The organism is Flavobacterium flabelliforme, assembly GCF_017948675.1.
GTDB lineage: Bacteria > Bacteroidota > Bacteroidia > Flavobacteriales > Flavobacteriaceae > Flavobacterium > Flavobacterium pygoscelis.
Window position 1 is genome coordinate 922,743 of sequence record NZ_JAGFBU010000001.1, and the last position, 230,686, is coordinate 1,153,428.

Sequence of the window (230,686 nt, forward strand, 5' to 3'; positions counted from 1 at the left end):
TTCTATCTTTGGCAGTAAATTCTTTTTTTGAAAATAAACCAATTAAGGAATTTGCCACTGCAATTACTAATAATAAGAGCGCTAAATAAGCCCAACCGGAATGAAATTTTTGAATAAAATTGTACATAAATTAAGTTTTTGTTTAAAACAAATATAGGAAAAAAAGACATAAAAAAAACGGCATTTCACTGATAAAGTGAATGCCGTTTTTTAAATAATTAACTTTTAATTAAAAATTATAACGCAAACTAAAGTTCCATGTTCTTCCGAAACCGAAGTAAACATTATTAGCAGTAGCTACACCATTATAAGTTCTTCCTGAAGACGCATAAGTTGGTCCAGAAGAACCAGAAATAAAGTCATCAGCAAATATGTTACTTTTTGATTCAGCAATGTAAATTTTATCTAAAACGTTATTCACGTTCAATCTAAAACTTACTGAATCATCTTTATCTTTTCCTACTAACATTTTATATGAAAAACCAGCATCCATTAAACCATAAGCAGGTATTTTTAATGATCCTTTATTCGTAGCAGATTCAAAATTCCCAGGAGAAATTGAAGCATAAACATTCTCATTATAGTTGTAATTAGCATCAACAGTAACTCTAGTAACCACTTCGTATGAAGCACCAACTGAAGCTGTTAATTGTGCTGCATCACCCACTTTTACTTTGTCTAAATATAAAGTTTTAGCAGTTCCACCAGCAACAGGATTGTTAGCAATATCATATCTATTACTTACACTATTCCCTTTATATCTCCAATCTCCAATAGATAACATACCGTTAACTTTGAATTTATCATTAAGTTTTGAATTAGCTTCTAGCTCAATACCAGAGTGAATTTCAGTAATTCCAGTAAAATCAAAATACCCTCCAACATTATCAGCTGCTCCATCAGTACTTCTTTGGTATCTATCAGCCCACTTTGTATTGTAAACATTTACATTAATATTCACAATACTTGAACGGAAACCATATCCAGCTTCAAATCCGGTAATTTTTTCATTCACTAAATTTCCATTTAGTTTTGATTTATTATTTGGATAAACAGCATTAAAAAATGGTTGTTTAGAATAATATCCAGCGTTAACAAAAACATTATGACTTTCGTTGATATTGTAATTTGCTCCCCCTTTTACGTTTCCACCTAAAATATTTTCGAAATCCGTTTCTCTTAAGTTATAATCAGGATTAGGAGTTGTTGTATTTTGTTTGAATTCAGGATATAAAAAACGATCTACTCTCTTAAATCCTTGTTGAGAAACTGCAGCTTGAACAAAAGCAGTTAATTTATCTGATGAATATTCTAATTGTGTAAAAGCTCCCAACCAGTTTACTTTTCCATCTTGGTCAAATCCAATTTTTTCATTAACACTAGAAGCAGCGAATGGATTTAAAGAAGGGCTTAAAGAATAAGTTTCTGTAAGTTTTCTTCCTGGACTTGCAATATTCAAATTGGTATTATCAACAAAAACATCACCACCTAACAAATTATTCAAATCTTGATAATGTATTCCTTTATAAGTTCTAGCATCAATACCAAAATCTAAAGTTAAAGCATCAGTTAATTTTTTATTCAAACTTACAATACCACCATACCAGTTGTGTGAATTGAAAGAAGAGATCATTGAAATTCCATTAGTTGTATTGGTTGCATTACCTGTAGAGGCAACATTTTGAAATTGCCCCGCTACCTTAGCTCTAGTAACAGTTGCTCCATTAATTACTACTGGCTGACCTGAATTATAAGCTTTGATTTTTTCAAAATCTACAGTTCCATTAGCGGTTCTAAATGCGTCATTTAAATAATTCAAACCTCTAATTCCACCAGTACCAGCTGAACCAGCTCCACGTCCCCAAGAACCATAAATAACTGTAGACAATTTAGTTGTCTCATTAATTTTCCAATCCCAATTGATAGAACCTACTGGCTTGTGATAATAGTTTCTTTTCATAGAAAACTCTTGACCACCTAAAGTACCCCAATCCGAGTTGTATCTTGTATTAGGTTCTCCATTAGTTCCATATTTCAAGTAAGTTGCTAGAGAAACAAAAGTACTTCTTTGGTTATGCCATTGTGGAGCACCTGTAAAAGTAAATTGAATATCATGTTTGTCATTTGGTTTATAACCAAAAGCTATAAAATAATTTTGTCCTTCAAATTTTGTTCCATCAACATAACCGTCTCCTTGAGTAGCACTCAATAAAACAGAAGCTGACAATCCATTTTCCATTACTCCCGTATTGTAAGAACCTTGGATTTTTAAATAATTTGCATTACCAAATGAAGAAGCAAAAGAACCACCTTCTTTTAAATCAGATGTTTTTGTAACTACATTTATAGTACCTCCTACAGAAGCAATAGCTAATTTAGAAGCTCCTAAACCTCTTTGAACCTGCATTGCAGAGGTAACATCAGACAATCCTGCCCAGTTACTCCAGTATACAGAACTATTCTCCATATCATTAACTGGCATACCATTTACCATTACCGCAATGTTTTTTTGATCAAAACCACGAATGTTGATTCTAGAATCTCCAAAACCACCACCTGATTTAGTTACATATACTGAAGGAGTATTTTTTAATATTTCAGGAAATTCTTGTGTTCCTAATTTTTCTTGTATTTCAGCAGCTTTAATTGTTGAAACAGCAACTGGCGTTTTTCTTGCCTTAGCAACATCAATTACACCGCTTTTTACTACTATTTCACTTAATTCATTAGAATTAGATTTTAAAACTATTGTCCCTAAATTAACAGTAGCTCCAGATCCTACTGAAAATCGAACTGATTTAGTTTCATAACCTAAAAAGGAAATAACTAATTCTCCAGAACTTGCTGTAGTATTAATAGAAAATTTCCCGTCAAAACCTGTTGAAGTTCCTGTTGCCAAACCTTTTACAGCAACATTAGCCCCAGGCAAAGTACCTTCACCATCAGTAATTACTCCTGTAACTTTCCCCTGAGAAAAGGCTGTAGTAACTACTAAAAGTAACAATCCTGACATTAACCAATTTTTAATTGTCTTCATTTTTTTTAGTTTAATAATATTTGGCAAAAATATAACATTTTTTGTTTAAAAAGTTAACATAAGGTTAAGAATGAGGCTTTTTTTTGGGTTAAAAATTCAAAAAAAAATATTTAATATCAATTATATATTAAAAAGATTACAATTTTAAATTAGTCATTCTTTTTTAGTTAATCATGTGCGAAATAACGAGAGAAAAAAATTAATCAAAAAACGTTACAAATCACTTAGTTCTTAAAAAAAAGGAATTTAAAGAACTTATAATACTAATTTAAGTGTAAAAGTCATAAAAAAAAGAGAAATCAAAATGAAAGCATTATTCATTGATAGCTGAATTATATACCCAACTTTAAAAAAAATTACTACTTCTTTAAATTCAGCCTCATTTACTAACACAGCTAATAATTGAATAGTATAGTTATGGATTCTTTTTATTGAAAATTAAATAAAATGTTATTCCAATTTAAATGGAATTTACACTCTCTGCTTGCAGTCAAACGAAATGATTGTTATTGTGAAGATTGTTCAATAATAAAAAAAGAGCTTTCACTTTAATAGAAGTAATTCGATTAACGAGCTTTTCATCTCTAAATACATTTCAGTGTTATTTTGAAAAAAAATAAATACAGAAATTATATTTGATGACAAACACCAATAGAGTTATATCAAGGTAGAATAAAAATTATTTGAACGAAAGCTAATCAAAAAGACTCTGAAATTAATTTAAAAAAGCATTCTGTATAGCATTATAAATTAGCTATACTATCTAATTCAAATTTAAGAGGTTTTATTTTTTCGAGAAAACGCGCTTTATTATTACCCGTCATCGGTTCACCGGTAGGAAGTTTTAACCGTAATGCATCAACTTGAACCCCATTTTTCCAAAAACGATAGCATACATGTGGCCCTGTGGCAAGACCTGTACTACCCACTAAACCGATAACTTGTCCTTGAGAAACACGCTGTCCGCGTTTTACTAAAATTTTTGACATGTGCAGGTATTGTGTAGAATAAGTACCATTGTGTTTCACTTTTACAAAGTTACCATTCCCGGCAGTAAAACCACTTTGCTCCACAACTCCAGCTGCAGTGGTAGTTATAGGTGTACCTCTTGGAGCAGCGTAATCCGTTCCTTTATGCGCTTTCCATGTATGCTGAACGGGATGAAAACGATTTGATGAAAATCTAGAAGATATTCTACTAAATTTTATAGGCGATTTAAGAAAAAAATTCTTGAGTGTTTTACCTTGTTCATCATAATAATCAATCTTATCAGAATTGGGATTTTGAGCAAAAGGAAATGCATAAATTATTTTTCCTCTATATTCAAAAAAGGAAGCTTCCATTTCTTCTACTCCATCATAAATGGTGTCATTTATAAATCGTTCTGTAAACGTAATTGCAAAACGATCTCCTTTTTTAAGCTTCATAAAATCGATTGAATAGGCGTATATTTTAGCAATTTTTCCTGCTAAAGCACCCTCAATTTTAGCATTCCCAAGAGTTTCAGATAAAGATTCCTTTAAAACACCACCAATTGTTCTTCTCTTAATTGTAACTGGTTTTATTTTCTTGTAAGCAACTACAGCAGTATCGCGAAAATCGATTACATAATAAGTCAATGCATCAGGTTGGTAAATAAAAACCTGAAGATTGTGTTTTTTATTTTTAGAACGAAGCAAAGTATAAGGCTTATTAAACCGTATTGACTGTACATTAAGAGTGTCTTTTATGGCAGCAATAATATCATAAACTCTTCGATCTCCGATATTTTGATTTTCAATAATATTTCCAAAAGTATCTCCTTTTTTTATTGTGTCATGAACAACATTAAAATCGGCATAAACAAAACCAAAATCCACTTTTTTAGGAACTGGTCTCACTATTTTTTCTGTTGCCACTTCCTTTGTTTTATCACATGAAACCAAAGAAAACAACACTATTATAATTATCAATATTTTTTTCAAACCTATTTTTTTTTCAGTCTACATTTCCACTCCCCAATTTTCTAATTCATGACTACTCCATAATTCAGGAAAAAAAATTCTTCTCTGATACTTTGGATGCATGTATTTTTTCCAATCACTTCCTCCTGTTGCCTCACCATCACCTTTTCCGCTATTATCAATATATTTTTTTGCCGTATTCAAATGTTGCATCACCCAAGTAATATTTACAGTATGATCATAATGACGCATTGCTGCAATTAGAGCCGGATCATTTTGATCTACTTCTGGCAATTGTTTAAATTTTTGCCAAATATTAATGGTATTGTATTCTTCCATATGATTTAGGAAGCTTTTTTTATATTTTTTTTCAAACTCATCTAACAAGTATGACTTTTTACCCGTGTGATAATCTTTTCCTGCTGCTTGCCAATACAAATGTTCGAAAGCAAACTCATAACTAGTAGTTCTATCAATAGAAGCTCTAAAGCGATGATCAATAAGATTTATAAGATCCGTAGAAGAAAATTCAATCAATCTATATTGTGCACTTTGAAAACCACTTGCAGGCGTCAAGGTATTTCTAAACTTCATGTATTGCTTTACTTCCATACCGTCAGCCATTATACTAAAAGAGGTTGTTAGCATATCAAAATATCGTGTGATACGCAACAACCGCTCTGTAAAGAAGTCCGTTTTAATATTTTCACAATAAGAGATTTGTTGCATCTCCCAAAGTATCATTTTAAAAATCAATTCATTAACCTGATGGTACATAATAAAAACCATCTCATCAGGAAGCGTTGTTCTTTGAGTTTGAAGATTTAATAAAGCATCCGTTTGTATGTAATCCCAATAAGTAATAGGTTTAGACCAAAGCAGTCCCTCAAGTTGGGTCTCTGTTTTTTGATTTATAGCTTGGTACTTTAGGTCTATTTGTTTTAATAAATCTTCTGAATTCTCGTTAACGCTCATTCTTATTTTGTTTTAAAAGGATACTTCAAACCTTTATACTCTTCAATATCTGCCTTGATTGATCCTACTGCTAAACTAGCTTTTATCCTAAGTGGAATTTTATTGTTATCATCTGAAATCCAAACCGTAAGACTCTCTTGTTCCTTAAAAACTCGTCCCGATTGCACTAAAGGTCTAAAAACCATGCATGACATAACGCCAAATTTAGTGGTTATATTTTCTCGTCCAATAAATTTTAGCTTAAATTTTGTAGTTTCATCATCGAAAAACATATCAATGGCAATTGCTTCGTTTATTTTTAACTTATCAATATTAGGATGATTCCTTAAATAATAAAAAGTAGATAAGATATCTTGAGTGTTTTTTGGAATCATTAAGGTTTTTTCAGACTTGTGCTTGTAATCCTTTACAAGAACTTTATTCGTTGATTGATTAAAAAAGCCTTCTTGATTTTTGGTATATCCACCTTCATTAATATTCCTTACATATTGATATGGATTCCCTGTTTCTTTATCAATGTAACTTTCGTAAACATCATCTACTTTAAAGAAAAAACGAGACATTCCAGTTGTGTAGCCTTTACCTACAACATGAAACGATTTTTTGTTATTTACTGTAGCATCTTTAACCTCTAAAGTTGCATAACCAGCATTTACTATACCGTAATGGATTCTAAATTTAAAATATTCACCTACGCCGTAAGCATCCTCTTGAGGAGAATCAAAACTTACTGTAGTTATAAGAATTAAGAGTAAAATTAATTTTTTCATTTTTTTTGTATGTCGGATTAATAACCCTATAACTGCAAATTTTGTTCCAAATATATCAAAACAAAAAAACTCAGTCAAATAATGACTGAGTTTTTATGCTATTAACTAACCAAAAAACTATAAATTATGAAATTTATATCAAATTAGGAAGGAAACCACCCCTTCCAGTTTTGCGAGTGCAAAGGTAGTTAACAAACCTAAATATTATCAGTTAAAAATATACTTTAACACTATATATGCAAAAAAACATACCGTTCATCGATTAAAATTTCACATAATATAAAAATAACGTGTTTCTATAGCGTTCCACGCAATTCCTGTTCTCTCTCAATTGACTCAAAAAGTGCTTTAAAGTTACCCGCACCAAAACCTTTAGCTCCCATTCTTTGAATGATCTCAAAAAACAAAGTTGGTCGATCTTGGACTGGTTTGGTGAAAATTTGTAATAAATAGCCTTCTTCATCAGCATCAACCATGATCGCTAATTTTTCGATTTCATTTAAATCCTCTTTCATCATTTTCATGTGATCACCCAAGCGCTCTGGAATAGCTTGATAATAAGTATGAGGAGGAGCAGATAGGAATTCTATACCTCTCGCTTTTAGTTGAGACACCGTTTTAATAATATCATCTGTTGCTATGGCGATGTGCTGAATTCCAGGTCCACCGTAAAAATCAAGATATTCTTCGATTTGTGATTTCTTCTTTCCTTCTGCAGGTTCGTTAATTGGAAACTTTATTCTTCCGTTACCATTAGACATTACTTTACTCATCAACGCAGAATATTCCGTATTAATTTGTTTGTCATCAAAAGAAAGGAAATTAACAAATCCCATGACATCTTCATAAAACTTTACCCAAGTATTCATTTCATTCCACCCAACATTACCCACCATGTGGTCAATATATTTTAATCCTGTTGGCTCTGGGTTGTAATCTGACTTCCATTCTTTGTAACCTGGCAAGAAGATACCTTTATAATTCTTACGTTCTACAAAAATATGAACCGTTTCTCCGTAAGTATAAATCCCTGAACGAACTACTTCTCCAAATTCATCTTTCTCTACAGTTGGCTCCATAAAAGAACGAGCTCCACGCTTCATTGTCTCTTCATAAGCACTTGTAGCATCTTCAACCCACAAAGCAGCAACTTTTACTCCGTCACCATGTTTTCTTAAATGATCATTTATTGGAGAGTTTTCATTTAAAGGCGTTGTCAAAACGATACGAATTTTATCTTGTTTTAACACATAAGAAGTTCTGTCTTTTACCCCCGTTTCTAATCCAGCATAAGCTAATGATTGGTAACCAAAAGCAGTTTTGTAATAATGTGCTGATTGTTTCGCATTTCCTACATAAAACTCTACGTAATCTGTTCCTAATAATGGAAGAAAATCTTGAGCTCCTTCAAATATTTTCTCTAGTCCGTATTCTACTGATTTTAATTCTTTTGACATATTTTCTTTTAATTAGATAATTGGTCAATTAGAAAATTAGATGATACTCACATATACCAATTTTCTAATTATTCAATTTTGTTGTTGCTATTATTTTATTTAATATTCGTATAATTTCTGATAAATCCTTCAAAAGCATTTCACAATCAGGATAAGCTTTATGAGCATGGCATAAAAACAACCAATATTCTGTTTCGTACGCCTCTTTAATCGCTATTTTTAACTTATGTATAAAATCAGCTTTGCTTTCGGCATTTTGCGATTCTTTTGAATTCGCCCCTATTGAAGTTCCACTTTTAAGTAATTGATTAGCAATTACAAACTTCTTTGTTTCTTGTAATGCTTCTGTGTAATCAATTATTCTCAAAGCGAAATCAAATGTTTTAACCAGAAGGGCATTACCTTTATATTTTTCGTTGAAAGTCATGTTTTTTAAGATAGATAATTAGTCAATACCGATAGTTAGTCAATTATTATAAACAGAATATTTAGTACACTCGATTATTAATTATCTAATTTTCACGTTACCTAATTATCTAATTTTTCTTATTCTACCCAAGATTTGTAATACTGTCCATCATCTATTCCCATGGCTTCTTCAGTAACCATCAAGGGTCTAAAAGTATCTACCATTACCGCTAATTCTTGTGTTTCTTTATGCCCAATACTACGTTCCATTGCTCCAGGCGCTGGTCCGTGAGGTATTCCTTTTGGATGCAATGTTATATGACCTTGTTCGATATTATTACGAGACATAAAATCGCCATCTACATAATAAAGAACCTCGTCACTATCAATATTACTATGATTGTAAGGTGCCGGAATTGATTTAGGATGATAATCGTACAACCTTGGCACGAAGGAACAAACGACGAAAGTCGAAGTTTCGAAAGTTTGATGAACTGGTGGTGGTTGGTGAACTCTTCCTGTTATAGGTTCAAAATTATGAATACTAAAACCGTAAGGAAAATTATAACCATCCCATCCTATCACGTCAAAAGGGTGTGTTGCATAAACCACCTCATGCATCATACCCTCTTTCTTTATTTTGATCAGAAAATCTCCTTTTTCATCATGTGTTTCTAATTCTGTTGGCAAAATAAAATCACGTTCACAAAAAGGGGAATGTTCTAAATGCTGACCTGATTCATTTTTATAGCGTTTTGGTGTATAAAAAGGAGCGAAAGATTCGACATAAAAAAGTCTATTTTCTTCGGTTTCAAAATCAATTTGATAAATCATACCTCGAGGAATAATTAGATAATCACCATATTCAAAAGGAATATTTCCCATCATGGTACGTAATTTTCCTTTTCCCTTATGAATGAAAATCATTTCATCAGCATCGGCATTTTTATAGAAATAATCACGCAGTGATTTTCTTGGAGCTGCTAATCCTATGGTACAATCTTTATTAAGCAACATAGCCTTTCGACTGTCTAAAAAATCGTCTTCAGGTTTTAGTTCAAAACCTTTTAATAATAAAGATTTTATGTTTTTTCCGATAGCAATTTTAGGTTCTACAGAATACGATTTTACAATCTCTTTAATTTGAGTAGGTCTGTGCACATGATACAACAAAGAAGCATGTCCGTTAAAACCCTCCGTTCCAAAAAGCTGCTCGTAATATAGACCACCATTTGGTTTTTCAAATTGCGTGTGTCTTTTTTGGGGAAAGCTCCCCAATTTGTGGTATATAGGCATGATTATTTGAGATTAGAAAATTTATCAATTCTTAAATTCGATCAATTAATAAGGAGACATGAGCAAGAATAGTGTTCGTAGAAAATTTTAGAATTCTCTAATGTGCCTTCTTATTTAAATAAAATATTATTCAGGATTTCTTTTGATAAGAAATTGCAGATATCCCAATAAACCGTTCCAAGTTGTTTTCATAATAACAAATATCGGAATTTTTTTTATTATAAATTAAATTTAAAATATAAACCCAATACTAAACCACGTAAAACCTTTGGGAAGTTCAGGAGACCAAGAGTACTTGATCTCTATAGGGCCAATTACGGTTTCTAAACCATAACCCACAGCATATCCTGAATATTTAGGAAAAGAAACCCATTCTACCGATTCAAAAATTCTATTTCCAGCATTTGCATAATTGGCAGAAAAATTGACATGATTTTTTTTATAAAATTCATAATCTAATGTAACCGTAGATTTGATATAACTATTAGCCACTATACTTAAATAATCATAACCATAAAGGTATTTAAACCCATTTAAAGGATTGTAACCATAGCCTCCTAATATAAAATTAAAGTAAGGAACACTTTCTTGTCCAAAGGAAAAACCTGCATCAGTTTGAAATTTTACAGTTGCATGATCAAATACCGTTGCAACCACACCAAAATCACCTTTGGCTATTGAAAAAGGTTGAAAGTTACCTGCATAATCGGACGAAATTAAATACGATTGTAGGTCTCCCGAAAAATACCATCCTTTTTTTGGAAAATATTTATTGTCAAATGAATCAAACTTCATGTAAGCAAAAAGACTTAGATAACTACTTTTATCAATTGTAGGATTTACATCGGCTAAGGTTTCTGATTTTATTTTTAAAAACTTAAGTTCTGCTCCACCTCCCACTAAAAACTTTTGCACAAACAAAGATTGAAAATACAATTGATTGGTTAAATCTGAAAAATCAACATTAATGGAATTTAAAAGAGGAGATGCTGCTGCAATAGTACTAATTTCTTTGCCTATGTTTCTATTAAATTGATTGTAATGAGACTTAAAACCAATGCTTAAATTAAAACCATTTTCGATATAATAATCCAGATTATAGCGAAAATTATCTCCCAGAATAATATCTAATGACGCTATATCGTTTTTTAGAAGTGCTTTTTTACGAGTCAAATTTACTAATACACCACTTTTGAATAAATTATCATAATGAAGTCCAAATTTCAGATACGTTTTCGTGGGGTTTTCTTTTAAACTAAGGTTTAAATCGACTCCTTCCTTATTGGGTTCAAATGAATACGAGATCGAACTAAAGTTTTGTGTTGCATTGATGTTATTGATTCCTTTTAGCAAATCATCATAACTGATATTTGTTCTAGGCTTGAATCGCAATTTCCCGCTGATGTACTCTTTTGTATAATCTTCTAAACGATTGGTGTTAATCGCTCTAATTTGTAAACTATCCGAACGGAGAATTAATCTTGGTTTTTTGTACGGATTGGATTCATCTGTCAATTGCCTCAACTGTTCAAAAACTCCAAAAGCAGCCTCTTCTCCTTTGGTAATAATTTCTTTTCCTTTATCAAAAGAAATAACGCCATATTGTGTAATGTCTGGTTTTATATAAACATCTGTATCTGCTACATTTTTCTTCATTCGTTCTATTGATTGAAGATTAGTAATTTGAACCAAAATTTTGGTAGCATCTTTTAGCTGATGTCTGTCTAATAAATCGTTTTGCACATCTACACCTATAATAATATCTGCGCCCAATTTACGAATCTCCTCAATAGGATAATTGTTAACAACTCCGCCATCTACTAAAATTTGTCCATCAATTTCTACGGGAGAAAATAACGAAGGAAATGCAGAACTTGCAATCATTGCTTGCGCCAAGTTTCCTTTATTCAAAAGCACCTCTTTACCCGTTTCTATGTTAGTACCAATACATAAAAAGGGTGTGGGAAGCTGATTGAAATCCTTAATATCTCTAACATTTCTGGTAATTCTACTCAATAAATTATAATTGTACATCCCTTTTGACAAAGCTTCGGGAATTCCTATCTTAAATTTGTTAAAAGGCAAAACGAGCGCATACAACTCTTCATTTCTTCTTTCGTAGAAATTTTTTGAAGATCTTGGAATAAAATCATTGATCAACTTATTGAAATCGGTTTCTTGAAATATCGAATCGATTTGAGCTGCATTGTATCCGGTGGCATAAAGTCCGCCAATAACCGCACCCATGCTAGTTCCTCCAATATAATCTACTTTTACTCCGGCCTCTTCTAGTACTTTAAGCACTCCAATGTGTGCAAATCCTTTTGCCCCTCCTCCGCTCAAAACCAAACCTATTTTAGGTTTTTTTTGTTCTTGTGCGAATGTAATTTGGGAGAAAATAAAAATAGTAATTAGAGAATATACGAGTTGTTTAAAAATTCTATTTAAGCCCCAGATAGAAGTAAAAAGCCTTGATGCTGAAAAAGCTATTTTTTCTTGAAAAAAAAGAGCGCCCCTAGAAGCTCCTTTTTTTGTATTAGAAAAAAAGATTTTTTGCAGAGAGCTTGAAACGAATAGCTGGAAAAGGCTCATAAAGAAAAGAATTAATTATTCTGGTAAAATTCGACAATTTTTTTGGCTTTTGACACACCTATAACGTCAGAAATTTCTTTTTCAGTGGCTAATTTCAATCTTTTAACACTTTTAAAGTGCTGGATTAAAGTCAGCATTGTTTTCTCACCAATTCCGGGAATGCTCTCTATAGAAGAGTTCAGGGCCGCTTTACTTCTTTTATCTCGATGATGTGTGATTCCAAAACGGTGCGCTTCGTTTCGCAATTGTTGAATAATCTTTAAGGTTTCAGATCTTTTGTCTAGATATAACGGAATAGAATCCCCCGGATAAAATAGCTCTTCGAGACGTTTTGCAATCCCAATCACAGTTATTTTTCCTCTTAAACCCAATTCATCAATACTTTTGAGGGCTGAAGACAATTGCCCTTTTCCTCCATCAATAATGATTAAATTAGGTAGGGGTTCGTTTTCGTCGAGCAATCTTTTGTAACGTCTGTAGACTACCTCGGTCATGGAGGCAAAATCATCTGGACCTTCGACTGTTTTTATATTAAAATGACGGTAATCTTTCTTGCTTGGTTTTCCATCTTTGAAAACGACACAAGCGGCCACAGGATTTGTTCCTTGAATATTGGAGTTATCAAAACATTCTATATGACGCGGTTCTACAGGCAAACGCAAGTCTTTTTGCATTTGCGCCATAATGCGTTTGGTATGACGATCTGGATCTACAATTTGCAATTGTTTGAGTTGTTCGATTCGGTAAAACTTAGCATTCCGAATGGATAAATCGAGCACTTGCTTTTTATCTCCTAATTGCGGAACGGTAACTTTTACATTCTCTCCTACTTCAACTGCAAAGGGAACTACAATTTCGCGAGACAATAAATGAAAGCGCTCACGCAGTTCTATAATGGCGAGTTCTAATAATTCTTCATCGGTTTCATCCAATTTCTTTTTGATTTCCATGGTGTGCGAACGAATAATCGAACCATGAGAGATTTGAAGGAAGTTAACATATGCGGCACTTTCATCAGAAACGATTGAAAAAACATCGATATTGGTGATTTTTGGATTTACAATAGTTGATCGGGATTGGTAATTTTCGAGAATTTCGATTTTCTCTTTGATTTTCTGCGCTTCTTCAAAGTGCATATCAGCGGCAAGATTTGTCATAACGCGCTTAAAATCTTTCATGCTTTCCTTGAAATTCCCTTTCAAAATCTCCCTAATAGCATCTACTTGTTTTTGGTAATTCTCTAAGGTCTCGTGGCCTTCACATGGTCCCATGCAATTACCAATATGATATTCCAGACAAACTTTAAATTTGCCGCTTTCGATATTGCTTTTACTTAAATCATAATTGCAAGTTCGCAACGGATACAACTCCTTAATCAATTCTAAAATAGTGCTTACGGTTTTGAAACTCGTATAAGGTCCAAAATATTCAGAGCCGTCTTTGACCATTCTTCTTGTAGCAAAAATACGGGAGAAAGGTTCTTTTTTGATACACAACCAAGGATAACTTTTGTCATCGCGCAACAACACATTATAACGCGGTTGTAAGGTTTTAATTAAATTATTTTCTAGTAAAAGCGCATCGGTTTCTGTAGGAACAACAATGTGTTTTATGGTAACAATTTTCTTTACCAGTACATTCGTTTTGGCCGTATCATGGATTTTATTGAAATAGGAAGAAACTCTTTTTTTTAAATTTTTGGCTTTGCCAACATACAAAATTTTACCATCCTTATCATAATATTGATATACGCCGGGATTGTCTGGCAAAGTCTGGATTTGAAGGGCTAAAGTTGCTGGATTCATCTAACAAAGTTAATCTCTAAAATTACAAAATACAAACTAAAATCTTGATAAATAATGAGGACAAAAATTTTACACGAATTTTAGTTCCTAATTGGTTATTATAGTTATTTTTAGCTTTTCAAGAACTTATGATGAAAATTAACACGAATCCTATCACTCTTTTTGGTGAAACGATTAATCCCGGAGAAAGCAAGACGATCAATGTAGAAATTGCCCGTTTGCACAATACTACCAAACTGAACATGCCTATTATTGTTCGTCGCTCCAAGTTTGACGGACCTATTGTCCTTTTCTCGGCGGGCATTCATGGCGATGAAATAAACGGTGTTGAGATTGTAAGACAACTCATTAGCAAAAAAATTAACAAACCTAAAAGAGGAACCGTCATTTGCATCCCTATAATTAATGTTTATGGTTTTATTAATAAATCAAGAGAATTTCCTGATGGGCGAGATTTAAACCGAGTGTTCCCTGGAAGCAAAGCGGGATCATTAGCGAGTCGATTTGCCTTTCATATTCTGGCTCAAATCATGCCATTGGTAAACTACGCCGTCGATTTTCATGCCGGAGGAGCCAGCCGATTTAATGCACCACAAATTAGAATCGCTCATAATAATGAAGATTTAAAAATTCTAGCGGACGTTTTTAATGCTCCTTTTACCTTATATTCTAGAAACATTATTGGTTCTTTTAGAAACGCAAGCGAAAGAATGGATGTAAAAATGCTACTGTTTGAAGGTGGGAAATCTCTAGATATTAATACCTCTATTGCAGAGGAAGGTGTAAATGGAGCCAAAAGATTATTATCACATTTAGACATGTTAGATCCTAAACATACTGTTCCAAAACAATTATCCGATACTATTTACATCGAAAAGTCGGGTTGGTTACGAGCCAAATGTTCTGGTTTATTACACGATAATAATACGGTAGGATCATTTGTGAAAAAAGGAACTATTCTCGCTATTATAACTGATCCTTATGGTAAATTTGAACGAAAAGTAAAAGCACCCAACGACGGATATGTTATCAATGCTAATCATTCGCCAATTGTTTATGAAGGAGATGCGATTTATCATTTATCGAATGTTTTTGATGCTGAAGAAGGAGAATAAAAATTATTAAAATGAAAAAAACAGAATTAAGAATAAAATACAAAGCCTTACGAAAACAGCTTTCCGAAAATGAAACAGAGGAAATGAGTTTGGCTGTTGCCAATAAATTACTGACACTTCCTATTTGGGAGAAAACCTATTTTCATATTTTTTTACCAATAACAGAACATCATGAACTGAATACCGAATTTATTCTGCATTTACTTTCGGGAAAAGACAAGGAAATTATAATATCTAAAAGTGATTTTGAGACTAGAAATTTGTCCCACTTTTTGTTGACTGATAATACAAAAATTAAAAAAAACGAATACAACATTCCAGAACCTGTTGACGGCATTGAAGTTCCATCACATAAAATAGAAGTAGTTTTTGTACCACTTTTAGCCTTTGACAAGAAAGGACATCGAGTAGGCTACGGAAAAGGATTTTATGACAAATTTCTATCAGAATGTAAACCCGAAACAATTAAAATAGGACTATCCTACTTTGAGGCTGAAGATTTAATTGAAGATGTTTTTGAGGATGATGTACCTTTGGATTATTGTGTGACGCCAGATAAGATTTATGAGTTTTAATAAATTTTTTAGCAATTTGAATACGGAAAAAAATTAAATAAAAAAAGAGCCCGATGTAACATCGAGCTCCTTTTATTTTAGATTAAATTAATGTTATTTAGGATCTAATATCTTATCAATTCTCTTGATACAGTCTAGGTAATGGAGTTTTGTTTCTGCATTAGCAGCTCCACTTTTCGCCACTACTAAAGTTGCTTTTAAAGCATTTAATTGCCCTCTCACTAAACCTCTTATATCCGATTGAGAAACATTGTAGTATTCTCTTGATGTTCCTACTTTTATTTCTTCATTCATTAAAAAAGCCATTCTTTCAATGTAAGCACGTTGCAAGTTTCTACGATAGATAGTAACATTGGAGGCAGCAGTAGCTTCTTTCCAAATTCCTTTTCGCATATCCTGAAGCATATCAGAAGCTGTATAATTATTAGCTCCTAATATTTCAGCATCCATAAGTCTTCCTATGCGATCAAAACTCAAAATAGTATTCAAATGTCTTACTTGTAAACTTCTGAAACGTTCTGTATATCCCGAATAATTAATGTTTTTTAATGTTGAAATATTCACTAACCAAGTTGGAGAAGCAAAAGCATTCGTTTGCAACCATTGCATGGCTTCTTGCTGTTTTGCTTTTGGTACAACATCATAAATACTTCCTTGTTGGTTGGGTTTTTTAGTGTTTTCATACACACCACCCACATTCGTCACAACATGACCTACATATCTACCCCAAACATCAAGCATTTCTTTGTAAAGTTCTTCTAGATCCTCATAATTATTAGTAACATCACTTGTCCATTTTGACAAATTCGAAGCCACATATTCCAAATTTTTGAGTCCATAAGTACTCGCTTTCATCGAATTATTCCCAATATCTTCCGTTTGTGAGGTTGGGTCAAAAGAACTACTTTGTTTACCAAACTTATAGTTTAAATCTCCCGCTTTTTCTAAAATCCATTTGTCTAATGTAGGTACTTCTGATTCTGGACTAGTCGCATTTGGAATCACTCGATATCCCCAATTTAAAGCATAGTGATCATAAGGCCCCATTTGGCGAATGAAACGAACTCCTTTATCGCCAGGCTGAGCAATATAATTAAAACGAGCATAATCCATTAAACTTGCTGCAATTCCGAATTTCTGTGTAAAATCGGCATTTCTATAACTTTCTACATCATAAGCGCTACTCGCTCCCATATTATGCGGAAAACCGAGAGCATGACCTACTTCGTGCGCAATTACAAAACGCATCATTTCGCCCATTTCTTCATCAGAAGTATTTAAAGTTCTGGCAGAAGGATTCGCCGCTCCAGTCTCTAACAAATATCTGTTCCTGTACGAACGCAAATGATTGTGATACCAAATAACGTCGCTCTCAATAATTTCACCTGTTCTAGGATCAGAAACACTTGGTCCAACGGCGTTTCGAGTAGTACTAGCTACATAACGAATTACAGAATAACGAATATCTTCTGGACTAAAATCAGGATCTTCTTCTTTAGTTGGCGGATCTTTGGCAATGATTGCGTTTTTAAAACCTGCCGTTTCAAATGGTTTTTGCCATTCTTCAATTCCTTGCTTAATGTATTTGCGTAGCTTTTCTGGTGTTGCTGGATCTAAATAGTAAACGATTGGTTTTATGGGCTCTACCAATTCTCCTCTAGCATACGCTTCTGGATCTTTGGGTTCTAATCGCCAACGACGAATAAAGGTTTTACTATCTGATTTTAACTCATTACTTCCGTAGTCTATTTGATCCATTGTAAACCAACCTACTCTAGGATCTGCTAATCTAGGAGTCATAGGGACTTCAGGCAACAAAATCATCGATTGGTTCATTTGTATACTAATCGTTTCGGCATCCTTCATTACTGGCGGATTTGAAGCATTATAAGTAAAATCTTGAACCACTTCAATATTCATGGGAAAACTTTTCATTGCCGTAATAAAACTTCTGGAATCATCCAATCCTTTCACTTTATAAGTTTCTCTCATTGCAGCAGACAAACCGCTTATTGCTTTTACATCTGTGCTATAAAACTTAGTAACATCAATAACCGTATTTTCAGAATCAGTACTAAAAGCTACAATATCAAAGGCAAACAAAACAGGTTCATAATTGTTATTCTTAACCGAGAGACTGATTGGCAAACTAGGATCAGCCACGGCGGTGTACGATTTCACTTTTAGGATAACCTTATCTTGAAAACGTTGCCAAACCACTAATTGCTCATTCGTTTCAGAACCAGCATTAACATAACCGCCGCCTAAATCAGAAGGCAGTTTTGAAAGACGACTTACTAAAAGCATGTCTTTGTCTAGGAGTTTATTGGGAATTTCAAAATAGTATTTCTTATCTACTTTGTGAACAGTAAAAAGACCATCATCTGACTTAGCGTCTTTAGTGATCACTTTTCCATATTCCTTAATGGTTGTTTCTGGTTTTTTTTCGGGTACTGGTACATTAGTTTGTGCTAACTTCTCCTTTTCCTTTCTTGATTGAGCAAATTGAGTAGTGGGTATTAATAAAACTGAAGTAACAGCGGTCAAAATAAAAAACTTTTTCATTTATTATTTTTTAATGGTTATAGTTTTCCAAAAATAAATTTTAGCGTTAGAACATTTACAAATCCATAAAAAATTAACTTATGATTAACAAACGTAGCATCTTATTTAATGAACCACAATTTTCATTCAGAGTATAGTAGCTATTACAATAACCAATATCATATTTATCTGGATTGCAAAAAGAAAAGTGCCGTTCAATTTACTGAAAAGAGTAAATAAAAAAACCATCAAGAATATACTTGATGGTTTTTAATATTAGGAAGAAAATAAATTTAAGGCAATAAATCCAATACCAAAGAAGGAAACAATCCTAAAGCAATATTTAAAACAATGGCAACAACTGCAACTGCATAAATAACGAATGGTGTTGCTTTCTTTTCTTCGTTTGGTTCTTTAGTGTACATCGCTAAAATTAGTTTGAAATAATACCCCACACTTATAATTGAATTAACAACGGCAACGATAACTAAAACTAAATACCCAGACTCGATTGTTTGACTAAATAACACCAGTTTAGCAAAGAATCCTGCAAATATTGGAATACCAGCCATAGAAAGTAAAGATGCCGTTAAAACAGCTGCTAACAAAGGATTGTTTTTTCCTAATCCATGAAAATTAACAATGTCTTCATTGTCTCTGTTTTTACAAACATATATAATTACACTAAAAGCAGCTATACCAGCAAGTGCATAAGCCGATGCATAATATAATAAACTTCCCGCAGAAGTAGACAAACTTAGTAAGGTCATCAACATAAAACCAGCATGTGAAATACCCGAAAAGGCAAGCATTCTTTTTACATTATTTTGGCGCAATGCCATAATATTTCCTATTGTCATCGAAGCCATAGAAATAACAACTACAACAATTTTGAAAGACTCAGAAATATCAGCATTCATAACAGAAAGCAATTTGTACAATGTTGCCATAGCGACTACTTTTGCCAAAGTACTCATTAAAGCAGTAGTCATCGTTGGAGAACCTTCATAAACATCCGGAGCCCAGAAATGAAAAGGTACAGCTGCAATCTTAAATAGCATCCCAATAGTAACTAAAACAATTCCGATAGGAAACCAAATTGGTAATTCTGCAGATTGCGACATCGCACTGATATCACTTACGTCAAAACTTCCCATAGCACCATAAATCATACAGATCCCAAAAAGAATAATACCAGAGGCAAAAGATCCCATTAAGAAATATTTCATTCCAGCTTCGTTACTTTTTAAATTTAAACGGTCACTTGCTGCAAGAACATAAAGTGCAATTGATAAAACTTCTATTCCTAAAAAGAACATTGCTAAGTTTCCAAAAGAAACCATAGCTACTGAACCAGCAAGTAAAAATATTTTTATTGCAATATAATCCGAAATCTTTGATTGGTGTTTTTCATAAAAGTTATGACTTAAACCCACTAAGAAAATAGTAAGCACGATAAACAAAGACGAAAATGTTGTAGAAAACTTACTTACAACAATCATATTGTTATAATAACTTTCAGTTGAATTATATTCGGAAATTGTTAAGCCTAAAACTGCTAACAATCCAACGATTGTTATGGGCACTATGGCTTTTGTAAAATTAAAAATTTCAAATAAAAGGCATAAAACACCTAATCCTATTATAGCTATTAATGTATTCATTTTTTATCTGACTAGTTGATTCTATTAATTTGATTTAAAATTTCTTCAAGACTTGGTGTGATCAAATCTAATATTGGTTTTGGAAACATACCAAAAAACAACAAAACGGCAATTATTACTACCAATGTTATCCCTTCATTAATCGTTACATCTGCAAAAACTTTGGAATTCGTTTCCCCCAACATCGCATGTTGAAACATTCGCAGCATATAATAAGCTCCCAAAATAATTGTAGTTCCTCCTAAAACAGCAAACCAAATATTGATTTGAGATAAACTATATAAAACAGTGAACTCACCAACAAAGTTAAAAGTAGCTGGCAATGAAATAGAGGCCATTACTAAAATTAAAAACATTGAGGTAAATCTTGGTGTCTGTGTACGAATACCACCCATTTCAGCAATTACTCTAGTTTCATATCTACGGAAAATAATTTCAGCAACATAAAACAAACCAACAACTACAAAACCGTGCGCAATCATTTGCAGAACAGCCCCACGCAATCCATCAAGAGTAAGTGTATATGTCCCGGCAGCAATCAACCCAACGTGAGCTAGAGAGGAATAGGCTAGTAATTTTTTTAAATCTCTTTGTCTTAAAGCTACTATAGAACCGTAAATAACTCCTGCTAATCCGATGGCAATAAAAATATACTTGTATTCATGCGCAGCTGCTGGAGCTAAAGGCAATTGCCAACGAATTATACTGTACAATCCCATTTTAAGCATAATCCCAGACAAAAGCATAGTTCCAACTGTTGGTGCTTTTTGATACACATTAGCTTGCCAAGTATGAAATGGAATCAAAGGAATTTTAATTGCATACGCTAAAAAGAAAGCTAAAAAGATCCATAATTGTTCCGTAGCAGATAAGTTTATTTTATATAAATCTTCAATTAAGAAGCTTCCTGCTTTTTGATATAAATAAACAAAAGCAACCAACATAAATAAAGAACCTGCAAGAGTGTAAATAAAGAATTTTACAACTGCTTTCCTACGTTCTTCTACATCTCCATTACCCCAAACTAAAGTAATGAAATAAATAGGAATAAGAGACAACTCCCAGAATATATAATACAACAAACCATCACTTGCTAAAAAAGTTCCCACCATGGCAAAAGACATGAAAAGGATTAACGCATAGAATGATTTTGCATTTTTATATACATTCCCAAAAGAAGAAAAAGTAATAATTGCAGTTAAAATAGTGGTTAGCAAAACCATTGCTAAGGAAAGTCCATCAGCTTTTAAAGCAAAAGAAACATTCGGTTTAGTGATCCATTGAGAGATGAAACTAATATTTTCACCTAAATTAAAATGGTTTAATAATACAATTGAGCAACCTGCAGCAGCCAATCCAAAGAACAACGCTACTTTAGAAGCTAGTTTATCGCCTGAGAGAAATGTCACTAAGGCACCGACAAAAAGTATAATTAATATTAGAGATACATTCATAGTATATATTATTGAGCTAAAAATAAATAGGAAACAATGGCACAAAGCCCAATTACAAAGGCAAAAAGATACAGACCAATACTTCCGGTTTGTAGTTTCTTCCCTTGATAACTTATTTCGTTAGTAACTTTTCCAAATCCAAAAACTAAAGCAGATAAACTTGTTTCTACCTTGTCTCTAAAGAAAACCGATAAAACATTTATTGGCTTAACAATAATGGCATCGTAAATTTCGTCAATATAATACTTATTGTAAAGCACTTTAGAAAAACCAGTTATTGCAGCATCAGTTGATGGCACACTATTTTGTTTAATATATTTTGCATAAGCTAAACCTATACCTACTATACCACCAATAACTGCGATAGCCATTAACATATATTCCGTATTTCCTAAATGGTGTTCAGCATTAGCTAATTTTGGCAAAATAGGAGTTAAATATTCATTTAGCCAACTATTACCAGGTAAACTAATCAAACCACCTACAGTTGCAAAAATTGCTAAAACAATTAAAGGAATAGTGATTAAAGACGGACTTTCATGCAAATGATGTTTTTGCTCTACTGTACCTCTAAATTCTTTGAAGAAAGTTAAAAACATTAATCTGAACATATAGAAAGCAGTCATGATAGAGGCTACCGAACCAATAACCCAAAGAGGAATATTATGATGGAAAGCCACTAATAAAATTTCATCTTTAGAGAAAAAACCTGAAAATAATGGAACTCCAGAAATAGCTAAAGAAGCAATTAACATCGTCACGAAAGTAATAGGCATCGCTTTTTTCAAACCACCCATATTACGCATATCTTGTTCTCCTCCTAAAGCGTGAATTACAGAACCAGAACCCAAGAACAAACAAGCTTTAAAGAAAGCGTGTGTGATTACGTGAAAAACAGCCACTTCATAAGCACCTAAACCTAAAGCCAAGAACATCAATCCTAATTGAGAAACCGTAGAATAGGCTAAAACTTTTTTGATATCATTTTGAACAAGTCCTATAGTTGCAGCAAATAATGCGGTAACTGCACCAACTACAGCAATTATGGCTTGAACATCTGGAGTAATATCAAATAAGAAATTCATTCTAGTAATCATAAAGATACCAGCGGTTACCATTGTCGCAGCATGTATTAATGCTGAAACTGGTGTTGGACCAGCCATTGCATCCGGCAACCAAGTATATAATGGTATTTGAGCTGATTTACCACAAGCTCCAATAAATAAAGCAAAAGCCGCAACAGAAATCATGGTCACTTTATCTTCTATACCTCCCGTAAGAAAGATTGTTTTTAATGCGGTAAAATCTAACGTATTAAACAACATACCCACAATAAAAATACCAACCAACAATCCTAAATCTCCAATTCTGTTCATGATAAAAGCTTTCTTCGCCGCATCATTAAAGTCTTGGTTTTTATACCAAAACCCAATCAATAAGTAAGAACAAAGACCTACACCTTCCCAACCGATGAACATTACTAATAAGTTGCTTCCAATTACAAGGGTAATCATGAAGAAAACAAACAGATTTAAATAGGCAAAAAAACTATGCACCTTTTCATCATCGTGCATGTATCTGATCGAATATAAATGTATCAAAGATCCTATTCCTGTAACAAATAGCAACCATAAAACAGATAACTGGTCTAATAAAAAACCAAAATCAACTTTAAAATTACTGATTTGAATCCAATCAAATAATTGAATTTGGATTGCTTGCTTAGAAGCTGATATTTGACTGAAAAAATAAAGTGTTACCGCAAAAGAAACCGAAACAGCAAGTGTACCAATTATTCCAGATACCGTTTTTCCTAAACTTTTACCGAAGAAAACATTAATTAAAAACCCTAAAAAAGGAGCTAATAATAAGAGTAAAGCTAAATTCGTATTCATTATAGTTTATCCTTTTAAGTTTTTTAAATTATCAATTGTAATAGAACCTAAGTTCCTAAAAATAGAAACTAGAATAGCCAATCCCACCGCAACTTCTGCTGCTGCAACCGCCATAGAGAAGAAAACAAAAACTTGTCCCTCAGCATCTTGATGGTAGGTAGAAAAAGCGACGAACAAAAGATTCACTGCGTTCAACATAATTTCAATTGACATAAATACGATAATGGCATTTCGTCTATATAAAACTCCAAACACACCAATACTAAAAAGTATGACACTTAGGAAAATATAGTTTTCAATACCTATTTGATTTAAAATATTGTTCATATTACTTTTCTATTTTTTCTTTTTTAGACAATAACACAGCACCAATCATCGCAACTAAAAGTAAAATAGAAGCAAATTCAAAAGGAACCATATATTCATTCAACAGTATTTTTCCTAATACTTTAATAGATTGATAATCTTCACCAGTAGCAGTATATTCACCAACAATAGGTTTAGAATTAATAAAAATAGCTATCAAAACCAAGCATATCAAACAAAATGAAACAATCGCACCTAATCTTGTAATTCTAGGTTTGTGCACTTCTTTTTGCTCATTTAAATTCATTAACATTATCGTGAATAAAAACAAAATCATTATCGCACCGGAGTAAACAATAATGTGAACAATTGCTAAAAATTGAGCATTCAGCAATAAATAATGACCTGCAATAGAGAAAAAACAAATTACTAAATAGATAGCACTATGTATTGGATTTCTACTATAAATGGTCAGGAAAGCTGTTAATAATGTTATAAATGCTAAAATGCAGAATATAATTTGAACGGCAGTTGCATTCGCAAAATCGGGTATATGAATCATTACTTAACGTTTTTTAATTGAGCATTTTTCATTGCAATATCTAATGGCATGACCAATTTATCTTTTCCATAAATAAAATCTTCTCTTTCATAACTAGAAGGAACTAGTACTTTAGAAGTAGTCAAATAAATAGCATCTTTTGGACACGCTTCTTCACACAAACCACAAAAGATACAACGCAACATGTTTATTTCATAAATCTCTGCATATTTTTCTTCTCTGTACAAATGTTTTTCATCAGCGCGACGTTCAGCTGCCTTCATGGTGATCGCTTCTGCAGGACATGATAAAGCACATAATCCACAAGCTGTACAATTCTCACGACCTTGCTCATCTCTCTTTAATTGATGTTGTCCGCGATAAACAGGGCTCATAGTTCGCACTTGCTCTGGGTACTGAATCGTTACTTTTCTTCTGAATAAATGCTGAATTGTAATTATCAAACCTTTGACAATTGCAATAAGATACATTCTCTCCCAAAAATTCATCTCCTTGTTAGAGACTAGTTTTTTTCTTCCCGATAAGGATATACTTTCTATTGACATTTTTTATTTTTATTTGAAGCTTATTCCTGCTATTCGTTGCAATCTTTTTATTCGCTCCGCGAAAAAAAAGGATTTTCACTACTATCAGGGCTAGGGCTTTTCGGTACTACTTAAAATCCTAAATATGCAAAAATTTCTGCTCTCAAAATTACAACTCCAACAATCATAATATTAATGATAGACAACGGAATTAATATTCTCCAACCCAAATGCATTAGCTGATCGTATCTGAATCTTGGAATAGTCCAACGAACCCACATAAAGAAAAATATAAATCCGCATAATTTGATAAACAAAGCACCAAATCCTAAAACATTGGCAATATTTACACCCCAATTTTCAACTGCCCAACTCATTCCGGGATAATTATATCCTCCAAAAAATAAAACAGCTAAAATAGTGGATGAGATAAACATATTAGCATATTCAGCAAATAAATAAAATCCCATTTTCATAGAAGAATATTCTGTATGATACCCACCAATTAATTCACTTTCGCATTCCGCTAAGTCAAAAGGAGTTCTATTTGCCTCAGCAAAAGCACATATTAAAAAGATCACAAAAGATAATGGTTGATAAAAGACATTCCAATTCATCCCAGCTTGTTGTGCCGAAATTTCTCTTAAACTTAAGGTTCCTGTCATCATCAATAAAGCAATCATCGAAAGTCCCATAGCAACTTCATAAGAAACCATTTGCGATGCAGCACGAACTGCACCCATCAATGAGAACTTATTATTAGAAGCCCAACCTCCAATCATTATACCATATACTCCTACAGATACTACTCCGAAAAAATACAACAAACCAATATTCAAATCCGTAGCTTGTAATAAAATATCTCTTCCAAACAAATGCAATTTATCTCCCCATGGAATAACAGCACTGGTCATCAAAGCGGTACTCATAGCAATTGCTGGACCTACAAAAAACAAAAATCTGTTAGGTGTATTAGGTTCAAATTCTTCTTTTGAGAATAACTTTAAACCATCAGCAAGTGGCTGAAACAATCCAAAAGGGCCGGCTCTATTAGGACCAACACGATCCTGAAGCCAAGCAGCAACCTTACGTTCTGCCCATGTAGAATACATCGCCATTAACATTGTTAAAGCAAAAACCGCAACAATTATGACACTTTTTTCTATAATAATAGTACTATCCATTATTGCCTAAACTTTTCTGATTAATAATATCCTCTTCAGTCAATGGAATTTCGGCCATACTTATTTTCTTACGGTCTTCTTCTCTACCTAGTAATATATTTTCTTCAGTAGCAATCTCAACTTTCTCTAACTTTCTAGTATAGTTATTTTGATTGATAACCGAATCTTTTTCAAATTCTCTTGGTCCTTCTATAGTCCAATCTGCAACATCTTTATGATCAAAACGGCAACCGTTACAAATAAACTCTTCTACTTCATGAAACTCATCTTTTCTACCCGTTACACGTTGTATTTCGTCACCAAACATCCAAACAGTAGTTTTTCCACAACATTTATCACAATCTCTGTATGCGTTATAAGGTTTGTTGAACCAAACTCTAGATTTAAATCTAAAGGTTTTATCGGTCAACGCTCCTACCGGACACACATCAATCATGTTTCCAGAAAATTCATTGTCAATTGCTTTTGAAATACAAGTTGAAATATTAGAATGATCTCCTCTATCCATAACTCCGTGTACACGATCATCAGTCAGTTGATCTGCAACCATTACACAACGGTAACAAAGAATACAACGGTTCATGTGCAGTTGAATATTTTCACCAATATTTTCTGGTTCAAATGTTCTTTTTTCTTCAATGAAACGGCTTTCTGATTTCCCGTGTTCGAAGCTTAAATTTTGCAAATCACATTCACCAGCTTGGTCGCATACAGGACAATCTAATGGGTGATTTATTAATAAAAACTCTGTTACTGATTTTCTAGCTTCTTGAACTCTTTCAGAAGATTTGCTATTTACTTCCATACCGTCCATACAACCGGTAACACAAGAGGCCATTAATTTTGGCATTGGTCTTGGATCAGCTTCGCTTCCTTTAGCAACTTCTACCAAACAACAACGGCATTTACCACCGCTCCCTTTTAGTTTAGAATAATAGCACATTGCGGGCGGAACTACTTCTCCACCTATCATACGTGCCGCTTGCAGGATTGTTGTTCCTGGTTCTACTTCTATCGACTGTCCGTCTATTGTTACTTTCATTTCTTTTAAGTCTTAACGTCTTAATGTCAAAAGTCTTAAAGTTTTGTTGCTTTAATTTTTCCGACTATTCTCTAAATATTTAATAAATCCGCTCAATAATTTTGATACTTCTGTAACACTAAAATATAATTCATCAAATTCTAATTTTGAAATATATTCTAAATCTAATGCTAAATACAAATGAGATCTAACTTCTCCCGCTGAAGCTTTTGCAACATATAAAAAATAAACAAATTCTTTGTCTGTATTTCTTTCAAATCCTTCTGCTATATTTGAAGAAATTGAGATTGAAGCCCTCCTAATCTGTCTAACTAAATCAAAATCTTTTTTAAAAGAACAATTATCCGTTATTTCATAAATTCTTTTATTAAATAATCTAGATTTTTGCCAAGAATTAATTTCTTCGAAAGAGTTAAACTTCCCCATTCTCTTTTACTTTATGACTTTTGACTTTATGACATTATAACTTTAGAAAAAGGTTCCGCAACAAAGTGATCTCTATTTTTTATCTTTTCTGGGAAACGAATGTGATATTCGAACTCCTCTCTAAAATGACGAATCGCTGCCGCTACTGGCCAAGCCGCTGCATCACCTAAAGGACAAATTGTATTTCCTTCAATTTTACTTTGAATACTCAAAAGCAATTCGATATCTTCTTCACGTCCGTGACCGTTCTCAATTCTATGCAATACTTTTTCCATCCATCCTGTACCTTCACGGCAAGGAGAACATTGACCACAACTTTCATGGTGGTAAAAACGAGAAAAATTCCATGTATTACGCACAATGCAAGCAGTATCATTATAAACAATAAATCCACCTGAGCCTAACATAGAACCGGTTGCAAACCCTCCGTCACTCAACGACTCATAAGTCATCAAACGATCTTCACCGTTTGCTGTTTTATAAATAAGATTTGCAGGTAAAACAGGAACTGAACTTCCTCCTGGAACAAAAGCTTTTAGAGGTCTATCAGAACTCATTCCACCTAAATATTCATCAGAATTCATGAACTCATAAACACTTAAACCCAATTCAATTTCGTAAACACCAGGATTTTTAACATGTCCTGAAGCTGAAATTAATTTGGTTCCCGTAGAACGACCGATACCAATTTTAGCATAATCTGCACCTGAATTATTAATAATCCAAGGCACTGTAGCTATCGTTTCTACATTATTTACAACAGTAGGATTAGCCCAAAGACCTGAAATAGCAGGAAATGGTGGCTTGATACGAGGATTCCCTCTTTTTCCTTCTAATGATTCTATTAAGGCAGTTTCTTCACCACAAATATAGGCTCCAGCTCCACAATGAACATACAGTTCTAAATCGTATCCTGAGCCTAATATGTTTTTACCCAAGAATCCAGCAGCTTTAGCTTCGTTAATGGCTTTTTCTAGTATTTTATAAACCCACATGTACTCTCCACGAATGTAGATATACGATAGGTTTGCTCCTAATGCATAGCTCGAAGTAATCATACCTTCAATCAATAAATGAGGAATAAATTCCATCAAATAGCGATCCTTGAAAGTTCCTGGCTCAGATTCATCAGCATTACAAACTAAATGTCTTGGTTTTCCTGATTTTTTATCAATAAAACTCCATTTCATTCCAGCAGGAAATCCAGCACCACCACGGCCACGTAATCCAGAAGTTTTCACTTCTTCAACCACTTCGTCAGGTGTTAAGGTTTTTAACGCCTTTTCTACCGAAGCATACCCTCCGTTTGCACGGTAAACATCATAGGTTTTTATACCCGGAACGTTTATTTTATCTAATAATATTTTTTGTGACATATTATTTATCGTGTACTATTATTTTATCGTTTTTGCAATCAGCAATTAATTGGTCAATTTTTTCCTCGTTCAAATTCTCTTTATAAAAATCGCCTAACTGCATCATTGGAGCATAACCACATGCTCCTAAACATTGAACACCTACTACTGTAAAATTTCCATCAGCTGTTGTCTCACCAGGATTTACTCCAAGTTTTTCACAAGTGTAATCCATTAAATCCTCTGCTCCATTCAAACAACAAGGTGATGTTGTACAGAATTCGAACATATATTTCCCAACTGGTTTTTGATTGTACATCGTATAAAACGAAACTACCTCATAAACCTCAATTGGTTTAATTTGAATAATTTCGGCTACTTTGTTCATTAATTCAATACTCAACCAATTATCGTGTGCATCTTGAACTTCATGCAAAACCGGTAATAAAGCTGATTTTCTTTTATCTTCAGGATAATGACTGATTAATTCATTGATTCGATTCATCAATGTTTCGGTCATATTTATTTCCTGTTTGTAATGTGTTCTTTCCATTTTCTTTTTAAATCTGAATCAAAAATCGTTATTCAACACCCGAGCCTGAAAGGCGAACTGGCGAAGCAATCAAAAATCTTTTAAGCGTCTAATTCTCCTGCTATTACATTCAAACTTGACAAAATAACTATTGCATCAGAAAGCAAAGCACCTTTGATCATTTCAGGATAAGCTTGATAGTATATAAAGCAAGGTCTACGGAAATGTAACCTGTAAGCGGTACGACTTCCATCAGTTACTAAATAAAAACCTAATTCACCATTACCCCCTTCAACAGGATGGTATATTTCAGCAACCGGAACAGGAACTTCGCCCATTACAATTTTGAAGTGATAAATTAAAGATTCCATGCTTGTGTACACATCTTCTTTTGGAGGAAGATAATAATCTGGAACGTCAGCATGAAAATCATTTCCTTCTGGCATTTTATCTAATGCTTGACGGATAATACTTAAACTCTCCCAAACTTCTGCGTTACGAACACAAAAACGGTCATAAGTATCACCAGATTTCCCCACAGGAACTATGAAATCAAAATCTTCATAAGAAGAATAAGGTTGAGCTACACGAACATCATAATCAACACCAGAACCACGTAAATTAGGACCCGTAAATCCATAAGCCATTGCTTTTTCAGCACTAATGGCACCCACGTTTACAGTTCTGTCAATAAAAATTCTATTTCTAACAAATAAGTTTTCAAATTCTTGCCAAGCAGCAGGAAATTCTGCTAAAAAAATATCAAGTTTCTTAAATGCTTCTGGCGACCAATCTCTTTCGAAACCACCAATTCTTCCCATATTTGTGGTCAAACGCGCTCCACAAATTTCTTCGTAGATTTCGTAAATCTTTTCTCTAAATTGGAAAACATATAAAAATCCAGTGTACGCACCAGTATCGACACCCAGGATTGAATTACAAATAATATGATCTGCAATTCTTGCTAATTCCATTACAATTACCCTTAAATATTGTGCTCTTTTAGGAACTTCAATATCTAATAATTTTTCTAATGTCATCCACCATCCCATATTATTAATAGGAGAAGAACAATAGTTCATCCTATCGGTAAGAGGTGTTACTTGATAAAAAGGACGATTTTCAGCAATTTTCTCAAACGCTCTGTGAATGTAACCAATAGTTGGTTCAGCCTCAAGAATACGCTCACCATCCATCAACAAAATATTTTGGAAAATTCCGTGTGTTGCTGGGTGAGTTGGCCCCAAATTCAGAATCGAAAGCTCGCTTCCATCTTCATTTTGTTGCTCTTTTATTCTTTTAGCATAACGATGCTCTGGGGGTAATAATAGTTCTGACATTTATTTAATGTGAAAAATTATAATAGTTTGTTTAGTAATTGTCTGTTGTTCTTCCAAAGAAACGGTCATCTTTATCAGTTCTTCCGCTATCTTCCATTGGAAACTCTTTTCGCATCGGAAAAGAAATCATTTCATCCATATTCAAAATACGTTTCAATTGTGGATGTCCAATAAAATCAATACCGTAAAAATCAAATGTTTCTCTTTCCATCCAATTGGAGCTTAAGAAAATATTTGATATCGTGTTAATTTGAGGATTTTCTCCACTAATAAAAGCTTTGATTTTTATACGTTTGTTTTCATACCAGTTGTGCAAATGATATACAACAACAAATTGTCTGTTTACCTCGTTATCGGGATAATGAACACCACACAAATCGGTTAAGAAATGAAAACGAAGTTCTGGATCATTTTTCAAAAAAAGAATTACCGAAGTAATTGTATCTGCTGTTACTTCAAATGAAAAAATATCTTTTTCTTGATTGTAATTAGAAACATTTTCTCCAAATATTTGGTTTAGTTTCTCTTGAATTTGTATCGTTTCTAAAGCCATTATTTATTTAATATTATAAGAAGCCAACAATTGTTGATACTCAGGAGAGCTTCTTCTTCTTACAGATTCGCTTTTTACTAATTCTTGTAATTTCATCACACCATCTACAATTTGTTCTGGTCTTGGAGGACATCCTGAAACATACACATCTACAGGAATTACTTTGTCGATTCCTTGCAAAACAGAATAGGTATCAAAGATTCCGCCTGAACTAGCACAAGCTCCAACAGCAATAACCCATCTTGGCTCTGCCATTTGTTCATATACTTGTCGTAAAATTGGAGCCATTTTTTTTGAAATTGTCCCCATTACCATAAGCATATCGGCTTGACGTGGAGAAAAACTCACACGCTCAGAACCAAAACGTGCTAAATCGTAATGCGAAGCCATAGTTGCCATAAATTCGATTCCACAACATGAAGTTGCAAAAGGCAACGGCCATAATGAATTAGCGCGAGCCATACCAACCACATCATTTAGTTTTGTAGCGAAGAAACCTTCACCAACAACACCTTCTGGTGGCTCAACCATATTTACTTTAGAATTGCTCATTATATATTGGATTTCAGATATTAGACATCCGAATTTCATATTCGGAATTAATAATCAAATATTTCTCATTTTAAACACTTACTCAAGAAGTGCTAAATTATTCCCACTCGAGTGCTTTCTTTTTGATTATGTAGAAAAAACCAACCAAAAGCAACATCATAAAAATTATCATTTTTACCATACCTTCCATGCCTAACTCCTTGAAGTTGATTGCCCAAGGATAAAGAAAAATCACTTCGATATCAAACAAAACGAACAAAATAGCAACAAGAAAATATTTTACTGAGAATGGAATTCTAGCATTTCCAACGGATTCAATACCGCATTCGAAATTTTTGTCTTTAATTTCAGAAGAGCGCTTAGGCCCTAACTTCCCTGAAACCAATATAGTACCAACAACAAACCCTACAGCCAAAATAAACTGCATTAAAATTGGGATATAATTTATTTGATCCGATTGCATATTGTATGTTTTTTTGAATAAAAATAAGCAACAAAGATAGGTTTCAACTATTTAAAACACAAGCCAAAAACAAGTATTAGTTAAGGCCAAAATACAATAACCGACTAATTTTTATTGATTATAAATAAGAGGCAATGTTTTCTAATTTAAAAAAAAAGAAAATTTAAATTAAATGCAAAAAAAAACGCTTCGAAATAAATCGAAACGTTTTTATGTTTTATCAAAAAATAAATTTTTTGATTAGATAACTGCAACTTTCGCTGCAACTTTCCCTTTTCTTCCTTCTTCTTCTTCGTAGCTTACTCTATCACCTTCGCGCAATTCTTCCGCGTTGATTCCTGATGCATGAACAAAAATGTCTTTTCCTGTTTCTTCGTCTGTAATGAATCCGTAACCTTTAGATTCATTGAAAAATTTAACTGTACCTGTACGCATTGTAATTGTAATAATAATTTATAATGAGGCAAATGTAATATTTAATATAATACGAAATACCATATAGCCTTTTTATTTTGTAAAAATATTGATTTTCAATGCATTCTAACAAATTTTATCGACAAACAACAACTAAACTAATTTGATATGCAATTCTTTTAACTGTGACTCATCAATTTTTGAAGGAGCGTCAATCATTACATCTCTTCCTGAATTGTTTTTTGGAAAAGCTATAAAATCACGAATGGTTTCTTGACCACCTAAAATAGCAACCAAACGATCCAATCCGAATGCTAATCCCCCGTGTGGTGGCGCTCCAAACTGGAAAGCATCCATCAAAAATCCGAATTGTGCTTTGGCTTCCTCTTCGGTAAAACCTAAATATTTAAACATTAATTGTTGGGTAGCTTTATCATGGATACGAATAGAACCTCCTCCAATTTCGTTTCCATTTAAAACCATATCATAGGCATTAGCACGAACTTTTCCTGGGTCCGTTTCTAATAAATGCATATCCTCTGGTTTAGGAGAAGTAAATGGATGATGCATGGCATGATAACGACCACTTTCTTCATCAAATTCTAATAAAGGGAAATCAACAACCCATAATGGTGCAAATTCAGCTGGATTTCTTAAACCCAAACGAGTGGCAACTTCCATACGCAAAGCACTAAGTTGTGTTCTTGTTTTATCAGCTGGACCAGAAAGCACAAAAATCATATCGCCAGGTTTAGCTCCTGTTGTTTTTGCCCAATTTGTTAAATCATTTTGATCGTAAAATTTATCTACAGAAGATTTATACGTTCCATCTTCATTACATTTTACATAAACCATTCCCGATGCACCAACTTGCGGACGTTTTACCCAGTCGATTAAAGCGTCAATTTCTTTACGGGTATAACTTCCTGCTCCAGGAACTGCTATACCAACAACCAATTCTGCTGCGTTGAATACTGGAAATTCTTTGTGTTGTGCAAATTCATTCAATTCACCAAATTCCATTCCGAAACGAATGTCTGGCTTATCATTTCCATAGGTTTTCATGGCATAATCGTATGTCATTCTAGGAAACTTATCTACTTCTATTCCTTTTATTTCTTTCAATAAATGACGGGTTAAGCCTTCAAAAATATTTAAAATATCTTCTTGCTCAACGAATGCCATTTCACAATCAATTTGTGTAAACTCAGGCTGTCTGTCTGCTCTTAAATCTTCATCACGAAAACACTTTACGATTTGAAAATATTTATCCATTCCACCTACCATCAATAATTGCTTGAAGGTTTGTGGTGATTGTGGTAAAGCGTAAAACTGCCCTTCATTCATCCTTGATGGAACCACAAAATCCCTTGCCCCTTCTGGAGTAGATTTGATTAAATAAGGAGTTTCAACTTCGCAAAAATCTAAATCTGAAAGATACTTACGCACTTCCATTGCTACTTTATGACGAAAAAGAAGGCTGTTTTTTACAGGATTTCTTCTAATATCCAAGTAACGGTATTTCATTCTGATGTCTTCTCCTCCATCTGTTTCATCTTCAATAGTAAAAGGCGGTGTAAGAGAGGCATTAAGAATATTCAATTCAGTTACTAAAATTTCAATATCACCCGTAGTCATATTTTTGTTTTTGGCTTCCCGCTCAATAACAGTTCCTTTTACTTGGATAACGAACTCACGACCCAATGTTTTTGCCAATTCAAAAACCTCTTTATTAGAACGACCTTCGTCAAAAATTAATTGGGTAATTCCATAACGGTCACGCAAATCGACCCAATTCATAAATCCTTTATCACGCGATTTTTGAACCCAACCGGCAAGTGTAACCTCTTGAGATATGTTTTTGGCGGTAAGTTCTCCGCAGGAATGACTTCTATACATGGCTAAAAATTTTTGCAAAAATAGTGTTTTCTTTTAAATTAGTGTCTTTTAAACTATCAATTAAAACCTTGTTGATAAACCAATGAATAATCACAAATATAATTAAGATTACCAATTACAAATACTTTACTATTTATTGCAATATCATTTTAATAATTAAAGGTTTATAGTCTAAGTCAGAACGATTATTCAGCCAATTTAAAAAGAGGGATATCTGTAAATTTTCCTTTAATATTTACCGGAACAAGTTTCAAACTTTCTGGATCATCCATTTTAAGTCCTCTGCCAGAAAAATGACCTGATATAAAATCTTTATCACTTTTAGTAATCGTCATTGTTCCCACATTACTCGAAACTACCATCGCTTTTTTATTCCCCTCTGAAGATCTTGTATTTATATCGACGCTATACATGTCACCATCAATTCGAGAGAATTTGTAAACTCCAACTTTATTAGTGGTTAATGTCATACCTACAACTGCACCATCATCAGCAAAACCTCCAATTTGATAATTAACTCCATTATTATCTGGTACTGCAGTATGATCGTAATAAATCACGCCCATTTCACTATTCGTATTATTACAAACTATTTTTTCATTTTCCACAAAAACCTCAATAGCACCTTTACGAATTCCTTTTGCACTCGCTTCCTCAATTTCGGTCATAGTACTAATTTGCTTTTCAGCAGTATCCTGATTTTTACAAGAAAATGCAGCAAACAGTAAAATTCCAAAAAAAATATATTTGATATTCATAATTCATTAATTATTAGTGAGTTTCAAAACTAAATAAAAAAAATCTGACCCTTAAATTATAAGATTATTAATTTGTTAAAGTTAGTGCCAGAATTAATATTATCATCTATTTCCGATAATAAAACGCCAGAATTCATTGTTAAAAGAAATCCCATAATAAGACTCAAAAATTAATCTATTATTTAAGTTTTTAGCTTTACATTACAGTGATTACAGGTATTACAACATCAATTTATAGTGAAACTCTAGTAAGTATTAAATCCTTTTTACAAGTAAAAAAGAGCTCAACTAGACCTATACTTATGAATTTAAAATAAGCGATTTAAAATATTCCCCCACATGCTAAAATAAATTCCAATGTTAAGTTTTCACTCAATGTTACCAAATTGTTAAGTTAAAGTTTTTTTATTGTAAAATCTTTTATAGATTTGTTAAGCAATCATCAATTTAAAAACTATTTAATATGAAAAAATATATATTATTGACCGCATTACTCATTTCAGGAATTTCTTTTGCTCAAGACAACAATCCTAAATTAGAAGCAGTAGGTGATTTAGTAAAAACAACTTATTACTTTGAAAATGGCCAAGTAAAACAAGAAGGCTTTTTTAAGGATGGAAAATTAGACGGAACGTGGACTTCTTATTCTAAAAATGGTACAAAAACGGCTGTTGCCACTTACAAAAACGGAGAGAAAACAGGAAAATGGTTTTTCTGGAATAATGACATATTGCACGAAGTAGATTATTCAAACAGTAGAATTGCCGCTGTAAAAACATGGAAAAAAGACGCACTCGCAAACAACTAACACCATTTTATAAAACCAACCAAAAGTCTTCGTTAATTCGGAGACTTTTTTTTTGCTAAATCTATTTAAAAAAAACCATTTAACTACTAGATGCACTCACAACACATAAACTATCGATAGTAAAAACTCGTTTCTATTTTGATCAAACGCACACTATTTACAAATCCCTTTTGACTATTACTAATTGATAGCAAAATATCAAAAAAGACATGACTACTAATTAGAAATCTCGCTTATAAATAGAAATACAAAACACAAAGTATATTGGAGAAATTGCCTAATTCTACAGCGCTAATACTCTTGTTTTGTTTCAGTAATTTAGCTGCATTATCAAACTCAAAAAACACTTCGTATTGCTGATTAGGGACTTTTTTAGCAAAAAAAGCTGTCACATTATCAATTAATCGATCGATAATGACTTGGTTCTTTACTGGATCTGCAGTTGCATTTGCTTTGAGCGTTACTGCCGTGTTTAGATCTATTATATCTCTTGCTATTTGTTGGTTTTCGGGTTTTGTATGTGCAATAGTAGCCGTTATTGCAGTAGATAAGGCATCATCAAACACCGTAAACTCTTCTTTTTTATGAAGACTTAATAGGTGCAAACGTAATTTCTCCATATAAGAAGCAGCCTGATTTTTAAAATCATAAGTAGCATCAAATGCTTTTCTTTCTTTTGCTAGCTGCAAACAAAACGCATTATAACTCTTTAAGACTTCTTTTACCTCTTTTACCTGATCATAATTAACACCAGTTCGCTCATATTCTGCAATTTGCAGGAACAAAGACAAAATTGCATTAAAACTTGTAGAATTAACTTGTGATTTTCTAAATACTTCCGAAGCGGCTTTATATGTATTCATATCTCCCAATTTTCCTTCATACTTATCCGGCTGTAATCTGACAATTGCATTTATCTTCCCCGATTTTTTGTCTAAAAAACGTTTTACATCAGACCTGTCAAATCGCGCAGGAACAGGAGCAAATACAATTTCTTTTTGAGGCGGCTGCGGTAAAGCGGCATTTTTTTTATTTGAAATCAACGCATTGGCAATCTCATTATTAGAATCAATGGATTTGAGTTTGCTTGCCAATTCATCTGTATTTTGAAAATCTCTAATGACATTATAACCTTGTAAAATATTTTCTTGTAGTGCGATGTAATACTTTTTAGTTTTTTTATCGTCAAGATTAGTGATAGCATCCGCTTCAGTTTGCCAAATGCTAATTGCTTCCCGAACTTTAGATTCATTTACGGGATCAACCCCTGATTTAATTAATTGTAATGCTTTATCAAAATTGTCACTTTTAAAGTCTTTATCTTCCTTTAAATAATTAAAAGATCGCTGTTGATACCTGGCAGTAGGCAAAAATTTACCTCTAAGAATACTACCAACTTTCATTTTCAATTTGAATAACTGAATTTCATTGACACTCTTTTCTTCTCCACTTCTAGGTAACGAAGGATTGGTCTTGTTTTTATATTGATTCGCTTCAAATTCAGTCAAATCATCAATTACCAGAGTGGTATTCAAGTTATTTGGATAGTCTAAAAATCCTAAATTAGAATTAAACCCTTTTATATTAGCTGTCGGATGAACAAGATCAATGTCTCCTAAACGAACTTCTTGTTCATCAAAAAAACCTTTTGAACGGTCAATCAATATTAAATTGGCATACAAGTGGGAGACAACTGCTACCTTATACTTTAAGTCTTGTTTTACCAGGTGCAAAGTTGCAGGTGCAAATTTATATTCTAGAACAGCTACTATCTCTGGTAAGCCAAAATTATTATAGATAAAGTCGTTATATAATATTGCGTTTTCAAAAACCTGATAACGCATCGTAGGATCCGATGATAATCCCGAATCGAAAGTAGTGCAAATAAGTGCCACATTAAGAGGACTTTCTTTTAGAAATAAAGAGGGAGCCACTTCTCTTCTTACGTTTACATTGTCCCATCTTATTTTTTGAGCTTGTATAAATGCAGAACACAACAGTAACAACAATAAAAACTTGGCTTTCATCTGATTTTTTTGGTAAAACTAATTAAATAATATAGCTTGACAATACAATTAAAAAAAACGTTTTAGTCATAATTCACAAAAGTAGAAACCAAAAAATTATTTATTAATTAAAGGCGTTTTGTATGCTTTACAATTAGCATCCAAAACTTTAGGACGAAAATTTCAAGAAATCGTCACCTAATTATAAGTTGTTAAATAGAAACAAAATTCCCTGAAAAAACCTAATAATTACAATAGGAACATTATTGAAAAAAGTGTTTTATACTAGTAGGAGCTTTTCCCGTTTTATAGCTATTTAGTATAAACTAAATCATCTCAAAGGATTCTAACTCCTATATAATACATAAAACCTGTTTTATAAAAAGTTGAAAATAAAAATTGCTTTTTCCAAGCGTATGGTTAGTCAAAATTTGAAAACAGCTATATAGAGTTTCTATTTAAAAAAACTTGTCAATAATTTCCTTGTTCTCACAAATGGGGAGCACTTAGAACAAAGTAAAAGATCGATGGTTAATAAAATATTAAAATTAAAAAGGGATTGAAAAACCAGACCAAACTAAAAACACGCCTTCTCTTTTGATTACCACTAAAAAGCAAAAAACCTCTTAATCATACGATTAAGAGGTTTTTAAGTACCCGGAGCCGGAGTCGAACCGGCACGGTTTCCCACAGGTGTTTGAGACCAGCGCGTCTACCAATTCCGCCATCCGGGCTTAGCAGACATGAAATAACAACAGTTATCTCAACGCAATAAAATTATTATCCTGATCGAAATCAACAATAATTCCTTTAACACGGTGCAAATGTAAAAAATAATATCAAATCTTCAACTAAAAATACTTAAAATTTTCCTTTCACAGTCAAATAAATTTTCTAAATTTGCACCTCGTTAAAAACGCAACTCACAACTAACTACAAAACAACAAATTAAATGTCACACCTAGAACCAGAAGCTAAAATTTTTGCTTGTTCACAAAGTGTTTATCTAGCTGAAAAAATAGCGAAAGAGTACGGAATTCCTTTAGGAAAAATCACAATGTCAAAATACAGCGACGGTGAATTTCAACCTTCTTATGAGGAATCTATCAGAGGATTAAGGGTTTTTATCGTTTGTTCGACCTTCCCATCTGCAGATAATTTAATGGAATTGTTATTAATGATTGATGCTGCCAAACGCGCATCAGCTCGACATATAACAGCCGTTATCCCTTATTTTGGTTGGGCTAGACAAGACAGAAAAGACAAGCCTAGAGTTCCGATAGGAGCAAAATTAGTAGCTAATTTATTAGATGCTGCAGGCGCAACAAGAGTAATGACTATGGATCTGCATGCAGACCAAATTCAAGGTTTCTTTGAAAAACCAGTTGACCATCTTTTTGCCTCTACTATCTTTTTACCATATGTAAAAAGTTTAGGATTAGACAATCTTACGATTGCTTCTCCAGATATGGGTGGTTCTAAGAGAGCTTATGCCTACTCTAAATTTTTAGATTCAGACGTAGTTATTTGTTACAAACAAAGAAAAGAAGCCAACATCATCGACACCATGGAATTAATTGGTGAAGTAAAAGGTAAAAATGTGATTTTAGTAGATGACATGATTGATACCGGAGGAACTTTGGCGAAAGCCGCAGATTTAATGATCGAAAAAGGAGCCTTGAGCGTAAGAGCAATTTGTACTCATGCAATTTTATCAGGAGATGCTTACGAGAAAATTGAAAATTCTAAATTATTAGAATTAATTGTTACCGATTCTATCCCGTTAAAGAAAGAATCAAAAAAAATAAGAGTATTGAGCTGCGCACCTCTTTTTGCTGAAGTAATGCATATGGTACACCATAACAACTCTATCAGCGGAAAGTTTATAATGTAAAGCTACCTAATCCCTACTAGGGATTTAATCAAGAGTTTAATTAATAACTATAATAAATTTACAATGAAATCGATTACAATTAAAGGATCAGAAAGAGAAAGCGTAGGTAAAGTAGCAACTAAAGCCTTACGTAATGCTGGATTGGTTCCTTGCGTTTTATACGGAGGAAATCAGGCAGTTCACTTCTCAGCAGAAGTTATGGCTTTCAGAAGCTTGGTTTACACCCCAAACGCTCACACAGTTGAGATCGATCTTGGAAACGGAAAATCATTCAATGCAGTATTACAAGACATTCAGGTTCACCCAGTGTCTGACAAAATTTTACACATTGACTTTTTCCAATTATTTGACGACAAAGAAATCACTATGGAAGTTCCTGTGAAAATTGTTGGAAAATCAAAAGGAGTTATGGCAGGTGGAGATTTACGTTTAAACACACGTAAACTTAAAGTAAAAGCATTACCGAAAAATCTTCCTGATTTTATCGAAGCTGATATTACTCCATTAGACATGGGTAACAAATTATATGTTACTAAAGTAGCTTCTCCAGACTACAAAATCATGCACCCAGACAACACTGTTATCTGTCAAGTGAAGATTTCTCGTGCTGCTATGAAAGCGGCTCAAGAAGCAGCAAAAGCAGCAAAAGCTCCTGCAAAAGGAAAGAAAAAATAATACTTTTTCAATCATATTTAAAAGCATCAGTTGCAAAACTGGTGCTTTTTTTTTGTTTTAAAAACAAGGAGCAATCGTGCTTAGTTACTTTACAAAACCCTTCCCGCTTTTCGGTACAATCTTTTTGTTCGCTAAAAAGCTCATAAAAAGGATTTCCTCTACAATCGGGGCTATAATTGAACATTTTCTACTTTTTACTCGCCTACTAAATAAGTCCAAAAACTTATAAAATTTGAAAACCTTCAAAAAGAACAACAAACACAAAATTACAATCCCACAGTTTACCATAAATTATGTAATTAAGTTTACTTTTGCACTATGATAAAATGGATACAAGAACTGTTTTCATCAAAAAAAACAGAAGACAATACCCCAGATATGAAGAAATATTTAATAGTTGGACTCGGTAATATCGGTGCTGAGTATGTAAACACCCGCCACAATATCGGTTTTAAAGTTTTAGACTTTTTAGCCAAAAAAGAGAGTGTTTCTTTTGAAACCGTAAAATTAGGAAGCCTAGCAGAATATAAGTTCAAAGGACGAACCTTCTTACTTCTTAAACCAAACACGTATATGAACTTGAGTGGTAAAGCGGTGCAGTATTGGATGGAGAAAGAAAAGATTGCAATAGAAAACATATTAGTCATTACCGATGATTTAAATCTTTCTTTCGGAAGCATCCGCATTCGTCCAAAAGGAAGTGACGGTGGTCATAATGGATTAAAAAATATTAATCTAGTTCTAAACACTCAAAATTATGCGCGATTCCGTTTTGGCATAAGCGACGAATTCAAAAAAGGAAAGCAAGTCGATTACGTCCTTGGAGATTGGGATGATACAGAAAAGACAGCCTTACCCGAACGTTTAGAAATCGCTTCTGAAATCATAAAGTCTTTTGGAACTGCTGGTTTAGAAAACACGATGACTTCCTTTAATGGAAAATAAAAAAAGAAGTGTTTTGCAATAATAAATTCTTTTTTTTAAAGCATAATAACACAATAAACTCATTAAAAAGAGTATAAGAAAACTGATTTCAGAATACATTAGAAAATCAAAACGATGAAAAAAATTACTCTTATTTTTTTATTATCTCTTTTTTTTACCATTCATTGTGGTTTAGCACAAGGAAACATGAAGCACGAAATCGAGCTTTTTGGCAAAAAGCAACTTCTTACTGAAGGTGCAGTAATTCGATGTGTGAGTACCGAATACGAAGCATATTTAAAATCAAAAAACAACAAGAGACCTTCAACAAATGAGTTTGAAAAATGGATTTCACCTAGAATAATATCAGACAAAAAGAAAAAACAAACTTTTTCAAATGGTCTTAAATTAAATGCAACAATTCAAATTCCTGTGGTGGTTCATGTCATTCACAATGGCGACCTATTAGGTGCAGACGAAAATATTTATGATGAGCAAGTTATTTCTCAAATCAAGGTCTTAAACGAAGATTATCGAAAAAAAATCAATACTCCAGGCTACAATACCCATCCCGCTGGAGCTGATGTCGAAATTGAATTTGTACTTGCAAAAAGAGATCCTTCGGGAGTCTTGTCAAATGGTATAAATCACGTTAATTTAGAACGCGAAAGCTGGTCTTTAGAAGATATTGATGAAGTAGTAAAACCGCTGACTCAATGGAATCCAGAAAAATATCTTAATATTTGGGTCGTTAAACTCAAAAGCACAGATGTTTTGGGTTACGCACAATTTCCAAGCACTTCAGGTCTTGTGGGTTTAGATAATGATGCTGGAGACGCGGTAACCGATGGTGTCGTTATTGGCTACTCCTACTTTGGATCTTCGTCCTACTTTCCTGGAGGAACTTACACAGCTAACTATGACAAGGGAAGAACAACATCACACGAAATAGGACATTGGCTAGGATTAAGACACATTTGGGGAGACGGAGATTGTAGTGTGGATGATTATTGTGAAGACACTCCTAATGCAGGCCAATCTAACGAAGGTTGCCCAACAAATATTGATTCCTGCCCTAATTCTCCGGGATTAGATATGGTAGAAAACTATATGGATTATACTTATGATGCCTGCATGAATATTTTTACCAATGATCAAAAGACTAGAATAACCACTGTTATGAACAATTCGATCAGAAGAGCCTCGCTAAAAAATTCTGATGCGCTTTTACCAGGAACAATATTCACTAATGACGCTGCTGTAACTATTGTAGATTTAAACCTTGATCCTTGCGGTAATTCCTTTACACCTACAATCAAAATAGTTAATAAAGGAAGCGCTCCACTTACCGCTGCATCTATTACTTTCGGAATTGACAATACTAATTTACAAACCTTGGATTGGATTGGCAATTTATCAACTGACGAAGCAAAAGAAATTACGTTAAACAGTTTAAAGACCACTGGAGGCAATCACATCTTTTCTGTTTTGATCACAAAAGCAAATACAACCGTAGATCAAAACACCAATAATAATAGTGCAGCTGTAAATTTTGAAAGCACCAAAAGCTATTCATCTACAACTGTAAAATTAGCGCTTCAATTGGATGAATATGGTTCAGAAACAACTTGGAAACTAACTAACAGTGACGGTAAAACAGTATACCAAGGCGGACCTTATGTGGACACTGAAAACATTCCGCCAGTCATAAATACTACTTTTAACTTAACAAATAACGGCTGCTACACTTTTACAATATTCGACAGTGAGTCAGACGGTTTTTGTTGCAAATACGGAAATGGTTTTTACACATTAACAACCTCAACCGGTGAAATTATTGGGTCTGGCGCAGCCTTTAGAAATCAAAAAACAAATCACTTTATAATAGGCGCAATACCAACAGAGGAAACGAAGGAATCAAAAAGTGTTTTTGTATATCCAAATCCCGCCTCAAGTTTATTAAATATATTCATTGAGAATAGCACAATAAACCCAGATAATTACACCATTGTAAATAGTTTGGGTCAAATTATAAAATCGAAAAAAATTGTAACAAAGCAAGATTTACAAGTAAATGTATCTGATATTGCTCAAGGCATTTATTTTTTGAAATTAACAAAAAATGAATCCGAAATAAAGACCATTCGATTCATAAAGAAATAAACAAATTAGAATAGTTAAAAAAAGGATTGAAGTTTTCAATCCTTTTTTAGATTTATCAATTGTATGTCTTAAATTTGCCATTATAAAACACTTGCTTTGAAGATTTTTCATTCTATAAACGATTTCAGTTCTACAAAAAAAACAGTTATAACTTTAGGCACCTTTGACGGCGTTCATATTGGTCACAAAAAAATCCTTGAAAGAGTTATACAAAACACCGATAATGAAAAATACGAAAGTTTAGTACTTACTTTTTTTCCACATCCGAGAATGGTTTTACAAGAAGACTGTGACATTAAGTTACTCAATAGCATTGATGAAAAAATAGAATTATTAGAAAAAATTGGACTTGAAAACTTAGTCATTCACCCTTTTGATGAAACTTTTTCAAGACTTACAGCCGAAGATTTTGTAAAAACTATTTTAATAGATCGATTTCATATTCACAAAATAATTATTGGTTACGACCATCGTTTTGGCAGAAATCGTACTGCCAATATTGACGACCTTATTTCATTTGGGGAACAATATGGTTTTGAAGTAGAGCAAATTTCGGTTCAAGAAATCAATGAAATTTCAGTTAGTTCTACAAAAATTAGAACGGCACTTCTAGACGGCAACATGACTTTAGCTAATGATTATTTAGGTTATGATTATTTTTTAACTGGCACTGTAATCTTAGGAAAACAATTGGGAAGAACCATAAATTTTCCAACAGCGAACTTAAAAATTCTAGAAAACTATAAACTGATTCCTCAGAATGGCGTATATATTGTAAAAAGTTATATAGAGAACAAAATAGTTTACGGAATGATGAACATTGGTTTTAACCCAACAGTGGATGGTCAAAATCACTCTATAGAAATTCATTATTTTGACTTCGATGCTGATTTATACGATAAGAAACTCCAGGTTTCTGTCTTACAAAGAATTCGCTCCGAACAAAAATTCGCTTCTGTTACCTTGTTAAAAGAGCAACTGGAAAAAGACAAACAAATAGCAATCAGCTATTTGAATGATTTATAAATAAGCTATGTATTCTTTATTTTTTAAGAATAATTTTCTTTTTGTTGTAAATTTGAGTTTAAATCATTATTTATCAAGTAATTATAACCTTAAATCAGCAACATGAAAATACCTAAAGAATTAGTAAATGGATGGATTATAGTACTGGGAATTGGACTTTATTTCTTAGTAATGGAACTTTTGGGCTTAGCCGATATTTATCTTCTTCGTGTTTTTAATGTTTTGTTCATTTTTTACGGAACGAATAGAACACTAAAAGCTAATTTTATTGAAGGAAAAAAATCATTAGGCTCCAACGGAATGTCTGCATTATTGACAGCAATAATTGGTGTTTTTCTTAGTGTAGTTGCGCTTATTTCTTACAGTTATTTTAAAGGTGGAGACGAATATATTGCCACTTTATCTAAAACTTTTCTTTTTGGAGGAGAACCTTCCATAATGACCTATTCTATTTCACTTTTATTTGAAGGATTTAGTTCTGCAGTAATTGTCACCTTTATTTTAATGTTACTTTGGGACACTCGTTATAGATCTGACAAACATAGTGTTAAAGTATAAACGCATTGTAGTTGTAATTTATTCTTTATCTGAAATTAAAATAGTAATTAAGGTTTTATAAGTTTTATAAAATTTAATTTATAAGCGTATTTTATTTAAAAAATAGATTTTAAAAACGCAAATAAAGCTTTGTTAGTAGCGATTATTTCTACTGTTAAAAAAAGATCATGACTAATATTTTAGAAACGAATGCATTGATTCTTTAGAACAATTTAACTACTTTTGGAACATCAAAAAATCGTATCGATGAGTATTACAAAACACAATTGGACTAAAGACGAGATAATCGCAATATATAATAAACCTATGATGGATTTGCTTTTTGAAGCAGCTACTATTCATAGAGAGCATCATGATCCTAATGTGGTTCAGGTATCCACTTTACTATCTATAAAAACTGGGGGATGTCCGGAAGATTGTGGATATTGTCCACAAGCAGCTCGTTACCACACTGAAATTGAAGGAAACGATCTTATGTCTGTTAGTCAAGTAAAAGCACAAGCTTTGCGTGCAAAATCTACAGGATCTTCTCGTGTATGCATGGGAGCAGCCTGGAGAAATGTAAAAGATGGACCAGAGTTTGATCAAGTTTTAGAAATGGTTCGTACCATTAATAAACTAGACATGGAAGTATGTTGTACCTTGGGTATGATTACTGAAAATCAAGCACACCGTTTAGCCGAAGCAGGATTATATGCTTACAATCACAATTTAGATACTTCTGAGGAATATTATAAAGAAGTTATTTCAACTCGTGGTTTTGAAGACCGTTTGCAAACTATCGAAAACGTACGCAAAACGAATGTTACCGTATGTAGTGGTGGAATTATTGGAATGGGAGAAAGTATCGAAGATAGAGCCGGAATGTTAGTGGCGCTTTCTACATTAAATCCTCAACCGGAATCAGTGCCAATTAATGCATTAGTTGCCGTTGAAGGAACTCCTATGGAAGAAGAAAAACCTGTAGAAATTTGGGAAATGATACGAATGGTTGCTACAACTAGAATCATTATGCCAGAAACACAAGTTAGATTATCAGCAGGAAGAATGAACATGAGTCGCGAAGGTCAAGCCATGTGCTTTTTTGCTGGAGCCAATTCTATATTTGCAGGAGACAAATTGCTTACTACTCCTAATCCAGATGTAAACGAAGACATGAAAATGTTTGAAATGCTAGGTTTGAACCCACAAAAACCTTTTACAAAAGTTTCACAGCCACAAACCGTTGAAGCATTAGACTCGCAATTTGCTCCGTTAGGCGAAAAACCTAAATGGTCTAGACCAGGACATGAAATTGAAAGAAACCTAGAAGCATCTGCAAAAGGTAAAACAGTTTAACAACGGCTTTAAAATCAATCTATATTTTATAAATCATGCTCCTAGTATTTCTAGGAGCATTTTTTTTGCAATAGGAACCAAATCCTATTCACAATTTATATAAACAACTGTTTTTTTAATTTTTAAGGAACGATAACTTTCCTTGTACTACTTTTTCCATTGTCTAAAAGCACTTTAACTATTAGAATCTGTTGTTTTATAAAAGAATTGGCTATTTGAAAGTAGGCATCATTTATAGAATCTTTATGCCAGATTCTTTTTCCTGAAATATCATAAACAGTGATCTCATCGATTAAATTATCTAAAGAATTTATTTTTAAAAAATCATTTTGAAAACTAATAATCAATCTATTATCAGGTTTTACAACCTCATAAAGATCTAGTGTTTTATCTGTATATCGAATGACAAATCGATCATTAAAAGTTCCTATTGCCGTTTCGAAATTATAATTAGCTTTTTTTAAATCAAAAATAACATTAGTTAACTTATCTTCTAAGAAAACAGATTTGTGTAACAAAATACCATCTATCTGATCAATACTAATTGTAAACAAACCCGCAATAGTAGTTCGATATCCTATAAAAACCAAATCATCTTCATCAAAGGGCACAGCTCTTCCTTGAATTACTAAATTCTTATCTTGACTAATACTATAAAAATCTAGATATTGATTCCCATTGAAACTTTCTCCATCAAAGGAAGAGTCATATTCATTTGTAGCTCCAGAACTATATCCTATTAAAGCTTGCTTAAAGAGACCTTCTTTATTTGATAAATTCAACCAAATACGATGTTTTTCAAGTTGATTTATTTTAGATTTCTTATCCCCTTTGGATTTGAAAAAAGAGGCATTCTGATCAATCACACGCATACTATTATTAAAAATGACGTTTTTACCGCTACTAATACTTGTTGTAAAAAACGCTTGTCCAGAAGCAGTTTTGCCGTCAGGCTTAGTGTTATTTAACCCTAAATTGTTAGCGGCTCTGGTTGCTACACCACCCAATCTATTATAAACCGCATAATCACTAGAAGTATATTCATTATTAGTAATTGGTGTGTTATGAGTCCATAAATAAATAGTTCCATCCAGAACTTCAGAGTTGACCGCTAGGAATACATCAGCATCAATTGCAGAAGGGTAAGGATTTCCCAAGAGATTTGAAGTATTATTCGATCCAACTGATATTAAAAATTCTCCATTATTTGGAATACCTAAAAACTCAGCCTTGTAAATAGCCGGATCTATTGCAGAAAAATCTTCAGGACCTCGAATTATATATCCTTTACCCTGTTTCATTACTTGAGATGGCAACTCAGTCAACCAATCATTTGTCGCAGCATCAAAAGAGTAGAATTTATCCGAAAGCGTATTGGGAGATAGATCAATTAATTTTTGACTAAAAACGGGCGATGACCAATAACTATAATCCGTACTTACAACAGCAGTAGTTTCTCTTTCTAGATTCATAACTCCCGTATTTACAATCTCATCATCCGATTGATAAAGGGACGCATTATTTTCTAAATGCAAAATTCCAATACCCGAAAAATCAAAAGTAAGAGCTAAAGTATTACCCTTTTTAACGGTAACTTTATGTCCTGAAGCTATTGCGCATAAACAAGAATTAACCGTTGCTGTAATATTGTAATCAGAATTAAAATGCAATTCCTTTCCTACCGAAGGTGGTCCGTTACTCCATGACACTCCATCCCAAATAGAACTATTATTACACAATTTAAGTCTAGCGATGCGATGTTTGGTTACTCCAGAAACCGAATTAAAATTTCCTCCAATAATTACTTTTGCATCTGGCGTAAAACAAATACTGAATAATGTACTATTTAAGTCCGCTATAAAACTAGGATCATGACCTCCGTCTGACAGTAATCTTAATAGGCGTTTGACTGGTTTCCCATTGAAGGTGCCGGAAAATGTACCACCTATTAATAAGCGATTGTCTGGCTGAACTAAAATAGATCTAATTTCACCGTTACTAAAACCGGAACCGATTTGAAAACTACTATCTAACCCACCATTGTTATTTAATCTTACAATCCTTTTAACTGCATTCCCATTATAATTTAAAAAAGAGCCTCCAATAATAATTTTATTATCGGGAAGCATCGCCAATGAGAAAACATTTTTGTCAAAACCTAAACCAACAGAAAAACCCAAATCAACACTTCCATCAGTATTTAAACGAACCAACTTACTTTTAGAAAACCCATTGTAATTTGAAAATCGACCCCCTAAAAGTATTTTTCCATCAGGCTGTATTAAAACGGTTTCTACTATAGCATCAGCACCTAAACCAGTATTAAAAGTTGCATCAATAGCGCCATTAGCCAATAATCGAATAATCCTGTTGGCAGCACTACCGTTATAACTTGTAAAATTACCTCCGACAATAATTTTTCCATCACTTTGCAAGGACAATGCATACACTTGATTATTAAATCCAGTACCAATTGTAAAACTCTGATCAATAGAACCATCAGCTAAAACACGAGCAATTCGATTATTTAAAAAACCGTTATAGCTAAGAAAGCTTCCTGCAAAAAGAATTTTATTATCAGGTTGTATTACTGCAGCTCTAATACTATTACCAGCACCAATGCCGTTTGAATTAAAGGTTAAATCTATTGTGCCATCCTCTAATAATCGAGCAATCCTATTGGCGACAGCGCCATTAAACTTAGTAAAATTTCCAAAAATCATGGTTTTATTATCCGATAACGAAATAATTTTTAAAACAGAATTATCAAAACCAACTCCAGCTGTTAAATAGCCAATATCTAATGTGCCGTTATTATCAATCTTAGCCAATCTTCCTTGATTTTGAGAATCAAACACTAAAAAAGAACCACCAATATACCAATTACCGCTTGCATCTGATGCCAAAGTTAATATAGTAGCCGTAGCAGGACCAGAACTAATATCAAATGTTGGAACAATGCTACCATTAGAATCTAAGTACACTAACCTATTAACATCAGTTCCATTATAAAAAGAATGAAATGAACCGCCAACCATAATAGAGCCATTATTACCTAATTTTATAACGTAAACACCTCCGTCACTAAATCCTGTTCCTATATTGAAAGAAGCATCTACACTACCATCATTATTTAATCGAAGTATCTTATGGGCAGAAACAGCATTATAGTTTAGAAAATCACCTCCAACTAGAATTTTACCATCTGTTTGAAGGGCAAGAGTTCTGACAGTATCATCAAAACCCAAATCAGTACTAAAAGTAGAATCAAAAGAACCATTGCTATTTAATCTAATAATTCTGCCACAAGCAGTTCCATTAAAAACAGTAAAAGAACCCGCAATTAGTATTTTACCATCGGACTGAATTTGAATAGCATCCACTAAACCATTGGCACCAGTTCCCGTTGCAAATGAAGTGTCAAGAGTACCATTTAGCAAAATCCTAGCAATTTTATTTACAGCAACACCATTATATTTTGCAAAACTACCTACAACAACTATACTACCATCGGTTTGCATAGCAATTACATGAATTATTCCAGAGTTTGCTGCTACTGCTGTATCAAAAGTAAGATCTTGAGAACCATCAGAATTCAGCCGAACTAACTTTCCGATAACGGAACCATTATACAAAGTAAAAGAACCTCCAATTATTATTTTTCCATCAGACTGTATCAACGAAGAATATACATTTGCATTAAAACTACTTCCTAATAAGAACGAAGTATCTTTACTCCCGTCCGGAAATAAGCGGCATAAATAAGGCGTTGGAGCACCATTAAAGTTTAGAAATTCCCCTCCTACAATTAGTTTTCCATCAGATTGCAGCGAAACCGTTCGAACCACTCCATCAAATCCATCACCTAACAAGCCACTATCATAAGTATTAAAAGCTGCATCAGATTTTCCTTGTTGCGAATAACCAACTGTTGACATCAAAAAACCAAATGCAATGCCGAATAAAAGTAGTTTTGTTTTCAAATCTAGATGGTTTTAAGGTTTCTATTAAAAATAGCCAAACAGAAAATATTTCCTATTTTAAATAAAAATAATCAGAAAAGAAAAAATACACAATACCCACATTTAGTGATATTTACAAAAAATTAAATGCTACTTAGACTATTAAAAAAAACAAATAGCAACTCTATTCCTATAAAAAAAATCAGGATTTAAGTCAATCATTTAATATTAACCAAATTTGATTAACGGTTAAAAAAAAATCCCATTCTGTTTAGATCAGAATGGGATATATTTAATAATTTGGAGACTTGTATTAGTTTTAAAAGGCTATTTTTTTAGTGATTACTTTATCACTACTTAAAGTAACTTTGACAATTCCAACTTGTTTGCTTAAACCAATAGTTGAAGAACGGAATTCAGTCTCATTAAGCAGTTCTTTATCCAAGACTTTTTTACCTAATAAATCAAAAACAGTTACTCGTTTGATTGTTTCGATTTCCGATTTTATTTTTAATTCCTTTTTATCTTTAGAAATAATAACTTGCTCATTCAACAAATCAAAATCAACATTTCCTAAAATTTTATTGGTGTAACGTAACACAAACCGGTCATTAAAAACTCCAGCTTCTGTAGTAAATGTGTAAGCACCTTTTTTCAAATCATGAACTACGTTTAACATTTTATCTTCAATAAAGATATTTTGAGATTCGATAGCACCATCAACTTGATCGATATCAATACTCATAGTTACTTTATCTTTACTTCTATACCCTAGAGGAACAATATCACTTGCCTCAAATGGCAAAGCCCTACCCTGAATTGCAAAGTTTGTTTCTTGGTTTATACTATAGAAATCTGCAAGTTCATTTCCATCAAAAGTCTCTCCATCATAACCATTATCATATTCATTTGTAGCTCCAGTAATATAACCCACTAATAACTGCTTAAAAGCACCTTCATCACTATAAAGATTCAACCAAAGTCGATTCTTTTCGATAGAAGTAGTTTTTTTTGATTTTGTAGTGGCTGTCTTAAAAAACTGATTATTAGTACCTGTATTTCCTTTTACGCCCACTCGCATACTATTGGTAAATTTAATAATATTAGACTCAGGTGAAAGTTTAGTATTCGCAAAAAACCCTTGCCCTGCAGCAATTTTTCCGTTAGGTATAAAAGGATTATTAAGCGATTTATCTGGATCGCTAGGAGCAGCTTTCGCAGTTGCTGTACCACCAGTTAAGTTGTATGTAGCATAATCGTCCCCAGAGTAGGCATATAAACCAGAACCTGGCTTACTAACTCCTATACCAACTTGCGTTTTGTGTGTCCAGAAATAAAGAGTTCCATCTAACACATCTCTATTATCAATTAAAAATTGGTCTGCATCTAATGCCGAAGGATATGGATTTCCAACAAGATAGGACTTCCCTTCAAAAATATTAGGAATAGAGTACGCACCATTATTTGGAGTGCCTTCAAAAGTAACTTGTAAAAAACTAAGAGGATTTGCATTGATTGGTCCAGGACCCCTAATGCTATAACCACGTGCAGGAATCATTTCATTAGACATTGATTCACTTTGCCAATATTGGTTTACAGCATCTACATAAAATGAATCAAAATAAGTTCCTTCAAGATTAGCTGGTTGGTATTCCATTCCTCCAGTACCTCCTAATTTTGATTGCGCTACTGGCGAAGACCAATAGGTAAAATCAGTATTTCTAACCCCAGTGTTGGTTACTCTTACATATTTTATTTTACCATAATTGAGGGCTGCATCATTAATCTGCACTAGACTTCCTGTATTTTCTATCGTCAATGAAGCTCCTACCGTATTTAAACCGTTTGTAAGTGTTAAGGTATGACCTGAATTGATGGTGACATTTTTCCCTGTATTTACTTTACAGTCACACCCTACTATATTTCCTGAAGAAGAATAATTGGACGCAAAAACAATACTTTGCTCAATCGTTGGCGGACCATTAGTCCATCCATTGTTGTATGTTGCCACTAGAGGCAATGCTTTTATGAAAACACTAACTGATGGTGATGAACTACAACTTCCATTTGAAACGGTAAAAGTGTAATTTGTATTAGGATTTAAACCACTTACTGTAGTAGTTGCATTAGTCCCCGAAGTTCCTAGTAAATTTGCTGTGGCAGGAATTGTAGTTATGGTCCAAGAACCTGTTGGCAAACCAGTCAGCTCAACACTTCCTGTTTTAATTAGACAATCAGGATGTTTTATCGTTGTAGAAAAAGGAGCTGTAGGCTTTGGATTTATAGTAACTGAAAAAACATTCTTAAAACTGAAACATCCAACAGAATTTTTTACTACAAGCACGCCTGAATAAGTTCCGGCTGGAACACTTGATGGAATAGCGATTGTATTGATTGTTCCTCCTCCAGCTACAAAAGCGAATCCAGTATCAATTTGATTTACTAATCCTGCAGTAGTAGCTGCTGTATCCCAATTTATACTATACTTCGTAGGCGAACCCATTGTTGCTGTATAAATAAGAGAAGCGTTTTGAGCAGCCGTGCTGTAACAAATAGGATTAGTAGTTGCCGTAGCATTAATTGCAATAGTATTTGTAACCACTTTAGACAAGGAACTTGTGTCGCTACAACTATTTCTATATCTTACATAATAAGTTGTTCTACCTGTAGTTGGACTTACAGTAACACTAGCTGGTAAAACATTAGATGTTGCTACAACTGCCCCTCCATCTGTATAAAACTCAGCATATCCTCCTAAACCACCTAGAGAACCCCCATTAGCAGTTAATGTAATAGTGCCATTACATGCAACAGTAGTATTAGTAAATGATGTAGGTACAGTTGGCGGTCCTGCTACTACCTGTATAATTACAATGGTAGCATCAGAGTAAATACCCGAAGTAACTGTTCTTCTATACCAAGTAGTTCTATTAACAGTATTATTTGGAACAGTATAATTTATTTCATCATTTATACCACTAGCAACTGTATAACCAGTAGTAGCATTTGTTGTGCTTTTTTCCCACAAATAAGTATAAGCACCATTACCACCCGTTGGGGTCGAACCATTAATAACAAATGAGGGAACTGAAGTTGATGTACAAAAAGGTTGTGCATAAGTAGCAACAACATTATAAGATTTCACCACACCGTAACAAGGATCACCAAAAGTATTATTATAAGATCCAGCAGCAGGAATAGTTGCTATATTACTACCTAAAAGCTGTGTAGTTACGGTACGACTATTAAAAGCATGGCAGGAGCCAATGGTGAAATTAGGAATTACACCACCCGGTTTTCCATAACTCGCAAATTTTACGTTAATAAAAGCAGTTCCTGCTGGAGCAGATAACGTTACTGGTCCGTCATTTTCTCCGTTAGAACCCGCAATTTGACCTGTATTCCCATTAGAATAAGATGCAAAGTTATTATCAATAGCAGTACCAGGTGCACTACCATTTACATTAATCTTCCCAGTAACTTGAGCAAAAAAGGTATCGTTAGTATTAACTGCAATTGGATTTGAGGTTGTGCTACCCCAAGTGTCAGCAAGTGGCCCAGCACCACCAAGTGTAAGGATTTTAGCAGGATGCGTAAAAGCGCCTAAATTAGCGGAAACTCCTGTTTGAATAGCTAACAAGTTAGTTGTCGCAGTTATTCCTGTAAAAGTTTTAGTTCCTGATCCCGATAAAGTAAGATTATAGTAAGTTGTAGCTTTTACTGTTTGATTTGATCCATAATAATTAACTGTATTTTCTGTGATGCTTGTAGCGAGTGTAGTTGCTGCAGCAATACTTCCTCCAATATTTAAAACTCCATTAATATTATTGGTTAATTTTCCTGAACCAGATAATGCTGTAATAACAGTAAGATTATCATTATTTATTAGATTAATGTTATTAACCTGTAAATTTGGAATTACTATATCTCCAACTAATGACTGATTATTAGTGTCAAATAATTGAATTCCATTTCCGGCAGAAAAAGTACCATAATTAGTAATACCTCCTCTAAAAGTTATTCCCTCATTTATAACATTATTCCAAACTCCATTACTATCTATAGTTACAAGACCAATAAAAATTTCATTCCCATTAGTACTAGTAAAATTTAAAGTTCCTAAAACTGAAGTTAAGCCATTCACCAAAATACTTTTTTTATCAACAGTTAAAGTTGCACCATAATTAATGGTTAAAGAATTACATACAGCATCATTTGATGAAATTGTTGGTTGTCTACTAGTGTTAGGTATTACAACATCATTAACACCAATAGGAACTCCTACTGGTGTCCAGTTAGCAGGAGTACTCCAGTTATTATTAGAAGAACCATTCCATGTTTTTATTTGCCCAATAGCAAAAGAGGAAATTAATAATAGCAAAAAAATCCAGCAATATTTAATTAGAAAGTAATTTTTAATCATGAGCAAAATTTTATATATTGGGCTAAATAATCAATATTTGAGCCGTATTTTTTTGTTTAAAAACTGTAAAGACAGTCAATCGCGCAATATAGTCTGCCGTTTTAAATAAAAAGAAATCTAATCGACTAAGAGCTGATTTACCCGTTGAAATACATCTTTTGGATTTATTACTTTTAGTTAAAATCAGCAAACTATTCCAGTAAAAATAAGTGTTGAGAAAAAAATTAGTACCCGTTTACTCTTTGAAGTGATAAGGATTGAAGTGAATTGAAAAGAATTCTTATTATTACATTCTTTTTCCAGCTTTTTTATACTAAAAAATAATTTTATTAATCCCTATAGTGCATCGATAGGTTTATTTTTGAAATAGTATTTTTGTCCTCAATGCAGATTTCAAAAAATGGGGTCGACCTATAAAAACTTAGACATGAAAGATGTTTTTACCATAAAAGAAGCTTTATCCAAAATAGAACATTTTTGTGCCTATCAAGAACGGTGTCATGAGGAAGTGATTCAAAAACTTTACAGCATGAAAATGGATTCTGAAGAAATCGACACGATTTTAGTTCAACTCATCTCAGACAATTTCCTCAATGAAGAACGCTTTGCTTGCAGTTTTGCCAGAGGAAAACACCGTATCAAGCAATGGGGGAAAATTAGAATTACGAACGAATTAAAGTTTAAAAAGATAAATCAAACATTAATAAATACAGCACTTAAAGAAATAAGTGCAGAAGAATACCTAGCTACTTTTCACACATTAGCCGAAAAAAATTGGCAATCTATTCGAGAAACAAACACTCTTAAAAAGAAGAAAAAGTTCTGTGACTACTTACTTAGAAAAGGTTTTGAAAGCCATTTAATTTACGATAAAGTAAAAGAATTAGAAATAGATTCAAAAAAATAACATCCTAAATACTACAAGGACAACAAAATACTCACCGCATTTCCTCCAAAACCAACAGCATTGATCAATACTTTTTTTATGGGTTTAGTTTTTATTTGTTCGCTTAAGAAAGGAATTCCAATAAAAACGTCCTTCTGCATCATCATGATAGCAAGTTCTATACTCAATATTCCTGACGCCCCAAAAGTGTGACCAATTTTCCATTTGTTACTGGTTAAAAGCGGCAATTGTTCACCAAAAACTATTTCTATAGCTCGGTATTCTGTCAAATCGCCTTTTACGGTTCCTGGCGCATGCATCACTATTACATCTACATCTGATAAAGAGGTGTTTTGCAAAGCCATTTTCATCGATTTCTGAAAACAAGTTGCTTCTGCAGAAATTGAAATGTTATGCTCTAAGATTTCAGTAGCATACCCTATTCCTTCTATGTAAGCCAAAGCATTTTCCTTTTTGCCAATTTCAAGACAACACACTCCAGCTCCTTCACCAAGAATCATAGTACTCTGTTTCTTTTCTAAATCTAAGGCTCGATTTGGCCATTGAATAGTTTCATTAGCTGCATTTTCGTGATTTGAGTAAATCTTCAAAGCACGCATTTGAGCAATCGTAAAATCAGTTAATGGCGCTTCACTTCCACCTACCATAAACTTATCTGCCATACCAGCTCGAAGCCAGGCTATACCATTTAGAACGGAGTGCAAAGCAGTAGAACAAGTTATAGAATGAGATATTTCAGGTCCTACACTTTGCAAGTCGTGTGCTACCCATGAAGAAATGTTCCCCAAAGTGGTCGTAGGAGAAGCTAGCGTTTGAGCTTTTCCAGTTGCTACATATTCGCGATAATGTTTTTCAAATAAATCAGTGGCACCACGAGAAGAACCTATGTTAATACCAAAAGTATCTTCCTGCGTCCAACCTGCAGTAGCCATTGCTTTTCTAGAAACTAACATCGCATACAAAACAGATTTATCTAAAGATTTATATTTATTATCCGATTGTCTTAATGAATCTATCAACAAATTAGAATCATTATCTAAACCGGCAACTATCGTTTTTTTATGGTCTAAATTCTGAGCCGTAAAAAAATGCTGTTCTCGAAGGTAATTCTCCCATATCTTTATAGGTTCAGTACCTAATGCAGAAATAGAATTGATAGCAGTTATAGAAATAGTTTGTAACAAAATATTAAATTTATTTGCAGAAATTGCAATATTATTTTAAAAATAGCTTAATCATAAAACAGAATAATTCGTTCAAATTTCTAATGTTGTTTCCACTAAATTTTAAACGGAATAAATTGAATTAAACGGATTCTAAAGCATTTTGAATTACTTGATATATTCTATCCAATTGTTTTTCAGAAATAATGTAAGGTGGTAAAATGTAAACAATATTACCAACCGGTCTTAGAATTACGCCATTTTCGATAAAAAAATTATATAGTTTATTACGCAATGTTCCGTAATAACTTTCGCTGCTCTCTGTTTTTATTTCTAATGCAAAAATAACTCCCAAAACCCTTGTTGTCAAAACTCTAGGATGATTTGCTATCTTTTTTTGAAATGCCAAATGACTCTTGTTTACTCGCAATAGATTATCTTGCATTTCTGAAGTTTGCAACAGCTCCAAACTAGCCAAAGCAGCAGCGCAGCCGGTAGGATTTGCCGTGAAAGTATGGCCATGAAACAAAGCTTTATTGATATCCTCATCATAAAAAGCATCAAAAATATCCTGAGTAAAAGTGGTAATTGCCATAGGAATAGTACCTCCAGTAAGCGCTTTAGACAAGCACATCATATCTGGCATTTCAACTTGATAATCCATTGCAAATGTTTTACCTGTTTTACCAAAACCAGTCATTACTTCATCAGCAATTGTAAGTACATTGTTGACACGACATATTCGAATAAGCTCATCTAGAGCTTCTGGCTCATACATAACCATTCCAGCAGCTCCTTGCACAAGCGGTTCAAAGATAAAACCAGCACAATTATGGCTCTGAATCACATTTTTCAAGGTCTCAAAACTTTCTTGTTCTTGACCTTTTACAGGAACTGGAATTCGTATCACATCTATAAACATACCTTGAAAAGCCTGCGTGTAAAATGAAATTCCACTAGCAGCCATTGCTGCAAATGTATCTCCATGAAAAGCATTTTCAAAAGCAATAATGGTAGTTTTCTTTTCTCCTTTATTAAAAAAATATTGTAATGCAACTTTTATCGCTACTTCAACTGCTGTAGAACCGTTGTCTGAAAAAAATATTTTCTGTTGATTTTTAGGCAAAATTTTAATAAGCTTTTCAGCCAAAACTATAGCGGGTTCATGCGTAAATCCTCCAAAGAGAACATGTTCTAAAGTTGTAAGTTGTTTGTAAATCGCATCTGCAATGAACTTATTAGAGTGCCCAAAGGGATTCACCCACCACGATGCTATAGCATCTATATATTCTTTGTCATTTTCATCCCACAGCAAAGCTCCTTCTCCCTTTTTGATGGCGATTGGTAAAGCAGCTGTTTTGTGTTGGGTATATGGATGCCAAAGATGTTGACTATCTCTTTCTATTAAACTCATTCTATTAAAATTATAAGATTTTTAATTTCATTTGCGTTCAAATAAAATTAGTTGAGAATTCTATAACTACTATTCGAGTCTTAGTAAATTCTCTTTAAAAATAGCAGCATAATATTGAATGACATTTTGATCAAAATAAGGCTCTTCTTCAATTCTACCAATAAATGTTAGCCCTGTTTTAAACAAAATAACCGATTCTGATGCTTTATTTTCTTGACCATTAAAAATAATACCCGCTACTTTAATATTTCTATTTTGTAGAGCTTCAATAGTTAGTAAAGTGTGATTAATACTTCCCAGATAATGACGTGAAACAACTATGACTTTATAATCTGGCTGAATTAAATCAACTATAGTATCACGATTATTTATAGGAACAAAAATTCCTCCTGCACCTTCTATCACTAAATGATTTTGAGTCTCCGGTACAATTATATTATTTAAATCAATTGTAATTCCATCTAATTCTGCGGCTAAATGAGGACTAGCTGGTGTATTTAAAGCGTAACTATTTTCAAAAAAATGAGTTTTTTTGTTGGATACATAGCGCTTTATTTTGTGAGTGTCTGAATTTTCTAAATCTCCCGCTTGAATCGGTTTCCAATAATCAGCTTCTAATGCTTCCGTTATAATCGCCGAGGCAATCGTTTTGCCTACATCAGTTCCTATTCCAGTTATAAATAGTTTCATTTTTTATTTATTTGAGTACAAAAATAAAAAACCCATCGTTAAGATGGGCGATTTATTATTCTTCTTTTAGTTCGTCTAAAACTTGACGTATTTGTTTGGCGTATTTTCCATAAAATCTATTGACCCAAACCTCCAGTGCAATACCCATAGAAAGAAAACTAAAAACCACAATCGAAAAAACACCTATCATCTGAAAATTAGTGATTTCGGAAGTTAAAAAGCCTGGCGCTTTTGAAAACTTATAATATAAAAAACCTATTAGCGACAAAATTATAAAAGGTATTAAAGCAAATCCAAAGGTTTTATACAATTCCATATTCAACCTAATATCGAAATACGTTTCATACAAATTATCTTTAGTTTTCATTGTAATAGCATTAATTCTTACATAAAACAAGTATAATTTTACCAGATAATAAACGCATATTGCTAGAAACAGACTAAAAAAGAGATAAAACAAAGGAATTAATTCTTTAGGAAAATCATATATTAGGGGCACAAATCCTGTAAAAACAATTGATAGTATTTGATAAAAAAACTCCTTTTTTAAATTTTTTCTAATTTTATCCAAAGGGGTATTAGCGGCTTCTATTTTTTTTAAATTAGTTGGAAGAACGACATTATCTATCTTTTCGTTATTCCATTGTTTTTGTATATCATTAAAATCCATATCCTTGATTTTTTATAATTTCTTTTAATTTTTCTTTTGCTCTGTTTAATTTTACTCTGGCATTCCCTTCTGAAATTCCCATGTTCTCACCAATTTCTTTGTGTGAGAATCCTTCTAACTGATAGAAAATAATAGCTTTATCAATTTTTTCTAACTTTTGAACTGCTTTATAAAAATGATCTAATTGACTTTCCTTAATATCAGAATCCGTCTCTTCCTCTTTTATATTATCAGATGGAATTTCATATTTATCTACTTTTCTTTTTTCTTTCTTTAAAAAAACAATAGCGGTATTAATTGCCACACGATACATCCATGTTGAAAATTGGCTTTCATTACGGAACGAATCGTATGACTTCCAGAGCTGACAAACAATCTCCTGAAATAAATCTTGCTGATCATCAGGTTTATCCATGTACATCTTAGAAACTTTATACAAAATTCCTTTATGCTTTTCAATGCGGGTCAAAAACTCCTTCTCTTTTTCTTTCAAAACAAAACTATTTCATTATTGGATTCACAACATATCCAGCTTTTCTAAGCAAATTAATTACACCAAATTCACCTGCTAAATGTGCGGCACCAACCGCCACAAAAACTGCCTTTTTATCCATTAGTTTAGGCAAAATCTTCACCCAATTTTGATTTCTAATGTCAAGCATTTGTTCTTTGGTATGTTGATTCATTTGTTGTTTATCTACCATTTTATCATACATCAAACTTATGTTTTCGCTTTTATAGTCATCCACTAGTTTTGACATGTTATTTTGTGTTATTTCTCCAAGCATTGTAATCATCTCGTCATTTGTATAAGCACCATCAATGATGGCTAACTGAGACTTTACCGTTTCAAAACCTTTGATTTCTATATTATTCTTTTTAGCTAATTTCATAAATTCCATTTCATACAACTTGAAATCACTACAACCAAAGGCTTTCATGCTAACCAAACTCATTACTGCGGTTAAACTAAAACCATTCACTTGGTCAATGTTCATAGCTGCCGTATTTTTCAGTATTTGATCTAATTTAAATAATTGATCAGGATTTAATATTTTGTTTAACGACTCTTTGCCCATTGCCATTTTTTGCATGTCTTGAATCTCTTTAGCATCTGATAAGTTAATTTCTAAAATTAATTCCTCTGAATTTGCAAAAGCTTTTTTTACTTTTTCAGATAGAAAATAATCTTCTGCACATATCATATGAATCGTTCCATAGAGATAGGAAGGTTTCGTTAAGCCTTTTCCAGTAATTTCCCAAAGTAAAGAATTTTCAGAAGTAGAAGAAGAAGTTGTTTGCTGTGCATTACTTATTGCACTAATTAAAATTGTAAGAACTACAATAGTTGCTTTAAAAAAATTTTTCATGATTGTGATTGATTAAGTTGTTGATTGATTTTTTTGATGATTAAAACTCCTTAAAATTATTTACTCCATTTTTTACGTTGCCAAGAAGCTAATGAAATTACAAATAAACAACTCATTATAATGAGCAACGAGAAGTTCGCTTTTTGTAATATAAAATGGTTGACTAACGAAAAACAAAGTCCCATAGAGGTTAAGAAAATAAAAAAGGAACTAACTAAATTTTCTTTTGAAGTAATTGATTGTGGTTTCATAAAACTATTTATTTTTGATTACTACTCGTAAGTAATCAAACAATTGAAACGTTACAAAAAAAGAATAAATTATTTTAATAAAGGCGTAAACAAAGGGCTTAGCGAATATATTTTATAGAAAAAATCGCTAATAGATAAGTTCCAACATAGCTAAGAATCGTTTTAAAAAACAATCTTTGCTAGTAATTCTAAAAGTTGTTTGATCTCTTCTTTAGAATTAAAACTATGCAAACAAAAACGCAAACGCTCTTGTCCAGCAGGAACAGTTGGTGACAATATGGCTTTGACATCAAAACCATTTTTTTGCAATTCACCAGCAATCCTTTTTACGTTTTCATTCCCGGGAATAATGGCACTTTGAATCGCTGATTTACTGCGAACAAAGAGCTGTTTTAAACCCATCAAAACCAGCTGTTGATTAAAATAGATGATGTTTTGCTTTAAATCTAGAATGCTTTTTTTATCGCTTTCTAAAGACCTATATGCAACTAAAATTGCAGCAACAGCGTGCGGAGAAAGTCCGGTCGTGTAGATGAAACTTCGAGCGAAATTAACGAGATAACTTTTTAATTCTTCTGATCCTAAAATTGCTGCTCCATGACAACCCAAACCTTTACCAAAAGTCATAATCCTGGCAAAAATGTGGTTTTCCAATCCAAGCATCTGAACCAATCCTTCGCCATTTTCTCCAAAAACTCCTAATGCATGCGCTTCATCAATTACTAAAAAACAATTGTATTTATCCGACAGCGCTACTAATTCTTCCATGTTAGGACAATCGCCATCCATAGAGAATACGGATTCAGTAACAATATAAAGAGTAGCATTGGGATTTCGTACTATGATTTTCTCCAAATCTTCAAAATCATTATGATTGAATTTATAGGCTTTTGCGTTTGACATTAAAATACCATCCCGAATCGAAGCATGACAAAGCTCATCATATAAAATAATATCGTTGCGTTGCGGCACAGCGCTAAAAAAACCAACATTGGCATCGTAACCCGAATTAAAAATTAACGCTGCTTCTGACTGATTAAATTGAGCTATAAAATCCTCTGTCTCTAGATATAATTTATGATTTCCAGAAAGTAATCTAGAACCAGTAGCACCATTTTTTTTAAGATTACTTTGAATCAAATACTCATGGGTTTGATTAAAAACAATTTCTGAATTTGCTAAACCAAGGTAATCATTGGATGAAAAATCGATTAGATTATTAGGAATACCTAGTTTACGAAGAGAATTTGATTCAATTCGCTGCGTTAATCGATCAGATATTGATTTTGGAAATCTTTTCATAGTTTGTAAAAATAATAAATTTCTAACAAGTGAATTGCATTTATCACAAAGTAGTTTTAACACATTTTAATTTATTAAAGTTACTTTCAAATAAATAATTTCAGTTTGAAATGGAATGCAAAGTCAACTAAATATTCAATTATAATTATTTTAAAAAACCATTTTAAGCTGCTATCATTTCTTAAAACTAATAAATTATAAATGTAGAAATTATATAAAAAAAAAGCCAAACATTGCTGTTTGGCTTTTTTTTAAACTGAAATTGTCTTAGTCAACTAAAACGATAACTTTATTATCTTTCATTTCAATTGTACCTGAATTGATAGCTAATGTATAATTTTGATCATCCAGCTTCGTGAATTTACTTGCTACTTCTTTTGCAAAAGTAAAATTAGAAGCTGTAATTTTCACCACTCCTTGTTCTAAAATTGAAACTATAGGGGCGTGATTATTCAAAATTTGAAAGCTTCCGTCAATTCCAGGTAAGGTAACCGAAGTTACTTCTGCTGAAAATAATTTTGCTTCTGGTGATACTATTTCTAAAATCATTTTTATTGCTTTAGGCTTTAAGCTTTAGGCTTTAAGCATTTTTAATATTATGCTTCTGCTAACATTTTTTCTCCAGCTTCGATCGCTTCTTCAATAGTTCCTTTAAGGTTGAAAGCAGATTCTGGCAAGTGATCTAATTCACCATCAATAATCATGTTAAATCCTTTGATAGTATCTTTAATATCTACTAAAACACCTTTTAAACCTGTAAATTGCTCAGCAACGTGGAACGGTTGAGATAAGAAACGTTGAACACGACGTGCTCTAGAAACAGATAATTTATCTTCTTCAGATAATTCTTCCATACCAAGAATTGCGATAATATCTTGCAATTGTTTGTATTTTTGAAGGATTTCTTTTACTCTTTGTGCACAGTCATAATGCTCATCACCTAAAATTTGTGGAGTCAAAATTCTTGAAGTTGAATCTAATGGATCAACTGCAGGATAGATTCCTAATTCAGCAATTTTACGAGACAATACAGTTGTAGCATCAAGGTGAGCAAATGTAGTTGCTGGCGCCGGGTCAGTTAAATCATCCGCAGGAACGTAAACCGCTTGTACTGATGTAATAGATCCTTTGTTTGTAGAAGTAATACGCTCTTGCATCGCACCCATTTCTGTTGCTAATGTTGGTTGGTATCCTACTGCAGATGGCATACGACCTAAAAGTGCCGAAACCTCTGATCCTGCTTGTGTAAAACGGAAGATATTATCAACGAAGAACAAAACGTCTTTTCCTTGATCAGTTCCTGCTCCATCACGGAAATACTCAGCGATAGATAATCCAGAAAGTGCTACACGAGCACGAGCTCCAGGAGGCTCATTCATTTGACCGAAAACGAAAGTAGCTTTTGACTCTCTCATTCCTGGCATATCCACTTTAGATAAATCCCATCCTCCATTTTCCATAGAGTGCATGAATTCATCACCGTATTTTATAATTCCTGACTCTAACATCTCACGAAGCAAGTCATTTCCTTCACGTGTTCTTTCTCCTACTCCTGCGAATACAGAAAGTCCACCGTGACCTTTTGCAATATTGTTAATCAATTCCTGAATCAATACTGTTTTACCAACACCTGCACCACCAAACAATCCAATTTTCCCTCCTTTTGAGTAAGGCTCAATTAAATCGATTACTTTAATACCTGTGAATAAAACTTCAGATGAAGTTGATAAATCTTCGAAACGTGGCGCTTGACGGTGAATAGACATTCCGTTTTCACCTGTTTTTGGCAAGTTTCCTAAACCATCAATTGCATCACCAATCACATTGAATAGACGTCCGTAAACATCAGCACCAACTGGCATTTGGATAGGATTTCCTGTTCCAACTACTTCATAACCTCTACTCAAACCATCTGTTGAGTCCATCGAAATGGTACGTACGGTATTTTCACCGATGTGAGATTGTACTTCAAGTACCAATAAAGTACCATCTTTTTTTGTGATTTCTAACGAATCATAAATTTTTGGAAGTTCAACATCCTTACCGTTGAAAACTACGTCAACTACTGGTCCAATGATTTGGGCAACTTTTCCTATTACTTTTGACATTACTTATGTATTTATTAAATAGCTATTTAGGTTTATGAATTAGTATCAACCGAAACGTATCGATTACATGCTTTTTTCAGTTTGCAAAGATAATTTTTTAAAATAAAAAATCAACATCTTTTTGTTATAAAAAAAAGAAAATTTAAATCATTTCATAAAAACAGATTTTAAATAACAAAACAGTTCATTTCTATTTCTAAAATAAAAAAAACCACCACGTTACAAAAACGGGTGGTATAGGCAAAAATACTACAGATAACCTACTATAATGAAGCTGGATATAAAATTGGATACAATCCTAAATTAACCTTTGGCAATGTCGAACCGTATTTGGTGTTGATTGCTGCGCTAAAATAATTTGCGATCAAAGCATAACCTCTTGGACTTGGATGCACACCATCAAGAGAAAACGAACCTCCCGTTACGTAGGTTGAAGTCATTGTAAATCCATTACCAACTATTCCTACAGATGACAATTGATTCATAATTGTCTTCGTGTCCACAAAAGCCAACCCTTTTGCATCGGCAATTGTTTTTATCGTTACATTATAAGCATCTGTCGCTACTACGATTTCAGCAACTTCAGCTGGTATTAAAACATGTTTGTCTTGAAGAGGAAATGTAATTCCAAACTTATTCAATGGAGACGGAGGAGCTATACCTAATCCTGAATCTAAAGCTGTTGGAGCAGTTCCAATAACAGATTGTACAGGCAAAACTACTAAGTCTGCAGCTGTAGCTTGTCTTGCCTGACCAAAAATAGCTCCGTAAAATGCTGCTGTTTGAGGTCCTAGATCAACAGTTAAAACAGCAGTTAATTGAGCTGATAAATTAGGCAAAGACTCATCCTTAATCAATAAAGGATTAGAAACTGTTTTTGAAAGTAAATTAATCCTACTACCTGCATTCAAATATGTCAATGCATTTTTCAAAGGGCCGTATAGTTGTGCATTAAGCGCATCAATCGTTGCGTTACCAACCGGAACACTGCCTCCACCTAAAACACTTGCAGTTAAAGGATTAAAAGGAACAGTAGTAAAATAAGGAAGCGTACTAACATAAGGAAGATTAGCAACTACGCCTTTAGCGCCATTAGCTGTCAAACTATTAACCATACCCGAATAGACACTTGCAAACACAGAAGGATCTGTAATGTCATTCCCTCCATAAGTCCCTGGATTTAAATTACCTGTTTGGTTTACACCAACACCACCTGAGGTAGCATACCCCAAAACATCATTTCCTCCTATCCATAAAGAAAAGAAAGTAGGAGCTTGCACCATAGCATCACCAACTACCGTTGCACCAGAAGTAGTTGCAAATCTTGCAAAATAAGGATTTGCAGCCCCAGAGGCCACTCCAGCTACATTACCGTAACCTGGCGCAATTAAATGATAACTTTTAGCTCCTGGAACTCCTAAATTATTAAACGGACCAACAATACGAGTTGACACTTCTGTAGTAGGATTACCACTTACAGCAACCGGTCCTACACCATTAAAATACAAACGGGTTCCTGCTATAATATTTCCACCAAGAAGCAATCCTCCTTTATTGTCTGAAGTAAGCGGTGTCTTAAAATCTCCTCCACCCGCTAATTTAAACTGTTGAGCTAAAACGTTTACGTAAGAACCCTGCTGTCCCTTAATAAAAAGGGCACCATCACTATAACCTGCGGCAAAGGAATCTCCTAAGGCAACGTATTTTGCAAAATTAGCTGACCCTGGAACTACAGTTGCTTCAGCCGAAACCACATCATCATCATCATTATTATTACATGCTACAAAGCTTAAAGAAACTAATAGTAGCCATTTTAAATTTTTTATCATTTTTTTCTGTGTTTTTTATTAACGACTGATTTTTAAGGATTGATTGTCCAAGACGCAAAAAATTGCTGTCCTATTAATCCAGCTCCTAATACCTGAGTGTATTCTTTACCTCCAATATTCGAAGCACCCAACTTAATTGTTGATTTTAACTTGAGGATGTTATAATTAATTTGAGCATCAATTACAGTAGCAGCATCGATCATGCCGTCAACCATCGTAGATTGCCATAAATATTCACTATTCCATCTTCCACTTACATTAAAACCAAAATTATCGAATAATTTTTCGTTTCCAAATGATGCTTTTACTCTGTGTTTTGGTGTATTAAAACCCGCTTCAAAACTCGGATCTTTAGCTTGATCAAATTTGAATTCTGCATAATTATAGTTCACACCTACTTCAAAATCTTTATATACTTTTTTAGAAAGACCCACACCAAATCCCATTGATTTAATTTCAACGTCGGTATTAGTATAGAGTTGATAAGCTCTGAAATTGCCATTTTGAAGCGCATGTATAGATTGAGTTCCAGCATTTGTAGGTCCTGCTAAAGGATTTGGAGCGTCTTGTGCTGTTCCATAAAGTGGCGCTACTACATTTAAATTACCAATAAAATCATTGTAAATATTGTAATATCCGTTCAAATCAACAGAAACACCATTCAAGAAAGAACGATAACCCAATTCATAAGCCTTTACTTGTTCTGGTTTCACATAATTCACGTTTGTTTTTTTCAATACCGCAGGATTACCAGAAGCGCTCAAAGCAGCAACAGAAGAAGCAGTATAAGAATTGTTATAAGCATTTAGACCAGTAACAACTACATTAGCCGATCCAGCAAACGCCTGTCCTACAGCTGTTGAAACGGGTAATGTTTCACTGTACCTGGTTAAGTTATCAGGTGCAGATCCTAATAAAACTGCATTTCCTACATTAAAACCAATGTACTGATCTTGAGTTGATGGATTTCTAAAACCTGTTTGATAAGAAGCTCTAAAGTTATGCTTCTTGTTTTCACCACCCGAATAAACTAGTGATAATCTAGGAGAAATATTACCATCGAAATTTTTAGATTTATCGTAACGCACAGAACCCGTAAATTTTAATCTATCATCTAATAACTTTTTTGTCAATTGTGTGTATGCACCATAATCATTATAATGTATCGGGCCATTAGCATCGGTATAAATTCTTCCATGAGAGTTCAACTCATACTCTCTGTATGAACCACCAACTTGAATTTCTGCAAAATCAATTAGATCTTTAAAATTATAATTTACATCAGTGTGGTAAATTTTAGAATTGTCAACCAACTTAGAACCTGAAAGCACACTCGCTTCACTAATTACACTATTAAATGCACTTTTAAATGCAGCCGTTCCAGGAATCAACCTTCCGGTATCTGCTACACTTCTTGCTGCGATATGGGCTTGTTCTGGAGTTGCACCCCCTAATGTAGATGTAACATACTGACCCGCATACTGACCAAACCATGTCTTATCATCTTTCCAAACTCTGTTTACATTAATACCTGTAAAAAGCATATCGTATGATTTTCCTCCATCTTCATTAGTAGTATACCCTCTTACAAAAAAGTTTTTCCCTTTTAATTCTAATTTATGTTGTTGCATAAAAAAATCATTTAGGTAATATCTATTAGCCCCTTGATAAACCGCGTTACCGTAACCAAATTTACTTTGCCAAATAATTTCGAAATCATTTTCAAAAGGTTTGTAATGAAGAGAAAAGTCAATTTTGGTATTACTCGCTTTATTATCTGTCAAGCTGGTTTCATCGTATCCTGTTCTGCTCACATTATAATCTGGCAAAAGATTTATAGCTCCAACAGGAATTAAACCTAACGCTGCCAATGATTGCCCCACTCCTTTTAAATTGGTACTCACTTCATCACCATACACATTTATCCCGTCATAATTAGGATTACTCCTATCTCTTCCTACAATTGTTTTATCTTTATAATTAGTAGCATACCAATCCGTACCTCTCATATAAGTAAAGTTCGCTTTAGCAGCGAATTTTGGACTAAAAGCATGTGCAATTCTAATTCCGTAATCAACATAGTCATTACTTCCTGCCGCATTTTGAACAGTCTGTCCATATTTCGCATAAGCGGTAATTCCTTGACTTGTAAAAGGACTTTTACTATTCATAAACAAAATACCATTAAAGGCATTTGCACCATACAAAGCAGAAGAAGCACCAGGCAACAACTCAACGCTCTGAACATCAATTTCAGAAACTCCTATCATATTACCTAAAACAAAATTTAATAAAGGAGAAGAGTTATCCATTCCGTCTACTAATTGCATAAAACGGGTATTAGCTACCGTTGCAAAACCTCTAGTGTTAATGGATTTAAAAGTCAAACTACTCGTATTCATTTGAACTTCTTTCAAGTTTTCCAGTCCTTCATAAAAAGTAGCAGAAGCTGATTTTTTTATATCTGCAATTCCCATTCTTTCGATAGTAACAGGCGACTCAATTACTCTTTCTGGAGTTCTCGAAGCAGACACTACAATTTCATCTAATTTGTTTTCCTCATCTAAAAGTTGTACAGAAACCTTTTGATTTGCCGAAGAAATAGTAACTTTTTTAGATCCAAAACCAACACTAGTTACCTCAATGACAAACGGAAGTTTTTTTGAGGATTGTAACTTAAAAGAACCATCAAAATCGGCGACAGTACCTGACGAATCACCAACGACTTTAATATTGGCTCCAGGAATAGGTTGGTTGTTACTATCGGTAACAAAACCTGTAATTGTATTTTGCGCAAAAGTTAGACTGCAAAAAAACAAAGACAAAAAAAGTAAATACACTCTCATTTGGTTATAATTTGTTGGTTTATCACGCCAAAGTACAAATATTTTTGATATTAATAAAAAAAGTGTTTAAATATCTCATTTTTCATACTTAATTCACACCATTTATACATATTATACAATTAAATTTAACCATCTATTTTAGAGAATACTATCAAAACGGCAAAATACCACTATGCGTGCATATAAAAAATACACATATATCAAAAAAATTATTAATTTCTAAAAATATGATAAAAGTGATATAACCAACATAATTAACGTTCCATTTACAAAGAAATCAAAGTTTTAATCAAAAAAAAGCCTTGAGAAAATCCTCAAGGCTTGATTATAAGTAGTATATAAAACGTGTTACTCTACAGTAACTGATTTAGCTAAATTTCTAGGCTGATCTACATTACAGCCTCTCATTACCGCTATGTGATAAGATAAAAGTTGCAAAGGTATAGTTGTAATCAAAGGAGACAAGGCATCCGAGGTTTCTGGAATTTCAATAATATAATCTGCCAATTCACGAACTTGAGTATCCCCTTTCGTTACCACAGCGATGATTTTTCCACTTCTAGATTTAATTTCCTGAATATTACTTACGATTTTATCATAGTGTCCTTGTTTAGGCGCTATTACAATAACAGGCATAAGCTCATCAATCAATGCAATTGGACCGTGTTTCATTTCTGCAGCAGGATAACCTTCCGCATGAATATAAGAGATCTCTTTTAATTTAAGTGCTCCTTCAAGAGCAACAGGGAAATTATAACCTCTTCCTAAATACAAACAATTAGGCGCATCTTTAAATACAGCAGCAATTTCTTTTGCTTTCTCATTAGTTTCTAAAGCTTCTTTAACTTTTTCGGGAATAATTTCAAGCTCATTTAAATAAGCATGAAAAACCGAAGTAGACAAAGTCCCTTTTGCTTTTGCTAAACGCAAAGCAATCATTGTTAAAACTGTAATTTGTGTGGTAAATGCTTTTGTTGATGCAACACCTATTTCTGGACCTGCATGCGTGTAAGCACCTGCATGAGTTTCTCTAGAAATAGAAGACCCTACTACATTACAAACTCCAAAAACAAAAGCTCCATTTTCTTTTGCTAGTTTAATTGCAGCCATAGTATCTGCCGTTTCTCCTGATTGAGAAATAGCAATCACAACGTCATTTCTATTTATGATTGGATTTCTATATCTAAACTCAGAAGCATACTCTACCTCTACAGGAATTCTAGTAAATTCTTCAAAAATATATTCGGCTACTAAGCCAGCATGCCATGAAGTACCACAAGCAACAATAATAATCCTTTCTGCGTTTAAGAATTTCTCTAAATTATCCTCAACACCTGCCATTTGAATTAAACCTTCGTTGGCATGAAGACGACCTCTATAAGTATCTTTAATAACACTAGGTTGCTCATAAATTTCTTTCAACATAAAATGGTCGTAACCTCCTTTTTCAATTTGCTCCAAATTCATTTGTAGCTCTTGTATTGTAGGATTAACCAAAGAATCATCTTGAATTTTACGCACTTTCATAGGTTTGTGTAACCTAATATTTGCCATTTCTCCGTCCTCAAGATATACCGCATTTGAAGTATATTCTATAAATGGCGAAGCATCAGAGGCGATAAAATACTCTCCTTCTCCAATACCAATTGCTAAAGGACTACCCAAACGTGCGGCAACAATCTCATTAGGTGTTTTTTTATCAAAAACAGCAATCGCATACGCTCCAACTACTTGGTTTAAAGCTACCTGAACTGCTTTTCCTAATTTCAAATTATCTTTTTTCTGAACTTCTTCAATAAGATTAACTAAAACTTCAGTGTCAGTATCAGAATGAAATACATAACCTCTTTTTATTAATTCTGCTTTAAGAGGTGCATAATTTTCAATAATTCCATTATGTATAATAGCTAAATCACCTGAATTTGAAATGTGAGGATGTGAATTAACATCATTGGGAACACCATGTGTAGCCCAACGTGTATGACCAATTCCAATAGTACCAGTAAGCGTGATTTCTTTTTCAGCTCTTTCTTCAAGATCTGAAACCTTTCCTTTCGCTTTAGCAACTTTCATTTCAAGACCATCATACAACATGACACCAGCACTATCATATCCTCTATACTCAAGTCTTTTCAATCCTTTTATTACAATAGGATAAGCTTCTCTATATCCAATATATCCAACGATTCCGCACATAAATTTCTTTTAATTTGGTTTTGTAAAATAAATCTCCAATTTTAATCTTTTATCATCTGGAACGGTAGATTTTCCGCTGTATAAAACGGTCCCTAAAGGGTTCATTACAGAAGCTTTTGGTGCTTGTGAAATAAAAGAATTAGCCGTTTTAAGTTTAGATGAAACAGTATTTGCAATATTTTCAGTAACTACTAAGCCTAATTTAACATTAGTAGAATCCTTATTGTTTATCAAATTTCTAATTTGATTTGTAATTCTAATTTTATAAGTAGAACCTCTTTTAGTAGTCGCATCCAATTTTAAAAGTCCTCCAAAAACTACTTTGGATTTTTTAGGAAAACTAACATTAGAAGTTGGATCAGAGTAATCAATTATTGGACGATTATTTTTAAAATCATACAAATAAACCCTCTGTGGTTCATCAGCACCAGTCATAGCACTAGCATCGATGTGAAAAACTAAATTAGCTTCATTAACTAAAACTTTTTTACCCTTACCAGGATTTCTCAAATCATCTAACTCATCTGGAACTCCGTTTGGACCAGAAGTTAGATTACCATTACTATCATATCCCTTTATATCTTTTTTGTCAAACAATTCTAAAACAGAAACGGAACCTTGTCCCCCTTTTAAGTACAAACGCTCATCTCCCGCAACGTTGTCACCAACACTAGGCAAACTATTATACGCAGATCCACTAACAGTATAATCATTTTTCAGTAAGCTTACTGTATTTCCAGACATATTAAGAACAATAGTTTTCTTTTCACGAGTTGGAGCACCTCCAGTAGTGGAAGCCAAATCTTGATTATAGGTAATTGTTATTTTACCTGCTTTAAAATTAAGCATGGCTAAATTTCCTGCGCTAGATCCTGATTTCTCAACTTTAAAATAAAGTCCTTTAAAATGATTTCTAAAAGCTTCATTAGAGGCCAATTTACCTGAACTGATAGCGTCTAAAATTTTAGTTTTAAAATAGGCTTTGTTTAAATTCAAATTCATTGCAGGTGCAATATATTTTGTAGTTTTTACACCTGTCAAAGAATCTTTGACGTCTACAACATCTTCGGAGGAATCAAAGAAAAATTCATTATTCTGAGAATCATCATCACTATCATTTAATACAGTTGGTTCTTTTTTAGTATCAAATAAATCATTTTGATCTGTAAAAAAAGTTTGTTCCTGATATCCTGTAATAGGTCCCGGATTAACCATAGAATATCCAGATTCATAGACACTTAATTTCATTTTAGCCATCTGTGGACCATAAATAGAATCTAGAACATAAACATGACTACCAGTAGCATTAGTTTTTGTTTTACTTTCATCAATATAATAAGGAACTGTCAAAACTACACTTTCTACATAAGGTCTAGCACCAATTGAGGTTACAAAAGAAGACAAAGCCAATTGCGTATTAAAATTTGCAGTTGTTTCTCCAAAAACAGGATTATTATAAATACCTAACGGATTTACATCAAGATTATTAGATTGAATCGGACCTGTTTTTAGATTATAACCTAAAACACTATATGTGGTACTTGCTAAATCAAAATTATTTCCACCAATTATATCGCCACCAACTTCATTGTAATCTTTATCACAGGAATACAAAACAAAAACAGTCGCTACTAAAAGAATTTTCTTAAAAAAAGAATTATTATACATATTTATCAAAAAAGTTTAATTTAAAGAACTTGGTCTCTATAGAAATTAGTGTACGCTTCGGCGAAAGCATCTTTCGAGCCGAAAGGTAAAAAAGGTTTTCCCGAAGATTCTATAAATTTTGTTAAACTTGAAGGCACGTTATCTGAGGCAATAATAACTGCGTCAGAATGACTAATAGAGGCTTTTAAGATGTTTTCGTAGTTTGGCACTTCTAGATCAGCTATTGCTTCTGCGGGAACTCCATCAAACTTTACTTTATTAATCATTCCCATATTCAAAGTCCCTTCAAAAGAGGGAGAATAAACAGAAGTAACAATTTTAGTTTCAGAAAACAGAGCTTCGTTTTTATAAAAATGCTTCATATAGATAGGCAACATAGCCGCCATCCATCCATGAACATGAATAATATCCGGAACCCAATTCAGTTTCTTAACTGTTTCAACCACACCTTTTGCAAAGAAAATAGCACGTTCGTCATTATCTGGGAACATTACACCTTCTTCATCTGTAAAAGTTGCTTTTCTTTTAAAATATTCATCATTATCAATAAAATAAACTTGAATTCTTTCCTTAGGAATAGAAGCTACTTTAATAATCAATGGCATATCCAAGTCATTTACAACCAAATTCATTCCCGAAAGTCTAATTACTTCGTGTAATTGGTGTCTTCTCTCGTTAATATTTCCATACCTAGGCATAAAAATTCGTATCTGTCCACCTTGGTCATTAATCATTTTAGGAACGTCATAAGACATTAAAGAGACCTCGTTTTCAGCGAGATAAGGTACCACTTCAGATGATACATATAATATCCTCTTATCTTTCATATTATAATTTGCTTAATTTATTGGCAATAAAAACCAAGCAAAATTACAAAAATTTATGCAGTTATTAACTAAAATAGTAAGTTTGCATTTAATTTTAATAATACTGCCATGCCTATTTTCTACGGAAAAGCAACTTTAATGGATCATTTGAAATCGATTAAAACACCTGATTCTACTATTGGATTTGTTCCAACCATGGGTGCTTTGCATCAAGGACATTTGGCTTTAATGCGGCAATCATTATTGGAAAACGACAATACAGTGGTAAGTATTTTTGTTAATCCAACGCAATTTAATAACCCTGAAGACTTAGCTAAATATCCTAGAACTTTAGAAGACGATATAAAAAAATTAGATAATTTAGATCCTTCAATTATATTATACGCTCCTTCTGTAGACGACATTTACGAAGGAAAAGTCGTTTCACAGAACTTTGATTTCGACGGTTTAGAAAACCAAATGGAAGGTAAATTTAGACCAGGACATTTTGACGGTGTTGGCACAATAGTAAAACGCCTTTTTGAAATTGTAGCACCCACAAAAGCGTATTTTGGAGAAAAAGATTTTCAGCAATTACAAATTGTAAAAAAAATGGTCGCTAAAAATGGTTTAAAAGTAGCAATCATTGGATGCCCAATTTTTAGAGAAGAGAATCACCTTGCTATGAGCTCAAGAAATGAGCGTTTATCCAATAAAGAAAGAGAAGATGCTGCTATTATCTATAAAATATTGAGTACTGTAAAAGAAAAGTTTAAAACAGAAACCACAAAGGAAATTTCTGAATGGGTAAGCGATTATTTAAAAAAAGATGCTCATTTTGAATTAGAATATTTTACAATAGCAGATGAAGAAACCCTTTTGTCTTGCACAGAAAAAATAGAAAATAAAAAATACAGAGCTTTTATTGCCGTATTAGTCAATAACATCCGCCTAATAGATACTATTTCATTAAATTAATTTACTTTTGTACCATGCAAATTCAAGTTTTAAAATCAAAAATTCATCGTGTTAAAGTAACCGGTGCCGATCTTAATTATATCGGTAGTATTACTATTGACGAAGCATTATTAGAGGCTTCTAATATGATAGAGGGAGAGAAAGTTTCTATTGTAAATATCAATAACGGCGAACGCTTTGAAACATACGCTATAAAAGGAGAGAAAAATTCAGGAACAATAACTCTGAATGGTCCAGCGGCTAGAAAAGTTCAAAAAGATGATGTAATCATTATCATCTCTTACGCAACTATGGAGTTTGAAGAAGCTAAAACATTCAAGCCATGGGTTATTTTTCCAAATGAAAAGGATAACTCGCTAACCTAATAGTCTTATAAAACTCTTTAGTCTTTTATAAGAGCAGTTTAAAATTCAAGCCACTGATTCTCTATTTTATACTTTAAAATAGAAATTCAGTGGCCTTTTATTTGCAAAACTAAAACCTAGAAATGACATTTTGTGAATACCCAATAAGTTTTATATTAAAATAAAATAATAGATTATATTGCTACCACTAATCTAGCAATCAAAAAAGATCAAAATCTTACAAACTATGAAAAAAACAATACTATTATTACTCTTTTCTGTTTCTCTATTTTCACAAAAATCCATAATTGAATTTGAGTCTAAAGTTTTAGAAACCAAACGAGAAATAACGATTGGTCTTCCCGCTTCTTTTGAGAAAAACCCAAATAAAAAATATCCATTAGTCATCTTACTCGATGGAGATTACTTGTTTGATCCTTTTTATGGCGATCTGAATTACGGAGCGTATTGGGATGATTTACCAGAAACTATAGTAATCGGTATTAGCCAAAATAAAAATGGCGAACGAACTAATGACTCCTTTTACGATCCAGTAGATGGCGTTCCTACTAGAGAAGGCGCACGTTTTTTTGAATTTCTAGGAGCAGAATTACTCCCTTTTATTGAAAAAAAATATCCAGTTGCACCTTTCCGTATCATTGCAGGTCATGATATAACAGCAGGTTTCTTAAACTTTTTCCTCTATAAAGACAATCCTATTTTTGATGCTTATATCTCTTTAAGCCCTGAATTAGCAACAGAAATGGAAATCAGAATTCCAGAGCAACTTAAAAAACTTAAGAGACCTATTTATTATTACCAATCGTATGGCGAAGGAGATTTAAAGAAAATACAAAAATCCGTACAAGAGTTAGACGCAAGTATAAAACTAGTTACTAATCCGCAATTAAATTATAAATTAGATGTAATAAAAGGAGCTTCTCATTATTCGATGGTTTTACCTTCAATTCCAAATGCGTTGTATCATATTTTTCAAAATTACAGACCCATCACATCTACCGATTATGCAGAAAAAATAGTAGTATTAGAAAGTGGATATGTAGATTATTTAGTTAATAAATATGACGTTTTGTATAAAAACACCGGTATAAAACTTCCTATTCGTTTAAATGATTTTAAAGCAATAGAAGCAGCGATTATAAAAAATAAAGCTTATTCTGAATTGGATAAATTAGCAGAAGTAGCCAACAAGTATTATCCTAAATCAATGCTAGGAGATTATGAATTAGCATTGATGTTCGAGAAAATGGAAGATCCAAAAAAAGCAGCAAAATATTATTTGAGTGCTTCACAATCTGAAGAAATCAGCGACTTAACTAAACAAATGATGCTTGACAATTATGACCTAATGAAAAGTCAAATACCCAAAAAATAATGTCTAAAGTAAAAACAACTTTTTTCTGCCAAAATTGTGGCGCTCAATATGCCAAATGGCAAGGACAATGCAATTCGTGTAAGGAGTGGAATACTATTGCCGAAGAAATTATTCAGAAGCAAGAAAAAACTGCTTGGAAAAGTGAGAGTTCTGCGAATAGTAAAGCTCCAAAACCATTACGAATTGATGAAATTGATTCTGCTCAAGAAATAAGAATGGACACTACCGACGCAGAACTAAATCGAGTTCTTGGTGGCGGGATTGTTCCGGGCTCGCTTATCCTTTTGGGCGGAGAACCTGGCATTGGAAAAAGTACCCTTTTACTTCAGATCTCCTTAAAACTACCTTATAAAACACTATATGTTTCTGGAGAAGAAAGTCAGAAACAAATAAAAATGCGTGCCGAAAGAATTACTCCAAGCAGCGCCAATTGCTATATTCTAACCGAAACTAAAACTCAAAATATCTTTAAGCAAATTGAAGCTATTCAGCCTGAAATAGTAATTATCGATTCCATTCAAACCTTACATACAGATTATATAGAATCTACTGCTGGAAGTATCTCTCAAATTAGAGAAACTACGGCAGAGTTAATAAAATTTGCAAAAGAGACTAACATTCCTGTGATACTTATTGGACATATCACTAAAGATGGAACGATCGCGGGCCCAAAAATATTGGAACATATGGTTGATACGGTTCTTCAGTTTGAAGGCGATAGAAACCATGTGTACCGAATACTCCGTTCCTTAAAAAACCGATTTGGATCGACGGCCGAAATAGGAATTTATGAGATGCTAGGAAGTGGTTTGCGTGAAGTTTCTAATCCATCAGAAATATTAATTTCTCACAAAGACGAGCAACTTTCTGGAACAGCAATTGCGTCAACACTTGAAGGAATGCGTCCTTTGATGATAGAAATTCAAGCTTTAGTAAGCACGGCAGTTTACGGAACACCGCAACGCAGCACCACTGGTTATAACGCCAAAAGACTAAACATGATTTTGGCCGTTTTGGAAAAAAGAGCCGGTTTTAGATTGGGTGCCAAAGATGTATTTTTGAATGTAACCGGCGGAATTTCTGTAGATGATCCTGCTATCGATTTGGCCGTTGTTGCTGCTATTTTATCCTCAAATGAAGATATTGCTGTTAATAAAGATTTCTGTTTTGCTGGAGAAGTGGGGCTTTCTGGTGAGATACGTCCGGTGAACCGAGTAGATCAACGCATTCAGGAAGCAGAGAAGTTAGGATTTTCGACCATTTTTGTTTCTAAATACAATAAAATAGCACTTAAAAATAGTGGGATTACAGTTCGATTAGTAGCAAAAATCGAGGATGTAGCCGCAGAATTATTTGGATAAAACTAATTCTAAAAAAATACCAAACAAACCCTAAATGCTGATTATAAGTTATTTACATGTTAAATAGCAAATAATACTTATTTTAATAGTTTACCTTTATGTAACGAATCTTTACTTGCAGCGCAACTTAAAAAAGTACATTCTCATAAACAAACGCTTGTTAGAAAGTTATAGATTCATAATTTCTTTAAAGAAAAAATTATCTAATTTCATAAAGCAATAAGTAATGAAAAAGCAAGCGGGTATTTGGATTGACTCCACAAAAGCAATCATTGTAATTCTAGAGGAAGGAATAGAAAAAACAACAACACTTCAGTCTGATTTAGAAAACCGTGTTTATCACGATAAAGAAGGAGATAAAGGTAGTTTTTTTGGTAACCAACATATGGATTCTCAAAACACATTTGACGAAAGAATAAAACATCAAACCAATGCGTATCTTAAGGAAGTTATCGCAACTATAAAAGATTGCGACGAAATTTATATTTTTGGTCCTGCAGAAACAAAAACTAAATTAGAAAAGAAAATCCAAGAAGAAAAGTCAATTTTTAGTGGTAAATTAAAAGCTGTTGAAGCAGCAGAGAACATGACTTTGAAACAAATTATTGCAAAAGTCAAGCACTTTTATACTCCATAAACCAATTGATTTCATCAAAAAGGCAAGCCACAATCAAACGTTGCGGCTTTTTTGTGTTAATAATTAAAATTTAAAAAAGTTTAAAACTTATTTATCTAAATTTGTTTTCTTGTCTTTAAATTGATAAAACACCAACTCTTTAAAAAGACAGTTTTTAAATTCCACCTAATTAATGAAAAACAGAAAAAAGAAAATATTTTTATTCATTACAATACCACTTTTAATTCTGATAGTTATAGGTAGTGCCTTTTTTGTTTTTAGAGATTCTATTTTAAAAAAAGTAATTACTAAAGCAACATCAAAAATAGAAAAAGACTATGATAGCAATTTTACAGTTAAAGCCGCTAATTTTGAAGGTTTTTCAGGAATAAGCTTAACGGATGTAACTTTGACCCCAAAAAATGCAGACACTTTATTCAACATTCATAAAATAAGAACTAGTGTTAATATTTGGCAATTATTGTTGGGTGAAGTTCAATTAGGCACTTTAGAAATTAAAACAGGCTTTGTACAACTAACACAAAAAGGAGACCGTAAAAACTTTGAGGCTTTTCTGAAAAAAGACAATAAAGAATCTAAAAACAACGATAAAAAAGATTACGCAGCTTTTGCCTATAGAATTATTTCAAAAGTACTCAATCTGGTGCCAACAGATATGGATGTTGAAAATCTGACTTTTAAACTTGACGATAATGGCAAAAGAGCAACTATAAAAATCAACAAACTAATATTGTTAAATAAAGAATTAGAAACAGCAATCCACGTACAAACAAATACTTTTGAACAGCAATGGAAAATTAAAGGATATGCTGATCCTAGAAATAAAAAAGCAGATATTCGATTTTTTAATATTGATACAGGTGCCATAAAAGTTCCTTACTTTGACGAACGTTACGGACTTATTTCAAGTTTTGATTCTATTCGTTTAAACATCGAAAATATCAATCATAGTCGCGGAGAATTGCATATAGACGGTTACGCTTCTATCGCTAATTTAAAAATAAACCATCCAAAAATTGCCCGAAAAGATGTACTAATCAAAAACGCACGATTTGACTATCGTTTTTTATTAGGATCCAATTTTATCTCTGTAGATAGTAGCTCTACTGTGCAATTGAATAGTATTAAATTCAATCCATATTTATCTTATGAAACTGCCAAAGACACCGTTTATAAACTAAAGATAGCACTACCAAAAATGAAAGCGCAGGATTTCATATCTTCTCTCCCGGAGGGACTTTTTACTCATTTTCAAGGTATGGAAGCCGAGGGAAGTATTGATTACAAACTCGATTTTAAATACAATAAAAACAAACCCAATGAACTGGTTTTTGATAGTAATTTGAAAAAAGAAAACTTGAAGATTACAAAATATGGAGAAGCAAATTTAAACAAACTCAATAGCGAATTTATTTATCGTGCAATTATACAGGATGTGCTACAAAGACCAATTTTAGTAGGAAATGCGAATCCGAATTATACACCGCTCGAACAAATTTCTCCCTATTTAAGAAAAAGTGTCCTAACGACCGAAGATCCTTCCTTCTTTTCACATCGAGGTTTTATAAATGAGGCGTTCAAGCAATCTATAATCAAGAATATAAAAACCAAGAAATTTTCTCGTGGTGCTAGTACCATCAGCATGCAGTTAGTGAAAAATGTTTTTTTGACTCGAGAAAAAACATTGTCACGAAAACTAGAAGAAATCTTACTCGTTTATATTTTAGAAAATAACCGAATTGTAAGTAAAGAACGAATGTTAGAGGTTTATTTCAACATCATCGAATGGGGACCAAACGTTTACGGAATAGGCGAAGCAAGTCGTTTTTATTTCCAAAAAAATCCTGCCGATTTAGATTTAAATGAATGCTTGTATTTAGCTCGAATTATTCCGAGTCCAAAAAAATTCATGTACCAATTTAATGATGAGGGGAATTTAAGGGAATTTGCAGTAAAACAAGAATCTTTTTTAACAAATATTATGATTCGAAGAGGTCTTTTGACTCTTGACGACACGATTTATAAACAGCAAAAACTACATATTTCTGGTGCTGCAAAATCATATTTGAGATTAAAAGTAAAAGATTCTACCGCATTAGACTCATTGCCGAGCATAGAAGAATTTGAACTTTAAAAAAACATAAAAGCCCAATAAGAACCTAGTTTTCATTGGGCTTTTATGTTTTTTTATTATATAGAATAAACTAAGGTGCTGGATCTGGAATGATAGCCTGAACTTTATTGATTTGTTCTATTATTTCTTCTGAAAGAGAAACCTGAATCGTGTCTATATTCTCTTTTAATTGCTCTATTGATGTAGCCCCGATAATAGAACTCGTTACAAAAGATTGATGCGCTACAAATGCCAATGATAATTGGGTTAGTGATAATCCGTTTTGTTTTGCAATTTCATTATACAAATGAGCGGCCTGTGTACATTGTTCGCTGTTGTATCTCGTATATTGTGGGAAAAGTTTAATTCTTGCGTTAGGATGACTTTCTCCAGTAAGGAACTTTCCTGTCAAAACTCCAAAAGCCAATGGCGAATAAGCCAATAAACCTACATTTTCTCTAGTACAAACTTCTGAAGTACCCACTTCAAAAAGTCTATTTAATAAAGAATAAGGGTTTTGAACTGTTTTAATTCTTGGTAAATTATGGTATTTACTTTCTTCAAGAAAACGCATTATTCCCCAAGGATTTTCATTAGAAACGCCAATATGCTTTATCTTTCCTTCTTTTACAAATCCGTCTAAAGTTTCTAAAACCTGATGAATATTATCTTGCCAAGAATCATCTTGAACTTTAAAACCTCGTTGTCCAAAGCAATTGTTTTTTCGCTCTGGCCAATGCAATTGATAAATGTCTAAATATTCGGTTTGTAAGCGCTGCAAACTATTATCTAAAGCATATTTTAAACTTGCTGGAGAGAAATCAATTGTATCGCGCATGTAAGTGAAGTTGGGATTGGGCCCTGCAATTTTAGAGGCCAAAACCACTTCTTCTCTTTTTCCAGATTTTTTAAACCAAGTTCCAATAATTTTCTCTGTACTTCCGTAAGTTTCTTTACTGGCTGGAACAGAATACATCTCTGCAGTATCAAAAAAATTAACTCCATTTTCAAATGCATAATCCATTTGTGCGTGACCTTCGGCTTCTGAGTTTTGTTGTCCAAAAGTCATTGTACCAAGACATATCTTACTCACTTTTATATCCGTATTGGGTAAAGTAGTGTATTTCATTTTTTGATAATTCTAAATTAAGTTACAAAAGTATAGGTTATAAAACTTTTCGGTTTCTCCTTTAACTATTTTTAAGAAACGTTTATGGTTATCCGTATAAAAAAAGGCTCAAAATTAAAACTTTGAGCCTTTTTTGTATTTATTTTAGAATTGAATTTTAGTTTAAGTCATTCAACATATCTGCGATTTCATCTAATCTAGGTGTTAGAATAATTTCTATTCTACGGTTTTTCGCTTTCCCTTCTGCGGTGGCATTACTCACTAATGGAGAATACTCACTTCTACCAGCAGCAGTAAGATTCTTTCTGTTTATTTTTTTGTTTTCACTTAAAATAGAAACAATTGCCGTTGCTCTTTTTGTTGATAAATCCCAGTTATCAGCAATAGGACCTGAAGCTGTAAAAGCGTCATTATCTGTGTGTCCTTCTATAAGAACTGAAATTTCTGGATTATCGCCCAACACTTTACCCACTTCCGTAACTGCTTTTTTCCCTTCAGTACCTACAGCATAACTTCCAGAATTAAAAAGAAGTTTATTCTCCATAGACACATACACTTTTCCGTTTTTTTGCTCGACTGTTAAGCCTTTGCCTTCAAAACTATTTAATGCTTTAGAAAGTGTTTCTTTTAGTTTTTTCATGCTTGCTTCCTTAGCAGCAATCAAATTTTCTAACTCTTGTAAGCGTTGTGCATTTTTATTTAATCGTTCTTGCTCTAGAGCCAATGCTTTTCCTTTTTCGTCTAATTGCCCTAACAAGTCACGATTTTTCTTCATGTTACTTTGCAAAGCATCGTCGCTATTTTTTTCTAAAGCAGTGTAAGAATCTTGCAATACTTTAAATTTATCTTGAGCGGCAGCATAATCTGCTTTTAGCTTATTGAGTTCGGCTTTAGATTTATTAAAATCTGATGTCATAGCCTCACGATCTAATTCTAATTGGCTTTTTGACTTAAGCAAATCGGCATTCTCATCAGCAATACTTCTATTTTCCTTCTTTAAATCAGCGAACTTATTTTCTAAGTCATTGTATATTTTTTTCGAGACACAAGACGTAGAAAGCGCTAATGCCAATACTCCAATGGAAATTTTTTTTATCATTTTGTTTAAATATTTAGTGGTATTATTAAAAATCAAAAATAGGAATTGTATTCTAATTCCCTAGCCCTGATAGTAGTGAAAATCCTTTTTGCTTTTAATTAAAAGCAAAAAGATTGCAACGTATAGCAGGAATAGCTCCTAATTGTTCTTTTTATTATAAATTACTCAATTTCTACTAAAATTGGACAATGATCAGAATGAATGGCATCTGATAAAATTACCGCTCTTTTAAGCCTGTGTTTTAGCGAATCACTAACTAAATTGTAATCTATTCGCCATCCTTTATTATTTCCTCTGGCACCTGCACGATAACTCCACCAAGAATATTGATGTGGTTCTTTATTAAAATGACGGAAACTGTCTACAAATCCGGATTTCATAAAAGTATCCAACCATTTTCTTTCTTCAGGTAGAAATCCAGAAACATTTTTATTGCGAACAGGATCGTGAATATCGATAGCCTCATGACAAATATTGTAGTCACCACCAATAATCAAATTCGGTATTTCTTTTTTTAAATCATTGATATACTGCTGAAAATCATCCATAAACATAAACTTATGATCCAAGCGTTCGATATTAGTTCCTGATGGCAAATACAAACTCATTACAGAGACGTCATCAAAATCTGCTCTAATATTCCTACCTTCAAAATCCATGTGGTGAATTCCTGTACCATAGACCACATTGTTAGGCTTAGTTTTAGATAAAATAGCCACTCCACTGTATCCTTTTTTGGTTGCAGAATAATAATATTGATAAGGATATCCTGCCTGAGATATCGCCTCTACAGGGATTTGATCTTCTGTAGCCTTAATTTCCTGAAGACAAATAACATCTGGATTTGCGTGTTGCAACCAGTCTATAAAACCTTTGGAAATGGCAGCCCTAATTCCGTTGACGTTGTATGAAATAATTTTCATGAAATAATTTTTAGAGTTTCAAAAGTAATAAAAAAGAAGAAGTTTGATTCAGAAAAATAGAGAAAATGGAGTTTTTTGCTATCTTTGTTTCTTGCTCTAAAAACAAGAAATAAATGGGTTTAGTAACCGCCAAAGAAGTTGCAAAGGCAATAAATGTAGATAAGTATGGTGTTCTTGGGACTTTTTCAGGATGGATGCTGATGAAGTTGCTGAAGATCTCTACGTTAAATAAAGTATACAATAGAAATAGACATCTTAAAGATGTTGCTTTTTTGAATGGAATATTAGATGATTTACAAATAAAATTCGAAATTCCTGAAGAAGATTTGAAGCGTTTGCCTAAAGAAGGCGCTTATATTACCATTTCAAACCATCCTTTAGGAGGAATTGACGGTGTTTTACTTTTGAAATTAATGCTCGAAAGAGAACCTAATTTCAAGATTATTGCTAATTTTTTATTGCATAGAATTCGACCTTTAAAAAAATACATCATGCCAGTAAATCCTTTTGAAAATCATAAGGATTCTAAATCTAGTGTGGTAGGAATTAAAGAAACACTACGCCATTTAAGTGACGGAAAACCATTAGGTATTTTCCCAGCTGGAGAAGTTTCGACTTATAAAGATGGCAAACTAGTTGTAGATAAACCTTGGGAAGAAGGTGCGATTAAAGTTATCCGAAAAGCTCAGGTTCCTGTTGTTCCTATCTATTTTCATGCTAAAAACAGCCGTTTGTTTTATTTACTTTCTAAAATTAGTGGCACTTTTAGAACTGCAAAATTACCTTCAGAAGTTTTTAGTCAAAAGAACCGTGTAATTAAAGTTCGTATTGGGAAAGCTATTTCTGTGAATGAACAAAATGAGTACAAGACTATAGAGGAATATTCTGAATTTTTAAGAAAGAAAACCTACATGTTGGCTAATCCTTTTGAGAAAGAAAGCCATTTTTTACCAACACCAACCTTAAAAATCGCAAAAAGTCCAAAGAAAATTGTTACAGCTGCTAATAGTTCGCAAATAATTTCTGAGGTAGAAATTGCCAGAGAAAATGGTTGCCGACTGTTGCAAAGTAAAAACTACGAAGTCTTTTTTACAGAAGCCAATAAAATACCAAACATACTACACGAAATTGGACGTTTGAGAGAGATTACCTTTAGAGAAGTGGGCGAAGGCACCAATGAATCTATTGATATTGACAAATTTGATAACTACTATCACCACATGTTTCTATGGGACGATGACGCAAAAAAAGTTGCTGGCGCCTATAGAATGGGATTGGGTTCTGAAATTTATCCAAAGTATGGTATGGAAGGTTTTTATCTAAATGATCTTTTTCGTTTTGAGCCAGAATTACATGATATGATGAACAAATCGATTGAAATGGGTCGTGCATTCATCATCAAAGAATACCAACAAAAACCAATGCCTCTTTTCTTACTTTGGAAAGGAATCATTCATACTACGTTGCGTTATCCAGAACATAAATTTTTATTAGGTGGTGTAAGTATTAGCAATCAATTTTCTGATTTCTCTAAATCTCTGATGATAGAATTTATGAAGTCTAACTATTATGACCCTTATATTGCACAATATATACATCCTAAAAAAGAGTATAAGGTAAAACTTAAAGATGCTGATAAGGATTTCATTTTTGATGAAGCTGAATCAGACTTAAATAAGTTCGATAAGATTATTGATGAACTTGAACCTGGTAGTTTACGATTGCCTGTTTTGATAAAAAAATACATTAAACAAAACGCAAAAGTGGTCGCTTTTAATGTAGATCCGCTCTTTAATAATGCCATTGATGGATTAATGTACATTCGTATTGCAGATATTCCAGAAAGCACAATGAAACCCGTGATGGAAGAGTTCCAAAAAGAACTTGAAAGAAAACTACACGAAAAAGAGGATTAATAAAATTCAATTTATAAAAAAATCCCATTGCAATTCTAAGCAATGGGATTTTTTTTGTTTTATCTCCAGATAGACTCTTTTAAAATAGCATCTAAAGAATTATTTCTTATAAATAAAATCAGTCGTATAATGTGATATGTAATAAGAAAAAAGCCCAAACTATAGGCTAGCTTTTTATTGTACATAATTCCGTTCAAATACTCCCTTTTAGTAATTATTTCTAGCGATAAAACTGCAACACTCAACAAGCAAAAAGCAATTACAAAAGGTCCTAAAACATGATAAGATATGCTCTTGTAAAAATCACCTTGATATAAATAAACCAGTGATTTTGTTATACCACAACCCGGACACGGGAAACCAGTTGCCATTTTAAAAGGACATAAAGATTGATCCGTTTCTAAATGATTATCAGCATTAAAAAGCATTAGCAAAAAAGGAATGACTAGTACCAGAATAGCACCTACAATACCGTAAATTTTACGTTTGTTCTTTGTACTATTTATATAATTTATTGATTTCATTTTGAACGATCATTGCAGCAACCATTGGAAATAAAAAACCTAAAACTAGCAATAAAACAGTATCGTCTTTTTGAGCTGAGCCCGATCTACGGTAAACATCTGGCAATCCATCTCTACCCGCTAGATAGAAAAAATAAATATTAACAGGATAACAACAACCAGCAAAGATGGCTATTGGCTGCGAGATAACTTCTCTTTCAGAAACAGCTTCAAAAACCTCGGCGATTTTAACATTCCAATAAATAAGATAGAGGCCACAAGTTAAAAAACCTAAAATTAATACTAAAATAGGATCTACATTAAATACCGGAATAGGTTTGTTGGGTGTGTTCCATGTTTCTTTTACGATTTCTGTCATTTTGGTTTGGTTTAGTTATTATTAAATTTAAAATGTTTAATGAGTTCCTTTATCAAAATAGTTCTGGTTGTATAAACCACAACAATATTTACTCATAAGTCTATTATAGAAGCAAAGTTGTTACACTTGCAAGTGTTTATTTCTTTAAAATGACTATCAATAAAGATTTAGATAAAATATTTCGCTTTAATTTTATCAGCAATAACCTGTGCTAATCGCTCGTGGCTTTCAAATGTCCAACCAGCAATATGTGGTGTTAAGATAGCATTTTTGGCTTTCAATAGATACTGAAAAGCTTCTGGAGTTTGTTTGTCTTGAAAAAGGGTTTCAAAAGATCCTTTTTCATATTCTAAAACATCCAAACCAGCACCTAGAATCTTACCCGATTGCATTGTTGCAACTAAATCGGCCGTTACAATATTATTGCCTCTAGAGGTATTTATAATCCAAAATGGTTTCTCGAAATCGTTAATAAATTCGGAATTAACCATTTTATCCGTTTCCTCCGTCCAAGGGATATGCAAACTCAATACATCTATATTTTTCTGTAATTCTTCTAATGTGACTTGTCTAGCATTAGTATCACCCACATTTTCCTTTATATCATAACACAGCACTTTTACATCAAAACCTTGGAGTTTTTTAGCAAAAGCTTTCCCCATATTTCCGTAACCAATAATCCCTACTGTTTTACCATCAAGCTCATAGCCTCGATTGCTTTCTCTATTCCAATGACCGGATTGAATCTCACTGTGCGCTTGATTCAATTTGTTAAAAAGAGAAAGGATCATTCCTAAAGCATGCTCTGCAACAGCATTTCGATTCCCTTCTGGCGCAGCTATAAGAGTTATATTTTTGCTTTTAGCATAATCACAATCGATACTTTCTAATCCTGCTCCTACTCGAGCGATAAATTGCAAATTAGTAGCTTTATCCAAAAAAGTTTGATCAATTTTGAAACGGCTGCGAATCACGATTCCTTGATAATCGTGAATTTTATTTTCAATTTCTTCTTTTGAAGAAGTGAAGTCGCTATGATTTATAAATCCAGCATCTTGAAGTTTATCCCATAAAACGGAATTATTACTATCTATGTGAAGCACTTTAATATCCATAAAAAATTATATTTTTTTGATACCTCAAATAAACAAAAAAATTACGGTTTATCATTTTTAGAAAGGTATTTTGAGTCTAAATTTGTAAATTAGCGCTCTCAATTTTTATTACCTTATAAACAAACGTAATAAATGAAAACTGAAAAATGAAATTAACAAAAACGTTCAAAGCTTTTTTTGAAAGCGAAAAATCGGGTGGTCTTTTATTGCTTTCTGTAACCATTCTTTCTCTTTTATTGGCTAATTCACCTATTCAAACAGATTACATTGCATTTTGGGAAACCAATCTTGGCAGTCATTCAATCACTCATTGGATAAATGACGGCTTAATGACTATTTTCTTTCTATTGATCGGGTTAGAATTAGAACGTGAGATGTATCAAGGAGAATTATCTAATATAAAAAATGCATCCTTACCAATTTTTGGCGCTTTAGGTGGAATGATTGTACCAGCGGGATTGTTTCTTCTTTTGAATTTTGGAACAATAACACAAAATGGCGCAGGTATTCCTATGGCGACTGATATTGCATTTGCCATTGGTATTTTATCCCTTTTGGGAAATCGTGTTCCTACTTCTCTAAAAGTTTTTTTAACGGCTCTTGCTGTTATAGATGACATCGGTGCCATTTTAGTAATTGCAGTATTCTATACCGACAATATTGCTTTTACCAACTTACTTATTGCGTTTGCCATAATGGGTTTCTTGTTTATTCTTAACAGAAGAAAAGTTCATAATTTGCTTCCTTATCTAATAGGTGGTGCTGCCATGTGGTATTTTATGCTAAATTCTGGTGTTCATGCAACAATAACAGGAGTTTTATTGGCGTTTGTAATCCCTTTTGGTGATGGTAGCAAGAAAACTTCTTCGTATAAATTACAGCACTTTTTACACAATCCTGTAGCTTTTATCATTCTTCCGTTATTCGCTATGGCCAATACAGGAATCGCAATAGGTTCTGATTGGCATGAAGGTTTAAATCATCCTAATACAATTGGTATTATCGTTGGTCTTGTTGTTGGGAAACCATTAGGAATATGGCTTTTCTCGTTTGCAGCAGTTAGTTTTGGCATTTGCACCTTACCTAAAGATTTAAAATGGACCAATATTTTAGGAGCCGGAATGCTTGGAGGAATAGGATTTACAATGTCTATATTTATAACATTGCTCGCTTTTAAGAATGACGGACAAGAAGTGATTACGTATTCTAAAATAGCCATTTTAATAGCTTCTTTTATTGCTGGAACAATTGGTTTTTTATGGTTGAAATACAACTTGAAACCAGACAGAAGAAGAAAGTAAATTACTTTATATAACACATAAAAAAAGCCCTAGTTTAATATTAAACTAGGGCTTTTTTGTATTCAATACAATAAAAATTGCTGAAAGAACAACTTACTTTTAGTACAATAGTTATCCTTTAATTTGCTTTAAAGAAGTTTTAATACCTCTAATCAATGACGAACTAAAACCATGCATCTCCATTTCATTTAATCCTGCAATAGTACAACCTTGAGGTGTAGTTACACGGTCTATTAATTGTTCTGGATGTACTTTTTCCTCTAAGAGCATTTCTGCAGCTCCTTTGACTGTTTGGGCAGAAATAGCTAATGCAGTTTGCCAATCAAAACCAATCTCTATTCCTGCTTGCATAGAAGCTCTTATGTAGCGCAAAGCAAAAGCAGTTCCACTAGCAGCAAGAACAGTAGCAGCATCCATCAATTTTTCGTCAATAATAGGAGCAGTTCCTAAACTTTGAAAAAGCGAAATCACACTCTGTGCTTTTACTGAGTTTTTTTCTTGAAAAGCAATACACGTAGCCGATGCACCAAACTGCGCTGCAATGTTTGGCATAATTCTGATGGCAGTATTAGAATCTCCTATTTTACTTTGCAAGTTTTCAATAGAAAGACCACTGACAGCAGAAGCAATAGTTTTATTTGAAATTACAGGTAGAATTTCATTCAAAACAACATCAACCTGATAGGGTTTTATGGTCAAAATAATAATATCAGCTTCTTGAATTTGATGTATGTTATTACTAGAAACAGTTGCCCCTAACTTCTCCAGATACAAAATACTTGAAGTATTTCTCCTGGTTATGGTTACTTGGTTATCCGATGAGAATTTAGACAATCCTAAGGCTATAGAAACACCTAGGTTGCCGCCGCCAATAATATGTACTTTCATGCTGGTTTTGGTTTGTCTATCATTTAGCACAAATCCCTTGAAGAAATTGTATTTAAAAGAAAGAATGGATTGGTTAGTTGTATTTTTTTGAAACTCTATTTAAAAACCTAATATCAGTTTTGCAATAGAGAAATAAATCAAAATTCCACATATATCATTACTTGTGGTTATAAAAGGCCCTGTTGCCAGCGCGGGATCTATTCCAAATTTATCTAATAATAGTGGGATAAAAGTTCCAATTAATGATGCAATAATAATTACAGAAATTAAGGCAATAGTGACAATTATACCAATAATAAATTCAACGTTCAATAAAAAATGACTTCCTAAAAACAAGATAATTGCTAGAATAACTCCATTTAGTAAGCTTAAAGAAACTTCTTTTACCAATCTATTAAATAACGATCCGCTAAGGGTATTATTTGCCAATCCTTGCACAATGATTGCCGAAGATTGTACGCCAACATTTCCTGCCATTGCAGCTATTAAAGGGGTAAAAAAGAACAATTTCCCATGCTCTTCCATTGCGCCTTCAAATAAACCTAGCACTCTAACAGAAACAAAACCTCCTAAAAGTGCTAATACAAGCCAAGGCAAACGCGCCTTTGTATGCTCAAGAATACTATCATCGGCTTCCACATCTTGAGAAATACCCGCAGCTAATTGGTAATCCTGATCGGCTTCTTCCTTGATTACGTCTAAAATATCATCAATTGTTATCCTTCCAACCAAACGACCCAATTCATCTACAACTGGAATGGCTTCTAAATCGTATTTTTGCATGATACGAGCGACCTCAACATCTTCAGTATCAACTTTTACAGAGTTTAATTTTCTAATGTAAACATCACTAATAGCTGTTCTTGATGAAGTTGTGAGCAAGTCTTTAAGTGACAAACGCCCTTTCAATCTATCCTCATCATCTACCACATAAATAGAATGCACTCGAGAAATGTTTTCGGCCTGCATACGCATTTCTTTTACACAAGTAAGCACATTCCAATTTTCATTGACTTTCACCAACTCTTTATGCATAATTCCACCAGCGGTTTCCTCATCATAACGAAGCAAGTCCACAATATCCTTGGCATGCTCAACATCCTGAAGTTCTGATATTACCTCCGCTTTCAAATCTTGTGAAAGCTCCCCAATAATATCAGCCGCATCATTAGTTTCTAACTCATCTAATTCTTCTGCAATCTCTTTTGCTGAAAGTCTACTTAATATATTTTCACGAAGATCATCCTCTAACTCTAGAAGAATTTCGGCTGTTTTATCACTATCTAGAACTTTAAAAATATAGGTTGCTTCATTAAAATCCAGCTCATCAAGAATTTCTGCAATATCAGCATGGTGCATATCATTCAATAAAACCTCCAATTGCTTGTCGTTCTTATTTTGAATAAGTAGCTCTAATTCCTGAATTAATTCTTTACTGATTTTAAACTCCATCGGCTTCTATTTTTTGAGTCAATTCTATAAATTGTTCTACATTAAGTTGTTCTGGTCTAAGATCAAAAACAATATCTTCACGTAATTTATCAGATAAGTTCATAGTTTTTAAACTATTGCGAAGTGTTTTTCTGCGTTGTTGAAAAGCCGTTTTGACTACCGTAAAAAATAATTTTTCTCCACAAGGCAAACTATAATCTTCTTTTCTGCGCAAGCGTAAAACACCCGATTTTACTTTTGGTGGTGGTATAAATACATTTTCGTCTACAGTAAATAAATATTCAGCATCATAAAAAGCTTGTACTAAAACTGATAGAATTCCGTAAGCTTTTGTTCCTTTTTTTTCACAAATGCGTTGTGCCACTTCTTTTTGGAACATTCCAGCAAACTCAGGAATCTGGTTGCGATATTCTAATGCTCTAAAAACAATTTGAGTCGAAATATTATAAGGGAAATTGCCAATAATTGCAAACTGTTTGCCTTCAAAAATTTCGTTGATATTGTATTTCAAGAAATCCTTAGAGATGATTTTATCTTTTAATTTAGGATAATTTTCATCTAAATAAGTAACTGATTCTGTATCGATTTCAATTACATAAGTATTGATAGGTTTATCCAATAAATATTTAGTCAAAACACCCATTCCAGGTCCAATTTCTAAAACATCATCATAACCAACTAAGTTCAGCGTATCTGCAATATCTTTTGCAATGCTTTCATCTTTTAAGAAATGCTGTCCCAGATGTTTTTTGGCTTTTACTTTTTCCATATTTTAATTGCGAGGCACAAGGCATTCTCGCTTAATTTTAGTGTTATATTCTCTCACAAGACTTTAAAAATAACCCTTGAGAATGATTTAGCAGATAAGTGCTAACTGTATTTATTTTTTAGCTAAGAACACAATTAGAAAGTGATTCTAGATTTGAAACACAAGAAATTTAATCTATATTTAATGATCAGAAATCAATTCTAATTCCGTTCTAAATGCTAGCATTTTATCACCAAATAATTTCTGTCCTTCTTCGCGAAAACCTGCTGCATCTTCTTGATAATATTTTTCGAGCGTTTCTTTGCTATCGGTGGTATATTGAACAGAATAGGTTGTTCCGCCCATTTCTTCTTCAATTAAAACACGAACCATTCTGGCTGAAGAAAATTTTCCTGTCGCTAGAACTTCTGGAATATGCTTGTGACGCATCCAAACCATCCATTGGTCGTGCACGCTTTCGTGTATGTTTGTGGTAACGTTGTATATGATCATTATTTTTATTTAGTGTTTTAATTTTGAATCAAGACTTATGTAAAATCTACTCTCAAAATGGTTAATCTTCAATGTAAAATCATTTTATAAATTCGTATCGCCTCGCAATTGTCTGAATTTTTTTCTAGCTTCAACAAAATAAATACTGTCTTGATGATTAAAAATTATCTTCTCGTACAAAGGTTTTGCTTTTTCAGGTTCTTTTAGTTCTTTGTTATAAATTTCGGCCGAAAAAAACAATGCTTCATCACTATAAATCCCTTCAGCGTGATGATCAATTATGCTTTGATACTGGCTTAAAGCCAAAGTAAAATCACCTAGTTTTTCGTAAACTTGTCCCAATCGCAATAATGTAACTGCTTCTATTTCTTGGCCTTTAAAACTTTTTAAAATAGATTGAAATTGTGCAATTGCTTCTTGGTTTCTATTTTGATATAAAAGATAATCTCCTTTTGCAAATTGTTTTAATGCCGTTTGAGTAGAATCTGCAGCGGTATTATCATTTATTAATAAAAAATATTCTAAAGCATCGTTAGCAATCAACTGTGTGTTGGCTGCTTTTAATTCTTTAAATTGCTTTAACGCCCAATCAAAATCTGTTTTAAAATAACTAGTTTTAGCCGCTTTTAAAGTAGCTTCATGTGCTAGAACATCATTTTTTAAGTCCAATTCAATCTGCGAATAATACAATAATGCTTGATTAAATTTTTCTTCATAGAGAAAAATATCTGCCAACTCCATTTTAGCTTTGGCCGCATCATATTCATTCAATCGCAATTCTAAAGCTTTCTTTACAATTGCCTTAGCTTCTTCTGGTTTTTTTAAATTAAACGCTACAAAATGTGCCTGAATCAATTGCAAAGATAAGGTAAATGGACTTATCTCATATTCTCGCAATAAATTAGACAGATCGGTATTTATAATGGGCAAATCTTTTTCAGTGGCTTTTTCGATTCTCATCTCCATCAAATAGGAATTCGCCTGAATTAACAATTCTAAATCTTTAGTATTTTGCAACACAAATACTAAAATTTCCTGTGCTGCTTCCTGATTGTCTTCCTCTATTGCCAATTGTGCTAGGTTTACAATACTGTTAAGCGATTCTGGATTGCGTTTATAAATCGCTTTTTCCTGTACAAATGCTTTTTCAAACTCTTTTTGTTGAACGTAAAACCAACTTAAATAGCGATTCCAAAAAATGTCTTGATTTTTTTGTGTTCTCAAAATCAGTGCTTTTCTGAGCATTTCATTAAAATTGGCATCTCCATCATCTGCCAGATAACGTACAAATTGATTTTGAATTCTAATTGCATTTTGAGGATTCTTGTAAGCATCATCTAAAAAAGTTCCAATCATCATTTCTGTATTACCCAACTGACCGTAAAGCAAACCTATTTGGAAATTAAAATTATCATTAGGTTCAATTGCTATGGCGGTTTGATATGCTTTTAAAGCATATTCTAAGAGCACTTTTCGCTCAAAAGAGGTAGAAATGCCATATACTTCCATTGGGTTTTTCTTGATGCGGTCTAAAGCTTGATCATAATAAGAAGTGGCTTTAGTTTCTTTTTTTTGCAACTGAAAATTATAACCCAATTCTACAAGAAGCGTACCTTGCTTGTATTTATCCAAACGTTGTTGAATGGCTTTCTCAGCAACATCAAATTGCTGTAATTGCTGATAACAATCAATAGTTCTTAAAAAATATTGTGTGTTTTGAGGCGTATTCTGTAATAATTCTTCAAAACCAATTTTAGCTTTTTCAAAATCTCCTTTTTCATAATAATACTGCGCTAATTGTTCGTTTTGAGCGAATCCAAATAGCGACACTAATAAAGTAATAAAGAGGAAAAAAAATCTCATATTTATTGTTATTGTTTCTAAATCGAGTGTTAAGTCGAAATTATTTTAAACGCGAATTCGCAAATTTTCATTATTTAAAAAAGAAAAAATTTGCGAATTTACGTTTATTTCAAAAAAGCTGTAATTTAATCTATAATATCAAATCCGCAGTACGGACGCAATACTTCTGGAATTACAATTCCTTCTGGCGTTTGATAATTTTCTAAAATCCCAGCTAAAACTCTTGGCAAGGCTAATGAACTTCCGTTTAAAGTATGTGCCAATTGGTTTTTTCCGTCTTTGTCTTTGAAACGCAATTTCAAACGATTTGCTTGAAAAGTTTCAAAGTTAGAAACAGAAGAAATTTCTAACCAACGATCTTGCGCGGTTGAAAAAACTTCAAAATCATAGGTCAAAGAAGCGGTAAAACTCATGTCTCCACCACAAAGACGTAAAATTCGGTAAGGTAATTTTAATTCTTGAAGTATCGATTTTACATGTTCTACCATTCCGTCTAAAGCTTCATACGATTTATCAGGATGCTCCACTCGTACAATCTCTACTTTATCAAATTGGTGCAAACGGTTTAATCCACGCACATGCGCTCCATAAGAACCCGCTTCTCTACGGAAACAAGGTGTATAAGCGGTGGTTAAAACAGGTAATTCATTTTCATTCAAAATCACATCACGAAACAAGTTAGTAACTGGAACCTCAGCAGTAGGAATCAAGTACAAATCATCTGTTTTATCATGATACATTTGTCCTTCTTTGTCTGGTAATTGTCCTGTTCCGTAAGCAGAAGCTTCATTTACCATGTGAGGAACTTGAACTTCACTGTAACCTGCAGCCGTATTTTTGTCTAGGAAATAATTGATTAGTGCGCGTTGCAATTTTGCTCCTTTTCCTTTATAAACTGGAAATCCTGCTCCAGTAATTTTTACACCCAATTCAAAATCGATGATGTCATATTTTTTTACTAATTCCCAATGTGGCTGAGCGCCTTCATGTAAAACGGGAATAGCACCTTCTTGAAAAACGTTTAAATTTTCCTCTGGAGTTTTTCCTACTGGAACAATATCAGCCGGAAGATTTGGCAACGTATATAATTTTTCTAAAAGTTCTGCAGCTAGAACATCAGCAGATTCTGCCAACTTCTTACTTTTTTCTTTTAATAAAATTGTTTTTTCTTTTAGAATTGCGGCTTTTGATTTCTCGCCACTTTTCATCAATTCCCCAATATCTTTGGATAATTTATTAGATTCTGATAAAATTCCGTCTAACTCTACTTGCGTAGCACGACGTTTTTCATCTAGTTGTACCACTTCTTCAACAATACTTTTGGCATCCATATTTTTTTTTGCCAAAGCATTGATTACTTTCTCTTGATTCTCTCTAATAAATGCAATTTGTAACATAATTGGGTTTTTATAACTATTATATTTCTATTAATGAAAGCAAATTTAAGGAAATGTTTGCTAGAAACGACTGAAAAATCAGTGATTTGTGTTTTGTAATTTCTAGGAAGAATTTCAAGAATGATTACAAATACAACAGTCTAGCTATTTCATGAATTAAATTTAAACTAATCTACCACCACTATTCTTAAATCCTATTCTCTCTTTATTTCATGACCTACAAACTCTTCAAGCGCCGCAAACATATCGTCTACAGAAAGTACTTCAAGATCGGGATGTGATTTTAAGAATTCTGCATTGCGTTGTACCAAATTTTCTTCAATTTCAAAAAAAGTATCATTATTCATCAAATCACGAACTGGATTTACACCTTCTAGCTTTCCTTTAAAAAATTTATCTCTTTTTACGCTGCTCATCAACTTGACTTTCTTGCATTGTTTCTGAAATAATTCTAGATGTTTTTCGGCACCAAGCAATTGCAATCCTTCTTCTATCAATTCATTCAATTCTGTGTTCCATTGAGAATTATAGACAAATTGTGCAAAATTACCTTCTGTATATTGAGACGTATAATAATCTAGATAATAACTCATCAAGGCATCTTCATGAATTAAATCATCATCGATTTTTTCCTCGCGCATTAAATTAATCACCAAAATATTCGAATTGATAACATCTTGTGGGTTTTCGCTACTTGCTGCTGTTTCTGAAATTATGATTCTACCGAATTCCATTGCTTATATTTTTAAAGAGTTTGCACGCAAATTTCGGATAAAAGAATAATACAAACACAAAAAATCATGCTTGTTTGCCTTTATATGGAATAAAAAAAAACGGAAACAACTTTAAAAGTCGTTTCCGTTTTAATACATCTCAAAAACTTACGATGTAAAAATAACTAAATTATCTGGTGTAAACTGATATTGCTGTACCATTTTTTAACTTTAATTCAGTAAGAGTAAGATTAACAATATCATAAGTAGTGGTTACACCATTTATAACAGTTGTTAATTTATTATCTGGTCTGCTATAAGTTCCTGAAACTGTTGTTAAAGCACATGGACTTAAAGTAGAATCATAATCTCCTGAAACTAATGTGTTATCAATTTTAAAACTAAGATAATCATGATCACATCCTGTTACATTTTGTGGCGGATCTACCAATGTCTCTACACCACCAATATTTGTACCCACTTTTACTACACCCCATTTTCCTGTAATAGGAATAATTGTTGCTCCTTCATTTTCATCATTACTGCTACAAGAAGTTGCAAATAATCCGATACTCAATGTTAATGCTAATAATATGCTTCTAATTTTCATGTTTGTTTGTTTATAATTAATAATGGCTAAATTAACTTGATAGCGTTTAAAAATTGTTACATAGTATTTGGTCATATTTACATAATTACTTCATTTTATTATTTAGTTCAAAAGCATTAATTTATCAAAGATTGTTTATTTGATTATACAAAGCGCTTTCACACATACAACTAGCAGTAAAAAAATATATTTTTGTAGGAAAAAAAACAATATATTTGAGAAACCATATAATTTCAATGTATGAAAAAACTACTTTTATTTTTGATTTTTACTTTTGCTCTGCCTATTTTTTCACAAGAAAAAGAAACAGGAGCAAAATCAATAATAGATCAAAAAGCACCTAACCTGGTAGTCGAAAAATGGCTTTCTGATCCACCGGAATTAAAAGGTAAATTTGTGATAATCGACTTTTGGGGAACTTGGTGCGAATCATACCAAACTTTGACTCCTAAATTAAATAGTATAAGCAAAGAGTTTAAGGAGGATTTAATTGTAATTGGTATAAGTGATGAAAGAGAACGTAAAGTAAAGAAAGTAATAACTCCTAAAATCGAGTACTACAGCGCAATTGATACTCGAAGAAAATCATATAAAGCCTTGAAAATAAGAGCTCTTCCGCATTGCATTTTAATAGATCCCACTGGAATTGTGCGTTGGGAAGGCAATCCTATACAAAATGGATTTGAACTAACCCCAAATGTCATTAAAACGATTATTGAGAAGTATAAAAAAAGCACACCAACAAATACAGCGATTTTGAACGAATAAAACTTACTCCTGTTCGCTATTTTTTTGTAAATTAATTTTGGCAACTAAAGCTTTCAATCGCATGACTTTTTCTTTCTTTTGTTCTTGAAGTTTAGCTTTTTTACGATTGAGCAATTTAGTATGCAACGCTTTGTTTTTAGTGTTTTTTTCAGGTCCTTTTGCCATTTTAAAAATCTAGATGAATTACGTTTACAAAGATAAATGAATTAAAGAAAACCTAAATTTAAAAAATTCTCTTCTAAAGCTTATTCCTTCTTTGCAATAAAAAGAAAACTACACCTCCTATAAAGTAAAGCAATACATCAATCCAGTCTGCTGTGTATCTAACATTTACTTTAGGAAGATAATATTCGAAATAAAAAGAGTAGAAAGAGGACAAAAAGAGAATAAACCCAAGTGGGAATTGAAACAAAGGATCTTTTTTTAATCTTCGGATTATAAATTGGATTGCACCCAGCGCTATGGGAACATAAAGCAAATCATTTAGATAATTATTAATAAGGCTAGGTAATGAAAAATGCAAGCGCTGCAAAGCATAAATAGTCAGAGCGATAAAAAATAGCAAACCATAAAGTATTTTTCTAAACATTATCTATTTTATTACTCCATTTAAAAATCTTACTTTTTGTTTTAACCCGCTGCAGCGGCGGTAACCGCAGCGATAATACCTCCTATAATTACAGCAAAGAAAAGCCAAATTGAGTAAATAGCTTGAAAAAGATATCGTATCAAAACATTAGAATGCTCTAAACCATTATTAAAATAGACTTCTATTTTGCTTGGTGGCTTTTTTGTTTTTTCTTTTTCGTCTAATTTTTCTTGAAGTTTTTTCTGGGTTTCAAGTCGGCGCTTAAGAACCAAATCTAATATAGCACCACAGTTCTCGCAATACTCCTTATTTATATTGACTGTATTGCAATCTGAACACTTGATGTAGGATTTGGTCATTATACTATTATTAGCTCTGAATTAATTTATACAAAGCTATGAAAATTGGACTGAAAGAAAAGTTTTAGAAAGTGTCTATAGTTAGAATTGTATCAAATAAGAAATAGCTAATGTTTGAAACTAAGATTACTAAAGAATAATAAAACAACCATGAAACCCTTAAATCCTAGCCCCGATAGCAGTGAAAATCCTTTTGTTTCTCTCGATAATTATCGAGAGAAACAAAAGATTGTAACGTATAACGGGAAATAGCTCCAAATAAAAATTCTATTGCTTATTTTTGCATCAAATTAAACTGAATTATGTTACAAAATCCAAAAAGATATACGATTACAGCGGCATTGCCTTATACGAACGGACCGATTCACATTGGTCATTTGGCGGGTGTTTATGTGCCTTCAGATATTTATTCTCGTTATTTACGTTTGCAAGGAAGAGACGTTTTGTTTGTTTGTGGAAGCGATGAACACGGAGTGGCTATTTCGATGAAAGCCAAGAAAGAAGGAATTACCCCTCAAGAAGTAATTGACAAATACGATGGAATAATCCGTAAATCGTTTTCTGATTTTGGAATTTCTTTTGACAATTATTCAAGGACTTCGGCGAAGATTCATCACGATACGGCTTCAGATTTTTTTACAACCTTATATAAAAAAGGTGATTTTATAGAGCAAGTAACCGAGCAATTGTATGACGCCAAAGCAGATCAGTTTTTGGCAGATCGTTTTGTAGTAGGAACTTGCCCAAAGTGTGGTAACGAAGAAGCTTACGGTGATCAATGCGAAAAATGCGGTTCTACTTTGAACGCAACTGATTTAATAAACCCAAAATCTACAATTACAGGAGAAACACCTATTATGAAATCGACGAAACACTGGTTTTTGCCTTTGGATCGTTATGAAGATTTCTTGAAAGAATGGATTCTTGTTGGACATAAAAATGACTGGAAACCCAATGTTTACGGTCAAGTAAAATCATGGATTGATGGCGGATTAGAACCTCGCGCCGTAACTCGTGATTTGGATTGGGGAATTGATGTTCCTGTGGAAGGTGCTGAAGGTAAAAAGCTATATGTGTGGTTTGATGCGCCTATTGGCTATATTTCTTCTACTAAAGAATGGGCTTTGCGCGAAGGAAAAGAATGGGAACCGTATTGGAAAGATCAAGACACCAAACTGGTTCATTTTATTGGTAAAGACAATATTGTTTTTCACTGTATCATTTTTCCAGCGATGCTTAAAGCCGAAGGAAGCTACATTTTGCCAGACAATGTTCCTGCAAATGAGTTCCTGAACTTAGAAGGAAATAAATTGTCGACTTCTAAAAACTGGGCCGTTTGGTTGCACGAATATTTAGAAGAATTCCCAAATCAGCAAGATGTTTTGCGTTACGCTTTGACATCTAATGCGCCGGAAACTAAAGACAATGATTTTACTTGGAAAGATTTTCAAGCTAGAAACAACAATGAGTTAGTGGCGATTTACGGAAATTTCATCAATCGTGTGGTAGTTTTAACTAACAAATACTATAATGGAATTGTACCTCAACCAAATGAATTATCAGAAGTTGACGAAGCAACTTTAACGGAATTGAAAGCCTATCCGGCAGTCATTTCGAGTTCATTAGAAAGATATAGATTTAGAGAAGCACTAGGTGAATTAATGAATGTAGCTCGTCTTGGAAATAAATACTTGGCGGATGAAGAACCTTGGAAAGTCATTAAAGACAATCCAGAGCGCGTACAAACACAAATGCATGTAGCCTTGCAAATCGCTGCCGCATTAAGTTCACTTTGCGAACCGTTTTTACCTTTTACAGCAACAAAATTATCAAGAATTTTAAAAATAGAATCTCCATTGTCTTGGAATACGATTTCAGAAAATTCAGATTTGATTGCTGCAGGACACCAAATTGGCGAAGCCGAATTGCTTTTTGCAAAAATTGAAGATGAAGAAATTCAGAAACAAATAGATAAACTAGAAGCGACTAAAACAGCAAATAAAGCCGAAAACAAAGTTATAGAATCTCAAAAAGACTTGATTCAATTTGATGATTTTGCCAAAATGGATTTACGTGTAGGAACCATTTTAGAAGCTACAAAAATGCCAAAAGCAAATAAGCTTTTGATTTTGAAAGTAGATACTGGAATTGATGTTCGTACCATTGTTTCTGGAATTGCCGAAAGTTTTAAACCCGAGGATATTATTGGTAAGAAAGTGACAGTTTTAGTAAACTTGGCTCCAAGAAATCTTCGCGGCGTAGAAAGTCAAGGAATGATCCTGATGACTACTAATGCAGAGGAAAAATTAGTTTTTATAAATCCAGATGCAGATGCTGACAATGGAGAGACTATAAATTAACAATACAACTAAATATAATCTTCACTATTTATCAGAAATTAGGTTTTCGATAATTAGTGAAGTTTGTATTTTTAAATAAAAAACAATGACAAATGCAAAACCGAGATTAGCTCTAGCGATTGGAATTTTATGCATTTCGGTTTTTCCAATACTGGTCAAGCTCAATCTTACCGGAGGATTAATTTCGGCTTTTTATCGAATGGCAATTGCTGCAATGCTATTACTGCCTTATGTTGTAATTACCCAAAAATTCAAATTACCAAGAACTAGTATTTTACTATTAGCCATTGTTTGTGGTCTTTTATTCGCCTCTGATGTTGCGGTTTGGAATATTTCTATTCAAGAATCAAGTGCTACTCAAGCTACTTTACTAACCAATCTTTCACCGGTTTGGGTTGGAGTGTTTTCTTTTTTATTCTTAAAGAATAAACCAGCAACTAATTTTTGGATTGGCACATTGATAGCAATTTTTGGTATGATTACTCTGGTTGGTTTCGAATTTTTCTTGAACTTAAATTTTAATACTGCTTTTTTACTAGCCATATTATCAGGAGTTTTATACGCTGTTTACATGCTGGTTAGTAAAAACATTCTTTCTGAGATGGACGTTGTTTCTTTTATGATGGTTACGCTACTAACTTCTACTTTATTTTTAGGAATTGTTTGCTTGATTTTAAAAGAGCCTTTTAGTGGGTTTTCTAATTTAGGCTGGGTAGTTTTATTTATTCAAGGAATAGTTTGTCAACTGATTGCATGGTTATTAATTAGTTATGCGACTCAAAATATGCGAGCCACGCGAGTGTCCTTATCTTTGTTGGGACAAGCAGTTTTGGCAACTCTTTTAGCTTGGTTATTTTTAGACGAAAAAATCACATTTCAGATGATTATTGGCGGTTTGATTTTACTGTTTGGTATCCGAATCACCTTTTACAGCAAAACACTTTCACTAAAAAAGCTATTTAATAAAACACTTAATTAGAAACATATACAAGTATGAAAAATATAAAAGTAATTGCATTTGATGCTGACGATACTTTATTCGTAAACGAAACTTACTTTGCCGAAACGGAAGAGAAATTCTGTAATTTAATGAGTGATTACTTATCCAATCAAGGAATTGCAAAAGAACTTTTCAAGATTCAAATTGACAATTTAAAAATATACGGTTATGGAATAAAAGGATATATTCTTTCTATGATCGAAGCAGCTATGAAAATTTCGAACAATACTATTTCGGTACAAGCTATAGAGCGCATTATTCAATACGGAAAAGAATTGACTGAAAAGCCTATCGTACTATTAGAAGGTGTAGAAGAAACATTACAATCTTTGCATGGCAAATACAAATTGGTTGTTGCCACAAAAGGAGACTTATTAGACCAACGCAGAAAATTACACAATTCGGGATTAGGAAAGTATTTTCATCATATTGAAGTGATGTCTGATAAACAAGAAATTGACTATAAAGATTTGATAAAAAGATTAGAAATCGAACCTTCAGAATTCTTTATGATTGGAAATTCTTTAAAATCGGATGTTTTACCCGTTTTAGCTATTGGTGCACATGCGGCTCATATTCCTTTTCATACTACTTGGGAACATGAAAGAATTGATCATGAAATAGAGCATAAAAATTTTAATACATTCGATAAAATAAGTCAGGTTTTATCATTACTAAATCAATAGTTATTGGGTGTTTTTTAAAAGCAATAAAGTTAAATTAAACTTAATTTACCATAATTTAAGCCTAATTAGCTGTTTTTGGGAGCTTTTTTCTTAAAAATTATTCATAAATTATTTATATAAACGAAATTATTTGTTTAAAAAATACTTTATAACGCAACATTCTGATCAAAACAGTCCATTATTTGTATAATATTAGTTTTTTTTTATATAATTAACTGCTTGAAATTTCTTATCTAACTATAAGTTGTAATTTTGCATAAAACTTATAAAAATTACAATAATGAAAAAATTAATGTTTGCATTAGTTTTTGCTGCTGCAGCCTCGACTGCAAATGCTCAAACTGATATGGGAAAAAGCGCAGGGACAGATTATAATAAATGGTCTGTTGAATTAGCTGGTGGTGTTAACAAAACACAAAGACCAATGACTGCTGGTTATTTCACATCTACACCAAGTCCTTATGTAGTTGATCTTGGAGTTAGATACATGTTCAACAATAAATTTGGTTTAAAAGCAGACTTTGGTTACAACAGTTTTCAAGGTAAAAGTGAATCTAAAGATTTTGACACTAAGTACTACAGAGCAGATTTACAAGCAGTAGCTAACTTAGGTAGAATCATGAACTTCGAATCTTGGACTAATACTATTGGTTTATTAGGTCATGCTGGTTTTGGTTTAGCTCAATTAGAAGATCAAAATTCTTCTTTGAAAGACAGAATGGGTAACTTTATGGCTGGTGTAACTGGTCAAATTAGATTATCTAACAGACTTGCTTTAACAGGTGATTTTACTACTATTCTTAACGCTAGTCAAGATGCTGCTTTCGATGGTGCAAGCGCTTCTTCTACTAGAGGTTTTGGTGGAATCCTTTTTAACGGTACAGTTGGTTTGACAGTTTACTTAGGTAAAAGTGAAAAACATGCTGACTGGGCTACTGTTGTTGACAAAGATATGTTAGCATTAAGAAGCAGAGTTGAAAGTTTAGAAAATATGTTAGTTGATGCTGATCAAGATGGCGTTGCTGATTATTTAGACTTAGAAAAAAATACTCCAGCTGGAGCAATGGTTGATACTAAAGGTAGAGCTATTGACAAAAACAATAATAATGTTCCTGATGAAACAGAAGCTTATATATTGAAAAACTACGCTAGCAAAACTTCAGATGTAACTAAAATTGCTGATAGCGAATTGATCAAAAACTTAATCAATGATGGTTATGTTTGTACTTACTTTGATTTCAATCAAGCTAAACCTACAAACGTTTCTGTAGAAGGAATCGATTTTATCTTAACTTACTTAAGAAACAATCCTTCAGCTTCAGTTGAAATTATTGGTCATGCTGACGAATTAGGAAGATCTGCTTACAACGATAAATTATCTAATGCAAGAGCTACTAATGTTAAGAACACTTTATTAAAAGCTAACATCGATTCTTCAAGATTGATCATTGTTGCTGCTGGTGAAGATAAATCAGTTCAAAAAGATTCAGATGCTGCAAGAAAATTAGTTAGAAGAGTTACTTTCAGAGTAAAATAATCTAATTACTATATTATTTAAAAGCCCTAAAGGAAATTTCTTTAGGGCTTTTTTTATTTGAATAATTATTATTTATATCTCTAGATAATTATTATCAACAGCAAATAAAACTCCATTACTTTCCTAAAAGCAATACTTCATTAGCTATAATTTCTGTTATATAACGCTTTTCTCCATTTTTGTCATCATAGCTTCTATGAGTTAACTTCCCTTCAATACCTATTTCCCTTCCCTTAGTAACAAACTTTTCTATAATTTCTGCAACTTTTCCCCAAGCGGTCACACGATGCCATTCTGTCTGCTCTACTTTATCACCATTTTCTTTGTAATAAGCATCATTTGTTGCAATAGTTATTGTTGCAATTTTTTTCCCTCCCTCTAATGTTTTTACTTCAGGATCTTGACCTACTCTTCCGATTAATTGTACTTTGTTTTTCATGGCTTGTAAATTTAAATATTAGTGTATATAGTTTATTTGTTAAAACGTTTATTCGATTTCAACAAGGCAAAGATGCGATGCGTTTCAAAAATTATTCGGTTACTAACTACTTACTTTCGGTTGTAATTAATTGTAACCGTTTGTAAATGGAAATAAATTGTTATATTTGGTAAAAACAATCCAGTATGCAAACCCATATAAATAAAGTAGAATTAAGAAATTTAAAATACGATGACTATAAAGAGCTAAAAAAATCGATGGTCGAGTCCTATCCTGAAATGGAAGGATCGTATTGGAGAGAACACCAAATAGAAAAATTATTAAGCATCTTTCCAGAAGGGCAATTGGTAATTTTAGTAGACGGAAAAGTAGTTGGATCTGCTTTATCATTAATTGTTGATGAAAGTGTAGTTGATAAAAATCACAATTACTCAGATATCACAGGAAACTACTCGTTTTCGACACATAATTCAAACGGAGATGTTCTCTACGGAATTGACGTTTTCATTCATCCTAATTATAGAGGACTGCGTTTGGGCAGACGTTTATATGATGCAAGGAAGGAATTGTGCGAACAATTAAATCTAAAAGCTATAGTTTTTGCCGGAAGAATTCCTAATTATGGCCAACATTCCAAGGAAATGACTCCAAAGAATTACATAGAGAAAGTAAAAAAGAAAGAGTTACACGATCCGGTACTTTCGTTTCAATTGAGTAATGATTTTCACGTAATTCGAGTAATGAAAAATTACTTGGAAGGCGATTCAGATTCAAAAGAATTTGCTGTTCTATTAGAATGGAATAATATTTATTTTGACGAAAGTCCAAGACTTATTAACTTAGAGAAAAGTGTTATTCGATTAGGATTAGTACAATGGCAAATGCGCCAATTAAACAATTTAGAAGCTCTTTTTGAACAATGTGAATTTTTTGTAGACGTAGTTTCTGGTTACGGAAGTGATTTTGCATTATTTCCAGAACTGTTTATAGCTCCTTTGATGGCAGATTACAATCATTTATCAGAAGCAGAAGCAATACGCGAATTGGCCAAGCATTCTGATCCTATACGCAAACGTTTTCAAGAATTAGCAATATCTTATAACATCAACATCATAACGGGAAGTATGCCATACTTAGAAAATGGCACCTTGTACAATGTTGGTTTTTTATGCAAAAGAGATGGAACTTCTGAGATGTATTCTAAAATTCACGTAACGCCAAATGAAGTTCAACATTGGGGAATGACTGGCGGATCTACAATAAAAACCTTTGATACCGATTGTGGTAAAATAGGAATTATGATTTGTTATGATGTCGAATTTCCAGAACTCTCTAGATTAATGGCAGATGAAGGCATGAATATTCTATTTGTACCTTTTTTAACCGACACTCAAAATGCCTACACTAGAGTAAAGCATTGTGCGCAAGCCAGAGCTATCGAAAATGAATGCTATGTTGCTATAGCCGGTTGCGTAGGAAATTTACCTAAAGTAAATAACATGGATATTCAATACGCACAATCAGCCGTATTTACTCCTTCTGATTTTGCTTTTCCAAGCAACGGGATTAAAGCAGAAGCTACAACAAATACAGAGATGACACTTATTGTAGATGTAGATTTAAATTTATTAAAAGAACTTCACGAACATGGAAGTGTCCGAATTCTTAAAGATAGAAGAACTGACTTATACGACATTAAAAAAATCAAGTAATGAGCAAAGCCTGTTTAGAATGTGGAGAAAAAATTGTAGGTCGGGAAGATAAAAAGTTTTGCAGTGATGGCTGTCGCAACGCCTACAACAACAAAATAAACAAAGACAGTACTAATTTCATGCGCAACATTAATAACAAGTTGCGCAAGAATTACCGCATTTTAACCGAACTTAATCCCGATGGAAAATCTAAAGCAACCCGAGCAAAGCTGATCAGTAAAGGATTTGACTTTGATTTTTTTACTAATATTCTACAGACAAAAACAGGCAATACCTACTATTTCCTTTACGATCAAGGCTATATGATATTAGAGAATGATTTTTATATGTTAGTCAAAAAAGATATTTAGAACCCCAATTCTACCAAAAATGAAAAAAAGATATTTCTCTATTATTGCCATTCTATTCCTCTGTTTCACTTTAGCTTTTGTTTTCTTCACAATGATGCCGCAAGGAACTCATGATGACGAAGGAATGCTTACTGAATTTTCGACGCAAAGAGCCTTAACAAAAGTGGCGGAAATTGCAAAACAACCGCATTATGTTGGTTCTCAGAATCATGAAGTAGTAGCAAATTATCTTGTAAAAGAACTTGATGATTTAGGATTACAAACTTCTATTCAAGAAGGATACACATTGACGGAATGGGGAAATTTGGTAAAATCTAAAAATATTCTAGCTAAAATAAAAGGAACTAATAACTCAAAAGCTTTGTTATTGCTTACCCATTATGATAGTGCTCCACATTCCTATTCTCTAGGAGCGAGTGATGCAGGTTCGGGCGTGGCAACAATTCTAGAAAGTGTTCGTGCGTTTCTATACAACAAAACTCCACATAAAAACGATATCATCATTTTGTTTTCTGATGCAGAAGAATTAGGATTAAATGGTGCTGCTTTATTTGTTACTCAACATCAATGGGCAAAGGAGGTTGGTTTAGTTCTAAACTTTGAAGCTAGAGGAACGTCTGGACCAAGCTATATGCTGATGGAAACCAATAAAGGAAATGCTGGCTTAGTCAAAGAATTTGCAGCAGCAAAAACAAAATTTCCTGTATCAAATTCATTAATGTACAGCATTTACAAAATGCTACCTAACGATACAGATTTGACTGTATTTAGAGAAAAAGGGAATATTCAGGGTTACAATTTTGCCTTTATTGATGATCATTACAATTACCACACCGCACAAGATGATTTGAAACATTTAAACAAGAATAGCTTAAAACATCAAGGCTCTTATTTGATGCCATTATTAAATTATTTCTCTAATGTAGATCTAAAAAATACACAACAAACGGAAGATTATGTCTATTTTTCTGTCCCTTATTCCTTCATTAACTATCCTTTTAGCTGGGTAGTGCCAATGGCTATTATTGCTTTACTCCTCTTTGTAATATTGATATTTGTAGGCATCGCAAAAAGAGTACTCTATTTCGATGAAATTATAAAAGGATTTATCCCTTTATTACTTTCCCTTATTATATCAGGCATAACCTCTTTTGCAATCTGGAAATTATTGCTCGTTATTTATCCACAGTATAATGATCTGTTGAACGGATTTACCTATAATGGCCATGCTTACATAAGTGCTTTTACTTTATTAGCAATTGCGATTACCTTCTTAATTTACCATAGATTTTCTGCCAAAAAAACCACCTTAAATTATTATGCTGCTCCATTGTTACTATGGATAATAATTAATTGTGCTATCGCTTTTACTTTAAAAGGAGCTGGATTCTTAATTATCCCTGTTTATTTTGGACTTTTCATTTTTGGATTTTTTATTATAACTCAAAGATCAAATAGAAGTTTAAATTTAATTTTAAGCATTCCTGCCTTATTACTTATCGCACCGTTTATTCAGATGTTTCCAATTGGATTAGGACTTAAAGTTTTGTTTGGAAGCGCAATTCTAACCGTACTAACATTTGTTTTATTACTTCCTGTTTTTGGAGCTTTCTCTAAAAAAGGAATCTGGTCATTAGGATTTTTTATATTATCTATTGGCTTTTTTGCCAAAGCACATTATGAGTCGGGTTATGAAAATGGAAAAGCCAAATCAAACAGTCTATTATATCTTTACAATGCAGATACAAACAAAGCAAGTTGGCTAACATACGACACTAACTTGGATTTTTGGACAAAAAAATATTTAGGCACTACGCCGAACGAAGCGCAAGCTGCAGAAGCAATTCCGCTATTTAGCAAATACAATTCTGGATTTACGTATAGCGCAACTGCGCCTAAAAAAGAATTAAATAAACCCACGATAGAATTTCTTGAAGATAGAATTATAGGCACTCAAAGGTATTTGAAAATCTTAATCACTCCGAATAGAAGCGTGAACCGATATGATATTTTTGCTAATGAAAATATGAATATTCACAATTTTAAAGCAAATGGAGTAAAGTCACTAAGTCAGAAAAACTCATTATACAAACGTAAAGGCAAGAAAATAATTAGTTATTATGTCGTAGAAAACACACCATTAGAAATGCAATTTAGTATTGACTCTAAAGTTCTTTTTGACATGGAATTATTAGAAAGTTCTTTTGATTTGATGACCAATCCACTATTTAAAATGCAAAAAAGAGAAAATTGGATGATGCCAACTCCTTTTGTACTTAATGATGCCGTTATCATTAGACAGAAGATAAAACCAACTCCAGTTATAGCAACTCCAGTTGTGGTAACACCAATTGTGACGTATTCTAAACCAAAACGCAGTACGCATATAGTTATTGACACTTTAAAATTAAATCAATAAAAGCTGATTTTTGAAACTAAAAAACAATTACGACATATAAAAATGAAAAAAATAAGTATTCTAGGTTGTGGATGGTTGGGTTTCCCTTTGGCGAAAGCATTAATAAAAAAAGGATTTCTAGTAAATGGATCTACTACTTCTGTAGAAAAATTAGCTGTTTTACGACATGAAGGCATTACTCCTTTTTTGATAAACATTTCTTTACCGGTAGTTCTAGAAAATAATAATTGTGATACTTTCTCAGATTCTATGAGCGCGTTTTTGCAAGAAAGTGATACTTTAATAATTGATATTCCTCCTAAACTTCGTGGCGATGAAGCAGCAACTATCGAAAAAATATTTGTAAAAAAGATAGCTTCTTTGATTCCGTATATCGAAAAATCAACAATAAAAAACGTATTATTTGTGAGCTCTACTTCGGTTTATGGCGAACAACAGCTTAATGTAAGTGAGCACACAACACCGAAACCGGACACCGAAAGCGGCAAACAACTACTAGAAGTCGAGCAAATTTTACAAAAAAACATAAATTTTAAGACAACTCTACTTCGTTTTGGAGGTTTAATTGGAGAGGACAGACAACCCGGAAAATATTTAGCTGGCAGAGAAAATCTAGAAAATCCTGATGCTGTAGTCAATTTGATTCATCAAGAAGATTGCATTGGTATCATTATAAAAATCATTGAAACCAACAATTGGAATGAAACCTTCAACGCTGTTTCTCCGTTTCATCCTACTCGTGAGGAGTATTATACCCAAAAAGCAAGTGAATTAAATTTAGTTTTACCAAAATTTGATCATTCTAAACCTTCATCTGGAAAAATAATTGAAAATGACAAAATAGAACTCCTTTTAAAATATACTTTTACAAAACCAAATTTGTAATGTGAAAGCTAAAATAAAGAATGCTGTTTCGTCTCGTATCAATATAATTGGATTACCAATATTAGCGCTGTGTTTTGTAAGTTTCTTTTGGGGAACTACTTGGATAGCATCAAAAGAAGGCGTCAAACATATGCCTGCTTTGCAACTTGTAGCAATTAGACAATTTCTAGGTGGTTTTTTATATATTTCCTTCTTTCTGTTCAAAAAAGCACCTTGGCCCAAAGGAAAACAATGGAAAACGATTATTATCCTTAGCATACTTAATTTCGTTTTAAGCAACGGATTAAGCACTTGGGGTGTCAAGTACATTAGTAGTGGTTTAGGAGCAATAATTGGCGCGCTTGTACCATTATGGGTTGTTATAATCACATTTTTTAGAGGAGAGCGTTTGTCTCGCTTATCGGTAATTGGTATGATGATCAGTTTTAGCGGTATTTGTGTGATTTTTTACGACCATTTGACCGATTTTTTAATTCCAAGTTTCCGATTCGGAATACTAGTTTCTGTTGCATCTACATTAACCTGGGCTTTTGGAACATTATATACCAAGAAAAAAGCAGCCACTTTTAATCCCTATTTTAGTTTAGGATTACAAATGTTTCTTTCTAGCATTTTAATTTTTGCCTATACGGGAGCTACCGGAATATCAGTGCCATTAAGTCAAATTCCAGCTATTTCGTGGTGGTCTATTGCCTATTTAGTTGTTTTTGGATCCGTACTTACTTTTATTGCTTTTATTTATGCTCTTCAGAATCTGCCAGCAGAGATCAGTACGATTTACTCCTATATCAATCCTATTGTAGCAGTGCTCTTAGGAGCTATAATCTTTGGCGAAACGCTAAACGCGGCTATCGCAATAGGCGGAAGTGTTACCTTACTAGGATTGTATATGGTGAATCATTCTTTAAGAAAATCTAGAAAAAAGGCTATTAATAGTGTTTAAAAAAAAATCCCATTTGTTTTCACAAATGGGATTTTTTTTATTGAAATAGTATTTACCAGATTCTAACTCTCTTCTCTGGTGCGATGTACATTCCATCATTTGCTTTAATATCAAAAGCTTTATAGAAAGTATCTATGTTTTGCAAAGGAACATAAGCGCGGTACATTCCTGGTGAATGCGGATCCGTTTTCACTTGATTCTTTAGTGCTTCATCACGCATTTTTGAACGCCAGATGGTTGACCAAGAAATAAAGAAACGTTGTTCTGGAGTATACCCGTCAATTAATCCTGGATTTGGATTTTCTTTCAGATACAATTGTAAACCATCATAAGCAGCATTTACTCCACCTAAATCACCAATATTTTCTCCTAGTGTAAACTTACCATCTACAAAAGTTCCTGGCAATGGTTCTAATGCGCTGTATTGTGCTGCAAGAGCTCCTGTTAAAGCTGAAAATTGCTTTAAATCTTCGGCAGTCCACCAGTCAACAAGATTACCATCGGCATTGTAACGAGATCCTGAGTCATCAAAACCATGTGAAATTTCATGACCAATTACACCACCAATTCCACCATAATTAACCGCTTCATCTGCTTGATAATTATAAAATGGAGGTTGCAATATAGCCGCTGGGAAAACAATTTCATTATTAGAAGGATTGTAATACGCATTCACTGTTTGTGGTGACATTCCCCATTTGTCTTTATCAACTGGCTTGCTCAACTCAGCAATATTTTCATTAAATCTCCATTGCGCAATATTTTTAACATTGTCAAAATACGTTCCGCCTTCTTCTGGACTTTTAATGGTCAAGGCAGAGTAATCCTTCCATTTGTCTGGATACCCAATTTTGATTCTTGATTTGTGTAATTTTGCAAGAGCACTTACTTTGGTTTCTGCAGACATCCATGACAAATTGTTGATTCTGTTTTCGAAAGCCAAAAATATATTTTTGATCATTTTCTCTGCTTTCGCTTTCGCTTCAGCTGGGAATTTTTTCTCCACGTATAATTTCCCTAAAGCTTCACCCATAGTTCCATTAATAGTTTGCAATGCATTTTCATCACGTGGTCTTTGCTTTACAGCTCCAGTTAAGGTTTTCCCGTAAAAATCAAAGTTTGCATTTTCTATAGTTGTAGACAATTGACTTGAAGCTCTATTTAATAAACTCCAACGCATATAAGCTTTCCAGTCTGCTACTTTATTTTCTTTAAAAATAGTTTCTAAAGCGGTCATGTATTTTGGCTGAGAAACAATAACAGTATCTACTTTTGTCAATCCAATTTTAGTAAAATAAGTATTCCAATTGATAGATGGCGTCAATTTACTTAATTCTGCCAATGTCATCGGATTATAGGACTTACGACGATCTCTACGTTCTACTCTGTCTAATCTTGGCACTGACATTTCAGTTTCAAGCGCTAGTATTTTTTCTGCATTTAATTTTGCAACAGCAGGTTTATCACCAAGAAACTGTAGCATTTTAGCAACATGTAAAACGTATTTTGCACGTTTTTCTTTAGAATCAGCATCTTCAGAAACATAATAATCTCTATCAGGCAATCCTACACCGCCGGGACCTAAATTAATTACATTTCTATTACTATTTTTAGCATCTGTTCCTACTCCCGCACCAAAAAAACCGATACCACCAAAAGGTTCCAATTCTATAAGCAAAGCCTCTAAATCCTTAGTGTTTTTTACGGCATTAATTTTTGCTAAATAAGGTTTTAATGGAGCGATTCCGGCTTTGTTCCTTGCTACTGTGTCTAGAATAGTTCTGTATAAATTTACAGCTTTACCTTGATCAGTGTTTGATTTATAACTTGGATTTGTAGTTGCTTCTTTCAAAATTTCTAGAGCATCTGCATCGGTTCTTTGGCGTAGCTCATCAAAACTTCCCCAACGCGTTCTATCATTTGGAATAGCAGTATTGTCTAACCATGTTCCGTTTACATAGCGAAAAAAATCATTACTTGGTTTTACATTCTTGTCCATGTAATTTACATTAATTCCAGGCTCCTTGGAAGCGGGAGCATTTTGGGCTTGACTTACAGCAAAGCCTAAAACTGCAGGAATGACAAAAAGCAGTTGCTTATTTTTCATTGTTTTCATTTTTATTAGTTATTCAGTTATCTCACAAAGCTATTAATAAAACTTTAATTTATTTGTTAAATGTTAGAAATCAAAAAAATCCCATTCATTACTTGTTCAGTAGCGAATGGGATTTTTATTTGTTTTTTTTAATCTAAATACTATTACCAGATTTTAACACGTTTTTCTGGTTCAATATACATTCCTTCTCCTGGTTGAATGTTGAATGCATCATAAAAAGCATCTACATTTTGTACAGGGACATAAGCTCTATACATTCCTGGAGAATGCGGATCTGTTTTAACTTGATTTTTGATAGCTTCATCACGCATTTTTGTACGCCAAACTGTAGCCCAAGAAATAAAGAAACGTTGCTCTGGAGTATATCCATCAATTAATCCCGGATTACCATTGGCTTTTAAATACATTTGAAGACCATCATAAGCAGCGTTTACTCCACCTAAATCACCAATGTTTTCCCCTAAAGTAAATTTACCATCTACATAAATACCTGGCAACGGTTGTAAAGCACTGTATTGGTTGGCAAGATTAGTACCTAAAGCGGTAAATTGTTTTAAATCCTCTGCAGACCACCAATCAACTAAATTTCCATCGGCATTGTAACGCGCCCCAGAATCATCAAAACCATGAGAGATTTCATGTCCAATAACCGCTCCTATTCCACCATAATTTACGGCTTCATCTGCTTCATAATTATAAAAAGGAGGTTGTAAGATGGCTGCTGGAAAAACAATTTCGTTATAAGACGGATTGTAATAGGCATTAACGGTTTGAGGAGACATTCCCCATTCTGTTTTATCTACAGGTTTATACAATTTATCTACAGATTCTTTGAAAGCCCATCTCGAAAGATTTTCGACATTTTCAAAATAGCTTCCTCCTTCTTCTACGCTGCTAATCTTTAAAGCGGAATAATCTTTCCATTTGTCTGGATATCCAATTTTGATTGTAATCTTATTTAACTTTTCGATTGCTTTTACTTTTGTTGCAGCCGACATCCAAGTTAGATTGTTAATTCTGTTTTGGTAAGCTAAAACAACATTTTTAATCATGTTCTCTGCTTTAGCTTTAGCTGCAGCTGGAAACATTTTCTCAACATATAATTTTCCTAAAGCTTCTCCAATTGTACCATTTATAGTTTGTAAAGCACGCTCATCACGTGGTCTTTCCTTGATGGCTCCTGTTAAAGTTTTACCATAAAAATCAAAATTAGCCGATTCTATTTCTGTTGACAATTGTTTAGAAGAATCTCTCAACAAAGTCCATTTCATGTATTCTTTCCAGTCATCAACTTTATTTTCTGCCAAAATAATTTGCAAAGCCTTCATGTATTTTGGCTCAGAAACGATTACAGTACTTAGTTTAGTTAATCCTAATTTAGAAAAATAATTTTTCCAATCGATCTCCGGAACTATTTTTTCCAATTCTTTTAAAGTCATCGGATTGTATTGTAATCTTCCGTCTCTTTGCTCTACACGATCTAATCTTGGTCGTGACATCGCTGTTTCTAAAGCTAACACTTTGCGAGCGCTCACTACTGCTTTTGTTGGATTTTCACCTATAAACTGCAACATTCTAGCCACATGCAATTCATATTTTTTTCTTTTTTCTTTAGAATCTTTATCATTTGCAGAATAATAATCTTTATCTGCCATACCCAATGATCCTGTACCTAGAAAAACAGAATTTTTGTTGCTGTCTTTATCATCAGCACCTATATAAATGCCGAAAAAACCAGCACCACCAATAGGTTCCATTTCAATTAAGAATTTTTGTAAATCCTTAGCATTTTTAATCGCATCAATCTGAGCAAAATAAGGCTCAAGTGGAGTGATTCCTCTTTTATTTCTTCCTACTGTATCTAAAATAGTGTTGAAAAGATTGACCGCTTTTCCTTGGTCAGTACTTGAAGTATAAACTGGATTTTTGGAAGCTTCTTTCAAAATATCCATTGCATCTTTATCGGTTTTCTTCAACAATTCGTTAAAACTTCCCCAAGAAGTTCTATCACTTGGAATTTCAGTTTTATCCAACCACATTCCGTTTACATACCTAAAAAAGTCATCATTGGGCTTCACTTTTTTATCAATATTTGAGACATTAATTCCTGGTACTTTCGTAACAGGAACAGACTGCGCTTGCGTTCCAGTAAATCCTATTATTGCAGGAATCACAAAAAGAAACTTTTTATAAAGCTTTAATTTCATTTTTTATCGAGTTTAATTAGAAATACAAAGCTATCATTAATTATTTTATTTATTTACAAGATTGCGTTAATTTGAGAATTAACAATTGTATTAACAGTAAATTATAAATTAAATCCTCTTAAAAACTGTAGTAATCTTTACTCAAAATGCAGTGCAATCGTACTGAATAAGATTATGTTAATTTAGATCGTAACCGATTAGGTTTTTGTATTTTTGCATCAAAATAGCATTATGTTAGCAATTCTTAAAAAATACAGACTCTTTTTAGGTGTTTTTATTGTTTTTTCAGCAATCGTTTTATCGTTGTTTTATTCGGCTTTAAAGCCAAAAAAAACGCTTCCTATTTATAATCCTGCAGATGTAAACCCTGAATTAGTAGATAGCACTGTACAGTATAAAAGTAAATACCATACTATTGGTGATTTTTCATTCATCAATCAAAATGGAAAAACCATTACTCAAAAAGATTACGAAGGAAAAATATATGTTGCCGATTTCTTTTTTACCACTTGTGGATCGATTTGTCCAAAAATGACCTCTAATCTCTCTGAAATTCAAACAGCCTTTGCCAATAATCCAAAAGTAAAATTGCTTTCTCACACTGTTTTCCCAGAAACAGATAGTGTTCCCGTATTAAAAGCTTATGCCATAAAACACAACGTAAATGATTCAAAATGGAATTTAGTTACGGGTGACAAAAAAGAAATTTACACGATGGCCAGAAAATCCTATTTGGCTGTAAAATTGGGAAAACCAAGTGAATTATACGACATGGTTCACACCGAAAATTTTGTTTTAGTGGATACTAAAAAACGCGTTCGAGGATTTTATGACGGCACCAAAAAAGAAGATATCCAACGACTAATCGAAGATATTACTTTTTTAAGTAATGAATAAGCGAATCTAATTTCTATTGGTCTAAAAATTTCCTTACAAAATACACAATTACTTTATCACAGCCTTTATTTGTTTAGATTCAATTAGCATACAAATGTGATATTTATCATTTTTGTTTGTTTTAAAATGTGTACTTTTGCAATATTAATTCAATCTAAATAAGCTTTGCACACCACGATACATTCTCTCAAAAAAGGCGAACAAGCCATCATAAAAGACTTTGACATCGATGCCGTTCCTTTAAAATTATTGGAAATGGGTTGTTTGCCTGGTAATGTGGTTGAATTACTTCAGATTGCTCCTTTTGGAGATCCTTTATTTTTAAACATTAACGGTTCGCATGTTGCGATCAGAGTGGAAACAGCAAAAGAAATTGAAGTTGACATTATAAAACTCAACTTATGGTAAGCAAACAAGACATCAATATTGCCTTAATTGGCAATCCAAACGTTGGTAAAACTTCCGTTTTTAATCAACTCACAGGTTTAAATCAACAAGTTGGGAATTACCCTGGAATTACAGTTGAAAAAAAGATTGGTTTTTGCAAATTACCCAATAATATCAAAGCAAATATTCTTGATTTACCAGGAACTTATAGCCTAAATGCTAGTTCAATAGATGAGAATGTTGTTATTGAATTATTGCTTAACAAAAATGATAAGTTATATCCTGATGTTGCATTAGTGGTAACTGATGTAGAAAATTTAAAGCGAAACTTACTTCTCTTTACCCAAATTAAAGACCTTGAAATTCCTACGATTTTAGTCATTAATATGGCCGACCGAATGAAGTTCAAAGGAATTTCTTTAGATATTCCGTATCTGGAAGAACAGCTAAAAACCAAAATCGCACTTATCAGTTCAAGAAAAGGTTTTGGAATTCAGGAATTGAAAGAAATGATTATTACTTACAGAACGCTTTCGACAGAATCTTGTTTGAATGCTTCTGTGATTGATCCTGAATATTTTGATAGTTTACGCAAAGCATTTCCAAACCAGTTGTTGTATAAATTATGGTTGGTAATTACGCAAGATGTAAATTTCTTAAATCTAGAACGTAACGAAATTAGAAGTTCATTTACTAAATCTCACTCTGATTTAAAACGTTTACAACAAAAAGAAACCATCAAACGCTACCAATTCATCAACGATGTTCTGAAGGAAGGTTTGAAAATTGACACTTCGATTGCAAAAGATTATAGAAGCAAATTAGATCGCGTACTAACGCACAAAGTATGGGGATATGTAATATTCTTTTTGATCTTGTTTGTTATTTTTCAATCTATTTTTGAATGGTCAACTATTCCTATGGATTTTATTGATAGCACATTTGCTTCACTAAGCGCTTATTCCGCAGAAATAATGCCGGCAGGTGTTTTGACTAATTTAATTTCGCAAGGAATTATTCCAGGAATTGGAGGGATTTTAATATTCATACCACAAATCGCATTTCTTTTCATGTTTATTTCGATACTTGAAGAGAGTGGTTATATGAGCCGAGTTGTTTTCCTAATGGACAAAATTATGCGAAAATTTGGTTTGTCAGGAAAAAGTGTGGTTCCTCTTATATCAGGAACTGCTTGCGCTATTCCTGCTATTATGGCTACTCGTAACATCGAAAACTGGAAAGAAAGACTGATTACTATTTTAGTAACTCCATTTACGACTTGTTCGGCTAGGCTTCCCGTATATGCAATTATAATTGGACTGGTAATACCTGACATGCATATTTTTGGCTTTTTGAATATGCAAGGATTAACGTTAATGTTGTTATACTTAATTGGTTTTGGAACAGCCATTTTCTCCGCTTACATTTTAAATAAAATACTGAAAATAAAAGGGAAAACGTATTTTGTTGTAGAAATGCCAAATTACAAATTACCATTATTTAAAAATGTAGCTATAAATGTAATTGAAAAAACGAAGGCCTTTGTACTTGGAGCAGGAAAAATTATTCTAGCAATATCTATTATATTATGGTTTTTAGCTTCTTACGGTCCTGGGAAAAACTTTAATAATGCAGAAAAAATAGTAACCGAAAACAATAAAAATAATCCTTTACCTCATCAAGAGTTTGAAAACGCAGTGGCTTCTCAAAAACTCGAAAATTCCTATATTGGTTTAATGGGAAAAACTATTGAACCTGCTATTTCACCATTAGGTTATGACTGGAAAATAGGAATTGCCATCATCAGTTCGTTTGCAGCGAGAGAGGTTTTTGTGGGAACATTAGCAACTATTTATAGCGTTGGCGGAAGTGATAATGAAGTTACCATCAAAAATAGAATGGCAGCCGAGGTAAATCCTATAACTGGTGAAAAGGTTTTTAATTTTGCTTCTGGTATATCATTACTACTGTTTTATGCTTTTGCTATGCAATGTGCTGGTACATTAGCGATAACAAAAAAAGAAACTAATTCTTGGAAATGGCCATTAGGTCAACTGGTATTTATGTCTGGATTTGCTTATCTAGTGGCTTTATTAGCCTATCAAATTCTAAAATAACAAATTATGTATCAAGAAATAATAGCCTTCGTTGTACTTGGAATTGCTATTGCTTTTCTAATCAAAAAATTCTTTTTCAAAAGTAAGAAGTCAGATAAAGATTGTGGAAGCGGTTGTGGAAGTTGTGGTTAATTGTACTGCATATAACCTATTTCTAAATAATAATCCTCAGGCTTTATAACCTTCTTCACATTTGGATACGGACTAATTGTTAAACTATTAATTACTCTTTGACTTTGATTTAGATAGGAATTTATCCACTTTAAGTTTTCTGCATCAATAGTCTTCGTTAAAACCATGGTTTTTTCTTCAATAAATTTTGAATCTTTGTAAACGGCTACTATCGCAGAAACTTGGCCAGCCCAAATACAATCTACACCTGTAGGACAACGGGAATCTGTTAATACTTCTTTCAACAGTAAATGATACCCTTCTCCTTCAATACAACTGTTTAGTTTCACTTTAATGAATTTTTGCTTCGCTACAGTATTATTTTGAGCCATAGCGATGGAGCTAAGTATAATAAACAGAAATGTTATAACTTTTTTCATTGTCAGTTTTTTTAATTTTGTGATAAATGTACACTTTTCTAGCTTTAAAAGTAAATAAAAACTTACCCTAAGGCAACATCTAAAACCATCATTATAATAAATCCGCCCACAAATCCCATCGTGGCAATATCTGTATTTTTATCTTGTTGTGTCTCTGGAATTACTTCTTCAACGACTACAAATATCATCGCGCCAGCGGCAAAAGCTAAAGCATAAGGTAAAATTGGCGTAAAAAAAGTTACAGCAAAAGCGCCTAAAACAGCTGCAATAGGTTCTACCAATGCTGAAGATTGTCCGTACATAAAACTTTTCCATCTGCTCATTCCCATTCTTCTCAATGGCATCGCAACAGCAATTCCTTCTGGAAAATTCTGAATTCCAATTCCAATGGCTAAAGTAACTGCACCAGCAATAGAAGCTTCTGGAATTCCGGCGGCAACACCTCCAAAAAGTACTCCAACCGCTAAACCTTCAGGAATATTATGTAATGTAATTGCAGAAACTAGCAAAGTAGTTCGTTGCCAAGGCGATTTAATTCCTTCACTGACTTTAAAATTAATATGAAGATGCGGCAACACTTTGTCGATTCCAAAAATGAACAAAGCGCCCAGAAAAAAACCAATTGCCGCAGGTATCACTTTTGCAAAACCTTCGCCTCCTGTCATTTCTATGGCTGGAGCCAATAAACTCCAAAAACTAGCAGCAACCATAACGCCACCAGTAAAACCAAGCATTCCATCAAGAACGGTACGGTTCATGGTTTTAAACATAAATACAAAAGAGGCTCCTAAAGCAGTAAGAAACCAAGTAAACAAACTGGCGTATAAAGCTGCTAAAATAGGATCGATAGCAGTGAAATAATCAATTATAGATTGAAACATAATTATTTAACGTATATGTTACTAGCAATTTTATTGGATATCATGATCTCTTTGTTTCCCACACGAATTCGGTAAGAAGAATCAAAACTTTCTTTTTCTAAAATTTGAATTTGCGAACCCAAAGCAATTTCTTGCTTGTCTAAATATTGCAAAAAATCTGAAGATGTATCTTTGACACCCACACAAATTCCAGCTTGATTTTTTTCTAATTCAGAAAGCAGTCGTTTTTCTATTTTGATGATCATTCCATTAGCATCTGGAATAGGATCTCCATGCGGATCTTCAGTAGGATTACCAAGAAAATCATCCAATTTATTGATCAATTTCTCCGATTTAATATGCTCTAATTGCTCGGCAATATCATGAACCTCATCCCAAGAAAAATCTAATTTTTCCACTAAAAAACATTCCCAAAGTCGGTGTTTTCTAACAATCATTTTTGCAGCGAGTAATCCTTGCGTTGTTAAGGAAACCCCTTGGTATTTGATGTAATTAATCAAATTCTTTTCGGATAATTTCTTAAGCATATCAGTAACAGATGAAGCTTTAGTTTCCATTTTTTCAGCAATGGCATTGGTACTTATGGCATCTTCTGAAGCCGAAGTGAGATGGTATATTGTTTTGAGATAATTCTCTTCTGAATAAGTCATTTGATTTCTGATTAAGGATTACTATTTTTTTAGCCCAGATAGCAGTGGAAATCCTTTTAAAATTTGCGCCCTTTAGCAAATTTTAAAAGATTGTAACGGATAGCTGGATTAGCTCCAGGAAAACATTAATTTTTAACAATTAGCAACGGAATAGATATTTTATGTCTCAATTTATCCACAGTAGTTCCAAAAATTAAATCTTTAAATCCTGTGTGACCGTGTGTTCCCATTACTAAAATATCAAAATTTTCTTTGTTGATAATGATTGGAATTACTTTGGCTGGATCTCCAAATCCTAACTTTATGGCAACGCTAAAACCTTTAGCAGATAGCATTTCTTTATATTCATTTAGCAGTTTTTCGTCAATTAATGTTTCATGATCATCTACTTTTTCACCGTACACCATTGCTCCTACCGTTTCTACGATATGTATTAAAGTGTACTCTGCATTTTTGCCACCCAACTTAAAAGCAGTATTTAAAGCTACCTCATCAGAATCAGAAAAATCTACCGTTACAGCAATATTTTTATGAGTTAAAGTGCCCAATTCTTCAAATTTTAATTTCAAATTGTGTGGCGAATGATTTTGAATATTGATTTTTGATTTTGAAACGAAAGGTTTGAAAATGATATAGAAAAGCAATAGTAGAAAAGCGAACGCCAAAGGCACCACAGTCAACCATAAAATAAGTGGATTTTCAGCAGCTTCCAACCAACCTTTTATTTCGTCATATACCAATTTAACATTTAAGGAAACAATAATTAAAGCAACAGTCCAGCCCGCAATTTGAGTGATTCTGCTAATATGAAATCCTTTCATTTTTGTTTTATCGCTCACAAAATGGATTAAAGGAATAATAGCAAACCCTAACTGTAAACTTAAAATCACTTGACTAAAAATCAACAGTTTTCCGGTCACTCCGTCTCCAAAAATACTGATCACAACCACAGCCGGAACAATAGCGATTAATCTTGTAATAATTCTGCGCACCCAAGGTTGGATTCTTAAATTAAGATAACCTTCCATAATAATCTGACCGGCTAATGTTCCTGTAACGGTCGAACTTTGCCCAGCAGCAATAAGCGCAACTGCAAATAATATAGGAGCCCATTTAGTTCCTAACAGCGGTGCTAAAAATTTATGCGCATCTTGAATTTCGGCGACTTCGTGCATTCCACTTTTATAAAATGTGGCTGCTGCCAAAATTAAAATGGCGGCATTTACAAAAAAAGCTAAATTCAAAGCAATCGTCGAATCAATAAAATTATACTTTATCGCTTGTTTAATTCCAGAAGGTGTTCTGTCAAACTTTCTGGTTTGAACCAAAGAGGAATGCAAATATAAATTGTGAGGCATTACGGTTGCTCCAATAATTCCGATTGCAATATACAGCGCCGCTTCATTTGGCATAGAAGGAATTAAGCCATATAAAACTTTATCTAATTCGGGTTGTGCAAAAAACATTTCGAAAACGAAAGAAACTCCAATTATCACAACTAAAACGATAATAAAGGCTTCCATTTTCCTAATTCCTTTATTGATAAGAAACAAAAGTAAAAACGTATCTAAAACGGTAATAAGTACGCCTTCGATCAACGGAATATCAAATAGTAAATTGATACCAATGGCCATTCCTAAAACCTCAGCAAGATCACAAGCCGCGATAGCAATTTCGGCCAGAAAATAAAGAATGTAATTAATGAATTTTGAATAAGTAGCACGAGAAGCTTGAGCCAAATCGAGCTGTGTTACGATTCCTAACCGGGCACTAAAACTTTGTAATAACAAAGCCATAATATTACTCATCAATAAAACCCAAAGTAAGGAATAACCAAACTGGCTTCCTCCGGCAATATCTGTAGCCCAGTTTCCGGGATCCATATACCCCACACTAATTAAGTAAGCTGGTCCTAAAAAGGCTAGTATTTTTCTAAAAACTGATTTTTTATTTTCTGTCGAAACTGATCCGTGGACCTCTTCTAATGATTTACCCATCTTCAACTATTTGAAGCAAATATAATTATGTTTTTTTGCTTTATCAAATATAATTTTTAGATTTGGCTAAAAATTAATTAAGTCTATATGAAAAATACAATAACTTTAATCTGTTTGTTCACAGCAATACTTATTCAAGCGCAAAATGGTACTAAAATAAAAGGTACGGTAGTTTCAAAAAATGAGGTGGTTTCAGGTGTGGTTATTACACTTTATCCAACAAAGAAAACAACCACAACAGATGCAAATGGAAGATTTAGTTTTGAAGCAATAACCTCAGGAACCTACGAAGTTCAAGTTAGCGGAATGGGTTTTCAAACTGCTAAAAAAAGGATTAAAACAGAAGAAAATGAAGTGCAAATCGTTGATTTCGATTTGACTAATTTTCAAAATGACTTAGCAGAAGTTGTTGTAACAGGTACAAAAACATTCAAGAGACAAACCAAAAGTCCTGTGATTGTGAATGTTTTAGACAGTAAAACATTAAATAACTTACAAGTCTGTAATTTATCTGAAGGCTTAAAATTCCAGCCCGGACTTCGAGTAGAAACTGATTGTCAGACCTGTAATTACCAACAACTACGGATGAATGGTTTAGCTGGAGGTTATTCACAAATATTAATAAACGGGAGACCACTTTTTAGTCCGTTAATGGGATTGTATGGTATGGAGCAATTACCCGTAAATATGATTGAACGCATTGAAGTAATTCGCGGCGGTGGCTCTTCATTATACGGATCTAGCGCAATTGGAGGAACGGTAAACGTGATTACTAAAATTCCTAAAAAAGATGCTTTCGAAATCAATTCGACCTATTATAACATCGATGGTAAAAGCAATGACTACAATTTAAACGGTAATGCAACACTAGTAAATGAAGATAAAAATGCAGGAATTTCTTTGTTTATGACACATCGCGAAAGACAGCATTATGATGCTAATGGTGATAATTTTTCTGAAATCCCATTGATTGAGAATAATTCTATTGGTGCTAATTTCTTTTTACTTCCAACAGACAATCAAAAAATAGAGTTGAGTATTAGCAATTTGAACGAATATCGTTTTGGAGGTGAAATAGTTGATAAACCCGCCTATTTAACATTACAGTCCGAAGAAAGAAAACACAAAATATGGATGGGAAGTCTAGATTACCAAATTAATTTTGACAATCAAAAAAGTTCTTTAATCACTTATGGAGCATGGCAAAACACAGATAGAAAGCATTACACTGGTACATTTCCTGAAGACCCAATTGCCATTCAAAATCATTTAGAAAATCCTCCTTATGGAATTTCAAACACACAAACATTACAAGGCGGAATTCAATTTAATCATAAATTAGAGGATTTCTTAAAAGGAACCAATACATTAACCATTGGGACTGAATATATTTCTGATAAAGTTTTTGATGAAATTAAATCATACAACTACATAGTAGATCAGCACACAAAAGATTTTGGATCCTTTCTGCAAAGCGACTGGGAAATTTCACCTAGTTTAGATTTGCTTTCTGGTGTTCGTATGGATGCTCATAATTTAGTTGATAAAGTTATATTTAGTCCAAGAATCTCATTATTGTACAAATACAAAGACAATTCGCAATTCCGATTAAGTTATGGCACAGGATTCCGCGCTCCACAAGCTTTTGATACTGATTTGCATATTGCTTTTGCTGGTGGCGGTGTTTCAAGAGTAATTTATGATCCTAACTTAATCGAAGAACGATCTAAAAGCTGGAGCGCTTCTATAAATTATGACAAGGCAACAGAAAAATTTATAGCTGGTTTTACTTTAGAAGGTTTTTATACACATTTAAAAGATGCCTTTATACTTCAAAATATTGGCGAAGATCAATTTGGTCAAATCTTTGAAAAACAAAATGGAGACGAAGCCACCGTTCAAGGTATTACGATTGAATTGCGTGCTAATTACAATAAAATAGCACAGTTAGAATCCGGTTTTACTTTTCAAACTAGCCAGTTTTCTAAAGCTATAACGTATATAAATCGAATTACTCCAACACGAGATTTCCTGAGAACGCCAAACCAATACGGTTTTGCCAATCTTACTTTCAGCGCCACTGAACGACTAAAACTTAATCTAAACTATGTTTTTACAGGTTCTATGAAAATAGCTCACTTTGCAGGAGCAGAAAATCAAACTACAGATGAGTTTTTAAATACTAAAACCTTTTCAGAACTCAACAGCAAAATAGCCTATACTATTCCAAGCGAAAAATACAAGATGAACTTTGAAATTTATGGAGGAATAAAAAATATTTTTAATCAATATCAAGCCGATTTTGACATTGGTAAAAACCGTGATAGTAATTATGTTTACGGTCCCGGATTGCCTAGAACAACTTTTATTGGAATTAAAATTTCTAATTAAATTTCTAATTCTTACACTTTTTCATACTTTGGTTTTTCAAATTAGAAGACCTACTTTTACTTTTTAAACAAAGAAATGAAACATTACGATTACATTTTTACAGGCACTGGTTTAGCAGGTTTAATGACAATTTATAAAATGATTGAATCCGGAAAATTTGATGATCAATCTATTTTGTTAATCGATGAAAACACCAAAAAAGATAATGACAGAACTTGGTGTTTTTGGGAACAAAACGAATCAAAATGGGAAAAAAGTATTTCCAAGAAATGGGATTCGGCTTTGTTTACCAATGCTACATTTAGTCGGGATCTTGATTTAAAACCGTATCAATACAATATGGTTAAAGGACTGGATTTCTACAATCAAGTATTCGAATTGATTTCGAAACAAAAAAATATTACTTTTCTAAACGAAAAAGTGACTGACATCAATGAACTTGAAAATCATGTTTTTGTAGCAACACCTTTAGAAAACTTCACTTGTAGTAAAGTAATCAATAGTATTTACAGAAAATCAGAGGTCGAAAACCAAACTAATTATCCGCTTTTGCAACAGCATTTTATAGGTTGGTTTATAAAATCTAAAGAGCCTGTTTTTAATACTCAGCAAGCTACTTTTATGGATTTTTCGGTTGAACAAAGAGGAAATACTCGTTTTATGTATGTTTTGCCTACTTCGTCGACGGAAGCTTTGTTAGAATACACCTTATTTTCCGCTAATTTATTACCGAAAGAAGAATACGAAAACGAGATTATCAAGTACATTCAAAAACTTGGAATCACAGATTATGAAATAGTGGAAAAAGAACAAGGAAGTATCCCGATGAGTTGTTATCCTTTCTGGAAAAAGAACACTAAAAAAGTACTGAATATAGGAACAGCCGGCGGATGGACCAAAGCCAGCACAGGTTATACTTTTAAAAGTTCCGATAAAAAATCAACAGAATTAGTCGCTTTTTTACAAAAAGGAACCGATTTAAATAAATTTCATAAAACAACGAAATTCTGGTTTTATGATTTGTTGCTTTTGGATATTTTATATCGAAAGAACGAATTAGGAGCTTCGATATTTTCGTCTCTATTTAGAAAAGGAAGTCCGGCTTTGATTTTTAAATTTTTGGATGAAGAAACCACTTTCGCCGAAGATCTTCAAGTGATCTGGAAATGTCCTAAAATGCCTTTTATAGATGCTTTAGTCCGTTCAGGCAGGCATTTATTTCAATAAAAATAATGTCTATCAAACAATAACAAAACTTTATACTACACATAATGGAGTTCTTTTTAAACTTCGTAACTTTGCTTAATTAAAATTAATACTTAAAATACAACGATATGTATCCAGAAGAAATGGTAATGCCAATGCAAGCGGAATTAACGTCTGCAGGTTTTCAAGATTTACATAGTGCTGAGGCAGTAGATAGCGCAATAAAAGCAGAAGGAACAACTTTAGTGGTTGTGAATTCAGTTTGTGGATGTGCAGCAAGAAACGCTCGTCCAGGAGCTAAAATGAGTTTAGATGGTGCTAAAAAACCAGACCATTTAATTACTGTTTTTGCAGGAGTTGATAAAGATGCAGTTGATGCAGCGAGACAACATATGTTTCCTTTTCCTCCTTCTTCTCCAGCTATGGCATTGTTCAAAAACGGTGAATTAGTTCACATGTTAGAGCGTCACCACATTGAAGGTCGTCCAGCTGAAATGATTGCAGAAAACTTGAAAGATGCTTTCAACGAGTATTGCTAAACCAATAAAAAGTCAAACTAAAACCACGTTCATTCGTGGTTTTTTTATTTGGAGCCACATCCAGCTATTCGTTTCAATCTTTTTAAAAGCTTCCAGCCTTTATAAGGCTGGAAGCTTTTAAAAAGGATTTCCACTACTATCTGGGCTAGCAAGCATAGAAAATCTAATATAAATAATTCCATTATTTGTATATTTGTTTTAAATAACTGACAATATTCTATTTTAAAACAATAAGAAATAATATAAAATTTAGTGAAACTTTACAAAAAATACTCCCATTTGGTTATCTATTCCTTGTTATTTTAGGGATATTAAAAGAAAGTATTTATTACTATCAAGTTGGAATAAACATTTTAAAGTATTCTAACATAATGGATATATTAATCAGTCCAATTGCTGACTTAACATCAACTCCTTTAATACTTTCAGTATTCATTGTTTATCTAATAATTCTATACATAATTAATTTACTTATCACCAAAAACTCTAATAAAGATTGGTTGAAGAAAAGGATTAACTTAAAAAAGCCTATTTCAGAAATAACTGAAGAGGAAGTAAAAACATTTTGTAGCAAACTAATTATAGGCATATTTGCGGTTGGCCTACTATCGTTTTTCCTTGGAATTGGACTAGGCAGTGGCGTTAAAGTGGCGAAAAAAATATCTAAAAACACCCTCAATTACGATTATAAAATGAAATTTGGCGATGACGAAATAAGCGACATCTTCCTAATTGGATCAAATAGTTCCTATTATTTTTATGTTGAAAAAGGAAGCAGGAATGTCAAGATATCTCCCGTTTTGGCAATCAAATCAATAGAAATAATAAAAAACAAAAGACTTAATAAATAAGTAGTAATAAAAAAAACGAACTACTCTAGTTAAAAACTCAAGGTACTTTGAACAGGAATAATAGAACAAAAAAGTGATAATATCCACAAATTACACCAAAGGTAGGAATTTGGATAATTTAAAATGACACTAATCCTACTATTAATATATTGGTCTTTTTTCTATCAAATAAATTCCTATTACTGTCGATAAAACATTCAGATACTTCAATCATTTTCTTAGAAAATTGTCATTCTGACGAAGGAAGAATCATAGTTATTTGAGCAATTTACAAAGATTCTTCGTTCCTCAGAATGACAAAATAAGCGCAAAATATTCTTTCAACTTCAAGAATAATAGCCCAAATTACTTCACAGAAATATATTTCCACAGGAGTTCAGTAAACTTTGTTTGCAGCGGCATCCTCTTGTTGTAGCGCTAGCGAAAACAAGAGATATAGCAAAAAGCTGGAAGAAGCTCCTACAAATTAAACCTTTCATAAACTTTGCGAACTTTACGGTTAAATTATCTACTTTTGCAAAAATAATTTTTCACACTTAAACTGTTTATAGCATGCAACTGTATAACACCTTAAGCGCAGAAGAAAGAGCCATCATGATCGATGATGCCGGAAAACAAAGACTTACTTTGTCTTTCTATGCTTATGCGCAAATTCAAAATCCAACACAATTTCGTAATGATTTATTTCTGGCGTGGAATCCTTTAGGCGTTCTAGGTAGGATTTACGTAGCTCATGAAGGGATAAATGCCCAACTTTCGCTACCAGCCGACAATTTCTATGCGTTTAAAGATACGATAGAAGTTTATGACTTCATGAAAGGAATCCGTTTGAATATTGCCGTAGAACATGATGATCACTCCTTTTTAAAACTAACCGTAAAAGTTCGTGACAAGATTGTTGCCGATGGTTTAGTGGATGAAACTTTTGATGTAACCAACATTGGAATACATTTAAAAGCGAAGGAATTCAATGATTTATTAGAAGATCCCAATACTATTGTAGTCGATATGCGCAATCATTACGAGAGCGAAATCGGTCATTTTACAAAAGCCATAAAACCAGATGTGGATACTTTTCGCGAAAGTTTGCCTATCATCGAAGAACAATTAGCGGAGCACAAACAAGATAAAAAACTGTTGATGTATTGCACCGGAGGAATTCGTTGCGAGAAAGCCAGTGCCTACTTTAAACACAAAGGTTTTGAAAATGTGTACCAATTGGAAGGCGGAATTATTGAATACACGCGCCAAGTAAAAGAACAAGGTTTAGAAAGTAAATTCATCGGTAAAAACTTTGTATTTGATCACCGCTTGGGCGAAAGAATCACAGACGACATCGTGTCTCAATGCCACCAATGTGGCAAACCTTGTGATGTACATACGAATTGCGCGAATGAAGGTTGTCATTTACTTTTTATTCAATGTGAAGAATGTGCATCAGCTATGGAAGGCTGTTGTTCTTCCGCTTGTGTAGATATAATTCACTTGCCTGAAGAGGAACAAAAAGCAGTTCGACGAGGAATAAAAAATGGCAACATGATTTTCAAAAAAGGAAAATCAGAGGTGTTGACTTTTAAAAACAATCAAGATCCATTGGCTTTGGTTCCAAATCTCACGGAATTAGCCGAAACAAAAACAGCTCGCAGAGTGGCTACTGTTTTGAAAAAAGAAACAAAAATTAAAAAACAATACATAGGAAAAGGAACTCACTTTTTTCCAAAACCAAGCGTTGCTCAATTTCTAATTGAAGAAGGAGAAATAAAAATTGGTGATAAAGTCTTAATTAAAGGAACCACAACTGGGGAACAGCAAATGATCATCGAAGAAATGTTCGTGAACGACATTGATGCTACAATCGCGACTTCGGGAGACACTTGCACCTTTAAATTACCTTTTAGAATCCGTTTGTCTGATAAATTATATAAGGTTTTAGACTAATTTTTAAACAGATTCACTCATCACCTTTGTCAAAATTTAAAACTTGGCAAAGGTTTACTTCATACAATAATGACAACAACAAACAAAATAGAACTTATGGCTCCCGCCGGGAACTTTGAGTCACTTCAAGCTGCAATAGACAATAATGCAGACTCCGTTTACTTTGGCGTAGAGCAATTAAACATGCGCGCTCGTGCCACGGTAAATTTCACAATGGATGATTTACCAGAAATTGCGCGTCGTTGCGAAACAAAAAAAATAAGAACTTATTTGACTCTGAACACCATAATCTACGATCACGATTTATCTGTGGTTAAGACTTTATTAAACAAAGCCAAAGAAGCCAATATTACAGCCGTAATCGCGTCTGACCAAGCCGTGATTGCAATGGCAAGAGGAATTGGAATGGAAGTTCATATTTCGACGCAGTTGAATGTGACTAATATTGAAACCATAAAATTCTATAGCTTATTTGCCGATACGATGGTTTTAAGTCGGGAACTGAGTTTGCGACAGGTGAAAAGTATTACCGAGCAAATTAAGAAAGAAGAAATTAAAGGACCAAGCGGAAAATTGGTTGAAATTGAGATATTCGGTCACGGTGCTTTGTGCATGGCGGTTTCTGGAAAATGCTATTTGAGTTTACATTCCAATAATTCATCGGCCAATCGTGGTGCTTGCAAGCAAAATTGCCGCAAAAAATACACGGTTATCGATCAAGAAACGGGTTTTGAGATTGAACTCGATAACGAATACATGATGTCTCCAAAAGATTTATGTACCATTGATTTCTTGGATCAAGTAATTGATTCTGGCATTCAAGTTTTAAAAATTGAAGGTCGCGGTCGTGCTCCAGAATATGTGGCAACCGTAATAAAAACCTACCGTGAAGCGATAGACAGTTATTATGAAGGCAAATTTACAAAAGAAAAAGTGGCAGTTTGGATGGAAGCGTTGAACACTGTTTATAATCGAGGGTTTTGGTCAGGATATTATCTCGGACAAGAATTAGGCGAATGGAGCGATGTTTCGGGATCTTTGGCGACTCAGAAGAAAGTATATGTTGGAAAAGGAACGCATTATTTCCCAAAAGCAGCGGTTGGACAATTTGAAATTGAGGCTTACGATATAAAAGTTGGCGATAAAATTCTAGTGACAGGGCCAAGTACCGGCGCACAAGAAATGATTATCGAAGAAATGCAAGTAAATAACACTGCTGCACAAAAAGCAACAAAAGGAGACGATTGTACTTTAAAGTTGCCGTTCCGAATCAGAATGTCCGACAAATTATATAAAATTGTAGAAGCCTAATGGTTATCATAACGTTACAAAGAGACAAATGTATTGGGTGTAATTACTGTGTAGAAATGGATCCAGCGCATTTTCAGATGTCTAAGAAAGACGGCAAATCAGTGTTGATTCACTCCGTAAATGCCAAAGGTTTTTACACTTTAAAATCAGCTGATCACACCATTGTTGAAAGTTGTGAACTGGCTGCGAAAGCATGTCCGGTGAAAATTATTTCGGTTAAAGAAACTTAGTCCTACTTCTTTTTGAAAAGAATTTATAAAATGAAATTAAATAAAAAACAGCTGTAAGAATAACTCTTACAGCTGTTTTTATTTAAAAATTACTGGATAGCTATTACCACCAACCCACAACCGTGTAATATACATTTTCAGATTTAGCATACGCTAACGAAATATCTCTAGCCGCTTTCAAAGCTGCTTTTTCTGAGGCAACATCATCTTGGTAAACTTTCATTCTAAAATTCCATTCTCTTTTTTCATCCGAAAGAATTTTTGCTGCAATTTGATTTGAAAAAGCTTGTGCTTCTTTGTAACAACTTGCATTTGGATCAATCATCGCTAAATATTCACTCGCATTTGTAGCGCCATATTGGTCTTGATTTCCTACCCAGCTTGTTTTTGCATTAGCTAAATAGCTTTTACATTCTTTATCAATTTGCTGTTTGTAAATCACTTTTGTAATTGGAACTGCTTTGTTATAACACTCTTTGCAAGCAACAGGAATTGAAGATAATTTGTATAAACCTGCGTCATATTGCCCTTTCATAGCATAAGCTTTTGCTTCAGCAATAATAGCATCGCATTTTTTATTGTAAAATTCAACAATTTTTAACTTGCCTTTATTTACAAAAGTCTGATACTGCGGATCATTTGTTTTTAAGTTTCGCAATGCAGCCATGTAAGCTTTGGTTTCATTTTCGCCAACTCCTTTTAATGTCACAGAATGAGAAGAAAACTTAATTCCTTCCATACCGTCACCAATGTAAAGATTCACTTCTAGGGTATAAGCTTGCATCGGCGGTGCAGTGGGTGTAATATTTTTAGACAGAACTACAATATTGGCTGTAATAATAAATCTAGAATCACCACCACTAACGCCCATACCATTGGCAGTAACAATTTGTGAGAGTTTGTTTTCTAAATTATTTCTAGCTATTTCTGTTATTCCTTCCACTTGGTCAGAAACGTAAGGCGTAAGCTCAATTAATGAAGCAGCGTCTGATTGATTGCTTTGCGCATTTACAAATGCAACACAAAACAAGAATACAGTTGAGATTATTTTTTTCATCGTATTGATTTTATAATTTATTTCTCTCCTACTACAATAGAAGCTTGTCCTAGACCTTTAGTCATTAATTTAGCCTCAATTTTGTACGTATCTTTTAAGTGCTTTTGAAGTCCTTTAGCCCAAGCTCTAGCATCGATAGCTTTACCACTTGCATCAAAAAGTGGAATTCGAACTTGCTCAAATAACATCATATTTTCAGTAGCATCTGTCGTGCTAAAACGTCCTTTTACGGTATTTTTTTGAACCCAATTTTCTATTTGCGTTCCCAATTCTTCTCCTGCATATTCCGTTTCAAAGTCATTTGGAAAAGCATCAAACTTTTTAATTCTCAAAGATATTTCTCTACCATTGGCAAATAAATCATCAAAATGACTCATTAATTGCACGTTGAAATTATCAATGTGTGACAACACAGCTGTCTCTAACATTACTGGCAACGTAGAACCTATTAATTCTTGTCCCGTACCAGATGCTCCAGCAACTTGTTTGTCTGTGTAAGAATCTAATCCTTGAATATTAAATGTTACCGACTGTTTTGGTCCCATTTGATTTACATTCCAAAATATCTGCATTACGATATCCGCTTTTGCAACTTTTTTTAATTTATCAATTGGGCTTTCAACAATATTTGAACCTGTTTTTTTACTGGTAAGCATTGCGTCTTCAGCCGCTTCTCCGTCTAAAGATTTTAAAACTGATTCTAAGTTTTTTAAAGGAAATCCTCTCGACGCCATCAACTCATTGATTTTACTTATTACAATAAGTAATGCGGCATTTTCTTGTAATGCTCTCTTGTAATCTGGTACTTGTACATAAGTTCCTTGATTATCAAAATCGAGCATATATCCTCTTTGATTACACCAAACATCGCTAGGAACCACCATAATTGTTGGTTTTTTTGCTTGTGCGTTCACAGTTAGTACTGCGTTTAAAAATATTATTGTAATTAAAAGTATTTTTTTCATCATTATACGATTGTCATTATTATAAAATATAGATTGCTTTATTAAAGGGTATTAATTTTCAAACTAAAATCCACTAGATAGTGATTTAATAACACCGGCTTTCTCTAAATCTTTTCTCAGATTCGTAATATTTACCGCTACAATTACTCCAATTTTATATTCTTTACCCATTTTCATTCTGTCTTCAGCAGCAACAGCACCATCATTTGATAGAGAAACATATTTCATATAATCCCCACCATCTTTGAAAAACGGTTTAAAGAAATCTGCTTTTTCATCTTCTAAATTCAAACTATTCGCCAAAGGGCTTTGTCCTGGAACACCTGAAATTCCGGTAAAACCTTTAAAAATGATTCCATGAATTGCATTTTTTTTCGCTTGGTCAATAGCAACATCTGGTTTTTTAGAATACGACCAAACTTTAATTAGATAAGTACCTTGAACGCCAGTTTGCACAGCTTCAATTTCGTATCTCCAAGCAGCAGTATCTTTATCTGCTTTTCTTTGTTGCGCTACACTTAAAGTAGAAAAGGAAACTACTAAAAATAGAGTGATAATAAATTTGATATTTTTCATTAGAAATGATTTAAAATTAACATAATTGAAAAAATCAAATAGAACTGTTTGAAAACCTTTAAACAGTTCTATTTGAATTCTGATTTTTAATAAAACTTAATTAATTTGTCTGATTAGCATTCCAGAGTAGAATTTTCCTCCTCCTTCAAACAAAGTAGCTTCTAATTCTTTTTTAGCCCCTTTGTTGTCTTCGTCTAAAAGACCAGCATTATATCTATTATCCCAAATATTATTTTTATCAACTTTTATAGTACCTTTCTTTTTGTACTCAATAATTCCCGTTTTAGGATCCATATTAGCTTCAAGCACCTCAAATTTTTCACCACCTTCTAATCCTTCTTTCATTCCTATTTTTGCACTTAAAGGACTAGCAGCATACAACGGAACTTTAGTTTTAAAAACATCATATTTCTTCTGTAATTTGGCATAAACATTATCAACGTTTCTCGTCACTGCTAAATCAATAATTTGATTTTCAGTTCTTTTTTCTGAAAGAGAAAAAGTAACTAAACTTGTGGCACTTTCGGAACCGATAAACTCTAATTGAAACAAGTCTGTAGTATCAAAATTTTTCTTTTTTGCTGCAGCGTTTGGTTCTTTAGCATCACTTAACCAATAATCTTGATAAAAAGTATTACTCGTAACATCGTCCCATTTTAATTTATATAAAAAAGAAGTAGTCCAAACCGAATATCCTTCTTTTGCAACATCATACGCTTTATCTGCAACAGCAACTGCTTTGTTACGCAACATAGCAACGCTAATTTTATCTGCAGCTGCATAAGCAGCAACTTTTGCGGCTCTAGCTACTGGTTCATTTTCGTAAAATTTCATTTTTGAAACTACAACAAATGTGTTATTAAGTAATTCTAAACCTGCAGTTTGCAATAATGCTTTCCCCTCAGCCGAAGCAGCTGCCGTTTTAACATCTGTAAATGAAGCACTAAGAAGTCCTCTTTCGCTAATTAAATCGATATCAAAAGTACCATTGGCTTTTCTGTTAAACCATTTGGCAACCATTTTATTCGCAATTTTATTCGTTTTTAAATAATTTGCAACTACATCCATCATTTCTTTCTCAGAGGCATCGTCTTTTGCAGCACCAAATTTTTTAGGATCAAAAGATTTCTCTCCAATATTATGATTGTCATATTTATCAGGAAATGGTGCGCTGTAATATGCTTTTATAACTGCTTCTTTTTTTGGAAAATTCTCAGATTCTATTAAAATAGTATGCAAAGAACTTCTGCGATATTTAATATCTTTTAAATCTTTATTGGATTGGGCAAAATTGTTAAAACTGAACAATACCAAAACTAGTAAAACCACATTTTTAAGTTTCATAAAATTTATTTGATTCTTACTCTTTTGGATTTTCAGTTACTCCCCGTTTTTTCTGTGTTTTCTGGACTACACTTTTTAAAATATGAATTGTAAGAAATACCTATAATCAGTATAAAGCCTAATTAATTGATATTTGTTGTGTTAAATAAAATTATTAAGAATTTATTTAGAAAACAAAATTAGGAATTAGTTTGTTAAAAAAAAGAAAATGAACGAAAAATAATATAATTTGGGTATTTATGGATTGTTAAAAGTGCTGTTGATTAACAAATCAAAAATGTAAATACTTTTTAAATAGTGGTTTAAGATTGCACTTGAAAAATTATATGCAACAAATAGAGTCATCAAAATAAGTGATTCCACTTTTAATCAAAAAATACTATCTTTACACATTAATCGTTTTAAGAACTTAAGTTGTGCCAGTCACAACACTATATATAAAATTATGGCATGTACAAGTTGTTCAACTTCTGATGGTGGTGCACCAAAGGGTTGTAAAAATAATGGGACTTGCGGCACCGACAGCTGCAACAAATTAACTGTTTTCGATTGGCTTTCTAATATGAGTTTACCTAACGGAGAGGCTCCTTTTGACTGTGTTGAAGTACGTTTTAAAAATGGAAGAAAAGAGTTTTATCGCAATACAGAGAAATTAACGTTGAGTATTGGCGATATTGTTGCCACAGTTGCTTCGCCAGGACATGACATAGGAATTGTAACCTTGACAGGCGAATTAGTAAAAATTCAAATGAAGAAAAAAGGAGTTAATCATTTAAGTAATGATGTTCCTAAAATATACAGAAAAGCATCACAGAAAGACATTGACATTTGGTCCGTTGCGCGTGATAAAGAAGAACCGATGAAGGTGAGAGCTCGTGAATTGGCGATTGCTCAAAAATTAGAAATGAAAATCTCAGATATTGAATTTCAAGGAGATGGATCAAAAGCTACTTTTTACTACACCGCAAATGATCGAATTGATTTTAGAGCATTAATTAAAGATTTTGCTAAAGAATTCAGCACTAGAATAGAAATGAAACAAGTAGGTTTTCGTCAGGAAGCAGCTCGTTTAGGAGGAATTGGCTCTTGTGGAAGAGAATTGTGTTGCTCTACTTGGTTAACCGATTTTAGAAGTGTAAATACCTCTGCAGCGCGTTACCAACAATTATCGTTAAACCCACAAAAATTAGCGGGCCAATGCGGAAAATTAAAATGTTGTTTAAATTATGAGTTAGACACTTATATGGACGCATTGAAAGATTTTCCAGATTTTGAAACTAGACTTGTTACAGAAAAAGGCGATGCTATTTGTCAAAAACAAGATATTTTCAAGGGTTTAATGTGGTTTGCTTACACTAATAATTTTGCTAATTGGCATGTTTTAAAAATAGACCAAGTCAAAGAAATAGTTGCTGAAAACAAATTAAAAAATAAAGTTTCTTCATTAGAGGATTTTGCAATTGAAATAGTTGTTGAGGTGGAGAAAAATTTCAACAATGCTATGGGCCAAGAAAGTTTAACGCGTTTTGACCAACCTAAAGCAAAGAAAAAACCCAATAAAAAACGCAAAGTTGTAGGTGAAAATACTATTGTAGCTAATAACAAAAAACCGGCAAACAATACAAAACCAAACAATAATAAACCCGCAAACAATAACCGACCTGCTCCTGCTTCTGCAGAAAAAAAACCAGCAGAGCCAAGAAAACCTATAATTATTACTAAAAATGTGGATAAAAAATAGCGCTTTAATTCTTTTGGGTTCCATTCTTCTTTTTTCATGTGATAAAAAAAGAGTCTATGATGAATACAAATCTGTTGGAAATGCATGGGATAAGGACAGTATTGTAACTTTTAATTTACCAGAATTAGATTCAACAAAAAGATATAATTTATTTGTTAATTTAAGAGCAAACAATGACTATAAGTTCAACAATTTATTTCTAATTGTATCTCTAGAATTACCCAATGGTTTTACAAAAGTAGATACTTTAGAATACCAAATGGCTGATCCTGACGGAACATTATTGGGCAACGGTTTTTCGGATATTAAAGAAAGTAAACTTTTTTATAAAGAAAACGTAAGGTTTCGTTCCAAATACAAAGTACACATCAAACAAGCGGTTAGAGAGAACGGAAAAGTTCCAGGTGTTAAGGATTTAGATGGAATTACAGAAGTTGGTTTTAGAATTGAAAAAAAAGAATAATATAGTATTATGGCTATCAAAAAAAGCAGCAACTCAGCAAAAGGTAATGTAAAAGACATTGCGTATTATCAAAAGCAATTTTGGAAAATATTTTTAATAGGATTAGGAAGCGTCGCTTTGTTTTTCTTATTTGCTTCTTGGGGAATTTTTGGATCGATGCCTTCCTTTGAAGATTTAGAAAATCCAGACTCTAATTTGGCCACCGAGATAATCTCATCCGATGGCGTAGTAATTGGTAAATATTTTCAAAAAAACAGATCCCAGTTAAAATATTCTGACCTCCCTAAAAACCTAGTTCAAGCTCTAGTAGCAACTGAAGATGCTCGTTTTTATGACCATTCCGGAATTGACGGAAGAGGAACTTTGAGAGCTATTTCTAGTTTAGGAACAAGCGGTGGAGCGAGTACATTGACTCAACAACTTGCCAAACAATTGTTTCATGGAGAAGGTTCTAAATTTTTACCTTTTAGAATTGTCCAAAAAATAAAAGAGTGGATTATTGCCATCCGATTAGAGAGACAATACACAAAAAATGAAATTATTGCCATGTATTGTAACGTATATGATTTTGGAAACAATTCAGTAGGTGTTAGCTCCGCAGCCAAAACCTATTTTTCAAAAGAGCCTAAAGACTTAACAATTGACGAATCGGCTATATTGGTGGGAATGTTTAAAAATTCTGGTCTTTATAACCCAATACGCAATCCACAAGGTGTAAAAAATCGTAGAAACGTGGTGCTTTTGCAAATGGAAAAAGGAGATATCATTACTGAAGCTCAAAAAGAAAAATTACAAAGTTTACCCATTAAATTAAACTTTAAATTAGAAACACATAAAGAAGGGACCGCTACTTATTTTAGAGAATATCTAAGAGATTATATGAAGAAATGGACCGAAAAGAATAAAAAATCAGATGGTTCTGACTATGACATCTACAAAGATGGATTAAAAATATATACTACAATAGATTCTAGAATGCAATTGCATGCAGAAGAAGCTGTCTCTGCGCATATGGCAAACCTACAACAAGAATTTTTTAAACAATCAAAGGATAACAAAAACGCTCCTTTTGTTAATATCTCTGCTGCAGAGACACAAAAAATACTAAATCAAGCCATGAAATCATCCAATAGATGGGCAGTAATGAAGTCTATGGATAAAAGCGAGGAAGAAATAATAAAATCTTTTAGTGAAAAAACGAAAATGACGGTCTTTTCTTGGAAAGGGGAAAGAGATACAATAATGACACCATTAGATTCTATTCGTTATTACAAACATTTTCTTCAATCTGGACTAATGGCAATGGAACCTCAAACTGGTAATATAAAAGCTTGGGTGGGTGGTATTAATTATAAATATTTTCAATACGATCACGTAGGTCAAGGGGCAAGACAAGTAGGTTCTACTTTTAAACCCTTTGTTTACGCTACTGCAATTGAACAATTGAACATGTCCCCTTGCGACTCAATCATTGATGGTCCATTTATTATTCGCAAAGGACGCCATCATGTCACTGAGGATTGGGAACCAAGAAATTCAGACAACAGGTACCGCGGAATGGTAACTTTAAAAAGAGGTTTGGCCAACTCTATCAATACAGTATCAGCCAAATTAATGGACAAAGTAGGTCCAGAAGCAGTTGTAGATTTGACACACAAATTAGGAGTAAAATCTGAAATACCTTTACAACCATCCATTGCGCTTGGAGCCGTTGAGATAACAGTTGAAGATATGGTTGCTGCATACAGTACTTTTGCTAATCAAGGAGTGTATATGAAACCACAATTTATATCTAAAATTGAGGATAAAAGTGGCGTTATCATCTACGAGCCAATACCAGAATCACATGATGTTTTAAATAAAGATATTGCTTATGCAGTTATCAAATTATTAGAAGGTGTTACAGAAGGTGGCTCTGGAGATCGCTTGCGTACTACTGGTGGCGGAAGTGGTGACAATCGTTGGACAGGATATCCTTACCAATTTAAAAACCCTATTGCCGGGAAAACAGGAACCACGCAAAATCAATCTGATGGTTGGTTTATGGGAATGGTACCCAATCTAGTAACAGGAGTTTGGGTAGGTTGTGAAGATCGTTCTGCCCGTTTTAAAAGCATCACTTACGGACAAGGTGCAACAGCAGCATTACCCGTTTGGGGCTATTTTATGAAATTGTGTTATGCTGACCCTGAGCTAAAAGTTTCTAAAGCAGCTTTTGAAAGACCAGCAAATCTATCTATTAAAGTAGATTGCTATACCGCTAAAAAAGAAGTAGATTCAACTGATGTTGAACACGATACTAACGAATTTGAATTATAACGTTTTAGCTAAAAGCAAGTAGCTTATTTTTAATTAGAACAAAATATATAGCAATTTATCTTATGATCAATAAAAAAGTAAATAACGTTCAGGAAGCACTTCAAGGAATTGAAAACGGAATGACTATAATGTTAGGCGGTTTCGGATTGTGTGGTATTCCAGAAAATAGTATCGCTGAATTAGTAAAAAAAGAAACAAGCGAGTTAACGTGTATTTCAAACAATGCAGGTGTTGATGATTTTGGACTTGGATTGCTTTTGCACAAGCGTCAAATAAAAAAGATGATTTCTTCATATGTAGGAGAAAATGCTGAGTTTGAACGTCAGATGCTTTCTGGAGAATTGGATGTCGAATTAACTCCACAAGGAACCTTAGCCGAAAAATGTCGTGCTGCCCAAGCTGGAATCCCCGCTTTTTTTACTCCTGCAGGTTTTGGAACAGAAGTAGCCGAAGGGAAAGAAACACGCGAATTCAACGGAAAAATGCACGTAATGGAAATGGCTTTCAAAGCTGATTTTGCTATTGTAAAAGCTTGGAAAGGTGACGAAGCTGGAAATCTTATTTTTAAAGGAACAGCTAGAAATTTTAATTCTTGTATGGCTGGTGCGGGTAAGATTACTATTGCCGAAGTAGAAGAATTATTACCGGTTGGTTCATTAGATCCTAATGAAATACACATTCCTGGAATCTTAGTTCAACGCATCTTTAAAGGAGAAAAATTCGAAAAAAGAATTGAGCAACGTACCGTAAGAATTAGAAAATAAGAAAAGGAGTGAATTAGATAATAAAAATCAATTATCTAATTTTCAAATTCACTAATTACACATCAAAAACATGGCTTTAGATAAAATAGATATTGCAAAAAGAATAGCAAAAGAAGTTAAAGATCGTTATTACGTGAACTTAGGAATCGGAATTCCTACGCTTGTAGCTAATTATGTTCCTGAAGGAATAAACGTTGAGTTTCAAAGTGAAAATGGTGTTTTAGGAATGGGACCATTCCCTTTTGAAGGCGAAGAAGATGCTGACATTATCAATGCTGGGAAACAAACGATCACCACTTTGCCTGGAGCAAGTTTTTTTGATTCCGCTTTTAGTTTTGGAATGATTCGCAGCCAAAAAGTAGATTTAACTATTCTTGGTGCTATGGAAGTAGCTGAAAATGGAGATATAGCCAACTGGAAAATCCCAGGGAAAATGGTAAAAGGAATGGGTGGCGCAATGGATTTAGTAGCTTCTGCCGAAAATATCATTGTAGCTATGATGCACGTAAATAAAGCGGGCGAATCAAAAATACTTAAAAGATGTACTTTGCCATTAACCGGCGTAGGTTGCGTTAAAAAAGTAGTAACTGAGTTAGCAGTTCTAGAAGTTACTCCAAAAGGATTTAAGCTCTTAGAACGTGCGCCAGGTGTTTCTGTAGAACATATCATAGCTTCTACTGAAGCAGAATTAATTATTGAAGGTGAAATTCCGGAAATGATTATCGATTAAATAAAACTCATTAAAATTAAAAGAGTCGGAATTTCTTTATTAGAAATTCCGACTCTTTTTTTATATCAATAATTTAAAGTTAACTTAATTTTTTAAGCTAAGTGTTATAAAGATCAAAATAATGATAACTATAAAGCCTAAGGTAGAATTATCATCTTTGATCACCTCATCCATAGATTTACTACCCCTATAATAAATCCATTTAAAGCTATTACCAACAAAATGAGCTATCAGTTTACTAAACAATCGCATATTAAGATTTTAAAAAAACCAAGTAGCTACAAAAATGGCAGTAATCACACAAATCACATCTACAAGAAGCATTGTTCCTAAAGCATAACGTGTATTTTTGATGTTTACGGAACCAAAATAGACTGCAATTACATAAAAGGTACTTTCGGCACTACACTGAAAAATACTACTTAACCTAGCTGTTAAGGAATCTGCTCCAAATGTATTCATAGAATCGATCAAAAATCCTCTTGAACCAGCAGAACTAAACGGACGCAATAGAGCAACTGGCAAAGCATCTGTAATCTGCTTATTTACTCCCATATTCGAAAAGAAAAAAGCAATACCATCACTAATAATTTCAAACAAACCACTATTTCTAAATAACGAAATAGCAACTAACATCCCTAAAACATAAGGAAAAATAGTAACTCCAGTTTTCACACCATTATTAGCTCCTACTACAAAAGCGTCATAAACCGTAGTGTCTGCTTCAGCAAACTTTTTCTCATTGATAAATGAAAAAATTAAAGTAAAAGCAATAATACCCACTAAAATTAAAGCGGAAAGATTAGAAGTGAAATAATTTTTTCCAACTAAATCTAAGTGGCTTACATACATTAATAAACCAACGATTCCAGCGATCAAAGCCATTAAAACCGCAACCAAAGAAGCACTTTTGAAATTGATTTTTTGCTTAATTCCTACCAGTAAAAAAGCAGCAATTGTACCAATAAAAGAAGTAATAATACAAGGTAACATAACATCAGCAGGATTACTAGCATTTGCAGCAGCACGGTATCCAATAATTGAAGTTGCTATCAAAGTAAGTCCAGAGGCATGCAAACACATGAACATAATTTGGGCATCACTCGCTTTGTCTTTATCAGGGTTTATCTCTTGCAAACTTTCCATTGCCTTTAATCCAAATGGAGTTGCAGCAGAATCTAAGCCTAAGAAATTGGCAGCAAAGTTCAGCGTCATATACGATATTGAAGGGTGATTTTTAGGAATACTCGGAAATACTTTTACAAAAACGGGACTCAAAGCTTTGGCTAATTTTCCGGAGGCACCAGAAATAATTAATAGTTCCATCAATCCGCAGAAAAACGCTAAATAAGCAATCAATGGAATAATTAAATCGAGTAAAGTACTTTTACACGTAGGCAATAATCCATCGGATTTCTGAACGCCGCTATAAATTTTTACGGTTTTATTTTTAAAAACATAAGTGGTATCTGCGTTGTTCGTATCGACATCTACGATCAAGGTTTGATCTGGAGCCTTCATGATACTGTCTTTGATGAAAGCAGGAAGTTGTTCTATGTACTTTTCCGACACTAGAATTGGATCATCTTTTTTGCCATTCAAAACATAATCAATAGTATAAGTATTTCCGATAAATAAACTAAAAACAACAAAAATAATTGATGAAATAAATATAACCAACCAAAATCTACTTAATACCATAATCTATAATTTTTGTAAATGTAATCAATCAATAACAATTGGCTGCATAGCTTTTAAACATGAATAATTTCTTCGTCGATAAGCAAATCCTCGCGTCGTAATCTTAAGAAAACTTGTGCTACCGCAATAGTGTCTTTTTCGCAATAGGTTACAATTCTATCAATATCTTTATCCACATAGAAAACATGACCTACTTGACTCCCATCGATATCCCCTTTTGGAGATGGAATTCCTAGAATTTTAGTTAGCAATTTAAGGGAAGTATAATGTTTATAATCACCAAATTTCCACAATTCTAAGGTGTCTAAATGTGGAATTTCCCAAGGTTTTTTCCCAAATAGATTCAGTTTACTCGGAATGGCAATTTGATTGATGATCATGCGACGTGCCAAAAAAGGAATATCAAACTCTTTGGCATTATGACCGCATAAAACGTGTTGGGGTTGATTGAAGTGATTGTTAAGTAAATTGTTAAAATCTAATAATAATTTCTTTTCATCACCAAAGAAAGAAGTCACTCTAAAATTACGAATATCTCCTTTGATGGTAAAATAACCCACCGAAATACAAACAATTTTACCAAACTCAGCCCAAATTCCAGCTCGGTTATAAAAATCTTCGGCTGTAAACTCATCTTTTCTCTGGTATTGCGTTTTCTGTTCCCACAGCTCTTTCATTTCAAAATCCAAACCATTAAAATCTTCGGCTTCGGGAACCGTTTCGATGTCAAGAAATAGAATATTATTGAGGTTTATTTTTTCAATCATCTTTTCATATTTGACCACAAATTACACAAATTTTCATAAACTAAAACAAGTAAAAATACTGATAAGTGAATAAAATATTACATTTGATCGAAAAGGCTTTGTTGATTAGTTGGGTTTTCGTGTTCTAACAACCATTTTTTGCGCCACAAACCACCGGCATATCCCGTTAAGGAACCATCTGATCCAATAACTCGGTGACAGGGAACGACAATCCAAAGCGGATTTTTTCCATTGGCAGAAGCCACAGCGCGAATAGCTTTAACATCACCCAAAATTTTTGACTGTTCTAAATAGCTTCTCGTTATACCATAAGGAATCTGCAATAATCCTTTCCAGACTTTTTGTTGAAAATCGGTTCCTTTTGGATTTAATTTAAAATCAAAATCAGTTCTAATTCCCTCAAAATATTCGTTTAATTGATTTACAGCATTTTGCAATTCAGTTGGAATCGTAACTGAAATCGTTCCTTGATCTTGAACAGAAATAGAGGAAACTCCATTTTCATCTCCTATTATTTCTGCAATTCCCAACGGAGTTTTTATATAGGTGGTTTGATTCATAAAAAAACAATATTAATACATTACAACATTCTTACCATCCACCGCCTCCGCCGCCTCCGCCTCCGCCGCCAGAACTTCCACCTCCAGAACTTCCACTGCTTGAACTTGTAGCTGTTGCATTATAAGTGTGATGAAAATTAACTAATAAACTGGTAGAATACATGCCATTAGCATTTGAATTCTTTAACCAATTACAATTGTATTTTAATTCTTTTAGAACGAGATTAAATTTTTGATTCCATTCTTCTTGTATCCCTAAAGCAAATGCATAAGGAAGGTTTTCTTCATAACTATTTATAACGTCTAAAGTTGAAGTTACGTCGAAATTTAAAAGTTCATTTTTTAAATTTTCTGTCTCATGTTGCATTTTAATTCCCCAAGGGGTGTACCTAGTAATTAAACGTAAATAAATACTAAAACCCGTTATGATCAAAAAAAGAACCAAGGCGTTTAAAATTGAATAATCTTTGTCTACATTGTAAGCAAAGAATGAGGCATAGCAAAATACGGTTGGAAAAATAGCAAAAAAAGCAACAACTAAAGCAGTTCTAAATTCCTTTTTTGTTATTAATTTTAGAAATTCCTTTATAGATATAAAACTTAAAACCAAACAAATAAATCCAAAAATTGGCCAACCCAAAATTGTATTCTTTACATAATAACAATATCCAAAAAGAGTGATTGTTGTAATGATAAAACCCAATACAATTTGTTCTCCGTTAAATTGAAAGTAATTCTTTAAATTAATTTGGCTCTTTAATGACTCTTCCAACTCTTTTTCCGCAACTTCAAAAGTCAAATAACTTTTAGAATTTATAACGAAAGTCTCATTTTCTATAAAAATATTTTCGAGAACACTATTTTCCTCTGGTGTGATAGCAGCTAAGGCTGTTTTTTTCTTTAAAAAATATTCAAATCCATCTTGCCAGTTTTCTTTTCCATTAGTCTGAATTTGAATTGCTCCTTTGATAGAAAGACTAATTATTGTTGTTAAAAGCGTTGTACTATTTGAGGATCTTTCTTTAATGTATTGTAAAATTGTAGCAGAATATTTGCTCTTCAAATCAATTTCTTCATTCTTATCAGTATATAAAGCGTCTTGACCATAGGTTTTCCAAGAAAAATAATAAAACAAGAAACAAATTACAACAGCAAATAGGCCTGTAGCTATTTTTTGTGGCGATAAAAACTCTTCCATTTTAAAATGCGGCAAAAATGCGGATTGATGAACAATTCCTTTTGGAAATCCAACTGCAATAGTAAAACCTTCTCCCTCTTTTAAGTCTTTAGATTTAAAATAAACCGAGTTATTCTTTATCTCTGAATTACAATCACTATCGGTAGAACCAAGAATTCCTGTATAACAATGCGTTTGAAGAACAGTAGCAGTTTTAGGCAAAATTACTGTTGCAGAAATAGCACTTATGCTAAAATGCCAAAAGTTTCCAGTAACATTCCAATAAACCTCATCAAAATCAGTATAGGAATGAATTTGTGCCTCTACCGCATACGTTATTGTGTAGGTATATATTCCTTCCTTTAGTGAAACATCCTTATCACCTATATAAATAATGAATTTTTCATCATTTACAAGGGTATGAAAAGGCTCTTTTGAACCATTTTTGGAGATATTTATAACTGTATAAAAATTATTTCTAGAAACTTTAGAGGAGTAGTTCTTCATAGGAAGTTCTCTAAATATACCATGATCAACCTGCAGGTTTGCAGCAACTACCTTTATGGTCTCAGTTACTATTAAATTCCCATTTTCTTGAACTACAATATCTGCGTGAAATTGACTTATTTTTTCGATTTCATTTTCCACTTCTAAGTTTAAAGATTCTTCTTGCCCATAGGTTTTGTAAAAAGAACAGAAAAAAAAAACTAATGAAAAATATAATTTGGAATGGCTTCATTATAAAAAGTAATTTAGAACTCAATGGTTAGAATAGTTTTAAAAAACTTCTAAAACAGAAAGATTGATTGTAAAGAAAACAAAAAAAACCACAAGAATTTCTAGTTCTTGTGGTTTGCTTTTATTTCTAAATTTTTATTAGCAACTAAAATTACTTTAAACTTGAATACACATAAGCTTCCAGTCCAGCTAATTCTTCATCAGACATCGCTTTTGTAATGGTAAAATTAGCTTTCATCACTTCGTATTGACTAGGATCTACAATTGGCTCTCCTTCTCCTTTTAAAAAGGTTACCATATTTGCATTTTTATCTTTGTAAATCTGTGCTATATCTTTAAGACTTGGTCCAACTAATTTCTTATCCATTAAATGACAAGTAACGCAATTCCCTTTTCCTTTAAAAATTTCTGCTCCTAAATCCTCTGGAGTTTGAACAACTTCTTCGGTTTTAACGGGATACAAAGGTTCTTTTTTTTCTTCTTCTTTTTTGCAAGAGGCGAAAGCTAAAACAGCAAATAACAATAAGGTATTTTTCATAATGATTTATTTAATTACAGTTATTTAAAATTCAAGTAGGTACCAATCAATAAAAGATTGGCTGTATTTGACTCTATATCAAATATACTAAAAATATTCACAAATACCTTAATTTGAAATCTTTGACCTTATTCCTTTTTTAAAAGTATAGCAGCTTCTTTAGCAAAATAAGTCGAAATTAAACTTGCTCCAGCTCTTTTAATACACATTAATTGCTCCATCATAATTTTGTCATGATCCAACCAACCTCTTTCAGCTGCTGCTTTGATCATCGCATATTCACCCGAAACATGAAAAACAGTAACTGGTACATTTACGGCATTCTTAACTTCTCTCACGATATCTAAATAAGCAATTCCTGGTTTTACCATAACCATATCAGCACCTTCCTCAACGTCCCACAGAGCTTCTTTTATCGCTTCTAAACGGTTTGAATAGTCCATTTGATACGTTTTTTTATCTTTTGGAACAACTACGTCAGATTCTCGTGGCGCACTGTCTAAAGCGTCTCTAAATGGTCCGTAAAAAGCCGAAGCATATTTAGCGGAATAACTCATAATACCTACATTTTGAAATCCTGCAGCATCCAATCCTTGACGCAAACGCAATACACGTCCGTCCATCATATCTGATGGAGCCACAAAATCAGCTCCAGCTTGTGCATGAGAAACAGCCATTTTTACTAATGCTTCATTAGTGGAGTCATTTTCAATATCACCATTGGCAATGATTCCATCATGTCCATAAATAGAATAGGGATCTAATGCCACATCGGGCATCACAATCATTTCCGGACAAGCGGCTTTAATTTCTTTGATGGCACGTTGCATTAATCCATCCGGATTCCATGCTTCTTTACCAGTATTGTCTTTTAAGCTTTCATCCACTTTTACGTAGATGTTTACCGCACGAATTCCTAAATCGAATAATTCTTTAACTTCTAACACAGTTAAATCTACGGAACGACGAAAAATTCCAGGCATTGACGAAATTTCTACTTTGTAATTTTCACCTTCTGCGATGAACATTGGAAACATAAAATCGCTTGGACTTAATGTGGTTTCGCGCACTAAAGAACGAATGGATTCGTTGACGCGTAATCTTCTACCTCTTTGTAATGGGAACATAATTATTTATGATTTAGCTCCATAGGAGCGATATATTTATAGTTATATTGGTGTTTCTTATGAGCTCCATAGGAGCGGCATCTTTTCAGTAATTTTTTATTATTTAAAAATATATTCGTCTCTGTATTCTATTTCAAATGCTTTTAAAAAATCAATATATTCTTCTTTAAATGTTTTTGTCTTGTGATGTTGTTCTTGATTTTGAATATAATTGATAACGTTAATTAATTGCGAATGGCTGTATGAAAATGCTCCAAACCCAGTTTGCCAATCAAATTTACCATTTATCCATTTTTTTTCGTTAATAAATCGTGATGAATTAGCTTTTATATCTCTAACCAAATCAGACAAAGCTTTGTTAGGCTTTAATCCAATTAAAATATGAATATGGTCGGGCATTCCATTAATAACAATTAACTTTTGACCTTCATTAGTAACAATTCCTGTTATATATTTAAACAACTCGTCTTTCCATTTGTTGGAGATCAAATTTTGTCTGCCTTTGACAGCAAATACAATTTGAATATATAATTGCGAATATGTATTTACCATTATTACTATAAATTCAATTATTATAAATATAACGCTCCTATGGAGCTTCCTGAATTCAAATCACTTTCTTCTATAGTTATGTCGCTCTTACAGAGCTATCCACTCTTTTGGATTTTCTAATACTTGTATTAATTTTTCTTCTTCGCTTCCTGGTTCTGGATGATGATCGTAAACCCATTGCACCTGCGGTGGCAAACTCATCAAGATACTCTCGATTCTTCCGTTGGTTTTCAAACCAAATAAAGTGCCTTTATCGTGTACTAAATTGAACTCTACATAACGACCACGACGAATTTCTTGCCAAGTTTTCTGAGTTGCTGAATACGGCAAATTTTTTCTTTTTTCTACAATTGGAACATAAGCTTCTAGAAAACTATTCCCCACTTCTGAAACAAATTGGAACCAATTTTCCATTTTCATTTCCTCTGTCTCTTTGCAGTAATCAAAAAATAAGCCTCCAATTCCGCGCGCTTCAAAACGGTGTGCATTCCAGAAATAAGCATCACATTGCTTTTTATATTTTGGATAAAAATCTTGATTGTGTTTATCACAAGCCGTTTTACAAGTCTGATGAAAATGCGTTGCATCTTCTTCAAATAAGTAATAAGGCGTAAGATCTTGTCCGCCACCAAACCAACTGTTGATTACATTTCCAGCATCATCGTACATTTCGAAATAGCGCCAGTTTGCGTGAACTGTTGGTACCATTGGACTTTTAGGATGAATCACTAAGCTTAATCCGCAAGCAAAAAAATCGGCTTCACCTACATTAAAAAGTTTTTGCATACTATCCGGTAATTTTCCATGAACCGCAGAAATATTAACTCCGCCTTTTTCAAAAACTTTTCCGTTTTCTATTACACGAGTTCTTCCTCCACCGCCTTCTGGTCGTTCCCAAACATCTTCTCTAAATTTAGCTTCACCATCCACTGCTTCTATACCTGCTACGATTTGATCTTGCAAGTTTTGTATGTATGCGTAAAATTTATTTTTCATTTGTCAATTCGTATAATTCCATGTCTAATGGAGTTTCATTGATTGGAGTAAACTCATTTTTTAATATTTTCTGCCAAATAAAACCATTGTTTAAAGCCACTTTTACACTTCCTAAATTTGTTTTATGCGCGATAATCTGAAGTGTTTTCAAGTTTAATTCCTCAAAAGCGTAATTAGAAATTACTTGAACCGCTTTAGTTGTCAATCGTTTTCCTGCCAGATTACCTCCAATACAGTAGGCTAATTCGCCCACTCTGTTTATCCAATCTATCTTTTTAATAATAATCAAACCTACGATCATTCCAGTATCTGCTGCTCTAATAGCAAAAGTGAAATTAGTTCTCGCTTGAATTTCACAATTTTTTATTTCAATGTATTGTTTTGTCTTTTCAAGTGTTGCATTACTCGAAAGCGTAACCGGAAAGAAAACTTCCAGTCTTTCTTTATTTTCAATCATAAACTGATGCAGTTGAACGGCATCAACTTGTTTTAAGGTATCAAGTAAGAAGTTTTCTGTAATTATCATTGGTTACAAATTGGCTTTTGCCAAAGCTATTTTATTAAAAATTCCAAACGAAAAGGTTTTACTCTCCGATTGAACTTGCTCGTAAATGGCAATTGCTTTTGCTGTTAATTCAAACGGATTGTCTTTTGAAAAAGCAATTAAAAAATCGGCAAATTGTTCTTGCTGAATAAAATCTAAATGCAATTTGCGCAACAATTCGATTAATTCATTTTGATCCATGTCAATCAAAACCTGCGTGGATAATCCGAAATCCTTTAAATTTTCATCCATAAGACTCGTGTCATCAAGATTCCAAAACTTTGGTACAAAAACAAAAGAAAGCAAAGTCTTTAGTACATTGTCTATTCGTTGGCTTTCCTTATCTCTTAATCCTTTGTTTAGCATTTCTACACTATTTTACTCTTATGCAATGTTTTAGAACCTTATTAGAATAATTTGCAAACTTCAATCCTCTCTTAAATACCTACAAGGTTAAAAAAAACCTTGTAGGATATCCAACATTCTTATATTCTAGATTTGTTACCTTTTAAAAAACTTAAAGAAAATCAGAATCTATTCAAAAGTATATTTTTCAGTCAACAAATCATTTTTTTGATTGTGAAAAAAAATGAAATTCTCTATTTCTCCAAACAAATTCAAAACCTCTTCTCTTTCTAATTTCGTTTCTTTTTGAGATAAAAAGGATTGATATGAAGAGTATTTATACTCTTCAAACTTTAAATCCAAATGATGCTTTGGGTTTAAATGTACGTAAACAATTAATTGCTTTAAATACTGTTCATCTTCCAGTCTAATTCTCTTGAAATGTTTTTCAAAAAGACTTCCTGTCCTATCATTTTCTTTGTTAATTGATTTAGCATAAGAATTAAAAAAATTAGAAAAAGCCTGCGTTACCTCTTTTCCATTATCATTTAATCTAACTATCAAATGATAATGATTATCCATTAAACAATAGCCAAATATTGAAATCTTGTCCTCGAGATACTTACCCAATTGTCTTAGAAAGAAATTTTTATTTTCTTCATTAAAAAAAATAATTCCCCCATTTATACCTCTGTTATAAATGTGATAATAATTATCTTTTTCTAAAACTTCTAGCTCCACTATTCACATTATTTTAAGTTTCCTGCAAAGTTTCCAAAACCTTATAGGTATGATTTATAAATGATAGTATTCAAGTATACCTACAAGGTTAAAAAAAACCTTGCAGGATTGAAAACTTAATTAACTTACTACAACTTTTAATTTCCTGCAAGGTTTACAAAACCTTGTAGGTATGATTTATAAATAATAGTATTCAAAAGACACCTATAAGGTTAAAAAAAACCTTGCAGGATTTCAAACTCAAATCATTATGCATAAGCAGAATCAAATTGTTTAACTTATTTCCATTTTAATTTCCTGCAAGGTTTCCAAAACCTTGTAGGTATGATTTATAAATAATAATATTCAAAAGACACCTACAAGGTTAAAAAAAACCTTGCAGGATTGAAAACTTAATTAACTTACTTCAACTTTTAATTTCCTGCAAGGTTTACAAAACCTTGTAGGTATGATTTATAAATAATAGTATTCAAATATACCTACAAGGTTAAAAAAAACCTTGTAGGATAAATGGATTTACTGGTTGTATTCTTTTACTGCATCGATAAACGCTTTTGCGTTATCAACAGGAATATTTGGTAAAATTCCGTGACCTAAGTTCACGATATATTTATCTTTACCGAATTCGTCAATCATTTCGTGTACCATTTTCTTGATCACTGGAATTGGAGACAATAATCGTGATGGATCAAAATTACCTTGTAAAGTGATGTTTCCACCGGATAAATAACGTGCGTTTCTTGGAGAACAAGTCCAGTCTACTCCTAATGCAGAAGCTCTACTTTTTCCCATTTCGCCAAGAGCGAACCAACATCCTTTTCCGAAAACAATCACCGGTGCGTCATCAGCTAAAGCTTCAACAATTTGGTTGATGTATTTCCATGAAAATTCTTGGTAGTCAACAGGAGATAACATTCCACCCCAAGAGTCAAAAACTTGAACGGCATTTACTCCCGCTTTTACTTTTTCTTTTAGGTATAAAATAGTGGTATCGGTGATTTTTTGTAATAAAACATGCGCTGCTTCTGGATACTGAAAACAAAATCCTTTTGCTTTATCAAAACTTTTAGAACCTTGTCCTTCAACCGCATAACACATAATAGTCCACGGTGAACCTGCAAAACCGATCAATGGAACCTCATCATTCAACATTTCCTTAGTCAATTTGATCGCATCCATTACATATCCTAACGTTTCTTGAATATCCGGAACGATAACGCGTTCTACATCTTGAATCGTACGAATTGGATTTGGTACAAAAGGACCAAAATTTTCTTTCATAATCACTTCAAGTCCCATTGCTTGAGGCACAACCAAAATATCTGAAAATAAAATAGCAGCATCTGGAGCTATTCTACGAATAGGTTGCACGGTAATTTCGGCAGCGATTTCTGGAGTTCTACAACGAGTAAAGAAATCGTATTTATCACGCAGTGCAATAAATTCTGGCAAATACCTTCCTGCCTGGCGCATCATCCAAACTGGCGGACGTTGTACTGTTTCTCCTTTTAGTGCTCTTAAAAATAGGTCGTTCTTAATCATAATTTTATTGTCTTAAAGCGTTTTCATTATTTTGTGTTGTTCCTAAGCTAATCTTACGAACAGAATTTATCTATATTCTGCTATTACTTCTTCAATCACATCCTCAATTGTGGGTTGAGGCGCAACAATTACATTTTTTGTAATTCCTTCTAATGCGCTGGAAGTTGTTGTTCCAATGCAAAAACAAGTTTCATTTTTAATAGTATTCTCTTTTAAATAACTTTCAATTCCAGAAGGGCTAAAGAATAAAATGGCTTCTACCGGTGTTTTTATTTTTTCAGGTGTCAATGTAGTTTCGTAAACTTGAATTTCATTGAACTTAATTTTGGCCTCTTTCAAAGCTTTTGGCAAAGTCTCTCTTCTTAAGTTTCCACTAAAAAAAGTATAGCTTTCACTTGAATAAATCAAAGTGATTATTTCGGCAAGATCTTCGGCATAACCAGTATAGGCTATTACATTGAAACCGCTTTCGGAAAGCATAATTTTTGTCTTTAATCCCACACAAAAGACATTCTTTGTTTTTAAATCCTCAGATTTTGGATCTAATAAGAAACTTTGAACCGCATTTTGACTAGTGAAAATTAAATTATCATTTATCTCACTTAGTTGAAAAGGCTGACTCTGGGTTTTAATAAAATCAACTTCAATAACATTGAAATTAGCCTTTATTAATGCTTGTTTTTGCTCGTGCAAAAGTATTTTTGTAGATAGTATCTGAATCATTATTAACTTCTTATTTGGTATTCTTCTTGTCCTAAACAGTAGGTTTCTATATCTTTATTATAACCATAAACGACTAAAATATCATTTTCTAATATTACGGTTTGTGGCGATGGGCGACCGATTGACTCTTTTATGATCGATTTTTTTCCTATTAGATTTTTCTTTTCACGTTTGCGAATAATCGTAATCAAAGTTAAGCGATATTTATCGATACTATCTAAAGCAGCCAATGTTTTACCATAGAATTCGGGTTTGGCTTTTACTTCAGAAATAGTATAATTATCATCTAATTGATAATTTTCTAAAGTGGATTTAAAATTAATTTGCTTGGTTAGTCTATCGGCAGATTCTTGTTCTGGATGCACAATGCTATGAATTCCCATTGCTTCAAGAACCGTATCGTGAATCGGTGACAACGCTCTACTGATAATCTTTACATCACTTAATTTTTTAATAATAGCCGTAGTAATAATGGCCGCTCCTTCATTTTCTCCAATGGCAACTACTACTTTGTCAGCATCTTTTAAGGGCAATGCTTCATAGGATAATTCATTGGTAGAATCCATAGCAATGGCATGCGAAATTTTATCCTTTACTAAATTGACTTTTTCTATATTTTTGTCAACACCAATGACTTCATTTCCAGTTTCTGTCAGGCTAATTGCCAGCGACATCCCGAAGTTTCCTAAACCAAATACGATTATTTTCATCTGAGTAAGTTTAGTTAATTAATATATTTTCTCTTGGATATTCGTAGAACTGATGGTTCAATCTACGCAATAATCCCACCATAAGGTTGAGCATTCCAATACGACCAATAAACATCGTTAATATCAAAACATATTTACTGGGTTCGGTAATTGTTGGCGTAAAATTGATACTTGATCCTACTGTGCTATAAGCCGAAAAACATTCAAAAGCAACTGTTAATATCGATGTCCCTTCTGGCTCAAAAATTAATACCGCCATTATGGATAGTCCAATTGTTAATAATGAAATGGATAGAATGGCAAAAGCACGTGAGGTAGAATCGGCTGATATCCTACGACCAAACAATTGAATTCTACTTTTTCCTCTAGCAACGGCAACAATATTTAATGTGGCTAAGGCAAAGGTACTTGTTTTAATTCCACCTGCTGTTGAAGCTGGCGAACCACCAATCCACATTAAAAAAATAATAAAAAGCAACGATGGAACACCCATTTCGGCATAATCAGTTGCACTAAAACCAGCTGTTCTAGGAGAAACAGCATTAAAAGCTGCTGCTGTTATTTTTCCAAAAATAGTATTGTGTTGTAATAAAGTATGGTTGTATTCTGAAATGAACAGAAAAACAGAACCTCCTATTAGTAAAAGCAAGGTGGTATAAATTACGATTCTGGTGTTTAGCGTGATGATTCTCACTTTTTTGTGAATAATCTTTTTATTAAACAATTCAAAAATGTAAGTTTTAAAATAATGAAAAGAATTGAACACGATATTATGACCTAATCCTCCTAGAATAATCATTAACATCAATATCCACTGCAAGTAATAATTAAAACGAACAGTCGAATTTAAAATTCCACCGGGTAAAGTAGAAAATCCAGCATTACAAAAAGCGGAGATAGAGTGAAATAATGAAAAATATATTTTATTGGTAATAATAACATTATCGATAACCGAAAAATAAATAAATACAGCTCCTGCCAACTCTACTGCCAAAGTAAAAATCACCACATTTAGCGCCGCTCTAAAAACATCTTTTAAGCCTTCATTTGCAATAAAATCTCTGGTATTTAAGCCTTCCTTAAAAGAAGAACTTCCTCTAAAAAAAAAAGCAAAAAAAGAAGTGAATGTAAGAATGCCAATTCCACCTAATTGAATGAGAACAATAATTATAGATTGTCCTACTAAAGTAAAATCTACGGCTGTGTCTACTACGGTTAATCCCGTTACACAAACTGCAGATGTTGCTGTAAAAAGTGCATTGGTAAAGGTAATTCCGCTGTTGGTAGCACTAGGAAGTATTAATAAAAAAGCCCCTATTAAAACTAATATCATAAAACTACCCACAAAAACGATAGCAGGATTAAAGTAGATATCATAAATATGACGCACAAAAACCATTAACCGGAGTAAGAAGTAAAAAATCAAACCTCCTTCTAAAACTGGTTTGACTTTTTGTAAAATATAAGGAGTAGAAAAATTACTGTTCAACAACCAAATTACACCACAGACAAAGAAAAGAACAGTGAGTAAAATCATATTGATTAAAACTACTCTCTTATTACTTTTGAACGTATAATTAAAGTATTTAAAAGCATTAAATCCTAATAAACCAATCGAAAGAATAATTAATCCTACAACATGAGGGGTGTTATAGTTATCCTGAAAATCATACCCGAAATCGAATACAATAAAAAGCAATACAATTATATCAAAAAAGCGATATAAGTAATTGAGTAAGGATTCTTTCTTCATATTGAAATAAAATTACTTTTTTAAATCGTTACGAATACTTTGCATTAAACTAATTCCTCCGTTCTCTAAAACTTCTTTAGCGGCTTTGTATCCTAATTTTTTCCATTCTTCTAATGGAACTGTTTTATTTACTTCGATTTTTTGTTTTCCGTCAAGAGAGAATAATACTCCTTTAAAGATTATGTCATCTTCTTGCATTACTGCTAAAGCTCCTATTGGCGCTGTACAACCACCTTCTAAAGTTTTAAGAAATTGTCTTTCAATGTGCGTACACACTTCGGTTTCGATATCATTTAATTCAGCCGCTGCATCTCTACAAAACGCATCATTTGCCATGGCAACAATAACCATAGCTCCTTGTGCTGGTGCGGGAATCATCCAATCAAGATTTATAAAATTTGAAGGTTTCAAGTTGATGCGTTCTAATCCTGCTGCGGCAAAAACGGCTCCATTCCAATTATTATCTTCTAGTTTTTTCATCCTAGTATTTACGTTTCCACGCAAATCTACTACTGTATGATTGGGATATCTATTGAACCATTGCGCTTGACGACGCAAACTACCTGTTGCAATTGTTCCTGCTGTATCAAGAAAATCAAGATTACCTTTATGAACCAAGATATCGAGTGTATTGGCTCTCTCTAAAACGGCTGCTTGCACAATACCTATTGGCAATGCCGTAGGAACATCTTTCATAGAATGCACCGCAATATCAACTTGACCGTTGATCATAGCAATGTCTAATGTTTTGGTAAAAATTCCTGTGATTCCTAATTCGTAGAGCGGTTTGTCAAGAAGAATGTCTCCTTGAGATTTTACTGCAGTAATTTCAGTTTTATACCCTAAATCATTTAGTTTTTTTTCAACTGTGTGGGCTTGCCAAAGTGCGAGTTCACTATCTCGGGTTCCTATGCGTATTGTTTTTTCGACCACTTTTATTTTATTTTTACACCAATCTGTATTCGTACTTCAAAGCATTTTCAATGTGTTAAACTACGAAAAATATTTATCTTGTTCTAACTGAAATACTTTTTCTATCCATTCAATACCCTCATCCATTGATTCTCCATCCTTTAGATGATTCACAAAATGCTTGGTGATCTTTTGAATGATTCTATTGCTGATCATTTCAGCCTGTTCTTCATGAAAATTAGGTGTTTTTTTTCTTTGAAAGTTAAGTTCCCCATCTTTAATAGCGTTTAATTTTTCCTTTAAAGCCTGAATTGTAGGAGCAAATTTTCGGTTTTTATTCCAAGAGATAAAGTCTTCCTTAATTTCTTCGATTATAGCTTCCGCTTGCGGAATATGTTGCTTTCTGTTTTCTAAGGTTTCATCTGTAATCTTAGCCAACTGATCCATGTGTATTAAAGTTACTCCTTCAATATCATTCACATTTTCGTTTACATTTTTAGGAATAGATAAATCTAAAATAAGCAAAGGCTTTTTTAAATTCAAAATAGTTTTGTCGATAGTAGGATTTTGTGCTCCGGTAGCCACAACCACTACATCTGCTTTTTGCAATTCAAGTTGCAAATCAGCATAATCTTTTACTACAACATTCAGTTTTCTAGCTAATTTTTCCGCTTTATCTTTGGTACGATTAATTAATGTAATCTGACTGTGTTTGGTATGTTTTACTAAATTCTCGCAGGTATTTCTTCCTATTTTTCCTGTTCCAAAAAGTAATATATTTTTATTAGCAATGTCTTCTACATTTTTAAAAATATATTGAACAGAAGCAAACGACACCGAAGTTGCTCCAGAGGAAATATCAGTTTGAGTTTTTATTCTTTTACTGGCTTGTATCACCGAGTTTACTAAACGATCCATAAAGGTGTTTATTAAACCGTTGGATTTACTTAAATTAAAAGCATTTTTTATTTGACTGATAATTTCAAAATCGCCTAAAATCTGACTATCTAATCCAGTTCCTACACGAAACATATGATTAATGGCTTCTTGATTTTTATAAATGTAAGCGACCTCTTGAAATTCCTCTACAGAACCGTTACTGTTTTCACAAAGTAATTTTATTAATTCGTAAGGATGTTTAGCAAAACCATAAATTTCGGTTCTATTACAGGTTGAAGTAACGATCAAAGATTCTATTCCCTCAGCCTCTGCTTGAATCAATAAGATAGCCTGTGCTTTGGCATCTAAACTAAATTTACCTCTAATTGTTGCGTCAGCTTTTTTGTAACTTAAACCTAAAGCATAAAAAGTGCTGTTTCTGGACATATTGAATTTTTCCATATTATACTTTTCTTAAAAAAGTTCTACAAAATTATTGTTAACTATTTTATAAAAACAACGCTGTAAGTGCTTTTTGTATCGCTAAGGGAAATTTTGATTCAAAATAGTAATTACAAAACAGATTTTATCTGAAAATAGAGTGAATTCAAGGTTATTATGGCTTATTATATAGATTAGTTCTAAATAAGCCTTTGCGTTTTTTTATTAATTTTTAAATAAAAACATCGCTTAGAGTTCTTCAAAATAATGTTAACATCTTTTTTAAGCATTATTTTGAAAGTAGATGATCTGTCTGGTAAAAAATTAAAGTAGCTTATATAAATCCGTTTGATTTTTTTTCAACAGTTGCGTTTATAAAACATCGAGAAAAATTTACTGATTTAAAAATCTAACGAATTAATAACTCGCTAATAAAACATAAGCCTAAAATACTTAGTAATAAAAACGCTATCCAAGCGGAATAGCGTTTTTAATCAAAGAAAAATATTATTTCTGAACGGTTGGTTTTCTGATAGACTCTAATACAACAACGATGTCTTTGTACAACTCTGTATCCGATTTAACTCCGTTAGCAACTGCTGCTGCACCAACATAACCTTCAAATTTAGTAAAATCAGCATCACTTGCTTTTGTTCCCATACGTGGGTTTTTAGCGGGGTCATGCGTAGCGACCATATTCATACCTGAATAGGTATTTACTGCATTTGTTCCTCCTGTATTAAAAGAGAAAAAATCAGTTAAATTATCAACCAATACAGCTAATTTAGTAGTGTTTCCTGCTCCTACTTCTGTTAATAATGGCGCAAAGTGAGCTCCTAAATTTCCAGTAGCGTTACTCTGAACATCTGCTACTATAAGTCCAACTGTTGAATTTACCACTTTACGGAAAGACATTCGACCACCTTCAATCATTTGTCCTGGCATGTCTGGATCAGCTACCATTTTTGATCCACCAAGGCGCTCATAAATAGTTGCTTTAACCATTGGTGTTGCCGGAACATCGTCATCATTACTACAAGAAGTAAAAGCTGCAGAGGCTACGAATAATACACTAAGTGTAATTTTTGAATAATTTTTCATAAGAATTGTGTTTAAAGGGTTAATTAAAAAATCTATTTATCTTTTGTGATATTTTGTAAGTCATACTATTTTGGTCAATAGGACATACTTCTTTATTAGCCAAACCAGCGGGTAATACAAATTGGTTTGCTTCATAAGGCCTTTTAGTCATGAGTTCATCATAAACCTTTTGAGAATTCGTAATTTTGTTATTGTGAAAATAAACGACCACATTTCTTTTTACAATAATAGAATCAGAAGTCAAACCTTTTATCGTTCTTAAATCAGCACAAATTTCTTTTGCTCTAACCGAATCGATATTCGATTTAAAATCAATTCTGCTTATTTGTAAATTTGGAGAATCATATACTGCTGGTTTAGCGGTAACAATGTGAAAAACAAGAATGGCTACAAATAATACTGCAATTATTGCAATACCTTGAAGTACTCTTTTAATTAATTTGTTTGTGGATTTCATAATAATGGGTTTTGCAATTATTTACGGGCAATTAGAAGTCTTGGTTTGATTTAAGATGAAATTCAAGCTATTTAGATTAAATTTAAATAGTTTTAATATCTTAAAAAGCAGTATTTACTGCGGTTCAATAAGAATAATATGTCACTGTACAACAGTACTATGATCCATTTTAAACTCTTCTAAAGTTTCGTCATAACTTAACAGCCGCCCTTTAATTATAAAAACTTTTCCCGACTCCAGATTGGCAGGCAAGTTTTTAGTAAAGAAGGCATACAATTTATTATCAAGCACAGCTACATTATTCGCTTGATCTATATTCGTAACCACAGCAACTAATTCAATGGTTTGACCTAAATACTTAGTTCGAGCAAGGCTATCATTAGCAATAAACTCTAGTTGAAGTACAGATATATCTAAAGAATAAATAGCTTCCGCATTTTTAAAACTCTTATCCTTTTTATAGATGAAGTAATAAGCAGAAAACGAGATTATTAAGAAAATAAAAAATGCGAACAGTGATTTTTTGAACATGTTATAGTTTTTGTTTAACGTTTAGTTTATCTACGTTAAAAACGAAACATTGGATTTATAGTCTTGAACCTAACATTCCTAAAACTAAAGCAAGAGTTTAATCGTAAGTGCATGGGAAGCTTGTTGCTTATTTATAGCAATTAATTGAATCAATTGCGAGTAGTATAATGATAAATAAAGTCATACTGAGATGAACTGAGTTTTAAAATAACATCCTCAAAAATTAAAGATTTTATAAATTTAGAGTGAAGTAAAGGTTTAACCATGAAAAAGATTTAATTTTGAAGGTCGATATGGTATCAGTTAACAATAATTGACGCTATTACATTGAATTAAAAAAATCAAAAAGATGGAAGAAGAAATAAAGATTGACGATGATTTCATTTTAATTCGTTTTCAAAACAACTCAGATGAGGTTGCAGTATTTCAACGACCAGTACAATTGGGCTTGATTCAATTTCATTTTGGATTAAAAGGAAATGCTAACTTTAATTTTAATCAAGGAAATTACAGTTTAAAACTCAAAGAAGAAAAAGCATTATTGTTTTATAACACCGAGAAAGAATTGCCTTTACATGTTGAAATTGCTCCAAAAACTTGGTTGATTTCTATATTTGTTTCAATCAAAAAATTTCACGGGCTTTTTACTAGTGATGCCGAAAACATTCCTTTTTTAAGCAAAGAAAATAAAGAAAAAAAATATTATAACGAGACTGATATTAGTCCGTCAATGGCAATTGTATTGAATCAAATGTTTCATTATAATTTAAATCCTTCGATAAAAAACCTGTATTATAAAGGCAAAGGATATGAATTATTAAGCTTATACTTTAATAGAACTGAAGATCCAAATGCAGAGCAATGCCCTTTTTTGATTGATGAGGAAAATGTATTAAAAATTCGAAAAGCCAAAGAAATCATTATCGCAAATATGGCCGAACCACCCGGATTACAAGAATTAGCAGATGAAATTGGTTTGAATTTGAAAAAACTAAAAATGGGTTTTAAGCAAATTTATGGCGATACCGTTTACGGATTTCTATTTGATTATAAAATGGATTACGCCCGTAAATTATTAGATAGCGGCTCTTACAATGTAAACGAAGTAGGACTAAAAATAGGATACAGTACCGGAAGTCACTTTATTGCAGCTTTTAAAAAGAAATTTGCCACTACACCAAAAAAATATTTAATGTCTATAAACACCAATGTGTAAAAATACGATTGGTTTTAAGCATAATAGAATAAGTAAAAACTAACATTTATCATACTTCTAAGAAGGTTCTTGAAGTACTTTTGAAGAAAATAAAACAGAAACAATGAAAGGCGTATTATTAGTAAATCTAGGATCTCCAGAAAGTCCAACTCCAAAAGATGTAAAACCGTATTTAGACGAATTTTTAATGGATAAATACGTTATTGATGTTCCGTTTTTATTAAGAGCATTATTAGTTCGTGGAATCATACTTCAAACCAGACCTAAAAAATCTGCTGCAGCTTATGCAAAAATATGGTGGGACGAGGGTTCGCCTTTAGTCGTTATTTCTAAAAGAATGCACGAGAAAGTAAAACAATTAGTTGATGTGCCAGTTGCATTATCGATGCGTTACGGAAATCCTTCTTTGCTGTCTGGCTTACAAGAATTGCATGACAAAGGTGTAAATGAAGTACTGCTTTTTCCGTTGTACCCGCAACACGCAATGGCTTCTACGACAACGATTTTAGAACTTGCTGAAGATTTACGTAAAAAACATTTCCCGGAAATGAAATTTACTATTGTTCCTGCATTTTACAACAAACCAGATTACATCAAGAATCTTGCTGATTCGATCAAAGGCCACTTACAAGGTTTTGATTATGATCATTTGTTATTTTCGTATCACGGAATTCCAGAACGTCACATTCGCAAAACAGATATTACTAAATCACACTGTAAAATAGATGGTTCTTGCTGCAACACGCCTTCACCAGCCCATGAGTTTTGCTACCGTCATCAATGTTACGAAACTACTAAACAAGTCGTAAAATTATTGGGTATTCCTGAGGGAAAATATAGTCAAACTTTTCAATCGCGTTTAGCGGGTGACAAATGGCTTACGCCTTATACTGACGTAGAAGTGAATAAAATGCCCGAAAAAGGAATTAAAAAACTTGCTGTTGTTACTCCTGCTTTCGTATCGGATTGCTTAGAAACTTTAGAAGAAATTGCGATGGAAGCCAATCATGAATTTAAAGTTCATGGTGGAGAAGAGTTTCTAGCGATTCCTTGTTTAAATGATAGTGATGAATGGTGCGCCACTGTAGGTAATTGGATCACAACTTGGTCAAACACCCCTGTTGCTGTCACTGCTAACACTGAAAAAACAAACGCATAAATGGCTGTTACCGCCGATGATTTAGGAACTCAAGACATTAAAAAACTGCTTATAAAACAAGCAGTTCCATCGTCTATTGGTGTTTTGTTTATGTCAGTCAATATTTTGATTGACACCATTTTCGTTGGACAATGGATTGGATCTTTGGCCATTGCGGCGGTAACAATAGTTTTACCCATCACCTTTTTGATTTCTTCCTTAGGAATGGCGATTGGCGTAGGTGGCGGCTCGGTACTTTCGAGAGCATTAGGCGCCAATCATAAAGAAAAGGCTAAAAATACTTTTGCAAATCAAATAATGATGACGCTTTTATTGTCGTCAATTTTTGTTTTTTTAGGTCTTTTTTTTAGCGACGAAATGTTAGCCCTTTTTGGAGCAAAAGGAGCAATTATTCAACCTGCACGAGAATTCTTTTTCCCTATTATTATATCAGTGCCTTTTTTAGCGCTTTGCATGATGGGAAACAACATTATTCGCGCCGAAGGGAAAGCTAAATTTGCAATGGTAGCCATGATTGTACCAGCATTTGTTAATATAGGTTTAGACATACTTTTTATTAAATATTTAAACTTAGGCATGTTTGGCGCTGCAATGGCAACAGCCATTTCTTATTTTAGTTGTTTTTTATTTGTGCTTTGGTTCTTTATTTTTAAAAGTGAATTAAAGCTAAAAATGAAGCATTTTAAATTTAAGATGCCAATTGTAAAAGAAATCTCAGAGTTAAGTTTCGTCACTTTTTCAAGACAAGGTGTTGTCAGTGTTTTATCTATATTATTAAACCATACTTTATATTCCTATGGAGGAGAACATTCTGTTGCTATTTACGGAATTATAAGCAGAATGTTGATGTTTGCTTTGTTTCCTATATTAGGCATTACACAAGGTTTTTTGCCTATTGCAGGATATAACTATGGTGCCGGATATTATGAAAGAGTCAAGGAGAGTGTATCCCTTTCTATAAAATATGCGGCTATTTTAGCCACTCTTATTTTTGTAGTTATTTTAATTTTTGCAAAACCCATCACTGCAGTTTTCACTACAGACGCCCTTGTCATTGCTCAAACGCCAAATGCCTTGCGATGGGTATTTGCAGCTTCGCCCATAATTGCGATTCAATTGATAGGCGCTGCATATTTTCAAGCTGCGGGGAAAGCCAAAAAGGCATTGCTTTTAACATTGAGCAAACAAGGATTTTTCTTAATTCCTTTGGTGCTGATACTACCAAATTTTTTAGGTATTTTTGGAGTCTGGATTGCATTCCCAATAGCCGATATACTTTCCACTTTATTGACCGGTTATTTTCTAAAAAAAGAAATGAACACCAAATTAATTCACACCAACGATGGAATATTATAATTACCTCAAATCCTTACACCTTATCTTTGTAATTACCTGGTTTGCTGGTTTATTTTATATCGTTCGCCTATTTGTTTACCAAATCGAAGCCGATCAAAAACCATCACCTGAAAAAGAAATATTACAAAAACAATACAAAATAATGACCTATAGATTGTGGTATATTATCACTTGGCCATCGGCTGTTTTAGCGAGTATTTTTGCTTTTTGGATGTTAATATTTACAGATTTAGGTCAAGCTTGGTTAAAAATGCCTTGGATGCATGTCAAATTATGCTTCGTCTTTTTATTGTATTTGTACCACTGGAAATGTCATTTAATATTCAAAGATTTACAAAATAACAAAGTAAAATATAGCAATACTTTTATGCGTTTGTGGAATGAAGGTGCTACAATAATTCTATTTGCAGTCGTTTTTTTGGTAGTTTTAAAAAATGCTGTAAACTGGATTTATGGTGTGATAGGTATTTTTGCCTTTTCAGTTTTAATTATGCTTGGATTTAAATTTTACAAAAAAATAAGGGAAAGAAATCAATCTTAATATGATTAAAAGTTTTAAAATAGCAACATTTTCATTACGTATAAGGATTTTCCTTTCGATGATTGTATTGATATTAATGGCTTCTGTTATCTTGGCTTCTATTTCGATCATTCAGTTCAAGAATGAAGCAAAAGTTTACCACCAACAACGATTAGAAAGAAATGAAAATGCAGTAAAACAGCACATCAATTTTATCCTTTCGACTACTACTTATCCTCTTACTACTGGCAATTTAGACTTGATCTTCAAAGATAAAATTCATGAATTAGCCCACATTCACAACGTCGAAATTAATATTTACAGTTTAGACGGAAAGCTATTAAAGTCATCCAAAGAATCATTTTCTGTTGATAAAGTAGCTCCTCCAATACCCAAATATATTTTAAAACTAGTTCGCTCCTCCATTGAAAAAAGATATGTAGACATTAAAACCATTGACGGAAAAAAGAATCGTTCTGCTTTTAGCCAAATAAAAGATGATAAATTCAAACCATTGGGAATTTTAAATTTACCCTATGTAGAGGATGACGGTTACTATGAAAACGAATTAAATAGTTTTCTAATTCGGTTGGGTCAAGTCTATTCCTTCATGCTAATTATGGCTTTTGCATTAGCCTATTTCCTTTCTTCCTACATCACAAAATCACTAAAAACCATTTCCGACAAATTAAGTGAAACGAGTTTAAGTCAAAAAAATGAGAAAATCGTTTTAGAAGCCAGCAGCAAAGAGATAAACCTTTTGATAAACTCATATAACGGTATGGTAGATGAGTTAGAGAAAAGTGCCTTAAAACTTGCACAAAGCGAACGCGAAGAAGCTTGGCGCGAAATGGCCAAACAAGTGGCACATGAAATCAAGAATCCGCTTACGCCAATGCGACTCACGGTACAGAGTTTTCAGAGAAAATTTGATCCCAATGATCCAAGTGTCAAACAAAAAATGAATGATTACTCCGAGACTCTAATTCAACAAATTGATACAATGACTGCTGTAGCTTCGGCATTCTCGAACTTTGCCTCGATGCCAGCACAGCAAAATGAGACCTTGAATGTTGTTGAGGTTGTCGAGCTTGCCATGGATATTTTTAATGAAGAGTACATAGAAGTCATTAGTGAAGTACCCAAAATTATATCCGTAATTGATCGTACCCAACTGATCCGAATTATAACCAATTTGGCTAAAAATGCCATACAATCCATTCCAGAACAACAAGATGAAAAATCGGTTATTGTTCGCATTAAAAAAGAAAACAATAATGTATTAATCACTTTTACAGACAACGGAATTGGAATTCAACCCAAAGATATTGCTCGCATATTCGAGCCAAAATTTACCACTAAAAGCAGTGGAATGGGTCTTGGTTTGGGAATTATAAAAAACATTATCGAAAATTATAAAGGAACAATTACCTTTGAAACTCAATTTGGAAAAGGAACTACATTTACGGTTTCCTTACCTATTATTAACACCTAAAACTAGCGGCATGAACTACGAAAACATCTTAATTACTATTGAAAATAATATTGCTACCATTACAATTAATCGTCCAACAAAGCTAAATGCTCTAAATGTTGCTACGATAAATGATTTGCACAAAGCTTTTAAAAAGTTAGACAAAAACATTGAAATTCAAGTTATTATTTTGACAGGAAGTGGCGAAAAAGCTTTCGTTGCTGGAGCAGACATCTCTGAATTTGCCCACTATTCGATCGAGGAAGGAACAAAATTGGCAGCTGAAGGACAAGAAAAATTATTTGACTTTGTTGAAAATTTAAAAACACCTGTAATCGCAGCAGTAAATGGTTTTGCCTTAGGTGGCGGATTAGAATTGGCTATGGCCTGTCATTTTAGAATAGCATCAGATAATGCAAAAATGGGATTGCCAGAAGTTTCATTAGGTGTCATTCCAGGATATGGAGGAACACAGCGTTTGCCTCAATTAATAGGAAAAGGTCGTGCCATGGAAATGATTATGACTGCAGGAATGCTTACTGCAGATGATGCCTACCGTACAGGTCTTGTAAATCACGTAGTACCTCAAGCAGAACTTTTAACTTTTTGCAACGATATAGCAAGTAAAATATTAAAAAATTCTCCTTATGCTATTGGCAAAGCAATAAAAGCAATTAATGCTAATTTCAAAGAAGGCAAAAATGGTTATGAAACCGAAATTAAAGCCTTTGGAAAATGTTTTGGAACTCAAGATTTCAAAGAAGGTACCACCGCATTTCTAGAGAAAAGAAAAGCCGTATTTACTGGGAAGTAAGAACTAAAAGAGAGCCAAATAGGCTCTCTTTTTATTTAAATTAAGTTTCTTTAAAATAATCTCACTCCAAAAACATATTGTTTGATCTACAAAACCTAATTTTGTGATCCCGTTTTGTAATTTTACACCACATACTAAATACAATAATATGTCCTACCAACCTATATTTGCCCAATTTTGGGAAAAAGTTAAAGAAAGTATTCAAAATAAAACCTATGCTAAATTAACATTAGCCAAAACAATTGGTGATACTGATTTGAAAAATATCTATGTTCGTCCGGTTTTATTAGAGAATGATGTTTTTGCACTTTCGCTTACCGCAAAATACAAAACCGAAGAAATAGAATCGACGCACACTATAGACGAAGCCTTTATGGTATTGGCTCCGTACATGAATAATCCGTTTTTGACCGCCTTATTATTTACCACTGAAAATGATATTACTTTTAAGCTAAATAAGAAAAGAGTAGGAACTATTGTAGAACAAGCACCAACTTTTAAAAATGCTTCAGATGTAATTCTTGAAATGAAGGAAAAAGGGATTCAGATTTAAGATTCTGGATTAACGATTGCTGATTTTTGATTTTAAAATCAGCAATCCAAAAAATCTGAAATCTAAAATCGTTATTCCACGATCTCAAATCTTACTTCTCTCCTTCCCACTCTGCATAAAACTCAGACAAAAAACCTTCCATATAACGGTGTCTTGCTTTTGCAATTTCCTTACCCGTTTCCGTATTCATTTTATCTTTCAAAAGGAATAATTTTTCATAAAAATGATTAATGGTCGGTGAATCATTCTTTTTGTATTCTTCTTTAGTCATTTTTGTATTTGGAGCAATCTTAGGATCATAGATCGTTCTGTTTTTAAATCCACCGTAATTAAACATCCTAGCGATTCCTATAGCGCCTATGGCATCTAGACGGTCTGCATCTTGAACGATATCTAATTCTTTTGAAGTAAACTGCTTTTCGAAATTTCCTCCTTTAAAAGAGATGTTTTCGATAATATGGATCACATGAGTTATTATTTCTTGATCCACTTCTTGCGACTCTAAAAATTCACGCGCTATCTTTGGACCTATAGTCTCATCGCCATCATGAAATTTACTATCCGCAATATCATGAAGCAACGCTCCTAATTGAACTATCGTAGCATTGCAAACTTCATTTTTAGAAATTAATATTGCATTTCTGTAAACTCTTTCTATGTGAAACCAATCGTGTCCGCCTTCGGCATTTTCTAGTTTTGCTTTGACGAAAGAAATGGTTTTACTTATCAAATCAGACTTTATCATTATTTATTTATAATTAAAAAAAATGTTGAACTTTAAAGTCAGTACTTCAAAATCCAACATTTTGTTTTTATTTAGAACTTCAAAATTTATCTTAAAACAGCAGGTTCAACCCATTTAAAAATATGAGATTCCTGCGGAATTACTAATCTTTCAGAAATTTTAGCCATTCTACCTGGTAATTTCATCAGATAATCTCTTGCTTTTTCTGCTTCATCTGTAAGACCACCTATTTTATCAATTTCCCATTTATCGATTAATTTTTGCATAATATCAACATAATCAGAAGCAGTATAAACACCAATTCGTTGAGCGGAATCAGAAAATTGTTCAAAAGCAGTGCTTATTTTTTCCCCTGATTCTCTTAAGAAATGCGCAGGCATGACGATTTTAGCTTTCATCATATATTGAAAAGCAAGCATCATTTCGCTAGGATCTACCTGAAAAATACGGTTTACAAATTCACTATATGCGTGATGATGACGCATTTCGTCACCTGCAATCATTTTACACATTTTTGACAATTTATTATCACCATATTTTTTAGCCATTTGTGCTACTCTGTTGTGAGAAACATAGGTTGCTAATTCTTGAAAACTAGTGTAAACAAAATTTTTGTAAGGATCTCTACCGGTTCCAATATCGAAACCATCGTTAATCAGATGTTGGGTAGTCATTTCTACTTCGCGCATGTTTACACGACCAGACAAGTATAAATATTTGTTCAGTACATCTCCATGACGATTTTCCTCTCCTGTCCATTGTCTGATCCATTTAGACCAACCATTTCTTTCGACATTATCAACCCCTTCTACATCCATCAACCAAGATTCGTAAGTTGGTAATGCTTCTTCGGTAATGGTATCACCAACTAAAGTTACCCAAAAATCGTATGGTAAATCTTTTGCAATTTCACGTAGTTCTGTCACCTCATCAAAAAAAGTATCGCTTTGAGAATTAGGCAAAAAATCGGTTGGTTGCCATATTTTTTCTACTGGAATAAGATACTGATCGACAAAGCTCTCTACGTTTTTTTCTAAAAACTGCATTACTTCTAATCGAATGTTTTTTATTGACATTATATATAAATTTATATTAATTAAATTTTATTCCTTGCACAACTGCTTTCTCTGTTTTCTCCATTAACTCAGCAAAATCATACGCTGCAACTGCTAATGGCTCGTGTACCACAAAGGTAAGTCGATTTCCTAAACCTAACGGAAAAAACCCGTATTTAACGACTTTCCAAGAATTGTTTATACTTACTGGCACTACGTAAGCAGAGGGCGCATACTTACACAAAATTTTTAAACCACTTTGTGCAAATTCTTTTGGCTTACCCGTTTTACTTCTAGTACCTTCTGGAAAAATTACTGCCGAACGATGGTTTGTTTCAATATATTCTCCTAATCCTTTGATCGCAGGAATGGCTTGTTTGGGATCTTTTCGATCAATAAGCACAGAACCTCCATGACGCAAATTATAAGATACACTAGGAATTCCTTTGCCCAATTCCTTTTTACTGACAAATTTACAATGAAAACGACGGAAAAACCAAATCATTGCAATGATATCATACATACTTTGATGATTAGACACAAAAATAAGTGGAACATCTTTAGGAATACTTTCTATATTTTCAAATTTATAAGTTGTTCCTAAAATATTGGTACATCTTAATAAGAAAAAATTTAAATAATCTACACTTATTTTATGTGCTTGATATCCAAAGACATTAAAACAAATCCACTGAATTGGGTGAAATACGAGCAATGTTAGACCAAAAAATAAATAATAAATAACAGAAATGGGATACGAAACTATTTTTTGCATGCTTTAAAAATTAGCTACAAAAGTACTAAATAATTTTTTAGGGTTATTTAAATACAAAACAATATATCACCTCATCGTTTAATTGTAACTTTGCCCTTCTAAATTTACGCCTTTTTATATTAAAATGAATTTCAAATACCCAAAAAACGAAAAGCTAAAAAGTAAAATCACTATTGGATTATTGTTTACTGAAGGAAAATCAGTTTCAAAATATCCGTTGCGTTTAGTCTATAAATCAGGTACTTTTGGCGAAGGGGAGAAAATCAAAATGGGTGTTTCTGTTTCTAAGAAAAATTTTAAAAAAGCAGTAGATAGAAATTATTTCAAACGCATCCTTCGCGAAACCTATCGACTCAACAAACATTTACTAATTGATAATTTAGACCAACCGTACTCCTTCATGTTCTTTTATCAAACTAAAGATCGTCTTACTTACGAAGAAATCAATACTAAAACGATTCAGTTATTCGAGAAGTTTTTACTACAAATAAAAAAAGAAATCTAAGCTGTTCTATTTTTTGTATTTTTATCATTCAAATCCCTAATGAATGAAATACAAAATAATTCTACCGTTACTTTTAATGGCTCTTTTTTCCAATTGTAAAAAAGCAGAAAACAATTTATCCGTCAATGAGGATACAAATGCATTATCGGTATTAGATAAAAAAAATGAGAAGGTAAAATTTGTAAAAAATGATACCGCAACTCCTGACTCGGAAACTCTAGAAACCGAGCAAAAAATAATTAAAGAGGGAAACATTCGTTTTGAAACTAATGATTTACAAGCGACATATACTCAAATACAAAAGGCTGTAAAAAATCAAAACGCAACCATTCAAAATGATACAGAAGGCAAGGATTATAACTCTATATTTAGAAAACTAATCATTCGCATTCCCAATCAAAAATTCGATGTTTTTCTTACTGAAGTTTCTAAAGGAATTACCTATTTTGATAATAAAGAAATAACTTCTCAGGATGTAACTGCAGAATTTATTGATATGAGTGCCCGACTGAAAGCTAAAAAAGTTCTAGAAAATCGCTATCTTGATCTTTTAAAAAAAGCAAATAAAGTTTCTGAAATACTTGAAATTGAAGCACAGCTTTCTACTATTCGCGAAGAAATAGAGTCTAAACAAGGACAATTAAATTATTTGCAAAATCGCGTTTCCTTTAGCACCTTAACTATTGAATTTTACAAACCCGTTGCAGGTGAGAGTGGCGTTACAAGTTCTTACGGAATGAAAATCTGGACCGCAATAAAATCTGGATTCAACAGTATTTCTAGTGTGTTTATTGTTTTGATTAGCATTTGGCCTTTTCTAATTATTCTAACTGTTTTAGTTTATTTTATTAAAAATAGACGTAATACAAAAAATAAAAAATAATGTATTCTTTCCTTAAAAAAAAATTCATAATTCCCGTTGTAGCAGCTACTTTTCTATTTATAGGCAGCAGTTTTAAAGACGATTTTTTTGAAATTGCCAAGCAAATAGAGATCTTCACTACGCTTTTCAAAGAACTTAATAAAAATTATGTAGACGAAACCAATCCTGGAGATTTAATGGATAAAGCAATTAAAGGAATGCTTGCCAGCTTGGATCCTTATACAGTCTATTTTAACGAGCAAGATGTACTTCGTTTTAAGATAAATAATACTGGAGAATATACAGGAATTGGTGCTTTATTGACCAGAAAAAAAGAGCAGTTAATCATCAAGGAAATTTATAAAAATTTTCCCGCTGATAAAGCAGGATTAAAAGCGGGAGACGAGATCATTCAGATTGGAGACGTCATTTTAGCGGATTACAAAGAAGAAGCTTCTAATCTTTTTAAAGGAACCAAGAATACCAAAATTGACATTAAATTCTTGCGTCAAGGAAAACCAAATACTACACAAATCATTCTGGATGAAGTCGAAATAAAATCAGTACCATTTTATGCTAAAATTGATGACAAAACAGGATATATTGTATTGGCACGTTTTAGCAAAAAAGCATCTCAGGAAACTAAAGAAGCTTTAGAACAACTAAAAAAACAAGGTGCAGAGCGCATTATATTAGATGTTAGAGACAATCCCGGAGGACTTTTGAATGAAGCAGTCAATATTTGCAATCTTTTTGTAGCAAAAAATGAAATTATTGTTACCACAAAATCAAAAATTGAAAAACACAATAGTACTTATAAAACGACCCAAGATCCGGTAGACACACAAATTCCGTTGATTATATTGGTGAATGACAGAAGCGCTTCTGCCTCAGAAATTGTAGCAGGCGCTTTACAAGACTTAGATCGTGCGGTTGTAGTAGGAAGTCGCAGTTTTGGAAAAGGATTGGTTCAGAGACCCGTTGATCTTACTTTTGGAACGCAACTAAAAGTGACTATTTCACGCTATTATACGCCTTCCGGAAGATGCATTCAAGCTTTAGATTATTCTAAGAAAGATCAAAACGGAATGGCTATCAAAACAGAGGAGAAAAATTATACGGCCTTTAAAACCAGAAAAGGGAGAACTGTTTATGACGGCGGAGGAATTCAACCCGATATTGAGATGGAAGAAGCAAAATCAAGTCCGATTACAAATGCTTTGATTCGCAACGACGGAATTTTTAATTATGTTACTTCTTACTATTATAAAAACCCTAATTTAGGATCCAAGATTCCTGTGATTTCCGATACCGATTATGCGGACTTTAAACAATTTTTGAAAACTCAAAATATCTCGTTTGATACAGAAACGGAATTGGCTTTGAAAAACACTTTGGCTATAGCCAAAAAAGAAAAACTAGACGAATCGATACAATTAGAATACCAACAATTATTATCGGCACTTCAAAAGAGCGAAAATAATTTATTAGATAAAAATCAAAAAGAAATAAAAAGTTTGATTGTTAATGAGATTATAAAAAGATTTCAATATCAAGAAGGTTTGTACCAATATTACATTCAAAACAATGCAGAAATCAAAAGAGCAACAACCGTTCTTAATACTCCTGCAACCTATAATTCGATTTTAAAAACATGATAAAAAAGTCAATCAAAATATTGGCTCTACTGTTCTTTAGCTGCTTGTCAGCTCAGGATAAACCTGTGGAAACCGTATATTTCGAATTTGACAAATTCAATCTTTATGAAGATCAAGTAAAAGGGATTTTAAATTTTTTGAAAAACACCGACACTACGAAAGTAGAATCGATTCAGATTTATGGCTATTGCGATGATCGAGGTGCCAATGATTACAATTACGAACTTTCTAGAAAAAGAGTCAACACCGTTCAAAACATCCTAACTGAAGCAGGATTTAATAAAAATAAAATCATGATTTTTGAAGGTAAAGGGCGCGTTATTTTAAAAAAAGAAGAAGAATCTAACCTCTCCGAAAGCCGTTCCAAAAACAGAAGAGTCGATTTATTTCTTGTTAAGAAAAATAGTTTTGGAAAAGGGATTTACAATTCCTTTCAAGAGAACCATAAAACAGGAGATCGTATTTATCTTGAAAAAATTTTATTTAGAATGGGAAGTAGTAAATTAACGGAACAGTCTAAAAAAGAATTGGACAAAATTGTAACTTTATTACAACAACAAAAGACAATGGAATTTAAAATTATTGGTCACGTCTGTTGTACTCCATCTTATTTCAATGATGCTATTGATAAAGAAACATTGCAACGCAAACTTTCATTAAATCGCGCCAAAAATGTTTATAAATACTTATTAGACAAAGGTATTAATAGCTTAAGAATGCGTTATGCAGGATATGGCAATAAATTTCCTTTAGGCCAAGGAGAAGAATTGGACCGCCGTGTTGAATTTTTAATATTAAAAATTTAGTTAGCCTTTGATCATTTCAATATGCGGAATATCATCTTCTAAATACATTTCGCTGGTTTGTACAAAGCCGTGACTTTCATAAAACCTTTTAAGATACAGTTGTGCTCCTATAGTTATTTTTTGTTCGTTAAAATGATCTTGAATTCCATTGATAGCGTTGCGCATTAACTCATGTCCCCATTTTCTATCTCTGTACTTTATTGCAACGGTTACTCGCCCAATAGAAGCATTATCAAAACTAATACCTGGTTTAAAAAGTCTGGCATGTGCAACAATATTATCATCATATTTACCTATTAAATGTAAAGCCACTTTATCTTTACCGTCAAGATCTAAGTAAACACAATTTTGTTCAACAACGAATATCTCGCTTCTTAATTGTAATAAATCGTACAGTTCATGAACAGAAAGCGCATCAAATGTTTTTATTGTCCACTGTATTTCCATAGGTTTATTTAATTTTAAATTACAAATAAAAGCAATTACTAACTATCTTTTGATGATTACAACTGATTTTATAATCGCTTCTAGTTCATGCATTAAGTCCCTTTTGTCTTTTGATGGGGCATAGCAAAATCCTTCTAAAACTAATATCCGGTTGTAGTCGGGATCTACAATGGCGTAATTGATAAAAGGGCCAGACATAAAATCATTATTTAATTGCCAAGTTCCTTTAGTTTCGTAGGTTTCTTTACCGTCGTGATTACTCTTAAAAAGATAAGGCGCATACGCTTCTTCAGTCAGCATATTGGTATTGGGCTCTTTTCCACTAATGTATAATTTACCAATAGAATCGCGCATTTTTACAATACAACTTACAAAATCACCATGCTTTTTTATGGTACTAAGTGGGACTTGGTATAGTAAAACACTATTGTTACCACCTATAATTTCTTTTTTGAGCCACATAAAATTACTTTTTTGTAGTACATAAGCATAACCTGAAGGAATTTTTATATCAATATGAAATTTATTAGCAATCACTTTAGGATCAATTAAGGAAAGGCTATTGATTCTTTGATTCTCTTCTATTTCCGCTTGTTTAATGATTTGAATCATTTGAGGCGCATGCTTTTCTATGCAATCAATAATATCAGTACTTGTTTTTCCAGAAATATGAAATACGTTTTGCGGAGCGGCATATTGATTTTTACGAATTTCAAACTTATTTTGTATATCTTTTTTCACAACGATAATCGCGCGCGTATCAGTCATAAATCCTTCTAAAAGTTTTGTGGGATATTGATTGATATTAAACAAAGGCTCTTCTTGAGGCAAGCCAATTACAGGTGCGGCAAACTTATTTCGAATGCTATCGCCCACATCGCCATTCCATAATTGATCATCAATAATTACGGAGATAGTATTTATTTTCCCATTGGTTTTACGAGGTAAACCATCATTCTCTTTTTTACAAGAAAATAACAAAAGAGAAATACAGATAATTAGAAAATGGGACTTATTCATTACTACTTTATTAAGAAATAAAACCCAAATTTATAGAAGTTTATTGTATTATCCGTTTATTTTTAGCTTCATTCCAGGTTTAATATCTTCATTGCTAATATCATTCCATTTTTTTAAATCAGCGATAGTTGTTCCAGGATACTTTCTTGCGATACTAAAAAGGGAGTCTCCTTTTTTAACGTAATAATCCGTTGTGGCTTGTTTTGTAGTTTTGTTTTTAAAAGAATCAACAGTTGCTTTGTCTGTAACAATTACCACCTCATCTTTGGCAACAATTAATGTTTTTCCAATAGTAAGCGTGTTATCTGCAAGTTTGTTCCAGTGTTTCAATTCCGTTAATGAAGCTCCAAATTTAGTAGCAATTGTACCTAAATTATCTCCTTTTTGAACGATGTATTCGATATCCTTACGTTCTTGCTTAGCCACTACTTCTTCATTAGTTTCCATTTCCTTTGGAGAGACTTGTAAAGCAACGCCATACTGCAAATTATTATTTATTAGTCCGTTCCATTCCTGAAGTTGGGCTACTGTTACGTTATACTTTTGGGCTATAGCACCTAAATTATCTCCTTTTTGAACGATATATTGTGAAACTGCATCTGTGGGACTCGCATCACTATTTTTATTTGACTTAGCAGCTAAAGCTTGATTTTTTGAAGTAGTAATTTCAGAAATAATATCATTTTTAACTTCTTTCTTAACGGCTTGCACTTCATTCTGGTTGGTTATTATCTTTAAACTTCTTCCATAAGCAACTGCATTTCCTTTTAGATTATTCCATTTTTTTAATTGAGCAATAGAAACATCATACTTATTGGCTACAGCACCAAGGTTGTCTCCTCGTTTTACCTTGTAATAAGTGGTTTTTGATAGTTTAGAAGTCTTAAAGTTAGAATTATTACTATTGTTACTAGCTAGCGCTTTTATGGCTTGATATGGCTTTTCTCTTTGGTCTAGTTGATACTCCGTGTAAGCGTAGACTTTATCTTCATTAGAAGCAAAAATAGCTACTTTATCTTGAGGAAGTCTCAAATAGTGATTTTCATCATTATAAAAAGGGACAATGTTAAGTTTATACGATGGATTTAAAAGTTGCAATTGTGCGATTGGAACGTCTAACAAATCCCCTAATTGTTTAAAGGTGATTTGTTGTTTAATTCTAATGGTATCGGTAGCAAAATGTTTAACAGCTGCTCTTTGTGGTACAATACCATGTTCTTTGTGGTATTCATAAAGATACATTGTAGCAAGGAAAGCGGGAACATAGCCTTGCGTTTCTTTGGGTAAATTTTTTCTAATGTTCCAGTAATTTTTTTGTCCACCAGAACGTCGAATCGCTTTGGCAACATTTCCAGGTCCTGAATTATAGGAGGCTAAAACCAAATCCCAATCGCCAAACATTTTGTACATATTTGTCATGTATTGTGTGGCGGCTGCACTAGATTTTAAAGGATCGCTGCGTTCATCGATATAAGAATCGATTTTTAAACCGTACTGCTTTCCAGTATGATACATAAATTGCCATAATCCGGTGGCGCCCATTTTAGAAATTGCTCTTGGATTTAATGCAGATTCTACAACAGCTAAGTATTTTATCTCAAGTGGAACATTTTGTTTGGCCAAAGCTTCTTCAAAAATTGGAAAATAATATTCTGAAAAACCCATTAATCGCTCAAAAGATTTTTTCCTATTTTTCAAAAACGATTTGATAATATTTTCTAAACCTTGATTGTACTCAATATTGAAAGGAGATTTGGCATCCATTGCCGCTAATCTTTCCTTTAAAAGATCCTTTGGCAATTCGTAATCCACATCGGCGTCTATATTAATAGTCTCAATGTCATCTGATATTGTTTTATAAAGGTCTAAACTTGTCAGTTCCTGCATCCATAAGCTATCTACTCGGGCAGCTAATTCATTTTTAACAAATGTTTTCTTTATAGAATCAAGATAGGATAATTTAGGTTCAAATTTATCAATTACGCTGTTTTCATAACTCTGCTGTGAAAATATCTGTACTGAAAATAATAGAAAAAAAGATAAGGTGGTATTTTTTATAGTCATAACGTTGTGATCAAATAGCTATATTTCAAATGATTAGAAAAAGCATAATTTACAAACATAATAGCTAAAATCTAAAATCCCGCGCAAAAAATGTTAAAAATGCAATATTTAGCTTAATTGTGCGTATTTTTTGACTAATTCTGCATGAAAATAGTTTATAGGATACTATTCGTAATTTTATCAAACAAAAAAACCTTAACAATACAGTATCGTTAAGGTTTTAAGAATTGTTTAACAGTTTTTTAAGACTATATTATGGTGCTTTATAATACTAAAAAGAATTTATATTGTTTATTAATTAGTCAAGGATTGCAGCAATACCAGGCAATACTCTGCCTTCAAGCATTTCTAACATCGCTCCTCCACCTGTAGAAACATAACTCACTTTATTTTCTAAACCAAATTGTTTTACGGCTGCTACAGAATCCCCTCCGCCAACTAGAGAAAAAGCTCCTTTTGCAGTTGCTTCAGCAATAAAATTACCTAAGGCAATCGTTCCATTTGCAAAATTTTCAAGTTCAAACACGCCTAACGGACCGTTCCATAAAATAGTTTTAGAGGCTAGTATTACTTCTTTAATTTTTTCTAATGATTTTGGCCCAGCGTCTAATCCTTGCCATCCGTCCGGAATTTTATCAACAGCTACAATTTGTGTTGCTGCATCATTAGAAAAAGCATCCGCAGCCACAACATCAACTGGAAGATGAATTTGAACCCCTTTTTCCTTGGCTAGTTTTAAGATCTCTAGTGCCAACTCCATTTTGTCATCTTCGCAAATTGAATTGCCAATTTTACCTCCTAGTGCTTTTACAAAAGTAAAAGTCATTCCCCCACCAATAATCATGTGATCCACCTTATCCAAAATATTTTCGATAACGGTAATTTTAGACGAAACTTTAGATCCTCCTAAAACTGCTGTAACTGGTTTTTCGCTATTTTTTAAAACTTTATTCAAGCTTTCAATTTCTTTGGCTAACAGCAAACCAAAACATTTATCTTTTGGAAAAAACTGAGCAATTATAGTCGTTGAAGCGTGTGCTCTATGAGCAGTTCCAAAGGCATCATTTACATAAATATCACCCAGACTAGCCAGCTCTTTTGCAAAAGCAGCATCTCCAGCTTCTTCTTCACTATGGAAACGTAGGTTTTCTAACAATAGTACTTCACCAGGTTTCAAATTGGCTGCAGCAGTATTAGCTTCTGTTCCCACACAGTTGGATACAAACTGAACCGGCACTCCTAAAATTTCAGAAGTTTTTGCCAAAATATGTTGCAAAGAATATTTCTCTTCAATTCCTTTAGGTCTCCCCAAATGAGACATCAAAATAACACTTCCACCTTGGGCAAGAATAGCATCAATGGTTGGTTTTGCAGCTTCAATACGCGTGGCATCAGTCACTTTGAAATTTTCATCCAAAGGGACATTAAAATCAACACGAATTATTGCTTTTTTATTTTTGAAATCAAAATCATTTAAAGTTCTCATTGTTTATTTTTTAGTTTATTTTCATTGATAGCTCAACAAATATAAAATTTTTAAAAGAGTTTGTTTTTGAAAATTGATGAATTACACCTTATAATTGAAAATTGAATGCTTAATTATTTTAAAAATTTATTAAAAAATTAAAAAAGGAATTCATTAATCATGGACTGGACTTTGCGTACAAGGACAATTACTAACTCCTTGTAAGAAATCAAATCCTAGGGTTACCACGTGAGTTCCTGAATTATAAGCCGCTAGTTGATTTAATGTCAGTTGGTAGGAATATCCAAAATAAAAACTTGACTTTTTAAGACCCAACATGGGACCAACATTTAAAGGTTTAGCTACTTGATCGTTTAAGAAACGATATGAAATTCCAGCCCAATAATAATCATCGTATCGATTGTACTTACGGTACTTGACATTTAAATCGGTACTAGAACGCTTATCACTTGCAAAATACTGAATGTAGGTTGAAGGTTCAATCTCGGCTCTTCCATCACCTGGAACTTTAAAAACATATCCAGAATAGATCTGATAGTTTAAAAGTAAAGTTGGCTCTACTCCAACAAAACGATCTGCATTTTTGCTTAAAACATTACTAGCATTAACACTGATGTAATACCCTTTATTACGGTACAAAAGTCCCACATCAAAGTTATTGTTGGCTACATATCTGTTATTGGTTATCGCAGCATCTGGAATTGGACGTTCATAAGTGGTATTGAACTTATCAATATCAATTTTAAATGTGTTGATGTTATACGAAAGACCAAAAGACAAATATTGCTTGGAATAATAATCTAATATCAAGTGGTGGGCAAAGGAAACCTTTGCTCCGGTTTGTCTGGTATATCCGTTGCTGTCATTGTATAAAGAGACACCAACACCCGATTGATCAGCAATTCTAAAGTCAGCATAAACTGATTGATTATCGGGAGCATCTTTTATCCCAACCCATTGCGTCAATCCATTTGCTCTAATTCTAAAATTATCACCTATACCCGCAAAAGTAGGAGAAACGACAAAGTTATTATCAGCCAAATACTGAGTAAAAACCGGTAAATTTAACTCTTGACCGTAGCTGTAGGTTACAGTCAAGAGTAGTAATGAGGCAATTATTTTTTTCATTCTATTTTTTTTCAATTAAGAGAATACAATCATCAGTTTTGGTAAATCTATCTGTACAACGTAAAGTGACCCACAAATTCTCTATCGTCTTTTTTATCATTCAATTTTAGAATGTACCAGTAATCTCCTGATGGAAGCTCTTCTCCGTTGTATTTTCCATCCCATTCTTGTCCTACACGATATGTTCCTATTTTACGACCGTATCTGTCAAAGATAGAGAAAACTAAGTCTTTATAGTTTACAGTACATCCAGGAGCCCAAGTATCATTTATATTATCTCCGTTTGGAGTAAAATTATTTGGAATACAAACGTCGATGTACGTAAAGTATCTAGTAGCCGTTGCAGTACAACCATTTGCATCTGTAACGGTAACGGTATAATCTCCTGATTTGTAAATTATAAAACTAGAAGTACTACCGTAGTTCTCGCCGTTGAAAGTATAAGTGTAGTTTCCTCCACCGCCTGTTGCAACAGCAACGATCTCATTTAGGCCACCATCATTTAACACTAATGTCAACGGATTTACTTGAATCACTTCAAAATTTACGGTTGGTTGTTCGCAACCATTTAAATTTCTTGCTATTACGGTATGGAAACCAGGAGCCACATTAGTAAATATACTAGAGCTTTGGAAAGTTCCGCCGTCTATAGCGTAATCTACTTCAGAAGGATCCGTGATACTATCATCAATAGTTATTGTAACAGTATTAGCAGCAGCATTGTTTACACAATCGTATTGTACAACTGCTTTTGGATTCATCGTTACTGATTCTTTTAACGGCGCTGTTACAACTGTAGTACAACCATTAGCGTCACGAATGTACACCGTATGATCTCCACCAGCTAATCCGTTAAAGTCAAAGAACGTTTGCGTAAGTGATCCTGTGGTATAGGTTCCGTTTCTATCATCTAAACTCACACTGTAAGGAAGCGTTCCTCCTTCTATGTCAATACTAAATGCACCATCTTTATCACCAGCACAGAACTCTTCATTGATTGATCCAGGTACTATGTCGCTTAGTAATTCTAAAGGTTCTTTAATTTCAAAATCATAAACTTCAAAACAACCATTAGCATCTTGAATTACTACTTGATAAACATCTGGAACCAAATTTTCAAACACACCTGTATCAAAGAATTGATCCATACGCGGAGAAATAGCATACTTGATTTCACCAGTTCCTCCAGAAGCAATTATTTCTATTCTTCCGTTTTTAGCTCCATTACAAGTGATGTTACTCACTTTAGGAGTATAAGATAATGAAGTTGATGGCTCTTTAATTTCAACAATTTGTGATGTTGAACTACAATCTCCGCTCACTACAATTACTTGATAGAAACCAGCAAGCAAGTTGTCAAAACGACCTGGAGTAGTTTGCACAGCGGTTGGAATAGCATTTCCTGCTCCATCTAAAAGTGTATACACATAGTTTCCTAATCCTCCGCTAGCATTTGCAACTATTACTCCTGTTGCACTTCCTTTACAACTTACCATTGCGTTAAGAACATCTAGATTTGGCAATAAAGGTTCTAAATTATCAATTTTAATATCATTAGAAGCAAAACTAATACAACCGTTAGCATCTTTAACATAATAGTTATAAGTGCCTACTATTACTGGGAAAGTAATAGAAGATCCTGTCATATTAATACTCGTTGCAAAATTTGGATCTGCACTATAAGTATAAGGTGCTTTTCCGCCTACTACACTCAAAGTAAGAGTCGCATCTGTTTTACAAGTAATTCCTGTAGCTTTTACTAAACTTGCAACTACTTTAGTAGGCTCGCTTATTACAATAGGAGTTGTAGAAACAGAAGAACAATTCCAAGTATCCGACACTTGAACTTGATAACTACCTACGCCTAAATTGGTGAAAATATTATCCAATTGTGGACCGTTGCTCGTAATAGTTCCATCAGTTAATGTGGTAATCAAAGTATATAAATAACTTCCAGATCCACCTGTTGGTGTACTTACGGTAATCGTTGCAGTAGTATCGCCAAAACAACTTAATAGTGTTGCACTTGCCGCAGCTGTAAAAGTAATTGGTGTAGGATTTGCTAATTGAACAATTATAGTATCTACACAACCTTTACTATCTTTTACATTAATGGTATAAGTTCCTGCTGTTAAATTTAAGAAGTCACTTACTGCACTATAGCTTACGTTGAGTGCAGGATTTGTAGCGATTAATTCGAATTCATAATCACCCGGCCATCCACCTGTAGCAGTAACAGAAATTGTTCCATCATTGTTACCTGCAATACAAGTAATTTCAGTATGCGTTTCTGCAATAGTCAATTTTGCATTTGGTTGACTAATGGTAAAATTAGTACTTGCCGTACAGAAAGGAGTATTTACTAATGTGGCATCAATTGAATAGGTACCCGCTTTTAGAGATGGTATAGTTACTGTTACTCCTGTTGATCTTGTCAAAGAAACAACTGTATTTCCTGCAGCATCCTTAACAATATAATCAAAGATACCTGCTTGATCTAAATCAGTAGCATTAATTACTCTATCAATAAAAGTAACTTGTGCACTTCCGTTAGCATCACCAAAACAAATTGCGTCTACTACTGAATCTAGTTTTAACTCAAAAGTATTTGGAGTATTCACATAATGATCCGTTCTAATTGTACAACCTGTTAATGGATTAGTAGCCGTAATAATATAATTTCCTATTGGTAAACCTGTGAAAATTCCAGTCGTATTGGTTTGCAAGATTACATTAGCATCTGTTTTTAAAACATAATCAATACCAGCAATTGCATTCCCTAAAGCATCAACTGCAGTAACAGTAATACTCTCTGGATTATTACATGTAATTGCCGTTGTTACTACTACATTAATTTGCTCTAATTTTGTGTAGGCAGGTATAGAAATAGCTACTGTGGTGCTTCCTACACAGTTTTTGTCATCATAAACATCTACAGTATAACTTCCACCTGCATAGTCTACTTCGATATAACTGTTACTAGGACCACGTTGTACTGACACGTTATTTTTAAAGAATTCATAGATGGTATAATTACTAGAACCACCTGCAACTCCGTTTACTGTAATAGTAGCAAAATTAGTTCCGTTAGTTCCTGCAGCACATGCAAATGGAGTGACTACTGGCGCAGGAACAGTTATTAATGCTGGCTCATCAACCGAGATTATAGCTGTTTCTTTACAACCTCTACCAGAAGTGATTTCGACAGTATATGTTCCTTTAGTTAAACCATTGAAAACATTATCAGTTTGTATCGCCCCTATTGTTGGTGCAATAATTTGATAGGTATAAATTGGATTATCGTTGATACCAACTGCTGCATTTGTCATCGTTGCAGTAATTGTACCGTCGTTTCCACCATTACAACTTACATCTGTACTTGCGAGTGCAAATCCAGTAATAGGCGTTGCAACCACTAAATCTACAGTAACAGAGAACGTACAATTTGTTGACTTATCTCTTACTTCAAAAGTGTTTAAACCAGAACTTACTCCTGTAAATTGACTTGTAGGTACATAAACACCAGTCCCTTTACGGTACTCATAATTTGTTGAACCACCCAAAGCAACTAAATCAACCACTCCATCGCCATCTGTACAACTCGGCAATGCCGTAATCGTTGCGTCAAGTCCTAATGCTGGCAAGATAGTAACTGCAGCAGGGAAAGTGAATTCGCAACCAAATCTATCTTTTACAATAAGATCATACGCTTTAGCCACATTTACTGTGAATGTTGTACTCGTTTGGAAACCGCTACCAATACTATATTCATAAGGAGCCATTCCTGTACCTATTGTTACCACTATATCATAAGTACCTGTTGCACTTGGACATTGTGAAACCACAGCTGCTGTAAATCCTGCTGGTAATGGATCAGTAACAACATTTATTGTTAATGGTGCAGAAATACAATTGTTACTGTCTTTTGCATACACATACCAAGTGGTGCTAATGGCAGGATCTAATGCTTCCGAATCACTTGGACCAAAAGTTCCTGGTCCTGCAGTAGTTGGTACAAATGAATACGTATATCCAGGTGTTCCACCATTACCGACTACAGTAGCTTGTGCCGCTGTTTTACAATTTGCATTATCCATATTTACTAGTGCAACAGTAACAATAGAAGGCTGTTTTACAACAGCAGTTGCTACCGCTTGACACAAAGTAGTATTGTCTAAAACTGTAATTTCATATGTTCCGTGACCTAGACCAGTTAGTGGAATTGTGCTAAGTGTACTATTGGCAACTAAAGTTCCAAAAGCAACACCGTCTTTAGTAATCGAATAGTTATAATTTCCTGAAAAACGAGATATGTTGAATTCTACTTTACCATCATCACCAGTATTACAACTCATATCTGCAACAGGTTGCCCCGTTACTACAATGTTTACAACTGCATCAACTGTAATTAATTCTTGGTAAGAACATCCATTAGCATCTGTTACTTTGAACGTGTATTCTCCTGGAAGTAAACCTGCAAAAACAGCTGGATCTGCAAATCCTGGTGTAGTAACTACAATAGGAGTTGCTGGAGCTACACCATTAAATTCGATTATTTCAAAAGTTAGTGCACCTACACCATTTGTTGCTTTTACTGAAATGGTAGACGTTGGTGTTGGGCAAATTGGTGCTACCGTAACTGTAAAATCTAAATCTGTTGGTTTATTCAACGGATTAATAGTTATTGTTTTTGGTGCTGTCTCACAACCATTAGCATCTTTTACCGTATAAGTAACCGTTTGGATTGCTCCATTATCATTGACAGTAAATGTATTATCACTATCATACCCATTTGAGTTGAAGTTGTAATAATAACCTGTTAAAACTCCCGTTTGTGTACCATTACTCGCTGCAACTGTAATTAATGTTGCAACACTACACGTATTGTTTGCAGGATATGAATCAGTTGCTGTTAATATTCCTGGTTCTGTAATAACAATTGCACCCGTTGCAACTGAACTACAACCTTTAGCATCGGTTACAACAATCGTGTAAGATCCTGCAGCTAAGCCTGTATAAATTCCAGATGAATCACCTGTGTTATTAATTGCTCCTGATAATACAAATGTATATGGTGCTACTCCATTTGCTGGAATTACCGTAATACTTCCGTTGCTTTCGCCATTACATTTCACATTCACTTGAGAGGTTGTGAAAGTTGGTGTACTTGGATTCGTTACCTCTACAGTATCCGTTGTAACAGTACAACTTGCAGCATTACTATCTGTAATCTCAAAAGTATAAATACCTGGTGTTGTTACATTCTCTGTAAAAGTTGAAACAACACCTCCTGTTACTGTTCCAACGGCTGTACCATTTAAATACATTTGGTAAGTATATGGTGCAACTCCTTCTTTAATATCAACTGTGATCTCAGCAGCTACTACTCCTGTACAGAACAAGTCTTTTGTTAAACTTGCAGTTGCTAGTAATTGTTTTTCAATTGTATAAGGCACTGTTTCTTCGCAACCATTGTCATCTTTTACCCCTAAAAGGTAGGTTCCTGGTGCGTTAAATGTTGCCATTTTATCTGCAATTGCCAAACCATCAACAGTGTATGATTTAACACCATTGTAAGTATTAGATAAAGCATCTAAATCAACTGTTAATGTACTTCCAACAAAACATAATGGAGCTGCTGGATCAATTGTAGGTGCTGCATTATAAATTATTGGAGTAGTTACTGGTGCAGAAACGCAACCATTAGCATCTTTTACATACACATCCCATGACAAATCAGTAAGGTTTGTACTTACTTCTAATACTGGATTGTCAGTATAAACTGTTGCAATTGGTGCCAAAGCACCTGTTTTTACAACTGCATAGGTGTACACTCCTGTACCACCAACTACGTTACTTACTGTTATTGTCGATTTTTGTCTTGAACAGAAAACTTTAGTAGCAGCTGTTGTGAATGTAATTGCAACTGGTTCTACTAAAGTAACCGAATCGTCTTTCTGACAACCAGTCGTATTATCAGTAACTGTAACTGTATACGTTCCTACTGAAAGACCTGTTAAGGTAATAACATCACCAACATTTGAAATTTGTGATGGGGCAAGTGGTGGTGAAGTTACCACTGAATAATTACCTGTTGCGCTAAATCCTGTTACCGTAAAGGTAGCAGAACCATTATTGTTAATTCCATTAGCTGCATTACAAGAAATGGCAGCTTTCAATGCTCCAACTATTGCAATTTTTGTTACCGCTTTAACTGGATATAATTCTTGATATGCACAACCATTAGCATCTGTAACTCGGAATAAGTAATCTCCTGGAAGTAAACCTGCAAAAACAGCTGGATCTGCAAATCCTGTTGTAGGAACTACAAAAGAAGTTGCTGGAGCTACACCATTAAATTCGATTATTTCAAAAGTTAATGAGCCTACGCCATTAGTTGCTTTTACTGAAATGGTAGATGAAGGTATTGGGCAAGTTGGTGCTACCGTAACTATAAAATCTAAATCGGTTGGTTTATTCAAAGGATTCACAACTATAGGCTGTGGTACTGTTGTACAACCATTAGCATCTTTTACAGAATATAGAATTGTTTGGATTGCTCCATTATCATTTACGGTTTTCGTATTTAATGTATCGTAAGAAAAACCATTATCAAAACTGTAAGAATATCCTGTACCTGTAGCTGTTGGTGTACCACCAGATCCAACAACAGTAATTACTGTCGCTGTACTACAAGTAGTATTAATTGACTGTGTTGCTGATGCAATTAATAATGGTGGATTATTAATTACTTGTGTTGCCACCGCAGAACTACATCCTTTAGCATCGGTAACAACCACACTATAAGTACCTGCTACTAAACCAGTATAAATTCCTGATGAATCACCGGTGTTATTAGTTGCTCCTGATAATACAAAAGTATAAGGTGCCACTCCTTTTGACAAGTCAACATTTACTGTCAATGTTGCCGTTCCACCAAAACATTCTATTGGTGAACTGATAACAGTTGAAGCAATTGCTGGATCTATTGGAGCAGTAACTTTAAATGGGTCACTTTGTACCGTACAATTGTTTGCATCTGTAACTTGGAAGACATAAGTTCCAACAGTGCTATTCGCATAAGGCGAAGTAATTGTTGCAAACGGTGCACTATCAATACTTACTGCAAAGGTATAACTTGCATTATTCCCATCAGTAGCACTAAAAGTAAATGTAGCAGCAGTTGTTGCTGCAGGAGCGCAAGTAAGATCCTTAACTTGAGTAACCGCTAATTGTAACGGTTTGTATACAGTAACTGCGGTAGCGCTAGTTGCAATACAACCATTGCCATCCTTTACAGTAACCGTATAAGCTTGTGTTGCTGCCGTTGGTGCAGGAACTGTAAACGTATACGTCGTACCGGTACTAGTAAAGAAATCAGTTCCGTTGATGCTAAAACTTAGTGGTAATACACCCGTTCCTGTAGCTACAAAAGTATAATTTCCTGCTGCAGTACATTGGTTTGAGGCCAATGTTGGAACTGAAACTGTTGGTGTGTCATCTTTAGTAATCGTAATAGGTATCATTGCTGTACATAGATTTGCATCTTGTACGTATACCTCAACAGCCCAAGTCATTCCTAAAGGTGTTGCTACCCCATTCGTTAATGTTGACGTATCTATAGTCGTGACATCAGAGAAAATTATAGCTCCAGAAAATCCTGGTGGAACAATAGCATACTTATAATTTGGAGTGCCTCCTGCCGGTGACATCGTAATTTGAGAAATAGGTTTATCACAACTCACATTACTTGGTACAGCACCTATAGATAAATCTAAAGCTGGTTCTGTGATAGTAACCGATTTAGTGATTTCACAATTGGTTGTAATATCTTTAATAGTAACATCATAAGTACCAATTGCTAAATCCTCTAAAGTAATTACATCACCTAATCTACTTGATATCACTGGTAATCCAAATGGAGTTGTTGCTACACTAAAAGTAAAAGCACCTGGAGCGGTTGTTGAACTTGCCGTAAAAGTAGCTTTTCCTGTAGCTCCGCCTTTGCATTTTACATTATAAACAACATTTGGTACTAATTGAAGTGCTGGCAATTTTTGTACTGTATATAATTTTTCATCAGTACATCCTTTGCTGTCGGTAACTCTAAACATATAATCACCTGCTAACAATCCTATATAAGTTCCAGACGTATCTCCCGAGTTATTAGGGAAAGATGGACCAGAAACCAAAGTATAAGTAACGGTACCAATACCTTTAGAATAATTGATTTTGACATCACTTGTTAATGCAGGACAAGTCATTTGAGTAGGCACAAATCCAGTAATTTTTGGAGGATCTAATGCATCAATAACTATAGGAATCATAACTGTTGTACAGCCATTACTATCTTTTACAATGATGTTGTACGTTCCTGCTGTTGTTGTTTTACGAATATTATTAGAGGAGTAACTAAATCCATTATCAAAACTATAAACGAAATTATTTGTACCACCTGATGTAGTAACCGTAATTGTTGCATCTATAGGATCATTTCCTCCACCACATCTCATTTGATCTACCACAATTGTTGGTATCGCAATTGGCGTTGGATCTGTTACAGTAACCTTAATTGTTTCAACACAATCATTAGCATCTTTTATATAATAGGTTACTTCACCTTCTGCTACTGTCTGATTAAATTCATTATTAGTTTCAGTTGGTAATGTAGGAGCAGCTCCTTTTTGATAGGTATAAGTTCCTGTTCCTCCTGTCGCATTAATTATTACAGTTGTGGCTTGACCCACACATAAAGGAATACCTGCTGCTGCTGTAGGAACAATTGGCACTAATGCATCAATTGTAGCGGTAGTTGTAGCAGTACACGTACCATCAGATACTTCAAAAGTATAATTTCCATCTGCTAAATCAGTAAAGATTCCAGTTGCAGCTCCAGTTGAATTTATAGTAGGACCAGCTGTAATAGAATAAGTATAAGTCGCGGGAAGAACGGTATTACCGCCATCCGCTTTCACAGTGATTCCACCATTAGGAACTGCAGTCTTACAATCTACTTTCTTAATTGCAATAGGATTAAGTGTTAATTGCTCTTTAACCGTAAATGGCGCCGAAGCAATACAACCATATCCGTCTTTGATATTCAGTGTGTAAGTACCTGGTGTCAGATTAAATACATTATTATTTGAATACCCACCTATAATCGCACCTTGATTTACGCTGTACGTAACTGGTAAAATTGTTGTAGCATCTGCTGTAACAGTTACAGCGATTGCTGTTCCTGTATAACATAATGAAGCCGGTGTAATAGTTCCAATTGCAGGCGCTATTTCTGGATCAACAGTCACTGGAGTACTTTGAATACATCCATAAGCATCTTTAGCATATACAATATAATTACCTGTTACACTTGTTTTATAAGTAGTGCTATCAATCCATAATAAACTTGAAGCTGTAGGAGGAGTTGCTGTAGCCAATAAATACTGGTACTTATAAGGACCAGTACCTTTTTGTGCACTAGCCGTAATCACTCCTGAATTAGCATTACAGTTAACTTTTTTAGTGTTAGAAGCTGTAACGGTTAGTAATTCTAAAGATTCTGTGATGTTAAAGTTAGCTGTTGCAACACTACAACCTGCATTTGTTCCGCCTACATCCTCTTTAATTAATATATAATAAGCACCAATTGGCAAAGGACCAATATTTACAAACGATATATTTCCGTTTGCAGGTACAGTTCCAACTCCAGTTATTGAAGTTGATGTTTTTGTTGTAGCCTCAAATATTTCGTAGGTAATTGGTGTGCTAACCGCATATAAACTAGTTACACTAAAAGCAACTTTCCCGTTTGAATCTCCTTTACAAGCCACATTACTAACTGCAGAAACTGCTGCAACTAGTGTAGAATTAGATGGTATAGCTGTTGCTGCAGGGCTTGTAAAATAACATCCCGTTAGACTATCAAAAATTACAAATGAATAGGAAACTCCAGGTGTTAAATTGGTAAACGTAGCTTTTTTACTTCCGGTGCTCGATTCTGCCAACCAAGTTCCCGCAGGATAAATTTGTGGTTGACCCGTATAAATTTGGAAAAAGAATGGTCCATTACCCGTAATATTAGTAGAAAGTGCTCCCACTGCAACAGTGGCTGAACCACCAGTTGTACAATTAGCTGGAGGCAATACTACCGATATATCAAGATCTTTTACATCCGAAGCCACTTTTAAATCTGCCACAATTGCCGTACAACCATTTGCATCCTTAACGATAACTTGGTAAATCCCTGGATCTACAACATTAAATACGACAGTTCCTCCCGTTTCACCTAATGCAGAATTAGTATAAAATTTACCTGTAACAAAATAATCATAAGGAGCTTTTCCTCCAGTTACACCATTGATTGTAACAGAACCTTTAGAAACCCCAAATGCATCACAAGTGATTGGAGCCGCTACAGCATCTATTACAATAGCAGGAGGATCAGTAATAGTGATTGTACTAGTAGTTGCACATCCTCTAGCATCAGTAAGGGTTATCGTATAAACACCTGCTTTTAAACCAGTTGTTTGTTCCCCATAATCTTTACCAGTTGTATTATTTTTTACATTTATAATAAAAGGAGCTGTTCCGATAGTATTATCGTACGTAACTACAATTTCTGCCGTTTCCTCATCGTGACATAAGATCATTTTGTTGATTGGCTGAACAACAGAAGTTATTACAGGAATAACCGTAGGAGTAACCAATTGCTTATTCGTTTGTACTGTACATCCTTTGCTATCTGTAACAAGGAAACTATAATTTCCAGGAGTTGCAAAAGTATTTGTAAAAGTAGTAGTCGCTATTCCCGTTACCACTGATCCAACAGTTGTTACACCATCATAAATTTGGTACGAATACGGTCCTGTTCCGTTTGTTATATTTACTGTAATAGAGGCATCAATTGGTGCCACACAAGTGATATCTTTATCTAGGAATGAAGTAGCTAAAATTTGTTTGTCAACCGTATAGTTTACAAAATCGTCACAATTATTAGCGTCTACAACTCCCAATTTATAGGTACCCGCTGCAGTAATACTGTAGGTATTTCCTGTTATAGGTATCCCATTTACAGAATATTTTAATGTTCCAGTACCAGTGCCTGTAAGTGTAATCGTAAAAGGACTACCATTAAAACATTGTTGTGCAGGAAGATTAATTTTAGCCGCAGGATCTTTTACGATTGTAACTGGCGTTGCTAATTGCTTTTCGCATCCGTTAGCGTCTTTTACCCATACATACCAAGTAGCGGTTGCTGGATTTAAATTTGCTGTATTTTTATTTAAGATATAATCTCCCGCAGCAGGATTTCCTGTAGTGCTTATAAAAGCATAACTGTAAGGTGATCTACCACCAGCAGCGGTTACGGTTACAGTCGCTAAAGGAGTATTACAATTCGCATTTTTATTAGATGTTAATGTCAATGTTACAGCAGTTGGCTCAGCAATGGTAAATGTAACATCTTTACTACAACCCGTAACATTATCAAGTACTCTTAAAGTATACGCTCCTTGTACTAATCCCGTTACATCAATGGTCGTATTAGTTGTAGCACCTACCGGAGTTATTGTTCCTGTTCCCGAAACTAAACTAGCCGTATAAGTTCCTGTAAATCCAGAAACCGTGATTTTTACGGAACCTGTAGCGTCTCCATAGCATTTAACATCTATTTGCGATGCTACAACTGCATTAATAGTAACGAGTGATTTTACGGTGTAAGATTGTGTATCTGTACAACCGTTGTCATCCGTAACTTTAAACACATAAGTTCCCGCAATAAGATTCTTAAATTCACCTGGCGTTGCCGTAGTGGTTCCAGCTGATGGACCAGAAACTAACGTATAAGAAAGTGGTGCTACTCCAGTACCTGCTATTGTGCTAACCTGAACGGTACTTGTGGTACTAGGAAGAGGTGCACAGTAAAGCGTCGTTCCAGTAATTAGTGCTAACTTAGGGATGTTAAGAGCAGCAACAGGAACAGTGATTACAGCAGCCAAAGTACACATATTACTATCTTGCACTTGTACCGTAACATTCCCAGCAACTCCAATAGCATACGTATTTGAGGTATCGAATGCTCCTCCGTTAAAACTATATTTATAAGGAGCAGTTCCTGTAGTAGGAACGTCAACTGTAATAATTGCATCTTGAGTTGCATTGAGAGCACCACAAGAAAGCGGTGTAGTGACTGTAGCAGTTGTTACTAATTGAGTTGGTTCAGATAAAGTAATTGACTCACTAAAAGTACAATTTTTACTGTCTTTCATTACAACATCATAAGTTCCTGCCGTTAAGCCAGTAGCCGTTATACCATTAGCAATAGTAGAAAAAGCAACTACACTTACCCCTTTTTTGATGGAATAAGTAAATGGTGCTAATCCTGTTGGATTCGTGATAGTAATCACTCCATTAGAACCTCCAAAACAACTAATATTAGTTTTGTTACTTAAAAAAGTAGGTGTTGTTTTTTGTGTTATTTCTATAATATTGGAAACCGCAGTACATCCTGCGTTATCCGTAACTCTAATTTGGTAATTACCTGCAACGGCAACATCAAACGGTGAGTTTACTGGTGTCCAAGCACCTGCTCCGTTAAGTTGTACTTCATAAGAAGTATAAGTTTTAGAACCTTCTGATGCTACAAAACTAATTCTTGCATCACTAATACAATCTAAATCTTTAACACGAGTAGCTAAAATAGTTAACTCTGGTTTTACGATATAGGTTGCCGTTGCCGAACAATTGTTAGCATCTGTTGCTATTATGGTATAAGTTCCACTTGCTTTAATATTATAGTTAGTTCCTGTAATGGCTGTACCATTTACAGTGTACTTATGCGTTCCTGTACCTAAATTAAATAATGTAGACACATCTAGTGATGGTGTTGATCCTGCAACAAAACATAGTGCCGCTGGAGCTGGTGTTTTTGTTGATGGTGACGCATCTCGGGTAATTACTCTATAAAAAGGTCCAGCAATACAACCATTCTGATCCATAACATATACATCCCAATCTAAATTAGTTTGATTTACACCTGTATTAATAGTAGTATTTGTAGTTGCAAAAGCTCCTGCTGAAGGTTGTGAAGCTCCTTTTACAACATATGCATATTTGTAATTCTTTATTCCACCAGTGGCATTAACCACAATAGTAGACTCCGACTTATTACAATTTACATTTGTTGCAGTAACGGTGTCAATGAGAATTTGTGTTGCAGCAGCAACCACTACTGCATTTGAAGTTTGAGAACAGCCTGTTGTTTTATCCGTAACTGTTAAGGTATAGCTACCAGTTCCCAATCCTGTAACTTTAACTTCATTACCTGTCTGGACAATTGTTCCTAAATTCGGACTCAATACATAAGTAAAATTAGTTGAACTACTAGGTTCCGTAATGGTAAAAGTAGCAGTACCATCTTTAGCATTAAAACATTTTTCGTCTGTTTTTACTCCTGAAACTTTAATTTTAATTCCATCTGCAATAGATTGTGATACTTGTTTAGTACATCCGTTGGCATCTTTAACTTCAAATGTATAAGCTCCTGCAATAAGACCAGAAAATGTTCCACTAGAAGTAGTTCCTACTAAAGTAGGACCAGAAATTACTGTATACGTATAAGGTGCAAGTCCTCCTACTGATGTTAATGTTAGGCTAGTAGTAGTAAAACCAGGATTACATGTTATAGCTGCTGGTGTAGAGAAATTAATTCCTGTTGGCGGAGTTAATTTTTTAACCGTAATGTCTTTAGAAACGGTAATACAACCATTTACATCTTTTACTTGGTAAGAGATAATTTGATCTGAAATACCATTGTCAACAACATCATAGAAATTATCTGCTATATAAGCCTGTCCTTTAAAACTATATTGAAAAGGTGCTGTTCCTCCTACTGCCGTAACAGTAACTCTAGTAGTCGTACTACAAGTTGTTGTGGGCGGCGCAGCTGCTGAAGCTGATAAAACATCAGTAGGTTCCGTTATAGTAACTGATGCAGGTGTAGATGTACAACCCAATGCATCGGTAACTACAATTTCATAATTACCAGCAATTAATCCAGTAATACTACTAGTAGTAAAAGTAGCCGTTGGAGCTGTGGTTCTTTTTATACTATACGTAAATGGCGCTTTTCCAGAAGGATTTGTAATCGTAATACTTCCTGTAGCATCCCCTTTACATTTTACATTTTCATGATTAAAAGAGTAAGTAATAACAGTAGGTTTGGTATTTACAACAACGTCTGTTGAAAAAGCTTCACAAGCAGGTGTAGCAGAATCTGTAACTTTAAATTTATAGGTTCCAGCAATAGCCGTTACATATGGACTTGTAGTTGAGGTATAAGTCGTACTTCCATTAAAAGAAACAGCAAACGTATAAGCTCCCTTTCCTCCTTTTGGTGTTAAATCAATAGTGGTATTTGGCGTACACGTTACATCTACTTTTGGTGTTGCTATTAGTGTTAACTGTTCTGCAATTACGTAAGGAGTAGTAGCTACACAACCAAAACCGTCTTTTATCGCTAGCGTATAACTTCCAGGTGTTAAACTAAAATTTGAACTTGCTTGAAAATTAATACCATCTTTACTGTAAGTTGGAGTTCCTACAGTAGTTCCTGTGATATTCACCGGTATTGGTGTTCCCACATAACAAGGTGGAGTTAATGGATTAATTTTTGGAGCGTCTTCTGAAGCAATTGTGATTGTTTTTTTCACAAAACAATCATTACTATCTTTTACATAAACATCAATAAGAGTTGTTAAATCAGCAGTATCAACAATTAAGTTTGCATTGTAAGCAGTAGTTGGAGCCGTTGATGGACTTATTGCGTAGGCATAACTGTACCCTGGAGCACCTCCTAATAATCCTGAAATGGTTAATGTAGATTTTGTAGTTTTACAATTAATTTTTGTTCCTACAGCAGTAAAGTTAATTTGTGTGGCTGCTAAAACGGTCACTGTAGCAGTATTTGAGGTACAACCCGTGGTAACATCTTTTACTGTTAACGTATAAGTTCCTGCTGCCAATCCTGTTACTTTAATTTCATTCAAATTCTTAGTGATTTGAGTAGGAAGTACCGCAGGGGCTGCAGGTGTTAAAACATAAGTGTAATTTCCAGGCGTACTTGCGCCAGTAATATTAAAAGTTGCAGTACCGTCTTTAGCACCAAAACATTTTTCGTCTGATTTTGATCCTGAAACCGCTATTGTTGCCGCTGCATCTATTGTTTTTCCACCAGTTGCAACGCATCCATTGGCATCTTTTACTTGAAAACTATATACACCTGAAGTTAATCCTGTAAAGATTCCGGAGGAAACACCAGAAACATTTGACGTAGCACTTGCCGGTGCCGTTATTGTATATGTAAATGGAGCAATACCTGCATTTGAAGTCAAAGTAAGACTAGTTGTTGTAGCGGTACATGTAATTGTTGTTGGATTTGAAATTGTTATTCCTGTTGGCGGATTGTAAGCTGGGATAACAATGGTTTTAGTATCAAAACAACCCTTATCATCTTTTACTGAATAAGTAATAGTTTGTGCAGTTGCTGTATTGGTAAAAGTTTTCGTTAATACATCAGAATAATTGGTGCTTCCGTCAAAATTATAACTATATACTCCTGATCCACCTATTCCCGAAAGTGTAATTACAGTTTGAGTATTACAAGTTGTATTAGGTGCAAAGGTAGCCGAAGCGACTACTTTACTTGGATTATTTAGAGTAATGGTATACACTGGAGAAACACAACCATTATTATCTTTTACCTGATAAGTGTAATCTCTTTTGTTAACTGATCCTACAAAAGCGTTTAATCCTTTTGTTGTATCAGGTGCAGTAAAACCACCACCATTAAAACTAAATGTATAGCCTGCTGAACCACCCGCTGGAATAATTTGTATTTCGCCAGTAGCATCATTATTACAGCTTGGATCTGTCAATTTAAAAGTAGCCGTAGGATTTGAAATTGCGCTAACGGTTGCATCTGTTGTAGTGGTACATTTGTTAGCATCAGTAATTTCAAAAACATATTTGCCTGATGCAGTAGCGGTATAATTAAAAGGATTGGTATTGATGTTTACAACGCCAGAATAAACGCCTGCATCTTTTTTCACTCTATATGTGTAAGGAGCCGTACCATCTTTTACAGTAACTTGTATTGTAGCATCTTTAGGATTATTACATGTTAGTGTTTTTGTTACTTTGGCTTCAGCATTAACTTGTGCATTGATGATTTGTGTAATTGGCGTAGCTGTACAACCTTTGCTGTCTGTTACTATAATGGTATGATTACCAACGACCACATTGCTGAAAGTATGAATAGAAGTATCTGTACTGTTATTGGAAGTTACAGCACTACTAGTATCTAATTTAAAGGTATAAGGCGCTGTGCCTCCTGATGCTTTAATTACTAAAGTTGCACCTGATCCAGAAAAACATAAGTTTGAAGAAACATCAATTACTGCTGTTGGCGCTACTGGTGCAGCAATAACAAGATCAGTATCCCTATCATCTGTACAGCTATTCGCATCTGTACCTCTAACTTTATAAGTCCCTGGTAAAACACCTGTTAAAATTCCGTTTGAAGGGAAATTTACTACTGCAAAAGGAGTTTTTGTATCAATTAATTGATAAGTATAGGCTGGAGTTCCTCCTACTGCCGTTGCGGTTACAGTTGCACCTGCAGGAGTACATTTGGCATCTGTTGCTGAAGCATTAACTTCTAAAGCAAGTGGAGATGTGATTGTTTTTGGAATTGCTACAAGACATGTTCCTGTAGAAGTCGCATCATAACGAATTTGTACGTTGTATGTTTTATTAGTTAAACCAGTAATTTTATAAGTAGCGGCCGTTTGAGTAATCCAATTTACACCATCTATTGAATATTGGTACCCATAAGTTGTATTAAAATTTTCTGCATTAATAGTAATTGTACCGTCAGATTTTCCAGCACAAGTAACATTCGTAGTATTGGTTACACTTGCTTTAAAAGCTTTATCGGTAGCCACAGAGAATTTAAATTCTTTAAGAGTAATACAAGATTTTGGAAGCTGATAAACAGCAATATCATCTATAGCTACATCATTACCGTCCGTTTGTTTAACATTAGATCGTATTACAAAATTTAAATTGGTGTTATTTCCTGGATTTAAAACCAAACCATATTTCTGCCAATCATTATTACCAACAGATTTAGGAATGTTCCCTGTAGCAATACCATCTACAACATTACCACCAGCATCTACTAATTCTATTCTGATATCTGGATCAAATCCGCTAGTTCCTGTTCTTAATAAGTTAATCGCATACAATTCAACATTTATCCCTTGATTAGGAATAATATCTTTAATACTTTTCTGGTATAAAATAGCTGTTACTGGTATTTTATCACCAATATTAACTGCTAAATACCTTCCTTTTGTAATGGCAGGAACTTTAGCTGGAGTATGGTCTACTGGATTTATCCAACTACCAAATGGAGAGACAACTTTTGCAGTAACCGAATAATCACCATCGTTAATAGCAATATTTCCGTTGCATTTTGTAGCTTCTACTTGTCTTTCAAAACAATAATAAGTTGTATTAATTCCTGGTGAAGTGGTATCATCTCCATAACCGAAATCTTCTCTTAACAAATTACTGTAGGTAGAGACAGAAAGCAATTTATATTTGACACTCACAGTATGTTCACCAGAAGGGACATTCAAAAACACTTTAGGATTGGCTGTATTAGGATTTACTGCACCATCTAATAAATATTCATAAGCAAAATTAGAACCTCCATTATTGGTAACGGTAACTGTACTTGTTGCAGTACCGGTACAATTAAACAAAGGAGAGTCTATATCAATAGAAGGTGGTATTGGTTGTGGATCTATAATAACCTTCATAGGATACACACACTCATTAGCATCTTTTATATAAACGGTATAAGATCCTGGAGCTAAATATTTTTCTTTGATGATGTCATATGTCGAACCATCAAAACTATACAAATAAGGATTTGCACCCGCTATAGGAGTTCCGCCTTGAGGATTAGTGATTCTAACTTTACCTTCCCCACCTGGTCCACAACCAGCTAATTCAGAAACTCCTGCTGAAGCCGTAAGTTCAGCTGAAGGTTGCCCTAAAGTTACGTCTGGTTTAGTATCAAAACATTCATAAACAGTTCCGTCAGTTGCTGTTATACTATATTTTATTTTAGGACTATAAGTACCTATTGGAAGACCAGAAAAATTAGGATTAGAAAAATAATTTGCGCCATTGTTGATACTATAAGTAATAGTATACCCATTGTCATTCGTTACATTAAAGGCTATACTTCCTTTATCACCATAACATTTAACGTTTGAGGGTACTACAGTATATACCGGAGTATTATTACGACTCACTGTGATTTTATCTATTTTATACTCACAACCCGCTTTATCGATCGCAGTTATAGTATAATCACCAGGAACAGTAACTTGAAAAAACTTACTAGATTGATCAAAACTACCATTTGGTCCAACAATATTATAAGTGTAATTTGGAGTTCCACCTTGAGTAGTAATAGTAATTTCTCCATTTGAGCATGCTGTTAAAGGCTTTGAAATTGCAGCGGAAGCTTTAAAATTAGATTTAAAAATTTCAACTGTTTTAGTATTTTCACAACCATCATCGGTTACTGTTTTTACATCATACTTACCTGGACTTAAATTATTAAATGTGTAACGATCATCATTAATAAGTGCGGATGAACTAACTAAATCTGTTGTACCTGCTTTATAAACAAAATATTGATATTGTGCTCTTACATCTTTTGCTTGTACCTCAATTTTTCCATTTGTACCAGGACAATTCTCACCAATCACATTCACAGTGGTAGAGAAAATCTTTTTTAAGATAGTTGTTTTAACCGTAAAATCACATGGTGTACCATTCACAATTTGTCTTATTGTAATGGTATAGTCGCCTTCAGCTACATTATCAAAAATATTTGAAGTTTGAAAATTCACACCATCCTTACTGAATGAATAACCTGCTGGTCCCACATTCTCGACAATAATCTGTCCTTTAGTAGTACATATTATATCTTGCTTTTTAATTTTAGGATCTAGATCATTTTTATAAATATTAAAATAATGTCTAGCTACACAACCACCTGCGTATGTTATTGTAACTCTATATTGACCTGCATTTTCTGCTTTAAAATTTGGTCCATTAGCACCCGCAGAGCTCCAAACACAACTTAAGCTTTCATTAGCACAAGTATCAGCTAAAAGAGGATCAACACAAGTTGTTTTTTCCCAAACAACGACTGCTCCAGTTATACCCGTTTTTATATCTTTAAAATCTTTTTTACCACATAAAAATATTTTTGGTAAAAACTTATTATTATTTACACATCTTTCTGTCACATCATTATCCGCGTATGGAATAACAGGATTGACATAAGTACTTGTCGCATCATTAACTATTATTTCCTCAATAATAGGTTTATAACAAGCATTCGAGGAAGTGTTCTTTACATAATAGGTTCCTGGTGCTAAAGCTTTATAAATCTGGCCCGTTGCAATTGTTGGACCATTTTTAGTTTTAGACCATACATAAGTATCATAACCGTCCGCCGCTTTTAAATCTACCGAGACTCCACAAAACTGATATTCCTGTACATATTTACAATCTTCAATTCCTACTAAAAAATTAGTTGGTGCTGGTGATCCAAGCTCACAAACACTATATTTTGCGTAACTTTCTGTATCAACTTGTACTTTATTCTCGTCTCCGTTATATTTAGCAAATGCCTGATTTTTAATTTCGCTATTACAAATTTTACTCAAAGCATAACAGTCCTCAATAACGTTAACTTTAAACCATATGTCATAATGAAAATAAGGAGCAGTTCCTGCATCATTCGTTTTCTTAACTAAACTATTATTTACTGTAAAAGTTAGAGTTTTGTTTCCGGGTGTGTAAACATGACTAACTCCAGCTGGAAGAACTAAAGAAGACTCATCAAAAATAATATTGTCTGGTAAGACATCTTTAATTACCAAATTTTTAGCATTGTCATTACCTTGATTTTCGAATCCTATTTTGTACCAAAGTGGATCACCTTTATGTACATTATTTCCGCCAATTTCTGTAGTTGAATTATATTTATCCAAAACACTTTTGGTCAAAATAATCTTTGGCTCTATAATGTCTAATGCAATAGCATTAAAATAATAAAAATAAACATCTTGACTACTTCTTAAACCAATTGTGGCTTTAGTATCGCCATTTTTAATTACTTTATTACTATTATTTATAATGTCAAGAATTCCAGCATCATAACCTAAAGTATTTTCACTTGCTGGATTACGATTCAGAAAATTTTCAGTTTTTGAATTAGTAGGATCAATATAAGTTACCGTGCTGTTAAAAAAATTATTTGGTGTTCTAATTACGGTACCAACACCATTTGTTGCACTTACTACTGAATTATTTATCATTAAATAATCTCCTGGAATATTTAGATCACCCTCTAAAGCAGAAAAAGCAAATTTTGCTCTAACGGGACCGTTTGGAATTGTTCTAAAACCAGAGACTTGGATATCTAAATTTACAGTTGAACTTATTGCACTAAATCCATCAAATGAAGTAATTGATTTTGCCGGTAATTGGGGGTCCTCATAAACTACAAAAAGTGACCATCCTGCCGATAATCCAGTACCTCCATTACTTCCCACTGCTGAGGATACGTTTGCAATAGTATAATTACCTTGTGGATTTGGATTTCCGCTTCCTGTTACTAAACTTGTAACATCGGCATAACAGGCATACGGAAAACTTGTACCTACGGCGGTATTTCCCGAATTATGAATTACTGTACCAACAATGTCATTATAACCACCAGTAGGCATTTTAAACTTAATATTTTTTATATCAGTTGTTCCTTTAGTCACTGCACCCCAATATAATCCTGCATAAACAATTTTGTAACAGCGAGGGTTACTAGGATTTGGGTCTGAATTTGGCACCACTAATTTGGCACTACTTGAATTAAAAATACCTGATACGCCATTATCTATATTGATAAATTGCATATCAAAACTAGAGTTTACATCTGTTCCATTATAGGCATCATTTGGTTTATTATTTTTACCATCATTCCTATTAAGAATACTATTACCGATTAATAACATATCCCCTTTTATATCCTTATTATATCTAGGAGTAAAAGGCACATAGTTTTGCGAATAGGAAAGAAAACTTTGTAAAAAAATAATAGTAAACAAACTTATTTTAAAAAAAGTAGTTTTATGCATGGTATTTATTGTATTAAAGATTTGGGAGGATTTGGGAGCCCAAAACTTGGTTTTTTTCAATCAAAATAATTTGATTGTGGTTGTACTTAAACTTTTTTTTTCTAACAAAAGTTAGATTTTTTTTCATTTTTAATTTAATAAAAATGTATATATAAAATTCTAGAATTGATTTTTACACCAATTCTAGAATTATTGTATTGTATTAAACTTTACTGCTCATGATACTAATTTTCGACTCTTACCATTACCATTTTTCCGTTATAAGGTTTATTCCCTTTTGAATCTTGTACTTGTTTTGCTTCTTCAATAGAGTCAAACTTAGTAAAGTAAATAAAATATTTACTTGTATTTACATCGTAAAAGAAATTAATATTTTTCTCTCCTGCAGCAACCACTTTTCGTAAGAATTCATCTCTTTTGGCAACATCACTGTGTACTGCTAGTACTAAATAATATCCACCTTCAACATTCTTAATACTCTTAATGATCTGCATATTAGATTGTTCTTCACCATAATTAAAATCCTGCGGTTTAAATACTTCTTTACTGAGTGGCGTTGTTTCTTTAATACGTTTTAGGGTTGCCATGTCATTAGCGTAGCGACCTTGATCATTTTCAAAAGAAGCACGTTTGATTCTTCTTTTCTTTTCGATTTCAGTTTCCACTTTAATTTTTTCTAATGATGCTAATAAATTAGTATTAGTCTGTAAAACTTTAGCTTGATCTGCTTTTAAGGCTTCAATAGTTTTTAAATAATACAGCGTAGTTGGATCATTTTTATTTCCTTTTTTAAGTCTCTCATTATACAAATTTTCTAATGAAACAATTTTATTATTTTGACTTTTGTTCAACTCAGCAATACTAGCTTGTAAAGCAGCTAGAGCATTGTTTTGTGCAGAAATACTTTTGAAAGGTTTAGGCTCTTTAAAGATTCCTTTATCACTTAAATCGTTTTCCTCTTTTAAGTCATTAAGTTCTTTATCTCTTTCAGCAACTGTTGCATCTAATTTACTTAACAAATCTTTTTGACCACTTTCAGATTCCGTTATAAATTGACTCAAATCTTTCATGGCTCTGGCATTATCGTCCTTGCCTTCTAAAATATTTTTTTCTTGAGCTAATGCTATTGCTTTCGCTTTGGCATCGGCAGCCAATTTTGCTTCCGCATCTAATTTTTCCTGAACTAAAGCAGCTGCTTTGGCCTGAGCTTCAAGTGCTAGTCTTGATTTATTCTCTATATCTGCTTTTGCTTGAGCCTCTGCAGCTAGTTTAGCATTCGCTTCCGCTGCTAATTTTGCTTTGGCTTCTGCTTCGACTTTTTCTTTTGCTAATGCTGTAGCTCTGGCTTGAGCCTCTGCAGCCAATTTAGCATCTACTATTGCTTTAGCTTTAGCTTCTGCTTCTAATTTTTCTTTCGCTTGTGCTGCTGCTTTTGCTTGAGCGTCTGCAACCAATTTAGCGTCTGCTATTGCTTTGGCTTTAGCTTCTGCTTCTAATTTTTGTTGCGCTAATGCTGCAGCTTTCGCTTGAGCTTCTGTCGCTAATTTAGCATCAGTATCCGCTTTAATCTTAACGGCAGCTTCTTGTTTCTCTTTAGCTAGTGCTGCAGCTTTAGCTTGAGCTTCTGCAGCTAATTTTGCATCGGCTTCCGCTTTAATTTTCGCTTCTGCATCTAATTTTTCTTTTGCAAGGATTGCCGCTGCTTTTGCTTGCGCATCTGCTTCTTGTTTCTCTTTTGCTAATGCTGCTGCTTTAAGTTGGGCTTCCGCAGCTAGTTTAGCATCGGCTTCCGCTTTAATTTTAGCTGCTGCATCTAATTTTTCTTTTGCAAGGATTGCCGCTGCTTTGGCTTGCGCATCTGCTTCTTGTTTCTCTTTTGCTAATGCTGCTGCTTTGGCTTGCGCTTCAGCTGATAGTTTAGCATCGGCTTCTTGTTTCTCTTTTGCTAGTGCTGCTGCTTTTAGTTGTGCTTCCGCAGCTAGTTTAGCATCAGATTCCGCTTTAATTTTAGCTGCTGCATCTAATTTTTCTTTGGCTAAGGCTGCCGCTGCTTTCCCTTGAGCATCTGTTTCTTGTTTCTCTTTAGCTAATGCTGCAGCTTTGGCTTGCGCTTCAGCTGATAGTTTAGCATCGGCATCCGCTTTAACTTTAGCTGCTGCATCTAATTTTTCTTTGGCTAAAGCTGCCGCTGCTTTCGCTTGAGCATCTGATTCTTGTTTTTCTTTAGCTAATGCCGCTGCTTTGGCTTGCGCTTCAGCTGATAGTTTGGCATCTGATTCGGCTTTAATCCTAGCTGCAGCATCCAATTTTTCTTTGGCTAGTGTTGCTGCTTTGGCTTGAGCTAGAGCCTTTGCTCTTGCGTCTGCATCTGCTTTGACTTTTGCTTCAGCATCCAATTTAGCTTGAGCTAGTGCTGCTGCTTTTGCTTGCGCTTCTTTGATTCTATCGTTTTCCGTTTGTTTTGGCTGTGCTAATGCCGCTGCTTTTGCTGCTGCGTCTGCTTTAATTTTGGCATCTGCGTCTGCTTTAGCTTGTGCTACTGCCGCTAGTTTTGCTTGAGCCTCTGCTGCTAATTTAGCTTTTGCATCTTCATTTGCTTTAAGTTTAGCGGCTGCATCTGCTCTAGCTTGAGCTAGTACAGCTGCTTTGGCTTTATTCTCCGCTTCTAACTTAGCTTTTGCATCAGCAACTGCATTGTTTTTTGGTGCTACAGCAGGTTTTGGTTTACTAGCAATGTTTTTTGGTGCTTGAGTCGTGTTGATTATAGCGCCTTCAATCTCATCATCATCTTGATAGTATTTGTTACTTTTAAATTTATAGGCAAGGGAAATTTCATGTGAAGAACCAAAATTAGAAAGACTACCAGTAGCCTTTTCATAATTATATTCGATAGAAATTTTTGGAGTTAAGTTTAAACCCAAACCTCCAGACATTCCGTACAAAGTATTGTATCCACCTTGTGCCCAAACACCACTAGGAATAGCAAACATGACCAATCCTGCGATAACTGTTTTTTCTTTTTTAAGCTCTGTTCTTACCAAAGCAGAAAACTTACTTCTATCAAAAAAACCATTGGTTTCTAAATATCCTGTATGCATTGCATGTAACTCAATACTTTTCTCAGGATCATCCTGAACCATTTTTGAAGTCTTAATATTGTACAAGAATACATTATTAATAGAGGCTCCAAAATCTAGAAAGGCAGTACCATAATTAATTCCTGGATTAATAGATAATAAAAAATTAGAAGGAATATTATCTAATGAAGGATCTGGATAATTCGTAATAACTTTCGCAGTATTCAAACCACTCTTATAAAAGGCTAAATTTAATCCAAAAGTTAAGTTACTATCTTGATCTAATTCTACGTTTTGAGCAAAATTTAGGACACCTCCAAAGGTGGTTAAAACTCCGTAATTTTGTTGAAATACACCCACAGAAACCCCTTGATTTTCTCTAAAACGACCTGAATAACCAAACAAATAAGTTTGAGGAGCATTATCGAATTGAACCCATTGTCTTTTGTTGTAAAAGCTAATAGTACTCCCTTGTTCCCGAACAAAACTAAAAGTTGGATTGATTAAAAAGCGATTAAATTTTAATGAATTTCTGATTGGTAATGTAAACGAAACAACTCCATCCTCTTTGACTATGTCTTGAGAATAGAGTATTTGATTTGAAACGTAAAAAAAGATAATGAATAGTAAAAGTTTCTTCATATTATTTAATCAAAGTTATAGAACCTTTTTTTACTTTTTTATCTTTTGTTGTAATAATGTAATAAAAGACTGGGTTTATATTTTTGAAATCCATAGAGCTTTCGGGCCAATTATTTTGATAATTATCAGTTTTTAAAACTTGTTTCCCTGAAGCGCTTATTATCTGAACTTCAGTATTAGTTCCTCCTAAATATTCTTGCGGAATAACCCAAGTATCATTTATATCATCTCCATTAGGACTAATAAGATTTGGTATTGAAGTTACACTTGCGTCTATAATAGGATACTTAAATGTAAAATTAAATGTTTTAGTAGATGCACAACCCGTAGCTTGATTTATTACCAGACTATAATCTCCTGCATTTGTAATATCATAACTATTTGTTGTAGCTGCAGGCACTATTATTCCATTTTTAAACCATTGAAAAGTAGGATTTATAGCTGTAGTAGTGGCAATAACAGTTTTTGACTCTCCCTCTTGTAGTGTAACTACATCTGGGATATTTATACTGCTGTTAAATTGGATTTCTTGTAAATTTATTATTGAAGTATTAACACAGCCACCCAAATCAACTTTAACAGAATAGGAACCCGCTTTATTGGCATCATAAGTGATTGCAGTTGCTCCATTTATTGCCACATCATCAAGATACCATTGATAACTATTTGCTACTTGACTTGTTAAAGTTGTTGCTCCTTGTGAAGCACAAAAAGGATTTCCTTTACTTGAGGTAATATTTGAAATTTGAACAGATGCAGACTCAACTCTTACACGATTGGAATAAGAATTAGAAGTACAAGAACCATAATTGGTTTCTACATAATAAGTACCCGGTTGATTTACCGACAGACTGGTTGTAGTTCCCACTAAAATAGGATTAGGTAAAGCTTCCTTGAACCACTTATAAGTTAAAGAGGGATATTTAAGAGGAGAATCATTTGTACCAGTACCTGGATTATCAATTTTTAAAACATAACTACCCCCTGAACAATAACTGGCTGTAGCCACAAAATTATTGATTGAAAAAGGACTGTTTTGAATTTGATAGTAGGCTGAGAAAGAAACAGATTCTGCGCTTGTTTTTGCAGGGTTAGTACTTCTTACTCTGATTTTATAATTTTCTCCACCCGTATTTTGAGGAAAAGAAAATTTTAAACTTCCTTTAGAAGTAGTTATTGCACCTGGATTACTGCTAACAAGAATAACAGCACTAGAGAATGAGCCATTAGCATCCGACAATTCTACAATAAATTGATTACTGGGATTTAATGCCGATTGTGGCGAAAAGCTAAATTCAACTTTAAATGGAGCAGTTGAATTATAAGACTCATCTGCACAAACTTGTGTAAAGTTAAGTACAGGTGAGCCTATAGATATTTGAGAATATGTAGTGCTAATTGATAAAAACAGCACTAAAAGTAATAAACACGAAAAATATTTTTTTACCATGGGAGCAATAGCTGAACTCTTCTTAATATAGTATAACTAACAAATATAACTTAGTGAAAAAAAAGGAATCCCTACATAAGTTAAAATTCACACTATTTTCAATTGAAAACTATTTATCTACATTAGAAGCAACAATTTTTCCAATTTTCAATCTGAAGTCTGGTCTTTTGTTATTTAAGAAGTCAATAAAGGTTTCGTTGTTATCGCTTTTAGAATAAAAATTAGCGAATGAACTATTACCATACCAACCTTCTAAATCTTCGTTATTAGTATTAAACTCTGTAAATATATTTCCGTTACAGAAATTAAAATACATGTGTTCAAATTTAATTCTTTTTAGATTTTTGTCATTAATTTCAATTTTACTATCTAACAAAACAGCTGGATTAAAACCTGATATTACTGTTTTTCTACATTCTAAAGATGAATTTTCCGAAACATAAATAGCCTCTTTAATCAAACCTGAAGCGATATCAACAGCAATGTTTTCACTACCATTTACTAAAGTAAGGTTTGTAGCTACAACTAATGTTTGTTTTTTTGCAAAATCTACTTCATCTTTAGTAGTGTAAGAAGCAACATCTAAACATCTTGAACCATTTTGATTAGATAAAAACGAAGAACGAATCGCTAATGAATTATCAATTTGGCATTGTGTACCATAATTAAATTTGTAGTCATTACTGCTAGATTTAAAAGAAACTAGTTTATTCAATTTCACTTCTCCTCCTAAAACTTCAAAAGAATCACCTCCTGAAAAACTAACCATAACATTTTCAACTACAGTTTTATTTCCTACTCCACATAACAATAAAGAATTAAAATTCTCTGTACCTTTTAATTTTGCACCTGCAAATTCTATTCTTACAAATCTTAAAATTCCTGAATTACTTGCAGCGTTAGTTCCACCGAAAGCAGTTAACGCAGGATTAAGTTCAAAATTGGCTGCTGAAACACCACCAAATCTATTTATAGGTGCATCTCCTAATAAAATTATTCCTCCCCAATCTCCAGCTTTTTTCAAGCTTTTGTTAGAAGTAAAAACAATAGGATCTGTATCTAAACCATCTGCTATTAAAGTAGCTCCTTTAGTAATTACTAAAGATGCTTTTGATTCAGAATCACAAATAATTACTGTTCCCGGATCAATTGTAAGTGTAGCATTATTTGTTACGTATACATTTCCTTGTAATAAGTAAATATTTTTCTTTTCTAATTTTGTATTTACAGAAATATTACCAGCTAAAATTCTGTTGGCTTCTCCGTATTCTTGTTTATTAGGCTTAAAATCTGTCCAATTGTTTAACCAATTATTAGATCCTATTATTCCTTTTTCCTGTTGTGCAGTAACACTTCCAGCTATCAAAAGAAACACGCCAATAAGTTTAGTAATGTTTTTCATAATATTATTAATAAAGGGTTATTTTTTTTACTGATTTTAATTTTAATCTTAATCTAAAACGGATTATATGAACTACAACTCGTTAAATTCATGAAGCGATTTCATTGTATTTTCATAGAACAAAATAGCCGCAATTAAATTATCCTTATCCGAATAAGGCAACATTCGTCTTTGAAAATCTACAGTCAATGCTAGAAATGCAGTAGTACCTTCTACTTGCGCTTCCATCGATTTTTTGTTTTCTGCATTATTAGGTATACCTATGTCTGTAATAGTAACTCCTGGTTTAGTAGCTAATGCAATATAAGGTAATATTTTAACAAGAACTTGTATTCGTTCAACATATAATTCCAAAAGCTCTCCTTTTTGCATACCTCTCAATTCATCCAAACCGTGATATTTTTTAATGGATGCGCTTGAACTAATAATACTTCTTGGAGCATTTTTATTTTGTGAAAAACCCAAACTGGCAGTGAATAAAAAAACACTTAAAAAAATAATTTTAGTCTTCATACTTAATATAAAATAGTTAATATTATCAAAACAAAAGTAACAAATTAAAATTAATTTACAACATTTATTAACAATCGTTGGTTAAAAAAGTATTATCAAAACGCTCGTATCACAAGCCATACGTATTAAACAAACGAAACTTACAGTATGTTAAAATTTTTAACAATTAAAAAATGTAAGAATAATAAACACAAAAAAACAGAAAAGAGGATTAGTTACCTTATAATAATCTCAAAACCAAATTGATTTCTGGTTATAAAAATAGTATTATTTAATTGCAAAAAAAAGATAGTTTAAACTTAAACAAGCATTTACATGCTTAAAAACTAAATGATTTTTAACAACCAAATTAAGAACGCTAACTCTACACATTCAATTTCATTACTTAATATTGCAATACTAAGGTTTTATATAGAATGATGCAATTTTTTTTATTGTTAATTAATTAAATTTAAGCAAAAAAAGGTAAATAAACTAAATATGACATTCCAAAAACATCATAAATATTTTAATTTATGATAGGTAAATGCATTAAAATTTTAACGACAAAACATCTATTAATTGTTGGGGGAAACAAAAATAATTTAAATAAAACCAGGACAAATAATCCAATTGGCTAAAAAAACAATCAAATTAAAATATTAACTCTTAATAGATTGAAGTTTTTAAATACATCACAATTAAAACTATAAAAACTAGCGTAGTAATAAAAATTCAATGCTTTTTTGATAACAAAAGAGAAAATACTTTAAAGCAGTCAAAAAAATATTTATAGCAGGAATTTTGAACCTGTAAACTTTGCCTTATATAATTTTAGCCTATACCATTTTCTATTATCTTTGCTTTATGCAATTTTCAGAAATTTTAGGGCAAGATCATATTAAAAACCATTTAACAAAAAGTGCCGATTTAGGCCGAATTCCGCACGCACAATTATTTGTTGGTCCAGAAGGAAGTGGAACATTAGCTATGGCAATTGCTTATGCTCAGTACATTATCTGCAACAATATCAATAGCCAAAATGAGGGAGAAAACTTGGCTTGTAATCTAAAATTCCAAAAAATTTCACATCCTGATTTACATTTTATCTATCCAACAGTCAGCACAGAAGATGTAAAAACTAAGCCAAAAAGTATTGACTTTATAGCGGAATGGAGACTGTTTTTAGAACAAAACATATATGGAAGTCTTTTTGATTGGTACCAAGTTTTAGGGGTAAAAAATAAGCAAGGAGAAATTAGAGTCGATGATGCGCAAGAAATTCTTAAATTATTGGCGCTAAAATCTTTTGAAGGTGGACACAAAATCGTTATTATTTGGATGGCCGATAAGCTAAACATTGCTGCATCTAATAAATTATTAAAACTACTTGAAGAGCCAACAGATAAGACTGTTTTTATATTGATATCCGAAAATGAAGAAGATATTATACAAACCATTCGCTCACGATGTCAAGTATTACATTTTAATGGCTTACCCGAAAACATAATTTCAGAAGCTTTAATTTCTAATGAAAATGCAGATCCCAAAACGGCTTTAAAAATAGCTCATCAAGCACAAGGAAACTATAACAAAGCGATTCAGTTATTACAACCCGATAGCGAGACCACTTTTTTCGAAAAATGGTTTGTAGATTGGGTCCGTGCAGCTTTTAGAGCCAAAGGAAATGCTGCTGCAATACAAGATCTTATTCAATGGAGTGAACAAATCGCTGCTTTAGGAAGAGAAACACAGAAAAAATTTCTTCATTTTTGTATTGATATGTTTCGCCAAGCTTTGTTACTGAATTATCAAACACCTAAATTAGTCTATATAGAACCTCAAGTCGAAAAGTTCAAATTAGAAAATTTTGCGCCTTTTGTAAATGGCAACAACATTAATGACATTTTTAAAGAACTTTCAGATGCTATGTATCATATCGAGCGCAATGGAAACGCAAAAATTATTTTAACCGATTTATCAATCAAACTAACCCGTTTAATTCACAAAAAATAAAAAAATGAACAACATTACTTCTATTTTAATTTTAATTTTTTTAGCTATAACATTTCTACAGTCAGGCTACGATAAACTTTTTAACTGGAAAGACAACGTAGATTGGCTAAAAGGTCATTTTGCAAAAACACCCTTAAAAAATAATGTTCCTTTAGCATTAGCGAACATTTTAGTATTAGAACTCATCGCCGGAATTTTATGCGTCGTAGGATGCGTTCAACTAGTGGTGAATAACGGAAGGCTTTTTGGTTTTTATGGAGCCGTTTTTTCATGTATTACCTTATTAATGCTGCTTTTTGGTCAGCGCTTGGCTAAAGATTACGATGGAGCAAGAACAATAGTTATCTATTTTATACCCGCTATATTAGCTGTTTATTGGTTAAACTAAAAATAAATTACAAAAAATTACATTGACAATACAAATGACACCAAAACATCCTTCAGAGTCTTTGACTATACTAACAGATTTAGTTTTACCAAGTGAAACAAATCCTTTAAACAATCTTTTTGGCGGTGAATTATTAGCACGTATGGATCGTGCAGCAAGTATTGCAGCAGGAAGACATTCTCGCAGAATTACCGTTACAGCCTCCGTAAATCACGTAGCTTTTAACAGAGCAATTCCTTTGGGAAGTGTAGTAAATGTGGAAGCAAAAGTTTCCCGATCTTTCAAGAGTTCAATGGAAATTTATATTGATGTTTGGGTAGAAGACAGACAATCAGGAAATCGTGCAAAAGCTAATGAAGCAATATACACTTTTGTGGCCGTAGATGATACAGGAAGACCGGTTGAAGTTCCCCAGATAATACCCGAAACTGAACTCGAAAAAGAACGTTTTGATGCAGCGCTGCGACGCAAACAACTGAGTTTAGTTTTGGCAGGAAAAATGAATCCACAAGATGCTACAGAGTTAAAAGCATTATTCGTTTAAATATTAGCCTTATTTTTAATTAAAACTTAAGGTTTTAAAATATTTGATAAAGAGAATATTCACATTAAAAAAAGAAGTATTTTTACGAAAATATATATTCTTGCAAAATTAGAATTTTCAGGATAATTACACATCCTGTCAGTTTCTTACAGTTATAAAATAATACAAATAGATGAAAGAAAAGGTAAAAGAGAAGATGAGCACAGAAAAAGAAAACAAATTAAAAGCGTTACAACTTACGCTGGACAAACTAGATAAGACTTACGGAAAAGGAACTGTAATGAAAATGGGGGACAAAGCCATTGAGGAAGTAGAAACTATTTCATCAGGATCTTTGGGAATCGATTTAGCATTAGGAGTTGGTGGTTATCCAAGAGGAAGAATTATAGAAATTTACGGTCCAGAATCATCTGGAAAAACAACGCTAACACTTCATGCGATTGCAGAGGCGCAAAAAGCGGGAGGAATTGCTGCTTTTATTGATGCTGAACATGCATTTGATAGAAATTATGCTGAAAAATTAGGAGTAGATATTGAAAACTTAATCATTTCGCAACCAGACAATGGGGAACAAGCATTAGAAATTGCTGAAAACCTAATTCGTTCAGGAGCAATTGATATTGTAGTTATTGACTCGGTTGCTGCTTTGACTCCAAAAAGTGAAATTGAAGGAGAAATGGGAGATTCTAAAATGGGTCTTCACGCTCGTTTGATGTCTCAAGCTTTAAGAAAGTTAACAGGAACAATTAGCAAAACAAACTGTACAGTTTTCTTTATCAACCAATTGAGAGAGAAAATTGGAGTAATGTTTGGAAATCCAGAAACAACAACTGGAGGAAATGCATTGAAGTTTTACGCTTCGGTACGTTTAGATATTCGTCGTTCAACACAAATAAAAGATGGTGACAACGTAATTGGAAACAGAACCAAAGTTAAAATTGTAAAAAATAAAGTGGCTCCTCCTTTTAAAGTAGCCGAATTTGATATCATGTATGGTGAAGGGGTTTCTAAAACTGGTGAGATTTTAGATCTAGCGGTTGAATTTGAAATTATCAAAAAATCTGGTTCTTGGTTCAGTTATGGAGAAACTAAATTAGGACAAGGTCGTGATGCTGTAAAATCTTTAATTAAAGATAATCCAGAATTAGCAGACGAATTAGAAATTAAAATAAAAGCAAGAATTAAAGAAATTGCAGAAGCATAATTAAATTCATTGTACTCATAAAAATGCTCGGAAAACTTCCGAGCATTTTTTTTTGAAAAAACTCCATAAAATTTTTTAAAGTACTTTGAAATAAAAGATAATAAATCTGTTGTTTATCCAAACTGAAAAAATATAAAGTATGACTAATTCAATATATGACAGATTGTTACACTATTTTTTTTATTTAATTTAGTAAATTTTAAGTACAATTCTATCCTTTCCATTTTTAATAAGGTTCATTAATTTTGATAAAAAAATAATGTTTCAAGCAACCTTTTTTATAATCTACACTCTTAAGATAGTAATGCATAAATTATTAACTAAAAAATGAAAAAAATGAAAAAAATTGCACTGCTTTTAGTAGTCATTAGCACCTTAATAGGATGTACGCTTGACAATGAAAATAAAGATACATACTCGTATTCTATATTACCAATTGATAGTTATACCCTTCCTGCTACTTTTAAATTAGGAGAAACCTATGCTATAAAATTAAAATACCAAAGACCTACAGCTTGTTATCTTTTTGAAGGTATTTACTATAATAAAAATTTAAATACTAGAACAATTGCGATACAAGCTGCAGTTAAAGACAATCAAGCCTGCACCACTGAATTACCGCCATTATCAGAGGCATCCTTCAATTTTCAAGTAACGGCTACAGGATCTTATATTTTTAAATTTTACAAAGGAAAAGACGCTGAAAATAAAGACTTGTATGAAGAAGTAGTTGTACAAGTAACTCCATAATATAAATTCTTTGTCATTAGAAGAAATTATAGCAGAATGTAAAAAGAACCACCCCAAAGCTCAAGAACAATTGTATCAATTGTTTGCTAAAAAGTTTTTTGGGGTGTGTCTTAAATATTCGCGTAATTATGATGATGCTCAAGACAATTTACAAGATGGTTTTATAATTATCTTTAAAAAAATACATCAATATAGTGGCAAAGGGTCTTTTGAAGGCTGGGCCAAAAGAATACTAATAAATAATGCCTTACTCCGCTTTAAGGATATTCGGTTTCTAGAAATAATTGACGATAGCATAGCTGAAGTAGCCCTAGAAATAGAAGACGAAAATATCTCACTAGAGTATCTTTTGCAAATCATACAAGAATTACCGGATCAATACCGAATTGTATTTAGTTTATATGTTCTTGATGGTTATTCTCATAAAGAGATTAGTGAAATGCTAAAGATATCGACTGGAACAACAAAATCTAATCTTTATAGAGCACGACTAATTTTGAAAGAAAAAATTGAAAAAATAACCCCTTTTAAATTCGAATCATCGGCAAAATGAAAAATAAAAAAAATATAGACCGATTGTTTCAAGAACGCTTTAAGGATTTTGAGAGTGCTCCTAATGATCAAACCTGGTCAAAAATACAAACTGGTTTAAAAGAAGAAAAAAAAGAACGAAAAATTATTCCGTTATGGTTTAAATATTCAGGAATAGCTGTTGCATTTTTTGTTGGGTTTTTTAGTCTTAACACGCTTTATAAATCCCAAAACAGTACTAAATATAGGCTTGAAAATAATATAGTTATACCCAAAGAATCTTTAGATTCAAACAATAATACTACGGTTATTATAGACAGTACTTCAAGAGGAATTAAAAAAAAGATGGAGGAAATAAAAAGTTTATCAATCGCTGTTGGTGATTCCTCAACAAACACAATACAACACGAATCATCTGCCAAAACAACGAATAATACAACAAGTAAACAAAAAAATGCTATAGTGAATAGCCAACAAAATAATTCAAAATCGGTAGTAAAAAATCTTAAAAATTCAAGAACAGAGTCACTGATTGCAAATCAATACTTACTTAAAAAAGAAACCAATTCAAGTGAATTGCAATTCCCAGGAATAATAACTGAAGCAATAAATAAAAACGATAATTTAGTTGTTAATCAAGATCAATCAGAATCTAAAAGGAGTAATGAAATTATAGTTCCAAACGAATTAGAAGTCATTTTAGCGCAAAAAAAAGATCTTAAGGATAAAGTCGTATCAAATAATGTAAAGAGATGGGAAATCGCACCAAATGTATCTGCAATGTATCCCAATTCTAAAGTGGCAAACATTGATCCTGAATTTAATCAAAATTCAAAAAGTAGTGATAAAAGCGTTGGTTTTGGTATTGGTATTAAATATGCGGTTAGCAAAAAAATGGTTTTGAGAACAGGAATTAATAAATTTGATTTAGGTTTTAACACCAATAATGTCATTTATTCTTCTGGATTAAATACTACTGCCTTAGCAAATGTAAGCTATACTGAAAATGCCATGATTGAGATAAGAAATAATAATGACGGAAATCCTCTAATGTCATTCGAAAAAGATTTACAGAAAACAAACAGCGGAACTGTAAATCAAAAAATGGGATATTATGAAATTCCATTAGAAGTTTCTTATGCTATTTTAGATCGAAAAATGGGCATTAGCGTAATAGCTGGAGTTAGTACGTTATTTTTAGACGAGAATAAAATTTCATTAATCTCATCAGATAATACCATACAATTGGGAGAAGCGAACAACTTAAATTCGGTCAATTTTAGCACTAATATTGGTTTGGGATTTCAATATAAATTTATAAAATCTTTTCAGTTGAATCTAGAACCCATGTTTAAATATCAACTCAATACTTTTAATACAAATTCTGGAACTAAACCTTTGATTTTTGGATTATATAGCGGAATTAGTTACCATTTTTGATAGTATCAGACTCAAATTGTAGTAATTGAGAATAAATTATTTCACGTACTTCCTCACGAATTACTTTTCGATCTACATTTGTGCCAGAAGTCGCGACATGATGATGCATTTTGACACGCATTAAACCGGGGCTTCCGCTAAAAAAAGTATAAGAAAATCTTTTTTTATTATCAGCAAAAGTGATTGGTGCAATTGGAATACCATGATCTACAGCCAAACGAAAAGCTCCATCTTTAAAAGTGTCTAATAAAATAGATTCATCGTCAGGAACTCCACCTTCAGGGAAAATACAAATACTCAACCCTTGATTGATCCTTTTTTGAGCAAGGTCAAAAACTTCCATTTTACTTTTAGAAGAATTTCTATCTACAAGAATACAGGATCTTTTATAGAAAAAACCAAACAAAGGAATTTTAGAAAGCTCTTTTTTTCCAACAAAAACAAATGGATTTTTAGTTAATGCAAGCATTAGCATAATGTCTGCCATTGAGGTATGATTAGCAACAATCATGTAGCTTTTTCGATATTCCATCTCTTGTTCCTTATCAACTTTATAACGGAATCCCATTCCGAATAAAATAAATTTAGCCCAAATTCTAGCCATTTTAAAAAAGTAAGGATAACCACTTTCTGTTAAAATAGACAAAACCAAAAAGGGAAACATAATCAGTATAGGAATGGCCATTAAAACATAAAACCAAATGCGCCAAAGTGTCCAAAAAATAATCTTTACTCCTCTCATAACGCCAAAAGTAACAAATCAGAAGTTATAATTGTTAAAAAAATTTACTACATTTTTTTACAATTACTGTGAATATTTAAATTTTTGATACAAATTAATCTTTCAATTATGCAGGAATTATTAAAAAACAATTTAATTAAGAATCAGGAACTACTATTTTTAAAATTTGCGAATTTGCGGTAAAAAATAAAAAACTTCACGAACTTTGCGAATTAGAAAAAAATTACAATGGCAAAAATACTTACAGGCGTACAAAGTACAGGAACTCCTCATTTAGGAAACCTACTTGGCGCAATCATTCCAGCAATAGCATTATCAAATAAACCGGAAAATGAATCCTTCCTTTTTATCGCTGATTTGCATTCGATTACTCAAATAAAAAATGGCGAAACGTTGCGCACAAACACCTACAGTACAGCAGCAGCTTGGCTTGCTTGTGGTCTTGATGTAAACAAAGTAGTTTTTTATAGACAGTCTGACGTACCACAAACGGCAGAATTGTCATGGTATTTAAGTTGTTTTTTTCCGTTTCAACGTTTAACATTAGCACATTCGTTTAAAGACAAAGCAGACCGATTGGATGATGTAAATGCAGGTTTATTTAGTTATCCGATGTTGATGGCTGCCGATATTTTGCTTTACGATGCAGAGTTTGTTCCGGTTGGAAAAGACCAATTGCAGCACCTTGAAATCACGCGTGATGTCGCTTCTCGTTTCAATCATCAAATGGGTGAAACATTTGTAATTCCTGAAGCTATTGTACAACAAGACGGTTTACTAATTCCAGGAACCAACGGCGGAAAAATGAGTAAATCAGCTAATAATATTATCAATATATTTCTGGATGACAAAGCATTACGCAAGCAAGTGATGAGTATAGAAACGGATAGCACACCGCTAGAAGATCCTAAAAATCCTGAAACTTGTAATGCTTTTGGAATTTATAAATTATTAGCCACTGAGGAACAATTAGCCATTATGACTTCTAATTATCTTGGTGGAAATTACGGTTATGGTCACGCCAAACAAGCTTTGTTTGAGTTAATTTGCGAAAAATTTAAAACCGAAAGAGAAAAATACAATTACTACATCAATAACCGCTCTGAAGTAGATGCCCTATTAAAAATTGGTGCTGAAAAAGCAACAAGTATTGCTAATGGAGTTTTAGCAAAAGTTAGAGAAAAGTTAGGCTACGAAAATTAACTTTAATAAACAGATCAAAATCCCTTTTTAGTATAAAAACTAGAAAGGGATTTTTTTTGTAAAATAACACCAGAAATAGAAATACAAAAGAATACTTTAAGCACTATTGCAAAAAAAGAACGATATAAATACTAGTCTTTTTTAAATAAAGTAAGGCTAATTAAGTTTTTATTTAAATACTTTTTAAAATACAATTGGCGGTTAATAATTTGAAATACTACACTAAAAATTGATGGTAAAATATCGATAGAATGTCTTTACAGAGTAATAGTAAGATTTGTTGGCTTAACAAATTGTAAATAATTGAAATTTATTAAGTTAAAAAACTTACAATTTAAAAGTGTTTTGTCCACAAATCAATTCATAAATGGAACTATAATTTAAAAGCGAAAAAATAAAATTAAACTTCTTTAAAATGTATTGGAAAATATTAAAGTTTAATCTTTTTTTAATGTTAAAATCCTAACAAAAATTGCCAATTAAACCCTTATTCTAATTATAGAAATTTGATTAACATTAATTTAATAACTGTTACAATAAATCACTGTAATTAATATATAGTTTTGCAATTCATTTAATTTTTTGTAAAAAAATAGCTAAAATTAAAATACAATAATGAATAAAAGTAAAAATATATATTTTTTAAGAATTACCCTCATAGTACTATCTATAGTACTTTTTTCTTTTGATGGGTACGCACAAAAAGATTTGTATGCCGGAATTGAAATTGGAAGTAAAGGAATTAAAATTTCTGTAATTGATGTAAAAAACATTAAAAAAGGGAAATATGAAATTCAAGCGTATTGGAGTGAAAACATTGGTATCGCAAAGGGAATAAAAATAGATGGAAATTTAGCAGAAGAGGATATGCAAAATGCCGCTTTTACCGTATTATCCAATCTTAATAAATTAAAGGACACTTATAAAGTCCCAGAAGAAAACATTTATATTGTTGGATCTTCGGGTGTTGCAATGGCTAACAATACATTAGCTGTTGTTGAAAAAATTAAAAATTTAACTCAAAAAACTATTGAATTTATAGACGCTGAAACGGAAGGCAAAATGCTACTTAAAGGATGTATTCCTCCTTCAGAATATATTGATTCGATCATACTTGACATCGGCGGAGGAAACACTAAAGGAGGTTATGTCAATGACTTGAAAGGGTTTGAGTTTGAGTTTTTTCCTTTAGAACTAGACTTTGGAACGATAACCTTAACGGAAGAAATTAATAAAACCATTTTCAATAAAAAAGACGTAGATGATATTGAAGTTTTTAAAACAAAGTCTTTCGAATATTTACCTGTTTTAAGAAAAAAAGCCTATGCAATGTTAGAGTCTAAACCCATAGCGTTACGACGTTCTAACATTTATCTTTCTGGAGGTGCCATATGGGCATTCAACAATTTGTACTACAATCAGGAGAACAAAAATGATCATTTTATTCCATTAAAATTCAAAGATATAATTGAATATGATGCCATCTTAAAAAACAATTTTATTAAATACGAAAGATTAGCCAAAACGGATGCAAACATCAGTTCGGTTTTAAAAGTGTATGATCACAAACATTTAATTTCTGCCAACAACCTATTACTGGCCTGTTTAGAGAGTATTCCGGATATTAAAAACAAGAAAATATATTTTGCTAAACAAGGACAAATTGCATGGTTGGTTTCTTATGTGGTTGACCGAAGCAAAAAGGTTAAAAAAATAAATTAAAACAAATAAAAATAACAATTTAAAACAATAATAATGTCAGATTTTTTAAAACAATTTGGAGAAGATATTAAAAACAATCTTCCTGGATATATTGCAGTTGCAGTTACAGAAATTAAAAGTGGTATCTCTTTTTACAGTGATACTGCGGTTCCTAGTTTTGATCCAGAATTAGCAGCCGCTTTTAACCTAGAAGTGGTTAAGGCAAAACTAAACGCAATTAGCGCATTAGATTTAAAGAATGAAAGTATTCAAGATATCTTAATTACCTTATCTACTCAAATTCACATCATCGATATTTCAGAAAATAATGAATATTTTATCTATCTAGCCGTAGATTCTACTAAAGCTAGCTTAGGAATGACAAAATCATTATTGAGCAAGTATAAAAAAGAAATAGCCAACAAACTTTAAGGCTTAAAACTACTTTTTTACAATAAAAAAACTGTCTGCATAATTATTATGAGACAGTTTTTTTATTTTATACAATTATTCTTCAACTAGAACTACTACTAAAACTTCAAAATAAGCGATTAGAACGATTATTCAATCAAAAACTTAATTGATGTCCCGAGCGCTACTTTATTTGATTATTTCCGCTAACTAACCCCTTAATTAAACTAAAATATCTTTCGGGTTAGAATAAAAAAATTGCTGGGATATTATATTCTTTAAAAAAAGTTACACACATACATTACTTTTTATTTGTAAAGCGTTTTGGTTTATTAAAACAGGTACAGATAAAATTTTAAATCATAAGTGTGCTTAAAACAAATGATGAATCTCTAGCAAATACTGCTTTTATCAGTTCTTACCTTTGATAAAAAAGGATTGAATAATTTTTTCTTTAATCTCTTCTCTTTCTCTGTTTACAATGTTTATCAAGCGATACGCAAGGAAAAAACCAAAAAAGCCTAACAAAGTCAGTGCAATCCAGTTGGTACGGTATCCGTAAGCAGCAATAATTTCCATACCCGTTTTGGTGCTAATTATTTGAGCAACACTGTAACTCATTGTAAAAACAGCCATAAACTTACCTTCTTGTTTTTTTAGAGATCGCTCTTTTACAAAATTATTGGCAAAGGGGAAAGTTAACATTACACCCAAGGTCATAAAAATCATCATCAGAACTAACAAAAACACATTATTACCAATAACAATCATTAAGTAACTTATTGCCATTGCCAAAACACCATAGGAAATTACTAAGAGTCGGTTAATTTTATTTTTCTCGACATAATTTACTATCGGCAACTCAAAAAGTAAAACCAAAATACCGTTTAGAGCTAAAAACATCCCTGTACCTAAGCTTGAAAATTGGTACTCCTCTTTGTAATATAAAGATAAAGTAGTGAATATTTGAAAAAATAGTATTCCGGTTATCAAAGTTATAACAAGGTGCATCAGAAAAGGTTTGTCCGACAAAATAGATTCCTCTTCTTTGAGATGTTCAAACTTTTTTAGTTTAAAAGGTGACTTTTTTTCTTTTACAAAATAAGTAAATAAAAATATGCTCGATATACAGGTTAATCCATCAATATAAAAAAGATTACTATACCCAAATACATTAATTATAATTCCGCCAATCAAGGGACCAAACATAAATCCTAAATTGACAGAGGAGCGTACTAATGACAAGGCTCGGGTACGTTCTTCTCTTTTAGAATAAGTATCTATAGAAACTAACATGGCGGGTCTGTAGAGATCCGAAATAGTTGTCAATATTAAAACTCCAATGCAAAAACTAGTAAAAGTAGTCAGGAATTGTAGCACAATAAACAATGCTCCCGTGCCAAACAAACTAAACATCATTATTTTATAAAAACCAACGCTGTCTACTAATTTGCCACTGAACCAAGTTCCTAAAAAAGAACCTATACCAAAAAAAACCATTACCCAACCTATTTGGCTGTAAGTAAAATGCAACTCTTCGAGCATGTATTTAGATAGAAAAGGGACAACCATAGCTCCTGCTCTATTTATAAATGTTGCAAGTGCCAAAACTTTAATTTCAGTTGAAAAACCTCTAAAGTTATTGATGTATTTTATAAATACTGTTTTAATCATAAATCGAATATCTTAGGTATTTTATTTTAATTGAAATTCATAATAAAAGTAATTCGCTATAAATACCTTTTTTTTAAAACCCAAACTCTCATAAAGTGAATGAGCTGCAAAATTTTGTGTGTCTGTATTTAGCGATATATGACCTACTTTAGTTTCCATAGCATAATCGATGCATTTTTGCAAAATAGCCTTTGCAATATGTTTTCTTCTAAAAGTAGGTTTGACATATAAATAGGAAATATGCCAGTTGTAACTAGTCACACACAAAGGATTTACTTTATAAAACAATAAAATAAAACCAACTACTTGGTCATTATCAAATTTTACAAAAATCTTTGTCTTGTTGCGATTCATTTTATCCTTTATAAATTCAATGGCATTTTGGGAATCAAAAAGTTGATCTTGCATTAATTTAGACTCAATCATTATTTCATTTACCAGGTGAAAATCTTTGCATTTAATCTCGACTATTTCCTCAATGTCAACCATAAAAAATAATTTTAAACCGCTATAGAATTTAGATTAGAAAATTTTAAAAAAATGCAAAATTATGCTATTTATATCTTAAAAAACTATGATTCACATTTAAATAAAAAGTAGTCAAACCAATACATAATCTTTAAAAAATAGCTATAATGTATTGATAGATAATGATATGTGTTTTAGACTCAAAACCTTTTCTAAAATAATTTTAGAAAAATAAAAAATAACAGAAGCTCTTGCGTCATAAAAAGAGTTACAAAGAATGAATTATTGTAAAAAGGCCAATCAAAATTACTGTTGTAATTACTCTTTAAAAAAAATCAAATAACTTAGGCTTAATATTGAAGTATTGGCATTTAAGCCATTTTTTTAGTATTTTTGTGAAAGAATTTTTAGTCTTCTTCATAAAGAAATTTATTTTAAAGTCTATCTCAATTCTTTCTTTAATTTGCATTTTTTAATTTATTAAATAATCTAAAATGCTTTTGATTTTACAATAGTAAAACGATTTACCAACAGCTATATATGAATTATCACTCTATTTTAATTCATCAAAAAAACACATGGAAAATAATCATATCGAAATAATAAACAAACCGACACCTATCGATAAAGAAGTACTTTGGGATAAAACAAAAACTATTATTACCAAAACCGACGCATCAGGAATTATCGAAACTACCAACGATGTTTTTACGACGGTTTCCGGTTATACCCAAAAAGAAATAATATCACAACCGCATTCTATAATTAGGCATCCGGATATGCCAAAGATTATCTATAAATTACTTTGGGATCAATTAGAAAAGGAGGAGCCTTTTTTTGGTATTGTCAAAAACTTAGCTAAGTCCGGCGAATATTATTGGTTACAGATTCATATTGAAACCATAAAAAATAAATCTGGAAAAGTAACCCATTACAGTGCTAAAAAGATTGCTGTTTCACAGGAAGTAATTACAAACGAAATAGAACCTTTGTATAAAAGATTAGCCAAATTAGAAGAATTCTACGGTATAGAAAACAGTGAAAATTATTTGAATGGATTTTTACAAAAAGAGAATAAAAGTTATGCCGAATATATTGATTCTTGTATAGAAAAATATCCAAATAATTATAGTTTTAATCAAAACCAAGAATTACCTGAAGAGGAAACCAGAGGCTTTTTTAAACGATTGTTTAGATAATGGTTTATCTTTTCTGGATCCTTTTTTATCTTTAAAATTTAATTATATAAAAAAATTGAACTTCATTAATGTTCAGAAAATTTTGATTTATAAAATTTTTTACTAAAACACAAAGCATATCCCTTTTTAGTGTAAAACTGAAAAGGGATTTTTTTAAATATCACTAAAACTGGGTATATTAAAGTAATATAAATTTCTTACTTTTGAAAAGTAAAAACAAAATAAATTAACATTAATAAAATGAAACACAAAAACTACGTTAGTAGACTCACCTTACTTTTTTTATCTCTTTAATACTGACCAATTGTCAAATAGAAGAAGATATCAAAAATGAAAAGTATATACAGACTGTAAAAGAAAGCGAAGCTATTGCATTCCTTAAAGAAGTAAATAACAAAAGTCATTCAAAAAAAGGCACGGTGAATAATTTATTTCCTGATTTTAATGGACTAAAACAAGAAAAATTAACGAACACAGACCAGCTATTAACAGTTATACCATTACTTAAAAATAACAAACAGGAAAATAGCAGGATTTTATTACTGAAAATTCACAACAAAATAAGAAGTGCCATTTTTACGATTTACCCAGAAAAAGACAATAGTGGAAGTGAATTTTCGGGAAGGGTAATAATTAGTAATTTGAATGGAGAATTTGTAAATGGTTTTAGAGTAGACAACGGTTATATAATTTCTAATTTCACTAAGAAAAACAACAATAATAGTACTTATAAAACTATAGACTTAGAGGAGGTAATAATTCCTGTACGTCTCAAAGCATCAAAGGCAAATACAGCCTTTATATTTCCTGGAGATAGTCCTGGATCTAGCCTAGATGATTACACATGGAATCCCGACTATTTAAATGGTGGTGGAGGGAATGGTGGTGACACAAAGCCGAATGATATAGCAAAAGATCCGTGTTCAGCAGCTAAAACAACCAGTGTAGATGCAAAAAGCATTAGCTATTCATCAGCTAAAACTAGCATTATTAAAGCAAGTAACGATGGTCTAGAGCACAGTATCACACTAGGAAAAGACAACAATGGACAAATTACCCAAGCCCCTATGAATGATGGTGGTGCTTATAATGTACCAGTAAACTCAACTTGGCCTGGAGCTTTTGCTGCCCTGCACAATCATCCAAACAAAACCCCTCTTTCCGCTGGAGACATCTACACCAGCGTAAAATTGAACATAAAAAGCGGTACTTTCACAACAACTTATATTTTAACAGATGGAGAGGTTTATGGAATAGTTGTTACCGACTTGGCAGCAGCGAAAGAATTTGTGGCAACTTATCCCGCAGATCAATTACCTGGTCAGAGCCCAGAATTTCCAGATTATATTTTAGATCAAATGCTGGATCTCGTAAATAAAATGGGATCTAGTAATGAAGGTCGTACAACTGCAATCGCTTTTGTTTTGGATAAACATAATTCGGGCATAACTTTGCTGAAACAAGACAGTTCTGGAAATTTCCAGTCTATTAAAACCCAAGAAACTACACAAGCCAATGGCACTAAAACCTATACCTCAATACCTTGTAATTAACACTAAAACAAAAAACATGAAAAACACACTGAAAATTTTCGTAATGATGGTCTTTTTAATGAACTATAGCTGTAAAGCACAACAAATGGTTCAAACAACTAAAGATGTTTATGCATTAAAAACAAATGAACAGCAATTTATCAACAAACCCCTAAAAGACCTACTTAAAGAAATAAAACCAGAGATAAAAACAGCTACTGGCATCAATGATAACCCCTTCTTTTTCAGTTTTAGATTTACACCTTTGGAACAACAGAAAAAAGATGAGGGAAGTAAGGAAGATCGTATATCATTATATGTATATTTAAAAGAATCTTTTGATTGGCACTACGAAAAAAGACCTAAAGGAAAGGAATTAGTTTGGACAAAAGAAGATGCTGAGAAATATGGTAATCTTACTGTAATTCGCATCAAAGTAATTGGTAAAGATTAGGGAATTAGTAAACATGAAAAATACACTAAAAATTTTCGCAATGTTGTTCATTTTAATGAGCTCTAGCTGCAAAGCACAACAAATGGTACAAACACCTAACGATGCCCATAAATTAAAGGCAAACGAACTACAGTTCATCAACAAGCCATTAAAAAATTTACTAAAAGAAATAAAACCTGAAATAAAAAATGCATTCGGAACTTTAGGTGATCCATCCTACTTTTCTTTTAGGTTTATAAATGCCGAAGAAATACAACATAGACCTATAGAAAACAATTCATTAGGTTTATATATATATGTAAAAGAACCTATAGATTGGAATTTTAATAAAAGACCAAAGGGAAAAGAATATATATGGACAAAAGAAGATGTGGAGAAATATGGTAATCTTACTGTAATACGAATCAAGGTAATTGGCAAAGATTAAAAAAACAGTTTCACAAAATATTTATAAAAAATATAATCAGCAATTACACTCACAATAAAAGTAACTATGATGTCAATTTTCAATGAGGTGCTGGCAAGAGTAAACAACAAATTGAGATAAGAAATTTAATTTTTAATCCAACTAATTTACAGCCCTTTCCTTCAAAAGGGAAAGGGATTTTTTATGTGAAATATCACTAAAACTGGGTGTATTAAAGTAATATAAATTACTTACTTTTGAAAAAGCAAAACAAAATAAGAAGTGCCATTTTTACGATTTACCTAGAAAAAGACAATAGTGGAGATGAATTTTCTGGAAGGGTAAAAATTAGTAATTTGAATGGAGAATTTATAAATGGTTTTAGAGTAGATAACGGTTATATAATTTTTAATTTCACTAAGAAAAACAACAATAATAGTACTTATCAAACTATATACTTAAAAGAGCTAATACTTCCTAAACGAATCAAAGCATCTAACGTATATACAGCCTATATATTTCCAAGAGATAGTCCTCTGGATCTAGTCTAGATGATTATAAATGGAATGCCGACTATTTAAATGGTGGTGGAGGAAATAATGGAAATGAAATAGAAAATCTTATCAATCATGCGATGATATTAAAAACTTACTGAATTCCAACTATTAACAAACAAATAGATTAAAATTAAACTTAAAATGGCTTAAAGAAAAAGTGGATTCTCCAATAAATAATAAAGAAGCAGGAGTTGAGGTAAAAAGAATGATGAATCCAGATGAGAACTTTAGATATGAGTATAATCAAGTTTTGTCTAATGAAGAGTTTTCAGTAGCATTGTCTATAGGTTCAAGTTATGTAGGAGGTTTTCATTCTCATCCATCAGAGGGTTACGCTATGTTTTCTTTCCAAGATATTCGTTTCTTGCTGAACGTTTATGATAAAGCCAGTTCTACTAGAAAAGATGAAGCTTTCAATGGTTTAGTTTGGAAAGATAGTAAAGGAATTACTAATACTAATATGATAAAAATTAACAATGTTGAAGCCTTGAGAACTCAATTACAATGTGTGGAATAATTCAAAATTTTTAAGCGAAAAATTAAGAATCGAAGCAATACATGAAAACCAAGCAATAAAATATTCTGAAAGTAACGGAGAATTAGAAAAAAGTTTTCTTGAACAATTTAAAGACTTTGGAATTTCTATTTAAAAAGCAGACGCAATAGTAAATACTTTCAATAAAATTACATTAATTAATTAAAAAATAACTGAAACTCCTTGTAATAATTAAAAAAAATGAAAATAAAAAAAATTATAAATTATTGTACATTTTTCTTAATTCTAACTGCTTGTAAAGCACAAAATCCTGTATACGATATTTCAGTATCACAAGAAGGTCCGAAGGGAACTTACTACAAAGACATAAATAACTTACTTGACGGGTATGATGGCACATACTTATATAAAAGTGGTAATACGTCATTAAAATTTATTTTAAAGAAAAAAGTCAAATCTCAAGGATATTATTATGAAGATCTTATCGTTGGGGAGTTTCAATTTATTAAAGATGGAATAGAAAAAGGCAATACCTTAGCTAACATAAATGTAAATTATAATGATGAATCTGTCAATCATATCATTACAGGAAAAAGAATTATAATAGGAACTGAGCTTGGATGTCCAGATTGCTTATCTACAGAAAAACGTTTAAGGCTAAGCTTTATAGATAATAAATCTCCTAATATTGCAGGAATTGATATACGCAAAACAAGTTTAAATGGTGTATCTGCTCTTAAAGTAAAGATTTTCTGGAATGGATTTATTACCCGTAAAGAGGGAGATGCTGCCACACCCTCAGCTAGTATTAATACAGGTGAATATATAATGATCCGACAATAAAATAAATTATTTCTAAAAGATTAGCCAAATTAGAAGAATTCTACGGTATAGAAAACAGTGAAAATTATTTGAATGGATTTTTACAAAAAGAGAATAAAAGTTTTGCAGAATACATTGATTCTTGTGTAGAAAAATATCCAAATAATTATAGTTTTAATCAAAACCAAGAATTACCTGAAGAGGAAACAAGAGGCTTTTTTAAACGATTGTTTAGATAATGATATATGTTTTCTGGATCCTTTTTTATCTTTAAAATTTAATTATATAAAAAAATTGAACTTCATTAATGTTCAGAAAATTTAGATTTATAAAAATTTTTACTAAAACACAAAGCATATCTCTTTTTGGTGTAATTACTGTAAAGAGATTTTTTAAATATCATTAAAAATGGGTATTTACTGGGCGATATAGATTGTATACATTTGAGATAAGCATATTTAAGAAATAACATTAAATTTAACAATGTAACAAATAATTAGAAATGAAAATACAGCTAATTTTTTAGGCAATTTATTCTTTTTTATGGTTGATTGTGTCTCGATTAATTATAAAAGTAGAATAACAGATGATAAACCAATCATCATTGTAAATGATTCCATAAGTGATAAACTGGAAGTGATTAAAGAATTTTTAGACAAAAAAATTAAAAATTTAATCGTAAATTATGATAATGAGTCAGAAAATAAATACTGAAATGACTTTACAAATATTGAGAATTAATGATCTTTATTCTTTGGATTCCTTAGCTAGAATAATTGAAGATGATAAAACATTCTATAAAGAAGAAGAATGGGAAAAAGCAAGAAAAAAATACAGTAAGAACATTACTGCAAATATAGAAGATGCTAAAGGCAGAAGTAATGAATGTTGCTAGACAGCGAGTAATTTCAATGATAAAAAATAGTTTTTGAAGGATTGAATATAGGTTCTACGGAATTTTGGAAGTATAGATTACATAGAATAATAGGAAGGTATAACGGGGAGAGTGTAAACGCAACTATTAATGGTCAAACCCCTATAGGAAAACCCTGTTTAATTAATTAAAAAATCATTTATGAAAAATAAAATATTTTGTCTCTTTGGGTCATTATTTCTAATTTGTAGTTGTTCCTCTTTTAAAAAGGTTCAAAGTCCAATTACTGCTTATCTTTTGACAAAAACTAATAAAAATGATACAATTATGGTTATTGAAGAAATGATCAATAATAATTTTACAATAGACTTTCTTCAAGCGCAATCAAAGATTGGAGTAAATAAAAATACCATAGACGATAGCACTCCTCACGAAGATATTTATAATGAGAAAGATTGGTTAATAATGCAAAAAAAATATCAAAATAAAACAAAAACTGCAAACTGGCTAAATAATGATTTATGGCATCAAAAAGATTTTAATAAATTAAATATAAAATTAATTAAAGAAGATTTATTTCCAAAACCATGGGTTATCAATGAATATTTAAAAGAAGAAAATAAGGAAATAAAAGTGTTCGCATTTTCAAAACCCATATTTTATAAAAATAATAGATTCATACTATTTGCAAAATCAGAAACTACAACTAAAAAGCAGTTTATTACACCTAATAGCATTGTAATAATGCAAAAAAGAAATGGAGTATGGATTATAAAACAAGAGCTAATAAGTAATATTTACTATTAAATAGCATCAAACAATTTCCCTGGTAATGGTCTAATCACTCCTTTCAATTCCATATTCAACAGCATTCCAGAGATTTTATAAATTGGGAAATCGCAGCGCAAGGATATGTTATGACTCAAAAAATTTCACCAAACAACTATTTAATTACTGTTGCAAATGATAGATATGCAAATAGCACACAATTATTTAGAGCTGCAGCCATGATACATGAAGTAATTCACGCCTACTATCATAGTGTAGTTGATGATAATAATTCTCCGACTACTAATTTATCTTTAAATAATTTTCCTGCACTTTACCAGGCCTATGCACAAAAAACATATCCTTACGGTGTTACTGTAGCTCAACACGACCAAATGGCCACAGATTACGTCGTTTCTATGGCAATGGCTCTGCAAGAATATTATTATAACAACAACCCTACTCCTTATCCTTTTCTTTCTTATGAAGTTTTTACAGATTTGGCATAGGTGATATTGCAAGAAGCTTCAATATTTCAAGAGAAATTAAAAGATGGTGATTCAGCAAAAGAAAGAATTCTTAATCGATATAAATGTGAATCAATTGGAGTTACCGTTGAAACAGGAACTCCTAAACAACAAACAGCAATAAGCAAACCCTGTAATTAAAATCTATATCATGAAAAACATAATAATATACTTATCGCTATGCATCGCCTATACTAATTATTCGCAAACTAAAAGTACTTTAAAAAAGGATGAAAAAGAAAAGCTTGAAGCCATCAATGATTATTTTAAAACAATTGTAAAAGATAGTAATAGAGTAGTATTCATTGCCCAAGAAAAACTCAATTCTAATTTAACATTAGACATTTTCAAACAAAATTTCATTCAAGCTATTGATCTTAAAGGAAATATAGTACCCTATACACACTTATTTAACGAAAAAGACTGGAAAAAGTTTAAAAAACAAAATCAGGATCCACCTATCCAAGAGAATAGAATTTGGGATACCCATAAATATTGGGGCAAAAATGATTTTAGCCACAGTCAAACTATTTTTGAAAGTATGAACACAAAAACAGGGATAGAATTAATAATTGAGAAGTACGATAAATCAGATATTTGTATATATAGCTTTTCTGAACCTATGTATTATCAAAACAAAAAATATCTAATTTTCACAAATTTAAAAATTTGCATATCAGGCGGAAGTAAATTTGTTGTTGTTATGAAAAAAATTAAAGGCAAATGGATCCGAACCCATGAAGCTTTCAATCAAAATGAGACTTATTAGAAAAATGAGTATTAAGAAGACTGCTAATTCGCAGATTATTATAAATAGTAGTAATCTGCGAATCTGCCGTTCTTAAAATCAAATTGCCTCAAACAATTTCCCAGGCAATGGTCTAATCACTCCTTTCAATTCCATATTCAACAGCATTCCCGAGATTTTATAAATTGGAAAATCGCATCGCAAAGCAATAATATCCATTAGTTCTTTCCCTGTTTTCAACAAATAATCATATACTTTTTGCTCATCGTCTTCTAAAGTAACAAACAATTGTTTTTGTACTGGTTTTGTTTTCTGTTCA

The 230,686-nt window shown here is 32.9% G+C and carries 190 protein-coding genes, 1 tRNA gene and 1 pseudogene (2 of these 192 only partly in view); 78 read left to right on the plus strand and 114 right to left on the minus strand.

Going from position 1 to position 230,686, the window contains the following annotated elements:
• The 10 genes from J3S90_RS04085 to uvrC all read right to left on the minus strand — a co-directional run.
• Positions 1-127: the 5' end (the start) of a hypothetical protein gene (locus J3S90_RS04085; protein WP_210644915.1), read on the minus strand. It extends 311 nt beyond the left edge of the window; only the first 127 of its 438 coding nucleotides appear in the window; it begins with the start codon at positions 125-127; its stop codon lies off the left edge, out of view.
• 102 nt (positions 128-229) lie between these two features.
• Entirely contained in the window at positions 230-3,037 is a 2,808-nt protein-coding gene (locus tag J3S90_RS04090) for a TonB-dependent receptor (protein ID WP_210644918.1), read from the minus strand.
• 743 nt (positions 3,038-3,780) lie between these two features.
• Positions 3,781-5,001 (minus strand): M23 family metallopeptidase, encoded by a 1,221-nt coding sequence (locus tag J3S90_RS04095; protein ID WP_210644920.1) that lies wholly within the window; start codon positions 4,999-5,001, stop codon positions 3,781-3,783.
• A gap of 18 nt (positions 5,002-5,019) precedes the next feature.
• The gene (locus J3S90_RS04100) at positions 5,020-5,955 is read right to left on the minus strand and encodes a tryptophan 2,3-dioxygenase family protein (protein WP_210644921.1); all 936 of its coding nucleotides are present in this window, start codon (positions 5,953-5,955) and stop codon (positions 5,020-5,022) included.
• Between the two features lie 2 nt (positions 5,956-5,957).
• The gene (locus J3S90_RS04105; RefSeq protein WP_188049099.1) at positions 5,958-6,725 is read right to left on the minus strand and encodes a DUF3108 domain-containing protein; all 768 of its coding nucleotides are present in this window, start codon (positions 6,723-6,725) and stop codon (positions 5,958-5,960) included.
• 296 nt (positions 6,726-7,021) lie between these two features.
• A complete protein-coding gene (hppD, locus tag J3S90_RS04110; RefSeq protein ID WP_188049100.1) occupies positions 7,022-8,182 on the minus strand; it encodes a 4-hydroxyphenylpyruvate dioxygenase in 1,161 nt (386 codons plus the stop codon).
• A 64-nt stretch (positions 8,183-8,246) separates the two neighbouring features.
• Positions 8,247-8,609 carry a four helix bundle protein gene (locus tag J3S90_RS04115; protein WP_210644929.1) on the minus strand — a complete coding sequence of 121 codons (363 nt, stop codon included), beginning with the start codon at positions 8,607-8,609 and terminating at the stop codon, positions 8,247-8,249.
• 119 nt (positions 8,610-8,728) lie between these two features.
• Entirely contained in the window at positions 8,729-9,886 is a 1,158-nt protein-coding gene (locus J3S90_RS04120; protein ID WP_188049102.1) for a homogentisate 1,2-dioxygenase, read from the minus strand.
• 231 nt (positions 9,887-10,117) lie between these two features.
• Positions 10,118-12,478 carry a patatin-like phospholipase family protein gene (locus tag J3S90_RS04125; RefSeq protein WP_210644931.1) on the minus strand — a complete coding sequence of 787 codons (2,361 nt, stop codon included), beginning with the start codon at positions 12,476-12,478 and terminating at the stop codon, positions 10,118-10,120.
• A gap of 11 nt (positions 12,479-12,489) precedes the next feature.
• The gene (gene uvrC / locus J3S90_RS04130; protein WP_188049104.1) at positions 12,490-14,283 is read right to left on the minus strand and encodes an excinuclease ABC subunit UvrC; all 1,794 of its coding nucleotides are present in this window, start codon (positions 14,281-14,283) and stop codon (positions 12,490-12,492) included.
• A gap of 131 nt (positions 14,284-14,414) precedes the next feature.
• Between uvrC and J3S90_RS04135 the strand changes: the two genes are divergently transcribed.
• Positions 14,415-15,398, plus strand: coding sequence for a succinylglutamate desuccinylase/aspartoacylase family protein (locus tag J3S90_RS04135; protein WP_210645510.1), 984 nt, complete (start codon positions 14,415-14,417; stop codon positions 15,396-15,398).
• 11 nt (positions 15,399-15,409) lie between these two features.
• Entirely contained in the window at positions 15,410-15,973 is a 564-nt protein-coding gene (locus J3S90_RS04140) for a 5-formyltetrahydrofolate cyclo-ligase (RefSeq protein WP_210644933.1), read from the plus strand.
• Positions 15,974-16,066: 93 nt separating this feature from the next.
• Here the strand turns inward: J3S90_RS04140 and J3S90_RS04145 are convergent, their stop codons facing one another.
• The 19 genes from J3S90_RS04145 to J3S90_RS04235 form a co-directional block, all read right to left on the minus strand.
• Complete coding sequence (locus tag J3S90_RS04145) at positions 16,067-18,538, minus strand: zinc-dependent metalloprotease (RefSeq protein ID WP_210644934.1); 2,472 nt, start codon at positions 18,536-18,538, stop codon at positions 16,067-16,069.
• Positions 18,539-18,810: 272 nt separating this feature from the next.
• Entirely contained in the window at positions 18,811-20,181 is a 1,371-nt protein-coding gene (locus J3S90_RS04150) for an NADH-quinone oxidoreductase subunit N (protein WP_210644935.1), read from the minus strand.
• A gap of 11 nt (positions 20,182-20,192) precedes the next feature.
• Positions 20,193-21,635, minus strand: a complete 1,443-nt coding sequence (locus J3S90_RS04155) for a complex I subunit 4 family protein (protein ID WP_210644936.1) — start codon at positions 21,633-21,635, stop codon at positions 20,193-20,195.
• 8 nt (positions 21,636-21,643) lie between these two features.
• Entirely contained in the window at positions 21,644-23,530 is a 1,887-nt protein-coding gene (nuoL, locus tag J3S90_RS04160) for an NADH-quinone oxidoreductase subunit L (RefSeq protein WP_210644938.1), read from the minus strand.
• Between the two features lie 6 nt (positions 23,531-23,536).
• Positions 23,537-23,857, minus strand: a complete 321-nt coding sequence (gene nuoK / locus J3S90_RS04165) for an NADH-quinone oxidoreductase subunit NuoK (protein ID WP_188049111.1) — start codon at positions 23,855-23,857, stop codon at positions 23,537-23,539.
• Position 23,858: 1 nt separating this feature from the next.
• Positions 23,859-24,398 carry an NADH-quinone oxidoreductase subunit J family protein gene (locus tag J3S90_RS04170; RefSeq protein WP_188049112.1) on the minus strand — a complete coding sequence of 180 codons (540 nt, stop codon included), beginning with the start codon at positions 24,396-24,398 and terminating at the stop codon, positions 23,859-23,861.
• Positions 24,398-24,943 (minus strand): NuoI/complex I 23 kDa subunit family protein, encoded by a 546-nt coding sequence (locus tag J3S90_RS04175; RefSeq protein WP_210644940.1) that lies wholly within the window; start codon positions 24,941-24,943, stop codon positions 24,398-24,400. Before J3S90_RS04175 ends, J3S90_RS04170 begins: the two co-directional genes overlap by 1 nt.
• A gap of 110 nt (positions 24,944-25,053) precedes the next feature.
• Complete coding sequence (gene nuoH / locus J3S90_RS04180) at positions 25,054-26,106, minus strand: NADH-quinone oxidoreductase subunit NuoH (protein ID WP_188049114.1); 1,053 nt, start codon at positions 26,104-26,106, stop codon at positions 25,054-25,056.
• On the minus strand, positions 26,099-27,148 hold the full coding sequence (locus tag J3S90_RS04185; RefSeq protein ID WP_210644942.1) for a 2Fe-2S iron-sulfur cluster-binding protein: 1,050 nt from the start codon (positions 27,146-27,148) through the stop codon (positions 26,099-26,101). Before J3S90_RS04185 ends, nuoH begins: the two co-directional genes overlap by 8 nt.
• A gap of 51 nt (positions 27,149-27,199) precedes the next feature.
• The gene (locus tag J3S90_RS04190) at positions 27,200-27,574 is read right to left on the minus strand and encodes a four helix bundle protein (RefSeq protein ID WP_210644943.1); all 375 of its coding nucleotides are present in this window, start codon (positions 27,572-27,574) and stop codon (positions 27,200-27,202) included.
• Between the two features lie 26 nt (positions 27,575-27,600).
• Entirely contained in the window at positions 27,601-28,950 is a 1,350-nt protein-coding gene (gene nuoF, locus J3S90_RS04195) for an NADH-quinone oxidoreductase subunit NuoF (RefSeq protein WP_210644944.1), read from the minus strand.
• A gap of 1 nt (position 28,951) precedes the next feature.
• On the minus strand, positions 28,952-29,482 hold the full coding sequence (locus J3S90_RS04200) for a complex I 24 kDa subunit family protein (protein WP_210644945.1): 531 nt from the start codon (positions 29,480-29,482) through the stop codon (positions 28,952-28,954).
• Between the two features lie 80 nt (positions 29,483-29,562).
• Complete coding sequence (locus tag J3S90_RS04205) at positions 29,563-30,801, minus strand: NADH-quinone oxidoreductase subunit D (protein ID WP_188049118.1); 1,239 nt, start codon at positions 30,799-30,801, stop codon at positions 29,563-29,565.
• Between the two features lie 31 nt (positions 30,802-30,832).
• Positions 30,833-31,354, minus strand: a complete 522-nt coding sequence (locus J3S90_RS04210; protein WP_210644947.1) for an NADH-quinone oxidoreductase subunit C — start codon at positions 31,352-31,354, stop codon at positions 30,833-30,835.
• 3 nt (positions 31,355-31,357) lie between these two features.
• Positions 31,358-31,906 (minus strand): NADH-quinone oxidoreductase subunit B, encoded by a 549-nt coding sequence (locus J3S90_RS04215; RefSeq protein ID WP_188049120.1) that lies wholly within the window; start codon positions 31,904-31,906, stop codon positions 31,358-31,360.
• A 97-nt stretch (positions 31,907-32,003) separates the two neighbouring features.
• The gene (locus J3S90_RS04220) at positions 32,004-32,369 is read right to left on the minus strand and encodes an NADH-quinone oxidoreductase subunit A (protein WP_188049121.1); all 366 of its coding nucleotides are present in this window, start codon (positions 32,367-32,369) and stop codon (positions 32,004-32,006) included.
• Positions 32,370-32,609: 240 nt separating this feature from the next.
• On the minus strand, positions 32,610-32,804 hold the full coding sequence (locus tag J3S90_RS04225; RefSeq protein WP_007137066.1) for a cold-shock protein: 195 nt from the start codon (positions 32,802-32,804) through the stop codon (positions 32,610-32,612).
• Positions 32,805-32,936: 132 nt separating this feature from the next.
• Positions 32,937-34,682, minus strand: coding sequence for an aspartate--tRNA ligase (gene aspS / locus J3S90_RS04230; RefSeq protein WP_210644950.1), 1,746 nt, complete (start codon positions 34,680-34,682; stop codon positions 32,937-32,939).
• A 185-nt stretch (positions 34,683-34,867) separates the two neighbouring features.
• Positions 34,868-35,440 (minus strand): hypothetical protein, encoded by a 573-nt coding sequence (locus J3S90_RS04235; RefSeq protein ID WP_210644952.1) that lies wholly within the window; start codon positions 35,438-35,440, stop codon positions 34,868-34,870.
• Positions 35,441-35,903: 463 nt separating this feature from the next.
• Between J3S90_RS04235 and J3S90_RS04240 the strand changes: the two genes are divergently transcribed.
• Entirely contained in the window at positions 35,904-36,248 is a 345-nt protein-coding gene (locus J3S90_RS04240; RefSeq protein WP_188049124.1) for a toxin-antitoxin system YwqK family antitoxin, read from the plus strand.
• Positions 36,249-36,481: 233 nt separating this feature from the next.
• Here J3S90_RS04240 and J3S90_RS04245 read toward each other — a convergent pair whose 3' ends face one another.
• Entirely contained in the window at positions 36,482-38,275 is a 1,794-nt protein-coding gene (locus J3S90_RS04245; protein WP_210644953.1) for a hypothetical protein, read from the minus strand.
• A gap of 633 nt (positions 38,276-38,908) precedes the next feature.
• A tRNA-Leu gene (locus tag J3S90_RS04250) sits at positions 38,909-38,988 on the minus strand.
• A 218-nt stretch (positions 38,989-39,206) separates the two neighbouring features.
• On the opposite strand from J3S90_RS04250, the gene J3S90_RS04255 reads away from it, so the two are divergent.
• The 7 genes from J3S90_RS04255 to bioB all read left to right on the plus strand — a co-directional run bounded on the left by J3S90_RS04255 (position 39,207) and on the right by bioB (position 46,832).
• A complete protein-coding gene (locus tag J3S90_RS04255; RefSeq protein WP_188049127.1) occupies positions 39,207-40,148 on the plus strand; it encodes a ribose-phosphate pyrophosphokinase in 942 nt (313 codons plus the stop codon).
• A gap of 63 nt (positions 40,149-40,211) precedes the next feature.
• The gene (locus J3S90_RS04260; RefSeq protein WP_188049128.1) at positions 40,212-40,823 is read left to right on the plus strand and encodes a 50S ribosomal protein L25/general stress protein Ctc; all 612 of its coding nucleotides are present in this window, start codon (positions 40,212-40,214) and stop codon (positions 40,821-40,823) included.
• Between the two features lie 318 nt (positions 40,824-41,141).
• Positions 41,142-41,768 (plus strand): aminoacyl-tRNA hydrolase, encoded by a 627-nt coding sequence (pth, locus tag J3S90_RS04265; RefSeq protein WP_188049129.1) that lies wholly within the window; start codon positions 41,142-41,144, stop codon positions 41,766-41,768.
• Between the two features lie 114 nt (positions 41,769-41,882).
• Positions 41,883-43,910: a M43 family zinc metalloprotease gene (locus J3S90_RS04270; RefSeq protein ID WP_210644955.1), complete on the plus strand. Its 2,028-nt coding sequence runs from the start codon at positions 41,883-41,885 to the stop codon at positions 43,908-43,910.
• A 96-nt stretch (positions 43,911-44,006) separates the two neighbouring features.
• A complete protein-coding gene (locus tag J3S90_RS04275; protein WP_210644956.1) occupies positions 44,007-44,936 on the plus strand; it encodes a bifunctional riboflavin kinase/FAD synthetase in 930 nt (309 codons plus the stop codon).
• 102 nt (positions 44,937-45,038) lie between these two features.
• Entirely contained in the window at positions 45,039-45,494 is a 456-nt protein-coding gene (locus J3S90_RS04280; RefSeq protein ID WP_188049132.1) for a hypothetical protein, read from the plus strand.
• Between the two features lie 246 nt (positions 45,495-45,740).
• Complete coding sequence (gene bioB / locus J3S90_RS04285) at positions 45,741-46,832, plus strand: biotin synthase BioB (protein WP_210644958.1); 1,092 nt, start codon at positions 45,741-45,743, stop codon at positions 46,830-46,832.
• A 122-nt stretch (positions 46,833-46,954) separates the two neighbouring features.
• On the opposite strand, the gene J3S90_RS04290 is transcribed toward bioB, so the two are convergent.
• Positions 46,955-50,815, minus strand: a complete 3,861-nt coding sequence (locus J3S90_RS04290; protein WP_236023878.1) for a T9SS sorting signal type C domain-containing protein — start codon at positions 50,813-50,815, stop codon at positions 46,955-46,957.
• A 298-nt stretch (positions 50,816-51,113) separates the two neighbouring features.
• The gene (locus J3S90_RS04295; RefSeq protein ID WP_210644960.1) at positions 51,114-55,217 is read right to left on the minus strand and encodes a T9SS sorting signal type C domain-containing protein; all 4,104 of its coding nucleotides are present in this window, start codon (positions 55,215-55,217) and stop codon (positions 51,114-51,116) included.
• A 400-nt stretch (positions 55,218-55,617) separates the two neighbouring features.
• On the opposite strand from J3S90_RS04295, the gene J3S90_RS04300 reads away from it, so the two are divergent.
• A complete protein-coding gene (locus J3S90_RS04300) occupies positions 55,618-56,124 on the plus strand; it encodes a regulatory protein RecX (RefSeq protein ID WP_394369394.1) in 507 nt (168 codons plus the stop codon).
• Between the two features lie 11 nt (positions 56,125-56,135).
• Here J3S90_RS04300 and J3S90_RS04305 read toward each other — a convergent pair whose 3' ends face one another.
• The 15 genes from J3S90_RS04305 to J3S90_RS04375 all read right to left on the minus strand — a co-directional run bounded on the left by J3S90_RS04305 (position 56,136) and on the right by J3S90_RS04375 (position 74,458).
• A complete protein-coding gene (locus J3S90_RS04305; protein ID WP_210644962.1) occupies positions 56,136-57,308 on the minus strand; it encodes a beta-ketoacyl synthase N-terminal-like domain-containing protein in 1,173 nt (390 codons plus the stop codon).
• A gap of 121 nt (positions 57,309-57,429) precedes the next feature.
• Positions 57,430-58,701: an adenosylmethionine--8-amino-7-oxononanoate transaminase gene (gene bioA, locus J3S90_RS04310; protein ID WP_210644964.1), complete on the minus strand. Its 1,272-nt coding sequence runs from the start codon at positions 58,699-58,701 to the stop codon at positions 57,430-57,432.
• A gap of 69 nt (positions 58,702-58,770) precedes the next feature.
• Positions 58,771-59,391 (minus strand): dethiobiotin synthase, encoded by a 621-nt coding sequence (bioD, locus tag J3S90_RS04315; RefSeq protein WP_188049137.1) that lies wholly within the window; start codon positions 59,389-59,391, stop codon positions 58,771-58,773.
• Between the two features lie 55 nt (positions 59,392-59,446).
• Positions 59,447-60,061 (minus strand): hypothetical protein, encoded by a 615-nt coding sequence (locus J3S90_RS04320; protein ID WP_210644966.1) that lies wholly within the window; start codon positions 60,059-60,061, stop codon positions 59,447-59,449.
• A complete protein-coding gene (locus J3S90_RS04325) occupies positions 60,051-60,554 on the minus strand; it encodes an RNA polymerase sigma factor (protein WP_210644968.1) in 504 nt (167 codons plus the stop codon). The genes J3S90_RS04320 and J3S90_RS04325 overlap by 11 nt, the downstream gene beginning before the upstream one ends.
• Positions 60,555-60,561: 7 nt before the next feature.
• Positions 60,562-61,431: a TraB/GumN family protein gene (locus J3S90_RS04330; protein WP_210644971.1), complete on the minus strand. Its 870-nt coding sequence runs from the start codon at positions 61,429-61,431 to the stop codon at positions 60,562-60,564.
• A gap of 56 nt (positions 61,432-61,487) precedes the next feature.
• Complete coding sequence (locus J3S90_RS04335) at positions 61,488-61,682, minus strand: hypothetical protein (protein ID WP_210644973.1); 195 nt, start codon at positions 61,680-61,682, stop codon at positions 61,488-61,490.
• A 162-nt stretch (positions 61,683-61,844) separates the two neighbouring features.
• A complete protein-coding gene (locus J3S90_RS04340) occupies positions 61,845-62,984 on the minus strand; it encodes an aminotransferase class I/II-fold pyridoxal phosphate-dependent enzyme (protein WP_210644975.1) in 1,140 nt (379 codons plus the stop codon).
• Positions 62,985-63,251: 267 nt separating this feature from the next.
• On the minus strand, positions 63,252-63,533 hold the full coding sequence (locus tag J3S90_RS04345; protein WP_188049143.1) for a F0F1 ATP synthase subunit epsilon: 282 nt from the start codon (positions 63,531-63,533) through the stop codon (positions 63,252-63,254).
• A gap of 47 nt (positions 63,534-63,580) precedes the next feature.
• The gene (gene atpD / locus J3S90_RS04350) at positions 63,581-65,092 is read right to left on the minus strand and encodes a F0F1 ATP synthase subunit beta (RefSeq protein WP_188049144.1); all 1,512 of its coding nucleotides are present in this window, start codon (positions 65,090-65,092) and stop codon (positions 63,581-63,583) included.
• Positions 65,093-65,355: 263 nt separating this feature from the next.
• On the minus strand, positions 65,356-66,921 hold the full coding sequence (locus tag J3S90_RS04355; RefSeq protein ID WP_210644978.1) for an SGNH/GDSL hydrolase family protein: 1,566 nt from the start codon (positions 66,919-66,921) through the stop codon (positions 65,356-65,358).
• A 32-nt stretch (positions 66,922-66,953) separates the two neighbouring features.
• On the minus strand, positions 66,954-69,767 hold the full coding sequence (locus J3S90_RS04360) for a TonB-dependent receptor (RefSeq protein ID WP_210644980.1): 2,814 nt from the start codon (positions 69,765-69,767) through the stop codon (positions 66,954-66,956).
• Between the two features lie 348 nt (positions 69,768-70,115).
• Positions 70,116-71,963, minus strand: a complete 1,848-nt coding sequence (glmS, locus tag J3S90_RS04365; RefSeq protein ID WP_210644981.1) for a glutamine--fructose-6-phosphate transaminase (isomerizing) — start codon at positions 71,961-71,963, stop codon at positions 70,116-70,118.
• A gap of 9 nt (positions 71,964-71,972) precedes the next feature.
• Positions 71,973-73,631, minus strand: coding sequence for a DUF4270 domain-containing protein (locus tag J3S90_RS04370; protein ID WP_210644983.1), 1,659 nt, complete (start codon positions 73,629-73,631; stop codon positions 71,973-71,975).
• 20 nt (positions 73,632-73,651) lie between these two features.
• A complete protein-coding gene (locus J3S90_RS04375; RefSeq protein ID WP_188049149.1) occupies positions 73,652-74,458 on the minus strand; it encodes a glycogen/starch synthase in 807 nt (268 codons plus the stop codon).
• A gap of 108 nt (positions 74,459-74,566) precedes the next feature.
• Between J3S90_RS04375 and panC the strand changes: the two genes are divergently transcribed.
• The 6 genes from panC (at position 74,567) to J3S90_RS04405 (ending at position 81,287) form a co-directional block, all read left to right on the plus strand.
• Positions 74,567-75,415, plus strand: a complete 849-nt coding sequence (panC, locus tag J3S90_RS04380) for a pantoate--beta-alanine ligase (protein ID WP_210644985.1) — start codon at positions 74,567-74,569, stop codon at positions 75,413-75,415.
• Between the two features lie 14 nt (positions 75,416-75,429).
• A complete protein-coding gene (gene panD, locus J3S90_RS04385) occupies positions 75,430-75,780 on the plus strand; it encodes an aspartate 1-decarboxylase (protein ID WP_188049151.1) in 351 nt (116 codons plus the stop codon).
• A 226-nt stretch (positions 75,781-76,006) separates the two neighbouring features.
• Positions 76,007-77,155: an alpha/beta hydrolase gene (locus J3S90_RS04390; protein ID WP_210644988.1), complete on the plus strand. Its 1,149-nt coding sequence runs from the start codon at positions 76,007-76,009 to the stop codon at positions 77,153-77,155.
• On the plus strand, positions 77,155-78,516 hold the full coding sequence (gene radA, locus J3S90_RS04395) for a DNA repair protein RadA (protein WP_210644990.1): 1,362 nt from the start codon (positions 77,155-77,157) through the stop codon (positions 78,514-78,516). The genes J3S90_RS04390 and radA overlap by 1 nt, the downstream gene beginning before the upstream one ends.
• Before the next feature lie 226 nt (positions 78,517-78,742).
• Positions 78,743-79,153, plus strand: a complete 411-nt coding sequence (locus J3S90_RS04400) for a hypothetical protein (RefSeq protein WP_210644991.1) — start codon at positions 78,743-78,745, stop codon at positions 79,151-79,153.
• A 172-nt stretch (positions 79,154-79,325) separates the two neighbouring features.
• Entirely contained in the window at positions 79,326-81,287 is a 1,962-nt protein-coding gene (locus tag J3S90_RS04405) for a transglycosylase domain-containing protein (protein WP_210644992.1), read from the plus strand.
• Positions 81,288-81,357: 70 nt separating this feature from the next.
• Here J3S90_RS04405 and J3S90_RS04410 read toward each other — a convergent pair whose 3' ends face one another.
• From J3S90_RS04410 to J3S90_RS04420, 3 genes are all read right to left on the minus strand, one after another.
• Entirely contained in the window at positions 81,358-82,395 is a 1,038-nt protein-coding gene (locus tag J3S90_RS04410) for an aldo/keto reductase (RefSeq protein ID WP_210644994.1), read from the minus strand.
• Positions 82,396-82,552: 157 nt separating this feature from the next.
• A complete protein-coding gene (locus tag J3S90_RS04415; protein ID WP_210644996.1) occupies positions 82,553-83,494 on the minus strand; it encodes an OmpA/MotB family protein in 942 nt (313 codons plus the stop codon).
• Between the two features lie 161 nt (positions 83,495-83,655).
• Positions 83,656-84,417, minus strand: coding sequence for an exodeoxyribonuclease III (locus tag J3S90_RS04420; protein WP_210644997.1), 762 nt, complete (start codon positions 84,415-84,417; stop codon positions 83,656-83,658).
• 113 nt (positions 84,418-84,530) lie between these two features.
• Here J3S90_RS04420 and J3S90_RS04425 point away from each other — a divergent pair, with 113 nt between their 5' ends.
• Positions 84,531-86,333 (plus strand): GNAT family N-acyltransferase, encoded by a 1,803-nt coding sequence (locus tag J3S90_RS04425; protein ID WP_188049159.1) that lies wholly within the window; start codon positions 84,531-84,533, stop codon positions 86,331-86,333.
• A 59-nt stretch (positions 86,334-86,392) separates the two neighbouring features.
• On the opposite strand, the gene J3S90_RS04430 is transcribed toward J3S90_RS04425, so the two are convergent.
• The 3 genes from J3S90_RS04430 to J3S90_RS04440 form a co-directional block, all read right to left on the minus strand.
• Positions 86,393-86,857: a DUF2752 domain-containing protein gene (locus J3S90_RS04430; protein WP_188049160.1), complete on the minus strand. Its 465-nt coding sequence runs from the start codon at positions 86,855-86,857 to the stop codon at positions 86,393-86,395.
• The gene (locus J3S90_RS04435; protein ID WP_188049161.1) at positions 86,832-87,215 is read right to left on the minus strand and encodes a DUF4234 domain-containing protein; all 384 of its coding nucleotides are present in this window, start codon (positions 87,213-87,215) and stop codon (positions 86,832-86,834) included. The genes J3S90_RS04430 and J3S90_RS04435 overlap by 26 nt, the downstream gene beginning before the upstream one ends.
• A 167-nt stretch (positions 87,216-87,382) precedes the next feature.
• A complete protein-coding gene (locus tag J3S90_RS04440) occupies positions 87,383-88,330 on the minus strand; it encodes a 2-hydroxyacid dehydrogenase (RefSeq protein ID WP_210644999.1) in 948 nt (315 codons plus the stop codon).
• Positions 88,331-88,476: 146 nt separating this feature from the next.
• Here J3S90_RS04440 and nhaA point away from each other — a divergent pair, with 146 nt between their 5' ends.
• The gene (nhaA, locus tag J3S90_RS04445) at positions 88,477-89,631 is read left to right on the plus strand and encodes a Na+/H+ antiporter NhaA (protein WP_188049163.1); all 1,155 of its coding nucleotides are present in this window, start codon (positions 88,477-88,479) and stop codon (positions 89,629-89,631) included.
• Between the two features lie 111 nt (positions 89,632-89,742).
• Here the strand turns inward: nhaA and proC are convergent, their stop codons facing one another.
• From proC to J3S90_RS04485, 8 genes are all read right to left on the minus strand, one after another.
• A complete protein-coding gene (proC, locus tag J3S90_RS04450; RefSeq protein ID WP_210645001.1) occupies positions 89,743-90,519 on the minus strand; it encodes a pyrroline-5-carboxylate reductase in 777 nt (258 codons plus the stop codon).
• A gap of 99 nt (positions 90,520-90,618) precedes the next feature.
• Positions 90,619-91,971: a magnesium transporter gene (gene mgtE, locus J3S90_RS04455; RefSeq protein ID WP_188049165.1), complete on the minus strand. Its 1,353-nt coding sequence runs from the start codon at positions 91,969-91,971 to the stop codon at positions 90,619-90,621.
• Positions 91,961-92,740: a 16S rRNA (adenine(1518)-N(6)/adenine(1519)-N(6))-dimethyltransferase RsmA gene (gene rsmA, locus J3S90_RS04460; protein WP_210645003.1), complete on the minus strand. Its 780-nt coding sequence runs from the start codon at positions 92,738-92,740 to the stop codon at positions 91,961-91,963. The genes mgtE and rsmA overlap by 11 nt, the downstream gene beginning before the upstream one ends.
• A gap of 180 nt (positions 92,741-92,920) precedes the next feature.
• On the minus strand, positions 92,921-93,232 hold the full coding sequence (locus tag J3S90_RS04465; RefSeq protein ID WP_188049167.1) for a DUF4286 family protein: 312 nt from the start codon (positions 93,230-93,232) through the stop codon (positions 92,921-92,923).
• An 84-nt stretch (positions 93,233-93,316) separates the two neighbouring features.
• A complete protein-coding gene (locus J3S90_RS04470; RefSeq protein ID WP_210645005.1) occupies positions 93,317-95,095 on the minus strand; it encodes a tetratricopeptide repeat protein in 1,779 nt (592 codons plus the stop codon).
• A gap of 125 nt (positions 95,096-95,220) precedes the next feature.
• Positions 95,221-96,492, minus strand: a complete 1,272-nt coding sequence (gene serS / locus J3S90_RS04475; RefSeq protein WP_210645006.1) for a serine--tRNA ligase — start codon at positions 96,490-96,492, stop codon at positions 95,221-95,223.
• Positions 96,493-96,686: 194 nt separating this feature from the next.
• Positions 96,687-97,226, minus strand: a complete 540-nt coding sequence (locus J3S90_RS04480) for a DMP19 family protein (protein ID WP_210645008.1) — start codon at positions 97,224-97,226, stop codon at positions 96,687-96,689.
• Positions 97,227-97,395: 169 nt separating this feature from the next.
• Positions 97,396-97,815 carry a lipocalin family protein gene (locus J3S90_RS04485; RefSeq protein ID WP_188049171.1) on the minus strand — a complete coding sequence of 140 codons (420 nt, stop codon included), beginning with the start codon at positions 97,813-97,815 and terminating at the stop codon, positions 97,396-97,398.
• A 240-nt stretch (positions 97,816-98,055) separates the two neighbouring features.
• Between J3S90_RS04485 and J3S90_RS04490 the strand changes: the two genes are divergently transcribed.
• On the plus strand, positions 98,056-98,583 hold the full coding sequence (locus tag J3S90_RS04490; RefSeq protein ID WP_210645010.1) for a TlpA family protein disulfide reductase: 528 nt from the start codon (positions 98,056-98,058) through the stop codon (positions 98,581-98,583).
• Positions 98,584-98,586: 3 nt separating this feature from the next.
• Here the strand turns inward: J3S90_RS04490 and J3S90_RS04495 are convergent, their stop codons facing one another.
• From J3S90_RS04495 to J3S90_RS04505, 3 genes are all read right to left on the minus strand, one after another.
• Positions 98,587-98,748 (minus strand): hypothetical protein, encoded by a 162-nt coding sequence (locus J3S90_RS04495; protein WP_210645012.1) that lies wholly within the window; start codon positions 98,746-98,748, stop codon positions 98,587-98,589.
• A 73-nt stretch (positions 98,749-98,821) separates the two neighbouring features.
• Entirely contained in the window at positions 98,822-99,172 is a 351-nt protein-coding gene (locus tag J3S90_RS04500) for a hypothetical protein (RefSeq protein ID WP_210645014.1), read from the minus strand.
• Between the two features lie 41 nt (positions 99,173-99,213).
• Positions 99,214-99,531: a hypothetical protein gene (locus J3S90_RS04505; RefSeq protein WP_188049175.1), complete on the minus strand. Its 318-nt coding sequence runs from the start codon at positions 99,529-99,531 to the stop codon at positions 99,214-99,216.
• A 302-nt stretch (positions 99,532-99,833) separates the two neighbouring features.
• On the opposite strand from J3S90_RS04505, the gene metG reads away from it, so the two are divergent.
• From metG to J3S90_RS04525, 4 genes are all read left to right on the plus strand, one after another.
• Positions 99,834-101,891 carry a methionine--tRNA ligase gene (gene metG / locus J3S90_RS04510; RefSeq protein ID WP_210645016.1) on the plus strand — a complete coding sequence of 686 codons (2,058 nt, stop codon included), beginning with the start codon at positions 99,834-99,836 and terminating at the stop codon, positions 101,889-101,891.
• An 85-nt stretch (positions 101,892-101,976) separates the two neighbouring features.
• Complete coding sequence (locus J3S90_RS04515) at positions 101,977-102,870, plus strand: DMT family transporter (protein ID WP_210645018.1); 894 nt, start codon at positions 101,977-101,979, stop codon at positions 102,868-102,870.
• A 14-nt stretch (positions 102,871-102,884) separates the two neighbouring features.
• Positions 102,885-103,577, plus strand: a complete 693-nt coding sequence (locus tag J3S90_RS04520) for an HAD family hydrolase (RefSeq protein ID WP_210645020.1) — start codon at positions 102,885-102,887, stop codon at positions 103,575-103,577.
• Positions 103,578-103,857: 280 nt separating this feature from the next.
• The gene (locus J3S90_RS04525) at positions 103,858-105,114 is read left to right on the plus strand and encodes an OmpA family protein (protein ID WP_210645023.1); all 1,257 of its coding nucleotides are present in this window, start codon (positions 103,858-103,860) and stop codon (positions 105,112-105,114) included.
• A gap of 115 nt (positions 105,115-105,229) precedes the next feature.
• Here the strand turns inward: J3S90_RS04525 and J3S90_RS04530 are convergent, their stop codons facing one another.
• The gene (locus tag J3S90_RS04530; RefSeq protein WP_188049180.1) at positions 105,230-105,553 is read right to left on the minus strand and encodes a single-stranded DNA-binding protein; all 324 of its coding nucleotides are present in this window, start codon (positions 105,551-105,553) and stop codon (positions 105,230-105,232) included.
• A gap of 185 nt (positions 105,554-105,738) precedes the next feature.
• On the opposite strand from J3S90_RS04530, the gene J3S90_RS04535 reads away from it, so the two are divergent.
• From J3S90_RS04535 to J3S90_RS04555, 5 genes are all read left to right on the plus strand, one after another.
• Positions 105,739-107,265, plus strand: coding sequence for a bifunctional GNAT family N-acetyltransferase/carbon-nitrogen hydrolase family protein (locus J3S90_RS04535; RefSeq protein WP_188049181.1), 1,527 nt, complete (start codon positions 105,739-105,741; stop codon positions 107,263-107,265).
• On the plus strand, positions 107,265-107,615 hold the full coding sequence (locus J3S90_RS04540) for a hypothetical protein (RefSeq protein ID WP_188049182.1): 351 nt from the start codon (positions 107,265-107,267) through the stop codon (positions 107,613-107,615). Before J3S90_RS04535 ends, J3S90_RS04540 begins: the two co-directional genes overlap by 1 nt.
• Positions 107,616-107,706: 91 nt before the next feature.
• Positions 107,707-110,034 (plus strand): M28 family peptidase, encoded by a 2,328-nt coding sequence (locus J3S90_RS04545; RefSeq protein WP_210645513.1) that lies wholly within the window; start codon positions 107,707-107,709, stop codon positions 110,032-110,034.
• Between the two features lie 42 nt (positions 110,035-110,076).
• Positions 110,077-110,919, plus strand: a complete 843-nt coding sequence (locus J3S90_RS04550; RefSeq protein WP_210645025.1) for a Rossmann-fold NAD(P)-binding domain-containing protein — start codon at positions 110,077-110,079, stop codon at positions 110,917-110,919.
• 1 nt (position 110,920) lies between these two features.
• Entirely contained in the window at positions 110,921-111,862 is a 942-nt protein-coding gene (locus J3S90_RS04555) for a DMT family transporter (protein ID WP_210645027.1), read from the plus strand.
• A 52-nt stretch (positions 111,863-111,914) separates the two neighbouring features.
• Here the strand turns inward: J3S90_RS04555 and J3S90_RS04560 are convergent, their stop codons facing one another.
• Both J3S90_RS04560 and J3S90_RS04565 read right to left on the minus strand, forming a co-directional pair.
• Positions 111,915-113,978: a M13 family metallopeptidase gene (locus J3S90_RS04560; RefSeq protein WP_210645029.1), complete on the minus strand. Its 2,064-nt coding sequence runs from the start codon at positions 113,976-113,978 to the stop codon at positions 111,915-111,917.
• Positions 113,979-114,121: 143 nt separating this feature from the next.
• Positions 114,122-116,185: a M13 family metallopeptidase gene (locus J3S90_RS04565; protein WP_210645031.1), complete on the minus strand. Its 2,064-nt coding sequence runs from the start codon at positions 116,183-116,185 to the stop codon at positions 114,122-114,124.
• 231 nt (positions 116,186-116,416) lie between these two features.
• Here J3S90_RS04565 and J3S90_RS04570 point away from each other — a divergent pair, with 231 nt between their 5' ends.
• The 4 genes from J3S90_RS04570 to J3S90_RS04585 all read left to right on the plus strand — a co-directional run bounded on the left by J3S90_RS04570 (position 116,417) and on the right by J3S90_RS04585 (position 119,718).
• Complete coding sequence (locus J3S90_RS04570; RefSeq protein ID WP_188049187.1) at positions 116,417-117,082, plus strand: SCO family protein; 666 nt, start codon at positions 116,417-116,419, stop codon at positions 117,080-117,082.
• 165 nt (positions 117,083-117,247) lie between these two features.
• Positions 117,248-117,490: a FeoA family protein gene (locus J3S90_RS04575; RefSeq protein WP_188049188.1), complete on the plus strand. Its 243-nt coding sequence runs from the start codon at positions 117,248-117,250 to the stop codon at positions 117,488-117,490.
• The gene (gene feoB, locus J3S90_RS04580; protein WP_210645033.1) at positions 117,484-119,586 is read left to right on the plus strand and encodes a ferrous iron transport protein B; all 2,103 of its coding nucleotides are present in this window, start codon (positions 117,484-117,486) and stop codon (positions 119,584-119,586) included. The genes J3S90_RS04575 and feoB overlap by 7 nt, the downstream gene beginning before the upstream one ends.
• Before the next feature lie 6 nt (positions 119,587-119,592).
• The gene (locus J3S90_RS04585; RefSeq protein WP_188049190.1) at positions 119,593-119,718 is read left to right on the plus strand and encodes a FeoB-associated Cys-rich membrane protein; all 126 of its coding nucleotides are present in this window, start codon (positions 119,593-119,595) and stop codon (positions 119,716-119,718) included.
• Here J3S90_RS04585 and J3S90_RS04590 read toward each other — a convergent pair.
• The 4 genes from J3S90_RS04590 to J3S90_RS04605 form a co-directional block, all read right to left on the minus strand.
• A complete protein-coding gene (locus J3S90_RS04590; protein ID WP_210645035.1) occupies positions 119,715-120,137 on the minus strand; it encodes a hypothetical protein in 423 nt (140 codons plus the stop codon). The genes J3S90_RS04585 and J3S90_RS04590 overlap by 4 nt on opposite strands.
• Positions 120,138-120,199: 62 nt before the next feature.
• Positions 120,200-121,018 (minus strand): ZIP family metal transporter, encoded by an 819-nt coding sequence (locus J3S90_RS04595; protein ID WP_210645037.1) that lies wholly within the window; start codon positions 121,016-121,018, stop codon positions 120,200-120,202.
• A gap of 2 nt (positions 121,019-121,020) precedes the next feature.
• Positions 121,021-121,668 (minus strand): metal-dependent transcriptional regulator, encoded by a 648-nt coding sequence (locus J3S90_RS04600; protein WP_210645039.1) that lies wholly within the window; start codon positions 121,666-121,668, stop codon positions 121,021-121,023.
• Positions 121,669-121,793: 125 nt separating this feature from the next.
• Positions 121,794-123,665: an Nramp family divalent metal transporter gene (locus tag J3S90_RS04605; RefSeq protein WP_210645041.1), complete on the minus strand. Its 1,872-nt coding sequence runs from the start codon at positions 123,663-123,665 to the stop codon at positions 121,794-121,796.
• Between the two features lie 87 nt (positions 123,666-123,752).
• On the opposite strand from J3S90_RS04605, the gene J3S90_RS04610 reads away from it, so the two are divergent.
• From J3S90_RS04610 to J3S90_RS04640, 7 genes are all read left to right on the plus strand, one after another.
• Complete coding sequence (locus J3S90_RS04610; RefSeq protein ID WP_210645043.1) at positions 123,753-126,056, plus strand: TonB-dependent receptor; 2,304 nt, start codon at positions 123,753-123,755, stop codon at positions 126,054-126,056.
• Positions 126,057-126,131: 75 nt separating this feature from the next.
• Positions 126,132-127,283 carry a lycopene cyclase family protein gene (locus J3S90_RS04615; RefSeq protein WP_210645045.1) on the plus strand — a complete coding sequence of 384 codons (1,152 nt, stop codon included), beginning with the start codon at positions 126,132-126,134 and terminating at the stop codon, positions 127,281-127,283.
• Between the two features lie 107 nt (positions 127,284-127,390).
• On the plus strand, positions 127,391-127,801 hold the full coding sequence (locus J3S90_RS04620) for a BrxA/BrxB family bacilliredoxin (RefSeq protein WP_188049197.1): 411 nt from the start codon (positions 127,391-127,393) through the stop codon (positions 127,799-127,801).
• A gap of 371 nt (positions 127,802-128,172) precedes the next feature.
• A complete protein-coding gene (locus tag J3S90_RS04625; RefSeq protein ID WP_236023880.1) occupies positions 128,173-128,652 on the plus strand; it encodes a hypothetical protein in 480 nt (159 codons plus the stop codon).
• Between the two features lie 552 nt (positions 128,653-129,204).
• Complete coding sequence (gene trhO, locus J3S90_RS04630) at positions 129,205-130,590, plus strand: oxygen-dependent tRNA uridine(34) hydroxylase TrhO (protein ID WP_210645047.1); 1,386 nt, start codon at positions 129,205-129,207, stop codon at positions 130,588-130,590.
• A 69-nt stretch (positions 130,591-130,659) separates the two neighbouring features.
• The gene (locus tag J3S90_RS04635; RefSeq protein WP_210645049.1) at positions 130,660-131,901 is read left to right on the plus strand and encodes a peptidase U32 family protein; all 1,242 of its coding nucleotides are present in this window, start codon (positions 130,660-130,662) and stop codon (positions 131,899-131,901) included.
• Positions 131,901-132,131, plus strand: a complete 231-nt coding sequence (locus tag J3S90_RS04640; RefSeq protein WP_188049201.1) for a ferredoxin — start codon at positions 131,901-131,903, stop codon at positions 132,129-132,131. Before J3S90_RS04635 ends, J3S90_RS04640 begins: the two co-directional genes overlap by 1 nt.
• Before the next feature lie 103 nt (positions 132,132-132,234).
• Here the strand turns inward: J3S90_RS04640 and J3S90_RS04645 are convergent, their stop codons facing one another.
• From J3S90_RS04645 to J3S90_RS04660, 4 genes are all read right to left on the minus strand, one after another.
• The gene (locus tag J3S90_RS04645) at positions 132,235-133,188 is read right to left on the minus strand and encodes a hypothetical protein (protein WP_210645051.1); all 954 of its coding nucleotides are present in this window, start codon (positions 133,186-133,188) and stop codon (positions 132,235-132,237) included.
• Between the two features lie 17 nt (positions 133,189-133,205).
• Positions 133,206-134,153 (minus strand): DUF6175 family protein, encoded by a 948-nt coding sequence (locus tag J3S90_RS04650; RefSeq protein ID WP_188049203.1) that lies wholly within the window; start codon positions 134,151-134,153, stop codon positions 133,206-133,208.
• A gap of 63 nt (positions 134,154-134,216) precedes the next feature.
• Positions 134,217-134,729, minus strand: a complete 513-nt coding sequence (locus tag J3S90_RS04655) for a hypothetical protein (protein ID WP_210645054.1) — start codon at positions 134,727-134,729, stop codon at positions 134,217-134,219.
• A gap of 96 nt (positions 134,730-134,825) precedes the next feature.
• On the minus strand, positions 134,826-136,073 hold the full coding sequence (locus J3S90_RS04660; RefSeq protein WP_210645056.1) for a hypothetical protein: 1,248 nt from the start codon (positions 136,071-136,073) through the stop codon (positions 134,826-134,828).
• 445 nt (positions 136,074-136,518) lie between these two features.
• Between J3S90_RS04660 and J3S90_RS04665 the strand changes: the two genes are divergently transcribed.
• From J3S90_RS04665 to J3S90_RS04685, 5 genes are all read left to right on the plus strand, one after another.
• The gene (locus J3S90_RS04665) at positions 136,519-137,814 is read left to right on the plus strand and encodes a PSP1 domain-containing protein (protein ID WP_188049206.1); all 1,296 of its coding nucleotides are present in this window, start codon (positions 136,519-136,521) and stop codon (positions 137,812-137,814) included.
• Positions 137,798-138,277, plus strand: a complete 480-nt coding sequence (locus J3S90_RS04670; RefSeq protein WP_188049207.1) for a gliding motility lipoprotein GldH — start codon at positions 137,798-137,800, stop codon at positions 138,275-138,277. The genes J3S90_RS04665 and J3S90_RS04670 overlap by 17 nt, the downstream gene beginning before the upstream one ends.
• A 9-nt stretch (positions 138,278-138,286) precedes the next feature.
• Positions 138,287-140,596: a penicillin-binding protein 1A gene (locus J3S90_RS04675; protein ID WP_210645057.1), complete on the plus strand. Its 2,310-nt coding sequence runs from the start codon at positions 138,287-138,289 to the stop codon at positions 140,594-140,596.
• Between the two features lie 62 nt (positions 140,597-140,658).
• Positions 140,659-141,360, plus strand: coding sequence for a CoA transferase subunit A (locus tag J3S90_RS04680; protein ID WP_188049209.1), 702 nt, complete (start codon positions 140,659-140,661; stop codon positions 141,358-141,360).
• Positions 141,361-141,430: 70 nt separating this feature from the next.
• Positions 141,431-142,090 (plus strand): CoA transferase subunit B, encoded by a 660-nt coding sequence (locus tag J3S90_RS04685; RefSeq protein ID WP_188049210.1) that lies wholly within the window; start codon positions 141,431-141,433, stop codon positions 142,088-142,090.
• A gap of 261 nt (positions 142,091-142,351) precedes the next feature.
• Here J3S90_RS04685 and J3S90_RS04690 read toward each other — a convergent pair whose 3' ends face one another.
• The 20 genes from J3S90_RS04690 to J3S90_RS04785 form a co-directional block, all read right to left on the minus strand.
• The gene (locus tag J3S90_RS04690) at positions 142,352-143,791 is read right to left on the minus strand and encodes a nucleoside recognition domain-containing protein (protein ID WP_188049211.1); all 1,440 of its coding nucleotides are present in this window, start codon (positions 143,789-143,791) and stop codon (positions 142,352-142,354) included.
• A gap of 53 nt (positions 143,792-143,844) precedes the next feature.
• Positions 143,845-144,558 carry a 3'-5' exonuclease gene (locus J3S90_RS04695; RefSeq protein WP_210645060.1) on the minus strand — a complete coding sequence of 238 codons (714 nt, stop codon included), beginning with the start codon at positions 144,556-144,558 and terminating at the stop codon, positions 143,845-143,847.
• 77 nt (positions 144,559-144,635) lie between these two features.
• Positions 144,636-145,118 carry a methylated-DNA--[protein]-cysteine S-methyltransferase gene (locus tag J3S90_RS04700; protein WP_210645062.1) on the minus strand — a complete coding sequence of 161 codons (483 nt, stop codon included), beginning with the start codon at positions 145,116-145,118 and terminating at the stop codon, positions 144,636-144,638.
• Between the two features lie 31 nt (positions 145,119-145,149).
• Positions 145,150-146,943 carry a DUF2207 domain-containing protein gene (locus J3S90_RS04705; RefSeq protein WP_210645064.1) on the minus strand — a complete coding sequence of 598 codons (1,794 nt, stop codon included), beginning with the start codon at positions 146,941-146,943 and terminating at the stop codon, positions 145,150-145,152.
• 241 nt (positions 146,944-147,184) lie between these two features.
• Positions 147,185-147,571: a c-type cytochrome gene (locus tag J3S90_RS04710; protein WP_210645066.1), complete on the minus strand. Its 387-nt coding sequence runs from the start codon at positions 147,569-147,571 to the stop codon at positions 147,185-147,187.
• A 128-nt stretch (positions 147,572-147,699) separates the two neighbouring features.
• Complete coding sequence (gene hemB, locus J3S90_RS04715) at positions 147,700-148,698, minus strand: porphobilinogen synthase (RefSeq protein WP_210645069.1); 999 nt, start codon at positions 148,696-148,698, stop codon at positions 147,700-147,702.
• Positions 148,699-148,797: 99 nt separating this feature from the next.
• Positions 148,798-149,250, minus strand: a complete 453-nt coding sequence (tnpA, locus tag J3S90_RS04720; protein WP_210645071.1) for an IS200/IS605 family transposase — start codon at positions 149,248-149,250, stop codon at positions 148,798-148,800.
• 87 nt (positions 149,251-149,337) lie between these two features.
• Positions 149,338-150,246: an oxygen-dependent coproporphyrinogen oxidase gene (gene hemF, locus J3S90_RS04725; protein ID WP_210645073.1), complete on the minus strand. Its 909-nt coding sequence runs from the start codon at positions 150,244-150,246 to the stop codon at positions 149,338-149,340.
• Complete coding sequence (locus J3S90_RS04730) at positions 150,236-150,772, minus strand: GNAT family N-acetyltransferase (RefSeq protein ID WP_210645075.1); 537 nt, start codon at positions 150,770-150,772, stop codon at positions 150,236-150,238. The genes hemF and J3S90_RS04730 overlap by 11 nt, the downstream gene beginning before the upstream one ends.
• Before the next feature lie 3 nt (positions 150,773-150,775).
• Positions 150,776-151,156, minus strand: coding sequence for a hypothetical protein (locus tag J3S90_RS04735; RefSeq protein ID WP_188049219.1), 381 nt, complete (start codon positions 151,154-151,156; stop codon positions 150,776-150,778).
• Positions 151,157-151,324: 168 nt separating this feature from the next.
• Positions 151,325-151,876, minus strand: coding sequence for a transposase (locus J3S90_RS04740; protein WP_188049220.1), 552 nt, complete (start codon positions 151,874-151,876; stop codon positions 151,325-151,327).
• A 516-nt stretch (positions 151,877-152,392) separates the two neighbouring features.
• Positions 152,393-153,418 carry a uroporphyrinogen decarboxylase gene (gene hemE / locus J3S90_RS04745; RefSeq protein WP_210645077.1) on the minus strand — a complete coding sequence of 342 codons (1,026 nt, stop codon included), beginning with the start codon at positions 153,416-153,418 and terminating at the stop codon, positions 152,393-152,395.
• Positions 153,419-153,484: 66 nt separating this feature from the next.
• Positions 153,485-154,141 (minus strand): uroporphyrinogen-III synthase, encoded by a 657-nt coding sequence (locus J3S90_RS04750; RefSeq protein ID WP_210645079.1) that lies wholly within the window; start codon positions 154,139-154,141, stop codon positions 153,485-153,487.
• A gap of 2 nt (positions 154,142-154,143) precedes the next feature.
• Complete coding sequence (locus tag J3S90_RS04755) at positions 154,144-154,851, minus strand: potassium channel family protein (RefSeq protein ID WP_188049223.1); 708 nt, start codon at positions 154,849-154,851, stop codon at positions 154,144-154,146.
• 10 nt (positions 154,852-154,861) lie between these two features.
• On the minus strand, positions 154,862-156,604 hold the full coding sequence (locus J3S90_RS04760) for a TrkH family potassium uptake protein (protein ID WP_188049224.1): 1,743 nt from the start codon (positions 156,602-156,604) through the stop codon (positions 154,862-154,864).
• A gap of 12 nt (positions 156,605-156,616) precedes the next feature.
• Positions 156,617-157,537 carry a hydroxymethylbilane synthase gene (gene hemC / locus J3S90_RS04765; RefSeq protein WP_210645081.1) on the minus strand — a complete coding sequence of 307 codons (921 nt, stop codon included), beginning with the start codon at positions 157,535-157,537 and terminating at the stop codon, positions 156,617-156,619.
• 60 nt (positions 157,538-157,597) lie between these two features.
• Positions 157,598-158,857, minus strand: a complete 1,260-nt coding sequence (gene hemA / locus J3S90_RS04770; RefSeq protein ID WP_210645083.1) for a glutamyl-tRNA reductase — start codon at positions 158,855-158,857, stop codon at positions 157,598-157,600.
• A gap of 486 nt (positions 158,858-159,343) precedes the next feature.
• Positions 159,344-159,937 (minus strand): globin family protein, encoded by a 594-nt coding sequence (locus J3S90_RS04775; protein ID WP_210645085.1) that lies wholly within the window; start codon positions 159,935-159,937, stop codon positions 159,344-159,346.
• Positions 159,938-159,956: 19 nt separating this feature from the next.
• Entirely contained in the window at positions 159,957-160,394 is a 438-nt protein-coding gene (locus J3S90_RS04780) for a hypothetical protein (RefSeq protein WP_188049228.1), read from the minus strand.
• Positions 160,395-160,535: 141 nt separating this feature from the next.
• Positions 160,536-160,925, minus strand: a complete 390-nt coding sequence (locus J3S90_RS04785) for a hypothetical protein (RefSeq protein WP_210645087.1) — start codon at positions 160,923-160,925, stop codon at positions 160,536-160,538.
• Positions 160,926-161,274: 349 nt separating this feature from the next.
• Here J3S90_RS04785 and J3S90_RS04790 point away from each other — a divergent pair, with 349 nt between their 5' ends.
• From J3S90_RS04790 to J3S90_RS04820, 7 genes are all read left to right on the plus strand, one after another.
• A complete protein-coding gene (locus J3S90_RS04790) occupies positions 161,275-162,141 on the plus strand; it encodes a helix-turn-helix domain-containing protein (protein WP_210645089.1) in 867 nt (288 codons plus the stop codon).
• A 103-nt stretch (positions 162,142-162,244) separates the two neighbouring features.
• Complete coding sequence (hemH, locus tag J3S90_RS04795) at positions 162,245-163,300, plus strand: ferrochelatase (protein WP_210645091.1); 1,056 nt, start codon at positions 162,245-162,247, stop codon at positions 163,298-163,300.
• Positions 163,301-164,656 (plus strand): MATE family efflux transporter, encoded by a 1,356-nt coding sequence (locus J3S90_RS04800; RefSeq protein ID WP_188049232.1) that lies wholly within the window; start codon positions 163,301-163,303, stop codon positions 164,654-164,656.
• Complete coding sequence (locus tag J3S90_RS04805) at positions 164,643-165,197, plus strand: CopD family protein (RefSeq protein ID WP_210645093.1); 555 nt, start codon at positions 164,643-164,645, stop codon at positions 165,195-165,197. Before J3S90_RS04800 ends, J3S90_RS04805 begins: the two co-directional genes overlap by 14 nt.
• A 58-nt stretch (positions 165,198-165,255) precedes the next feature.
• The gene (locus J3S90_RS04810; RefSeq protein ID WP_188049508.1) at positions 165,256-166,671 is read left to right on the plus strand and encodes a sensor histidine kinase; all 1,416 of its coding nucleotides are present in this window, start codon (positions 165,256-165,258) and stop codon (positions 166,669-166,671) included.
• Between the two features lie 10 nt (positions 166,672-166,681).
• Positions 166,682-167,464 carry an enoyl-CoA hydratase/isomerase family protein gene (locus tag J3S90_RS04815; RefSeq protein ID WP_188049234.1) on the plus strand — a complete coding sequence of 261 codons (783 nt, stop codon included), beginning with the start codon at positions 166,682-166,684 and terminating at the stop codon, positions 167,462-167,464.
• A 148-nt stretch (positions 167,465-167,612) separates the two neighbouring features.
• Positions 167,613-168,017, plus strand: coding sequence for a hypothetical protein (locus J3S90_RS04820; protein WP_210645095.1), 405 nt, complete (start codon positions 167,613-167,615; stop codon positions 168,015-168,017).
• A 91-nt stretch (positions 168,018-168,108) separates the two neighbouring features.
• Here the strand turns inward: J3S90_RS04820 and J3S90_RS04825 are convergent, their stop codons facing one another.
• From J3S90_RS04825 to J3S90_RS04835, 3 genes are all read right to left on the minus strand, one after another.
• Positions 168,109-168,762: an HD domain-containing protein gene (locus J3S90_RS04825; protein WP_210645097.1), complete on the minus strand. Its 654-nt coding sequence runs from the start codon at positions 168,760-168,762 to the stop codon at positions 168,109-168,111.
• Between the two features lie 86 nt (positions 168,763-168,848).
• On the minus strand, positions 168,849-169,838 hold the full coding sequence (locus tag J3S90_RS04830) for an acyl-ACP desaturase (protein ID WP_210645099.1): 990 nt from the start codon (positions 169,836-169,838) through the stop codon (positions 168,849-168,851).
• A gap of 16 nt (positions 169,839-169,854) precedes the next feature.
• Positions 169,855-170,592 (minus strand): lysophospholipid acyltransferase family protein, encoded by a 738-nt coding sequence (locus tag J3S90_RS04835; RefSeq protein ID WP_188049238.1) that lies wholly within the window; start codon positions 170,590-170,592, stop codon positions 169,855-169,857.
• A gap of 124 nt (positions 170,593-170,716) precedes the next feature.
• Here J3S90_RS04835 and rnpA point away from each other — a divergent pair, with 124 nt between their 5' ends.
• The 4 genes from rnpA to J3S90_RS04855 are packed head-to-tail and all read left to right on the plus strand — an operon-like array spanning position 170,717 to position 174,423.
• Positions 170,717-171,097, plus strand: coding sequence for a ribonuclease P protein component (gene rnpA, locus J3S90_RS04840; protein ID WP_188049239.1), 381 nt, complete (start codon positions 170,717-170,719; stop codon positions 171,095-171,097).
• A 43-nt stretch (positions 171,098-171,140) separates the two neighbouring features.
• Positions 171,141-171,980, plus strand: a complete 840-nt coding sequence (locus J3S90_RS04845) for a DUF4349 domain-containing protein (RefSeq protein WP_236023881.1) — start codon at positions 171,141-171,143, stop codon at positions 171,978-171,980.
• Positions 171,980-173,617, plus strand: coding sequence for a S41 family peptidase (locus J3S90_RS04850; RefSeq protein WP_210645101.1), 1,638 nt, complete (start codon positions 171,980-171,982; stop codon positions 173,615-173,617). The genes J3S90_RS04845 and J3S90_RS04850 overlap by 1 nt, the downstream gene beginning before the upstream one ends.
• The gene (locus tag J3S90_RS04855; RefSeq protein ID WP_210645103.1) at positions 173,614-174,423 is read left to right on the plus strand and encodes an OmpA family protein; all 810 of its coding nucleotides are present in this window, start codon (positions 173,614-173,616) and stop codon (positions 174,421-174,423) included. The genes J3S90_RS04850 and J3S90_RS04855 overlap by 4 nt, the downstream gene beginning before the upstream one ends.
• Here J3S90_RS04855 and J3S90_RS04860 read toward each other — a convergent pair whose 3' ends face one another.
• From J3S90_RS04860 to J3S90_RS04905, 10 genes are all read right to left on the minus strand, one after another.
• Positions 174,424-174,870 (minus strand): GNAT family N-acetyltransferase, encoded by a 447-nt coding sequence (locus tag J3S90_RS04860; protein WP_188049242.1) that lies wholly within the window; start codon positions 174,868-174,870, stop codon positions 174,424-174,426. It abuts the gene before it with no gap.
• 42 nt (positions 174,871-174,912) lie between these two features.
• Entirely contained in the window at positions 174,913-175,890 is a 978-nt protein-coding gene (locus J3S90_RS04865) for a DUF4837 family protein (RefSeq protein WP_210645105.1), read from the minus strand.
• Between the two features lie 48 nt (positions 175,891-175,938).
• Positions 175,939-177,954, minus strand: coding sequence for a LysM peptidoglycan-binding domain-containing protein (locus J3S90_RS04870; RefSeq protein ID WP_210645107.1), 2,016 nt, complete (start codon positions 177,952-177,954; stop codon positions 175,939-175,941).
• Positions 177,955-178,252: 298 nt separating this feature from the next.
• Positions 178,253-179,440 carry a phosphoglycerate kinase gene (locus tag J3S90_RS04875; protein ID WP_210645110.1) on the minus strand — a complete coding sequence of 396 codons (1,188 nt, stop codon included), beginning with the start codon at positions 179,438-179,440 and terminating at the stop codon, positions 178,253-178,255.
• A gap of 153 nt (positions 179,441-179,593) precedes the next feature.
• Positions 179,594-180,568 (minus strand): PorP/SprF family type IX secretion system membrane protein, encoded by a 975-nt coding sequence (locus tag J3S90_RS04880; protein WP_210645112.1) that lies wholly within the window; start codon positions 180,566-180,568, stop codon positions 179,594-179,596.
• A gap of 47 nt (positions 180,569-180,615) precedes the next feature.
• Positions 180,616-201,849 carry a T9SS type B sorting domain-containing protein gene (locus tag J3S90_RS04885; RefSeq protein WP_210645114.1) on the minus strand — a complete coding sequence of 7,078 codons (21,234 nt, stop codon included), beginning with the start codon at positions 201,847-201,849 and terminating at the stop codon, positions 180,616-180,618.
• Positions 201,850-202,073: 224 nt separating this feature from the next.
• Entirely contained in the window at positions 202,074-205,568 is a 3,495-nt protein-coding gene (locus tag J3S90_RS04890; protein WP_210645116.1) for a PorP/SprF family type IX secretion system membrane protein, read from the minus strand.
• A gap of 1 nt (position 205,569) precedes the next feature.
• Positions 205,570-207,018: a T9SS type B sorting domain-containing protein gene (locus J3S90_RS04895; RefSeq protein ID WP_210645118.1), complete on the minus strand. Its 1,449-nt coding sequence runs from the start codon at positions 207,016-207,018 to the stop codon at positions 205,570-205,572.
• Between the two features lie 109 nt (positions 207,019-207,127).
• Positions 207,128-208,420 (minus strand): hypothetical protein, encoded by a 1,293-nt coding sequence (locus J3S90_RS04900; RefSeq protein ID WP_188049250.1) that lies wholly within the window; start codon positions 208,418-208,420, stop codon positions 207,128-207,130.
• A gap of 72 nt (positions 208,421-208,492) precedes the next feature.
• A complete protein-coding gene (locus J3S90_RS04905; RefSeq protein ID WP_188049251.1) occupies positions 208,493-208,933 on the minus strand; it encodes a hypothetical protein in 441 nt (146 codons plus the stop codon).
• 846 nt (positions 208,934-209,779) lie between these two features.
• Between J3S90_RS04905 and J3S90_RS04910 the strand changes: the two genes are divergently transcribed.
• The 7 genes from J3S90_RS04910 (at position 209,780) to J3S90_RS04940 (ending at position 215,785) form a co-directional block, all read left to right on the plus strand.
• Positions 209,780-210,928, plus strand: a complete 1,149-nt coding sequence (locus J3S90_RS04910) for a DNA polymerase III subunit (RefSeq protein ID WP_210645121.1) — start codon at positions 209,780-209,782, stop codon at positions 210,926-210,928.
• A gap of 4 nt (positions 210,929-210,932) precedes the next feature.
• Positions 210,933-211,316: a DoxX family membrane protein gene (locus tag J3S90_RS04915; RefSeq protein ID WP_188049253.1), complete on the plus strand. Its 384-nt coding sequence runs from the start codon at positions 210,933-210,935 to the stop codon at positions 211,314-211,316.
• Between the two features lie 34 nt (positions 211,317-211,350).
• Positions 211,351-211,860 carry an acyl-CoA thioesterase gene (locus J3S90_RS04920; RefSeq protein WP_188049254.1) on the plus strand — a complete coding sequence of 170 codons (510 nt, stop codon included), beginning with the start codon at positions 211,351-211,353 and terminating at the stop codon, positions 211,858-211,860.
• 196 nt (positions 211,861-212,056) lie between these two features.
• Positions 212,057-213,064 (plus strand): recombinase RecA, encoded by a 1,008-nt coding sequence (gene recA / locus J3S90_RS04925; protein WP_188049510.1) that lies wholly within the window; start codon positions 212,057-212,059, stop codon positions 213,062-213,064.
• A 336-nt stretch (positions 213,065-213,400) separates the two neighbouring features.
• Positions 213,401-213,814: a hypothetical protein gene (locus tag J3S90_RS04930; RefSeq protein ID WP_210645123.1), complete on the plus strand. Its 414-nt coding sequence runs from the start codon at positions 213,401-213,403 to the stop codon at positions 213,812-213,814.
• A gap of 10 nt (positions 213,815-213,824) precedes the next feature.
• Complete coding sequence (locus tag J3S90_RS04935; RefSeq protein WP_210645125.1) at positions 213,825-214,367, plus strand: RNA polymerase sigma factor; 543 nt, start codon at positions 213,825-213,827, stop codon at positions 214,365-214,367.
• Entirely contained in the window at positions 214,364-215,785 is a 1,422-nt protein-coding gene (locus J3S90_RS04940; RefSeq protein WP_210645127.1) for a porin family protein, read from the plus strand. The genes J3S90_RS04935 and J3S90_RS04940 overlap by 4 nt, the downstream gene beginning before the upstream one ends.
• Here the strand turns inward: J3S90_RS04940 and J3S90_RS04945 are convergent.
• Complete coding sequence (locus tag J3S90_RS04945) at positions 215,769-216,527, minus strand: lysophospholipid acyltransferase family protein (RefSeq protein WP_210645129.1); 759 nt, start codon at positions 216,525-216,527, stop codon at positions 215,769-215,771. The genes J3S90_RS04940 and J3S90_RS04945 overlap by 17 nt on opposite strands.
• Positions 216,528-216,755: 228 nt before the next feature.
• On the opposite strand from J3S90_RS04945, the gene trpS reads away from it, so the two are divergent.
• The 3 genes from trpS (at position 216,756) to J3S90_RS04960 (ending at position 219,863) form a co-directional block, all read left to right on the plus strand.
• Positions 216,756-217,730, plus strand: a complete 975-nt coding sequence (gene trpS, locus J3S90_RS04950) for a tryptophan--tRNA ligase (RefSeq protein WP_210645131.1) — start codon at positions 216,756-216,758, stop codon at positions 217,728-217,730.
• A gap of 615 nt (positions 217,731-218,345) precedes the next feature.
• Positions 218,346-219,452, plus strand: coding sequence for a Ppx/GppA phosphatase family protein (locus J3S90_RS04955; RefSeq protein WP_210645133.1), 1,107 nt, complete (start codon positions 218,346-218,348; stop codon positions 219,450-219,452).
• 33 nt (positions 219,453-219,485) lie between these two features.
• Entirely contained in the window at positions 219,486-219,863 is a 378-nt protein-coding gene (locus J3S90_RS04960) for a hypothetical protein (RefSeq protein ID WP_210645135.1), read from the plus strand.
• A gap of 390 nt (positions 219,864-220,253) precedes the next feature.
• Here the strand turns inward: J3S90_RS04960 and J3S90_RS04965 are convergent, their stop codons facing one another.
• Together J3S90_RS04965 and J3S90_RS04970 are read right to left on the minus strand one after the other, a co-directional pair.
• A complete protein-coding gene (locus J3S90_RS04965) occupies positions 220,254-221,516 on the minus strand; it encodes an MFS transporter (RefSeq protein ID WP_210645137.1) in 1,263 nt (420 codons plus the stop codon).
• A 21-nt stretch (positions 221,517-221,537) separates the two neighbouring features.
• Positions 221,538-222,005, minus strand: coding sequence for a GNAT family N-acetyltransferase (locus J3S90_RS04970; protein ID WP_210645139.1), 468 nt, complete (start codon positions 222,003-222,005; stop codon positions 221,538-221,540).
• A 557-nt stretch (positions 222,006-222,562) separates the two neighbouring features.
• On the opposite strand from J3S90_RS04970, the gene J3S90_RS04975 reads away from it, so the two are divergent.
• The 9 genes from J3S90_RS04975 to J3S90_RS05015 all read left to right on the plus strand — a co-directional run bounded on the left by J3S90_RS04975 (position 222,563) and on the right by J3S90_RS05015 (position 229,131).
• Positions 222,563-223,183 (plus strand): PAS domain-containing protein, encoded by a 621-nt coding sequence (locus J3S90_RS04975; RefSeq protein WP_210645141.1) that lies wholly within the window; start codon positions 222,563-222,565, stop codon positions 223,181-223,183.
• A 419-nt stretch (positions 223,184-223,602) separates the two neighbouring features.
• Positions 223,603-224,736: a hypothetical protein gene (locus J3S90_RS04980; protein ID WP_210645144.1), complete on the plus strand. Its 1,134-nt coding sequence runs from the start codon at positions 223,603-223,605 to the stop codon at positions 224,734-224,736.
• 16 nt (positions 224,737-224,752) lie between these two features.
• The gene (locus J3S90_RS04985) at positions 224,753-225,169 is read left to right on the plus strand and encodes a hypothetical protein (RefSeq protein WP_210645145.1); all 417 of its coding nucleotides are present in this window, start codon (positions 224,753-224,755) and stop codon (positions 225,167-225,169) included.
• A gap of 40 nt (positions 225,170-225,209) precedes the next feature.
• Positions 225,210-225,596 (plus strand): hypothetical protein, encoded by a 387-nt coding sequence (locus tag J3S90_RS04990; RefSeq protein ID WP_236023882.1) that lies wholly within the window; start codon positions 225,210-225,212, stop codon positions 225,594-225,596.
• A 236-nt stretch (positions 225,597-225,832) separates the two neighbouring features.
• The gene (locus J3S90_RS04995) at positions 225,833-226,126 is read left to right on the plus strand and encodes a hypothetical protein (protein WP_210645150.1); all 294 of its coding nucleotides are present in this window, start codon (positions 225,833-225,835) and stop codon (positions 226,124-226,126) included.
• 163 nt (positions 226,127-226,289) lie between these two features.
• Entirely contained in the window at positions 226,290-226,649 is a 360-nt protein-coding gene (locus J3S90_RS05000; RefSeq protein WP_210645152.1) for a hypothetical protein, read from the plus strand.
• A gap of 219 nt (positions 226,650-226,868) precedes the next feature.
• On the plus strand, positions 226,869-227,471 hold the full coding sequence (locus J3S90_RS05005) for a DUF6705 family protein (RefSeq protein WP_210645154.1): 603 nt from the start codon (positions 226,869-226,871) through the stop codon (positions 227,469-227,471).
• Between the two features lie 670 nt (positions 227,472-228,141).
• Complete coding sequence (locus tag J3S90_RS05010) at positions 228,142-228,345, plus strand: hypothetical protein (RefSeq protein ID WP_210645156.1); 204 nt, start codon at positions 228,142-228,144, stop codon at positions 228,343-228,345.
• A 180-nt stretch (positions 228,346-228,525) separates the two neighbouring features.
• The gene (locus J3S90_RS05015) at positions 228,526-229,131 is read left to right on the plus strand and encodes a hypothetical protein (RefSeq protein ID WP_210645158.1); all 606 of its coding nucleotides are present in this window, start codon (positions 228,526-228,528) and stop codon (positions 229,129-229,131) included.
• Here J3S90_RS05015 and J3S90_RS16030 read toward each other — a convergent pair.
• Positions 229,128-229,238, minus strand: a pseudogene (locus tag J3S90_RS16030) (DprA-like winged helix domain-containing protein); the annotation flags it as partial. The gene J3S90_RS05015 and the pseudogene J3S90_RS16030 overlap by 4 nt on opposite strands.
• 3 nt (positions 229,239-229,241) lie before the next feature.
• On the opposite strand from J3S90_RS16030, the gene J3S90_RS05025 reads away from it, so the two are divergent.
• From J3S90_RS05025 to J3S90_RS05035, 3 genes are read left to right on the plus strand one after another with little or no spacing between them, the layout of a single operon-like run.
• Positions 229,242-229,601, plus strand: a complete 360-nt coding sequence (locus tag J3S90_RS05025; RefSeq protein WP_210645162.1) for a hypothetical protein — start codon at positions 229,242-229,244, stop codon at positions 229,599-229,601.
• Positions 229,602-229,760, plus strand: coding sequence for a hypothetical protein (locus J3S90_RS05030; RefSeq protein ID WP_210645164.1), 159 nt, complete (start codon positions 229,602-229,604; stop codon positions 229,758-229,760).
• A gap of 10 nt (positions 229,761-229,770) precedes the next feature.
• A complete protein-coding gene (locus J3S90_RS05035) occupies positions 229,771-230,388 on the plus strand; it encodes a hypothetical protein (protein WP_210645166.1) in 618 nt (205 codons plus the stop codon).
• A gap of 78 nt (positions 230,389-230,466) precedes the next feature.
• Here the strand turns inward: J3S90_RS05035 and dprA are convergent, their stop codons facing one another.
• Positions 230,467-230,686, minus strand: partial view of a DNA-processing protein DprA gene (gene dprA / locus J3S90_RS05040; RefSeq protein ID WP_210645168.1) — the end only. It continues 881 nt past the right edge of the window; the window shows 220 of its 1,101 coding nt (coding positions 882-1,101); the start codon falls outside the window, past its right edge; it ends in the stop codon at positions 230,467-230,469.

What these genes read in the sequence shown, in the direction of transcription:
- J3S90_RS04090 (WP_210644918.1), bottom strand. Translation starts at nt 3,037, where the DNA reads ATGAAGACAATTAAAAATTGGTTAATGTCAGGATTGTTACTTTTAGTA.
- J3S90_RS04100 (WP_210644921.1), bottom strand. Translation starts at nt 5,955, where the DNA reads ATGAGCGTTAACGAGAATTCAGAAGATTTATTAAAACAAATAGACCTA.
- J3S90_RS04105 (WP_188049099.1), bottom strand. Translation starts at nt 6,725, where the DNA reads ATGAAAAAATTAATTTTACTCTTAATTCTTATAACTACAGTAAGTTTT.
- hppD (WP_188049100.1), bottom strand. Translation starts at nt 8,182, where the DNA reads ATGTCAAAAGAATTAAAATCAGTAGAATACGGACTAGAGAAAATATTT.
- J3S90_RS04115 (WP_210644929.1), bottom strand. Translation starts at nt 8,609, where the DNA reads ATGACTTTCAACGAAAAATATAAAGGTAATGCCCTTCTGGTTAAAACA.
- J3S90_RS04120 (WP_188049102.1), bottom strand. Translation starts at nt 9,886, where the DNA reads ATGCCTATATACCACAAATTGGGGAGCTTTCCCCAAAAAAGACACACG.
- J3S90_RS04125 (WP_210644931.1), bottom strand. Translation starts at nt 12,478, where the DNA reads ATGAGCCTTTTCCAGCTATTCGTTTCAAGCTCTCTGCAAAAAATCTTT.
- uvrC (WP_188049104.1), bottom strand. Translation starts at nt 14,283, where the DNA reads ATGAATCCAGCAACTTTAGCCCTTCAAATCCAGACTTTGCCAGACAAT.
- J3S90_RS04135 (WP_210645510.1), top strand. Translation starts at nt 14,415, where the DNA reads ATGAAAATTAACACGAATCCTATCACTCTTTTTGGTGAAACGATTAAT.
- J3S90_RS04140 (WP_210644933.1), top strand. Translation starts at nt 15,410, where the DNA reads ATGAAAAAAACAGAATTAAGAATAAAATACAAAGCCTTACGAAAACAG.
- J3S90_RS04145 (WP_210644934.1), bottom strand. Translation starts at nt 18,538, where the DNA reads ATGAAAAAGTTTTTTATTTTGACCGCTGTTACTTCAGTTTTATTAATA.
- J3S90_RS04150 (WP_210644935.1), bottom strand. Translation starts at nt 20,181, where the DNA reads ATGAATACATTAATAGCTATAATAGGATTAGGTGTTTTATGCCTTTTA.
- J3S90_RS04155 (WP_210644936.1), bottom strand. Translation starts at nt 21,635, where the DNA reads ATGAATGTATCTCTAATATTAATTATACTTTTTGTCGGTGCCTTAGTG.
- nuoL (WP_210644938.1), bottom strand. Translation starts at nt 23,530, where the DNA reads ATGAATACGAATTTAGCTTTACTCTTATTATTAGCTCCTTTTTTAGGG.
- nuoK (WP_188049111.1), bottom strand. Translation starts at nt 23,857, where the DNA reads ATGAACAATATTTTAAATCAAATAGGTATTGAAAACTATATTTTCCTA.
- J3S90_RS04170 (WP_188049112.1), bottom strand. Translation starts at nt 24,398, where the DNA reads ATGATTCATATACCCGATTTTGCGAATGCAACTGCCGTTCAAATTATA.
- J3S90_RS04175 (WP_210644940.1), bottom strand. Translation starts at nt 24,943, where the DNA reads ATGTCAATAGAAAGTATATCCTTATCGGGAAGAAAAAAACTAGTCTCT.
- nuoH (WP_188049114.1), bottom strand. Translation starts at nt 26,106, where the DNA reads ATGGATAGTACTATTATTATAGAAAAAAGTGTCATAATTGTTGCGGTT.
- J3S90_RS04185 (WP_210644942.1), bottom strand. Translation starts at nt 27,148, where the DNA reads ATGAAAGTAACAATAGACGGACAGTCGATAGAAGTAGAACCAGGAACA.
- J3S90_RS04190 (WP_210644943.1), bottom strand. Translation starts at nt 27,574, where the DNA reads ATGGGGAAGTTTAACTCTTTCGAAGAAATTAATTCTTGGCAAAAATCT.
- nuoF (WP_210644944.1), bottom strand. Translation starts at nt 28,950, where the DNA reads ATGTCACAAAAAATATTATTAGATAAAATAAACGTTCCGGGTATAAAA.
- J3S90_RS04200 (WP_210644945.1), bottom strand. Translation starts at nt 29,482, where the DNA reads ATGGAAAGAACACATTACAAACAGGAAATAAATATGACCGAAACATTG.
- J3S90_RS04205 (WP_188049118.1), bottom strand. Translation starts at nt 30,801, where the DNA reads ATGTCAGAACTATTATTACCCCCAGAGCATCGTTATGCTAAAAGAATA.
- J3S90_RS04210 (WP_210644947.1), bottom strand. Translation starts at nt 31,354, where the DNA reads ATGGCTTTAGAAACGATACAAATTCAAGAGAAACTAAACCAAATATTT.
- J3S90_RS04215 (WP_188049120.1), bottom strand. Translation starts at nt 31,906, where the DNA reads ATGAGCAATTCTAAAGTAAATATGGTTGAGCCACCAGAAGGTGTTGTT.
- J3S90_RS04220 (WP_188049121.1), bottom strand. Translation starts at nt 32,369, where the DNA reads ATGCAATCGGATCAAATAAATTATATCCCAATTTTAATGCAGTTTATT.
- J3S90_RS04225 (WP_007137066.1), bottom strand. Translation starts at nt 32,804, where the DNA reads ATGCGTACAGGTACAGTTAAATTTTTCAATGAATCTAAAGGTTACGGA.
- aspS (WP_210644950.1), bottom strand. Translation starts at nt 34,682, where the DNA reads ATGTATAGAAGTCATTCCTGCGGAGAACTTACCGCCAAAAACATATCT.
- J3S90_RS04235 (WP_210644952.1), bottom strand. Translation starts at nt 35,440, where the DNA reads ATGAATATCAAATATATTTTTTTTGGAATTTTACTGTTTGCTGCATTT.
- J3S90_RS04240 (WP_188049124.1), top strand. Translation starts at nt 35,904, where the DNA reads ATGAAAAAATATATATTATTGACCGCATTACTCATTTCAGGAATTTCT.
- J3S90_RS04245 (WP_210644953.1), bottom strand. Translation starts at nt 38,275, where the DNA reads ATGAAAGCCAAGTTTTTATTGTTGTTACTGTTGTGTTCTGCATTTATA.
- J3S90_RS04255 (WP_188049127.1), top strand. Translation starts at nt 39,207, where the DNA reads ATGTCACACCTAGAACCAGAAGCTAAAATTTTTGCTTGTTCACAAAGT.
- J3S90_RS04260 (WP_188049128.1), top strand. Translation starts at nt 40,212, where the DNA reads ATGAAATCGATTACAATTAAAGGATCAGAAAGAGAAAGCGTAGGTAAA.
- pth (WP_188049129.1), top strand. Translation starts at nt 41,142, where the DNA reads ATGATAAAATGGATACAAGAACTGTTTTCATCAAAAAAAACAGAAGAC.
- J3S90_RS04270 (WP_210644955.1), top strand. Translation starts at nt 41,883, where the DNA reads ATGAAAAAAATTACTCTTATTTTTTTATTATCTCTTTTTTTTACCATT.
- J3S90_RS04280 (WP_188049132.1), top strand. Translation starts at nt 45,039, where the DNA reads ATGAAAATACCTAAAGAATTAGTAAATGGATGGATTATAGTACTGGGA.
- bioB (WP_210644958.1), top strand. Translation starts at nt 45,741, where the DNA reads ATGAGTATTACAAAACACAATTGGACTAAAGACGAGATAATCGCAATA.
- J3S90_RS04295 (WP_210644960.1), bottom strand. Translation starts at nt 55,217, where the DNA reads ATGATTAAAAATTACTTTCTAATTAAATATTGCTGGATTTTTTTGCTA.
- J3S90_RS04300 (WP_394369394.1), top strand. Translation starts at nt 55,618, where the DNA reads ATGGGGTCGACCTATAAAAACTTAGACATGAAAGATGTTTTTACCATA.
- bioA (WP_210644964.1), bottom strand. Translation starts at nt 58,701, where the DNA reads ATGAGTTTAATAGAAAGAGATAGTCAACATCTTTGGCATCCATATACC.
- bioD (WP_188049137.1), bottom strand. Translation starts at nt 59,391, where the DNA reads ATGAAACTATTTATAACTGGAATAGGAACTGATGTAGGCAAAACGATT.
- J3S90_RS04320 (WP_210644966.1), bottom strand. Translation starts at nt 60,061, where the DNA reads ATGGATTTTAATGATATACAAAAACAATGGAATAACGAAAAGATAGAT.
- J3S90_RS04330 (WP_210644971.1), bottom strand. Translation starts at nt 61,431, where the DNA reads ATGAAAAATTTTTTTAAAGCAACTATTGTAGTTCTTACAATTTTAATT.
- J3S90_RS04335 (WP_210644973.1), bottom strand. Translation starts at nt 61,682, where the DNA reads ATGAAACCACAATCAATTACTTCAAAAGAAAATTTAGTTAGTTCCTTT.
- J3S90_RS04340 (WP_210644975.1), bottom strand. Translation starts at nt 62,984, where the DNA reads ATGAAAAGATTTCCAAAATCAATATCTGATCGATTAACGCAGCGAATT.
- J3S90_RS04345 (WP_188049143.1), bottom strand. Translation starts at nt 63,533, where the DNA reads ATGATTTTAGAAATAGTATCACCAGAAGCAAAATTATTTTCAGCAGAA.
- atpD (WP_188049144.1), bottom strand. Translation starts at nt 65,092, where the DNA reads ATGTCAAAAGTAATAGGAAAAGTTGCCCAAATCATTGGACCAGTAGTT.
- J3S90_RS04355 (WP_210644978.1), bottom strand. Translation starts at nt 66,921, where the DNA reads ATGATAAAAAATTTAAAATGGCTACTATTAGTTTCTTTAAGCTTTGTA.
- J3S90_RS04360 (WP_210644980.1), bottom strand. Translation starts at nt 69,767, where the DNA reads ATGAGAGTGTATTTACTTTTTTTGTCTTTGTTTTTTTGCAGTCTAACT.
- glmS (WP_210644981.1), bottom strand. Translation starts at nt 71,963, where the DNA reads ATGTGCGGAATCGTTGGATATATTGGATATAGAGAAGCTTATCCTATT.
- J3S90_RS04370 (WP_210644983.1), bottom strand. Translation starts at nt 73,631, where the DNA reads ATGTATAATAATTCTTTTTTTAAGAAAATTCTTTTAGTAGCGACTGTT.
- J3S90_RS04375 (WP_188049149.1), bottom strand. Translation starts at nt 74,458, where the DNA reads ATGAAAGATAAGAGGATATTATATGTATCATCTGAAGTGGTACCTTAT.
- panC (WP_210644985.1), top strand. Translation starts at nt 74,567, where the DNA reads ATGCCTATTTTCTACGGAAAAGCAACTTTAATGGATCATTTGAAATCG.
- panD (WP_188049151.1), top strand. Translation starts at nt 75,430, where the DNA reads ATGCAAATTCAAGTTTTAAAATCAAAAATTCATCGTGTTAAAGTAACC.
- J3S90_RS04390 (WP_210644988.1), top strand. Translation starts at nt 76,007, where the DNA reads ATGAAAAAAACAATACTATTATTACTCTTTTCTGTTTCTCTATTTTCA.
- radA (WP_210644990.1), top strand. Translation starts at nt 77,155, where the DNA reads ATGTCTAAAGTAAAAACAACTTTTTTCTGCCAAAATTGTGGCGCTCAA.
- J3S90_RS04400 (WP_210644991.1), top strand. Translation starts at nt 78,743, where the DNA reads ATGAAAAAGCAAGCGGGTATTTGGATTGACTCCACAAAAGCAATCATT.
- J3S90_RS04405 (WP_210644992.1), top strand. Translation starts at nt 79,326, where the DNA reads ATGAAAAACAGAAAAAAGAAAATATTTTTATTCATTACAATACCACTT.
- J3S90_RS04410 (WP_210644994.1), bottom strand. Translation starts at nt 82,395, where the DNA reads ATGAAATACACTACTTTACCCAATACGGATATAAAAGTGAGTAAGATA.
- J3S90_RS04415 (WP_210644996.1), bottom strand. Translation starts at nt 83,494, where the DNA reads ATGATAAAAAAAATTTCCATTGGAGTATTGGCATTAGCGCTTTCTACG.
- J3S90_RS04420 (WP_210644997.1), bottom strand. Translation starts at nt 84,417, where the DNA reads ATGAAAATTATTTCATACAACGTCAACGGAATTAGGGCTGCCATTTCC.
- J3S90_RS04425 (WP_188049159.1), top strand. Translation starts at nt 84,531, where the DNA reads ATGGGTTTAGTAACCGCCAAAGAAGTTGCAAAGGCAATAAATGTAGAT.
- J3S90_RS04430 (WP_188049160.1), bottom strand. Translation starts at nt 86,857, where the DNA reads ATGAAATCAATAAATTATATAAATAGTACAAAGAACAAACGTAAAATT.
- J3S90_RS04435 (WP_188049161.1), bottom strand. Translation starts at nt 87,215, where the DNA reads ATGACAGAAATCGTAAAAGAAACATGGAACACACCCAACAAACCTATT.
- J3S90_RS04440 (WP_210644999.1), bottom strand. Translation starts at nt 88,330, where the DNA reads ATGGATATTAAAGTGCTTCACATAGATAGTAATAATTCCGTTTTATGG.
- nhaA (WP_188049163.1), top strand. Translation starts at nt 88,477, where the DNA reads ATGAAATTAACAAAAACGTTCAAAGCTTTTTTTGAAAGCGAAAAATCG.
- proC (WP_210645001.1), bottom strand. Translation starts at nt 90,519, where the DNA reads ATGAAAGTACATATTATTGGCGGCGGCAACCTAGGTGTTTCTATAGCC.
- mgtE (WP_188049165.1), bottom strand. Translation starts at nt 91,971, where the DNA reads ATGGAGTTTAAAATCAGTAAAGAATTAATTCAGGAATTAGAGCTACTT.
- rsmA (WP_210645003.1), bottom strand. Translation starts at nt 92,740, where the DNA reads ATGGAAAAAGTAAAAGCCAAAAAACATCTGGGACAGCATTTCTTAAAA.
- J3S90_RS04465 (WP_188049167.1), bottom strand. Translation starts at nt 93,232, where the DNA reads ATGATCATATACAACGTTACCACAAACATACACGAAAGCGTGCACGAC.
- J3S90_RS04470 (WP_210645005.1), bottom strand. Translation starts at nt 95,095, where the DNA reads ATGAGATTTTTTTTCCTCTTTATTACTTTATTAGTGTCGCTATTTGGA.
- serS (WP_210645006.1), bottom strand. Translation starts at nt 96,492, where the DNA reads ATGTTACAAATTGCATTTATTAGAGAGAATCAAGAGAAAGTAATCAAT.
- J3S90_RS04480 (WP_210645008.1), bottom strand. Translation starts at nt 97,226, where the DNA reads ATGGAATTCGGTAGAATCATAATTTCAGAAACAGCAGCAAGTAGCGAA.
- J3S90_RS04485 (WP_188049171.1), bottom strand. Translation starts at nt 97,815, where the DNA reads ATGAAAATTAGAAGCATATTATTAGCATTAACATTGAGTATCGGATTA.
- J3S90_RS04490 (WP_210645010.1), top strand. Translation starts at nt 98,056, where the DNA reads ATGAAAAAACTACTTTTATTTTTGATTTTTACTTTTGCTCTGCCTATT.
- J3S90_RS04495 (WP_210645012.1), bottom strand. Translation starts at nt 98,748, where the DNA reads ATGGCAAAAGGACCTGAAAAAAACACTAAAAACAAAGCGTTGCATACT.
- J3S90_RS04500 (WP_210645014.1), bottom strand. Translation starts at nt 99,172, where the DNA reads ATGTTTAGAAAAATACTTTATGGTTTGCTATTTTTTATCGCTCTGACT.
- J3S90_RS04505 (WP_188049175.1), bottom strand. Translation starts at nt 99,531, where the DNA reads ATGACCAAATCCTACATCAAGTGTTCAGATTGCAATACAGTCAATATA.
- metG (WP_210645016.1), top strand. Translation starts at nt 99,834, where the DNA reads ATGTTACAAAATCCAAAAAGATATACGATTACAGCGGCATTGCCTTAT.
- J3S90_RS04515 (WP_210645018.1), top strand. Translation starts at nt 101,977, where the DNA reads ATGACAAATGCAAAACCGAGATTAGCTCTAGCGATTGGAATTTTATGC.
- J3S90_RS04520 (WP_210645020.1), top strand. Translation starts at nt 102,885, where the DNA reads ATGAAAAATATAAAAGTAATTGCATTTGATGCTGACGATACTTTATTC.
- J3S90_RS04525 (WP_210645023.1), top strand. Translation starts at nt 103,858, where the DNA reads ATGAAAAAATTAATGTTTGCATTAGTTTTTGCTGCTGCAGCCTCGACT.
- J3S90_RS04530 (WP_188049180.1), bottom strand. Translation starts at nt 105,553, where the DNA reads ATGAAAAACAAAGTACAATTAATCGGAAGAGTAGGTCAAGATCCTGAA.
- J3S90_RS04535 (WP_188049181.1), top strand. Translation starts at nt 105,739, where the DNA reads ATGCAAACCCATATAAATAAAGTAGAATTAAGAAATTTAAAATACGAT.
- J3S90_RS04540 (WP_188049182.1), top strand. Translation starts at nt 107,265, where the DNA reads ATGAGCAAAGCCTGTTTAGAATGTGGAGAAAAAATTGTAGGTCGGGAA.
- J3S90_RS04545 (WP_210645513.1), top strand. Translation starts at nt 107,707, where the DNA reads ATGATGCCGCAAGGAACTCATGATGACGAAGGAATGCTTACTGAATTT.
- J3S90_RS04550 (WP_210645025.1), top strand. Translation starts at nt 110,077, where the DNA reads ATGAAAAAAATAAGTATTCTAGGTTGTGGATGGTTGGGTTTCCCTTTG.
- J3S90_RS04560 (WP_210645029.1), bottom strand. Translation starts at nt 113,978, where the DNA reads ATGAAAACAATGAAAAATAAGCAACTGCTTTTTGTCATTCCTGCAGTT.
- J3S90_RS04565 (WP_210645031.1), bottom strand. Translation starts at nt 116,185, where the DNA reads ATGAAATTAAAGCTTTATAAAAAGTTTCTTTTTGTGATTCCTGCAATA.
- J3S90_RS04570 (WP_188049187.1), top strand. Translation starts at nt 116,417, where the DNA reads ATGTTAGCAATTCTTAAAAAATACAGACTCTTTTTAGGTGTTTTTATT.
- feoB (WP_210645033.1), top strand. Translation starts at nt 117,484, where the DNA reads ATGGTAAGCAAACAAGACATCAATATTGCCTTAATTGGCAATCCAAAC.
- J3S90_RS04585 (WP_188049190.1), top strand. Translation starts at nt 119,593, where the DNA reads ATGTATCAAGAAATAATAGCCTTCGTTGTACTTGGAATTGCTATTGCT.
- J3S90_RS04590 (WP_210645035.1), bottom strand. Translation starts at nt 120,137, where the DNA reads ATGAAAAAAGTTATAACATTTCTGTTTATTATACTTAGCTCCATCGCT.
- J3S90_RS04595 (WP_210645037.1), bottom strand. Translation starts at nt 121,018, where the DNA reads ATGTTTCAATCTATAATTGATTATTTCACTGCTATCGATCCTATTTTA.
- J3S90_RS04600 (WP_210645039.1), bottom strand. Translation starts at nt 121,668, where the DNA reads ATGACTTATTCAGAAGAGAATTATCTCAAAACAATATACCATCTCACT.
- J3S90_RS04605 (WP_210645041.1), bottom strand. Translation starts at nt 123,665, where the DNA reads ATGGGTAAATCATTAGAAGAGGTCCACGGATCAGTTTCGACAGAAAAT.
- J3S90_RS04610 (WP_210645043.1), top strand. Translation starts at nt 123,753, where the DNA reads ATGAAAAATACAATAACTTTAATCTGTTTGTTCACAGCAATACTTATT.
- J3S90_RS04615 (WP_210645045.1), top strand. Translation starts at nt 126,132, where the DNA reads ATGAAACATTACGATTACATTTTTACAGGCACTGGTTTAGCAGGTTTA.
- J3S90_RS04620 (WP_188049197.1), top strand. Translation starts at nt 127,391, where the DNA reads ATGTATCCAGAAGAAATGGTAATGCCAATGCAAGCGGAATTAACGTCT.
- J3S90_RS04625 (WP_236023880.1), top strand. Translation starts at nt 128,173, where the DNA reads ATGGATATATTAATCAGTCCAATTGCTGACTTAACATCAACTCCTTTA.
- trhO (WP_210645047.1), top strand. Translation starts at nt 129,205, where the DNA reads ATGCAACTGTATAACACCTTAAGCGCAGAAGAAAGAGCCATCATGATC.
- J3S90_RS04635 (WP_210645049.1), top strand. Translation starts at nt 130,660, where the DNA reads ATGACAACAACAAACAAAATAGAACTTATGGCTCCCGCCGGGAACTTT.
- J3S90_RS04640 (WP_188049201.1), top strand. Translation starts at nt 131,901, where the DNA reads ATGGTTATCATAACGTTACAAAGAGACAAATGTATTGGGTGTAATTAC.
- J3S90_RS04645 (WP_210645051.1), bottom strand. Translation starts at nt 133,188, where the DNA reads ATGAAAAAAATAATCTCAACTGTATTCTTGTTTTGTGTTGCATTTGTA.
- J3S90_RS04650 (WP_188049203.1), bottom strand. Translation starts at nt 134,153, where the DNA reads ATGAAAAAAATACTTTTAATTACAATAATATTTTTAAACGCAGTACTA.
- J3S90_RS04655 (WP_210645054.1), bottom strand. Translation starts at nt 134,729, where the DNA reads ATGAAAAATATCAAATTTATTATCACTCTATTTTTAGTAGTTTCCTTT.
- J3S90_RS04660 (WP_210645056.1), bottom strand. Translation starts at nt 136,073, where the DNA reads ATGAAACTTAAAAATGTGGTTTTACTAGTTTTGGTATTGTTCAGTTTT.
- J3S90_RS04665 (WP_188049206.1), top strand. Translation starts at nt 136,519, where the DNA reads ATGGCATGTACAAGTTGTTCAACTTCTGATGGTGGTGCACCAAAGGGT.
- J3S90_RS04670 (WP_188049207.1), top strand. Translation starts at nt 137,798, where the DNA reads ATGTGGATAAAAAATAGCGCTTTAATTCTTTTGGGTTCCATTCTTCTT.
- J3S90_RS04675 (WP_210645057.1), top strand. Translation starts at nt 138,287, where the DNA reads ATGGCTATCAAAAAAAGCAGCAACTCAGCAAAAGGTAATGTAAAAGAC.
- J3S90_RS04680 (WP_188049209.1), top strand. Translation starts at nt 140,659, where the DNA reads ATGATCAATAAAAAAGTAAATAACGTTCAGGAAGCACTTCAAGGAATT.
- J3S90_RS04685 (WP_188049210.1), top strand. Translation starts at nt 141,431, where the DNA reads ATGGCTTTAGATAAAATAGATATTGCAAAAAGAATAGCAAAAGAAGTT.
- J3S90_RS04690 (WP_188049211.1), bottom strand. Translation starts at nt 143,791, where the DNA reads ATGGTATTAAGTAGATTTTGGTTGGTTATATTTATTTCATCAATTATT.
- J3S90_RS04695 (WP_210645060.1), bottom strand. Translation starts at nt 144,558, where the DNA reads ATGATTGAAAAAATAAACCTCAATAATATTCTATTTCTTGACATCGAA.
- J3S90_RS04700 (WP_210645062.1), bottom strand. Translation starts at nt 145,118, where the DNA reads ATGAATCAAACCACCTATATAAAAACTCCGTTGGGAATTGCAGAAATA.
- J3S90_RS04710 (WP_210645066.1), bottom strand. Translation starts at nt 147,571, where the DNA reads ATGAAAAATACCTTATTGTTATTTGCTGTTTTAGCTTTCGCCTCTTGC.
- hemB (WP_210645069.1), bottom strand. Translation starts at nt 148,698, where the DNA reads ATGTTCCCATTACAAAGAGGTAGAAGATTACGCGTCAACGAATCCATT.
- tnpA (WP_210645071.1), bottom strand. Translation starts at nt 149,250, where the DNA reads ATGGTAAATACATATTCGCAATTATATATTCAAATTGTATTTGCTGTC.
- hemF (WP_210645073.1), bottom strand. Translation starts at nt 150,246, where the DNA reads ATGAAAAATAAATTTTACGCATACATACAAAACTTGCAAGATCAAATC.
- J3S90_RS04730 (WP_210645075.1), bottom strand. Translation starts at nt 150,772, where the DNA reads ATGATAATTACAGAAAACTTCTTACTTGATACCTTAAAACAAGTTGAT.
- J3S90_RS04735 (WP_188049219.1), bottom strand. Translation starts at nt 151,156, where the DNA reads ATGCTAAACAAAGGATTAAGAGATAAGGAAAGCCAACGAATAGACAAT.
- hemE (WP_210645077.1), bottom strand. Translation starts at nt 153,418, where the DNA reads ATGATTAAGAACGACCTATTTTTAAGAGCACTAAAAGGAGAAACAGTA.
- J3S90_RS04750 (WP_210645079.1), bottom strand. Translation starts at nt 154,141, where the DNA reads ATGATTCAGATACTATCTACAAAAATACTTTTGCACGAGCAAAAACAA.
- J3S90_RS04755 (WP_188049223.1), bottom strand. Translation starts at nt 154,851, where the DNA reads ATGAAAATAATCGTATTTGGTTTAGGAAACTTCGGGATGTCGCTGGCA.
- J3S90_RS04760 (WP_188049224.1), bottom strand. Translation starts at nt 156,604, where the DNA reads ATGAAGAAAGAATCCTTACTCAATTACTTATATCGCTTTTTTGATATA.
- hemA (WP_210645083.1), bottom strand. Translation starts at nt 158,857, where the DNA reads ATGGAAAAATTCAATATGTCCAGAAACAGCACTTTTTATGCTTTAGGT.
- J3S90_RS04775 (WP_210645085.1), bottom strand. Translation starts at nt 159,937, where the DNA reads ATGAAAAATTATTCAAAAATTACACTTAGTGTATTATTCGTAGCCTCT.
- J3S90_RS04780 (WP_188049228.1), bottom strand. Translation starts at nt 160,394, where the DNA reads ATGAAATCCACAAACAAATTAATTAAAAGAGTACTTCAAGGTATTGCA.
- J3S90_RS04785 (WP_210645087.1), bottom strand. Translation starts at nt 160,925, where the DNA reads ATGTTCAAAAAATCACTGTTCGCATTTTTTATTTTCTTAATAATCTCG.
- J3S90_RS04790 (WP_210645089.1), top strand. Translation starts at nt 161,275, where the DNA reads ATGGAAGAAGAAATAAAGATTGACGATGATTTCATTTTAATTCGTTTT.
- hemH (WP_210645091.1), top strand. Translation starts at nt 162,245, where the DNA reads ATGAAAGGCGTATTATTAGTAAATCTAGGATCTCCAGAAAGTCCAACT.
- J3S90_RS04800 (WP_188049232.1), top strand. Translation starts at nt 163,301, where the DNA reads ATGGCTGTTACCGCCGATGATTTAGGAACTCAAGACATTAAAAAACTG.
- J3S90_RS04805 (WP_210645093.1), top strand. Translation starts at nt 164,643, where the DNA reads ATGGAATATTATAATTACCTCAAATCCTTACACCTTATCTTTGTAATT.
- J3S90_RS04810 (WP_188049508.1), top strand. Translation starts at nt 165,256, where the DNA reads ATGATTGTATTGATATTAATGGCTTCTGTTATCTTGGCTTCTATTTCG.
- J3S90_RS04815 (WP_188049234.1), top strand. Translation starts at nt 166,682, where the DNA reads ATGAACTACGAAAACATCTTAATTACTATTGAAAATAATATTGCTACC.
- J3S90_RS04820 (WP_210645095.1), top strand. Translation starts at nt 167,613, where the DNA reads ATGTCCTACCAACCTATATTTGCCCAATTTTGGGAAAAAGTTAAAGAA.
- J3S90_RS04825 (WP_210645097.1), bottom strand. Translation starts at nt 168,762, where the DNA reads ATGATAAAGTCTGATTTGATAAGTAAAACCATTTCTTTCGTCAAAGCA.
- J3S90_RS04830 (WP_210645099.1), bottom strand. Translation starts at nt 169,838, where the DNA reads ATGTCAATAAAAAACATTCGATTAGAAGTAATGCAGTTTTTAGAAAAA.
- J3S90_RS04835 (WP_188049238.1), bottom strand. Translation starts at nt 170,592, where the DNA reads ATGCAAAAAATAGTTTCGTATCCCATTTCTGTTATTTATTATTTATTT.
- rnpA (WP_188049239.1), top strand. Translation starts at nt 170,717, where the DNA reads ATGAATTTCAAATACCCAAAAAACGAAAAGCTAAAAAGTAAAATCACT.
- J3S90_RS04845 (WP_236023881.1), top strand. Translation starts at nt 171,141, where the DNA reads ATGAAATACAAAATAATTCTACCGTTACTTTTAATGGCTCTTTTTTCC.
- J3S90_RS04850 (WP_210645101.1), top strand. Translation starts at nt 171,980, where the DNA reads ATGTATTCTTTCCTTAAAAAAAAATTCATAATTCCCGTTGTAGCAGCT.
- J3S90_RS04855 (WP_210645103.1), top strand. Translation starts at nt 173,614, where the DNA reads ATGATAAAAAAGTCAATCAAAATATTGGCTCTACTGTTCTTTAGCTGC.
- J3S90_RS04860 (WP_188049242.1), bottom strand. Translation starts at nt 174,870, where the DNA reads ATGGAAATACAGTGGACAATAAAAACATTTGATGCGCTTTCTGTTCAT.
- J3S90_RS04865 (WP_210645105.1), bottom strand. Translation starts at nt 175,890, where the DNA reads ATGAATAAGTCCCATTTTCTAATTATCTGTATTTCTCTTTTGTTATTT.
- J3S90_RS04870 (WP_210645107.1), bottom strand. Translation starts at nt 177,954, where the DNA reads ATGACTATAAAAAATACCACCTTATCTTTTTTTCTATTATTTTCAGTA.
- J3S90_RS04875 (WP_210645110.1), bottom strand. Translation starts at nt 179,440, where the DNA reads ATGAGAACTTTAAATGATTTTGATTTCAAAAATAAAAAAGCAATAATT.
- J3S90_RS04880 (WP_210645112.1), bottom strand. Translation starts at nt 180,568, where the DNA reads ATGAAAAAAATAATTGCCTCATTACTACTCTTGACTGTAACCTACAGC.
- J3S90_RS04885 (WP_210645114.1), bottom strand. Translation starts at nt 201,849, where the DNA reads ATGCATAAAACTACTTTTTTTAAAATAAGTTTGTTTACTATTATTTTT.
- J3S90_RS04890 (WP_210645116.1), bottom strand. Translation starts at nt 205,568, where the DNA reads ATGAAGAAACTTTTACTATTCATTATCTTTTTTTACGTTTCAAATCAA.
- J3S90_RS04895 (WP_210645118.1), bottom strand. Translation starts at nt 207,018, where the DNA reads ATGGTAAAAAAATATTTTTCGTGTTTATTACTTTTAGTGCTGTTTTTA.
- J3S90_RS04900 (WP_188049250.1), bottom strand. Translation starts at nt 208,420, where the DNA reads ATGAAAAACATTACTAAACTTATTGGCGTGTTTCTTTTGATAGCTGGA.
- J3S90_RS04905 (WP_188049251.1), bottom strand. Translation starts at nt 208,933, where the DNA reads ATGAAGACTAAAATTATTTTTTTAAGTGTTTTTTTATTCACTGCCAGT.
- J3S90_RS04910 (WP_210645121.1), top strand. Translation starts at nt 209,780, where the DNA reads ATGCAATTTTCAGAAATTTTAGGGCAAGATCATATTAAAAACCATTTA.
- J3S90_RS04915 (WP_188049253.1), top strand. Translation starts at nt 210,933, where the DNA reads ATGAACAACATTACTTCTATTTTAATTTTAATTTTTTTAGCTATAACA.
- J3S90_RS04920 (WP_188049254.1), top strand. Translation starts at nt 211,351, where the DNA reads ATGACACCAAAACATCCTTCAGAGTCTTTGACTATACTAACAGATTTA.
- recA (WP_188049510.1), top strand. Translation starts at nt 212,057, where the DNA reads ATGAGCACAGAAAAAGAAAACAAATTAAAAGCGTTACAACTTACGCTG.
- J3S90_RS04930 (WP_210645123.1), top strand. Translation starts at nt 213,401, where the DNA reads ATGAAAAAAATTGCACTGCTTTTAGTAGTCATTAGCACCTTAATAGGA.
- J3S90_RS04940 (WP_210645127.1), top strand. Translation starts at nt 214,364, where the DNA reads ATGAAAAATAAAAAAAATATAGACCGATTGTTTCAAGAACGCTTTAAG.
- J3S90_RS04945 (WP_210645129.1), bottom strand. Translation starts at nt 216,527, where the DNA reads ATGAGAGGAGTAAAGATTATTTTTTGGACACTTTGGCGCATTTGGTTT.
- trpS (WP_210645131.1), top strand. Translation starts at nt 216,756, where the DNA reads ATGGCAAAAATACTTACAGGCGTACAAAGTACAGGAACTCCTCATTTA.
- J3S90_RS04955 (WP_210645133.1), top strand. Translation starts at nt 218,346, where the DNA reads ATGAATAAAAGTAAAAATATATATTTTTTAAGAATTACCCTCATAGTA.
- J3S90_RS04960 (WP_210645135.1), top strand. Translation starts at nt 219,486, where the DNA reads ATGTCAGATTTTTTAAAACAATTTGGAGAAGATATTAAAAACAATCTT.
- J3S90_RS04965 (WP_210645137.1), bottom strand. Translation starts at nt 221,516, where the DNA reads ATGATTAAAACAGTATTTATAAAATACATCAATAACTTTAGAGGTTTT.
- J3S90_RS04970 (WP_210645139.1), bottom strand. Translation starts at nt 222,005, where the DNA reads ATGGTTGACATTGAGGAAATAGTCGAGATTAAATGCAAAGATTTTCAC.
- J3S90_RS04975 (WP_210645141.1), top strand. Translation starts at nt 222,563, where the DNA reads ATGGAAAATAATCATATCGAAATAATAAACAAACCGACACCTATCGAT.
- J3S90_RS04985 (WP_210645145.1), top strand. Translation starts at nt 224,753, where the DNA reads ATGAAAAACACACTGAAAATTTTCGTAATGATGGTCTTTTTAATGAAC.
- J3S90_RS04990 (WP_236023882.1), top strand. Translation starts at nt 225,210, where the DNA reads ATGTTGTTCATTTTAATGAGCTCTAGCTGCAAAGCACAACAAATGGTA.
- J3S90_RS05005 (WP_210645154.1), top strand. Translation starts at nt 226,869, where the DNA reads ATGAAAATAAAAAAAATTATAAATTATTGTACATTTTTCTTAATTCTA.
- J3S90_RS05010 (WP_210645156.1), top strand. Translation starts at nt 228,142, where the DNA reads ATGAGTCAGAAAATAAATACTGAAATGACTTTACAAATATTGAGAATT.
- J3S90_RS05015 (WP_210645158.1), top strand. Translation starts at nt 228,526, where the DNA reads ATGAAAAATAAAATATTTTGTCTCTTTGGGTCATTATTTCTAATTTGT.
- J3S90_RS05025 (WP_210645162.1), top strand. Translation starts at nt 229,242, where the DNA reads ATGACTCAAAAAATTTCACCAAACAACTATTTAATTACTGTTGCAAAT.
- J3S90_RS05035 (WP_210645166.1), top strand. Translation starts at nt 229,771, where the DNA reads ATGAAAAACATAATAATATACTTATCGCTATGCATCGCCTATACTAAT.